This is a genomic window from Curtobacterium sp. 179-B 9B NHS, assembly GCF_045370965.1.
Classification (GTDB): domain Bacteria; phylum Actinomycetota; class Actinomycetes; order Actinomycetales; family Microbacteriaceae; genus Curtobacterium.
The window spans coordinates 111,243-328,904 of record NZ_JBIQDQ010000003.1; the positions used below are offsets into that span (position 1 = coordinate 111,243).

Here is a 217,662-nt window from a genome sequence, read left to right on the forward strand (position 1 = left end):
CGATCGTCCGGACGACCTTCGGGTTCCGCCTGCCCTTCTTCGGCCCGTTCGCGATCGCGGACATGGCGGGACTCGACGTCTACGCGTTCTGCTTCGAGTCGCTGCAGACCCGCTGGCCCGAGCGCTTCGCCACCCCGCCGACGCTGCAGCAGCACGTCGACGCCGGCGAGCTCGGCACGAAGACCGGATCGGGCTACCTCGACGTGCCCGCCGACCGCACGCCCGAGCTCGTCGCCTACCGGAACAGGGCCTACGTCGCCATGCAGGAGCTCCTCGACGAGCTCGGCCCGGCCCCGATCCACTGAAGGAGCACGCGATGCGCAACGAGCAGCAGACCGTCGTCCTCACCGGCGCGGCGTCGCCGCGCGGCATCGGCCGTGCGACCGCCCACCACCTGGCCGAGCAGGGCTGGAACGTGGGGATCGTCGACCTCGACCAGGCGGCGAGCGAGGCCGTCGCCGCCGAGCTCCGCGAGCAGCACGGCGTGCAGGCCGTCGGCGCGGGCGCGGACGTCGCCGACGAGGCCGCCGTCCGGGCCGCGTTCGACACCATCGAGGCCGGGCTCCCGCCGATCGCGGCACTCGTGAACCTCGCGGGTGTCTCGTCGGCGCACGCCTACCTCGACCTGCCCGAGGGGGAGTGGCACCGGGTGCTGAGCATCAACCTCGACGGGGTGCACTTCGCCGGTCTCCGGGCAGCCGAGTCGATGGTGCGGAACGGGTACGGCCGCATCGTCAACCTGTCGTCGGTCTCCGCGCAGCGCGGCGGCGGGACGTTCAGCAAGACGCCGTACTCGGTCGCGAAGGCCGGCGTGATCGGCCTCACCCGCGGGATGGCCCGCGAGCTCGGGCAGCACGGCGTGACGGTGAACGCCATCGCGCCCGGCCCGATCGACACCGACATCATGGGCGGCACCCTCTCCGAGGAGCGCAAGGCCGAGATGGCTGCCGACGGTGTCCTGCCGCGCATCGGCACGCCGCGGGACGTCGCCGCCGCGGTCGCCTACCTCGTCAGCGCCGACGCCGGGTTCGTGACGGGTCAGACCCTGAACGTCGACGGCGGCCTCTACATGCACTGAACCCGACGGCACGCACCGGAGCCGACGGCTCCGACCACCAGAACGACCACTCATGATCGCGAAGGAGCGATTCGTGTCCGCAAGCAGCCCCGCCCTGGGGTCCACCCACGACCCGGCACTGAGGTCCGCGATCGCCAAGGCGACCAAGCACCTCATGCCGATGCTGGTCATCCTGTACTTCGTCGCCTTCCTCGACCGCACCAACGTCGGCTTCGCCGAGGAGGCCCTGAGCGTCGACCGGAACATCTCCGACGCGGCCTTCGCCCTCGGCGCCGGCATCTTCTTCATCGGCTACGCGATCTTCGAGATCCCGTCCAACCTGCTGCTCAAGCGCTTCGGGGCGCGCTTCTGGCTCGCCCGGATCGCCGTCACGTGGGGCATCGTCGCCGCACTGTTCTCGTTCACGACGAACGACACGATGTTCATCGTCCTGCGCTTCCTGCTCGGTGTGACCGAGGCGGGACTGTTCCCGGGCGTGATCATGTACCTGTCCGAGTGGTTCCCGAACAAGGTCCGCGTGCGGATGTTCGCGATCTTCTACCTCGCGCAGCCGTTCTCGCAGATGATCGGCGCACCGCTGTCCGGCGGGCTCATCAGCGTCGGTGACCAGGTCACCCCGTTCCACGGCTGGCAGGTCATGTTCTTCGGCGAGGGCATCCTCGCGGTGCTGGCCGGTGTCGCGGCGCTGTTCTTCCTGACGAACAGCCCGCAGCAGGCGAAGTGGCTGGAACCGGGGGAGAAGCAGTCGCTCACCGCGGCGATGGCCCGTGAGGACACCGCCCGCAACGAGGACGGCCCGAAGGGCATCTGGAAGGCGATGGCGAGCGGCCGCGTCTGGTACTTCACGATCATCTACTTCTGCCTGCAGGTCGCCGTGTACGGCACGACGTTCTACCTGCCGCAGCAGGTGTCGTCACTGCTCGGGCAGGACGTCGGCTGGCAGGTCGGCCTCGTCGCGGCGATCCCGTGGCTCGTCGGACTGGTCGCCTGCTACCTCGTCGGGTCGAAGGCCGACACCGTGGGTCGTCGCCGCCGCTGGGGGACGATGTTCTACATCACGACCGGGCTGTCCATCCTCGGGTCGGCGTGGGCGGGTGCGAACGGCCAGCCGGTCCTCGGCATCCTGTTCATCACCCTCGCCGTCGCGAGCTTCCTGGCGGTCGGCCCGATCACCTGGGCCTACCCGACGGCGTTCCTCACCGGTGCGGCGGCGGCCGCGGGCATCGGCCTGATCAACTCGCTCGGCAACCTCGGTGGCTTCGTCGCCCCGATCATGCGCACCGCGATCAACGAGGCGGTGCCGACCGACAGCGGGGCCTTCGGCATCGTGTCGCTCGGTGTCCTGGCGTTCGTCGCCGCCGTGATGATCTCCTGCACCAGGTTCTTCCGGGGCGCGAAGGCCGACGAGCTGCTCGACACCTCGCACGTGGCCACCACCTCGACGAAGGGGACGACGCGATGACCCGGTTGTACAACGACCCGGCAGCCTTCGCCGACGAGGCCACCGACGGCTTCGTCGCGGCGAACGAGCGGTGGGTCCGCAGGGTGCACGGCGGTGTCGCCCGCGCGACCACCAGTCCGGACGGCACGGTCGCCGTCGTGATCGGCGGTGGTTCGGGGCACTACCCGGCGTTCGGCGGTCTCGTCGGGCACGGGCTCGCCGCCGGCGCGGCGATGGGGAACCTGTTCGCCAGCCCGTCCGCGCAGCAGGTCGCCGCGGTCTGCCGTGCCACCGAGCACGGTGGCGGCGTGCTGCTCAGCTACGGCAACTACGCCGGCGACGTGCTGAACTTCGACGCCGCGGCCCGCACGCTCGAGGACGAGGGCATCCCCGTCCGCACGGTCCGGGTGACCGACGACGTCGTGTCCGCACCGGCCGGTGCCGAGGCCGACCGGCGCGGGATCGCGGGCGACCTCTGCGTGTTCAAGGTCGCCGGGGCCGCGGCCGAGCAGGGGCGCCCGCTCGACGACGTCACCGCCGTGGCGGCCCGCGCGAACGACCGGACCCGGAGCTTCGGCGTCGCGTTCTCGGGCTGCTCGCTGCCCGGTGCCGAGGAGCCCCTGTTCGAGGTGCCCGAGGGACGGATGGCGATCGGCATGGGCATCCACGGTGAACGCGGCATCGACGAGACCGACGTGCCGAGCGCCGACGGTCTGGCGGCGCTGCTCGTCGAACGGCTGCTCGACGAGGTGCCCGCGGGCGTCACGGTCGAGGGCGCCCGGGTGGTCCCGGTGCTCAACGGGCTCGGCAGCGTGAAGTACGAGGAGCTCTTCGTCGTCTACGGCTCGGTGCAGCGACGGCTCCGGGACGCCGGTGTCGCGATCGTGGAGCCGGAGGTGGGCGAGCTGGTCACGAGCTTCGACATGGCCGGGGTCTCGCTGACGCTGTTCTGGCTCGACGACGAGCTCGAGGAGCTGTGGTCGGCACCCGCGGACACGCCCGCCTTCCGCAAGGGCGGGGCGGTCCCGCAGGAGCGGGTCGCCGAGGACGTGGTCGCCGCCGACGAGGAGGGCATCGTCATCGGTCCGGCGAGCGACGACTCGCGTGCCGCGGCCGGTCGGATCGCAGCGGGCATCAGCGCCGTGCGCGCGGTGCTCGACGACCACGCGGACGAACTGGGCCGCATCGACCAGGTCGCTGGGGACGGCGACCACGGCATCGGGATGCAGCGCGGCTCGCACGCGGCGGACACCGCCGCCGCGGACGCGCTCGCCCGGGGTGCGGGGGCGGGGACGCTCCTGCGGGTGGCGGGTGACGCCTGGTCCGACCGGGCAGGCGGGACGTCCGGTGCGATCTGGGGTGCCGCCCTGGAGGCGCTGGGTCGCGTCGTCGGGGACGACGCGCGTCCGACGTCGGCGACGGTCGCGGACGCGGTGCGGGCCGCCACCGAGGCGGTGCTGGCCTTCGGGGCCGTGCCCGGCGACAAGACGATGGTGGACGCCCTCGTCCCCTTCGACGAGGAACTGCGGCGCCGGCTCGAGGCCGGCGATGCCCTGGGCACCGCGTGGCGGACGGCGGTGGACGCCGCCCGCCGGGCAGCGGACGCGAGCGCGGACCTGCTGCCGCGGAAGGGCCGCGCGCGGACGCACGCGGAACAGGCCGTCGGGACCCCCGACCCGGGCGCGGTGTCCTTCGCGCTCGTCGTCGAGACCCTGGCGGCGACGATCGACGAGGAAGGAACGGGAGCATGACGCTACGACTGGTGGTGGGCTCGGACGACGCGGGCTTCGACTACAAGGAGGTCATCAAGCGGGACCTCGAGGCCGACGACCGCGTGGCCAGCGTGGTCGACGTGGGCGTCGACGCGGACGGCCACACGGCGTACCCGCACGTCGCCGTCGACGCCGCCCGGATGATCGCCGACGGCGAGGCCGACCGGGCGATCCTGGTCTGCGGCACCGGGCTCGGCGTCGCGATCAGCGCGAACAAGGTGCCCGGCATCCGGGCCGTCACGGCGCACGACTCGTTCAGCGTCGAGCGGTCGGTGCTGTCGAACGACGCCCAGGTGCTCTGCATGGGCCAGCGGGTCGTCGGCATCGAGGTCGCCCGGCGCATGGCGAAGGAGTGGCTCGGGTACACGTTCGACCCGTCGAGCGCGAGCGCGGAGAAGGTCGCCGCGATCTGCGAGTACGACGGCTCCGCGCCGGTCGGCACCGACGCCCCTGGGGACGGGACGGACCCGGGCGCATGACGATCGTCGGGGTGTCACTGAAGATGTACTTCTCGCACGCGCAGACGCTCTCGTGGGTGAGCGCGGTGGCGGACATCGCCCGGCGGCACCCCGCGGTCGCCGCCGGCGCGGTGGAGCTCTTCGTCGCGCCGACCTTCCCCGCGCTCGTCCCGGTGCGCGAGCTGCTCGCCGGGTCGGGCATCCGGCTCGCCGCGCAGGACCTGTCGGCGTCGGACGAGGGCGCGTCCACCGGCGAGGTGTCCGGCGCCGAGCTCCGCGAGATCGGCGTCGACCTCGTCGAGATCGGGCACGCCGAGCGGCGCTCCCGGTTCCACGAGACGGACGAGGTCGTCGCGCGCAAGGTGCACGCGGCCTTCCGGCACCACCTCGAACCGCTGGTGTGCGTCGGCGAAGCTGTCCGCGCCTCCCGTGCGGAGGCCGTGGCGGAGGTCACCGGGCAGCTCGACCGGGCGCTGGCGGTGGCCGCGGAGGCCGGGACGACCGGACGGGTCACCGTGGCGTACGAGCCCGTGTGGGCGATCGGCGCCGCCGAGCCGGCGCCGCACGAGCACGTCGTCGGGGTCCTCGAGGGGATCGAGCAGTCCCTGGCGGCCCGGCCGGCGTTCGCGGGGTCGCGGGTGGTCTACGGCGGCAGCGCCGGACCGGGGCTGCTCACCCGGGGACGCGGACGGATCGGCGGAGTGTTCCTCGGGCGCTTCGCGCACGAACCCGCGGCGGTCGGTGCGGTGCTCGACGAGGCGGCGGCCCTGGCCTCCTGACCGGGTCGCCGGTCACCCCTCCCGGGCGCCCGCCAGGCCGTGGTCGTGCGCGTAGACCACGAGCTGCACCCGGTCGCGGAGCTCGAGCTTGCCGAGGATGCTCGAGATCTGCGACTTGACGGTCGACTCGGTGACGAACTCCTTCGCCGCGATCTCGGCGTTCGAGAGCCCTCGGGACGCCCACCCGAAGACGATGCGCTCCCGGTCCGTCAGGGTCTGGAACGCCTCGGGCTGGGGAGCAGGGGCTCGGTCGACGTCGGCGCCGAACAGCTGCGACAGGTCGTTCGGGGCGATCACCGAGCTGCCCTCGTGCACGGCCCGCACCGCGGCGAACAGGAACGGCGGTGTCGTGTCCTTGAGCAGGAACCCGCTCGCACCGAGCCGGATCGCGGTGGCGGCAGCGGGGTCGAGGCCGAACGTCGTGAGCACCACCACGCGGGGGAGCGGCCCCGGGACGGCGCCGGAGAACAGCTGGCGCACCGTCTCGACGCCGTCCATCCCGGCCATGCGCATGTCGAGCAGGACGACGTCGGGCCGCAGCTCCCGGACGCGGTCGAGGGCCTCGGCGCCGTCCGAGGCCTCGCCCACCACCTGCATGTCGGGCTGCGCGTCGAGCACCACGCGCAGGCCCGCCCGGAAGAGCGCCTGGTCGTCGGTGAGCAGGATGCGGATCGGGTCGGTCATCGGGTCGTCCCCCCTCGGACGTCGAACGGGATGCGGGCGCGCGCGACGAACACGGCGTCCAGCACGGCGGCGTCGAACGACCCGCCGATCGTGGTCAGTCGGGTCTGCATGCCGGTCAGGCCCCGGCCGGAGCCACGGGTCGACGTGACCGTCGGCTGCTCGGCGGTCGCGGTCGGCTGTCCTGCGGTCGCGGTCGCGGTCGCGCGGACGGGGACGCCGCCGGTGGCCGCCGCGGCGAGTTCCTCGAGCCCGAGCCCGGGCCCGACCGGCAGCGCGTCCGACGGGACGGCGTTCTCCACCTCGAGCACGAGGTCGGCGGACCGCCAGGTCTCCCGGACCTCGACGGCACCGCCCGGTGCCCCGTGCCGGAGGGCGTTCGTGAGCATCTCCTGCAGGACCCGGCGGGCAGCCGTGCCGTGCACCGCGCCGAGCGGTCGGGCGACACCGCGCACGGCGTGCTCGACGTCCACCCCGGCGTCGCGGATGCCGCGGACGATCTCCTCGAAGGACGTCGGGTCGCTCGCGGTGTCCGACCCGTCGATGTGCCCGAGGACCTGTCGCACCTCGACCAGGGAGCTCCGGGCGGTGCTGGCGATGGTGGCGCTGACCTCGCGGATCCGCGCCTCGTCGTCGAGGAAGGGCACCGAGTCCGCCTGCGCGATGATGACCGCGAGCGAGTGGCCGACGACGTCGTGCACGTCGCGGGCGATGTCCGCACGGATGCGTTCCGCCTCGGCCTCGTCGACCGCGCGCGTGGCCACGGCCTCGGCACGGTTGGCCACGGCCTCCGCCCGGCTGGCGGCAGCCTCGGCGTCGGCGCGCCGGACGGCCTCGGCGTTCTGCGACCGGATCGCCCGACCGGCGAGACCAGCCGCCCAGAAGGAGAGCAGGACGAGTGCCGGGGCGGCCAGGACGAGGACGACCTGGTCACGCGGCCCGTTCAGCAGCAGTGCGTAGCGGTAACCGGTCGTGGAGAGGTACATCGACGCCGAAGCCCCGGCGACCACGGCGAGCAGACCGGCCAGCACGGCCTCGAACCGCGTCCCGACGACGGCGACGGTGCCGATGACGACGGCGATGGCGAGGTCGACCAACGACGGTCGCTCGCCGCCGGCCACCTGCACCGCGCCCAGGGCGACGGTCGCGGTCATCGCCGCGCTCGGCGAGAGGCGGCGGACGGCGATGGCGACGGTGGCGATCGCGACCGCGAGGGGGCTGGCGTGCTCGAGCTCGACGTCGATCGGGGCGGCGGACACCAGCGCGGCGAGGCCCGCCCAGAGGAGGTCGACGACGACCGACCGGGTCCGCATCGGCCGGAGGAACGTGCGCCGGTCCGTCACGGCTCGATCATCGCACGACGCGGGCTCACGGCACGGGGGACATCGCGACGAGGGCCACCGCGGTGACGACGATGATCGCCGCGCAGGTGGCGAGGGTGGCGATCACGTGCTTGGTCGAGCTCTCCATGCCACCGAGCCTGTCGGTCGACCAGGTCGTCGGGCATCGTGCGGAGGGACGAACGGGGTCGTCCTGCAGGACGAACCCGTCAGATCGTCAGTTGTCCCAGCACGCGGTGCCCGATCGACACCGACTCCCCGCTGACGACCGAGCGCGGGGACGACAGGAACGCGACGAGGTCGGCGATCTGCTGCGGGCTGGACTCGCCACCGGCCCCGGGCTGCACCGTCCTGGCGGGATCGTCCGTCACCGCACCGGGGTTCACCACGTTCACGGTGACCCCCGTGCCGACGGACTGGTCGGCCAGGTTCCCCGCGATGATGCTCGTCGCCGCGTTCCGGAGCGAGGTCGTGACGTTGCCGGACAGGTAGGCGTTCTGCCCGCTCACCACCACCACGCGGCCGAAGCCCGCATCGCGCTGCACGGGCAGCACGGCGTTCGCGACCCGGAGGAAGCCCAGTGCCTTGCCGTCGATCGCCGCGGCGACCTGATCGGGGTCCGACGCACGCTCCGGGTCGAGGGTCCCGGCCGCCGGCGCGGCGGTGACGACGAGGACGTCGATGCGTCCGTGCTGGTCGAGGACGCGGGCGACCCCGGCGTCCACCGACTCCTGCGACGCGGTGTCCATCGCCACGGCGTCGTCCCCGTCGGCGTTCCGCGACGCGACGACGACCCGGGCGCCCTCGCGACGCAGGGTCTCGGCGACGACGGAGCCGATGTACCCCCGTCCGCCGACGACGAGGGCGACACGGCCGGTGAGTTCGAGGTCCATGCGCCACACGCTAGGCCGATCACCCGCGCTCGGACCGGGGGCAGCGGGACGTCGTCCGCGCGATCCGGCCAACGGACCCGCGCGATCCGTCCACCCCGAACGCCCGCCCAGTCATCCGAGCGGAGCGTCGGCCACGACGACGGACCCCGCCACGCCGCCGTGCACCACGACGACGTGACGACCATCGAGACAGGAGAACGAGTTGTACTTCCACAAGCAGGAGCTCCAGTTCAAGGCCACCCCCGACAAGCCCGACGCGGTGTACGCGCGCAAGCTGCAGGAGGTGCTCGGGGGTCAGTACGGCGAGATCTCCGTCGCCCTGCAGTACCAGTTCCAGGCGTGGAACATGCACATCCCGGGCAAGTACCGCGACATGGTGTTCGGCATCGGGGCCGAGGAGATGGGCCACGTCGAGATGCTCGCGACGATGATCGCGCAGCTGCTCGAGAAGAGCCCGCTCGGGATCACCGAGGACGCGCTGCAGGACGACCCGACCGTGGCCGCGATCGTCGGCGGCACCGACGTGCAGCACGCCATCGTCGCGGGTGCAGGCGCCCGTCCGGTCGACAGCAACGGCAACCCCTGGCAGGGCTCCTACATCACCGCGTCGGGCAACCTGCTCGCGGACTTCACGGCCAACGAGAACGCCGAGATGCAGGGCCGTGTCCAGGCAGCCCGGCTCTACCACATGACCGACGACCACGGCGTGCGGGACCTGCTGTCGTTCCTCATCGCCCGCGACACCATGCACCAGAACATGTGGGCGACCGCCGCAGCCGAGCTCCGCGAGCAGGGCGTCGAGGGCTTCCCGGTGCCGAGCAACTTCCCGCAGTCGAAGGAGCACACCGAGTTCAGCTACCAGTACCTCAACTTCTCGGACGGCAAGGAGGCCGGCGACGGCCCCTGGGCGAGCGGCCCGTCGTTCGACGGCAAGGGCGAGTACTCGTACCACGACGGCCCCACGTCGTCGGTGCCGATGCCGCCGCCCACGCACCCGGACGTGCGGTTCTACGGCACGACGGAGCTGCCGAACGTCGTCGAGAAGACCGCCGGGCTCGTGCAGGACAAGCTCAACAAGGAGTGACGGTCCGCCGGTCGCGCGGCCTCAGCACCCGACGCGACCGGGAGACGGACGGGAGGCGCGGTGCCAGCCGGTACCGCGCCTCCCGTCCGTCACGTGGTCACGCCGTCACGACTCCACGCCCACCGTCGCCAGCGCGGCGGTGTCGTCGTCGCGCGGTGCGCGCGGTGGCTCGAAGATGCCGGACCAGAGGCGCGTCGCGCTCCAGAGTGCGATGAGCGCGACCGTGCCGGCAACCGCGGCGAGCCAGGGGACGAGCGGGACCTGTGCCCACGCGCCGGGCGCGACCAGCCAGGTGAGGAAGTTCCCCGCCGTGCTGCCGGCCGCGCCGAGGAGCACGGCCACCCGACGGTCCAGGCTCGTCGCGACCAGCGCTCCCGTCACGACCGCGACGGCGAGGAAGGCGTTGATGATCGTCGTCACCGCACGCCCCCGGACTACTCGGTGGAACCGCTGCCGACCGCGAGCTGCTGCGCCCCGCCACCGGTGGTGACGTCGATCTTCCGGGGCTTCGCGGACTCCTTGACCGGGATCGTGACGCTCAGCACGCCGTTGTCGTAGGCGGCACTGATGCGCGCGGTGTCCAAGTGGTCGCCGAGCGTCAGCTGCCGGACGAACGTGCCCGGCTGGCGCTCGCGGGTCAGCCACTGCGAACCCTCGGGGGCACCGAGCGTGCGCTCGGCGCGGATGGTGAGCACCGAGCCGTCGACGTCCACGTCCACCGATCCGGGGTCGATGCCCGGCAGGTCGACGTCGAGGACGTAGTGGTCGCCGGTCCGGTACAGGTCCATCGGCATCGAGCGGGGAGCACCGGCGCCGGCACCGAGCAGGGAGCCGGCGAGTCGGTCGAGCTCGCGGAACGGGTCGAACTGCATCGTCATCGAGATCAACTCCTTCGTCCTTGTTGAGTCCCTTCGACTCAACTGCGTCATGTTCTAGCACTCTCCCCTCAGGAGTGCCAAGAGAACGCTCGGAGGGCGCTGGGAGCACCGGGTCGCCGACGATCAGTGGTCGCCGCGGTGCGCGATCTCGCGGTGGAGGTGCTCGAGTGCGGGGAGCGCTGCGGCCAGCGCGGCTCGGTCCTCGGGGGGCAGCCGGTCGAGCGCCTCGACGAGCACGGTGGTCGAGGCGTCGTCGTAGGCGGCGAGTCGTTCCTCGGCGAGGGGTGTCAGGCGGAGTTCGGTCCGGCGTCCGTCACCCGCTGCCAGTCGTCGCTCGAGGAGCCCGGCGGTCTCCATCGCCGACACGAGGTTGCTCACCGTCGAGCGAGCCAGTCCGAGCCGGCCGGCGAGGGCAGAGGGCGTGGTCGTGGTCCCCGTCAGGGCCCGCATCACCTCGACCTGGGCGTCGGGCAGGTCCGGCAGGTCGGCGACCTCACGCGACGTGCGGAGGAGGGCGCGTCGGAACGGGCCGATGCGGTCGCTCAGTCTGCGCGCGACCTGCGTCGTGCCGCCCGGTCCGTCCGTACCCTGCACACACGGCAACCTAGCAGCGAGGTTTGTTTGCAACAAAACCAGTTCGGGAGCAAACTCGACGCATGACCACGCAGACCTCCGTCGAGCACCCCGAACCGCCCCAGGACCTCACCGGCATCGTCGGCCACCGGTTCGTCTACACGTACGCCAACGGCTGGCAGTACGAGATGTACGTCAAGAACGCGACGACCATCGACTACCGCATCCACACCGGCCACGTCGGCGGTCGCTGGGTGAAGGACCAGACCGTCGACCTCGTCGCCCTCGCCCCCGGCGTCTACAAGGTGTCCTGGAACGAGCCGACCGGCACCAGCGTCGTCGTCAACGTCGTCCCGGAGCAGCGCGTCCTGCACGGCACGATCTTCTTCCCGCGCTGGATCGAGCTCGACGGGCAGAAGACCGTGCTGTTCCAGAACGACCACCTGGACGACATGCAGCGCTTCCGCGACGAGGGTCCGACCTACCCGATCTACGTCGTGCCGGAGTTCGCGCACATCACGCTGTTCGAGCACGTCGGCGCGGACGACGAGACCGTGATCGACACCGCTCCCGGTGACCTGCCGGCCGGCTGGGCGGACCGGACGAACTGATGTTCGTCGTGCCGCTGCGGGGCGCCGATCCCCGCACCACCCCGACCACGCTCGACCACCACGGTCGGACGGTCCGCGGATGGCAGTGGGAGCCGCAGGACGGTGCGGCCGCGGATGCGCCCGTCGTGCTGCTCGTGCACGGCTTCAGCGACAGTGCGCTCGGCGGGCACCAGCTCTTCGTGCAGACCGCACGACACCTGGTCGCCCGAGGCGCGGTCGTCCGCAGTCACGACCGACTCGGACAGGGCGCCAGTGACGGGGAGTTCGCGGACATCACCATCCGTGACGAGGTGGAACAGGTCGTCACGATGATCCGCGCCGCCGACCGTGGGCAGGGCGTGCACGTCGTCGCGCACAGCCTGGGGGCGGTGGAGTCGGCGCTCGCCGCGGCGCAGGAGCCCTCGCTCGTCCGGACGCTCACGCTGTGGTCGCCCGCCGGCGTCGTCGTGGACGACATCACGGAGCACGACGTGATCCAGGGGCAGCCGCTCGCCCCGGTGCGCGAGCACGGATGGTTCGACTTCGGCGGGATGCCCCTCGGTGGCGCGTTCATCGCCGACGTGCAGGACGACCTCGACGTGTACGGGCCGGTGTCGGGCTACGGCGCACCGGCCGACGTGGTGCACGGCAGCGAGGACGCGATCGTGCCGGTGTCGTACGGTCGCCGGTACGCCGACCTCCTGCCGGGTGCGCGACTCACGGTCGTCGACGGTGCGGACCACGGCTGGTCCTCGGTGCCCTTCCGCGAGCGGCTCCTGGCGCTGCTGGACGAGCGGCTCGGCCTGCGCTGACGCCACCGTCCCGCACGACGCAACGTCGGCGGCAGCTCGCAGCGGTACAGCGCTGCGAGCGACCGCCGACGTTGCGTTCCGCGACCCAGGCCGGACGGAACCGGGTCGAACCTCGCGGGGGTCAGCTCACCTGACCGGAACGGGCTCCCGACCACAGGTCGACGTCGAGCACGCCGACCGAGTGCTCGTCGATGCGGCGCAGCTCGTCGTCCGTGAAGGACAGGTTGCCGAGCGCCGCGACGTTCTGCTCGAGCTGCTCGACGCGCGACGCCCCGATGACGAGCGAGGTCACCCGCTCGTCGCGCAGTGCCCACGCGAGTGCGAGCTGCGCGAGGCTCTGCCCGCGGTCGGATGCGATGTCGTTCAACGCCCGCAGGTGTCCGACGACCTCGTCCGTCAGGGACCCGGCGTCGAGGGACTTCCCGGCGGCGGCGCGCGAGTCCTCCGGCACGCCGTCGAGGTACCGCCCGGTGAGCAGGCCCTGCGCGAGCGCGGTGAAGCCGATGACGCCGAAGCCCAGGTCGCCCGCGGCGTCGAGCAGGCCCTCGTCCTCGATCCAGCGGTTGAGCATCGAGTACGAGGGCTGGTGGATGAGGAGCGGCGTGCCCAGGTCGCGGAGGATCTCGGCGGCCTGTCGGGAGCGCTCCGCGTCGTAGGACGAGATCCCGACGTAGAGCGCCTTGCCCTGCTGGACCGCGGTGTGGAGTGCGCCCATGGTCTCCTCGAGCGGGGTCGAGGCGTCGAGGCGGTGCGAGTAGAAGACGTCGACGTAGTCCAGGCCCATCCGCTCGAGCGACTGGTCGAGCGAGGCGAGCACGTACTTCCGCGAGCCGCCGCCCTGCCCGTACGGCCCGGGCCACATGTCCCAGCCCGCCTTCGTCGAGATCACCATCTCGTCGCGGTAGGGACGGAAGTCCTCGCGCATGAGCCGGCCGAAGTTCACCTCGGCGGCGCCGTAGGGCGGGCCGTAGTTGTTCGCGAGGTCGTGGTGCGTGATGCCGAGGTCGAACGCCCGACGGCTGATCGCCCGCTGCGTCTCGAAGGGCTTGTCGTCGCCGAAGTTGTGCCAGTAGCCCAGCGAGAGCAGTGGCAGGTCGAGGCCGGAGCGGCCGGTCCGGCGGTAGGGCATGGAGTCGTAGCGGTCGTCCGCGGCGATGTAGGACATGGGACCCATCCTGGCCCCGCCCCGTCGAGTGCCGCGCGAACCGTACAGAACGCGAAAGGTTCGTTGCACTGATCGTTCGCGTCGTGAAACAGTTCACTCGTCCGACCAGGACGGCAACGACGCAGGAAGGCGGGATCAGTCATGCACAGCACGTACTCCGGGATGCCGCGCACCACACGGATGTCCGCGACCCACACACGGGTCGGCCTGACCGACCCCGCCGTGATCGACGCCTGGGTGTCCCGGCGCATCCAGGACCCGTCGCTCCTGTCGACGCGCAGCGAACCGTCGTACGCTGACTTCTTCACGGCGCCCACCGCGTAGCCACCCGCTCCGACCGGATCCGCCCGACAGAGAGACCCCACCAGCCGATGCCCCTGACCGTCGTCCGCCGTGAGCACGTCCACCTCTACGCCAGGGAGCCGCGGTCGAAGGCCGCGAAGGTCGCCGTCGACGCGCTCCTGCGTCTGCAGCACGTCGAGGAGCAGCAGCTGGAGCAGGCCCGCACCGAGAGCGGCCTGACGAAGAACGAGTTCCTGACGGTGCGGTACATGCTGCAGGCGCACCGGGACGGTCGGGCGATGGGCCCGAAGGACCTCGCCGTCATGCTCAACGTCTCGAACGCGTCGGTCACGAAGATCGTCGACGGGCTCGCGGCGAAGGGCGACATCGTCCGCGTCCCGCACCCCACCGACCGACGGGCGCAGGTGCTCGAGCCGACGGTGCAGGCCGCCGAGAAGATCGACTCGTCGTACGCCCGGTTCCACGAGGCCGTGGTCGGCGTGATGGACCACCTGTCGAGCGAGGACAACGAGGTGCTCGCGCGCTGCCTGTCGCAGATCACCGACGCCCTCGCCGTCGGGACCCCGACACCCGTCGACGAGTACACGGTCGACCCCGACGGCGCTGCGGAGCCGAACGACTCCTAGCGGCGACCGCAGGGTGGCGCGAAAACCTTCCAGCGGTAAGTTGGGGGGATGACGCACGAGGTCGACGACGACGGCGCGACCCCGCCCCGACGCGGCGGGTACCGCAAGGGCGCCGAACGCCGTGCGCAGATCCTCGACGAGATGATCCGCATGGTCGCGGCGCAGGGCGTCGACGCGTCGTCGCTCCGCTCGGTCGCCGACGCGCTCGGGATCACCCACGCGGCGCTCCGGCACTACTTCCCGAGCCGCGACGAACTGCTGCTCGCCGTCTACCGCGAGCACGAGGTGCGTGAGCAGGACGCCCCGGACCGCCTGCGGTCCGCGATCGGCGACATGCGCGAGAGCGCGTCGCGGAACCGCGCGGTCCCCGGGCTCGTGCAGCTCTACACGACGCTCGCGGCCGACGCCGTGCAGGAGGGGCACCCCGCCACGCGCGACTTCATGCGCGAGCGCTTCACCCGGCTCCGCGCCGACCTCGCCGAGCTGATCGCCGCGGACCAGGCCGCCGGACGGATCCGGGCCGACCTGGACCCGGTCGACCTCGCCAGCCTCGGCATCGCCGCGTCCGACGGCCTGCAGGTGCAGTGGCTGCTCGACCCGGAGGCGGTCGACGGCGAGCGGGTGCTCCGCCTGCTCGAGTCGATCATCCCCGCCGCGGACGACTGAGGCGGCTCCGCGCGACCGGACCCGTCGCCGGTGCGCCACCAGTGACGGACGGGAGGCGCGTGGCGGTGCCGCCACGCGCCTCCCGTCCGTCGGTCGCCCCGTTCAGGACGCCGGCGCACCGTCCGCGATGTTCGCCGTGATCGCGTCGACGTACGCCGCGCGTTCCTCGCGGCTGTGGGGGCGACCCGGCACACCGGGCCGTTCCTCCCACGGGCGCGGGCCGGACTCGTGCCGGTACGCGACGCCGAGCGCGTCGAGCCTGGCGAGGTGGTGCGTCAACCGCTGCCGGAACTCCTCGACGTCGCGCGGGCGGGCGACGTCCGCCGACCAGAGCGCCTCGGACAGGGCGACCACGCGCGGGAACAGCTGGTAGTCGAGTCGGCCGACGGTGTCGACGTGCTCGGTCCACATGTTCGCCTGCCCGCCGATGACGTGTGCCCGCTCCGCCTCGGTGAGCTCCGCGGGCACCGGGTCGAAGGCGTACACGTCGTCGACGGTGAGCACGATCGACACCGGGATCGGCTCGTTCGGCAGGTCGCTCTGCCGGTAGTCGAGGTAGACCTGGTCGTCCGGTGTCGAGATGACGTCGTGCCCACGCCGTGCGGCGGTGATCGCACCCTGCAACCCGCGCCACGAGACGACGGTCGCCGACGGGGACAGCGTGCCGCCCTCGAGGATCTCGTCCCACCCGAACGCCCGGCGTCCGTGCGACTCGAGGTGCGCCGCGAGCTGCCCGACGATCCAGGCCTGCAGCTGCTCCTCGTCCGCGAGGCCGAGCTCCCGGATGCGCTCCTGGGTGCGGGGATCGTCCTCCCACTGGTCCTTCGGGCACTCGTCGCCGCCGAGGCCGATGTACTCGGAGGGGAAGAGCGCGACGACCTCGTCGAGCACGTCCGTGAAGAACCGCACCGTGCTGTCCTCGGCGTTCATCACGTCGTGCGCGATGCCCCACTCGGTCCACACGTCGAGCTGCCGCTCCGGGTGCACGCCGAGCTCCGGGTACGCGGCCAGCGCGGCGCGGACGTGTCCGGGGGTCTCGATCTCCGGCACGACCGTGACGAACCGGTCGGCCGCGTAGGCCACGATCTCGCGGATGTCGTCCTGGGTGTAGGAGCCGCCGTGCGGGCGTCCGTCCTTCCCCGCGACCCGGAGGGTGCCGTCCGCGTCCGGCACGTGTGCGCCGACCTGCGACTCGGTGCGCCACGACCCGACCTCGGTGAGCCGCGGGTACTTCGTGATCTCGATGCGCCAGCCCTGGTCCTCGGTCAGGTGGAAGTGCAGGCGGTTGAGCCGGTGCACGGCGAGCTGGTCGACGAGGCGCAGGACCTCCGCCTTCGTGCGGAAGTGCCGGGCGACGTCGAGCATCACGCCGCGCCAGGCGAAGGCCGGGGCGTCCTCGACGACCGTCACCGGGAGCGTCCACCCCTCGGTGCGCACCTGGCCGCGGCGGTACACGTCGGCGGGGAGCAGCTGGAGGAGTGCCTGGACGCCGTAGAAGACGCCGGCGGGGCCACCGCCGGTGACGACGACGCCCTCGGTGGTGACCTCCAGCCGGAAGGCCTCCGAGCGGTCACCGCCGGGGCCCTCCGGCAGGTCACTCGGATCGGCGGCGATCCGGAGGGCGACCAGGGGGACGTCGGTCGCGCCGGCGGCGCCGAACAGGGGGAGACGGGTGGAGGCGCGCAGGACCTGCTGCAGGTACTGCGCGACCGGCTCGGCCGCGGGGTCGGCGGTGACGCGGGTCCGCTCGTCGAGGGTGAACGAGCCGGCGCCGTCGACGCGGGAGCGGGGGCGGGGGATGAGCATGCGGTGCTGTCCTTCCGGGGTGGTCGGGGACGGATCGGGTTGGTCAGAGGCGGAACGGGTTCGTGCGGGTGACGGCGAGCAGGTACCAGGCCGTCGCACCGGTGTGCAGGCTCGAGTGGTAGAGGTCGCCGAACCCGGTGTCGAGTCCGTCGGACGACGCCGAGACGATGCCCTTCCCGTCGCCGTTCGCCTGCGTGCGCTGCGCGAGCTGGACGCTGTCGAGGACCGAGGCGGACCGGGTGCGGTCCGTTCGCGCGCCCCGCGCCTCCAGGGCGAGCGCCAGCTGACCGGACCCCTCGAACCAGACCTTGCTGACGTCCGTGTCCGAGAAGGACGGGCCGGTGTACGGACCGTCGTGGGCGATGAGGTGGTCGAGCACCCAGGTGACCGATGCGGAGTACCGGCGATCGAGCGTGGCGAGGTACGCCCAGACCTGCACGTCCTCGGGGATCGGCGTGCGGTTGATCGTCGTGCCGTCCGGGTCGGTGCCGGTCCAGAGGTGCCCGTCGGTCCGGTCCTGCATCGCGCGGACGAAGGTCTCCGCCAGGGTCGCTCGTCGGGACCAGGTGCGGTCGCCGGTGAGCCGGGCGAGCTGGGTGAAGAACGCCGTCACGTCGATGTTGTGCTCGGTCGACTTGTAGGTGATCGGCTGGTCGTCGGCGTTCCGTCCGCCCGTGTACCCGGCGGGCTGCCGTACGTCGTCGCGGGCGTTCGTCTCGATCCAGGCGCCGAGCCGGAGCGCGCCGTCGAGGAACCGACGTTCCCGGGTGACCACGAACAGGCGGCAGAACGCCATGCCGACCCACGACTGGTTCCCCGTGTAGGCGGCGGGGGAACCGATGTCGATCGGACGCGGGGGCGTCGCGACGGGGAAGGTGTCGGGTTGGTACGAGGCCCGGGTCCGACCGTCGCCGATCGGGTCCGCAGCCTGCAGCGCCAGCAGGGTGTCCCCGAGCACCGTGGCCCGCTGGACGTCGCGGTGCCGGCCCCGGCCGAGCCAGGCCAGCACCATGAGGGCATCGTCGTAGGCGAACGACGACACGAACTCGGTGGGCAGCGACGCGAAGTACCCGCCGAAGTAGCTGCGGGGGAGGCGGAGCTCCGTGCCGGAGCCGTACTCGTCCATGCGGAGGTCGAGGTACTCGTAGGCGAGGTCGCGGGAACGGCCGCGCGACACCGGACCGGCCGGGGGTCGAGCACCCCCGCGCGGTACGGCCGGCGGCGTCGCGGCGGCGATGCCCGGGGCGCCGAGCGTGACCGCGGCGGACGCGACGGTCGCCGCGGCGCCGAGCACGATCCCTCGGCGCGTCAGCGTGCCGCTCGCTCGGGGGCTGTCGTGGTCGGAGGGACGGGATGTTCCGGTCATGGTGTGCTCACTTCCGCTGCGTCGGGACGCGATCGGTGGGTTCGAGGCTTCGGTGGTGCGGGCGGCCGGTCGACCGCGGTCAGGCGGTCGAGACGGCTGGCTCGACCGCGGTCAGGCGGTCGAGACGGCCGGCGCGGGCGCGAGGAACGCGGCCCCGAGTGCGGCGAGCGGACGGTCGACGGGGGCGATGTGGACCCTGGACGACAGGTCGAGCGAGGCGGCGAAGGGGGACGTGCGCGCGGCGCCGTCGAAGCCGGCGCGCACGCGGGCGAGCAGGCGTTCGCCGAGGGTGGCGAGCCCACCGCCGACGACGACCGACTCGACGTCGGCCGTGACGACGAGGATGCGCACGGCCGATGCGAGGCCCGAGACGAAGCGGTCGCGGACGGCGACGGCAGCGGGATCACCCGCGTCGGCCGAGTCGAACAGGGCCGTCGCTGCGGAGCTGCCGTGGCCCGGCCACGCGACTGCCAGGGCGGACCCCGATGCGAGGGTCTCGAGGCAGCCGCGCTGACCGCACACGCAGGGCTGCCCGTCCGGCACGACCGGGATGTGCCCGACCTCGCCGGCGTTGCCCCGTGCTCCGCGCCACAGGCGCCGGTCGACGACGAGTCCGGCGGCGAGTCCCGTCCCGATGTTCAGGTACGCGTGCGGCCCGTCGAGCTGCATCGCCTGCGCGGCACCGAGCGCGGCGACGTTCACGTCGTTCTCGACCTGGACCGCCGCGCCCGTCGCAGCGGCCACCAGCGGACCGAGTGCGACCTCCGAGAGCCCGAGGTTGACAGCGTGTCGCACCCAGCCGGTCTCGTGGTCGACCAGACCGGGGACACCGATGCCGATCGTGTCCGCGGTCGAGCGCGTCCGGACCTCGAGCGATCGGACGACGGCGAGCGTCTCGGCCACCACCGCGTCGGGCCCGAAGCCGGTCGGGACCCGGACCCGATCGACCACGTCGCCCGCCGGTGAGACGGCGACGGCGTCGATCTTCGTCCCGCCGATGTCGAGGCCGATCCTCATGGTGCTCCCGTCCTGGGGGTGCGCGGCCTCGTCAGCGAGGACGCGGCGTCAAGGCTGCGCATGCGGGTTAGTAAACACGCCTAACTCGACGCTGGCAAGAGCGTGTCGAGCAGTGTTTCCGCGAGATCACGGGGCTGTTACGGCTTCAGATCGGTGCTTGACATCGGATTAGGAACGGTCCTTTACTAAGGCAACCACTCGGAGGGAGGAACCCCATTGGTGAACGACACGGATGCTCCGGCACCCTTCGCGGCGCAGGTACGGCGTCAACGGAGCAAGGCCCTGCCGCAGCACAGCCGGGCGCTCAACCGCTCCCTGATCCTGCAGACGCTCTTCACCGACGGCGCGATGAGCCGAGCGGACCTCTCCCGGCACTCGGGGCTCACCCGGCCGACCGTCTCCGGTCTGGTCGCCGAACTCGAGGCCGATGCCCTCGTCACCGAACTCGGGCCCCGCGAGGACCTGCGCGTCGGGAAGCCCGCGACCCTGATCAACCTGAACGTCGACGCCTTCCACATCGTCGTCGTGGACCTCTCCGTCCCCGACCACTTCGTCGGGGCGGTCACGAACCTGCGTGGCGACGTCGTCGACAGCGCGAAGATCGAGGTCGACGGTGCCGTCGGGGACCAGGCCCTCAACCGCATCATCCGACTCGTCGAGCGCCTGGCGGCGACGACGTCGCGTCGCCTGCTCGGGATCGCCGTCGGGTGCCCCGGCGTCATCGACGAGACGGGCACGGTCCTCGACTCGGTCGCACTCGGGGGCGGCTTGCCCCTGCAGCGGCAGCTCGCCGAGCACTTCCGGCTCCCGGTGCACGTCCTCAACGACGCGAACGTCGCGGCGCTCGGCGTCCACGCCTTCGAGGTCGACCCGACCCGGGACGTGCTCGTCGTCGCGCTCGAGCACGGCGTGGGGACGGGGATGGTGCTCGGCGGACGACTCGTGCTCGGTGAGCGCTACGCGGCAGGTGAGATCGGCCACCTGACGATCGACGAGGACGGCGAGCCGTGCCCCTGCGGGCGCCGTGGGTGCCTCGAGGTGATCATCGGGGCCGACCACCTGGCTCGGCGGCTCGACGCTGCCCCCGTCGCCGACCGTGCCGGCCTCCTCCGGTCTGCGGGGGACACCCTCGGCCGGGTGCTCGCTCCGATCGTCAGTGCTGTGAACATCACCGAGATCGTCGTCACCGGGCCCGCCGACCTCGTCGAGGGTCCCCTCGTGCAAGCCGTGCACGACACCGTCTCGGCCCGCACGCTCGCGAGCGTGGGTGACGACCTCGCCGTGACGGCCACGTCCACCAACAGCGACCTGATCCTCCGGGGCGGGGCAGCGTTCCTGCTCGCCGCGGAGCTCGGGGTCAGCTGATCCGACACAGCAGAACGACCACCAAGGAGAAGCAATGCGTACGAAGAAGTTCGCGGCAGCAGCTGCCGTGGCCCTGACCGTCGCCCTCGGGGTGACCGCGTGCTCCAGCGCCGGCAACACCGGTGCTGGTGGCAGCGGTGGCACCAAGGAGATCGGGGACGTCAAGGGGGACGGCAAGACGCTGACCGTGTGGGCGATGACCGGGGACTACTCCGACAAGACCATCGCCGCGATCAACGACCAGTTCGAGAAGGAGACCGGCGCGAAGGTCAAGGTGCAGATCCAGCAGTGGGACGGCATCACGACCAAGGTCTCGACCGCGCTGGCCACGAACACGCCGCCGGACGTCCTCGACCTCGGCAACACGCAGGTCGCGAGCTACGCAGCGAACGGCGCGTTGCTGGACCTCACCCCGTACGAGTCGGACCTGGCACAGGGGCAGACCTGGCTCGACGGCCTGTCCGACCCGGCCACGGTGGAGGGCTCGCTCTACGGCGTCCCCGGTTTCGCCGGCGCCCGATCGGTCATCTACAACAAGCAGATGTGGAAGGACGCCGGCATCACGGAGGTCCCGACCACCTACGAGGAACTGACGGCCGACCTCGACAAGGTCAAGGCAGCGAACACCGCGAAGGACTTCTCCGCCTTCTACATGCCCGGTCAGTACTGGTACGCCGGGATGCAGTTCGTCTGGGACGCGGGCGGTGACATCGCGACCGAGGACGGCGGGACGTGGAAGGCCGGGTTCGGCGACGCGAAGGCGCAGCAGGGCCTCGAGGACTTCCGGGCGTTCGCGAACGCGTACTCGACGAAGGCCTCGGCCACCCTCAACACCGACAGCCCGGACATGAACCAGGTCTTCGCGGACGGCAAGACATCGGCCATCCTCAGCACCAGCGGCACGCTCGGGCTCATCGAGCAGGCGAACCCGGAGATGACGGCGGACACGATGGGCACCTTCCCGTTCCCGGGGAAGTCCGGGAAGACACAGCCGGTCATGCTCGGTGGATCGGACTGGGGCATCGCAGCGAAGTCCGGCAACACCGACCTGGCGCTCAAGTGGGTCGAGATCGCGTCGAGCCCGGACGTCCAGAGCAAGTACGTCTACGGCGACAACGGCTGGATCCCGAACAGCACCGAGGGCATCAAGGCCGCCGACTCCAGCCTGAGCGAGATCAACAAGGCCTTCTTCACCGCCGCGTTGAACTCGAAGGCGACCCCGGCCAACGCCCGGTGGGCCGACCTCGAGGGTGACCAGAGCATCAACACCCTGTTCTCGAGCATCGTCTCCGGTTCGAAGACGCCGGAGGAAGCCGCGGCGACCTTCGACAAGGCCGCCGACGACGTCCTGAACAAGCAGTAGGACGACCCACCAGAACGGTGCGGGTGCCGTCGTCACGCGACGGCTCCCGCACCGCCCGCCCCGACCGGAAAGGCCAGACGTGACCGCCTCAGCCACCCGCCCGAGCACGGAGCGCCGCAGCCGCCCCGACCGCTCGCCCGGGGATCGTCCCGGCGGCGCTCCGCAGCGCCGGGCAACCCGCTCGTTCGCCCCCCTCTGGCTCCTGACCCCAGCAGGGCTCGTGCTCGTCTTCGTGACGGTCGCCCCCATCGTCTTCCTGGTCTTCACGTCGTTCACCGACTACGACCAGCGCTCGCTCTTCACCGGTGCGTACGACGCCGTCGGGCTGGCGCAGTACGGGCAGATCCTCTCCGACCCGGCCTTCTGGGCATCGCTCGTCCGCACCGTGCTGTTCACGGCGGCGATGGTCCTCGGGAGCATCCTGATCGGCGCGGGCGTCTCGCACCTGATGACCCGGCTGGGCGTGGTGCTCCGCTACGCCGTCACGATCGTCCTGATCTGTGCGTGGGGCATGCCGAACGTGGCGTCCTCGCTCGTGTGGAACTGGCTCTTCCAGCCGGGCTACGGGGTCGTGAACTGGGCGCTCACGCAGCTCCGGGTCTTCGGTGACATGACCGACACCGACTGGGGCAACAGCGCCGGCCTGGCGTACACGTCCATCTGGATGCTCGTCGTCTGGCAGGCGGTGCCCTTCATCGCGCTCACCCTGTACGCCGCCGAGACGCAGATCCCGATCGAGGTGAAGGAGGCCGTCCGGCTCGACGGCGGCTCCGAGTGGACGGTGTACCGCGTCGTCACGATCGAGTACCTCCGACCGACCCTGCTCCTCGTCACGATGCTCTCGATCATCTGGGACTTCAACGTCTTCAACCAGATCTGGCTCGTCTCGCAGGGCGGTCCGGACGGTGCGACGTCCACCCTCGGTGTCTTCACCTACGTCACCGCATTCGTCGGGCACGACATCGGGACCGGCTCGGCGGTCGCCGTGATCGCGGCGCTGATCCTCATGGCGCTCAGTGCCCTCTACATCCGGAACCTCGTCCGATCGGGAGAAGAGCTGTGACCACCGCGATGCCGACGGGCGTCCCCGTCCGAGCCGACGTCCCCGAAGCCGTCCCCACCCCCGAGGGCGTCGCGGCGACGAGACGCATCCGCCGTCGCCGGCGCCCCGTGCGCTGGATCAGCAGCTCCATCGCGATCGTGTTCTGCGTCGTCTGGATCTTCCCGGTCTACTGGATGATCAACACGGCCTTCAAGCCCCGCTCCGAGGCCCTGACCAGCACCCCGCTCTTCGCTCCGGCTCACCCCACGCTCGACAACTTCGTGACGGCCTTCACCCGAGCGGACTTCCTGGTCTACCTGGGCAACTCGACCATCGTCGTGGCAGGGGCCGTCGTGCTCTCGCTGGCCCTGGGCATCCTGGCGTCGGCGGCACTCTCGCGGTTCCGGTTCCGTGGCCGTCGCACGATCCTCGTCACGATCCTGCTCGTCCAGATGCTGCCGGGGACCGCACTGCTCATCCCGCAGTTCCTCATCTTCAACCAGGTCGGCCTCACCGGTACCTACGCGGGGCTGATCCTGGCCTACGTGGCTGCGGTGCTGCCGTTCTCGATCTGGGTCATGCGCGGCTTCTTCCTCGCGATCCCGATGGAGGTCGAGGAGGCAGCGCGCATCGACGGTGCCAGTACGTGGCAGGTCCTGACGAAGGTGCTCTTCCCCCTGGTGATGCCGGGCATGATCGCGACGAGCGTCTTCGCGTTCATCGCCGCGTGGAACGACTACATCGTCGCGTACACGTTCATGCAGGACCAGGCGCACTACACGCTGCCCGTGTGGCTCGCGTCGTTCACCACCCAGACGACCGGCACCGACTTCACCGGTCAGATGGCCGCGTCCGTGCTGTTCTCGCTGCCGGTCGTGGTGTTCTTCATGATCATCCAGCGCAACCTGGTCTCGGGGATGTCGGCGGGAGCGGTGAAGGGCTGACTCGACGGACGGGAGGCACGGTGCGGGTCCGCACCGTGCCTCCCGTCCGTGCGCGTCAGGTGCGCGGCGCCGGGTCGGGTTCCCCGAGCAGCCGGGTCGTCCAGTCGGCGAGGGCCGCGACCGCGGACCGCGAGACCGCCGCTCCCGGCACCATGCTCGTGAAGCCGTGGAACGCGCCCGGCCACACGTGCAGCTCGGCGTCGACCCCGGCGGCCCACAGCGCGCTCGCGAACGCCACGGTCTCGTCGCGGAAGACCTCGGCGCTGCCGCAGTCGACGTAGGTGCGGGGGAGTCCGGACAGGTCCTCGGCGCGCGCCGGTGCCGCGTACGGGGAGACGTCGTCGGTGCCCCGGCGCTCGCCGAGGTACGCGCCCCAGCTGAAGTGCATCGCCTGGCGGTCGGCCACGCCGACGCCGTCGATCTGCCGGGTCGACACGGAGGCGTCGCGGTCGTCGAGCATCGGGGAGACCAGGACCTGCGCGAGGACCTCGGGGCCGCTGCGGTCCCGGGCCAGCAGGACGGTCCCCGCGGCGAGGCCCCCGCCGGCGCTCTGGCCGGCGACGACGATGCGCGCCGGGTCGATGCCGAGCTCGTCGGCGTGCTCCGCGACCCAGACGAGTCCGGCGTAGCAGTCCTCGACCGGGGTCGGGTCGGGGTGCTCCGGAGCGAGACGGTAGTCCACGCTGACCAGCACGACGTCGTGGTCGAGCAGCCAGTCGTCGTACGAGTCGAGGTTGCCGAGGTGGTGGCCCATCACCATGCCCCCGCCGTGGATCGTGTAGACGCCCGTGGTCGGGCCGGTCCGGCCGGCACGCTGGATGACCGCGAGGTCGATCGGGTCACCGCCGTGTCCGGGGACGGTGATGCGCCGCCGCTCGAGCCCGCGGGCGCGCAGGCGGTCGTCGAGCTCCTGCTCGGTGATCTCGAGCGCACGCATCCGGGGCAGGGCCGCGGCGTCGATGGTGAACGGTCCACGGGCCTCGAGCGCGGTGAGGAAGACGGCGAGCTCGGGGTCGAAGTGCGGTCGGGGCGAGGTGGTGTCAGGCACGGGAGGGCTCCTGGTGGTGGTCGGCGGAAGTGGACGAGGAAGAGGAAGAGGACGGCATCGGCGGGGTCGGGGTCGGTTCCGGCGTGCCGACGGCGCGTCGCGCGCGGAGCACCCCGACGGCGACGAGCAGCGCCGCGATCACGGTGATCACGGCCCCGGCGACCTGCAGCGCACCGACGACGGCGGCAGCGTGCGCTGCCGTGGTCCGGGCGACGGTCACGCTGCCGGGGACGAGCGCGGCGAGCACCGTCCCGGTCGCAGCGATCCCCACCGCCGTGGCGAGTTCGCTCGCGGTGTCGACGAGTGCCGCCCCGATCGACGTGCGGTCCGTCGGGAGCCCGGACAGGACGCTGGCCCCGGCGACCGCTCCGACCACACGCATCCCGGCCGCGACGAGCACGAGGGCGACCGCGACCGCCGGGTACCCGGTGCGCCCGGACAGGGTGAACACGGCGAGCCCGACGACGACGGCCGTGGCGCTCGTCCACGCGGCCCGATCGAGCCCGACCCGCCGGACGACGGGCCCGACGAAGCGGCCGCTCGCGAGGAGCACCACGACCTGGGGCAGGGTGCCGAGCGCGGCGAGGGCCGGCGGCCACCCCCACGCAGCCTGCAGCTGCAGGGTCACCGCGTAGGACAGCCCGGCGGTGGCGAGCCCGGCGGCGGCCTTGTACGCCAGACCGCTCGCGACGAGGGGCCGTGCCACCAGGGTGAGGTCGAGCAGCGGGTGCGGGGCCGTCCGCTCCCGCACGACGAAGCCCGCGACGGCGGCGACGGTGGCGGTCGCCGCGGCCCAGGTCGGCCAGCCGGTGGTGGACACGGCGAGCGTCGGGGTCACCAGGACGCCGACGACGGCGGCCGTGCCGAGCACGGCGCCGACGAGGTCGAGCGGGTGCCGGTGCAGGTCCGCCGGCCGATCGGCCCCGATCCCGGAGCGGATGCCGACGAGCGCGACGAGGGCGATCGGCACGTTCGCCACCAGGAGCACCTGCCACGGCGCCACCGTGAGCACGAAGCCGCCGACCGTCGGGCCGACCGCCAGCCCGACGAGCCCGGCGGTCGACACCACGGTCAGCGCCCGGACGCGCAGGTCGTCGGCGGAGAAGAGCCGGAAGGTCAGGGCCATCGAGCCGGGCGTGGTCATCGCGGCGGCGAGGCCCGTGAGGACCCGGACGACGACGAGCTGCTCCACGCTGGTCACCAGGACGGTCGCGGCGCTCGCCGCGGCGAGCAGCACCAGCCCGACGAGCATCGTGCGGCGGCGGCCGAACCGGTCGGCGACCGCCCCGAACAGGAGCATGAGCCCGCCGAATGCGACCGAGTACGCGCTCGAGACCCACTGGAGCGAGGCGGTGGACGCGGCGAGGTCCCGACCGATCGTCGGCAGGGCGACGGTGAGGACCGAGTTGTCGAGCATCTCGAAGAGGAACACGGCGGACAGCCCGGACAGGGCGATCCACGTGTCACGGAGACGGGCGGGTGGGGTGTGTGCAGACACGGGTGCACTCCTTCGATGAAGAAGTGGCGACTCCCGTGAGACGCGTGCACGCTCCCGGCCGGTGAGCGGCGCGGGATTTTTTCCCTCTGCGAGGAACAGTAGCCGATCAGCGGCACGTGCAGAAGAGCGGCTGGGGACCTGCCGGGCGGCTCAGTGCAACGAGTCGCTCACCCGTAGCCCTCGTCGTACAGCCGCCACCCGTCCTCGGTGTGGCGGAAGCAGAACTGCCACCCCCGCAGGGTCCCGGGGTCGGCGCCGCTCATGTTCGTCTCGGTGACGTCGACGGGGATGCACTCCTCGGCGCCCCCGCCTCGCTCGTCGGCCGGGATCCACTCGACGGCGCCGACGTTCCGGTGGACGAGCAGGTCCGGGTGCTCGTCGAACCAGGACGTCGGCTGCCGCTGCCCGCACCACGCGTGATCGGGTGACGACGGCGCGTGCGCAGCCGTGAGGGCTTCGGTCACCGCGCAGTCGTGGCCCTCGGCGGCGCGGAGGTAGACGCGGAGGACCTGCTCCGACGAGGCGCTCGCCGGAGGGAGGCGTCGCGCGGTCTCGACCCGCTGGACCACCGCAGCCGTCCCGGTCACCGCGAGCACGGCACCGACCGCGACGGCAGTGGCCGCGATCCGACGTCGCCGTGTCCAGCCACTCGTCGTACGCGTGTTGTCTCCTCTGTCGGCGATCGGATCCCGTCTCACGTGCGACTGTCGCACGCACCGCGTCCAGCGGCATCATCCCTCGAGACGAAGCCGGGTGGCCGAGCGACCGGCAGGCGGGGCGGCCTCCTTGCATGCAGCAGATATACCACTGTTCCACATTCGAGAGGTCCGGCACTACGGTCGACCCACCGGGATGTCCAGATCCTGGTGCACACCTCGAGAGATAGAGACGATCATGCAGAATTTCCGTACCCGATCGGCCGGTGTCGCGTTGGCTGGGGCACTCATCGCAGCCGGCCTCGTGAACGCTCCCGCTGCGAACGCAATTGCCCGTTCATCAACGGACGTGTCCCAGAGCATCGACGGCACGGCGCCGGATGCCGTCACGATGGAAACCGTTCATCGAGCCATCGAGGAAGCCCGGTCCGCAGGAGCGATCACTGCGGAGCACACCGCAGCTGACGGTACGACGACCGTCGTCATCGAGGGGGAAGGTGGGACGACGCTCGAACTGAACACCGGCGGCTCGGACGCCCGCTTGGGTACGGGGTCGGACCGCTACGGCATGTACGTCGCGTTCAACGCGTTCGATCAGAACCTCATCATCAGTGGCGCGCTGTCCGCGATCGCGTCCGGCATGTGCGCGCTCGGCCCCGCGGTGTGTGCCGTTGCGCAGGTGGCAGCGCTCCTCGCGAGCAATGCCATCGGCAGCGGTGGTGGCATCCGCTGCGGTACGAAGTCGCTACGCGTCTACCCGGTTTCGCACCACGCACCCCGATGTGCCTGAGTGCAGAGCTGTGCTGAAGATCCTGACGAACGTCTGGTTCGCAGTCGCCGTCGCGGTCGGCCTGCTGGTGGCCGGCTCTGCGTACTTCGCCAGCACGGTGGACACACCGGGTCAGTGGACGGGCGCGCTGGTCAACGCGGTCGCCGTCGGGGCGAGCGGGATGTACGTCGGGACGATGATCCGTCGTCGTCGCCGCCGGAACGCCAGGCGCTGAACGCGACGGACGGGAGGCGCGGTGCCAGCTGGCACCGCGCCTCCCGTCCGTCACGTGGCTGGCTAGGCGTTCGCGCCCTCCGCCAGCACCGCAGCAGCCGGGTCGAAGTCCTCCGGCAGCGGCTCCGGCTTCGTGATGCGCGAGGTGATCTCGACGGCCTGGCCGGAATCGGCGGCGTCCCGGATGCCGAGCATGACGTCGAGCGCGTGGGACGCGACGGCACCGGAGGCGCGCTCCGGGCGGCCCTCGGCGATCGCGCGTGCCATTTCGACGACGCCCGTGCCGCGACCCCAGGTCGAGCCCTTGTGCTCGAGGGTCGTCGGTTCGTCCTTGCCGAGCGTCCACAGCGTGCTGTCACCGTCGAAGACGTTCGGGTCCGGCAGCACGATCGTGCCCTCGGAGCCGTTGATCTCGACGAAGCCGTTGCGGGGCAGGGCGTGCTGGAACGACAGGGTCGTCTGGGCGGACTGCCCGTCGGCGAACGAGATGAGCGCGGCGTGGTGCGTGGGCACCTCGACCGCGAACTCGGTGCCGGCGCGGGGGCCGGAGCCGATCACGCGGGTCTCGCGGGACTTCGACGACACGGCCTGCACGCGCGAGGCCGAGCCGAACGCGTGGAGCAGGGTCGTCACGTAGTACGGGCCGATGTCGAACAGCGGACCGGCGCCCTCGGCGTAGAGGAACTCGGGGTCCGGGTGCCACTGGTCCGGGCCGGGCACGTGGAACATCGTCGTCGCGGTGAGCGGCGTGCCGATGTCACCGCGGGCGATGGCGCGGATCGCGGTCTGGATGCCGGCACCGAGCACGGTGTCGGGGGCGGTCGCGTACCGGACGCCGGCGGCCGATGCGGCGGCCAGGAGCGCCTGGGCGTCCTCGGCGGTGGTGGCGACCGGCTTCTCGCTCCAGGTGTGCTTGCCGGCGGCGATGATCTGCTGGCCGACCTTCGCGTGCTCGGCCGGGATCGTGATGTTGACGACGATCGAGATGTCGTCGCGGGCGAGGAGCTCCTCGACCGTGCCCGACGACGGCACGCCGTACTTCTCGGCCTGCGATGCCGCGCGCTCGAGGATGAGGTCGGCGACCATCAGGACCTCGACGTCGGCGAACTGCGTCAGGTTGGTCAGGTACTGGTCCGAGATGTTGCCGGCACCGATGATGCCGACTCCGACGCGGCTCACTTGTCGTTGCCCTTCAGCCACTCGAGCGACTCGGCGATGCCCTGGAAGACGTCGCCCGAGTACGCGTCGAACTCGACGACGCGGATGGCCTGCGGCGCGGCGGCGAGGATGCCCCGCACGTCGACGTCGCCCTGGCCGGCCGGGGTCTGGTTCTCGAAGGCGCGCTGCAGTGCCTCGGGCACGACGAGGGCGCTCTCGGACGAGGGCAGCGCGGTGAGGATGTCACCGTCGACCTTGCCGTCCTTGACGTGGATGGCGACGACGCGGTCGCCGAGCGACTGCAGGACGGCCGGGGCGTCGGCGCCGCCGACGGTCGCCCAGAAGGTGTCGACCTCGAGGACGGTCTCCGGCGAGAGCTGCGACACGAAGAGCTCGTAGACGGTCTTGCCGTCGACCTTGTTCGTGAACTCCCACTGGTGGTTGTGGTACCCGAACTTCAGGCCGCGCGCGGTGGCCTCGGCGGTGAGCTCGTTGACGCGCTCGGCGATCTTCGCGACGTCGTCGGCGGTCTGCCAGCGGTCGGTCGGGATGAACGGGTCGATGACGGTCTGGATGCCGAGGCGCTCCGCGGCGTCCCAGATCGGCGCGGTGTCCTCGGCGTCGATCACGGCGACATGGCCGGACGGAGCCTTCAGGCCCGTGGCGGCGAAGGCCTTCTCGAGGTCGGCGGCGCGCTCGACGAACGCGTACGGCTCGACGTTCTCGTAGCCGATCTCGCGCACCCGGGCGATGGCCTTGTCGAGGTCTTCGGCGATGGCGTCGCGCAGCGAGTACAGCTGCACAGAGGTGGTGGGCATGGCAGAGGGCTCCTTCGGTCCTGTCAGGTTGTCGGGGCCCGTCGAGGATCGATGCTCCCCGGCGAGATCGAGACCGACGCTACCCCAAAAACCACCCGCTGTGTAGTTTTTGTCGCGCGTCGTCGGTTGCGCACTCGCGCGCCGTCTGGACGACACGTGTCGATCACGCCTCGGGCGATGTATGCTCGCCGACGGAAAACCTTGCAGTACAAGGTTTCCGATCGACTCAAGGAGGCGTCATGAGCACACCCGAACCCGGCAGCCCCGCACTGCTGGACCCGGAAGCGGGCATCACCCAGCCCGTCAGCACCGTCAAGGTGGGGATCGGCTACCAGGTCGCCCTGTTCCTCGGACAGTTCGGCCTGTTCGTGGCGCTCATGGCCCCGGTCTACGTCAGCATGCAGATCAAGGCACAGGCCCTGGTCGGCGACGACGCGGCGAACGTCATCGGCTCCGTGCTGCCGATCGGCGCGTTCGGTGCGCTCATCATGAACCCGCTGGCCGGCGCGCTGTCCGACCGGACCCGCACGCGCTGGGGCCGCCGACGCCCGTGGCTGCTCGGCGGTGTCGTCGTCTTCGCGATCGCGCTCGCCTGGATCGCCTACGCGCCCGACGTCCTCAACCTGACGCTCGGCTGGCTGCTCGCGCAGCTCGCCGCGAACGCCACGCTCGCCACCCTGCTCGCGAGCTTCGCCGACAACGTGCCGCAGCTCCAACGCGGCCGGGCGTCGAGCATCATCGCCCTGGCGCAGAACATCGCGGTGCTCGCCGGCACCTACCTGTCGGTGTTCTTCGTCGCGAACCTGCCGGTGCTGTTCATCGCTCCCGGCATCCTGGCGATCGTCCTGGTCGTCGTGTACGCCCTGGTCGCCCGTGACGACCTGCCCACCTACAAGCTCAAGCCGTTCACCTGGATCAACCTCATCTCGTCGTTCTGGACGAACCCGATCAAGAACCCCGACTTCGCGTTCGCGTGGTGGTCGCGCTTCCTGATCATCCTGGCGACGTTCATGTTCACGACGTACCGCCTGCTCTACATGCAGGAGCACCTCGGGATCGCGGACCTGAAGGAGGCCACCGAGGCGGTCGCGTTCGGCGTGCTCCTCTACACGCTCGCCCTGCTCGTCAGCGCAGCACTCTCCGGCTGGGCGTCGGACCGCATCGGCCGCCGCAAGGTCTTCGTCGGCGGATCGACGGCGCTGTTCGCGGTCGGCCTGGTGATCCTCGCCCACGCCGACACCGTGACGGGCTTCTACGTCGCCGAGGTCGTCATGGGCTTCGCCTACGGCATCTACTCGGCCATCGACACGGCCCTGGTCGTGGACGTCCTGCCGAACGCCGACCGCCCGGGCAAGGACCTCGGTGTGATCAACATCGCGAACGCGCTGCCGCAGTCGCTCGCACCCGCGATCTCGCTCTTCTTCCTGAAGATCGGCAGCAGCCACCCGGACAACTACGAGCTCATGTGCTGGGCCGCGGGGGTCGTCGCTCTGCTGGGCGCCCTGGTGGTCATCCCGATCAAGCGGGTCCGCTGACGCCCGTCGCACTGACGGACTGAAGGCGCGGTGCCAGCTGGCACCGCGCCTCCGGTCCGTTCGTCTGGCGTCCGCCGTCCGTCCGCAGGTCGCGTCGTTACCGTGGGTCGGTGCGCTCCACCGACACCCGTTCCTTCGACTCCCCGGCCGGCACGATCGAGGCGGTCGTCGACGGCGACGTGACCCGCGCCCTCGGGATCCCCTACGCGCAGGCCGAGCGCTTCGCGCCGCCGTCGCCGCAACCGCCGTTCAGCGGGCCGTTCCGCGCGGACACCCCGGCGCCCGTCCCACCGCAGCCGAGCGCGCAGTTCGTCGACCAGCTCCTGCCGTCGATGGACCACCTGCAGGTCGACGAGCACTGCCAGCGACTCAGCATCACGGTGCCCTCGGACGTCCGACCCGACGAGCTCCTGCCCGTGGTGGTCTGGGTGCACGGCGGGTCCTACGTGCTCGGCGGCGGTGACCTGCCGATCCACGACGCCCACGACCTGGTGACCGAGCAGCGCGTGGTCGTCGTCACGGTGACCTACCGGCTCGGGGTGCTCGGGTTCCTCGGTGACGGCGAGACGGTGCCGGCCAACCTCGGACTGCTCGACCTGGTCGAGGCGTTCCGGTGGGTGCAGCGGAACATCGCGGCGTTCGGCGGGGACCCCGACTCCGTCACCGCGTCCGGGCAGTCCGCCGGAGCCGACGCGATCGCGCACCTCATGATCAGCGAGGGCGCCCGCGGCCTGTTCCGCCGCGCGATCGTGCAGAGCGCGCCGCTCGGGCTCTCGCGCGGGCGGGCGCGGATGAACCGGGCGATGGTCCGGGCCGTCGGGTCGGTCGCGGCGGACACGTCGCTCGACGAGGTGCTCGAGCGGCAGGCCCTCGCGACGAAGGCCGGTGGCCGGTACGGCCTGGCCGGCGGCATGCCGTTCGGCACGCAGTACGGGTTCGCACCGTTGCCCGCCGAGCGCGACACCGACCGGGCCTGGCGGTCGGTCGCACCGGAGGTCGACGTGCTCATCGGGTCCGGCTCGGACGAGGCGGGCATGTACGTGCCGCTCGTCCCGGGGCTCCGGACGGCCGCGCGGTCCCGCCTGGTCCGACCCCTGCTGCGCTGGCTGCTCGTGCGGCCCCTGTCCGAGGTGATCTACGGCCGCGATGCGCGGCGCTTCGCCGATCGTCACCGGGCCGCCGGTGGACGGGCGACGGTCTACCGGTTGCTGCGGCACCCGTCCGTGGCGCCGGTCGGTGCGGTGCACATGAGCGACCTGCCGCTGCTGCTCGGCGGTCGCTCGGCGTGGGTGGGCAGTCGCTTCGTGCCGGAGCGGGACTGGCCGGAGGTCGAACGGCGCGGGCGGGCGTTCCGGGCGGTCTGGGCGGAGTTCGCGCGGACCGGACGGGTGACGGCGGCGGACGACGAGACGCTGGTGTTCGACCGGGGGTGACCTCCACCGGGCCCGTACCGGCTGCACCGCGAGGGGCCGGGGCACTCGGCCCCGACCCCTGCGACGGTGTGCTGCGGTGTCGCGGTGCTCAGCCGCGACGCGTCGCCCCGATCGCCCAGACCCGGGGCGGTTCGACCCCGTTGACGGCGTGGTCGCCGACGATCCGGGCCTTGAACACCCACGGGTTGTGGCTCCCCGCGGTGCGGGCGTTCCGCCAGTGCCGGTCGAGGTTCTTCGTCGTGCTCACACCCGAGGCCGCGAGGGCGTCGAACAGGTGTGACGTCGCCGTGGTCGCGAGGGACGTGAGCGAGACCTGCGCCTGTGCGGTCGCGAGCTCGGCGCGGTCGTTCCGGCGCTCGTCCTCTGCCTCGTCGAGGGCAGCACCCTCGTACGCGGCCTGCAGCGCCTCGGCTGCCCGGTCGACGATCGCGGTCGCCGCGAATCCGGCCGCGGACACCTCGCCGACGACCTGCAGGATCTGCGGGTCCGCGGCGAAGGTGTCGGCGTTGCCGTGCGAGAACACCCGGTTGCGGTTCCTGACCTGCAGCGCGATCTCCCGCTCGGCGGCCAGGACGGAGCCGGCGAGCACGGTGAGGAGCACCGCCTGGTAGAACGCGGTCTGGTACTTGAACCGGTGGTCGAACAGCACGACCGCGTCGGCCTGCACGACGGCGTCGGTGAACGTGCTCGTCCCCGAGCCCGTGGTCCGCTGGCCGAAGCCGTCCCAGTCGTCCGAGTGGGCGACCCCCGGCTGGTGTGCGTCGACGATCGCGATGACCCGCTCGCCGGTGTCGGTGCGCTCCGCGTACGTGTCGATCCAGTCCGCGAAGATGCTGCCCGTCGAGTAGTACTTCTGCCCGCTGACGCGGAAGGTGCCGTCGTCCTGCGGTGTGACCTTCGTGACGACGTCGCCGACCTGCACGGCCCCGACCTCGGTCCAGGAGTTGCCGGCGATCTCGCCCCGACCGAATCGTCCGAGCCAGGCATCGCGTTCGCCGGAGCGCCCGACGAGACGGTCCTCCACGAGGGCGAAGTGCCCGCGCAGGGCCTGCGGGATGTTGCTGTCCGCGGCGGCGAGCTCGGTGAGCAGGCGGAAGAGCTGCGGGAGGGTCGCGCCCGCGCCACCGAACGCGACGGGGACGCGGACCGCGCCGAACCCGGCGGCTGCGAGTTCGCGGATCTCGTCGAAGGGGAGCCGATGGTCCTGCTCCCGCTCGGAGGCGCCGGCGGCGATGCGGTCGAAGATCGGCCGGAAGCGACCGGCAAGGGTCTCGTAGTCGACCGGTGCGGTGGTCTGGGCGGTGCCGAGCTGGTCGGCCGTGGTGTCGGTCATGGTGTCGTGCCTTCCGGGTTGCGTGTGCGGGTGCTGTTCAGGCGGTGGCCGTCGGTGTGACGACCTGGGGCTGGGCGGGGGTCGACGGTGCTCTGCGAGCCCCGCGTCGGGAGAGCACGGCCGCGCCGACGAAGACGACGAGCGCGACCAGGGCGGCGCCGACGGTCCACGCGGCCCCGGCCGGCCACCGACCGGAGAGCCCGAGGAGCGCCGGCGCGGTCGTGGTGGTCTGGCTGGCGAGGACGAGGGCCCAGGCGGTGTACCGGCCGAGGTCACGACCCAGGGCGAGCAGGAGGAAGAAGAGCGTCCAGAGCCCGGCCCAGGTCGCCCACAGCACGGCGAGGACCGGGTCGACGGTGACGTTCGTGACCGCGAAGACGACGGCGATCGCGGCGACGAGGCCGCAGAACCAGCCGAGCCCCGTCGAGCCGAGCCCCGCGAGCGCGTCGATCCCCACGTACAGGTAGGTGAGGCCGAAGAGGAACGTCCCCGCGATCGAGAGCAGGACGGGCAGTGACCCGTCGGCCGTGACGGAGACGGCCGTGCACAGCACGAGCTGCAGCCCGCCGATCAGGACGTTGAACACACCGCTGTCACGGCCGGGGACCCGACCGAGCAGGGTGAGCCCGTTGATGAGCAGTGCCGCTCCGGAGAGCACCAAGCAGATGTACGCCATGGCGACGACCGTGGCAGCGAGGGGACCGCCGCGGAAGGGTTGTGTCGCACTGTGTCCGACGGTGACGATCCGTGACGTCGAGCGCTCACTGCTGCTCCCGACGTCGCTCGCCCCCGGACGGGAGGTCGCGCGCACACCGCTCCGTGGGCAGGATCGACCACATGCCCGACGCCGACCTCCGCGCCCGCATCGTCTCCGGTGCCGCCGATGCCTTCCGTGACGGCGACTTCCACACGGTCGGCCCGGACGACGTCGCCCGGGCCGCCGACGTCACGGTGGCCGAGGTGCACCGCGTGTTCCCGTCGTGGGAGCTGCTCGTCGTGGCCGTCGTCGACCGGTGGACCAAGGACGGCCGCGATGCGCTCCGCGGGGTCGCCGAGCAGGAGGGGGCCGTCGCGTACCTCCGAGCCCGGCTCGACCGCGGACACCGACACCCCGCGGTCGTGCGGGTCCGCGTCGCGCTGCTCAGTGCGACCTCGACCCCGGGCCACCCGGCGTCGGGGTGGTTCCGGCAGCAGTACACGATGCTCTTCGAGGACGTGACCCTCGCCCTCGTGCGGGACGTCGTCGCCGGTCGTGAGTCCCGCGGGGCCTCACCGCGGCACGCCGCCGAGCAGCTCGTCGCGCTCTTCGAGGGGCTGCAGCTGCAGGCGATGCTCCGCGACGACGCCGACCTGCTCGCCGGGTGGGACCGGGCGGTCGCACGCATGCGGGCCGGCTGGGCCGCCGCCGCCGTCGCGGCCTGAGGGGAGCCGGCAGCGCGGGCACCGGACGTTCGCGCAGCGCCCTGCCGGTACCCGCGGGCACCCGGACGTTCTCGCGACGCCCTGCCGGTGCCGGGTCCTAGGACCCGCGTGTCCCGTGCCCGCGGAGTCCACGGCCGACGAGCAGCACGACGGCACCCACGACCAGGGCGACCGCGACGAGTGCCGGCACCCGGAACGCCAGCGCGGTGACCACGCCACCGATCCCGCCGCCGGCGAGGAACGACCGCACCCCGACGGCCAGCGCCAGGACGACGACCACGGCCAGGGCTGCGACCGGGACGACCCGCTCGACGGGGCGCAGGGGCCCGACCGGCCGGACGTCGGCGCGTCGCCACCACACCGCGGCGACGACGAGCAGGGCGAGCAGCCCGAGCACGCTCGACAGGTCCTGCAGCAGGAAGGGCAGCGGGTACCCGCCGACGGCGCCGTCCCGCAGTGCGGGCCAGGCCCGGACCACGAAGCCGTGCTCGTGGGTGAAGCCGTCCCACACGACGTGCGTGACGCTGCCGAGCAGGCAGCCCACGACCACCGGCAGCACGTCGCGTGCACCGAGCGGCGGCCTGCGACCCCAGCCGGACGGCAGACGCCGACGCAGCCCCGGGACGACCGGTGACCATGCCGGCCGCACGAGGAACCACCACGTGGCGAGCACCACGAGGGAGACGGCGAGGTCGATGGTCGGGACGCCCCACCACGAGTGCGCGTCCTCGTAGGGCGGCAGGAACGGCGCGAACAGCACCGTGTCCGGTGCCATCGAACCGATCGCGACGGCGGCGACCGGCACGGGCAGGCGACGTGCTGCCAGGGCGACGACCGCGTGGCTGACGGTGAAGGGCACGGTCACGTCCTCGTCATCGGGCCAGGTGCGTGCGGTGCACGAACCACTCGACGCCCTCGGCCAGGGCGACACCGGCGGTGTGCCAGTCGTGGCCACCGTCCTCGATGATGCGCTCCGTCACCGTGACGCCGGCTGCACGTGCGGCCGCCACGACCCGCGGGACGACCGGTCCGTACCGGCTGTCGTCCGCACCGGCCGCGACGAACGCGGCGGAGTCGCGGTACGGCGCCCGCTCGGCGAGCACTCGGAGCGGCTGCGCGGCCTCGTACGCCGCCCGGTCACCGCGGAAACCCCTCGAGACGGTGTCGTCGCGACCCTGCAGGACCGGCCCGATCTGTCCCGAGACGTCGATCCACGAACCGAACCGGTCGGGCCGGCCGGCCCCGAGCTGCAGGGCGCAGGTGCCTCCCTGCGAGAAGCCCGCGATGGCCCAGTCCGCCCCGCCGGCGGCAGCGTGCAGGTGCTCGTGGACCCAGGTCGGGACGTCGCGCGTCAGGTAGGTGGCGCTGTTCCCGAGCGGACCGTCGACGCACATCGGGTTGTTCGATGCCCGGGCGAGCTGGTCCGGCATCACGACGATCGGTGCGAGTCCGCGGTGCCGGTGGGCGATCGCGTCGAGCCGGGTCGCCATGCGGCCGGCCTCGACGATGTTCGCCGGAGCGGCGCCGGGTCCCTGCCCGGAGAGCATCACGACGACGGGCAGCTCCGGGGCGTGCTCGACGAGGGCGGCCGGGGGGAGCCAGACGATCGCGGGTCGGGCGTGGAAGTGCGACACGGTGCCCGGGATCCGCACCGAACCGTAGCGGCCGTGGGCCGGCATGTCGCGCGGGGGTCGCCAGCTCGCGGCGTCGACCGGGGCCGATCCCGGGGCCGGGTCGTCCGGCAGGCGGAGGGGCGGCACGTGCGACTGCCCCAGGGCGTCGGCGATCGTGGGGAAGAGCCCGGCGTCCCGGTTCACCGCCAGTCCGCCGGACACCAGGGCGAGGGGGACCAGCAGCGCGGCGACCACCCGGGTCAGCACCCGGCCCCGCCGTGCCCGGCCACCGCGGACGAGTCCGACGACCGCGACCCCGAGCAGTGCGCACACCACACCCGTCCAGACCCGGTCGACCCAGGTGGGCGGGACGCCGAGCACGTCGAGGACGTCGCCGAGGAACCAGGAGAGCATGGTCCCGACCAGCGCTCCCGCGACGATCGCGACGGCTGCCCAGCGCCAGGAGCGGCGGACGGTGGTGAGGACGAGGACGGCGGCGACCAGGGTCAGGGCGTAGAGGGGCAGCAGCACGTGGGCGGACAGGAGCGGCAGGGTGGTCACGGGCGGGTCCGACGGTCGGGACGCTCTCGGACACCCGGCGGGTGACGGGACAGGAGCGGCGTGGTCCAGCGACGGTAGCGAGCCGAGGTGTCCGGACCGGCAGCGGGGAGCCCGTCCCCGGCGGTCTCCCGGCTGATCCTGAGCGATCCTGCACGGGGGGTGGCCGGCCGACGGTCCGGAGCTGTCCGAGCGGCCAGGCCCGGGTGGTCCGTCGACCGTGCGGAGGACCGCACCGTCCCCGCACCGGACGGTGGCGGGCGGCGCGTCTGGGTGTGCCCTCCAGGGGATCCTGGCAAGGTCGGCGGATGGAGTACACGGACTACGACACCCGGCTCGCCGCCTACGGCGTGATCACCGAGGGCGACCGTGTGCTCCTGGCCCGACTGCGGGTCCCCGAGGCCGGCACGTGGACGCTGCCGGGCGGCGGGGTCGAGTTCGACGAGACCGTCGAGCAGGCCGTCGTGCGCGAGGTCCTCGAGGAGACCGGGTACGAGGCGACGTGCGGTCCGCTCCTCGGCGTCCGGCACCACATCGTGCCGAAGGAGCGCCGGATGCACGACAACGGGCGGCCGATGAAGGCGGTGCAGGTCGTGTTCCGCGTGACCGTCACCGGCGGCGAGCTGCGCAGCGAGACGGACGGCTCGACCGACGAGGCCGCGTGGGTCCCGGTCGCCGAGCTGCCCCACCGACGGCACGGGCTGCTCGTGCCGATCGCCCTCGGCTGGGCTCGACGACCGTGAGCGGCGAGGCCACCGACCTGTCCGCCCGGCTCTGGGACGAGCGGGCGCTGCTCGGCGACCTGGTCACCGCTGCGGCCGACCCCGACCGCGTCCGCCGGCTCCTCGACCGGTTGCGCGAGCTGCGCCTGGAGCAGGACGTCCTCGTGCACGCCCTCGCCGAGCAGTGGGGCACCGGTCCCGACACCGCCACGCTCCGGTCGCTCGAGCGTGTCGCACCCCCGCCGTGGGACCTGCTCCTGCCCGAGCACCTGACAGCCCTGGCGAGCCTGACCGCCGAGGTCGCCGCGGTGCTGCCACCCGGCCCCGTGCGCGACGCGTGGGACCGGATCAGCCCTCGAGCACGCTGAGCACGTTGCCCGACGGGTCGGTGAACCACGCGATGAGCGGACCGCCGTGCCGGTTCACCCCGCGCTCGTCGGTCACGCCCTCGTAGCGCAGGAACGTGACGCCCTTCGACGACAGCTCGTCCACGGCGGCGTCGACGTCCGGCACCGGGAAGTTCAGCACCGTGAACGACGCCGGCTCGTGCGCGGGCCCCTTCGGGTAGACGAGCACCCCGGCGCCGGAGCCGACGTGCAGCACGAGCATGCCGTGGTCCTCGCTCACCGGCAGCCCGAGGACGCCCTCGTAGAACGCCCGCGCCCCGGGGACGTCATGCACCGAGAACCCGCTGAACGCCGTCGTCGCATCGACCATGCGGCCAGTGAACCACCGCTCCTGTCAGGATGGGACGGTGACCCCGACCGAGCTGTCCGTCGACGCCGCCGTCGAGCGGGCGGTGGCGCTCGCCGCGGTTCCCGGCCGCGCGGTGCTCGGCATCGCGGGGGCGCCCGGGGCGGGCAAGTCGACGCTGGCACGCCGGATCGTCGTCGCCGTCGACGCCGCGCACGGGCCCGGCACCGCGGTGCAGGTCCCGATGGACGGCTTCCACCTGGCGAACGCGGCACTCGACGCCCTCGGCCGGCACGACCGCAAGGGCGCGATCGACACCTTCGACGCGGCCGGCTACGTCGCCCTCGTCCGTCGTCTGGTCGTCGCGGACGACGACGTCGTCTGGGCGCCGGACTTCGACCGCCGCGTCGACGAGCCCGTCGCCGGCAGCATCGCCGTGCCGCGGAGCACCCGGCTCGTCGTCTCCGAGGGCAACTACCTGCTCGACACCGACGCGCCGTGGTCCGCGCTGCCCGGCCTCTTCACCGAGACGTGGGCGTGCGTCGTGGACGATCGTGTCCGCGTCGACCGTCTGGTGGGCCGGCACGTGCGGCACGGACGCGACCACGAGGCGGCCCGGACCTGGGCGCTCGAGGTCGACGGCGTGAACGCGGCGAGGGTCGCTGCCACGGTGACCCGTGCCTCCCGGACGGTCCGGACCTGACCGGAGCCGGACGACCAGGGCGGCCCGACCCGAGCCACCCGACCAGCAGCACCGAAGGACAGGAGCGACCATGACCATCGCCATCACCGGAGCCACCGGCAACATCGGCGGGTCCGTCGCCCGCGCGCTCGCCCGGGCCGGCACGCCGATCCGCATGCTCGTCCGCGACGCGGCCCGGGCACCCGAGCTGCCGGGAGCGGAGGTCGCGGTCGCCTCGTACGCCGACGCGACCGCGTCCCGCGCCGCGCTCGAGGGCGTCGACCTGCTGCTCATGGTCTCCGGCGCCGAGGCGCAGGACCGCCTCGACCAGCACCGCGCCTTCGTGGCCGCGGCCGCGGACGCGGGCGTCGCCCACGTCGTCTACACGTCGTTCGTGGGTGCGGCACCGGACGCCACCTTCACCCTCGGCCGCGACCACTGGGCGACCGAGCAGGCGATCGAGGAGACCTCGATGCGGCACACGTTCCTGCGGGACTCGTTCTACCTGGACTTCGTCGAGGACCTGGTCGGCGAGGACGGCGTGATCCGCGGACCGGCCGGTGTCGGCGCGATGGCCGCGGTCGCGCGGGCGGACGTCGCGCGGGTCGCGACCGAGGTGCTGCTGCACCCGTCGGACCATGTCGACCGGACGTACGAGCTCACCGGACCGGAGGCGATCACCCTCGCCCAGGCGGCCGCCACCGTGTCCGAGGTGCGTGGCCGCGCCGTGACGTACCAGCCGGAGACGGTGGCGGAGGCGTACGCCTCGCGTGCGCGTTGGAACCCGGAACCGTGGCAGGCCGACGCGTGGGTGAGCACCTACACGGCGATCGCCGAGGGTGCGCTGGCGCACGTCTCGACGGACGTCGAGCGGGTGACCGGCCGTCGGCCGCTGTCGCTGCGCGAGGTGCTGCAGGCGGACTGACCCGGCCGGGAGGCGCGGGGCGCGTCCGCCGTGTCGGCCGCGGGTACTGCTTGCAGGTGCTGCGGTGGGCGCTGCGGCGGGTGCCGGTGCCGCTGCTGCGGGTAGCGGCGCTGCGGGTGCTGCTGCACGACGTCGGTTGTTCGCGAGCGCGTCGAACCACGTCCTCGAGTACGGGCCGATCGCCGCGCTTCGCCGCCGCGGCGCGCCGCGCCGCTGCGCCGCGTCAGCGCACGCGGCGGGCCGCGAGCGTCCCCGCGACGCCGAGCGTCAGCACCGCCACGAGCACGACGAGCAGCGGGGCCGTCCAGCTCCCGGTCGCGCCGTGCAGGGCCCCGGCGACGAGGGGTCCCGCCGAGCCGATCAGGTACCCGCCGCCCTGCACGAACGCGGACATCCGCCGGGCGTCGTCGTCGCTCGTGACGATCCGCACGACGATGATGAAGACGACCGTGATCCCGCCGCCCTGCGCCGCTCCGCCGAGCACCGACCAGAGCAGCCAGAGCTGCGGCGCGAACAGCAGCCCGAGGGGCATCGCGAGCCAGAGGAAGGCGACGAGGGCGATGATCGCGCGGGGCGCCCAGCGGGTCGCGAGCACCGGGACGCCGAGCGCGCCGACCACCGCCAGGATCTGGAACACGGACGAACTCGCGCCCGAGGACTCCGCCGAGAAGCCGATCTCGTCGTGCAGCAGCGTCGGGATCCACGCGGTCAGGGCGTAGTACGAGAACGCCTGCCCGCCGAAGGCCAGCGTCAGCCCCCACGTGATGAGCCGGCGCGCGGGTCGGACGGGCTCCGACGCTGCCGACACCGTGCGGATCGACCCGGTCTCGGTCAGGAGCTCGACCGGACCCGTCGCGACCACGGGCTCGACCCGGGCCGGCCGGAGCCACGCCGCGCGCGCCCCGACCGCGTACGTCCACGCGGCCCCGGCGACGACGGCGAACACCGCCCACACGGCGATGGCGACCGGCCACCCCCACGCGGCAGCGATCGGGGCGGTGCCGAGCGAGGTGATCATCGACCCGACGTTGAGCGCCGACGTGTACACGCCGGTCACCAGCCCGACGCGCTCGGGCGATGTGTCCCGTCGGATGACCACCGGGATCACGACGTTGCCGATCGTGATGCCGATGCCGATGATCGCGGTGCCGACCAGGAGCGCCGCCGCTGACGGGGTCGACCGGACGACCGTGCCCGCGAGCACGATCACGAGCGCCAGCGACACCGCACGCTCCGGGTCGGCCTTCGCGATCACCCAGCTGGCGAACGGTGTCGCCAGCGAGAAGCACAGGACCGGGATCGTCGTCAGGAGCCCGGCGATCGTCGCGGTCAGCCCGAGGTCCACGCGCAGGTCGCCGATGACCGGCGCCGGGGCCACGATCGGCCCGCGCAGGTTGAGGGCGATGAGGACGATCGCCGCCGGCAGCAGCCAGGCCGCACCGCGGAGTCCGCGACGGGCGACGGTGTTCACCGGTCCCTGCTCACGCCGCCGCGTCCGGCAGCAGGATCGGCAGCAGGTCGAGCGGGGTGGCGGCACGGGCGACGGTGCCCTCGGCCTCGGCGGGGGAGCCGTAGCCCCACTCGGCGAAGACGACCGGCACGCCGTGCACGTGGGCGCCCTCGACGTCGTGCAGCCGGTCGCCGACGAGCACCGGGCGGCTGACGTCGTGGCCGGCCGCCTCGAGTCGTCGCAGGGCCTCGGCGACGACGTCGGCCTTGGCGCTCCGGACCTCGTCGTCGCTCGCGCCGGTGACGAAGTCGAAGTACCCGGTCAGGCCGTAGTGGTCGAGGATCACCGTGGCCGGTGTCTCGGGCTTGCTCGTCGCGGTGGACAGCGGCAGTCCGGCTTCGTGCAGGGTGCGGAGCACGACGTCCATGCCCGTGAACATCGCCGAGTCGAGAGCCCCGTGCGACAGGTAGTGCTCGCGGTACACGGCGAGTGTCCGCTCCGCACCGGCGTCGTCCATGCCCATCGCCGTCCGGAAGGTGTCCATGATCGGCGGGCCGACGAACGACATCAGCGTCGCGTGGTCCGGCACGGGCACGCCGACCGTGCGGAAGGTGTGCGTCATGCTCTCGAGGATCCCCGGGGCGGAGTCGCTGATGGTCCCGTCGAGGTCGAACAGGATGGCGGAGTAGGGGCGCGTCATGTCCTGACCAGCCTAGTCGCGGCGGTGGGGCCGACCACGGGGCGGGCCGGTGGGCGCGCAGGGCGGTGGGGCGAGCCTCCCGGCTCGGTGCCGGTCCTGCGACATCGCTCGCGTCGATCGACGGGTGCGGTGTCGCAGAACGCGTGCCGAACGCGCCACGCGACCGTCAGAACAGGCGGGTGTGCCCGCCCTCGATGCCGCGCATCGCGTCGTAGTCGAGCACGAGGACGCGGATGCCGCGGTCCTCGGCGAGCGTGCGGGCCTGCGGTGCGACCGTCTGCGCGGCCAGGACGCCCTGCACCGGCCGCAGGTGCGGGTCGCGGTTCATGAGCTCGAGGTACCGCGTGAGCTGCTCGACGGCGTCGATGTTGGCGTTGCGCTTCATCTCGACCGCGACGCTCGCCCCCGCGTCGTCGCGCGCCAGGATGTCGACCGGACCGATCGCCGTCATGTACTCACGTCGGACGAGCGTGTGCCCGTCGCCGAGGAGCTCGATCTGCTCGGCGAGCAGCTGCTGCAGGTGCGCCTCGACGCCGTCCTTCACCAGACCGGGGTCGACGCCGAGGTCGTGGCTCTCGTCCGCGACGACCTCGTACAGGCTGACGATGAGCTTGTCCTGCGTCTTCTTCTGCGTGACGGTCCAGACCTGGGTGATGCCGGCGCTCGCCTGCTCCTCGTCGGGCTCGGTCATCTCGATCGAGCACGGCGGGCTCATCCAGTTCAGCGGCTTGTAGCTGCCGCCGTCCGAGTGGACGAGCAGCGAGCCGTCCGCCTTGAGCATGAGCAGACGGGTCGCGAGCGGCAGGTGGGCCGACAGGCGTCCGGCGTAGTCGACGGAGCAGCGGGCGATGACGAGACGCACCCGGCGATCCTAACGGTCGGCGCGCGTCCCACCGGACGCGGCGGGGTCCGCCATCGTGTCGTCCGTCCCGTGGTGCGGGCGGTCGGTCTGGAGGCGCGGCTCGCCCCCGCCGGGCTGCGCCGCGTCCGGCTGCTGGTCGCGTGCCGCCCCGTGGTCACCGTCGTCGCGTCCGCGCCGCTTCCGCAGCGTCTCGGCCGCCGCGCCGGTCTCGCGCGCCGCACCCGATGCCAGGCCGGCGGCGATGATGAACACGAACACCACGAGCAGCGCGCCGAGCAGGCCGATGTGCTCGCCGAGGAAGCCGATCAGCGGCGGACCGGCGAGGAACGCCACGTAGCCGATCGTCGCCACGGCGCTGACCTTGAGCGCTGCCGAGCGGGGGTCGTCGGCGGCGGCGGACATGCCCATCGGGAAGCCGAGGCTCGCACCGAGGCCCCAGAGGACGACACCGACGATCGCGATCGGGATCACGTCCACGAAGATGAGCAGCCCGAGGCCGACCACAGCGACGGCGGCGCTCACGCGGAGCACGGGCACCCGGCCGAACCGGTCGATGAGCGGGCTGCCCGCGATGCGTCCGGCGGTCATCGCGGCGAGGAACACCGTGAGCACGGCGGAGCCGGCGGCGTTGTCGAGTCCGTGCCCGTCGATCATGGCGAGGGGCAGCCAGTCGTTGGCGGAGCCCTCGGCCAGCGCCATGCCGAGCACGATCACACCGATGAGCAGCGTCGACGGTTGTGCCCAGACCTGCCAGCGTGTGAGCTGCACCGGGGTCGGGCTGGTCGCGGTGGACTCGTGCTCCTCGTACCGGTGCTCGTCCCCGAAGCGCGACGCCGCCGCGAGCATGACCAGGCAGACCACGACGCCGAGCACCGCGAAGTGCAGCACGACGGGGACGTCGAGCGCCTCGGTCAGGGCGCCGAGCCCGGCACCGGCGAGCGTGCCGACGCTGAACGCAGCGTGGAAGAGCGGCATGATCGTGCGACCACCGGCCTTCTCGGCGGCGGCGCCGGAGACGTTCATCGACACGTCGACCAGGCCGTTGCCGAAGCCGAACGCGATGAGACCGATCCAGATCGCGGCGAAGCCCCAGCCGGCGGTGACGGCGACGCCCGCGAAGACGAGGCCGACCGCCAGGCAGACCGACGCCACCTGCACGCCCCGGCGGGCGCCGACCTTCGCGACGATGTGGCCGGCGAAGGTCAGGCCGCCGATCGAGCCGACCGCCATGCCGAGCACGAGCAGGCCCATCTCGAAGGTGGTGGCACCGAGGGAGTCGCGCACGCTGGGGATGCGTCCGAGCCAGGTGGCGATGGCCAGGCCGGACAGCGTGAAGGCCACGAAGACCGCGATGATCCAGGTGCGGGTCGTCGGGGCGGTTCGGGTGGACGTCGTCGTCATGCGGAGCTTCCGGTCTCGTGCTGGTCGTGTCGTGGGCCGCCAGCGAGGCCGTCCCTGGTCGGGTTCCTGCCTGCGGCTGTCCGGTCGAATCGATTCGACCGGTTCGTGTGACTACGCTAACGGGCGATGGACCACCCGGCAACAGCACCCGGCGCGTCCGGGGCGACGAACCCCCGCGACCACGCCGACGGTCCCGTGCGCCGTGGGCCCAGACCGACGCTCGCCGCGGTCGCCCGTGCAGCAGGGGTCGCACCGTCGACCGCCTCCCTCGCCTTCAGCGGTGCCGGCCCGGTGTCCGAGGACGCGAGGGCCCGGGTGCTCGCCGCCGCTGCCGAGCTCGGCTACGGGGGCCCGGACCCGCGGGCGCGCTCGCTCCGCCGGGGGCGGTCCGGGGTGATCGGCGTCGTGATGGACGAGCGGCTGAGCGATGCGTTCCGCGACCCGGTCAACGTCCTGACGCTCGACGGCATCGCCGAGGTCGCGGGCGAGGCGGGCGCCTCCCTGCTCCTCGTGCGCAGCCCCCTCGACGACGAGCACGGCGCCGGGCCGATCGTCGACGCCCCGATGGACGCCGTCGTCCTGGTCGGGTGCAACGTGCGGATCGACCCTGCGGTCGCCGTGCTCCGCCGACGACAGATCCCCGTCGTCGCGATCGAGGCCGACGACATCGAGGGCGCGGTCCCCGTCCAGCTCGACAACCGCGAGGCCTCCGGTCGTGCCGCCGACTACCTGCGCGAGCTCGGCCACACCGCGGTCACCGTCGTCACCCTCCCGCTCGACGCCGAGCGCCGCCGCGGCCCCGTCGACGCAGCGCGCGAGGCGGAGGGGGTCGCCCACACCACCCTGGAGCGTCTCCGTGGTGTGCGCGGCGTCTACCCCGACGCCGTCGCGGTCGAGGCCGCCGCCAGCTCCGTCGAGGAGGGCCGGATCGCCGGACAGTCACTGTTCACCGGCGACGGACCGGTCCCGAGCGCGGTGATCGCGCAGAGCGACCTGCTCGCCGTCGGGGTCGTCTCGGCAGCGCTCGACGCGGGACTCCGGGTGCCCGAGGACGTCAGCGTCGTCGGCTTCGACGGCATCACGGTCGACGACAGCCTGCTCCACCGCTCGCCGATCCGGCAGCTCACGACGCTGGTGCAGCCGTTCGAGCAGAAGGGTCGGGCCGCCGCACGCGCCGCGCTCGCGATGCTCGAGGGCGACGAGCCGCAGCCGGCGGCCTTCCGGTCGGAGCTGCGCGTGGGCGACACGACGGGGCCGGTGCGCCGGGCGGTCGGCGACTGAGCGCCCGGGTCCGCGACCCGCGCGCCTCCTGTCGGAGCGCTGGGGGCTAGGCGCCCGAGGTGCCGCTGGTGGCGATGCCCGCTGCGCCGATGCCGATCACGAAGATGACGAGCAGCGCCCACCCCACGACGAAGAGCCCGTTCAGGATCAGACCGGTGACCGCCATCCCGCGACCGGCGGGTTCCTTCCGGAGGCCGACGATGCCGAGGACGAACCCGACCAGCGGCACGAGGAAGGTGAACCCCAGGACGATCGACACCAGGCCGAGCACCATGCTCGCGATGCTCAGACCACGCGGCGGAGCGGGCTGGTAGCCGACCGTCACGTGCGTCGGCTGCCCGTACTGCGGCGCCGGCGCGTACTGCGGCTGGTGCTGGCCCTGGTTCCCCTGCCCCGGGTACTGGTCGTCACTCATCGGTTCCCCCTCGTCGAGTCCGCTGTCGCGTGCCCCAACGGTAGCGGATGGCAGGGCGCGGCCCCGGCTGGGTGTCGGTTGGGGGTTTCCTCAGCGCCGCAGGCCCCTGCCACCGACTGCTCACGAGGAGCGCTCCCTACGCTCCGTCACGTGCAGCCGATCGATCGTTCCCGGGACCTGGTGTGGCTCGTCGTGGTCCTGGTGGTCGCGTTCGTCTCGGTCGCGCTCACCGTCGTCGTCGTGCGATCGGTGGGGTCGTCCGACCAGGCGACTGCTGCTCCGGCACCGAGCGCGACGCTGATCGCGCCGCAGCGCACCCCTAGTGTGCCGACGAGTTCCCGCGGCATCCCCGCCACCGAGCGCCCGACGTCGCGCGAACCGTCGAGCGTCGACCTCGCGACGACGTGGACCCCGCCCGCCGACCTCCCGCAGCAGGGGCGCCTGCTGCACGTCGCCATCCCGGGCACCCGGTCGCACTTCGTCGCGCGGGACGCCCTGCTCTGGCTCCCACCGGCGGCACTGGTCGCCGATCCGCCACCACTCCCCGTCACCGTCCTCATGTCGGGGCAGTCACGGGGCGCGGGCCCCGACGACGTCGAGACCGGCGGGCACATCGCACACACCATGGATGCGATCGCCGGCCTGCACCGCGGCCTCGCGCCGATCGTCGTCGTGCCCGATCAGCTCGGCCCACGATCGGGCAACCCGATGTGCGTCGACGGGCCGCTCGGCAACAGCCGGACGTACCTCGAGCAGGACGTCCCCGCGTGGATCACGAGTCACCTGCGCGTGCAGACCGGTGCCACGGCGTGGACCGTCGGCGGGTTCTCGCAGGGCGGCACCTGCGCGATCCAGCTCGGGGCGGGCGATCCACAGCGCTTCGGCAACGTGATCGACGTCTCCGGTGAGCTCGGCCCGACCGAGCTGACCCGCGCCGAGACCCTGCACGGGTTCGGCGGCAGCGTCGCGGCCTGGCGTGCGGCGCAACCGATCGCGGTGATGGCCCAGCACGGCCCCTACACGGGTACGTCCGCGTTCTTCACCGCTGCGCAGCTGGACCGGCACTACGGTCCGGCGATGCCCGTGGTCGCCGCGCACGCTGCTGCGGCGGGCATGCACGTGACGCGGTGGGTCGTGCCGGGAGGCGGGCACGACTGGGCGATGGCACGCGCGGCCATCGCTGCCGGGATGGCGTGGCTGGAGCCGCACGTGGGACTCGCGGCGTCCTGACGGCTCGCTCGCCACTCGAGGGCTCCGGCCGCCGGTCCCTCAGGAGTACTCGGAACGGATGAAGGCGGCGAACCCGGGGATCGTGAACTGGAGCATCCCCCGGTCGGCTGGTTGCACGAGTCCCTTGTCGATGAGCCGCGCCCGCGGCGTGGAGAGCTGGTTCGTCCCGGTCCCCAGCGCCTCCGCGATCGACGCCCGCGAAGTCGGACCGTCGCCGAGCCGTGCCATCGCCGTCAGCAGACGCCGTTCCGAGGTCGAGCACGCCGACCACCTCGCCCGGAAGAGCGCCTCCAGGTCGGCCTGCATGGAACGGTGTCCGGTCTCGACCGAACCGACGTCGATCACCGCTCCCGGATCGGGCCGCCCTGCAGCCGCCCACGCGGAGTCGGCGATGAGCTGGACGGAGTACGGGTAGCCCTGCGCGATCGACAACGCGCGGTCGACGGCTTCCGGCGTCCACTGCACTCCGAGGAGGCGAGCCGGTCCGACCAGTGCGATCTCCTCGGCATCACGATGCAGGGGGCCGAGCGGTCGGTACGCGAGGCGTTCGCTGAAGGTGACGATCTCGGCGATGGTCTCCGGCGCGTTCGGCAGTCCAGCGGCGAAGACCGCGGCGGGGACGTCCGTACCCTCCGCCTGGAGGTGTTGCCAGGCGTAGACCAGCGTGCGGAGGCCTGCCGCGTCCGCTGACTGGATCTCGTCGACGAAGATGACGAGCGGCCGCTCCGTCGTGGCGGCGCGGATGACGTCCTCGAGGCCGCGGGCGCCCGCACGAGCGCGCTCGTCGTCCGGAGCCGTCGAGCGGAAGGTGCCCGTCGCGGTGGCGACGCCCGGCACCCCGAGCGAGAGCCGGAGTGACTCGACCTTCTCGCGGAGAGCCCTGCCGTGCGGGGCGCCGGCAGCTCCGACGGTCCGCCGCAACTCGTCGAGGATCTGCTCGACGAGCCCTTGCGGTTCACCTGCCGTCACCCACACGGTGGTCGCGCCGCGCGCAGAAGCCCGGCGTTGGTACTCGCGGAGCAGTGACGTCTTCCCGAAGCCTCGCGCGGCGTGGTCCACCCGGATCCGACCCACCAGACGGTGGAGGTCGACCAGGACTGACAGGCGCTCGTCCAGATCGGCGAGTTGGAGGGCGCGCCCGGGAACGGCGCGGGCGATCTCACCCGGTGTGTAGGGGCTCGGCTGCATGGGCCTCCGATGATCTGTTATGAAAGACGTCTTTCATAACAATCTATCGCACTCCTCCCGCCCGCGGCCCGCGCAGCCCGAGCACCACCACGGCGACGAGGTTCACCGCGCTCCCGACCAGGAACCCCGTGCTGCCCCCGGCCACGCCCCACGTCGGAGCGAGCACCGCCATGAGCACCACCCCGACGACGAACCCGGCGACCGACGCCAGCGCCACCTGCCGCGACCGCCCGGACGCGAGCAGCAGCGCCGCGGGCACGAGCCCGACCGTGAACACCCACACGCCGACCATCAGGTACCGCAGGTCCGACACGGCCTCGGCCCCCTCGGCGGGGTAGACGAGCGGCAGGAACCACCCGGCGAGCCACGCCACGAGCCCGAACACCACGGCGGTCCCGCCGGTGAAGCCGCCGACGAGCAGGAGCACCCCGCGTGCGCGCAGCGACCCGCCGTCCGAGCGGTGGGCGAACGCCGGCACGAGGACCTGGCCCAGCGCCTGGCCGACCATCGACGCCGGGGTCGCCAGCGTGAACGCCGCCGCGTAGACACCGGCCTCGTGCGCCGAGACGGAGACCTGCGCCGAGATCATCGTCAGCTGCAGCAGCCCGTTCGAGGTCACGACCGCGAGCACGTTCCAGGCCGCGAAGGCGAGCACCCCTGCGGTCGGTTCCGGTGCGCCGGGAGCACGGTTCCCTCGCGGCCAGCAGGCGACGGCGAACACGGTGTACCCGACCGCCAGCGGCAGCAGTACGAGGGGCTCGAGCCGGGCGACGCACGCTGCGACGAGCAATCCGAGGGCGAGCAGGCTCGTGACCGTGTCCCACAGTGCGACGCGTGGCGCCCGGTCGTACCCGAGTTGCGCTCCGCGGGCGTAGCAGTACAGGCCGTACCCGACCACGACCCCGACCCCGCCGACGACCATGCCCGGGCTCGCTCCCCAGGCGAGCGCGACCGGCACGGTCACGGCGGCGAGCACGGCGCTCGACACCGCCATCGAGGCCCCGAGCAGCCGGTTCACCGCGGCGTCCGAGCGACGGCCGCGCAGTGCGATCGCCAGCACCCTCGACGCGGTGTTCCCCGCGGCGTTCGGCCAGAGCAGCGCGGTGAAGACCGACAGGGAGAGCAGGGCGGTGGTCTGCCCGAGGGTCTCGGTGCCGAACACCCGGCCGACGACGACGGTGACGAGCAGCTTCGCGAGCCCCTGCACGCCGATGCCGACGGTGGCGAGCAGCGCCGACGACGCGACGCGCCCGTGCCCGTCCGCGCGCCCGCCCGTGTGCCCGCTCACCGCGCCAGCGCCTGTTCGACCCAGCCCCGACGGTGCGCCCGCACCCCGAGGGTCACCGCCCGGACGCCGATGTAACCGAGCGCGAAGGCCGCCCAGAGCCCGGCGAGCGTCCCGCCGACCCACCAGAGCAGCGGCAGGTACACGACCAGGTTCACGAGCCCGGCGACGGCGAGGTAGCGCGCGTCCCCGGCACCGATGAGCACGCCGTCGAGCACGAACACGTAGCCGGCGACGGGCATCCCGACGGCGATGAGGACGAGCACGAGCGGCAGGGCCGAGCGCACCGAGGCGGAGTCGGAGAAGACCGGTCCGAGCAGTCCGCTCACCGCGAGGGTCAGCACCCCGAGCAGTGCCCCGCCGACGATGCCGAGCAGCACGAGCCGGCTCGTGACCAGCCGCACCCGGTCGGGATCGCGCGCGCCGAGCCCGTGGCCGACGAGCGCCTGCCCGGCGATCGCCAGGGCATCGAGTGCGAAGGCCAGGGTCGAGAACACCGTGAGACCGACCTGGGTGGTCGCCAGGCCGGTCGTGCCCAGGCCCGAGGCGGTCGCCACGGTCGCGAGCATCGCCACGCGCAACGACGCGGTGCGCAGGAACAGCCACGCCCCGGACCGGAGCGCCCGCACGACGCCGGACGCGCCCGGTCGCAGCGGTGCACCCGATGCCCGGGCCGCACGCACGGCGATCACGACGTACACGGCGGCCATCGCCCACTGCACGATCACGGTGCCGGCGGCGGACCCCTCGACGCCCCAGCCGGCGCCGTAGATGAGCACGGCGTTGAGCAGCCCGTTCGCCACGAAGCCGATCGTCGCCACGACGAGGGGTGTCCGCGTGTCCTGCAGGCCCCGCAACAGTCCGGTCGAGGCCGTCACGACCAGGATCCCGGGGAGCCCGATCAGCGACACCGTCAGGTACGCGGTCGCCGCGGTCGAGACCTCCGCCGCGGCGCCGAACAGCTCGACGAGCGGTCCGGCGAGCGGCCAGCCGACGAGTGCGAGCACGACACCGAGCCCGAGCGCGAGCCACATCCCGTCGATGCCGGCGTGCACCGCTCCGCGACGGTCGCCGCCGCCCAGCGCCCGGGCCACCGCGGGGGTCGTCGAGTACGCCAGGAAGACGAGCAGTCCGGTCACCGTCTGCAGCACGACGCTCGCCAGGCCCACGGCAGCCAGCGCCGTCGCCCCGAGGTGTCCGACGAGCGCCGTGTCGGTCAGCAGGAAGAGCGGCTCGACGACGAGCGCGCCGAGGGCCGGCAGCGCGAGCCGGACGATGTCCCGGTCGACCGACCGACGCTCGGTCGTCGCGGCGGGCGAGGTCGGTCGTGGCACCGGACCATCCTGCCGGAGTCGGAGCAGCACCGGTCCGTCCCGCCGTCGGTACGCTGCGCGCGTGGACCTCCTCGCGCTCGCGCCCGGCGCCGTCGGCATCGCCCTGAGCCCGCTGCCCGTCGCGTCCGTGGTCGTCCTGCTCGGGCACCGTCGCGGCTCCGCCCCCGCCGTCGCCTGCACCGCCGGATGGACCGTGGCCGTCGCCGCGGCGCTCGTCCTGGCGGTCGCGGTGGGGGAGCGGCTCCCCGTGCAGACGGCCGGTGGCTCGTCCGTCCAGGCGATCGTCGCCGTGGTCGCCGGGGTGGTGCTCGCCGCGCTCGCGGTCTGGCAGTGGACGGTCCGCCGGCTGCCGGACGGCTCCCCGTCGAGCACCCGCTGGGCGGACGTGGTCGAGCGGGTCGGTCCGGTGCACGGCTTCGGGCTCGGGATGCTGCTGTTCTGCAACCCGAAGGCGGTCGTGCTCGCCCTGACCGCGGGGCTCGCGTTCGGGGACGCCGAGCCCGACCCCGGCGAGGCACTGCTCGCCGGCGCGGCCTTCGTCGTGGTCGCCGCGTCGACGACGGTGCTGCCCGTGGTCCTCGTGCTCGCGGCCGGTCGTCGCGCTCGCCGTCCCCTCGCCGCGGTGCGCGCGGGCATCGCCCGGTGGGGCTCCGTCGGACTGGTCGCGGTGCTCGCCGTCCTGGCGGTGGTCCAGCTCACCGTCGGCGTGGTCGGTCTCCGCTGACGCTGGCCGACAGGGCGGGTGCGCGCAGGACCGGACCGCGGACGGAACGGACGGGAGGCCCGTGGCGGGGTCGCCACGGGCCTCCCGTCCGGTGGTCCCGCCGTCAGTCCGCGCGCGGCTCTGCCGGGATCGCCCCGGTGGCGGCGCGCGCCTCGTCCGACGCGCGGGGCGTCGCCGGGTCCGTGCCGCGGGCCCGCCCGACCAGGTCCATCAGGTGGTGGACGACGATCGCGGCGACCGTGCCGACGATGATGCCGCCGAAGGTCGCGCCGCCGAACGAGAACGTGAAGTCGGCGATGCCCATGATCAGCGCGATGCCGGCGGTCAGCTGGTTCTTCGGCTTGGCGAAGTCGACGCGGTTCTCGACCCAGATGCGGATGCCGATGACGCCGATCAGTCCGTACAGGGCGGTGGTCGCACCGCCGAGCACCCCGGCCGGCACCGAGGAGATGACCATGCCGACCTTCGGCGACAGCCCCAGCAGGATCGCGACGATCGCGGCGACCCAGTACGCGGCCGTCGAGAAGACGCGGGTCGCAGCCATCACGCCGATGTTCTCGCCGTAGGTCGTGGTGGCGGAACCGCCGCCGGCACCGGCGAGCACGGTCGAGACGCCGTCGGCGAAGAGCGCGCGACCCGTCAGCGGGGTGAGGTCACGGCCGGTCAGCTGTCCGACGCCCTTGACGTGACCGACGTTCTCGGCGACCAGGGCGAGCACGACCGGCACGAAGCCGAGGTAGATCGCGAGCTGGCCCGGGTCGAAGGCCGGGGCGGTGAAGGTCGGCAGGCCGATCCACGGGGCGGCGCTGACCGTCGACAGGTCGACCTGGCCGGAGAGCAGGGCGGCGACGTAGCCGACGAGGACACCGATGACGATGGACAGGCGACCGAGCAGTCCCTTGAACAGCACCGTGACCAGGATGATCGCCGCGAGGGTGATCAGCGCGACGACCGGGGCCTTCGCGAAGTTGTCGCGGGCGGCCGGCGCGAGGTTGAAGCCGATCAGGGCGACGATCGCTCCCGACACCACCGGGGGCATGAGGCGGTCGATCCACCCGGCCCCGGCGAGGTGCACGATCGCGCCGACCAGGGCGAGCAGCACGCCGACCACGATGATCCCGGACAGCGCGAGCGGGATGCCGCCGATCTTCGTCGCGGCGCCGATCGGGGCGAGGAAGGCGAACGACGAGCCGAGGTAGCTCGGCAGCCGGTTGCCGGTGATCAGCAGGAAGAGGATCGTGCCGACGCCGCTGAAGAGCAGGGTCGTCGAGGGCGGGAAGCCCGTGATGAGCGGCACGAGGAAGGTGGCACCGAACATCGCGACGACGTGCTGGACGCCGAGCCCGATGGTGCGTCCCCAGGAGAGGCGCTCGTCCGGCGCCACGATGGTCGAGGAGGAGACGGTCGCGCCGTCACCGTGCAGCTTCCAGCCGAGTCCCATGGCAGCACCGTAGCGGCTGCGCGGCTCACGGTGCGGGCTCGCGGGTCCCGCTGGTGCTAGTGCCCGCCGGTGTCCACGCCCCGCGACTCCTCGCGACGCCGGACGACGAGGGTCCCGATGCCCTGCACCACGAAGAACACGGCGGAGGCGGCGAGGAGGACCGCCACGGCGACCGCGCCGGCGGACAGCCCCCTCGCGACGAGCTGCACGACCGCGACCGTGAGGAAGACGCCACCCATCACGATGACGACGACGGGGTTCTGCGCGACGAGGAAGCGTCGTCCGCCGTTCGCGTCGGCGACCGCCCGGGAGCGGGCCTGCGCCACCGCGTCGGGAGACCGGCCGTCGCGACGATCAGCGGCTCGGCGACGTGCACGCACACCGAACCAGACGACGGCACCGATCACGACCGCAGCTCCGTACGCGATCGGGCTCGGAGCCTGGAGCAACCCCGACACGAACAGCACCACGATGCCCGTGACGATGCCGGCGACCGACGCGGTCGTCCAGGTGTCGGTGCGGCCGTCGACCCCGGTGACGTAGCCCGGGCGCTTCGCGTACGGGTCGTGCGGCTGCTGCTCGTCGTCGCGCGACGGTGCGTTCGCTTTCGGTCGGGATCCCACCGAGCAGAACGTACGCGCGCGTCCTGGGGCTCGCAGGAGCCGGCACGCGCGTCCTGACGTGACACTGCTGGCTCCGTCCCGACGCGGACCCGGTGGCTATCGTGGAGCGCATGACCGACGTCGCACGCACCTCAGGGATCCACACCGACGAGCTCGACCCGGCCGTCCGCCCGCAGGACGACCTCTACCGGCACGTGAACGGGACGTGGATCGCGCAGACGCCGATCCCCGACGACAAGGCGCGGTACGGCTCGTTCACCGTGCTCGCCGAGGACGCCGAGGTCGCCGTGCGCGAGATCGTCGAGCGCTCCCAGCAGGCCGCACCCGGCACCGAGGAGCGCAAGGTCGGTGACCTGTACACGTCCTTCACCGACGAGGAGCGGCTCGAGGCCCTCGGCACCGGACCGATCGACCCGCTGCTCGGCGAGATCGACGCCGTCGAGACCACCGACGACGTCATCGCGATGGTCGGACGCTTCGAGCGCCTGGGCCTGCCCGGCTTCGTCCAGCTCTTCGTCGACAACGACCCGGGTGACCCGGAGTCGTACGTCGTCTTCCTCGAGCAGTCCGGCCTGGGCCTGCCCGACGAGTCGTACTACCGCGAGGAGCGCTTCGCCGACATCCGGTCGAAGTACCGCGAGTTCGTCGCGTCGATGTTCCCGCTCGCGGGCTTCGCCGACGCCGGGCAGAGCACCGAGGCCGTCATCGCGCTGGAGACGGCGCTCGCCGCGGCGCACTGGGACAACGTGACGACCCGCGACAGCCAGAAGACCTACAACAAGATGACCTGGGACGAGGTCGCCGCGCTCGCGAACGGCGCCGACCTGCACCTGTGGTGGCAGGCGATCGGTGCCCCGGCGGGCGCCTTCGAGACCGTGGTCGTGCGCGAGCCGTCGTTCATCACCGGCCTGGCCGAGCTCCTGCGCTCCCAGCCGCTCGACGCGTGGAAGGACTGGCTGCGCTGGCAGGTCATCCGCGGCTCCGCGGCGTACCTGACGAGCGCGATGTCCGCCACGAACTTCTCGTTCTACGGCACGGCGCTCACCGGTGCGCCGAAGCAGCGCGAGCGCTGGAAGCGCGGCGTCTCGCTGGTCGAGGGCGCGATGGGCGAGGCCGTCGGTCGCATCTACGTGCAGGAGCACTTCGACGAGACGTCCAAGGCCGAGATGGACGACCTCGTCGCCAACCTGGTCGAGGCGTACCGGCAGAGCATCACCGCGCTCGACTGGATGACCGACGAGACCCGCGCCCGTGCCCTCGACAAGCTCGACAAGTTCACGCCGAAGATCGGCTACCCGGTGACGTGGCGCGACTACTCGGCCCTGTCGGTCAGCCCCGACGACCTGATCGGCAACGTCCGGGCCGTCGCGAGCTTCGCGGTCGACCGCGAGCTGGGCAAGATCGGGAAGCCGATCGACCGCGACGAGTGGTTCATGACCCCGCAGACGATCAACGCGTACTACAACCCGGGGTTCAACGAGATCGTCTTCCCGGCGGCGATCCTGCAGTTCCCGTTCTTCGAGGCGTCGCGCGACGCCGCCGCGAACTACGGCGCGATCGGTGCCGTCATCGGGCACGAGATCGGACACGGCTTCGACGACCAGGGCTCGCAGTACGACGGGGACGGCCGACTGCAGAACTGGTGGACCGAGGCCGACCGCACGGCGTTCGAGGAGCGCACGAAGGCCCTCATCGCCCAGTACGACGCGCTCGTACCGACCGAGGTGCCGGACGGCCACGTCAACGGCGCGCTGACCATCGGCGAGAACATCGGTGACCTCGGCGGGCTGTCGATCGCGTGGAAGGCGTACCTGCTGTCCCTCGACGGCCAGGAGCCCCCGGTCGTGGACGGGCTGTCCGGCGCCGAGCGCTTCTTCCTCAGCTGGGCACAGGCCTGGCGGATGGCGATCCGTCCGGAGGAGGCAGCGCGTCTGCTGAGCATCGACCCGCACTCGCCGAACGAGTTCCGCTGCAACCAGATCGTGCGGAACATCGACGGCTTCTACGAGGCCTTCGGCGTCACCGAGTCGGACACGATGTACCTCGACCCGGCCGAGCGCGTCGCGATCTGGTGATGACCGAGCCGGACGCGGCTCCGTCGTCCGAGCCGAGCGCTGACCACAGCGGGACACCCAGCGCTGCGCCGGGCGAGACGCCGGGCGCCGACACCGGTGCCTCCCGCCGTCCCCGCCGCCGACACCAGGTCGGCGGCGGGAACGGCGCTCGTGCGCGCGGACGTCACCGTGGCGGGGCCGACGAGCGGTTCGGCGCGACGGTCGACGCCCTCGGTTCGATCGCCCGTGACGGTGCCGCCGTCAGCGCGTCGATCATCGACACGTCGACCGGCAAGGCCCTGCTCGCCGTCGACGACACCCTGGTGCAGCCGGTCGCGAGCCTCGGTCGCGTGCTCCTGCTCATCGAGGTCGCGGCGCAGCTCGAGGACGGCCGGCTGCACGGCGACCGGCTCCAGCGGATGGCACGGGACACCGCCACCGGCGCCGGGCTGTGGCAGTTCCTGCAGGAACCGACGATGCAGGTGCCGGACCTGGCGACCCTGGTCGGGGCGACGGCGGACGCGTGGGCGATGAACGCACTGCTGTCGACCGTCGGCATCGACGCGGTGCGGCAGCGGGCCGAGGCGCTCGGCATCGACCGCACGGCACTCATCGACCGCGTGCGGGACCGGCGCGGTCCCGACGACGCCCCCGACGCCTCCGTGGCGCCGGCAGGCGAGCTCGCCTGGCTGATGCGCGGCCTGGCCCTCGGCGAGGTCGTCGACGAGGCGGTGTCGAACCGGGTGCTCGGCTGGCTGAGCCTGGCGAGCGACACCACGCTCGTGGCGGGCTCGTTCGGCCTCGACCCCCTGGCGCACCGTGCGCTGGACCACGGGCTGCAGGCCGTCGTCGTGACCGGCTCGTCGACCGGCGTCCGCGCCGAGGCCGGCATCCTCCGGGGACCCGGCTCGTCGGTGAGCTACGCGGTCACGGTGACCTTCGACGACGCGACACTGCAGCGGCGGCTCGCGGTCGTCGAGGCCCTGCGCACGATGGGCACCGAGGTGCTCGAGGCCGTGCACACCCCCGCCCGCCGCTGACCAGCACGGACGAGCACGGACGGGCGGGCGCAGACGGGCGCCGGCGGGCGCGACGGGCGCCGGCGGGCGCGACGGCTCAGTCGGCCGCCTGCCCCTCCGGCACCAGGCCCTGCACGCTGAGCAGCCCCGCGTCGGTCGACCGGCACGCCGTGATGCCGGAGTCGCGCACGAACAGTGACTCGGTCGACCCGGGCGGGTACACGCGGAACCCGTCCGCGGACACCGGGTCGCACGTCGCCGTCGGGTAGTTCTCCGCCTGGGTGATCTTCAGCGGTGCGACGGCCACTGCGCCGGGCGCCAGCGTCACGGTCGGGTGCGCCGATGCCTCGTCACGGGTGGCCGGGGCGCCGATCTGCTCACCCGAGCCGCCGCCGACGAAGGAGACCCCGGGCCACCCCTGCAGCGTGCAGGTCGTGGAGCCGGTGTTGCGGAGCGCGAGGTGCACGTACGTGCTGCCGGCGGCCCCACCACTGCCGGACTCGACGCTGCCCGACAGCGATCCGGTGGTGCACCGGCCACCGTCGCCGCCGGACCCGCCACCCGCCGAGCCGCCCGACGACGACGACGCCGCCGACGACGAGGACGGAGCCGACGTCGCGGTGGAGGGTGACGAGCCCCCGGCCGACGCGGTCACGGTCTCGGTGGCCGTCGGCGCCGTGTCCGTACCGCCCGACGAACAGCCGGTGAGCGCGAGGGCGAGTACCACCCCGGTGCTCGCGAGGACGATGGGTGTGCGGGTGCTGCGGTGCATGCCTCGACGCAACACCGGCCCCCACCCACGGGACTCGGTGAGCGTCCAGTCGTCACGGGCACACTCGCGTCACAGCCAGGAACACGAGCGACGGAGGTCGGAACATGGCAGGCAAGCACGAGCAGGCACGCGGCGAGGACGGTCGGGCGGACGGCGTCGACACCCGCGCCGGCGCCTTCACCGACAGCGAGATCCCGGGCGAGCAGCACGTCGAGTCGCACGAGCCCGCGGGAGAGTTCGTCTCCAGCGACATCCCCGGCGAGACGCGGCCCCAGGGCGCGGGCGGCGCGGACGAGGGTGAGTACGTCGAGTCGGACATCCCCGGCGAGGCCGAGCCCACGCCGGACGGCGAGGCCGGGCACTACGTCGACAAGGACGAGTGAGGCGCCGAGGGGCACCGGTCGGAGCTGACCGGATCCTCAGGCGTCAGGACCTCAGTCGACCAGATCGGCGGCGACCAGCCGGCGGAGCGTCTCGACGCCCGCCGGCGGGCACCGGTCCGCGTCCGACGAGGTGACCCACTCCACCTCGTCCACCTCTGCGGAGGCGACGGGCGAGGCGGCGTCGGCGGTGCCTCCCGGCCGGACCCGGAACAGGGCCATGGCGACCATCGTCCCCTCGCCCTGGCCGTGCGCGGCCTCGGTCACCGTGCCGAACGGCTCGAGGTCCGCCTCGGTCAGGTGCAGCCCGGTCTCCTCGCGCGCCTCGCGGATCGCGGCTTCGACGTCGGTCTCGTGCGGCTCCGCCTTGCCGCCGGGCAGGTAGAGCACGTCGCGTCCGCGGGCGCGCACCATCAGGACCTGCCGGTCACGGACCAGCAGCAGCGCGCTGACGCGCAACGTGCGGGGGACTGCCGGGAGGCTCAGCTCGCGTCCGCCTCGCCGGTGCGGTCCGTCGAGACGGGGCACTCGGGCGCGGTGCGCTCCGCGAGCGGCACGATCGGCGACGGCAGCTCCGCCTCGGGCTCCGGGTGCACGCCGAACAGGGCGTCGAGCGCCCCGACGAACTCCTCGCCGCGACCGGCGCGACCGAGCTCACGCGCGCGCACCGAGGGGCGGTGCAGCAGGACCCCGACCAGGTGCCGGAGGGCCCGTTCGGTCTGCTCGACGGACTCCGGGTCGCCGTCGCGACGCTTCGCGCGGTCGATCTCGTCGTCGAGGATGTCGAAGACGTGCTTGCGGAAGGCCACGAGCGCCGGCGTGGTCGACTGCTCGAGCGCCTGCGCACGGAAGCGCGACACGGCGTCGTCGACCATCTGACGCGCCTCGGACTCGGCGTTCAGCTCGGCGATCGGCGCGTGGATGCTGATCGTCTCGAGGTCGAGCAGCTCGACGCCCTCGACGTGGGCCGCGTCGGGGTCGACGTTGCGGGGCAGCCCGAGGTCGATGACGATGCGGCGCTGGCCGTCGGCGAGGTCGGCCGGTTCGACGACCGGGACCTCGCTCGAGGTGCAGGTGATGACGACGTCGCTCGTGCCGATCGCCTGGCGCAGGTCGGTCGCGGCGACCAGGTCGTGCTTCGCGGCGAACCAGGGCGCGCGGCCGGACGGCGAGAAGACCTGGATGTTCGCGGCACCGCGGTCGCGCAGCGCGGCGATGGTGGTGGCCGCGTAGCTGCCGGTACCGACGAGCAGCACGCGGGTCCGGGCCCAGTCGGTGATGCGCGACGAGGCGAGCTCGAGCCCGAGACGGACCAGCGACCGGCCGGCGGCACCGATGCGGGTGCGGGTCTTGACGCCGCGGGAGGTGTGCGCTGCCTCCTGGAACAGGCGCTCGAGGTCGGACGTCGTGGTGCCGTTGGCGCGGGCGTCCTCGAGTGCCCGGCGGACCTGGCCGGAGATCTCGGTCTCGCCGACGACGACGGACTCGAGTCCGCTGGACACGGCGAACAGGTGCTGCACGACGTCCCCGCCGCCGAGCACGCTGACGGAGTCGAGGACCTCGGCGGGCACGAGGTCGCTGGCGGTGGCGACGGCGTCGACGGTGGCCGACACGGCGGAGTCACGATCGTCGCCCGCGATGTCGAGGTAGGCCTCGAAGCGGTTGCAGGTGGCGAGGACGACGGCTCCGTCGAGCACGTCGGAGTCCGTCACCAGACGGCTCGCGGCGGTCGGTGCGCCGATGCTCAGTCGCTCCAGGAGGTCGAAGCTGGCGTTGCGGTGCGACGCCGTGAGACAGATGAGCACGTCTTCCATCGTAACTCGCGCTCGGGCCACCGGCTGTTCGCCCTCCGCGTGCACAGCAGACTGTGCGGTGGCGCCCGTGTCCGGGGCGGGTCGTGCCCGGCCGCGGATGGAACAATCGGTGGGTGACCTCCGCCGCACCCGCCGCCCTGCCCGACAGCCACCCGCTCGTGACCGGCAGGACCTCGGGGTCGCCGCTCGTCCGGGCGCTCCGCGGGGACCGTCCGGAGACGCTGCCCGTGTGGTTCATGCGGCAGGCCGGCCGGTCGCTGCCGGAGTACCGGGAGCTGCGGGTCGGCACCGCGATGCTCGACGCCTGCCTCGACCCGGCGCTGGCGTCCGAGATCACCCTGCAGCCGGTCCGTCGGCACGGGGTCGATGCCGGCATCTTCTTCAGCGACATCGTCGTGCCGATCAAGCTCGCGGGCGTGGACGTCGAGATCGTCCCCGGTCGTGGCCCGGTGCTCGGGTCCCCGATCCGCACGGCGGCCGACGTGGACGCGCTCGCCCCGCTCGACCCGGGTGCCCTGGCGCCGATCACCGAGGCCGTGCAGCGCACCGTCGCCGAGCTCGGGGACACCCCGCTCATCGGCTTCGCGGGCGCACCGTTCACGCTCGCCGCCTACCTGGTCGAGGGCGGCCCCTCGAAGGACCACATCCGCGCGCGCACGCTCATGCACAGCGACCCGGAGACCTGGGCACGGCTGCTCGACTGGGCCGCCGGCGTCTCGGGCGCCTTCCTCCGTGCGCAGGTGACAGCCGGTGCCTCGGCCGCGCAGCTCTTCGACTCGTGGGTCGGCTCGCTCTCCCGCCGGGACTACGTCGCCTCGGTGGCCCCGCACTCGGCGACGGCGCTGTCGCACGTGGCGGACCTCGGTGTCCCGCGCATCCACTTCGGCGTCGGCAGCGGCGAGGTCCTGCACGAGATGACGACGCTCGGCGACCCGTCGGACGCCGTCGCGGTCGACGCCGTGGGTGTCGACTGGCGTGTCCCGCTCGACGATGCCGTCCGTCGCGTCGGCACCGGCGTCACCGTGCAGGGCAACATCGACCCCGCGATGCTCGCCGCCCCGTGGGAGGTGCTCGAGGCCCACGTGCGCGACGTCGTCCGCCGTGGCGGCACTGCCCGTGCGCACGTGGTCAACCTGGGCCACGGTGTCCCGCCGGAGACCGACCCGACCGTGCTCACCCGCGTGGTCGAACTGGTCCACGGGCTGGGCGACGGCCGGGGCGACGGGACCGGAGCCGCGGCGTGACCGACGTCGTCGTGGTCGGCGGTGGGGTCGCCGGCCTGGTCGCCGCCCGTGACCTGGCCGAGGGCGGCGCGCACGTCGTGCTCGTCGAGGCCGGGGAGCGCCTGGGCGGGATGATCCGCCGGCACACCGTCGCCGGGCTCGACCTCGACATGGGCGCGGAGTCCTTCGCGACCCGCACCGACGCCGTCGAGCGGCTCGCGATCGAGCTCGGCCTCGGGAACGACGTCGTGTCGCCCGACCCCCGCGGTGCGTGGCTGATGACGCGCGACGGCCGGACGGCCCCGATCCCGCAGACCGGCTTCCTCGGGATCCCGGGCAGCCCGATGGCCGCCGACGTCCTCGCGGTGGTCGGCCAGGGCGGTGGCCTCCGCGCACAGATGGACTCGCTGCTGCCGTCACCCGTCGGTGCCCGGGCACAGTCGCTCGGTGCCCTCGTGCGGAAGCGCATGGGGGAGCGCGTGCTCGACGACCTGGTCGTCCCGGTCGCGGGCGGCGTGTACTCCACGCACCCCGACCAGCTCGACCCCGACCGCGTGGCCCCGGGGCTCCGTGCGGCCCTGCAGCGTGAGGGCTCCCTCGCCCGCGCCGTGCTCGCCCTGCGCTCCCGGTCCGCCGCGGGCTCGGCGGTGCAGGGCATCCGCGGCGGCATCGCCCGGCTCGTGGACGAGCTCGTGGCCGACCTCGAGACCCACCGCGTCGACGTCCGGACGGGCACCCGCGCCACCGCGGTCGAGCGCTTCGCCGTCGAGACCGTGGCAGCGGACGGCACCCGCGAGCGCCTGCCCGCACAGCACGTCCTCGCGTCGACGGCCGACCCGGGCCGGACCGCGGCGGCCGACCGCACCGGCATCGAGCTCGTCACCCTGGTCGTCGACCAGCCCGAGCTCGACGCCGGGCCGCGCGGGACCGGGATGCTCGTGCACCCGGAGGCCGCCGGGGTCGGGGCGAAGGCCCTGACGCACGCGACGGTGAAGTGGCCCTGGCTGGCCGAGGCGGCCGCGGGCCGCCACGTCCTGCGGCTCAGCTACGCGACCGCACCCCACGATCCGGTGACCGGTGACGACGGGGTGGGGACGAGCCTCCCGGTCGACCCGGAGGACACCGTCGGCGCCCGCGCCGTCCGGGACGCGACCGCGCTCCTGGGCGTCCCCGTGACCGCGGACCGTGTGCAGGGCGCCGCCCGCGTCCGCTGGTACGGGCCGGACCTGACCGCAGCCGGCTTGGCCGAGGGGGTCGTCGGCATCGGCGAGACCTCCTCCGGCCGCGGTCTGGCGGGCATCGTCGCCGCGGCCCGGGCGTCCGCTGCACGCATCCTGGGATCCTGAGCGGACCGAGGAGCACCCGAGGGCTACTGTGGACCAACGCCGGACGTATTCCGTTCGGCGCATGACCACCGCACACCCTCAACAACGGAGGATCGCACATGCGAGGCAAGCTCCTGTTCGTCGCCGGCGCCGCACTCGGGTACGTCCTGGGATCGCGAGCCGGACGGGCGCGGTACGAGCAGATCAAGACCGTCAGCGGCAAGATCTGGAACAACGGCAACGTCCAGAAGGGCGTGCACCAGGCCGAGGAGTTCATCCAGGACAAGGGCCCGGACGTCGCCGAGTTCGTCGGTGAGCAGACCAAGAAGGTCGTCCGCAAGGTCAGCCAGAAGAAGGACTCGACCACCTCATGACCGACACCCGCGACCGCAAGTCGCGATCGTTGTTCGGTCTGGTCGGGGACATCCCGAAGCTGGTCAAGAACCTCGTCAAGGGCGAGATCGACCTGCTGAAGGCCGAGATGATCGCCAAGGCGAAGGTGTTCGGCCTCGCCGCCGGGCTCCTCATCGGCGCGCTCGTCATCGTGCTGTACGCGATCGGCGTGCTGCTGACCGCTGCCGTGATGGGCCTCGCGACCGTGATGCCGGCGTGGCTCGCAGCCCTGCTGCTCGCCGTCGTCATGCTCATCGTGGCCGGCATCCTCGGCTTCGTCGGCTGGAAGCGCTTCCAGAAGGGCCTGCCCCTCACCCCGAAGCGCACGATCGACAGCGTCAAGGACGACATCAACGCCGTGAAGGGCATGGGCAACAAGCCCGGCCAGCACGACCGGATCACCCGCTCCTGAGCGGGACGACCGACACCCCCACCGGAGGACCCCTGTGACCGATCAGCACGACGACCTGGCGAACCGCGTCGCGGCGACCCGCACGCAGCTGTTCGAGACCCTCGACGCCATCGAGGACAAGCTCAACGTCCCGAAGCAGCTCGGCATCGCGGCGTCCAGGGTCAAGCAGGGGATCGACGAGAAGCCGGTGCCGTACCTGGCCGGCCTCGCAGCCGGTGTGGCGGTGGTCGGGAGTATCGTCGTAGCGGTGCTCCGACGGCGGTAGACCGCCTCTGATCGGTGGTCTCCCGGACGCGGCGCGCAGCCACGACCCAGGCAACCGACAAGACGAGGAACCATGAGCTCCGACGTGCACGCAGCCACGCACGAGAACGTCCCCGACAACGCCGCCGCGCACGGCGGCATCCCGGCGCACGAGACCGACCCGGCGAGCGGGATCGACCCGAACCTCCTCACGGCGTACGCGCTGTGGGCCGTGTTCCGGCGTCCGCTCGGGCCGATCCACCGCGTCGGTGACGACGCCGTCGCCGAGCTCGACGCCGCGGTCGCCCGCGCCGCCGACCAGGGCGTGACGATCCGCGGTTTCTACGACGTCTCCGGCTTCCGGGCCGACGCCGACGTCATGATCTGGCTGCACGGCGACGACGCACAGGCGATCCAGGCCGCGCTCCGCGACCTCCGTCGCACGGCGTTGTTCCAGGACGCCGAGCCGGTCTGGCACGCGATGGCCATGCACCGCGAGGCCGAGTTCAACAAGCGCCACACCCCGGCGTTCCTGCGCGGCAAGGACCCCGAGGCCTGGATCACGGTGTACCCGTTCGTCCGGTCCTTCGAGTGGTACCTGCTGCCGGAGGAGGAGCGCTCGAAGATGCTCCGCGACCACGGCATCGCCGGCGCGAAGTACCGCCGCGTGCTCACCAACACGATCGCGACCTTCGCCCTCAGCGACTACGAGTGGATCCTGCCGCTCGAGAGCCCCGAGCTGGTCGACCTCGTCGACCTCATGCGCGACCTGCGCTACACCGAGGCGCGCCTGCACGTGCGCGAGGAGGTCCCCTTCTTCACCGGTCGTCGGGTGACGACCGCCGAACTGCCGGAGGTGCTGTCGTGACCGACACCAGCCAGATCACCAACGGGAAGGTCCTCGCCGCGACCCCCGCCGCGGCGGACGGCCCCGAGCACGTCGAGGTCCCGACCGCGTACGACGCGATCCTGCTCGCCGGCTTCGGCGGCCCCGAGGGCCAGGACGACGTCATCCCCTTCCTCCGCAACGTCACCCGCGGCCGCGGGATCCCGGACGAGCGTCTGGAGGAGGTGGCGCACCACTACCGCCACTTCGGCGGCGTGAGTCCGATCAACGCGCAGAACCGCGCGCTCAAGGCGGCGCTCGAGGGCGAACTCGCGAAGCGCGGCATCGACATGCCCGTGCTCTGGGGCAACCGGAACTGGGCGCCCTACCTCGAGGAGGCCTTCACCGAGGCCGCCGACAAGGGCTACACCAAGCTCATCGCCATCGCGACGAGCGCCTACTCGTCGTTCTCGAGCTGCCGCCAGTACCGCGAGGACTACGCCCGCGTGCTCACCGAGACCGGCCTGATCGACACGATCCAGGTCGACAAGGTCCGCCAGTTCTTCGACCACCCGGGCTTCGTGCGCCCGTTCGTCGACGGCGTGCGCGACGGCATGGCCCGCGCGATCCGCGAGAACGAGGGCCTCGACGTCGCGACCGAGCTGCACATCCTCTTCTCGACGCACTCGATCCCGTCCACCGACGCGGCGAAGTCGGGCCCCGACTACCGGGGCTTCGACGAGCACGGCGCGTACGAGGCCCAGCACCTCGCCGTCGGCGAGGTCGTCCTCGAGCAGGCCTGGAACGAGCTGCTCGAGCAGCCGGAGTTCGCGCACCTGCAGGGCACGTCGAAGCCCGCGTGGAAGCTCGTCTACCAGTCGCGGTCGGGCCCCCCGACGCAGCCGTGGCTCGAGCCCGACATCAACGACTACATGAACGAGGAGCTGAAGGGCGGCCCGACCCGCGCGGTGCTCATCGTCCCGCTCGGCTTCGTGAGCGACCACATGGAGGTCATGTGGGACCTCGACGAAGAGGCCACCGAGACCGCGGGTGAGCTCGGCTTCTGGTCGCTCCGCACGCAGACGCCCGGCGTGGACCCGGCGTACGTCGCCGGCCTCGTCGACCTGGTGCTCGAGCGCGTCAACGGCACGCCGACGACCGAGCGTCCGCACCTGACCGACATCGGCCCCTGGTACGACGTGTGCCGTCCGGGCTGCTGCGAGAACGTGCGCGCCGGGTTCAAGCCGGCCGCGGCCGGGGTCGCCCCGTGACGGACGCCGACAGCGCGACGCCTTCCGACGGCCCGGCCCCGATCCGGCTCGGCACCCGTGCCAGCCGACTCGCGGTCGCGCAGTCGCAGGACGTCGCCGACCGTCTCGCCAGGGCGGCGGGGCGTCCGGTCGAGCTCGTCACGGTGACGAGCGAGGGCGACACGAACCGCGCCTCGCTGGCGAGCCTCGGCGGCACGGGCGTCTTCGCCAGCGCCCTGCGCGAGGCCCTGGTCGCGGGCGAGGTCGACGTGCTCGTCCACTCGCTGAAGGACCTGCCGACCGCTCCGTACGAGGGGCTCACGATCGCGTCGGTCCCGAAGCGCGCGGACGCCCGTGACGTCCTGGTCGCCCGGAACGGCGCAACGGTGGAGACCCTGCCCGAGGGCGCGAAGGTCGGCACGGGCTCACCCCGCCGCGTCGCGCAGCTCAGGGCGAAGCGTCCCGACCTCGACGTCATCGACATCCGCGGGAACATCGACACCCGGCTCGGCCGCGTTGACGACGACCTCGACGCCGTGGTGCTGGCCGCCGCCGGCCTCGGCCGGATCGACCGGCTGGACGCGGCGACCGAGCTCCTCAACCTCGGCTTCTGGCCGAGCGCTCCCGGCCAGGGAGCACTCGCGGTCGAGATCCGGGCGGACGAGACCGACAAGGGCCTGCTCGCTGCGCTCCGCAAGCTCGACCACGCCCCGACGCGCCTCACGGTGACGGCCGAGCGCGAGGTCCTCGCGAAGCTCGAGGCCGGCTGCTCCGCCCCGATCGGTGCCACGGCGGTCGTCGATGCCGAGCTGCTGCTCGTGTCCGCGACGGTCTACCGCCCGGACGGTTCCGAGTACCGCACGGCGTCGCACGCGGCACACCTCGACGGGTCCGCGCAGGACCGTCTCGACGAGGCGCTCGAGGTCGCCGGTCGCGTGGCCGCCGAGCTCCTCGAGAACGGTGCCGCCGAGCTGGCGGACCTGGCGTCGACGGTGACCGGTGCCCCTGCCGAGGGCGACCACTCCGCCGGGCCCGGTCTCGCCACCCCCGCCGCCGAGCAGCCGGCGGACGACAGCTCCACGACGACGGCCTAGGCGGTCACCACGGACGACACCGCTCGCGTCGCGGACGAGGCACGGCCCCCGGTCGTCCTCGTCCCGCGCGGCGGTGCGTGGGGGGACGCGGTCGCCGCCGCGGCACGGGAGCGCGGGCTCGTGCCCGTCGTCGTCCCGCTCATCACGGACGCTCCGCCCGCCGACCCGGCGGACCTCGACGCGGCGCTCGTCCGGTTCGCAGATGCCGCGCTCGCCCCGTCCGTCGACCGCGCGTCGGGACCGTCCGTCGTCGACGCCCCGGCCGGGAGGCACGACACACCACCCGCGGTCGGCACGCGTCCCGGGGGAGTCGGCTCCGGAGCCCCCTGGCTCGTCGTGACCAGTGCGACGGCCGTGCGCGTGGTCGCCGGGCGCGTGCCGCGCCTCCCGGCCGGCGTCCGCGTGGCCTGCGTCGGCGACGCGACCGCGCGTGCTGCCCGGCAGGCCGGGTGGCCGGTCGACCTGGTGCCGGACGAGGAGTCCGCCGCCGGGCTCGCCGCGGCCCTGCCGACGGACGCCGGACCCGTGCTGTTCCCCCGATCCGAGATCGCCGCGACCACCCTGGTCGACGCACTGCGCGCCCGCGGCATCGCCGTGTCGGAGGTGGTGGCGTACCGTACCGTGGGGACGGGCCTCGATCCGATCGTCCTCGACCCCCCACCGGACGCCGTGCTCGTGACGAGCGGGAGCGTCGCCCGACAGGTCGCAGCGCGGATGACCCCGCTCGACCCGAGCACGCACGTCGCGTGCATCGGACCGTCCACCGCCGACGCCGCCCGTGCCGCGGGACTCCCCGTGCACGTGGTCGCCGCCGCTCGGTCCGCCGAAGCCCTGCTCGACGCCGTCGTCGAGACCCTCCACCCGAACCCCAGAACAGGAAGGTCATCGTGACCGGACGCTTCCCCCAGGTCCGCCCCCGTCGACTGCGGGCCACCCCCGCCATGCGACGACTCGTCGCCGAGACGCGGATCCACCCCGCCGAGCTCGTGCTGCCGATGTTCATCCGCGAGGGCGCCACCGATGCGATCGACATCTCGAGCATGCCGGGCGTGCAGCAGCACTCGCTCGATTCGTTCCGCCGGGCGCTGAACGAGGCCGCGGCGCAGGGCGTCGGCGGTGTGAACCTGTTCGGCGTGCCGACGTCGAAGGACGCCGAGGGCTCCGGTGCGACCGACCCCGACGGCATCCTGAACGTCGCGATCCGCGTGGCGAAGGAGGAGGTCGGTGACGCACTCGTCGTGCAGTCCGACCTGTGCCTCGACGAGTTCACCGACCACGGCCACTGCGGCGTGCTGGCCGCGGACGGCTCGGTCGACAACGACGCGACGCTCCTGCGGTACCGCGACATGGCGGTGGCCCAGGCCGAGGCGGGCGCGGAGCTCGTCTGCATGAGCGGCATGATGGACGGCCAGATCGCCGCCGCGCGCGACGCGCTCGACACCGCCGGCCACAGCGGCACGGCGCTGCTCGCGTACTCGGCGAAGTACGCGTCCGCGTTCTACGGTCCCTTCCGCGAGGCCGTCGCCTCGACCCTGCAGGGCGACCGACGGACGTACCAGATCGACGCCGCCGACGGCCGGCAGGGCCTGCGCGAGGTCCTGCTCGACATCGAGGAGGGCGCCGACATCGTCATGGTGAAGCCTGCGATGAGCTACCTCGACGTCCTCGCCCGCACCGCCGACGTCTCCGAGGTCCCCGTCTGGGCGTACCAGATCTCCGGCGAGTACGCGATGATCACGGCCGCCGCCCAGAACGGGTGGATCGACCGTGACGCCGCCGCGATGGAGGCCCTCGTCGGCATCAAGCGCGCCGGTGCGGACGCGATCCTGACGTACTTCGCCGTGGACATCGCACGGAAGCTCAACCAGGAGGCCGGCCTGCGCACGTCCGGCAGCACCGCGGCGGTGTCCGGCGTCGCCTCGACCGGGAAGGCCCCCGAATGACCACCACCGCTTCCACCGGCACCGCTCCGGTGTCGAACGACGAGCTGTTCGGCCGCGCGAAGGACAGCATCCCCGGCGGGGTGAACTCGCCCGTCCGCGCGTACGGCTCGGTCGGCGGCACGCCCCGGTTCCTGACCGCGGCGAACGGCCCCTACGTCACCGACGCCGAGGGGCGGCAGTACGTCGACCTCGTCGCGTCCTGGGGCCCCGCGATCCTCGGGCACGCGCACGCCGGCACGGTCGAGGCCGTGCAGCAGGCGGCATCCCGCGGCCTGTCCTTCGGGGCGTCGACCCCGGGGGAGACCGAGCTCGCCGAGCTCGTGAAGCAGCGCGTGCAGGTCGACGGCGACGGGCCGATCGAGAAGCTCCGCATGGTGTCGACCGGCACCGAGGCGACGATGACCGCCATCCGCCTGGCCCGCGGGTACACCGGCCGCGACCTCCTCGTGAAGTTCGCCGGGCACTACCACGGCCACTCGGACTCGCTGCTGGCCGAGGCCGGATCGGGTGTCGCGACGCTCGCGCTCCCGGGCAGTGCGGGCATCACCGCCGAGACCGCCGCGCAGACCCTGGTGCTGCCGTACAACGACCTCGACGCCGTCCGCGCCGCGTTCGACGAGCACTCCGAGCGCATCGCCGCCGTGATCGTCGAGTCCGCCGCCGCGAACATGGGCGTCCTCGCGCCGGAGCCCGGGTTCAACCGGGCGCTCGCGGAGATCACGCGGGCGCAGGGTGCGCTGCTCATCGTCGACGAGGTCCTGACCGGCTTCCGCGTCGGCCCGGCCGGCTGGTGGGGCCTCGAGGCCGACGGCACCGTCCCGGAGGGCACCGGGTGGAAGCCCGACCTCGTCACGTTCGGCAAGGTCATCGGCGGCGGCATGCCCCTCGCCGCGCTCGGTGGTCGTCGGGAGGTCATGGACTTCCTCGCACCGCTCGGGCCGGTCTACCAGGCGGGCACGCTGTCCGGGAACCCGCTCGCGGTCGCGGCCGGCACCGCCACGCTCCGGGCCGCGACGCCCGACGTGTACGCGCACCTGGACCGCACCGCGGCGAGGATCGCCGACGCCACGAGCGCCGCGCTCTCGGCCGAGGGGGTCGCGCACACCGTGCAGCACGCCGGCAACCTGTTCTCGTTCGCGTTCGTGGAGCAGGCACCGCGGAACTACGACGACGTCCGCGCGCAGGAGGCCTTCCGCTACGCACCGTTCTTCCACAGCATGCTCGACCAGGGCGTGACCCTGCCGCCGAGCGTGTTCGAGGCGTGGTTCGTCACGGCGGCGCACGACGACGAGGCCGTCGGCCGCGTGCTCGACGCGCTCCCCGCGGCCGCTCGCGCGGCTGCTGCCGCGACCGCGTAGGAGTCCCCTCGCAAGACGCAACGTCGGCGGTTCCGCGCAGCGACATCCCGCTGCGCGGAACCGCCGACGTTGCGTTGTGAAGGTCGGGGTGCGGTCGAGCTCGCGCTGGTGCGGAAACCGAGTGACATGTAGTGTTCCAGTGTGCTGAACACGACGCTGTCTTCGTACTTCCGCTCCGCGCGCGCTCGCCGACTCCTCGTCGACCTGGCCGTGACCGTCGCCTTCGCGTGCGTCATCTGGACGTACTCGCTCACGTACGACGGGTCGGTCGACAAGGGGGACCGGGTCGTCCAGACCTGGACCGGTTGGCACCTGGCGATCCCCGCCGTGACCGTCGCCCTGGTCGGGATCCGTCGGTTCGTGCCGTGGGTCGTGCTCCCCGCGCTGCTCGCAGTGGACTGGTACGACCGCTGGAAGTCCATCGGGAGCGAGCCCTTCGGTGTCGCGATGGGGCTGTTCGCCATCGCCAGCGAGCGTCCCTGGCGCCACACCCTCGTCGCGGGCGGTGTGGCGCTCACCGTGCTCGTGGCGTCGACACAGCTCATCGGCCGGACGACACGAGGGTTCTGGACGTGCCTGATCGTCTACACGTTCGGCATCGTCGCGGGATTGGCGGTGCGCCGTGCACAGGCCGCCCGATGGCGGGTGCTCCGGCTCCTCGCACAGTCGCGCATCGAGCGCAGGACGACCCAGCGCGCCGAGGAGCGAGCGGCGCTGGCCCTCGAGGTCCACGACGTCTGCTCCAACTCGCTCGCCGTCGTCAGTCGACTCAGCGAGGTCGCGCGCAGCCGTGTCACGACCGAGCCCGCCGAGGCGATGCGCCTCCTGGACGACGTCGCGCGCGTCGCACGGGACGGCATGACCGAGGTCCGACGGTTCGTCCGACTCGCCGAGAGCGACCCGGTCGACGGCGATGTCCACGCCATGATCGCGCGCGTCCGGGCGGTCGGCGTCCCGTTGAGGGCGACGATCTCGGGGGAGCCGCGGGACGAGCGGGTCGCAGCGACGGTGTACCGGGTGGTGCAGGAGGCCCTGACGAACGTGCTGCGCCACGCACGTCCGGCACGGGTCGACCTCGAGGTCCACCACGACCAGGACGGCGGGGTCTCCCTGCGGGTCCTGAACGACGGTGTGGTCGCCACCGTGCGCGGGTCCGGCCGCGGGACGCGTGGGATGGCCGAGCGCGTGGCGACGCTCGGGGGGAGCCTCCGAGTCGGGCCCGGGTATGAGGACGGCACCTGGTGCGTGGAGGCGGTCGTCCCTCCGGCCGGCGGCGACCTCGCGACCGCCCAGCGTCGTTCGACGGCGGTGGCACGGTGATCCGCGTCCTCGTCGTCGACGACCAGCACCTGCTCCGCACCGGGACCGCGATGGTGATCGGGACGGCGGACGACCTCGTCGTCGTGGGGGAGGCGCAGGACGGTCTCCAGGCCCTGGAACGGGTCGGTGTCCTCCGGCCGGACGTCGTCGTGACGGACGTCCGGATGCCGGGGATCGACGGCATCGAGACCACCAGGCGGATCACGGAGCGCTTCCCGGCCGTCAAGGTCCTCGTGCTCACGCAGTTCGACCTCGACGAGCACGTGTTCGGCGCCCTCGCCGCCGGCGCGAGCGGCTACCTGCTCAAGGAGAGCTCCGCCGCGGAGCTCTGCACTGCGGTCCGGACGGTGGCCGCGGGCGATGCGATCGTGGCGCCTCGAGCGTGCCGACGCCTGGTCGAGACGGTGAAGCCGGCGTTGCTCACGGCCCGCCCGCAGCAGGCTCCGGCCTCGCCCTTCGACGCCCTCAGTGCTCGGGAGCTCGACGTCGTCCGGGCCCTGGCGGACGGGTCGTCGAACGCCGAGGTGGCCCGGTCCCTCTTCATCTCCGAGGCGACCGTGAAGAGCCACGTCGCGAGCATCCTGCGGAAGCTCGGGGTCCGTGACCGCGTGCACATCGTCATCGAGGCGTTCCGCTGCGGGGTGGTCCAGGACTGATCGTCAGGGCAGGACGACGATCGGCGTCCCCAGCGGCAGTGCGTCGAGCTGCGCGACGGCATCCGGTCGGACCCGGATGCACCCGTGCGACACGCGGCCGCGGGGGTCCGGGTTGGCGTGGATCGCGATGAGCCCGCCGTCGGTGCCGGTGTACGGCTCGTCGGCTGCGGTCGCGTGCAGCGAGGTGAGCTGGATCGCCCCGGGCGCCAGCGCCTGCGCGGGGTCCACGTAGCGGGCCTGGAGGTAGCCGCTCACACCCGTCGGCGTCGGGGTGGAGTCCTGTCCGACTCCGACCTCGTGCCGGTGCGATCCCTGCGCTGTCGTGATCGTCATCGACTGCTCCGCCACGCGGACCGTGACCGAGGCGGTGGCTGGCTGCATCGCGGGCAGCTCGTCGGTCCGCGCCCACGCCGCCGTCTGCGCGGGTGCCCCCGACGCACCCGCCGCCGAGGGCAGCATCTGCCGGGCGGGCGTCAGGACGAGCGTCCAGTCGCCGGTCGTGGTCACCGCGGCGACGACGGTCGGTCCCCGCAGGAAGTTGCGCCCGGGGAGCACGGCGACCGGTTCTCCGTCGCGGGCCGCGTACAGCACGAGGTCGTGCTCGAGGAGCCCGGCGTGTGATGCCACAGCGTCGGGTCCGGGCAGGAGTGCGCCGATGACGGCGTCGTGCACGGCGACCGGCAGGTCCTCGGTGGGCGGACCGGCCGGTGCGGTGCTCGCCTCCGGGGAAGGGCTCGGTGTGGGGCTCGGCGGGGACTGGCCCTGCGCGGGTGACGTCGGGTGTGACGGACGCGGGTCCGTGGAGGTGGTGCTGCACGCCGACGCACCTGCCACGAGGGCAGCACCCACCGTGAGTCCGAGGCAACGGAGCGCCGCACGGCGGTCGAGGGTCATGGATCGGTCCTTTCGACGGTCCGGGGATCAGCGGTGGGGGGACGGCGGGGCCGCGGCGACGTGGCGCCGCGGCCCCGAGCCGGATCACCCCGCGACGCGCGGGAGCTTGGTCGGGGGCTGGGTGACGCCCTGCTTCCCGACCGGGGCCTTCGGCTTCGAGCTGCCAGATCCGGGGGTGCTCTTCCCCGAGTGGCGGTCGGGGTTCGCCGCCTCCTCCAGCTCCGATCCGTCGTTCGCGCTGCACCCGGCCGCGAGGAGCTGCCGAGCGCTCTCCGGCGTGATGTGTCCGTCCTTGCCGTACACCGGTGTCGGCTTCGTGCCCTTCGTGCAGGTGAAGCGGTCACCCGCCGGCTGCTGCTGGCGCTGCTGCTCGGACTGCGGCTGCTTCTTCTTCTCCGCGGGCGTGGTCGATCCGTCGTTCCCGCCCGACCCCCGCGCGCCGGACCCGGTCGAGCCCGACTTCCCGCCGGAACCCTTCGTGTCCGGCGTCCGAGGGTCCTTCCGGTCCTGTCCCTGGTTGCCGGTCTGCTGCTGCGAGGTGGTCGGCCGACCGGTCTCCGACCGGTCCGGTTCCCCGTGCGCCGTGAGCGGCGCGAGGACGACCCCACCCACGAGGGCGAGCCCGGCCGACGTGGCGAGGATGGTCTTCTTGATGGTGTTCACGATGTGCTCCGTTCGGTCGTGTCGGCGGTCTCTCCGTCGACATGAACAGTGAAGCGCTGGAACACCACATGTCACACCGTCCGGACGGACGGTTGCGCACCCCGCCGTCCGGACGACGCGGCGCACGGTTCCCCGACCAGAGGTGGATCCGGACGGGAGGCGCGGTGCGGCTACTCCGCGCGGCGCGCGTGCCAGCGGCCAGCGGTCCGCTCGATGGCCAGCGGGAATGCGAAGGCGTGCGACACCGCCTCGGACGTGACGACCTCGTCTGCCGGGCCCTGGGCCACCACGGCGCCGTCGCGCAGCAGCATCGCGTGCGAGGTCGACGCGGGCAGGTCCTCGAGGTGGTGGGTCACCATCACGCTGCCGAGGTCCGGCTGGCGCTGGCGCAGGGTGTCGACCGTCTCGAGCAGGTGCTCGCGCGCGGCGACGTCGAGTCCGGTGGCCGGCTCGTCGAGCAGCAGCAGGCGCGGTTCGCTCATCAACGCCCGGGCGATGAGGGTCCGCCCGCGTTCGCCCTGCGACAGCACCGGCCATCGGGCGTCGGCCCGTGCCGCGAGGCCGACGTCCGCGACGTGCCGTCGGGCGGTCTCGAGCTGGTCCGGCGTCGGCTCCCACCGCATCATGAGGTCCGTCGTGCCGGTCAGCCCGGTCAGGACGGTCTCGGTGACCGTCAGCGGCGACAGCATGCGGTGCCGCGGGTCGACGTGCCCGATGTGCTCGCGGAGCTCCCGCACGTCGACGCGGCCGAGCCGACGCCCGAGCAGCTCGACGGTGCCCGCGGTCGGGTGCCCGTTCGCACCGAGGACGGCGAGCAGGGTCGACTTGCCCGCGCCGTTCGGACCGAGCAGCGCCCAGTGCTCGCCGCTGCGGACGGTCAGGGCCACGTCGTGCAGCAGATCCCGCCCGGAGCGGGTGACACGGAGGGCTTCGGTTCTGAGCAGGACGTCGGTCACCCGGCCAGTCTGCCCGGTCGGGTGCCCCGGCCAGCCCGTCTCAGACGGTCGCGTCGACGTCGGCGTGCGCGTTCGCGGCGCGGATCTCCGCCATGTGCTCGGCCATCGCGCGGGACATGCCGCGGATGACGGCACCGGCGGCCTCGCCGTCGCGGGCCTTCGCCGCTGCACGGAACGAGTCGAGCCCGTGCTTGACGTCCCAGAACACGAACTCCGGCTGCCCGATGCGCACGAACTTCGCGCGGTTGACGATGCCCTCGGCGGTCTTGACGAGCAGCTCGTTGCCCGAGTGCGCGACGAGGAACGCGATGAGCGCGTCGACGTCGTCGTTCAGGGCGCGGTCCTCGGCGTCGGCGTGCTTGCGGGCCTGGTCGAGGAGCTTGCCGAGCTGCTTCACGGCGGCGTCGTCGAGGTTCGGCACGGCCCAGCGGGCGGCGAGCTCGGCGAAGCCGAAGAGCAGCTGGAACGCGTCGTCGTACTGCTCGCGGGTCGGGGACGCGACGCGGGTGTACCGGTTCGCCTCCATCTCGACGAGCCCGAAGTCGACGAGCTTCGCGATGGCCTCGCGGATCGGGGTCCGACTGACGCCGAGCCACGCGACGAGCTCGTCGTCGTTGAGGCGTTCACCGGCCTGCAGCGTGCCGTCCTGGATCGCGGCGAGCATCTTCTCGAGCACGACGTCCCGCAGGAGCTTCCGGGGGGACGACTCCACCGACGACTTGGGTACCGGCATGGCTGCTCCTCACAGGTTCGGGTGTTCCGTGTGCCAAACCTAGCGTGTCAGTTGGCAAGCGTTCGGGAAATCACCTGAGAGGGAAAAGCGTCAGCGTCGCAGGTCGACCACCGTCCGGCCGTGCACCCGTCCGGCGACCACCTCGGCGCCGATCGCCACGGCGTGCTCGAGGTCGACCGTGCGGGTGACGTCGGCGAGCAGTGCCGGGTCGAGGTCGGTCGCGAGCCGCTCCCACGCCCGCTGTCGCAGCGGCAGGGGCGCCTCGACCGAGTTGATGCCGAGCAACGACACCGCGCGCAGGATGAACGGCATCACCGACGTCGGCAGCGCGGCGTCCTGCGCCAGGCCGCACGCCGTCACCGCGCCACCCCACCTCGTCGCTGCGAGGACGTTCGCGAGCGTGGCGCCGCCGACGCTGTCCACGGCGCCGGCCCAGGTCGCGCGCTGCAGCGGCTTGCCGAGCTCGGCGATCGCTGCACGGTCGACCACGTCCGACGCGCCGAGCGCACGGAGCGAGGCCTCGTTCGCCCGCCGCCCGGTCGAGGCGGTCACGCGGTACCCGCGCGCGGCGAGCAGGGCGATCGCCACCGTGCCGACGCCGCCGGACGCCCCCGTCACGAGGACCGGCCCGTCCTCGGGGGAGACCGTCCGCTCGAGGGCGAGCACGGAGAGCATCGCGGTGAAGCCGGCGGTGCCGATCGCCGCCGCGAACGAGTCCTCGACCGTGTCCGGCAGCACGACGAGCGACCCGCTGGGCACGATGGCGTGCTCCGCCCACCCGCCGTGCCGCGTCTCGCCCAGGCCGGCGCCGTTGCACACCACGCGCTCACCGATCGCGACGTCGTGGACCCCGGGGCCGAGCGCCGACACGGTGCCGACGACGTCGATGCCCGGGACCAGCGGGTCGATCCGGGCGACGCCGGGGTTGCCCGCCAGGGCGAGCCCGTCCTTGTAGTTCACGCTCGAGTACGTGACGTCGACGCACGCCTCGCCCTCGGTGGGGTCGGGGAGGTCGACCTGCGTGATCGCGGGTGGGGTGGAACGGGAGACGAGGACTGCGCGCGTCATGGACCGGACGCTACCCCGTGCCTCCCGGCCGTCGTTCCGACCCATCGCACGGAGGATGGAAGGACGATCCGCGCATGGTGAGCAGGAAGGAACGGCCTCCTCCGCGCGGAACGGCCTCCTCCGCGCGGAACTGCGCCGCGCCGCTCAGCCGAACATGATGGCGGCCTCGTCGTACCGCGCCTGCGGGACCGTCTTGAGCTCACCCAGGGCGTCCTCGAACGACACGTGCACGATCTCCGTGCCCTGGAGCGCGACCATCCGGCCCCACCGCCCCTCGACCACGGAGTCGATCGCCGCGAGCCCGAGCCGCGTCGACAGCACCCGGTCGTACGCGGTCGGGGTCCCACCGCGCTGGATGTGCCCGAGCGTCGTGGCACGGGTCTCGATGCCCGTCATCTCCTCGATCATCGGCGCGAGACGCTCGCCGATCCCGCCCAGCCGCGGCCGCCCGAACGCGTCGAGGCCGCGCTCCGTGTGCGCGTTGTCCTCGTGGTCCGGCACGAAGCCCTCGGCGACGACCACGAGCGGCGCCCGTCCCCGGTCGTAGGCGGCACGCACCCACGCCGCGATCTGCTCCATGCTCGTCTTCTGCTCGGGGATGAGGATCGCGTGCGCGCCCGCTGCCATGCCGGAGTGCAGCGCGATCCAGCCCACGTGCCGGCCCATGACCTCGGCGACCATGCAGCGCGAGTGGGACTCGCCCGTGGTGCGGAGGCGGTCCATGGCCTCGGTCGCGATGGCGACGGCGGTGTCGAAGCCGAACGTGTAGTCGGTGGCACCGAGGTCGTTGTCGACGGTCTTCGGGACGCCGACGATCCGCAGGCCGGCGTCGGTGAGGCGCTTCGCCGCGGCCAGGGTGCCCTCGCCGCCGATCGCCACGATGGCGTCGATGCCGTGCCGTTCGAGGGTCTTCGTGATGTTCTCGACGCCGCCGTTCGGCCCCTCGAAGGGGTTCGTGCGGCTGGTTCCGAGGATCGTGCCGCCCTGCTTGGCGATGCCCTGGATGTCCTTGCGACCGAGGGGCACGATGTCCCCGTCGACGACGCCCCGCCAGCCGTCGCGGAACCCGACGAACTCGTGGCCGTGGATCGCGATGCCCTTGAGCACGATGGCGCGGATGACCGCGTTGAGGCCGGGGCAGTCGCCTCCGGAGGTGAGGATGCCGATGCGCACGGAGACTCCAACGTCGTCGGGTTGCGGGGACCTCCCCATCATGTCTGACGGTGGTGTGGCATTACCATCCCCGTGTGTCCCTGCCGTCCTCCGTCGCCTCCGGTCCGTCCGGAGCGCCCGGTCGGCGGCCGGGTGGGTCCGGCCGGGGCGTCGGGTCCGGCCAGACCTCCACTGCGGCCGTCCGGGTCGACACCGTGTACCGGCCTGGAGGCGCGGTGGACGTCCGCGCGACCCTCCGGCCCCTGCAGCGCGGTTCCGGTGACCCCGCCTTCCAGGTGGTCGGGTCCGACACGTGGCTCGCGCTGCGCACGCCGGCGGGGGCTGCCTCGGTGCTCGTGCGCCGTGCGGGCAGCGATGCCGTCGCGGTCTCCGCGTGGGGTGCCGGTGCCGCCTGGGCGGTCGAGCACGCACCCGACCTGCTCGGACGTGGGGACGACTGGTCCGACCTCGACGTCAGCGCGCACGCCTTCCTGGCCGAGGCGCGACACCGGCAGCCGGGGTTACGGCTGCTCCGGACGAACACCGTCGTGGCGATGCTGGTGCCGGCGATCATGGAGCAGAAGGTGACCTCGCGACAGGCCTGGCGCGCGTGGCGGTACCTGCTCCGGCGCTTCGGCGAGCCGGCACCCGGTCCGGCGCCCGCGGAGATGTTCGTCCCGCCGGCCCCCGAGCAGTGGGCGCGGATCCCGAGCTGGGAGTGGCACAGGGCGGGCATCGAGCCCGGTCGCTCGGCGACGGTGATGCGGGCGGTCAAGGTCGCGCCCGCGCTCGAGCGGACGCTGGGGCTCGGACGCGGTGGCGCGGTCGTGTCGCAGCGGCTGCAGTCGGTCCCGGGCATCGGACAGTGGACCGCTGCCGAGACGGCGCAGCGGGCGCACGGGGACCCGGACTCACCGAGCGTGGGCGACTACCACGTGCCGGCCCTCGTCGGCTGGGCGCTGACGGGTGGCCCCGTCGACGACGACGGGATGCTCGAGCTCCTCGAGCCCTGGCGCGGGCACCGCGAGCGCATCGTGCGACTGATCGGCGGCTCCGGCTTCCGGAAGCCGACGTTCGGCCCGCGGATGACGATCCAGGACCACCGCTGGCACTGAGCCCGGACAGGACCGGAGCAGCGACGTAGGCTCCATGTGAGAACCGATCTCACGAAGGAGGAACCATGTCGGACCCGAACGCCACCCCCGCCGCCGAGGCCGAGGAGCACCGCGTCGCCGAGCACGACGTCGCCGACCACGACCACGAGCAGGACGGCGGCGAGCACGAGACCGTCGAGCACGGCGACCACGTCGACTTCGTGCACGACGGCCACCGGCACGCCCGTCACGAGGACCACTACGACGAGCACTGAGCGGCACTGACGTGACCGGCGGCGGCCGGGAGGGGCATGGCGGAGCCGCCACGTGCCTCCCGGCCGTCGTCGGTGCGGCCTCGGGCCTCCTACGCTGGCCCGATGACGACCTCCATCCGCTCCGCTCGGCCGAGTGACGCGGACGCCGTCGAGCGGATCGAGAACGACGCCGACCTGCTGTTGGTCGACCGCCTCCGCGCCGACGTCTGGGCTCCGGCTCCACACGGCGAAGCGCGGCTCGCAGAGCCCGGCTTCCTGCTCGTCGCCGAGGTCGACGGCGAGGTCGCCGGGTTCGCGCACGTCCTCGAGGTGGACGGTGTCTGCCATCTCGAACAGCTGTCGGTCCACCCGCTGCTGTCGCGGCGGGGCCTCGGCCGAGCGCTCGTGGAGGCCGCGAAGGACGGAGCCCGCGAGCGTGGGTACGCACGCATCTCCCTCCGCACCTACGCGGACGTGCCGTGGAACGCTCCCTTCTACGCGACGGTCGGCTTCCTCGAGGAGGAGCCCACCACGTCCTTCCACGGGTCGCTGCTCGAGGTCGAGGCGCAGCACGGTCTCGATCGGTACGGGCGACGGGTGCAGATGAGCGCGCCCCTCGGAGACCCACGTCCGTAGGAGCGGTGTCGGCGTCGGCGGGCCTACGGGTGCCGGGTGCCCTCGCCGGCGAGCACGGCCCGGTAGCCCTCGCGGAACGTCGGGTACCGCGGCTCCCAGCCGGTCGAGCGCAGCAGGGCGTTCGCGAGCCGCTTGTCGCCGCCTGCCTGCCGCCCCTCGGGCTCGGCGCTCGGCAGCTGCTCGACGCCGAGCTCGTGCGCCAGGAACGTCAGGACGTCGTCGAGTCGGGCCGGTTCGTCGTCGGTACCGAGGTAGGTCGGTGCGGGGTCGTCCACCCCCGCCAGGTGGACGAGTGCCGCGGCGGCGTCGTCCCGGTGGATGCGGTTCGTGTGGGGCGACGTGCCGAGCGACAGCCGGGCCTGCCCGGACCGCACCTGGTCGATCAGTCGCTCGCGGCCGGGCCCGTAGATGCCCGACAGCCGGACGAGCACGGCTTCGGGTGCCCGCTCCCGCAGCAGCGCCTCGGCCTCGAGCAGGACGCCGGCGGTCGGGGTGCTCGCCCGCGCCGGGGTCTCCTCGGTCACCTCGCTGCCGTCGTCGACGTCGTACACCGCGGTCGAGGACACGACGAGCAGCCGGGGTGAGGCGCCGGACGCGTCGATGCCGTCGAGCACGTTGCGCAGGCCGTCGACGTAGGTCGCGCGGTACTCGTCCACGGCACGGGAGCCGGCGGCGAAGGCGACGACGACCACGCCCGTCTCCGGGGCGATCGTCGGGACCTCGTGTCGGAGGTCGACGCTGCGGCCGGTGATCGGGGCGGGGATGCGCTCGGCGCGACGGCGGAGCCCGGTGACCGGGTGGCCGAGCGCCGCGAAGCGCAGGGCGACCTCGGTACCGAGGTCGCCGCAGCCGGCGATGACGACGGGGGAGCGGTGCTGCATGCCCTGAGCTTGTCAGGTGCGCGTCGGAGCGGCCCGAGCGCGAGGGCCCGGGCCGTCGGTCATCAGACCTGCTCGTTGTCCGGCGACTCGGGCTCGCCGCCCGAGTCGACGTCGCTGTCCTGCTGCGGGTCCTCGGTCGCGTTGCCGGTGGATGAACCGTCGGGCAGGTCCTCGGTGCGCTGGAACTCGCTCTCGGGGGCGTCCGTGGAGCCGTCGGTCGGGGTGTTCTCGTGCTGCTGGTCGCTCATGCGGCGCACGCTACGCGGGAGCGCCTCCACCGCTGTCCGGGCAGGAGTGTCCCCCGGGAGGCGACTCGGGCGCGGTGCTCGTGCGACCCGTACGGGCGCTGCGTCCCCCGGGTTTGTAACGGAGAGATAACGACTCAGAACTCGTCCAAACCCTTCGGCGGAGGGTCCCGAATCACCTACATCAACCGGGAAACACCCGGAGCGCTCACCAGCCGCAGGTAGCTGGTTCTCCACCCCTTTCCGGGGTGTGTTCGGCGCACACACAGTGTCCGCGCCGAGCGCGACGACGAAAGGAACGCATCTCATGCGCAAGTCCCTCAAGACCTCGATCACCCTCGCCACCACCGGCGCCCTCGTCCTCGGTGGTGCCGCGTTCGGCATCAGCTCGGCGAACGCCGCGACCCCGAACGTGCAGACGGTCTCCTCCTCGTCCGAGGCGTCGAAGATCCCCGCCCCGGTCGCATCCGTGCCGGACGTCCTCGGCGGCGACACCTCCGTCGCGCTCGACAGCAGCTTCACCGACGCGCTGACCTCGCTGGGTCTGACCCCGGGCGTCTCGGGCGACGCGAAGCTCGAGAACGGCGCCGTGTCGTTCCCGATCACCGCCGGCTCGGTCACCTACTGGAGCCCGGACGGCGACTACCGCCCCTACGTGCAGGGCCTGCTGAACCACAACGGTTCCGGTCTGACCCTCAAGGCCGGCGACACCACGGTCACGCTCGAGAACTTCGTCGTGAACCCGGGCTCGTCCAAGCTCTACGGTGACGTCCTCGTCAACGGCGAGGTCGCCGCGTCGAACGCCTACCTGTTCGAGCTCTGGGGCGGTTCGCTCAAGCCGCTGCAGCTCGAGGGTGACAACGCGGTCCTGACCGGCACCACCGTCCACATCTCCGAGGACGCTGCTGGCCTGCTGAACAAGACCTTCAGCACCGACGCCGTCAAGCGCGGCATGCTCGTCGGCACCGCCACGATCACCGCGCAGATCAAGTAACACCCCGCGGCACACCCGCCACACCGGCACCACCACGAGAAGGCGCCGCTCCCGACCACGGGAGCGGCGCCTTCGGCACGTCCGGGTGAACGATCCGGCCGGCTGTCTCGTCGTCAGGGCATGGGACTCCGCACACGTACGAAGGTCGTCATCGGCATCGCCACCGGTGTCGTCGTCATCGGCGCCGCAGCCGTCATCGCCGGCCCGGTCATCTACGCGAACACCGTCAACGGCCAGGCCGCCGCCGCCCCCTCGCTGAGCGCCGCTCCGTCCGGCTCCGGTGCGACGCTCGATGCCCAGCAGGCCGACGGCACCTGGACGAGCACGAGCAGTTCGTACGCCGGGTACCGCGTGCACGAGGTCCTGCAGGGGAATGATGTGGACGTGGTCGGTCGGACGAAGGACGTGCAGGGCACGGCGACGGTCGACGGCGGCTCGCTCACGAAGGCGACCGTCACGGTGCAGGTCGCGACGATCTCCACACCCGAGGCCGCGCGTGACGAGTACTTCCGGAGCAAGGCCCTGCAGACCGACCGGTACCCGACGGCGACGTTCGCGCTCACCGAGCCCGTCGACGTCTCGAAGGCGCTCGACGGCAGCACCCAGGACGTCACGCTCGCCGGCACGATGGACCTGCACGGCGTCGAGAAGCCGGTCACGGCCGATGCGCAGGTCGCCGTGACGAAGAACGGGGCCGTCCAGGTCGTCGGCTCGGTCCCGATCACCTTCGCCGACTACGGGGTCGAGGCCCCGTCGCTCGGCTTCGTCACCGTGGACGGGAAGGGCTCGGTCGAGTTCTCCCTCGACCTGGCGAAGTGACCGTGACGAGCCGTTCCGCCGACGAGCTGCTGGCGACGCTGTACCGCGAGCACGGCGACGCGCTCACCCGGTACGTCCGGCACCTGACGCGGGACGGCTCGACCGTCGAGGACGTCGTGCAGGAGACCATGGTCCGCGCCTGGCAGCGTCCGGCGGTGCTCGAGCGGGCGCCCGACAGCGCACGGGCCTGGCTGTTCACGGTCGCCCGGAACCTGGTCGTCGACGACGCCCGCTCCGCACGCAACCGGCGTGAGCAGGGCTCCGAGCACCCGGTCGACCGTGCCGAGGCCGACCGGACGGACGCGGTGCTCGACCGCATCGTCGTGGCGGACGCACTCGCGTCGCTCAGCCCGGACCACCGCCGCGTGGTGGTCGACGCCTACTGGCTCGGCCACACCGTGCCGGAGATCGCACGACGACACGACATCCCCGAGGGCACCGCGAAGTCGCGGTTGCACTACGGGCTCCGGGCCCTCCGGCTCGCACTGCAGGAACGAGGAGTGACCCGATGAGCGAGGACCGGTACGCGGAGTGGGACGCGGCGTACGTCCTCGGCTCGCTCACGCCCGACGAGCGGCTCGAGTACGAGCGGCACCTCGAGACGTGCGACCGCTGCACGGCGGCCGTCGCCGAGCTCGTCGGCCTGCCCGGTCTGCTCGCGAAGCTCCCGGCCGACCAGGCGGTCGAGATCGCGGCACCGGACGGGAGGCCCGACACGCGTCCCGAGAGCACCCTCGCCGCCGTCGCGCACCGCGTCCGACACCGTCGTCGCCGCCGTCGGGCATGGGTGGCCGTGACCGCGGGGCTGGCGGTCGTCGCCGCCGTGCTCGGCGGGCTCGCCGTCGGCACGGCCGGTGGACGAGGTGCGACGGTGCAGGCCGGTGGCGCGCCCACGACGTCCGCACCGACGACCGCGGGCGACCGCTACACGATGACCGGGTCGCAGGGTCTCGACGTCGACCTGGCCGTGAGCGGCGAGCAGTGGGGCACGCGCTTCGACTGGGGGTGCTCGTACGGCGGCAGGGAGTGGTCGGCGGACGGCTCGGTGATGTACGACCTCGTGGTGGTCCGGAAGGACGGCTCCGTGCAGACCGTGGCCTCGTGGTCGGCAGCCGGGGCCGAGGCCCGCGGGCTGTCGGCGTCGACGGACGTCCCGCGCGACGACATCGCCGAGGTGCAGGTCCGACTGCGCGGCGAACGCGGGTCCCTGGTGAGCACCGACCTCGCTCGACACACGGGATGATGGCGGGGTGGACCGCGCCGCACCAGTGCTCGACGACGTCGTCCGCGCGGTCGCGCGGACGGGCTTCCACGCCCACGGCCTGCACGTGCTGGTCGGCGACGACACCGCCGAGCACCACTGGTCCGCCGACGTCCGCCGTGACGTGCACTCCGTCGCGAAGGGCGTGGTCGTCCTGGCCGTCGGGGCCGCCGCGGACGACGGGCTGCTCGCGCTCGACGAGTCCGTCGGCACGCTGCTGCCCGACGTCGTGCTCGGACCGGGTGTGCAGGACGTCACGCTCCGACACCTGCTGACCATGACGAGCGGCATCGACATGCCGTGGTCGCCGACGCAGACCACCGACTGGCCGGACCTGGCACGGGAGTTCCTGGGACGCCCGACCGTCGGACGGTCGTTCCGGTACGCGAACGCCAGCACCTACACGGCCGCGAGGGCCCTGGCCGCACGGGTCGGCGACGTCGGCGCGTACGCGCAGGACCGCATCTTCACCCCGCTCGGCATCGACGACGTCCGCTGGGACCGCTGCCCGCTCGGTCACGTCGTCGCGGGCGGCGGCCTGTGGCTCCGCACCGCCGAGGTCGCGCGCATCGGCCGGTTGCTGCGGGACCGCGGCGCGGCGGACGGGCGTCAGCTCGTGCCCGCGGCGGTCGTCGACGCGATGCACACCGACTGGGTCGCGGCGGGGTCGTCACCGTCGTACGACCGCTACGCCCTCGCGGGCTGGGGCGGCCCGGGACGGACCTGGCGACTGCACGGGGCGTACGGGCAGCTCGTGCTCCTGGACCCGGTCGCCGACGCCGTCGTCACCCTCACCGCGGACGACCACGAGCGTGCCGACGTGACGGCCGCGGCCGTCGCGGAGGTGCTCGCAGGCTCCAGCTGAGCCGGTCCCGCCGAGCGGGCTCTCCTCAGGCCTCCGGCTCGACCGGACCGAGTGCGTCGAGGACGCGGTGGGAGACGGACCGCAGGGTGTCCGCATCCGCAGCCACGGGCCTCCAGAACAGCTCCTCGAGTGCCGCGGTGTGCGCGCGGATGCCGGCGAGCACCGCGCGCCGACCCTCGGTCGTCATCGTCACCCAGCTGCCACGCCCGTCCGCCGGGCAGTCCGCGCGGGCGACGAGCCCGCGCCCGACCATCCGCGTGACCTGGTGGCTCACGCGCGACTTCTCCCACCCGATGCCCGCGGCGACGTCACGGACCCGCAACCGGTGGTCGGGAGCGCGGTGCAGGCCGATCAGGATCTCGAACTCGGGGATCGAGATGCCGGCACCCTGCTGGACGGCCTGGTCGAGCGCCCGGTCGAGCCGGCGCCAGACGTCGTGGAACGCGTCCCAGGTCGCCCAGTCGTGCCCCTCGCCGCCCTGCTCCGCCATGACCGCCAGCGTAACCAGCGGGCGTGCCGCGGGACCGAGGATCATCCGTTCGGCTGACTCCGGGGCAGCACTCGGCGCGCTCAGAGGTCACGTCGGACGCCCGGAATACGATCACTCCATGCCGACCCCGCACCTCCGAGACTGCACCGACGACGCGGTCACGCGGGCACAGGGGTGGATCGAGGCCGCCCGCGGGGTGAAGCCGGAGCCCGCGGCCGCACGTCTGGCCGAGCTGCTCGCCGACCCCCGTGGCGCCGAGTTCGCCCGCGCGTTCGTCGACGTCGTGGTCCGGCCGGAGGACCCGAAGGTCGTCGCCCGGAACCTCGAGCGTGCGAGCCGGGCGGTACCGGACGACCTCGCCTGGTACCTCCGCGGCGCGGTGACGGTGGGCGGTGGCTTCGCGACCATGGCGCCGTGGGCGGTCGTCCCCTCCGCGCGGAAGGTGCTCCGACGACTCGCCGGACACCTCGTCGTCGACGCCACGCCCGCCCGGACCCCCGCGGCACTCGCGAAGGTCGGCGGCCCGGACACCCGACTCGACGTCGACCTGCTCGGCCCCGCCGTGCTCGGACCGGCAGGCCGCGACCGACGGCTCGCGGCACTCGACGACCTGCTGCACCAGGACGTCGCCGCCGTCACCGTCGACCTCGACGCCGTGCTGCCGCCGGTGTCCCCGTGGGACCTCGACGCCGCCGTCGCCGACGCGGTCCGGCACCTCACACCGCTCCTGCACACCGCGGCGAGCCGGCCGACACCGCCCGTGGTCACCCTGCAGTCCGGCCGCGCCCGAGGTGTCGAACGGGCCGTCGCGGTCCTGAGCGCGCTGCTCGAGCAGGACGGCACGCGGGAGCTCACCCTCGGGGTGACCCTGCCCGCCGAACTCCCCGAGTCGCTCGACCTGCTCGACCGCGTGACGACCGCAGCACGGGAGCGTCGGGCATCCGGCGGGGCACCCGTGCGCGTCCGCTTCACCAAGGGCACGCTCCTCGCCACCGAAGGGGTCGACGCCGTGCTCGAGAGCCGGCCGCTCGCCGTGACCGCGGACACCCGCACGACGGACACCGCGTTCCTGCGCCTGCTCGACACGGCGATCGACCCCGAGCGGACCGACGCCGTGCACGTCGGTGTCGCCACCGACGACCCGTTCGCCCTCGCGACCGCGCACGTGCTCGCCGAGCGCCGCGACGTGCTCGACGTCGTCGGACCCGAGCTGCTCCTCGGCACGACGCGGTACGCCGAGGTGCTGCGCACGGCGTTCGGTCACGTGGTCCTCGGTGTGCCACTGGTGCGGCCCGACGAGTTCGACGCTGCCGTCCCGTACCTCGCTCGTCGACTGCGCGAGGTCGCCGGCCACCGCCCGGTGGGCGGCTCGACCACGGCCGGGTCGACGGCGGCGGACACGACCGGCTCGACCGACGACACCGCTGCCGTCGAGCGTGCCACCGCCGAGCACGTCGACGCCGTGGCCGCGCTCCTCCGTCCCGCGCCGCCCACGCGCCGCACCCAGGACCGCCGACGGCCGCCGGGTGACCCGGTGCTGCGCTCGGCTGCCGAGAACACGCAGGACACCGACCCCTCCACGCCGGGCAACCGCGCGTGGGCCGCCGAGGTGCTCGCCCGGGTACCGGAGTCGCAGCGCGGCACCAGGACGATCCGTGCCGCCCGCATCACCGACCGCGGACGCCTCGAGCGTCTCGTCGCCCGCACCGCCCAGGCCGGTGTGAACTGGGGCCGCCAGGACCCGGAGGACCGTGCCGAGCTGTTCGACCTGATCGGCCACGCGCTCGAGACCCACCGCGGGGCCCTCGTCGAGACGATGATCGCCGAGCTCGGGCTCACCCTGACCGACGCCGACGGCGAGGTCAGCCGGGCCGTCGACGCCGCCACGCACGCCGCGGACCGCACGCGACACCTCGAGGACATCAACGGGGCGGTCCCGGTCCCGCCGCGCCTGACGGTCGTCGTGCCCTCGTGGAACGCCCCGCTCCTCGATGCCGCCGACGGTGTGCTCACCGCGCTCGCCGCGGGCAGCGGGGTCGTGCTCCAGCCCGCCACCGCCGCCCGACGCACCGGTGCCGTCTTCGCCGACGTGCTCTGGGACGCCGGGGTCCCGCACTCCCTGCTCCAGCTCGTCGACCTCGACGGCAGCGACCTCGCACGCGACCTCGTGGCGCACCCCGCCGTCGACCGCGTCGTCCTGACCGGCACCCCGGAGACCGCTCGGTCCTACCGCTGGTGGCGCGCGGACCTGCCCCTCGTGGCGGAGCTCACCGGGGTCGTCACCGCGGTCGTCACCCCCTCGGCCGATCTCGACCAGGCGGTGCGCGACGTCGTCGCCTCCGCCTTCGCCCGCTCCGGACAGGCGTCGTCGGCGGTGTCGCTGCTCGTGCTCGTCGGGTCCGTGGGGGAGAGCCCGCGCCTCCGCGAGCAGCTCGCCGATGCCGTCCGTGGCCTGCGCACCGCCTGGCCGACGGACGCGACCGCCCAGGTCGGGCCGCTCGTCGCCGAGCCGACCGGCGCCGTCCGGACCGCGCTCACCGAGCTGCGCCCGGGAGAGTCCTGGCTCGTCGAACCGGTCGCGCTGGACGACACCGGCCGACTCTGGTCGCCGGGTGTGCGGGAGGGCGTCCGCGCCACGGGCGACCTCGCGCGGACGGCCGTGCCGGCACCCGTCCTCGACGTCGTCCGCGTGGAGACCCTCGACGAGGCGATCGCCCTGCAGCACTCCGTCGACGGCGGCTCCGTCGCGGCGCTCCACACCCTCGACCCCGACGAGGTCGCGACCTGGTCCGACCGGACCCGGGCCGGCGTGCTCGTGGTCGACCGCCCGACCACCGGGGCCCGGCCGGGACGTCAGCCCGTCGGCGGGTGGCGCGGGACCGCGGTCGGTCCGACCGTGCACCGCGGCGGGCCGCTGGCCGTGATCGGGGCGGACCGGTGGGACCCGACCCGACGTCAGCCGCACCGGAACATCCAGCTGCAGGGACTCGGCAACCGCGTCACCGCCGTCATCGAGGCGGCGCGGGCCGGACTGTCCTTCGAGGAGTTCGACCGCGTCCGTGCCGGGGCCGAGAGCGATGCTGCTGCCCGGGCATCGTTGTACGGACGATCGCGGGACACGGCGGACCTGGTCGTCGAGCGGAACGTCATCCGGTTCCGCCCGCAGTCGGTCGTGGTCCGGCAGTCCTCGGGGGTCGGCGCCGGCGACCTCGTCCGCGTGCTCGTCGCCGCGACCGCAGCGCGCGCGCACGTGCTCCTCAGCACCGCCCGTCCGCTGCCCGCCGAGCTCCTGCCGCTGTTCTCGACGGCGCGCTCGCCCCTCGACGTGGTCGACCAGGTCGTCGAGGACGACGCCACGTTCCTGGGACGGGCTGCGGCGGGCACCCTGCTGCAGGACGGGTGGTCGGACGGCGCTGAGCCGGAGGTCGACCCGATCGACCTGGTGCTCGCGCAGGGAGCGGAGCCCCGACGGCACGCGGCCTTCGGCGGCCCCGGGTCACGCGTCCGGCTGCTCGGCGGTGACGCCCGTGCCCTCGAGGAGGCCCTGGGCGCCGGCACCGAGACGACCATCCACGACGACCCCGTGGTGGAGTCCGGCATCGTCGAGATGCTGCACTTCCTGCGGGAGCAGACGGTGTCCGTCACCGCGCACCGTCACGGTGACGTCTCCCGGGTCTTCAGCCGCCTCCGCCTCTGAGGTACCGGACCGGATGCGGGCGTAGCGTCCGGACCATGAACGCACGAGCGAACGACGACGAGGTCCAGACCGCCCCCGTGATGGACGGTGCCACCGAGGCCACCAACGAGGAGAAGCTCGCCGGCCTGGTCGAGCAGGTCGATCACGACCACGGACACGAGGGTGCCGGGGCCATGGCCGACCACCTGCGCGACCGGATGGACGAGACGGGTGTCGAGGAGGAGCAGCCGAACGACGAGGTCGAGTAGGCAGCGGCGGTCAGCGTCGGCCGGGGCGACCGTGTCCCGTGCCGACGAGGCCGACCTCGAGCACGGTGAGGACCACGGCGACGACGAGCTGTCGTGCCGCGAACCCCCGTGTCTGCCGGTCGAGGGCGATGAGCGGCACCATCGAGACGCCGTGCGTGGCGTCGACCGCGGCGCCGAGGACGTGCGCTTCCGGTGACGCTGCGCGGGTGAGCAGTGCGGCCTGCACGAGTTGCCGGGCGCCGAGCACCCGACCGAACACGGCCACCCGGCCCGTCGACCCACGCGAGGCGAGCAGGTGTGCGACGCCGATGCCGGCGCGGAGCCCCTCGACCCACCGAGCACGCTGCCGGCGGTCCCTGCGGGAGCGGCGGCTCATCGGCGCTTCCCCGCGGCCAGGGCGATCGCGCCCGCGACGCCGACGGCGGCTCCGATGATCCCGTTGCCGAGCCTGCGGTGCTCGACCCACCACGTCTGCGGTGACCAGGCGTGCGCGGAGTCGTCGAAGACCCCGTGTGCACCGTGGTCGCCCGGGACGGGCTCGTGCAGGTTCGTCGGCAGCGACTGTCCGTCCTTCTGCTCGGCCTGCTGTCCGCTGACCAGGGTCTTCGCGGCGTACCAGTCGGCGAAGCGTCCACTGATCCGGTTGCCCAGGATCGTGTAGACCGTCGATTCGCCCACCCACGTACGGCGGCGCGGCCGCTCCGCGGTGACGGCGATCGCGCGGGCGCCGACCTCGGGCTGGTAGATCGGTGCGACGGGCTGCGGGTGGTGCGGCAGGAGCGACTTCACCCAGTTGAACTGCACCGTGTTGAGCGCGGGCATGTCGACGCGGCTCACGGCCACCCTGCTGCCCTGTTCCGTGAGCTCGGACACCACCGACTCGGTGAACCCGACGATGGCGTGCTTCGCGCTGCAGTAGGCGGCCTGCAGGGGGATGCCCCGGAAGCCCAGTGCGGAACCGACCTGGATGACGTGGCCACGGTCACGGGGGACCATCCGCGCCAGCGCCGCGCGGGTGCCGTTGACGAACCCGAGGAAGTTGACGTCGACGGCGCGCTCGAAGTCGTCGGGGCCGGTGTCCGTGAAGCGCCCGAAGACCCCGACCATCACGCAGTTCACCCAGAGGTCGATCGGTCCGAGCTCCTGCTCGGTGCGCTCGGCGGCGGCCTCGACGGCCTGTCGGTCGGCCACGTCGGCGATCAGCGCGAGGCCTCGGCGTCCCGTGGCCTCGACCTCGGCGACGGCGGCGTCGACACCGTCGCGTCCACGGGCCAGGACGGCGACGTCCCACCCCCGGGCCGCGAGTTCGCGGACGGTCGCCCGTCCGAGCCCTGCCGAACCACCGGTCACCACTGCCACGCGCGTCATGCTGTCCGTTGTACGCGGGCTCGTGTCCGCACCGGTCCAGCCGCTGTCCCCCGGCCGCCGGACGGCGTGGGGCAGGATGGCGCGGTGGAGACGGACGACGAGGAGCAGGCCGAGGAGGCACCTCCCGGCTGGGTGTTGCGGACCCCGACCCGGTACCGGGAGGTCCTCGGGTCACCGGTCCTCGCACTCGTGCTGGCGGTCGTCGCCGTCCTGGTCGGGAGGACGTTCGGCGATGCGCTCGCCCTCGTCACCGGTACCGTCGCCGGTGTGCTCGGGATCCCGATCGCGGCCACGATCGGGGTCGTCGGTGGCTTCTCGCAGCTCAGTCGGTACGCCCGATCCGTGCCACGCTTCGACCTCTCGGCCGTGGCCTGGGCGTTCCTCGGCGTGGTCCTGAGCTGCGCGGTCCTCGTCGTCCTGGGACTCGTGCTCCCCGAGGGCCCGGTGCTCCCCGCCTGGCGCGCGGCGGTCTGGGTCGGTGGCGGCATCGCGGCAGCCGTGTTCGCCGCGGTGCTCGCCCTCGTGCACGCACAGCGGGCAGGCCGAGCCCCGTCGCGGTGACGGGAGGCGGTAGCCGACCGTTCGCGGAGCCGACGTCGACCGCTTCCGTCAGTCGGACGACCGCCGCAGCGCCGTCGCCAGGTGCGACCGCACCGGCAGGACCGCCGATTCCTCCTCCGGCGCCTGCGGCAGCGCTCCCAGCGAGAACGACTCGACGACGTCCGGCCCGAACAGCACGCACACCGACGACCCGCCGAACTGGAAGTACCCGAGCTCGTCGCCCTTGCCGACGTGCGCACCGTCCGAGATCCCCTCGCCGATCACGCACGAGGATACGTCGGACATCCCGATGAACACGACCGCGATCGTCCCGATCGCGGGGTCGTCGGCGTCGATGAGCACGATCGCGCGGGTGGCGACGTGTGCCAGGTAGCCCTGTGACAGCTGCGGCTCGGCGGCGTCGGTGCCCTGCGACGAGGCCTCGGAGTAGTAGGTTCCCGGTTCGACCCAGGCGCGCAGGACCGTCCCGGCGACCGGGCTGTGCCAGCGGTGGTACTCGAGCGCGCTGAGGAACGCCTGCCACACGGTGCCGTCGACGAACAGGTCGGCGGTCTCGTCGCCGGCGAGCAGCTCCTCGACCGAGTACGGCTCCGCCTTCGCCCAGAACGCGTCGAGCCGGTGGACGCGGCTGGCGATCCGGTACGGGGTGGCTTCGCAGGGGCTCACCACGACCGCGTCGTCGTCGGGCGCGGCGACCGGGCGCTCGCCGTCCCGGAAGCGCCGCGTGAAGAAGTCGTTCCACGACCCGAAGCCCCAGTGCTCGGCGTCGGCATCGTGCTCGAACCGGTCCATGCCGACCGCCCGACGAGCGGCATCGCTGCACCACCCCGAGGGTGCGTCCACGAGCACCTCGAGGGACTTGTCGCTCGACAGGAAGTCGCACCACCCCTGCAGGATCGTCCGGAGCGCGTCGTTCACGCGCGGGTCCCGGTAGAAGGCGAAGCCCGCCGGGGTCGCCTTCGTCCAGTCGAGCACCCCGTCGAGCGGCGTCATCACCATCTGCTCGTCGCTGTACTCGGGCGCGGTCGTGATGACCTCGTCGACGAGCTCGAGCAGCTCCCCGAACGACTCGAGGTGCCGGTCCTGGTACTCGCGACCAGCGGGGACCTGCTCGATCATCTGGTGCGCGTGCATCCGCAGCACGGGGTCGCCCTCGATGAGGTCGCGGAGGGCCGAGACCGCCGGGTGCAGGGCCCGGTCGGGGTCGCGCTCCTGGTGGCGTTCGCGACGCCCGCGGAGCCAGGCCTCGAGCCCGCTCTGGTCCTGCGGGAGCCATCCCGCGCGGCGTCGGACGTCCTGCTGCTGCGCTCCACCGGTCACGACCCCGACGGTACTCACGCGCGGAGGGAGCGGTCGCAGTTCCGAGGACGACGGACCCCGCCGATCCGTGGATCGGCGGGGTCCGTCAGGCCGCGACCGGGTCAGCGTTCGACGGTGACCTCGGTGGTCGTGAGCCGGTCCCACATGCTGGCTTCCGGGTTCGTCTTGGCGAGGAAGGTCAGCTTGTACCGGCCGGGCGCCTGGTAGACCTTCGCCGCGAAGCGGCCGTCGCGGACGGTGTACTCACCGACCGGCTTCCCGTTGGCGAGGACCAGGACCGTCTTGCCCGGGGCTGTGCCCGTGTAGGTGACGAAGCCCTCCGAGTCGAGCTGCACCGCCCCCGACTGGTCGACCGCGAGCTCGGCGGGCGACTGCTCGCCGCCGCCGTTGCCGTCACCGGGCGTCTCGCCGCCGCCGTTGCCGTCGCCGGGCTGTTCGCCGGTCTCGCGGACGAGGTAGCTCAGTCGTTCGTTGGTGACGGGTGCGCCGTGTTCGGTGGCGGAGAGCGCGACGATCGCGATCTGGGGGCCGGTGGTCGCGGGGATGTCGGCGGACCAGCGGCCGTCCTTGACCTGGGTGGTGGCGAGGACCTGTTCGCCGCTGCCGTAGACGGTGATCCAGCCGGCGGAGGCGCGGCCGGAGAGGGTGATCTTGCCGTCCTTCGGGGTGAGCTCGGCGCCCTGCTGCTGGTCGAGACGCAGCGACCGGGGGTCGACCTGCTCGCCGCCGTTGCCGTCGCCGGGCTGCTCACCACCGCCGGAGCCGCCGCCGTTGCCGTCACCGGGCGTCTCGCCGCCGCCGCTCGACCCGACGCCGAACGTGTAGTGGTCGTCGGACTCGAGCGACTCCTTCTCCCCGAGCACCTGCTTCGCCCGCACCTGGTTGTCACCCGCGCGGAACTCGACGGGGACCGTCGCGACACCGTCACCCGAGGCCGTGACGACCTCCGAGCGGCCGTTGGCCACGACCGTCACCTCGGCGCCCGGGAGCGCGTCGTACCGCATCTCGTGGACGAACTGGCCGTGTGCGACCGCACGGGCGATCTCCTCCAGGCGGCGCTCCGAGCTGAGGTCGAGCGGCGCGGACAGGGGGAGGCCGCGGAAGTCGAGGTCGACGACGCGGACGGCCGAGGACTGCCCGGTGTCCACCGCGTAGCGCGCGGTGTCCTGACCGGTGGGCTTCACCTGGAACACGACCTGCTTCCGAGGATCGCCGCTCTTCGCGGCGACGGGCTCACCCGACGGATCGAGGAGGCGCACGACCGTCGGTGCGTCGACGGTGACGCGCACCTCGACCCACTGCTGGTCGCCGACCCGCTGCGGGGTCTGCTGGACGTCGGTGATGGCGGATCGGGCCGTCGTCGCGGACGATGCCGCCGACCGAGCGTGCTGCTCGGGCGCGGCGAACGCGCCGGAGCTCGCAGCGCCGACGGCGATGCAGCTCGCGAGGACCACGGCGGATCCGACGGTGAGTGGGCGGAGGTTCATGCTGTTCCCTTTCGGAGACTCAACGGACTCCGAAAGGCTACGTATGTGGAATACGGGATGCTGTCATCCTGCCGAGTGTGATGCTCAGCGTCCCCGCCCGAACCGCGTGGTCACCCCCGGCGAGTACAGCACCGAGTCCGGTTCCAGTCCGGACAGTCCGAAGGGCAGCCCCGCGGCCGCCACCAGGTCGTCCCGCAGCGACACGAGTGACGCCCGGTGCAGCGGCCACGACTCGTGCTCGTTCGGCCAGTAGCGCGTCGCGCCGACCCGCCGCACGTGCATGCCCCACCGTGCCGTCAGGAACGTCTCGAGGGGCGTCGGCTCGTCGACCGCGTCGCCCACCCGGACGTCGAAGGTCGACCGCAGGTGCGTCCCGTGCCGACGCATCGCGTAGCCCACCCGGCCGTCGGTCTTCCGGATCGCCGCGTGCGCCCACCAGTACGGCAGGCCCGTCGCGACCCGTGCGCCGATCGTCGGCAGGAGCTTCCCGGCGTCCAGTGACAGGAACGCGACGCCCCGACGGCCCTGGTCGTCGCGCGTGTAGACGCGCACGTTGACCTCGACGAAGTCGCCGACGCTGCCGGCCCGTCCGAGCCCGCCGAGCGGCGGGAAGCGCGTGTCCGTGAAGCGGAACCCGATGAGGCCCACCCAGGTGGTCGCGCCGTCGTCCGTCCCGTCCGGCGCCATCGTGTCCGGGTGCGCTCCGGGGGGCAGCAGCGGTGCCACCGCCGACACGTCGACGCGCCAGTGCACGAAGACCACGTCGAGCCAGTCCTGCGAGATCCACGGCGTCCCGCGCAGGGGCGGTGCCTCCGGCGAGACGGCCGGGAGGCCCGGCTCGCCCCCGCCCCGCTGTCCGGCGGTCACGAGACGGTCCCGTCGGTCCCGCGGGCAGCGTCCGGCGCGTCGTCCCACCCCTGCTGCGGGGTGGCGCAGGTCCCGCGGAACACGTACTGCGACGGGCGCTTCCGCTCGTTCGACACCCAGTCGATGGCGGGACGTCGACGCTCCGGCGGCAGGTAGCCGATCCGGTAGACGGCCATCAGCTCGAGCTCCGGCGGCACCGCGAGGAGCCGCTCGACCTCGGCCCAGGCCTCCTCGACCTCCATCGGGAAGGACACGAACTGGATCCCGAGGCCGAGCTCGGTCGTCGCGAGCCAGACGTTCTCCATCGCCGCGCCCATGCTGAACACGGAGTAGAAGGCGTTGCGCGCCTCCTTCCGGTACTCGTCGCGGTCGAGCATCACCCCGAGCAGGAGCGGCGACCCGGCGACGAGCTTCCGGTTCTCCTCGCCGAGGGTCTGCGGTACCCGGAGCGTGTTCATGAGGAGCTGCCCGCGCTTGGTGAACACCTGCTTCGTGAAGGGCTTGAGCGGTCCCGGCAGCTTGTCGAACAGCATCCCGTCCCGACGTTCGTCCATCTCGGCCTGCGAGAACCGGAAGTACGGGCGGTAGCGCGTGAAGAAGGACCCCTCGGCCATCGTCTGCGTCATCGACCGACCGCTGATGTCGGCGATTCGGTCGATGGTGTCGCGCTCCTCGACGATGACGAAGCGCCACGGTTGGCTGTTCAACTGCGAGGGTGCACGTCCTGCGAGCTCCATCAGCAGCCGCTGGTGCTCCTCGGACACCGGGTCGGGCAGGAACGCCCCGTTGGTCGTGCGCCGGCGTCGGATGGCCTCGAAGAGCTCCACTGCATCCCTCGTGTCTCGTCGTCGCGGTCAGCGCCGTGCGAGCAACGCCCCCAGGTAGGACGGTGCGGCGGCGACCGCGACTCTCCAGTGTGCTCCGGAGCGGGGGTTCGTGCGTGGAGCGAGGGCGAGGGGGACGAGCGCCGGCAGCAGGAACAGTGCGGAGCGGTCCCGTGTCCAGGCCGGGGTGGTCGCGGCGACCCCGGTCAGCGTCGCGGTCACGACGAAGAGGCCGTGGTGCACGACGCGGAGCTTCTCCGTGCGGATGACCCGGACCGCGACCGCGGTGCCCCAGAGGCAGTTCGCGACGTACGCGGCGGCGGCTGCGGCGACCAGGCGGCGGGCCGTCGGCGGACGCGTGGGAGTGGCGCCGCGCCTCCCGGCCGTCCTCCCGATTCCCACGACCGCGACCCTACGCGCGGGACGCTCGCAAGACGCAACGAGGGCGCTCCCTCGGACCGCTGTGCCGCTGCGCACCGTCGCCGACGTTGCGTTCCGCGGAGGAGACGGGGGCTACGCGGACTCGCGGGAGACGAGCTTCGACAGGACGATGGCGCTGCGGGTGTGGTCGACCTGCGGGGCCAGGCGCACCCGGTCGAGTGCGAGCTCGAGCGCCGGCAGGTCACGGGAGCGCATGTGGACGACGGCGTCGGCGCTGCCGGTGACGGTCCCGGCGTCCACGACCTCGGGCACGGTGTCGAGCAGCGTGCGGAGCTCGTCGGGGGAGACGGTGCCGCGGCAGTACAGCTCGACCCAGGCCTCGGTCCCGCGGTCCTCGACCGCGGGGTCGACCTTGATCGTGAAGCCCTGGATGACCCCGTCGGCGACCAGGCGATCGACCCGACGCTTGACCGCGGACGCGGAGAGGCCGACCACCGACCCGATGTCGCCGTAGCCGGCTCGGGCGTTCTCCCGGAGCTGGTCCAGGATGCGGTGGTCGAGCGTGTCCATGTTCGTCGATCGTACGCGGGGTTCTTGCGAGCCAGGTGCGTCCGACGCAGGAATCGTGCGTCACCCGAACGGGTGCCATGCGCTCGTGGACGGGGTACTGCACCGACCGGACCGTTCGTGTCAGACTGCTGCTGGCGTCGACCTGGTCCGCTGCGGTGAGTGAGCCTGCATCTCATCGGAGTGCTTCACCCGTGGTGGTTCCTGGCAGGCTCGGGCCCCGGTCCCAGGAGGACTGATGTCGAACACCGCAACCGAACCGCAGGCCGCACCGGCCCGTGTCGCCACGAAGCGCACGATCCTGATGTGCAAGCCGACGCACTACACGGTGAGCTACCGGATCAACCCGTGGATGCACCCCGAGGAGCCGACCGACACGTCGAAGGCCGTCGAGCAGTGGCAGTCGCTCGTCGACGTCTACGAGCAGCTCGGCTTCGACATCTCGTACATCGAGCCGATCGAGGGCCTGCCCGACATGGTCTACGCGGCCAACGGCGGCTTCGTGCTCGACGGCGTCGCGTACGGCGCGAAGTTCCAGTACCCCGAGCGCCAGCCCGAGGGACCCGCGTACATGGACTGGTTCCGCAGCGCCGGCCTCACCGTCGCCGAGCCCGAGGAGACCAACGAGGGCGAGGGTGACTTCCTGCTCATCGGCGACACGATCTTCGCCGGCACGGGCTTCCGCTCCGACAGCACCTCGCACGAGGAGCTCGCCCGCATCTACGGCCGCGAGGTCGTCACCCTCAAGCTCATCAACCCGAGCTTCTACCACCTCGACACCGCCATCGCCGTGCTCGACCCGGAGCCCGACGCGACCGGCCGTTCGAACATCGCCTACCTGGAGAGCGCCTTCGACGAGCCCTCGCTGGCGATCCTGCGCGAGCGCTTCCCCGACGCGGTCATCGCGACCGAGGAGGACGCCGCGATCCTCGGCCTCAACTCGTACTCCGACGGCTACAACGTCGTGATCGCATCGCGTGCGACGACCTTCGCCGAGCAGCTGCGTGAGAAGGGCTACAACCCGATCGGTGTCGACCTGTCCGAGCTGCTGCTCGGCGGCGGCGGCGTGAAGTGCTGCACGCTCGACCTGCACCCCGTCGGCACCGGCACCTCGGTCGCGCGGTAACCGTGAGCACCGCGACCGGAGCCGGCACCCACGCGGGTGCCGGCGCGTCCGGCGACGCCACCGCAGCCGGTGGTGCCACCGCCGCCGCGCTCGCCGTCGAGGACCGCTCCCTCGCCCACAACTACAGCCCGCTGCCGGTCGTCATCGCGTCCGGCCAGGGTGCGTGGGTGACCGACGTCGACGGCAAGCGCTACCTGGACGGACTCGCCGCGTACTCCGCGGTGAACTTCGGCCACGGCAACCCCCGGCTGCTCGACGCCGCCCGGGCCCAGCTCGACCGGGTGACCCTGACGAGCCGCGCGTTCGTGAACGACCGGCTCGGACCCTTCGCCGCCGCTCTGGCATCGCTGACCGACACCGAACTCGTGCTCCCGATGAACACCGGGGCCGAGGCCGTCGAGTCCGCGATCAAGGTGTCGCGCGCCTGGGGCTACCGCGTCAAGGGCGTGCCGGCCGGGCAGGCCACGATCATCGTCGCGTCCGGGAACTTCCACGGGCGCACCACCACGATCGTGTCGTTCTCGGACGACCCCTCGGCCCGCGAGGACTTCGGCCCGTACACGCCGGGCTTCCGCACGGTGCCGTACGGCGATGCAGCGGCCCTGCGGGAGGCGATGGACGAGACCGTCGTCGCCGTCCTGCTCGAGCCGATCCAGGGCGAGGGCGGCGTGGTCATCCCGCCCGAGTCCTACCTGCCCGAGGTCCGCGCGGTCTGCGACGAGTTCGGTGCGCTGTTCGTCGCCGACGAGATCCAGTCCGGGCTCGGGCGCACCGGGCACACCCTGGCCGTCTCGCGTGTCGGTGTCCGACCCGACCTGATCACGCTCGGCAAGGCCCTGGGCGGCGGCATCGTCCCGGTGTCGGCCGTCGTCGGCTCCCGCGAGGTGCTCGGCGTCCTGCGTCCCGGCGAACACGGATCGACGTTCGGCGGCAACCCGCTCGCGGCCGCCGTCGGGTCCGAGGTCGTCGCGATGCTCGGCGAGGGCACGTTCCAGCAGCGCGCGCTCGACGGCGAACCGCTGCTCCGTGGGCTGCTCGACGAGCTCGTCGGGCACGGGGTCGTCTCGCACCGGGTCGCCGGACTCTGGGCGGGGATCGACATCGACCCCGCGCTCGGCACCGGCAAGGAGATCGCGCACGACCTGGCCGACCGCGGCGTGCTCGTGAAGGACACGCACGGGTCGACGATCCGCTTCGCGCCGCCGCTCGTCGTCACCGACGACGAGGTGCGTCTGGCGATCGGGACCCTCGGCGAGGTGCTGGCCGCGCGATAGACGCGACCACCCGACGGACGGGAGGCGCGGTGCCAGCGGGTGCCGCGCCTCCCGTCCGTTGCGCTCGGCCGCGCCCGCGTCGCCCACCGCGCCCGCGCCCCCGTCGCTCACCGCGCGCGTCAGCACCCGTCCGCACAACCGGAGGCACGTCGCGCCACGCGATTCCGTGGCGCGACGTGCCGCCGGTTGTGCACCGGCGCCTCGCGCCGTGCGCCGCGCGGTCCGCGCGCGCCGCACCCGCCCCGCGTCAGCGCACCTGCCACCGCTCGACGAGCTGGTCCATCAGCCCGTCGAGCCGCTCGTCCGTCACCCGGCGTGACGGGTCGGCGTCGAACCACGCGACGATCTCCCGCGCCCCCTGCCGGATCGACGTCGTCTGCGCGAACTCGGGCACGAGCGTCTGCACCTTCGTGTTGTCGAACACCGAGGTGTTCGCCTTGTCCCCGAGCAGGCTCGCGCCCCAGTCGGCGTCGAGCGCGTCGATCGCGTCGGCCGGGACGTGCACGAGCTGGAGGTCCTCGACCCCCGCGGCCGCCGCCAGCTCGTGGGCGATGCGGTCCCAGGTCGGGGCCTCGTCGCCGGTGATGTGGAACGCCTCGCCGATCGCCTCGGCACGGTCGAGCAGCCCGACGAACCCGACCGCGAAGTCCCGCGCGTGCGTGATCGTCCACAGCGAGCTGCCGTCGCCGGTCACGACGATCGGCTTCCCGGCGCGCATCCGTCCGAGCACCGTCCACCCGCCCGAGAACGGCACGAGGGTCTCGTCGTACGTGTGCGACGGCCGGATGATCGTCATCGGGAAGTCGTCCTCGCGGTACGCCTTCGTGAGCAGGTCCTCGCACGCGATCTTGTCGCGGGAGTACTGCCAGAACGGGTTCTTCAGCGGCGTCGACTCGGTGATCGGCAGGTGCGTCGCGGGCGTCTGGTACGCCGAGGCCGACGAGATGAAGACGTACTGGTTCGTGCGACCCGTGAACACCTCGATGTCCCGCTGCACCTGGTCGGGCGTGAACGCCACGAAGTCGATGACGACGTCCCAGTGCTGGTCGCCGATCGCGGCTTCCAGCGCGGTGCGGTCGGACACGTCGGCCTGGAGGCGCGTCACGGCGTCCGGGATCGGCCGCTTGTCGGTCGTGCCCCGGTTGAGCACGGTGACGTCGTACCCCTGCTCGACGGCTTCGCGGACGCACGCGGCGCTGATGATGCCGCTGCCGCCGATGAACAGCACGCTCGGTCCCGACATGGATGCTCCCTTGCTCCCGGCGGTGCCGCTGTGCACCGCGCCCCTGCGATCCTGCCCCTCATCCGCTGGGTCGGGCGTCGAGGACCGCGCTGAGCGACGTCACGTCCGCCGCCCACTCGGCGGCGGCGGGGTGGATCCAGCCGAGCAGCTCGAGCGCATCGTCGAGGTCGCGGTGGAGGTCCCGCTGGTGGATCGGTTCGTGGTGCGCGGCGCGGTTCCGGACGAAGTGCAGCTGTTGCATGCGAGCCCGGACCTGTCGCTGCCGTGTCAGGACGTCGGCCGGACCACAGGGGAAGGCGCGGTGCAGAGCCGGCGTCCAGAGCGACGTGAGGTAGCGGGATTCGACCAGGTACCGCCAGAAGCCGAACGAGAGCTCCGCCAGGACCCGGCCGTGCACTTCCGGGCGCCGCCCACCGCGCGTCGCTCTGGCCCGTGCCTTCGCCAGGTCGCGGCGTCCCGGTCCGTCCAACGGCGCGACGTCGAACCACGTCGCCTCTCGACGCCGAGATCTTGCCCAGCGCCGCAGTTCGGTGTCCATGGCGTTCCTTGCCACGACCTCGACGACACCGGTCAACTCCGTCACGGCGGCAGCAGCCCGCATGTTCCACTCGTAGAGCCGGAGCGCTCCCGCCACCCGCCCCGCAGATCGCTCGTAGGACGCCAGCCGCTCCCTGGTGAGCACCTCGACGAGCGCGTCGTCGCGTGTGACCTGCCGTCCTTCCACCGACGATCCCCCTCCGTGTAGCATCGTTCCCGAAGACCCCGGAACGATCACTGGCCTCGGCCACATCGCCGGGGTTTCGTCTTGCCCCGAGCAACTGATACTTCACGGTAGCTGCTCCGGAGTGAACGGTGGAAGCGGCACGGTCGACGCGGACTACCGTCACGGGTCGGGGCGCACCGACGCGCTCCACGACAGGAGTGACACGCACATGGAGTACCGCTACCTCGGCAACTCGGGCCTCAAGGTCTCCGAGATCACCTACGGCAACTGGCTCACCCACGCATCCCAGGTCGAGAACGACGCGGCGATCGCCTGCGTCCGGGCCGCGCTCGACGTCGGCATCTCGACGTTCGACACCGCCGACGTCTACGCGAACACCGGGGCCGAGACCGTCCTCGGGGAGGCGCTCAAGGGGGAGCGGCGCCAGTCCCTCGAGATCGCCACGAAGGTCTTCGGTCCGACCGGCCCGAAGGGGCACAACGACACCGGGCTGAGCCGGAAGCACATCCTCGAGTCGATCGACGGCTCGCTCGAGCGGCTGCAGACCGACTACGTCGACCTCTACCAGGCGCACCGCTACGACCACGAGACGCCGCTCGAGGAGACCATGCAGGCCTTCGCCGACGTCGTGCGGCAGGGCAAGGTCCTGTACGTCGGCGTCTCGGAGTGGACCGCGGACCAGCTCCGGGCCGGGGCCGAGCTCGCGAAGGACCTCGGGTTCCAGCTCATCTCGAACCAGCCGCAGTACTCGGCGCTCTGGCGGGTCATCGAGGGCGAGGTCGTCCCCGCGTCGAAGGAGCTCGGGATCTCGCAGATCGTCTGGTCGCCGATCGCCCAGGGGGTCCTGACGGGCAAGTACCAGCCCGGTCAGCCCCTGCCGGAGGGCTCGCGCGCCACCGACGACAAGGGCGGCGCGAAGATGATCGAGCGCTTCATGAACGACGAGACGCTCTCGGCGGTGCAGGAGCTGAAGCCGATCGCGGACGAGCTCAGCCTGTCGATGGCGCAGCTCGCGGTGGCCTGGGTGCTGCAGAACGAGAACGTGGCGTCGGCGATCATCGGTGCCTCGCGTCCGGAGCAGGTGCACGACAACGCCGGCGCTGCCGGGGTGCAGATCCCTGCCGAGCTGATGTCCCGCATCGACGACGCCCTCGGGTCGGTCGTCGAGCGCGACCCGGCGAAGACGAACGACAGCAGCCCGAAGACCCGCGAGGCCTGAGGCTGCGAAGCGCCGGCGGCTCGCTCCAGGCGTTGACCGAGCTCGCATCGAACCACGAACCCGACATCGAACCAGGTCGCGCGCTTGGTTCGATGTCGGGAACCTGGTTCGACTCGTCCGTCAACGGAGCACCGCACCACCCCGCAGCCCGCGCCGGGAACGCAAAAGAGCCCCTCACTCTCGTGAGGGGCTCTTCACCGTGGCTGGACACGGCATCGATCCGTGGACCTTTCGATTTTCAGTCGAACGCTCTACCAACTGAGCTATCCAGCCGTGGCGACCCTGACGGGACTTGAACCCGCGACCTCCGCCGTGACAGGGCGGCACGCTAACCAACTGCGCTACAGGGCCATATTGTGTTGTGTTCGGTGTCGTACTGCTGCTTGCTCACTCACGTGGAGTGACCCCAACGGGATTCGAACCCGTGCTGCCGCCGTGAAAGGGCGGTGTCCTAGGCCACTAAACGATAGGGCCGCAAGCTGCGCCGTGCGCTACCGGGAGTCAAGCATACGGACGCTCTGCGTGATGCACAAATCGAGTGCCCCCGAGCGTGCATCCCCGGCGTGTCGCGCCGTCCCCGTGGGCATCGGTCGGGCGCTCGGTGCGACCATCATGGGCGGCCGAGGCCCTCGCTCGGGGGTGTCCCTGCCGTGACCCGTGTTGTTACTGTTGCGTCTGTTGACAGTGTGGCGTGCCCGAGCCTCGCCGCACCGTTACGAAACCGAGACCATGTCGCCTGCACCCCACCGCATCCCCCGCCCCCGCTCCCGCCGCCGCGTCATCGCCGCCGCGGTCGCCGTCGTGCTCTCCGCCGGGGCACTCGCCGCGGTCGGCCCGGTCTCCGCGGCATCGGCTGCCGGGTACCCCAGCTGGTCGGACGTCGAGCAGGCCAAGGCGTCGAAGGACGCCCAGCAGGCCAAGGTCACCGAGATCAAGGCGCTCCTGCAGGACCTGACCGCGAAGGCATCGGCCGCGCAGCAGGAGTCCGAGGCAGCCGGCACGGCCTACCAGACGGCGCAGACGAAGTACGACGCGGCGACGCTCGAGCAGCAGACGCTGCAGCACCAGGCGGACGACGCCGACCGCACCGCGAAGCGTTCCGAGGAGCAGGCCGGCCAGCTCGCCGCGCAGCTCGGTCGCGCGAGTGCGAACGACGTGACGACCGACATCCTCACGCACCCGTCCGACTCGGGTGACCTGCTCTACGAGCTCGGCGCGATGTCGAAGCTCACGGAGCAGGCCGACGGCATCTACTCGCAGGCCTCGCAGGACCGCGGTGTCGCCCAGGGCCTCGCCGACCGCGCCGAGCAGGCGAAGGAGGCCCTCGGCACCCTCGCCGACGCGGCCCAGGCAAAGATGCAGGCGGCCCAGGACGCCGCTGACCGGGCACAGACCGCGGTCGACGCGCAGGCGGACAACAAGGCCCGCCTCGAGGCGCAGCTCACCCTGCTGACCACGAACGCGAAGGACGTCGAGGCCGAGTACGACAAGGGCGTCGCTGCCGAGAAGGCCCGTGAGGCGGCCCGGGCTGCGGCGGCCGCGAAGGCTGCCGAGCAGGCGGCCGCGACGGGCCAGGGCGGCTCCGGCGGCGGGGCCCCGAACTCCTCCGGGTGGGTCCGTCCCGCCGGCGGGTACCAGACGAGCCCCTACGGCTACCGCGTCGACCCGTACACGCACTACCGGGCACTGCACGCCGGCGTCGACCTCGCGCCCGCCTGCTACGCCCCGATCTACGCCGCCCACGCCGGCACGGTGACGTTCGCGGCCAACGGCGGCGGCTACGGCAACGAGGTCGTCCTCGACAACGGCGGCGGCATCTCCACCGCCTACGGGCACATCGTCGACGGCGGCATCCTCGTCTCCGTCGGGCAGCACGTCGAGGCCGGACAGCAGATCGCGAAGATCGGCTCGACCGGTTGGTCGACCGGGTGCCACCTCCACTTCGAGACCCGGGTGAACGGCTCCGCCGTCGACCCGGTCCCCTTCATGGCAGCGCGGGGGATCTCGGTATGAGCAACAGCGCCGTCGAGAGGCCCTGAGCGAGACATGAAGCCCTCCACCCTGTCCGGCTGCACCGCGGTCGTCGCCGTCCTCGGCATCGGTCTGTCGGTCGTCCTCGCCGGTCCCGCCCAGGCAGCTCCCTCGGCCCCGAGCTGGGACGACGTGCGCCAGGCGAAGGCCGACACGGCGCAGGCCCAGACGACGGCGGACGAGCTGAGTGCCCGGCTGCAGACGCTGCAGGACGCCGCGGACAGCGCCGAGGTCTCCGAGCTCCAGGCGGCGCAGGACTACGCGATGGCGGTGTCGCAGCAGCAGGAGGCGCAGGCGTCCCTCGACGACCTGACGGCGCAGGCGAAGCGTGCCGAGCGGCGGGCGGACGAGTCGGCGGCCCAGGTCGCCGGGCTCGTGGTCGAGCTCTCCCGCACGGGCGGCGGTGACCTGTCGACCTCGATGCTCGTCGACGCCTCGGACGCGAAGGACCTGCTCTACCGCGTGGGAACGGTCTCGCACCTGTCCGAGCGTTCGGCCCGTGTGCTCGCGCAGGCACAGACCGACCAGAACACCGTCGAGTCGATCGCCGCGCAGCAGTCGGCGGCGACGAAGGCCCTCGCCGCAGCGACCACGAAGTCCGAGCGTGCCCTCGACGACGCCAACGACGCGTCCGCCTCGGCTCGTGCCCGGGTGCAGCAGCAGCAGGACGAGCAGTCCGAGGTGCTCGACCAGCTGGCGTTCCTCAAGGGGACGAGCAAGGCGACCGAGACGGCGTACTGGAACGAGCAGCAGGCGAAGCGGGCCGAGCAGCAGCTCGCTGCCAGGACCGCCGCCGCCTCCCGTGACACGGCACCCAGCGCCGGCGACTCCGGTGGCAGCAGCGACCCCGCGTCGCCGTCCGTGCCGTCGCGCCCGAGCTCGAACCAGCCGAGCACGACGCAGCCGAACACGAGCCCCTCGCGCCCGAGCACGAGCCCGTCGCGCCCGAGCACGACGCAGCCGAACACGACCCCGTCACGTCCGACTCCGGCGCCCGCGCCGGCGCCGGCCCCCGCTCCGGCCCCCGCACCGGCACCGGTCTCGAGCCCGTCGAAGGCCGCCGGTGCCATCGCGTACGCCCGCGCCCAGCTCGGCAAGCCGTACCTGATGGGCGGGGCGGGCCCGAACACCTGGGACTGCTCCGGCCTGGTGATGATGGCGTACAACTCGCAGGGCATCGCGACCGGCGGGCACAACGTCGTCTGGCAGTACAACCACTTCGCGTCGATCGGCCGGCTCGTCCCGCTGTCGCAGCGCCAGCCGGGCGACATCCTCTTCTACTCGTCGAACGGCAGCGTCTCCGGCGCCTACCACGACAGCATCGTCACGAGCTACGGCACGATGGTCGAGGCCGCCCGCCCCGGTGTCGGCGTGGTCGAGCGCGGCATCTGGCTGCCGAACCAGCTCCTGCCGTACGTCGCCCGCCCGAGCGGCTCGCTCTAGCCCGAGCGACCGGCCGGCGACCGGCGACCGGCGACCGGCACCGGCGGCCGGCGACCGGCGTCCGAGCGACCGGCGACCAGCACGAACGACAGCGCCCGCGCTCCCCGAGGGGAGCGCGGGCGCCGTCGTTCGTGCGAGCGTCAGTGACCGGCGGGCACGTACGCGGCCTGGCCGGCCTGCACGATCGCCTCGGCCTCGGCGGCGTCGCCCCAGCCGTCGGCCTTGACCCACTTGTTCGGCTCGAGGTCCTTGTAGCGCTCGAAGAAGTGCGCGATCTCGGCCTTCGTCTGGTCGTCGACGTCCGAGATGTCCTGGATGTGCTGCCAGCGCGGGTCCTTCGCGGGGACCACGAGGACCTTCGCGTCGTTGCCGGCCTCGTCGCTCATCTTGAAGACACCGACGGGGCGGACCTTCACGCCGACGCCCGGGAACACCGGGTACTCGAGCAGCAGGAGCGCGTCCACGGGGTCGCCGTCGTCGGCCAGCGTGTTCTCGAAGAACCCGTAGTCGGTCGGGTAGACGAAGGACGTGAACAGCACGCGGTCGAGGTACACACGACCGGTCTCGTGGTCGACCTCGTACTTGTTGCGGCTGCCCTTGGGGATCTCGACGACGACGTCGTACGCGGTCATGGTGCGCTCCTGGTCTCATGTGCGGGAAGAAAGCGCGGCTAACGTTACCGGGTGAACACTCCGCGTCCCCGGTTGGACCCGGCCGTCGCCGCGACCCGGCTGGCGGTCCGGACGCTCCTCGCCCAGGCTCGTGACGAGGGGCTGCTGCACCGCGGCGACCTGGTCACGGTCGCGCTGAGCGGGGGAGCGGACTCGCTCGCGCTCGCCGCGGCCACCGCGTTCGAGGCACCGAAGCAGGACCTGCGGGCCGGCGCGGTCGTGGTCGACCACGCGCTCCAGGCGGGCAGCGAGGCGGTGGCGAGCCGTGCCTCCCGGACGGCCGCGTCGGTGGGTCTCGACCCGGTGACGGTCCGCAGGGTCGCGGTCGGCACGGACGGTGGTCCGGAGGGCGCCGCCCGGGAGGCACGGCACACCGCCGTCGCGGAGGTCGCCGCCGACACCGGGTCACCCCTGGTGCTGTTCGGCCACACGCTCGACGACCAGGCCGAGACCGTGCTGCTCGGCCTGCTGCGGGGCAGCGGCCCGGACGCGCTGTCCGGCATGCCGCCGCTCGCGCGACGCGCGACCGGGCCGGCGTACGGCCGGCCGCTCCTGGGGGTCCGCCGGCACACGACCCGGCAGGCGGCGGTCGCCGCGGGCCTGGTGCCGTGGGACGACCCGCAGAACGACGACCCCGCGTACGCACGGGTGCGCGTCCGGAACACGCTGATGCCGGCGCTCGAGCGGGAGCTCGGTGCGGGGGTGCCCGAGGCGCTCGCCCGCACCGCCGAGCAGCTCCGCGAGGACGCCGCGGCACTCGACCACTTCGCCAAGGAGATGGCGGAGGACCTCGCCGAGCACTCCGAGGCAGGCATCTCGCTCTCCGTGCCGGAGCTGCTGGCGAACCCGCCGGCGCTCCGGCAGCGACTCGTCCGCCTGGCGGTCGAGGGGGAGTTCGGCGTGACGCTGTCCCGCACGCAGACGCTCGAGGTCTGCCGGCTCGTGACCGACTGGCGCGGGCAGGGCCCGGTCGACCTGCCGGGGGTCCGGGCGTCGCGCGAGGGCGAGCGCATCGCGTTCGCCGCCCGTTAGAGTGCTCTGGTGGAACTCTCCGACGTCCAGGCAGACCTGTCCGAAGTGCTCTTCACCCCCGAGCAGATCGACGAGAAGCTCGCCGAACTCGCCGCGGTGGTCGACCGTGACTACGCGGGGAAGGACCCGTTGCTCGTCGGCGTGCTGAAGGGCGCCGTCATGGTCATGGCGGACTTCTCGCGGCACCTCAAGATGCAGGCGCGCATGGACTGGATGGCGGTCTCGTCGTACGGCTCCGGCACGAAGTCGTCCGGCGTCGTGCGGATCCTCAAGGACCTCGACACCGACCTGCACGGCCGCGACGTCATCATCGTCGAGGACATCATCGACTCCGGCCTGACGCTGTCCTGGCTGAAGCAGAACCTCGAGTCCCGCGGTGCCGCGAGCGTCGAGATCGTCGCGCTGCTCCGCAAGCCCGAGGCCGCCAAGGTCGAGGTCGACGTGAAGTACGCCGGCTTCGAGATCCCCGACGCGTTCGTGGTCGGCTACGGCCTGGACTTCGACGAGCGCTACCGCAACCTGCGCGGCATCGGCGTCCTCGCGCCGCACGTCTACTCCTGAGGCCCGCCGGGCCGTCCGGACCACGGGCGGCCCGTACGGCTCCCTCCGGGCACGGGTGGAGTTCGCCCGCAGAGGACACCCATTCTCGCCACAGAGTCACCGCCGTATGCTGACCTCCACGCAACTCCGGCAGAGAAAGGTGTCGGGCCATCGCGCCCGGATCACATGAACTTCAAGCGCATCTTCCGCGGCCCGTACCTCTACGTGCTCATCGCGCTGGTCGGCATCTTCATCGGCTGGAGCGTGATCGCACAGTCCGGCACGCAGCAGATCGACACCCAGAAGGGTCTCGAGCAGCTCGCCGACGGCAAGGTCTCGTCCGTGGTCGTCAACTCGACCGAGCAGCGCGTCGACCTGACCCTCAAGGACGGCAACGCGAAGGAGCAGTTCTACTACTCCACGCCGCGTGGCGAAGAGGTCGTCTCGGCCGTCAACGACGCGAACCTGCCCGACGGGTACAACGACGTGGTGAACCAGGGCAACTGGTTCCTGTCGCTCCTCGGGATCATCCTGCCGTTCCTCATCATCGGCGCCCTGTTCTGGTTCCTGCTCTCGAGTGCCCAGGGCGGCGGCTCGAAGGTCATGCAGTTCGGCAAGTCGCGCGCGAAGATGAACAACAAGGAGAACCCGCAGGTCACCTTCGCCGACGTCGCCGGTTCGGACGAGGCGATCGAGGAGCTCCACGAGATCAAGGAGTTCCTGCAGGAGCCCGCGAAGTTCCAGGCGGTCGGCGCGAAGATCCCGAAGGGCGTGCTGCTGTACGGCCCTCCCGGCACCGGCAAGACCCTGCTCGCACGCGCCGTCGCGGGCGAGGCCGGCGTGCCGTTCTACTCGATCTCCGGTTCGGACTTCGTCGAGATGTTCGTCGGTGTCGGTGCGAGCCGCGTCCGTGACCTGTTCGAGCAGGCCAAGCAGAACGCCCCCGCGATCGTCTTCATCGACGAGATCGACGCCGTGGGCCGCCACCGTGGCGCCGGCATCGGCGGTGGCAACGACGAGCGCGAGCAGACGCTGAACCAGCTCCTCGTCGAGATGGACGGCTTCGACGGCAAGACGAACGTCATCCTCATCGCGGCGACGAACCGCCCCGACGTCCTCGACCCCGCGCTCCTGCGTCCGGGCCGCTTCGACCGCCAGATCGGCGTCGACGCCCCGAGCCTGCAGGGCCGCAAGCAGATCCTCGAGGTGCACGCGAAGGGCAAGCCGCTCGCTGCGAGCGTCGACCTCGAGCTCCTCGCCCGCAAGACGCCGGGCTTCACCGGTGCCGACCTGGCGAACGTCCTCAACGAGGCCGCCCTGCTCACCGCCCGGTCGAACGCGCAGCTCATCGACAACCGCGCCCTGGACGAGGCCGTCGACCGCGTCATGGCGGGTCCGCAGCGCCGCACGCGCATCATGTCCGACCAGGAGAAGCTGATCACGGCGTACCACGAGGGTGGTCACGCCCTGGCCGCCGCCGCGATGCGCCACACCGACCCGGTGACGAAGATCACGATCCTGCCGCGTGGTCGCGCCCTCGGCTACACGATGGTGCTCCCGCTCGAGGACAAGTACTCCGTGACCCGCAACGAGCTCCTCGACCAGCTCACCTACGCCATGGGTGGCCGCGTCGCCGAGGAGATCGTGTTCCACGACCCGACCACGGGTGCGTCGAACGACATCGAGAAGGCCACGTCGACCGCACGCAAGATGGTCACCGAGTACGGCATGAGTCGTGCCGTCGGTTCCGTCAAGCTCGGGTCGGGCTCGAGCGAGCCGTTCGTCGGCCGCGAGATGGGCGGCAGCAGCGGACGCGACTACTCGGAGAACATCGCCGAGACGGTCGACGCCGAGACCCGTGCCCTGCTCGAGGCGGCGCACGACGAGGCCTACCAGGTGCTCAACGACAACCGCGACATCCTCGACCGCCTGGCCGGCGAGCTCCTCGACAAGGAGACGCTGGACGCGCCGGAGCTCGTCGAGATCTTCAAGGACGTCCGCAAGCTCCCGGAGCGCCCGCAGTGGCTCTCGAGCGACCGTCGTCCGGTCTCGAACCTGCCCGCGATCGAGTTCCCGGGCAAGGCTGCGTCGACCGCGGCGGAGCAGGGCGACACCGAGTCGTCGTCGAAGCCTCGTCGTCGCCCGTTCGGCAACCCCGGTATCGCCCCCGCGTAGGCCGGCATGACCGACCTGCCGACGAGACGCTCCCTTCGCCTCGCCGAGGCGGACCGCGCCCGTGCCGCCGAGCACGAGGCGCGGACCGCCGCGGCGGAACTGCCGACGGTCGCGATCGACCTCCGTGCGCCGGCACCGGTGCCCGAGATCGTGACCGGCCGGCGGCGTGACCGCGCGTCGAGCGGCAGCGCCGGCGGACCGGACGACCGCACGCGGGTGATGGGCATCCTCAACGTCACGCCGGACTCGTTCAGCGACGGCGGCCTGCACCTGGCGGTCGACGCCGCGATCGCGCACGCCCGCGACCTCGTCCGTGCAGGAGCGGACCTGGTCGACGTCGGCGGCGAGTCGACCCGACCCGGTGCCGAGCGGGTGCCCGTGGCGGTCGAGCAGCAGCGCGTCCTGCCGGTCGTCCGGCAGCTCGTGTCCGAGGGCATCGCGGTGAGCGTCGACACCATGAACGCGTCGACCGCCGAGCGCGCGGTCGAGGCCGGCGCCGCGATCGTCAACGACGTCTCGGGCGGCCTCGCCGATGACGACATGGCGAGGGTCGTGCGCGACACCGGTGCCGGCTTCGTCGTGATGCACTGGCGTGGGCACAGCGACCGGATGCACCGGAACGCCGAGTACGCGCACGCGGTCGAGGAGGTCCGGCGCGAGGTCGAGCTCCGCGTCGCCGAACTGATCGTCCTCGGAATCCGCGAGGAGCAGGTGGTCATCGACCCCGGCCTCGGCTTCGCCAAGCACGGCGCCCAGAACTGGGAGATCCTGGCCGGGTACGAGCGCTTCGCCTCGATCGGCCTGCCGGTGCTCGTCGCCGCCTCTCGCAAGCGGTTCCTCGACGGTGTCGGCAGCGCTGCCGGCGCACCGCCGCGCGACCGCGACCTCGCCACCGCCGCCATCAGCCTGCTCGCCGCCGAACGCGGCGCGTGGGGTGTGCGCGTGCACGACCCCGCACCGACCCGTGCGGTGCTCGACGTCTGGGATGCCTGGAGGGCAGCACGATCGTGAGGGACACCATCCGACTGACCGGGGTCCGTGCCCGGGGGAACCACGGCGTGTTCGACCACGAGCGCGCCGACGGCCAGGACTTCGTCGTCGACGTCGCGGTCGAGGTCGACGCCCGGGTGTCGTCGGGGTCCGACGACCTGGCCGACACCGTGCACTACGGGGTCGTCGCCGAGCAGGTCGTGGCCGAGATCGAGGGCGGGCCCGTCGACCTCATCGAGACCCTCGCCGAGCGCATCGCGTCCGCGGTCCTCACCCACCGGGCGGCGCTCGCGGTCGAGGTCACCGTGCACAAGCCCCAGGCGCCGATCACGGTGCCGTTCTCCGACGTCTCGATCACGATCCGCCGCACCCGCGGTGGATCGGTGTCCCACGAGGAAGAAGAGTGAGCCGGGCGGTCATCGCCCTCGGTGCGAACCTCGGGGACCGCGGGAGCACCCTGCGGGCCGCGGCGCAGGCGATCGCGGCCGTGCCGGGCATCCGGCCGGTGGCGTCGAGCCACGAGGTCGAGTCCGTCGCCCTGACGCTCGACGGGCTCGACGACAGCAAGCCCCGGTACCGCAACGGCGTCGTCGTGGTCGACACCGACCTGGCGCCGCACGACCTGCTCGACGCCCTGCACCGCATCGAGGACGACCACGGACGCACCCGCGAGGTCCGCTGGGGCGACCGCACCCTCGACCTCGACGTGATCGCCGTCGACGACCTGCTGATCGACACCGGGACGCTGACCGTCCCGCACCCGCGAGCGGGGGAGCGGGCGTTCGTGCTCGCACCGTGGCTCGACGCCGACCCGGACGCGGTCCTGCCCGGCGCCGGACGCGTCGCGGACCTGCTCGACGGACTCGGCGACGACACCGAGCGCGTCGACGAGCCCCGGCTCTTCGACGCCGTTCCCGGGTCGGGGTCCGCCGCGTGAACCCCACCCGCGCCTCCACCCTGATCAGCGTCGCGGTCGTCGCCGTCGTCGCCGGGTTCGCGCTCGACGCCGTCCTGGCCTCGCGCCAGGCGCCCACCCTGCTGCTCTCGACGCCCCTCGGGGTGACGCTCGCGCTGATCGGCGTCGCGGTCGTCGCGATGGCTCGACCCGTGCGCCGCCACGCCCGCGACGGCGCGACCCGGCAGCACCCCGTCGACCCGCTCTACGCCACGCGCGTGGTCGTCCTGGCGAAGGCCTCGAGCCTGGCCGGTGCGCTCTTCGGGGCGTTCGCGGCCGGGCTGTTGCTGTACCTCCTGACCAGGTCGGCCCTGCCGCCGCTAGGCTCGGTCCTGCCGAACGCCGTCGCGGTCGGGGGCGGTCTCGTGCTCGTGGTGTGTGCGCTCGTCGCCGAGCGGATGTGCATGGCGCCGCCACCGGGCGACGACGACGACGACCTGCCGCGGGGTGGGACGACGGCGAACTGACCGACGACCGCAGGAGGCCGTGATGCCGCTGGAACGACTCGACGAGCCGGGCCTCGGCCTGACCGGGACCACGTGGACGCGGGTGTCGCCGAAGCTCGTCTGGACGGAGCTCGTCAGCACGATCGTGGTCGGGGTCGTCGTGACCGCCGGGTGCGTGCTCTTCGCGGTGCTCTTCGGCGGGTTCGGGGGCGCCGCCGGCACGGTGTGGAGCTGCGTCGCGATCGTGGTCGCCCTCGTCGCGCTGGTCACCGCCGTCCTGACGCCCCGTCGGGTCCGAGCGATCGGCTACGCCCTGCGCGACGACGACCTCGTGCTGCGCCGCGGGCTCATGTGGCAGCGCTTCACCGCGGTGCCGTACGGCCGCATGCAGCTCGTCGACGTGAACCGCGGACCGCTCGACCGGATCCTCGGGCTCAGCGAGCTGAAGTTCGTCACCGCGGCCGCCGCGACCAACGTGCGGATCCCGGGCATCCCCGCCGCCGACGCCGACGAGCTGCGCGACCGGCTCGTCGAGCTCGCCGAGTCCCGCCGCGCCGGGCTCTAGGGAGTCGTCGTGACGTTCCGACCCGGACCGCCGCCGCCCGCGCCCCCGCGGCGTGGCGATGCTGCCGCTGCCGCTCCGCTGACCGACGGCGAGTGGCACCGCCTGCACCCGCTGACGCCGCTGCTCAAGGGCGGCATCTTCCTCATCGTGATCCTCGGGTACGTGCTCAACAACCTGCGGGACCAGCTCCTCGAGTTCTTCGTCCCGGGCGGCGCACCGCAGGACGACGGCGACCCGGTCCGCTACGTCTGGGAGCACGGCGCCGTCGGCTGGGTGCTGCTCGGGGTGGTCGTGCTCCTGCTGGTGCTCTTGGGGCTCTTCACCGTGTCCTGGCGGATGCACGAGTTCCGCGTGACCGGCGACGTGGTCGAGGTCCGCTCGGGCGTGCTGTTCCGCAGCCACCGCAAGGCGCGGCTCGACCGGATCCAGGGCATCAACATCTCGCGGCCGGTGGTCCCGCGGATCTTCGGGACGGCGAAGCTCGAGATCGCCCAGGCCGGCAACGACGCCAACGTGCAGCTCGCGTACCTGGGTGCGCGGGCAGCCGACGACCTCCGGCAGCGCATCCTCGTGCTCGCCTCCGGCGCGCAGGACGACGAGGAGACGGCCCGTCGCGACTCGAACGGCGTGCTGCAGGACCGTGTCGGCGAGCTCTTCTCGCCGGAGCTCGACCCCGCCGCCGTGCACGCGACGCGCATCGTCAAGGTGCATCCCGGACGCCTGATCGCGTCGATGCTGCTCTCCGGGACGACGGTGTTCTTCGTCGTGGTGATCGTCGCGATGATCGTCAGCATCGCGATCACGGGCGAGTACGGCATCCTGATCGGTCTGTTCCCGGTGGTGATCGGTGCCGGCGGCTACACCGTCCGGAAGTTCTCGCGCTCGCTGCAGTACACGATCGCCGAGACCCGCGACGGCATCCGGATCGGCTTCGGTCTCGTCTCGACGTCGAACGAGACGCTGCCGCCCGGGCGCATCCACGCGGTGAGCGTCGCGCAGCCGCTGCTCTGGCGTCCGTTCGGCTGGTGGGACGTCCGCATCAACCGTGCGACGAACGCCGGCAACGGGGCGTCGAACAACCAGCAGGTGTCCTCGATCGTGCTGCCGGTCGGTCGCGCCGAGGACGTCCGCCAGGTCCTCGACATCATCCTGCCGGGGCTCGTCGGCACCGCGGTCGTCGGTCCGACGGCGTCGCGCGAGGAGCTCCGCGAGGGCTCGTCCGAGGCCGTCAACGTCGTCGACGACAGCCTCACGACGACGGGGGACCGCGGCGGGTTCGTGCACTCCCCGCGGCGCGGCGCGTGGCTCCGCCCGTTCTCGTTCCGCCGCAACGGCTACCGCTTCGTGCAGGGTGCGGTGCTGCTCCGTCTCGGAGCCGTCTGGCGCTCGCTCGTGATCGTGCCGCTGCCGCGCGTGCAGAGCGTCAAGGTCGAGCAGGGGCCGCTCGAGCGGGTGCTCCGGCTCGCGACCGCACACGTCCACACCGTGTCCGGTCCGGTCTCGGCGCGGATCGGCGCGCTGGACGCGCTCGACGCCCAGCGCCTCTGGTCGGAGAGCGCGCACCGCGCCGTCGAGGCCGCGGCGGTCGACACCACGCACCGCTGGCGCGCCCGGGAGGCCCGCCGCACCCCTGCCACGCACTCCCCGGACGGACAGGTGGTGGCGACCGCCGCCGACGCAGCTCCCACGGGAACGTGGCGGGCCGACGAGGGGACGCAGGCCGTGCCTCCCGGCCGCTGGTCCGACGTGCCGCCGCCCGGAGCGCTCCGGTGAGGGCCGGACGACTCGGCGTCGGCATCGTCGGCGCGGGCCGGGTCGGACCGGTGCTCGGGGCGGCCCTGGCGAACGCCGAGCACGCCGTCGTCGGTGTGACGGCCGTCTCCGACGCGGGCCGCGACCGCGCCGAGGCGATGCTCCCCGGTGCCCCCGTCCTCGCGACCCCCGACCTGGTCGAGCGCAGCGAGCTCGTGCTGCTCGCCGTCCCGGACGACCAGCTCGCCGGACTCGTGCAGGGCCTGGCGGACGCCGGGATCTGGCAGCCGGGCCAGCTCGTCGTGCACACCAGTCCGGACCACGGTGTCGACGTCCTGCGGCCCGCCCTGTCGGCCGGCGCGATCCCGCTCGCGATCCACCCAGCGATGGCGTTCACCGGCACGAGTGTCGACCTCGCCCGGCTCCGGGACGCCCACTGCGCGGTGACCGCCCCGGCGCCCGTGCTGCCGATCGCCCAGGCGCTCGTGGTCGAGATGGGTGCGGAGCCGTTCGTCGTGTCCGAGCAGGACCGGCCGGCGTACGCGGATGCCGTGCGCGCCGCGGTGTCGTTCTCGACCGCGATCGTGGACCAGTCCGCCGGGACGCTGTCCGGCATCGGCGTCGAGCGCCCCGGACTCGTGCTCGGCGCCCTCGTGCGCTCGGCCGTCGACAACGCGCTCGCCGCGGCCGACGGTCGGGCGGACCACTAGCGCCCGCTCCCGGCCGACACCGGGCGGGCCCTGCACGCCGCTGGTCGGAACGGGGACGGGCGGGAGCGGAGCGGCCGGTACCATCGGTGCATCCCCACGACCCCATCGGAGCCGCACAGCATGACCGACGAGACCGCATCCGCCACCGAGCCCTCGGGCGACGGCCCCTCCGCCGAGGAGCTCGCCGCCGCCGAGACCAGCGAACAGCGACAGGTGCGGCTCGACAAGCGGGCGAAGCTGCTGGACGCCGGCATCGAGGCGTACCCGGCCGAGCTGCCGATCACCACGACGATCCCCGCCGTCCGCGAGCAGTACGCGCACCTCGAGACGGGCGAGGAGACGCAGGACGTCGTCGGGCTCGCCGGGCGCATCGTGTTCTCCCGCAACACCGGCAAGCTCTGCTTCGCGACGCTGCAGTCCGGTGACGGCGCCCGCGTGCAGGCGATGGTCTCGCTGGCCGAGGTCGGCGACGAGTCCCTGGCCCGCTGGAAGGAGTTCGTCGACCTCGGCGACCACGTCTTCGTGCACGGCCGTGTGATCTCCTCGCGTCGTGGCGAGCTGAGCATCATGGTCGACGAGTGGGCGATCGCGGCGAAGGCGATCCTGCCGCTGCCGAACCTGCACAACGAACTGAACGAGGAGACCCGGGTCCGCCAGCGGTACCTCGACCTGATCGTCCGCGACCAGGCCCGCGAGACCGTCCGCGCCCGTGCTGCCGTGATGTCCTCGCTGCGACGGACCTTCACCGGGCACGACTACCTCGAGGTCGAGACCCCGATGCTGCAGACGCAGCACGGTGGCGCCTCGGCCCGACCCTTCGTCACGCACTCGAACGCCTTCGACACCGAGCTGTTCCTGCGCATCGCACCGGAGCTCTTCCTGAAGCGCGCCGTCGTCGGCGGGATCGACCGGGTCTTCGAGATCAACCGGAACTTCCGGAACGAGGGCGCCGACTCGTCGCACTCGCCCGAGTTCGCGATGGTCGAGGCGTACCAGGCGTACGGCAACTACGAGCAGATGGCCGACCTGACCCAGGAGCTCGTGCAGAACGCGGCGAAGGCCGTCACCGGCGGCTCCCTCGTCGTCACGCTCGCCGACGGCTCCGAGTACGACCTCGGCGGCGAGTGGGCCCGCATGGACATGTACGGCTCGCTGTCCGAGGCCGCCGGGCGGGAGATCACCCCGGAGACCCCGCTGTCCGAGCTGGTCGCGCTCGCCGAGGCCGAGGGTGTCGAGGTCGCGCACGCCACCCACGGCAAGTACGTCGAGGAGCTGTGGGAGCACTTCCACGGGGACGACCTGCACGCGCCGACCTTCGTGATGAACTTCCCGGTCGACACCTCGCCGCTCACCCGCGAGCACCGCACCCGCCCCGGCGTGGTCGAGAAGTGGGACCTGTACGTCCGCGGCTTCGAGCTCGCGACGGCGTACTCCGAGCTCGTCGACCCCGTCGTGCAGCGCGAGCGCTTCGTCGAGCAGGCGAAGCTCGCGGCCGGTGGTGACCCCGAGGCGATGCGCGTCGACGAGGACTTCCTGCGCGCACTCGAGCACGCCATGCCGCCGTCGGGTGGCATGGGCATGGGGATCGATCGCCTGCTCATGGCGATCACCGGCCTCGGCATCCGCGAGACGATCCTGTTCCCGCTGGTGAAGTAGGGACGCGACCGGAGACGGACGGGAGGCGCGGTGCCGGCTGGCACCGCGCCTCCCGTCCGTGCGGGCCCCGTCGCGGGCAGGTGGCGGTCACCGGGGCGAGGTACGATGCTCCGGTGCCAGATGGAGTCGTGACCGGGATCATCTTCGCCGTGACGCCGACCGTCGTCGTCGGCCTGATCTTCTGGTTCGTGATGCGCGCGATCATGCGGGCCGACCGCACCGAGCGGTCTGCGTACGCCAAGGTCGAGGCCGAGGAGCGAGCGCGCTTCGAGCGCGAGCACGGCCGCCCGGCCCCCGCGCCGAGCTCGGCGGAGTAGCCCTCCCCGGCAGTCCGTCACCACCCGTTCACCGACGGGTGCTGCAGTGACGTGGTGACCGCACGTCCCTCGCCGTCGTCGACCCCCTCGGACCCGGCTGACCTCGACCCCGAGGACGCCTTCGGGCACTCCGTCCTGCCCGACGCCGCACGTGACGCGGTCTGGCAGGACGATGACGACGACGACATCGACGTCTGAGCGCCCGGCGTCCGTCACCGACCGTTCACCCGGTCGTCGCCGGGCGGTCGTGCGCGCGGGTGAGCATCGTCCGCATGTCCATCACGCACGTCTTCACCGGCCGCAGCCTCGTCGGCGACATCGAGAGCGAGTACGACGAGTTCGACCTCGACGCCGACCTCGAGGTCGCCGAGCGACGGGACGGGTGGCTCGAACCCTCCTGGTGACACCGGGCCCCTGCGCTCTTCGGGGTACGGCACCCGGATCACGATGATCCGGAACGCCGTACCCCTTTTCCGTGTCCGCTCGGCGCAGCGGTCCGGGGTACACGCTTTCGATCGTCGATGAAACATCCCTGCAACACCGGAAACTCGGCTCCATCCCCTTGTGCGCGGGCATCCGACGGGGCCATGCTGACACCAGGCCTGTACCCCGCGGGGGACAGTTCTGCGGGTGAAGCACGACGTTCCCTGGGAATCGATCCGATCGGTTTGTGGGGTACACCTCGGGACCGCTTTACTCGTCAACACCCCCACCGAGGCCATCACCGTCGAACCGCAGGGAGAGTCACCATGACGATCGCGACCGCAGCACCGAAGACGACGACCACTGGCACCACCGCGCGCCGCAGCAAGAAGGCAGCAGCCGCGAAGACCGCCGTCACCGCGGTGGAGACCACCACGCTCGACGCCGTCGAGGTCGAGGCCGACGAGCAGCTCGCGGGTGTCCGCGGCGCCTCGGTCGACCAGGTCGGCGACTACCTGCGCCACATCGGGCGCCTCTCGCTCCTGACCGCCGAGGAAGAGGCGGACATCGCCCGCCGCATCGAGGTCGGTCTGTTCGCCGAGGAGAAGCTCGCCACCGAGGCCGGCATCGACAAGACGCTGCAGCGCGAGCTGCGCTGGCTCGTCCGCGACGGTGAGCGCGCCAAGGAGCGCATGATCACCTCGAACCTCCGACTCGTCGTGAGCATCGCGAAGCGGTACTCGCAGCGCGGTCTGCCGTTCATGGACGTCATCCAGGAGGGCAACCTCGGCCTGGTCCGCGCGGTCGAGAAGTTCGACTTCACGCAGGGCTACAAGTTCTCGACCTACGCCACCTGGTGGATCCGCCAGGCGATCTCGCGTGGTCTCGCCGACAAGGCGCGCACCATCCGCATCCCGGTGCACACCGTCGAGCTCATCAACAAGATCTCGCGCACCGAGCGTGACCTGACCGTCGACCTCGGCCGTGCGCCGATGCCCGACGAGGTCGCCGCCGAGCTCAGCATGAGCACCGAGGAACTCCTCGACCTCAAGGGCCGCTCGCACGAGCCGGTGTCGATCCACACCGTCGTCGGTGACTCCGACGACAGCGAGCTCGGCGACTTCATCGAGGACGAGGACGCCGCGAGCCCGAACGAGCTGACCGAGACGACGCTCCTGCACCGCGACATCCGGTCGATCGTCTCCGAGCTGCCGACCGACGAGGCCAACGTCATCCGCATGCGCTACGGCCTGGACGACGACAAGCCGATGACGCTCGACGAGATCTCGAAGATCGTGCACACCACGCGCCAGGCGGTCAGCCGCGTCGAGTCGCGTGCCAAGCTGCGCCTGTTCGCGAAGGCCGTGAGCCAGGACATGCAGCTGTACCTGACCGACTGAGGTCAGCAGGCTTCGGCCGGCGCGTGAGCGTCGGCACGGGGAACCGGGTCGTCCTGTGGGAAGGCGGGCCGGTGGGGTGATGGGACGGCCCGTCCAGGCACTGCCTGGGCGGGCCACTTCGCTGTCCGGGGTACCGCTGTCCAGGGCCTCGCGGTCCCGCTGTTCGGGGCCCCACTGTCCGGGGCGCTGCGGTCCCGCCCTGTCGTTGTCTGGGCCGCTAGTCCTCGATCTCGCGGCCGAGCTTCTGGCGCAGGTCCTGCGGGATGAGCTCGATGAGCTGGTCCGGGCGGACCGGCAGGTCGAGCAGGCTGAGCTTCACCCGGCCGGTGCGTCCGTGCCGCTCGGCGTCCAGGCGCACCACGCTGCCGGCGTCCTTCCGCAGCCGGATGTCGATCTGCGCGCCGGTGGCGACCTCGCCCACGACGAGGCCGTCGACCTCGAGGGCCGCGCTCCGGGTCCCCTCGGCGATGTCGAAGCGGTAGCGCTCCCGTGCCGCCAGGACGACGGCGCGGTCGATGCCCGCCATCGGGGCGACCGGCGTCACCACGGAGCCGGAGAGCGCCGGGGAGAGCACGGGGCCGCCGGCCGCGTAGTTGTACGCGGTGGACCCCGCGGGGGTCGCGGCGACGATGGCGTCCGCACGGTAGTACCCGTAGCCGAGCCCGTTCACGCTGAGGTCGGCGGACACCTGCCCGGCTCCCGGCCGTCGCACGATCGTCAGGTCGTTGAACGCCAGGTAGTCCGTCCGCGCGCCACCCCACGACAGCCGGGCCTCGAGTGCGTGGTGCGGTTCGAGCTGGTACTCGCCGGCGGACAACCGGTCGAGGGCGGCCTCGAGCTCGGGCGGCTCGATCTCGACCAGGAAGCCGACGTTGCCGTAGTTCACGCCGAGCACGGGCACCGGACGCTTCGCCACGAGCCGCATCGCACCGAGCATCGTGCCGTCCCCACCGAGCGCGACGACGAGGTCGACCTGGTCGGTGAAGTCGTCGTCGCCGATCACCTCGACGTCGCCGCCGATGCGCTGGGCGTCCGCCCGCCGGGCGACGAGCCGGCCCAGTCCGGAGGCGTTCCACCCCTGCAGGGTCGCGATCGACTCCTGCACGTTCTTGGTGGGGTGGACGACGAGTCCGACGACGGGCTGCTCCATGCCCAGATCGTAACCGTCCGGGCCTGGTCGACGGCAGGTGCGGAGGTCGCGGGCCACCGGGCGAAGAGAGGTCACGCCCACGGCGAACAGGGGCAGCCCTGCGGGGGTCCGCTGGTTAGTCTCGATGTACGTCACCGAGCTCCCACGAGCCCGGCAAGGGAGAGCACATGTTCGAGAGATTCACCGACCGAGCCCGTCGTGTTGTCGTCCTCGCTCAAGAAGAAGCGAAGATGCTCAACCACAACTACATCGGCACCGAGCACATCCTCCTCGGCCTCATCCACGAGGGCGAGGGCGTCGCCGCCAAGGCGCTGGAGTCGCTCGGCATCTCGCTCGATGCCGTCCGCGAGCAGGTCCAGGACATCATCGGGCAGGGCCAGCAGCAGCCGACCGGGCACATCCCGTTCACGCCGCGCGCCAAGAAGGTGCTCGAGCTGTCCCTGCGCGAGGCGCTGCAGCTCGGCCACAACTACATCGGGACCGAGCACATCCTGCTCGGCCTCATCCGCGAGGGCGAGGGCGTCGCCGCCCAGGTCCTCGTCAAGCTCGGTGCGGACCTCAACCGCGTCCGTCAGCAGGTCATCCAGCTCCTGTCCGGCTACCAGGGCAAGGAAGCGGTCGCCGTCGGCGGCGAGCAGCAGCAGAACGCCCAGCAGGGTTCGCAGGTCCTCGACCAGTTCGGTCGGAACCTCACCCAGGCGGCGCGCGACGGCAAGCTCGACCCGGTCATCGGGCGCGAGAAGGAGATGGAGCGGGTCATGCAGATCCTCTCCCGCCGCTCCAAGAACAACCCCGTCCTGATCGGTGAGCCGGGCGTCGGCAAGACCGCGGTCGTCGAGGGCCTCGCCCAGGCGATCGTCAAGGGTGACGTCCCGGAGACGCTGAAGGACAAGCAGCTCTACTCGCTCGACCTCGGGTCGCTCATCGCCGGGTCCCGCTACCGCGGTGACTTCGAGGAGCGCCTCAAGAAGGTCACGAAGGAGATCCGCACCCGCGGCGACATCATCGTCTTCATCGACGAGATCCACACGCTCGTCGGTGCCGGTGCTGCCGAGGGCGCGATCGACGCCGCGTCGATCCTCAAGCCGCTCCTCGCCCGCGGTGAGCTGCAGACGGTCGGTGCGACCACGCTCGACGAGTACCGCAAGCACTTCGAGAAGGACGCCGCACTCGAGCGTCGCTTCCAGCCGGTGCAGGTCAACGAGCCGTCGCTGCCGCACGCGATCAACATCCTCAAGGGCCTCCGCGACAAGTACGAGGCGTTCCACAAGGTGTCCATCACCGACGGCGCGATCGTCGCCGCGGCGAACCTGGCGGACCGCTACGTGCAGGACCGCTTCCTGCCGGACAAGGCCATCGACCTGATCGACGAGGCCGGCGCACGCCTCCGCCTGTCGATCCTGTCGGCGCCGCCGGAGCTCCGCGAGTTCGACGAGAAGATCTCGACGGTCCGCGGGCAGAAGGAAGCCGCGATCGAGGAGCAGGACTTCGAGAAGGCCGCGAGCCTGCGCGACGAGGAGAAGAAGCTCCTCGGCGAGCGTCTGCGCCTCGAGAAGCAGTGGCGTGCGGGTGACGTCGCCGCGTCCGGCACCGTCGACGAGGGCATCATCGCCGAGGTCCTGGCGCAGGCCACGGGCATCCCGGTGTTCAAGCTCACGGAGGAGGAGACCTCGCGTCTCGTCTTCATGGAGAAGGCCCTGCACGAGCGCGTCATCGGTCAAGAGGAAGCCATCTCGGCCCTCTCGAAGACGATCCGTCGTACCCGTGCCGGTCTGAAGGACCCGAACCGCCCCTCGGGCTCGTTCATCTTCGCCGGCCCCACGGGCGTCGGGAAGACCGAGCTCGCCAAGGCGCTCGCCGAGTTCCTGTTCGACGACGAGGGCGCGCTGATCTCCCTCGACATGTCGGAGTTCGGTGAGAAGCACACGGTCTCGCGACTGTTCGGTGCCCCTCCCGGGTTCGTCGGCTTCGAGGAGGGCGGCCAGCTCACCGAGAAGGTGCGCCGCAAGCCGTTCTCCGTGGTCCTGTTCGACGAGATCGAGAAGGCCCACCCGGACATCTTCAACTCGCTGCTGCAGGTCCTCGAAGAGGGTCGTCTGACCGATGGTCAGGGCCGCGTGGTCGACTTCAAGAACACCGTCATCATCATGACCACGAACCTCGGTTCGCAGGGCATCGCGGGTGGCCCGGTGGGCTTCCAGGTCGAGGGTGACTCGGCCGTCGGCTACGACCGCATGCGCTCGAAGGTGAACGAGGAGCTCAAGAAGCACTTCAAGCCCGAGTTCCTGAACCGTGTCGACGACACGATCGTGTTCCCGCAGCTCTCGCAGTCCGAGCTGCTGCAGATCGTGGACCTCTTCGTGAAGCGCCTGGCGGACCGCCTGCTGGACCGCGACATGACGGTGGAGCTGACGCTCGCCGCCAAGGAGCAGCTCATCAAGGTCGGCTTCGACCCGGCACTCGGTGCTCGTCCGCTGCGTCGCGCGATGCAGCACGAGGTCGAGGACCAGCTGTCCGAGCACATCCTGCAGGGTGAGCTGAACGCGGGCGACCACGTGAAGGTCGACTTCGTGGACGGGAAGTTCGACTTCGAGACCGGGCGTCAGCCGGGTCGCGAGGAGGTCCTCGCCGGGGCTCCCGCGGTCGAGTCCGCGGAGACCCCGCAGGGCGAGATCGAGTCCTAGGACCGGTTCCACTCGGACGGGAGGCGCGGTGCCGGCTGGCACCGCGCCTCCCGTCCGTTCGTGGTCGCGGATCCGTGTGCGGGTTCCGGCGTGCGCTGCGGACGCGACCCCCGGGCGGGAGGTACCGTTGTCCGTGCGAGGGTTCCCCCCAACACCTCGCGACCAACGTCCGGCTGGTTCCCCCAACAGGTCGGACGTCAGTGGCCCCGGTCTCCCCCCGACCGGGGCCACTTCTCGTTCCGGTGAGTGTCCGTCAGCCGAGCGTCGCGGCGAACTCCCTGACGGCGCGCTCCCACCGCTCCGGGTCCTCGTTCCACTCGAGCGTGTGCCGGGCGTGCGCGAAGGTCTCGACCCGGGCGCCGCGGGCGCGGTGCGTCTCGACGTCGGCCGCTGCCACGAGGGCATCGGCCGTCGAGTGCAGCAGGAGGGTCGGCGTGCGGTCGTCCTGCCAGCGGGTGACCGTGAGGGGGTAGGGCACCCCGGCGAGGCGGCTGAGACCCGGTGTGGTCGCGATCCGTCCCGCGACCACACCGACGGCCGCCGGGAAGCGCGCGGTCGTCACGGCGCCGCGCAGGGCCGACCGGACGTCGAGGAGCGGTGCGACCCCGACGATGCCGTCGACCGGCGTGCGTGCCGCCGCGGCGGAGGCAGCGAGGGCGCCGGCGGACCAACCCTGCAGCACCACCCGTTCGGCGCCGCGGGCACGCGCGGCGTGCGCGGCTGCGGCGACGCGATCGACCGCGGCGGGATCGAGGGAGCGCAGCGGCAGGTCGGACGTGTCGACCACCTGGTTGGAGGCGCCGAGCTCCCGCCAGACGCGCAGGCCACGCAGGACCTGCTGCGGGCCGAGCGACTGCCCGTGCACGTGGACGACGTGGGTGCGCCCGACGACGCCGTCCGGTTCGGTGCCCGGGACGGACCGCTCGTCCGCGTACACCAGCTCGGACTCCGGGGGCACGAACGGTGCGGGGCGGAGGAGTCGGCGTGCGGCGGCGGCCCCGAGGGCGACGCTGCCGGCGGTGGCGATCACGGTGCCGGTGACGGCGGTGCGGACGAGCTGCATGGTGTCCACCCTGCCAGGGCGACGTGTGCGTGCGGTCCCCTCCACAGCGGAACGGGAGGCGCGGTGCCAGCCGGCACCGCGCCTCCCGTCCGTCGTGCTGCGGGTCCTAGGCCTGCACGTCGCCGCGCCAGCCCGGCTCGGTCGGGGCGTTCTCGACGCGCTCCTTGTAGTTCTGCAGGTCCTTCTTGACCGCGTGGCCGCCGACACCGACGGCGGAGCCGAGCTTCTCGAGGAAGCCCGACGGCTCCCAGTCGATCTGCGCGGTGACGCGGGTCTCGTTGTCGGACAGCTTGTGGAACGTGACGACGCCCGCGTGGTCGGTGTCGCCGTCCTTGACGGTCCACGCGACGCGCTCGTCCGGGTGCTGCTCGGTGATGACGGCGCGGAACTCGCGCTCCTGACCGGCGACCTTGACGGTCCAGTCGGTGGTCTTGTCGTCGACCTGGACGATCTTCTCGACCTCGTCGAGGAAGTGGGGGAACTCCTCGAACCGGGTCCACTGGTCGTAGGCCTGGCGGACGGGGACGTTGACGTCGACGGTCTCGATGATCTGGGGCATGGTCGCTCCTTCGTTTCGTCGTGCTCTTCGGGTTCGTGACCGACGCTATGCCGCTCCGGCTGGAGGCTCCCCAGGGCAGTGTCCCCCTGCTGCGCCGTATGCTCGACGGGATGAGTGGCAACGGCAAGCACGCGTTCGACGAGCGGGACGAGCACGGCATCCGGGTGCGCCCGGCCCTGGCCTCGGACGTGCCGCACATCCAGCGGCTCATCGCTCCGTACGTCGACCGGCGCATCCTGCTCGGCAAGGAGAACGTCGCGCTCTACGGCTCGATCCAGCAGTTCCGGATCGCCGAGGGGCCGGACGGCACGCCGATCGGCTGCGGCGCCCTCGCCGTGTTCTGGGACGACATCGCCGAGGTCCGCACGCTCGCGCTCGACGCCGACTGGATCCACAAGCGGGTCGGCCACCGGATGCTCGAGGCGCTCGAGCACGACGCCCGGGAGCTCGGCGTCGCCCGCATCTTCTGCCTGACCTTCGAGGTCGAGTTCTTCGCGAAGCACGGGTACCTGGAGATCGGCGAGCAGGTCGTGTCGCCGGACGTGTACGCCGAGCTCGTGCGCTCGTCGGACGAGGGGGTCGCGGAGTTCCTCGACCTCGCCCGGGTGAAGCCGAACACGCTCGGCAACACCCGCATGTTGAAGATCCTCTGACCGGGATCCGCTGACCGGGATCCTTCGGTTGGTCGGGGGCCACTGATCGGCGATCCGCTGCCTGTGGATTGCTGACGCGTTCGGTGACGCATCGGCGTCGCGTCGCTGCGGAGAGACCCGTTCGCCCTACCCTGTGCGCATGTCGTCGTTCCGTCACCCTGTCGGACCCGAGTCGTCCGGTGTCTACTGGCGTCGTCGCGCGCTCGTCGCCGGCGTGCTGCTGCTCGTCGTCGTGGTGGTCGTGCTGATCGTGGTCGGGCGGGGGAGTGGGGCCTCGTCCGCGTCGGCGCCGGGGGCCTCGCCGTCGGCTGGCGGTGGAGCCGCGTCCGACGGCTCCGTGGCCGCGTCCGGGGCGGCGTCCGCTCCCGCTGGTGACGGCTCCTCGTCAGCCCCGTCGGCGTCCGCCACGGCACCCGCTTCGGCCTCCGGTGACGCCACGACGTGCTCCGAGGACCAGATCGAGCTCACGCCGGTCGTCGACAAGGGCACCTACGGGCCGACCGAGGACCCGCAGATCGCGATGTCGATCACGAACACCGGCTCGGACTCGTGCCACATGGACCTCGGCTCGGCGCAGCAGGTCCTGACGATCAGCTCCGGGCAGGAGCAGTACTGGTCGTCGAAGGACTGCCAGACGGGCGGGACGAACCAGGACGTCACGATCAAGGCGGGGCAGGAACTCACCACGCCGGCGATCGCCTGGGACCGCACGCGCTCGTCGACGACCACGTGCGACGGTGCTCGGCCGTCGGTGCCCGGTGGCGGGGCGAGCTACCACCTGCAGGTGTCGGTGGGGGACCTGGAGTCGAAGGAGTCGGCGCAGTTCGTGCTGAACTGAGCTGATACGCCGCGCGTGCTAGCCTGAACGCAAGTGGATTGGGAATGCCCGATCGGCGTCCGACCCCCGGCTCTGCCGGGGGTTTTCGCTTGTCCGGAGCGGGGTCCCGCTGCTCAGGGGTAGACCTTCAGTCCCCACCCAGCGACGGAGCCGCCCGGAGACTTCGGCATCCGTTGCAGGATTCGTTCCCAAGCCCGGTTCGTCCTGTCCGGGTGCAGAAGGTGGGTGCCGATCGGCCTGGCTACGAGATCAGCCAGCTGCAGACCGGTGCTGTTCGCTTGTTTGTGGGCGATGCAGAAGCGGAAGGTCTCGGGCATGCCGCGCATCTTGGTTCGTCGCATGATGCGGTCGAACTCGTCCTCGAGCTCTCGATCCTCCAACCGTCCGCGGCTCTCGAACACGACCGTTGTCTCGCGGCGGGAGACGCCCCGAGCCTGCAGCTGGAGGAAGACCCGCTCAAGACCGTACTCGAGTGCGACGTGGTACGGGCTCGTGTCCAGCCCGACGCGATCCCGGAACTCGGTCTTCCTGATCGCCGTGGCCACGACGCCGAACCGTTCTTCGAAGAGTTGATCGATGCGGCTCATGAAGGCCGCCCTCGTCTCGGCGTTGAGCAGGATGTCGAAAGGCGGCTTCGACTGGCGAATCTCGCGTTCGTGCAACACGACCATGTCGTGGTTGAAGAAGTCGAACTTCAGGCGTTGCACCAGCGGTACGATCCGGTCGACGTAGAGGTCAATGGGGAAGATCGAGAAGGCGAGCACGAACATCGGGTAGTCCGGGTTGATGCTGGTGAGACTGTGATCCCCGCTCTCGTCGACGTAGACCACGAAGCCGCTCCCCATGAAACGGCAGCATATCAGCAGGCGTCCCCTGCGCTCGTGCGCCGATGGTCTGCGTCTCAAGGGGCTGCGGCGCGCCCGGCACGTCATCCAAGTGACGCACTCCGCGCCGGGAGCTGTCCACGCTGCGTCATGCTGACAGAGTGTCGGATCAAGGAATCGTGCGGGAGTCAGCCTCGGCCTACGAGCGTGATCACGGCGTCGAGCCGGTGAAGATCGCGACGCTCAAGGGGCTCCGGAAGCGCGCGAAGCGCGGTCTGTTCGAGCCCGCGGACGACACGATCTGGTCGGACGGCGTCCGGAGCGAGTAGCGGCGCTGCTGCCGAGGGGCTGCTCCCGCACCTCCTCCTAGAGCTGCTCCTCGACTGAACCCGGTTCGAGTCCGGTCATGAAGTCGTCGAGGAACGTCTGCATGTCGAACGGCTGCGCGCTGTCTTCCGGTCCGTGGTGCGTGGAAGTCATGCCACCACGCTACGTCACATTGCTAGGTCGTCTAGCAATTTGTCCGGAAGCGGCGTTGCCCGGAGGCGATGCTTCCTGGCGGCGAGGCTGCTCGGAGGCGTCCCTGCCCGGAGGCGACGCTGCCTGGACATGCGAACGGGCCCGCCGTCCGAAGACGACGAGCCCGTTCCGAGCAGCTGAGGTCAGCCGATGACCGAGATGTTCTCGGCCTGCGGGCCCTTGCGGCCCTCGGTGATCTCGAATTCGACCTTCTGGTTCTCCTCGAGCGACTTGTAGCCGTTGCCAGCGATCGCGGAGAAGTGCGCGAAGACGTCGGCGCTGCCGTCGTCCGGAGCGATGAAGCCGAAGCCCTTTTCGTTGTTGAACCACTTGACGGTGCCAGTTGCCATGATGGCGTTTCCTTAACTTTCTTGCCAGGCCACGTTCGTTGCCTGTCTTGCGAGACGGCTCTTGCTGCCGCCGATCCACCGACGGTTGTCGTCAGATCAGTGCGTCCCGCGGGCATGGGCCGGTGGGACGGGTTCGGGGCCAGGCGACCTGGGAAGATCAGTGACCGATGGCGCTCGAAGGTGCAGAGCACCGGAAGAACGATGGACTCCCGCCGAAGCGGTTGAGACCAACCTACCGTGCTGTGGCCGCAATGGAAGAGGCAGCGCCCACTTCTGTGCAGGATCTCCGCCTCGCAGCCGTTCCTGTTCGCCGTCGGCGTGCAGATCTGGTGGACTAGGGGTGATGGCAGACAAGGAACAGCGCTTCCGGAGCGAGCAGCTCGAGGAGGCCCTCGCGAAGCAGGACGTCGCCGCGGTCGCGTTCGCCCTGCGGAACGACATCGTGATCGTCCCCCGGCTCGTCACCGGCAAGAAGGACATGCAGGTCCGCGTCTTCGGCCGCGAGGGCTCGGACAAGCGCATCCTGCTGCTCTTCTCGTCCGCCGATGCGTACACCGCGATGGTGCCGGACGAGAAGGTCCGCCAGGTCATGGTCTACGACGGGCCGCGGCTCGACGAGTTCCTGGCGGCGCACCTCGACTCGCTCGAGGGCGTGTTCTTCGACATCGCCGGGCCACACACGATGCAGGCGGCACCGGCGGACCTGCTGGCGGCGCTCCGCGCGTAGGCGCGGGCCTGGGCGGCGTCGGTTCGCTCTGGAGGCGCGACGCGCGCCCGTCCTGCGGCTCGCCACGGGCGATCGGTCCGGTCCGGCCTGGTCCGGTTCGGTCAGAGCTGGTCCGGTCCGGTCCGGTCAGGGCCGTCGGTGCCGGTTCCGGTCAGAATGCGCGGTCGAGCTCGCGTTCACGGACCGACTGCGTCAGCGAGAACGCGACGCGCAGCGCCTCGCGCAGGTGCTCGGCGTCCGCGCCGAGCACGGTCGTGAACCCGAGCCGCGAGGCCTCGTTCGCCCGCTGCTTCGCGCCCGTCGCCGGACGGATCTCGCCGGCCAGACTGATCTCGCCCACCGCCGCCAGTGTGTGCGGGTACGGACGGTCCCGCGCAGCGCTCGCCAGGGCCAGCGCGATCGCCAGGTCGGCGCCCGGCTCGGTGAGCTTCATCCCGCCGACCGTCGAGACGTAGACGTCTGCATCGGACAGCTTGAGGCCGGCGCGTCGTTCGAGCACGGCGAGCAGCATCGCCACGCGTGACGCGTCGACACCGTTCACGACCCGGCGCGGCTGCGGTGCGGAGCTCGGCACGACGAGCGCCTGCACCTCGACCGGGAGCGCACGGCGTCCTTCGAGTGCCACGGTCACGCACGTGCCCGACACCGGGGTGCCGTTCCGCGACATGAAGAGGCCGCTCGGGTCCGGGACCTCGTGGATGCCGTCGCCGGCCATGTCGAAGCAGCCGACCTCGTCCGTCGGGCCGAAGCGGTTCTTGAGTGCCCGGACGAACCGGAGTGCGGTCTGCCGGTCGCCCTCGAAGTGGCAGACGACGTCGACCAGGTGTTCGAGCAGTCGCGGACCCGCGATCGTGCCGTCCTTCGTGACGTGGCCGACGATGAGGACGGGCAGCGACCGCTCCTTCGCCACCCGGATGAGCGTGGAGGCGACCTCGCGCACCTGGGAGGTGCCGCCGGCGATGCCGTCCACGGTGCTCGACGAGATCGTCTGCACGGAGTCGGCGATGACCAGGTCCGGTTGCACCTGGTCGATCTGGCCGAGGATGACGCCGAGGTCGACCTCGCTCGCCAGGTAGAGCTGGTCGTGCATGGCGTTCGTGCGCTCGGCGCGGAGTCGGACCTGGTCCACTGACTCCTCGGCGCTGACGTAGAGGACCCGCTTGCCGGTCGCTGCCGCACGGGAGGCGACCTCGAGCAGCAGTGTCGACTTGCCCACGCCCGGCTCGCCGGACAGCAGTACGGCGGCCCCGGGCACGATGCCGCCGCCGAGCACGCGGTCGAACTCGCCGATCCCGGACGTCCACCGCTGGACCCCCGTTCCGCGGGCCTCGGTGATCGGTCGGGCCACGCGCGCTCCAGCGACGGAGACGGCAGCGGGCCCGCGCGAGCTCGCCGCGGCCGCCGTCGTGTCCTCGACCGTGCCCCACGCCTGGCACTCACCGCAGCGGCCGACCCACTTGATGCTGGTCCACCCGCACTCGGTGCAGCGGTAGAGGGACTGGGTGCGCGCCATGGCTCGAGGCTAGAGCGCCCCGCCGACACCGCGGTGCCGCGGAGCATGCCGGCCGTGACCGGTGTCCTCGCCGTGCTCGTCGTCGGCGCCGCGCTCGTCGTCCTCGTCGTGCGCGGGTGTCCGGTCGTGGCCGCCTGGCTGCTCGGGCAGGGGGATGCCGCCCGTCATCCGCTGCCGCAGCCGCTCCACGCGACCGGGTCGGCCGCCGTGGTCGAGCTCCGTTGCGTGCTCGACGTCCTGCTCGGCCCGGGCGCTCGCGACGGCGCCGGCCTCGCGTCCGAGGTCCTCGGCCTCGCGAGCGGACAGGTAGTGCCGGATCGCGGCGACGGTGTCCACGCGGGCATCGACCGCGGGCTCGAAGGCGCTCGCCCAGATCTCGTACCCGCGGTCGTTCGGGTGGAACAGGTCGCCGTAGCTGTTGAAGAAGGTCCGACGGAGCCCGACGCGCTTCGTGATGACGTGGAGCGGCGCCACGGTCAACCCGAGTTCGGTGGCCACACGGTGCACGATCTCGTTCGCCACGGCGACCTTGCGCTCGCGGTCGGGCACGAACATGCACGGGAGCTCGGCGACGATCGCGTGCGAGGGCACGGCGCTGTAGATCGCACGGATGTTCCGCTCGAACTTGTCCGGGTGGAAGTCCGCGATGTCGTTCGCCCCGATCGACACCGTGCAGATGTCCGGCGAGTACTGACGCAGTTTCGGGAGCTGGTCGTGCTTCGCACCCCACGTCGTCGCGCCCGAGACGCTGAGGTTCACCACCCGCACCGACATGCGCGATCGGTGCCGGATGCGGCGTGCCAGGAGGCCGACGTACCCGCGCCCCGGAGCGGTCGCGCCGACACCCTGTGCGGCGGAGTCGCCGATCGCGAGGTACGTCAGCTGGCCCTCGTGCTGCAGGCGCTCCCGCCACCAGTCGGCGTGCACGGGCAGCATGTCGACCACGCGCTGGGATGCGGCTCGCTGCCCGCGGATCCCCGCTCGGGCGCCGAACGCGCCACCACCCACGACGGCGAGCCCGCCGATGACGGAGGTGAGCAGGGCGACGAGGGTGCGGGTCTTCATGCCGGAGACCGTACGCGGGCTCGCTCACCCTGGGCTCTGCCGAGGCTGGCCCGTGGATGGACGGCGGGACAGCGCCGGCTGTGAAGGGGAGCGGCCGGTGGTGGTCGTGAGCACCGCCGGAGTCGTGTAAACTCTTTCCCGGTACCGTGTCCGAGCGGCCGAAGGATCATGTCTCGAAAACATGTGTGGGGGCAACTCCACCGTGGGTTCAAATCCCACCGGTACCGCCACAGAAGACCCCCGTTCACGCGGGGGTCTTCTTGTTTCTCACGTGGAATCGGTCGAGCCGCCGAGGTCCTCGATCGCGACGACCTGCTGATCATCGACCGCCTCGAGGTGGAGGTCGGCTTCGAGGACCTGCCGCACCCTGTGCCGGCGATCGTCTCCGCGGTGCAGAACGGGCCCGCGGCGCGGACGGCCGCGTTCGTGCTCGTGACCCGGCGCAGTGGGACGTCGAGCGAGATCCCCGACCGCGCAGCTGAGGAGCCCGCCCGTGCGGTGCCGTTCCCGTTGCCACCGGCGCTGCCGGCGCACATCTGGGTGGGCGCCCCGGCGGGCTCCTGCACGCAGACGCTGATCCGGCCACCGGCACGCTCACGATCCAGACCGGTGAGGGCGAGTTCGAGCTCGTCGGGCTTCCCGGCAACGCGCCAGCTCGTTGGCGCCGCGGTCGGGCGTGCTCCAGGACGAGCTCGACGCTGGCGTGACCGGCGCGATCCAGACCGGCGACGTCGACGGGTACCGAGGGGGTCGCGATCAGGCCGGCCTGAGCTGATGGTCCCGGTCGTGGCCCCTGGGACACATCCACGAGGACCCTCGTGGTCGGCGGTGACCCTGCCGCTTAGGGTGGCCGCGTGGAAGACGTACGCGGTCCGAGCCTGACGCGACTGCTCGTCACGCTCGCGGGCCTGCTGGTCCTGGCCGGAGCGCTCGTCATCGGCGTGCTCGCCGCCGTCGGCACCGCAGCTCAGCGCACGCTCGGGCCCTCGCACACCGCGGACGGCAGCACCTGCAGCCCGCTTGGCGGTGAGTGCAGCCAGCTCTCGCGTTCTGCCGTCGAGCAGATGGTCGGGATCAGCCTCCCGGCAGGAACACGACTCGTCTCCTCCGGAAGCCGGGACATGTTCAAGGCGGACGAATCGTGGGCGGTGGCGTGCGTACCGGAGGCGCAGCGGGTGTTCGACGCGGCCGAGGCCGACGGCTTCGTCCCGCGCACACCCTCCGACCACCCCGAACGCCGCGACTGGTCCGACAAGCAGCCCACGGACCTCGAGGTGCATCGAGCGGCGGCACTCGGAGCCGACCAGTGGCTCCAGCTCGGAGGGGCCTGCTCGGGCGGCTCGTACGTCTACCTCGGCCACTTCCTCGACAAGTGAGCGCCTCGCGGAGCCCGAGCGTGCGCGGTGCCTCGAGGCTGACATGGATCCTGCCGAGTGCAGCCCTCGTCGTCCTCATCGCGCAGATCATGGCCTGCGTCCTCGCCTACCGGTACGTGGCTCCGATCGACGCGGCATGGGAGGCCGACCCTGAGCGTCTCCGCGGCGTCCTGCACGCTCATCCGGCGGGTGTCTGGGCGGCGCGGCGGGCTCTCGCCCTGATCTGGATGGCGACTGTCCCCGTGGCGATGGCCGCGACGATGCTGGCCGTATCGGCCATCGACCGCTTCTGCGCCCAGGGTGCGGTCCACACCTTCGCGCAGACGGTCACAGTAGCTGGGGTCACCACTTCCGTCGCGGGTGTCGTTCTCGCAGTGCTCGCCGTCCTGGAGATCCTGAGCTCATGACGGACCGCTTCGGGGTGCAGGCCCGACCGCCGCGCGTGCTAGGTCAAGAACACCAGTGTGCCGATGCCGATCCAGACGAAGGCGACGCCGGTCAGCGCTGCAAGGCTCACGAGACTGGTCGCGATGATCGCGGACGCCTGTTCCTTCCAGAGCCGGAGTGAACTCGTCGCGATGACCAGGGCGACCACGGCCGCGGGCGGGGTCCCGATCAGCGCGACAGCCTGCACAGTAGCGATGGCGCGATCCTCCGAGGTGGGCGGCGTGTCCTCTGCGTCGTGGTCGAACTGGGAGGGCGGTGTGCGGGCGGCAAGATCGAACGCCGCGGGGGCCAGACCACGCCTCCCGTCACGACGATCAGCGCGATGGCGACGAGCGCTCGGACGTTCAGTGGAGCGCGCTGCGTCTGCCCCAGAAGCCCATGCGCCGACACTGGTGTGGCGCGATGATCGTGCACGAGGAGGGGCGACGACGCAGACACCAGGACCGCCGGCGGATGGCGGGGCTCGACGCGAGCGTCGACGCGGGCCGCGGGACGCCGCAGGCGTCGAACCTCGGTTCAGGACGCCGCCCACAGGTTGAGTGGCCAGGACAGCACCAGCGCCGCAATGACGCAGACGATCGAGATGAGCGGGAGCCACCAGAAGCTCACGCCCTTCCTGCGACGAGAAAGACCTCCCCAGAGCGGGAGCACGATGCTCAGGAGCTCTGCGATGAGGAAGCCGATGTAGATTCCTTGCTGCGCGCCCTCTGAGCACGTTTCCGTTCCCCCGCAGGGCGTGTAGACCATGAGGGCGAACTGGTAGATGAACCAGACGAACGTCGCCGTGACCACCGCTACGACGTTCAGGAGAATGAAGGTCACGTCCCGCCCGAGTGAGGTGGTCATTTCATCCCTTCGCTTGCTCGATCCTGACCGAGCTCCGACTCGTCAGCGAATCGCCGCTGGGGATCCGTGATGACGTTCCGGAGGAAGCTCGACGCATCCGAGCGGATCTTGGTGTCCTCGTTGTAGGAGTCGGAGGGTCCGAAGCTCGCCGTACTCCCGACCTGGCAGACGAAGTCGTTCGAGGAGCAACAGGAGCGAACGAGCGGGATGGCACCGAATGCGATGCTGTTCCCCGTCCAGCTGTCCATGCTGCCAGCTGGTCGGTCACAAGAGATTGCACCGTATGCCGCGATGCGCGCCTTCTCCCCAGCTTCCTCACGAGCAGGTCGCACTCGATCGAGGCGACGATGCCCCACGCCAGGCAGTCGGAGTCGCCCATGGCCGCTTCGCAGATCGCCGCCCACGCGTCCTCCTCGTCGAACTGCGCGATGCGCACGGCCCCGCCCTCGACGGTGAACGGTGCGACGGGGAGACCGCGCGCGCCGCGGGGTGCGCCACCGGTCGGTGTCGACGTCGTGGTCGGTGTGGGCGTCGGCAGGGGTTCGGCGGCCGCGTCCAGGAGGACCGCCTGAGGCCGGTCCGGCTCGGGCGTCGGGGTCACCCAGCTGCCGACCCCGGCCACGAGCGCCAGGATCGAGAGGCTCGCACCGAGCCACAGCGCCCCGTCTGGCGCTGCGCACGTCGGCGACGGAGACGGTCGGGCGCCACCCCGGTGTCCGAGGAGCGGTCGTCCTGCGCACCGATCGCCAGTGCCGTGTCGACGGCGAGGTCCCACCAGCGGACGCGCCGCCTCGAGCGACCCGCCTGTCCGCATCTGCGCCCGCACGACGTGCACGGACGTCCTCATCGGCAGGTGCTCCACGCGGCGAGGCTGCTGAGGCGGCCCGGACCACCGCGGGCCCCTGTTCGGGCCGGACCGGACGCCTGTCGGCTCGCCACTGGCGGACGGGAGGCGCGGGGGCAGCCCGCCCCGCGCCTCCCGTCCGGCCGTCGTCACGTCGAGTCGCCCGCCGTCTTCCGCCGCACCCGCCCCGCCGACCGCGGCGGGTGCTGCCGCAGGTGCCCGCTGATCCGCCCGAGGACGTCCCCCAGCTGCGCGGCGTCGTCGTCGCTGATGTGCGCGAACAGCAGTCCGTGCACCGTCGCGATGTGCCCGGGCAGCACGGTGGCGAGCGCGTCGCGCCCGGCGTCGGTGAGGGAGACCACGGTGCTCCGGTCGTCGTCGGGTGACGGTCCCCGCGTGACGAGCCCGCGCTGCTCGAGCACCTGTGCCTGGTAGGTGAGCCCGCTGCGGCTGTAGACGACCCCGTCCGCCAGGTCCGTCATCCGCAGCCGCCCGTCCGGCGCATCGCCCAGCCGGGCGAGCAGCTGGAACTGCACGTAACTCAGTTCGCCGGCGTCGCGGAGCTGCTGCTCGACCGCCGGGCGCAGCAGGGCCGCGACCTCGGTGAACGACAGGTACGCGCCGAGCTGGGTCGGGGTGAGCGCCGACGGGGGAGAGTCCATGCCCCGATCCTACCTGTTGCTTCGAACTCGAAGCAGGTGTACGGTCGACCCATCGCTTCGAATTCGAAGCACACAATGAAGGGGAACATCATGAACGAGGACACCATGCGGGCAGTGCGGTTCCACGAGGTCGGCGGTCCGGAGGTCCTGCGGATCGAGGACGTCGAGCGCCCGGTTCCGGGCACGGGCGAGGTGCTGGTGCAGGTCACCGCCTCCGCCTACAACGCCGCCGACAACGGCATGCGCGGCGGGTTCCTGCCGATCCCGGTCCAGCTGCCGCACGTGCCCGGCTACGACGTCTCCGGCACGGTCGCCGCGCTGGGCGAAGGCGTCGACGGCCTCGCCGTGGGCGAGGCGGTCGTCGGGTTCCTGCCGATGGAACGCGACGGCGGTGCCGCCGAGTACGTCGTCACACCCGCGGAGGCACTGGTCGCCGCCCCGACGAGCGTCCCGCTCGTGGACGCCGCGGCACTCCCGTCGGTGGCGCTGACGGCATGGCAGGCACTGTTCGACGAGGGTCGCCTCGAGGCGGGCCAGCGCGTGCTGATCAACGGCGCCGGTGGCGTGGTCGGGAAGTACGCGATCCAGCTCGCCGTCCGTGCCGGCGTGCACGTGGTCGCCACCGCGAGCCCGCGGAGCGCCGACGCGGTCCGCGCCGCGGGGGCCCAGCAGGTGATCGACCACACCACGACCGACGTCCTGGCGGCGGTGGACGAGCCGGTCGACGTGCTGCTGAACCTCGCGCCGATCGAGCCGGAGCAGTTCCGGGCGCTCGTCGCCGCCGTGCGTGACGGCGGGGTCGTGGTGAGCACCACGGCGTTCATGGCGACGCCGGACGACGAGTCCCGGGGCGTCCGCGCCGCGACGGTGTTCGTCCTGCCGGACCGCGGGCGCCTGGCCGAGCTCGTCGCGCTCGTCGACGCCGGGCAGCTGACGGTCGAGGTCACCCGGCGCATCCGGCTCGAGGACCTCCCGGCGCTGCACGCCGAGGGCGCGGCCGGGCGGATCGCCGGCAAGGTCGTCGTCACCGTCTGAGGGAGGACGACCGCCGGCCGGTCAGCCGATGAAGGACGCCGCGTCGACCGCGTGCTCGCCCGTGACGTACGGGGTGAGGTCGACCACCCGGTCGTCGAGGCGGAAGACGTACCGGCCGACCTGCTCGACCACGGCGCTCCGGCCGAGCCAGTCCGCGGCCTCGGAGCGCTCCTCCAGTCGGAGCCAGTCGACGGGGTCGGACGTCGACCGGAACCCGAGGACCGCCGCGGTGTCCTGCAGCGCCCGACGCTCGTCCGGACCGAGCAGGTTCCGCGCACTGCGGAAGTAGACCGAGTCGGGGTCCACTTCGTACAGCCGCCGCATCCACACCCGGTTGACCGAGGACACCAGCGCGTTGCGGGCGCCCTCGCCGGAGGGGTCGCCTACCCGCTCGGCGTTGTCCCAGAACGGCGCGACGTCCGGTCCGACACGGGCTCCGTCGAACACCCCGACCGAGGGGATCATCGGGACCCCGCACCCGAGCAGGTAGACGTCGTCGCCGACGGTGGCTCGGATGTGCTCGATCGCCTGCCGGTAGGCCTGTTCGCGGGGCAGGTCGACGTGTCGGTGCCCGGCGATCGCCCCGGCGTACATGAAGTCGAGCTTCAGGTAGCTGTAGCCGTCCGCGGTGATCCGGTCGAACACCCCGCGGAGGTGGTCGGTCACCTCCGGGTTCGTCGTGTCGAGCGAGTGGTAGTGCGACCCCCAGTTGTGCCCGGTGACGAGCGGACGGCCGTCGTCACCCGCGACGAGCAGGTCGGGGCGCTCGGTGGCGATCGTCGAGCCGGGCAGGGCTATCAGCGGCGCGAGCCAGATGCCCGGACGGAAGCCGTGGCGCGCGATGGTCCGTGCGGTCGCCGCCATCCCGCTCGGGAAGTCGGGCCCCGCCGTCCAGTCGCCGACGATGGGCTCCCACCCGTCGTCCAGCTGGAAGACGTCGACCGGGTAGCCCTCGAGGTCGGCGGCCGCCCGCGCGATCCGGTCCTCGGTGATGTCCTCGTGGTACGAGTACCAGCTGCTCCACACGGTGCCGGCGCGGGCCGTCCGGCGACCGAGCCGCTCGGTGACCCGGTCGGCGTACGCGGCGAAGACGTCCTGCTCGGCGCCGTACGCGACGAACCACTCCGCGTCGTCCTGCTCGCTCGACGCCCACAGGACGTTGCCGTCGGCGCCGACCCGCGGGGTGCCGAGCCCGAGCGCCCCGACGAGGAGGGTGCCGCCGTCCGGACCGGTCACCGCACCCACCGCGCTGCCGGAGTGCGCGTGCGGTGTCTCGTTCGCGGCGTCGTCGGCGGTCAGCAGGCGTTCGGGGCTGTCCTTGATCCCGATGGTGTCGCCGTCGACCCGCGTCCACCCGCTCGGGCTCCACGAGTTCCAGCCGTGCCGGTAGAACTCGGCGCGGTGCCCGAAGGGGTGAAGCAGCGCGACGGGGCCCGCCGGGACGAGCCACCCGTCCGCCGTCCGGCGGGGTGGTCCGGAGACGTTCGCGGGCACCCGGAGGCCGTCGAACTCGAACGTGTACTGCACGGGTGGTCTCCTCGTGGTGTCGGTGCGTGGTGTCGATGCCTGGTGTCGGTGCGTGGTGTCAGCGGGCGGCGCTGGAGGTGGCCGGGACCGTCTCCGCGGTGAACCGCTCGGGGATCGGTGCCCCGGCCCGGCGCATCGCGACCAGGACGCTGCCGACGGTCGGATCGTGTCGGGGTTCGACGAGCTCGAGGGTCGTGTCCTCGGCGAGCAGTGCGGTGGCGAACGCCTCGCGGAACCGCGGCGCCCGGAAGAGCCCGCCGGAGTACGACACGGGGACCGGCTCGTCGGCGGGGAAGCCGAGCGCGCGGACCGTCGTGCCGACCAGGGTCGTGAGCTCCGCGGCGGCGCGGCGCAGGACGTCGGCAGCAGCGTCGTCGCCGGCGTCGGCGGCTGCGACGACCACCTTCGCCAGGTCGGCGACGGTGCCGCGGTCCGCGCCCCACTCGTCCATGACGACGCCGATCAGGTCGAGGTCCTCGGTCACCCCGACCCGCTCGCGCACGAGTGCGTGCAGCGGACCCCGGGGGAGTCGGCCGTCCGCCATCCGCGAGAAGGCGTTGAGCCCCTGGACGGCGACCCAGTACGCGGACCCCTCGTCGCCGAACACCTCGCTCCAGCCGCCGACGCGGTGCGCGGTGCCGCCGCGCTCGCCGTAGGCCATCGACCCGGTGCCGGCGATCACGTTGACGCCGTCGCGGCCGGCCAGCGATCCGGCCCAGCCGCCGACCATGTCGTTGCCGCAGGAGTACCGGTCGTGTCCGAGCACGTCGGCGGGGAGGGCGTCGAGCACGGGGGTGTCACGACTCGACTCCCCGTGACCGGGGATGCCGAAGTGCGCGAACGTGATGTCCGCCGGGGCGATGCCGGCCGCCGACGTCACCGCGTCGACGCCCGCACGGACGACGTCGCCGACGAGACCGGTCCCCGCGTCGAACCAGGAGGAGGCCGGCTGCCGCGACTCGGCGAGCGTGGTGCCCTCGCCGTCGGTGAGCAGGAACGCGGTCTTGGTGCCGCCGCCGTCCATGCCGAGGAAGACGGTCATGCCCGTGCAGCTCCTGCGCGGTGGTCGTGGATGGTCACGCCCTGGACGACGCGGTTGACCGTGCCGCCCGGGAACGGGTTGTCCGGGGTGCACCCGTGCGCGACGGACGTGGCGAGCGCGAGGAGCTGGGCGAAGCCGACCAGGGCGACGCTGCGGAACGCGTCGTCGAGGCCCGCCAGGTCGTCGAGCGGGAAGGAACGCTCGTCGTCCGCGTCCCCGCCGACCGAGACGACCCGGACGGCTCCGTCCGCGCGGAGCTCCCGGAGGATGTCCGCGTCGTACCGCGCCGTGTACGGGTCCGACGAGCCGTAGACGACCACCAGGGTGTGCGCACCCGCGACGGCCTTCGGGCCGTGCCGGAAGCCGAGCGGGGTGTCGAAGAACGACACGACCCCGCCGGCGGTGAGCTCGAGCAGCTTCAGCGCCGACTCGCGTGCCAGGCCCTGCAGCGCTCCGCTGCCCAGGTACACGACGCGTTCGGTGCCCTCCGCGAGCGAGGCGATCCGTGCCTCCAGGCCGGCGATCGTCCGTGCCGCCGCGACCAGCGCGCCGGTGCCGGCCACGAGCTCCGGCCGGAAGGCCAGGAGGACGGCGAGGAGCATCGTGGAGAAGCTGGACGTCATCGCGAAGCCGGTGTCGTTCGTCTCGGCCGGCATGTCGAGGACGAAGGACCGGTCCTGCCCGCGGTGCTCGCGGGCGAGGGCGCCCGTGGGGTCGCAGGTGACGACCAGGTGGTGCGCACCGGGCGCGACGTCGTCGACGACGCGGGTCGCTGCGACGCTCTCCGGACTGTTGCCCGAGCGGGCGAACGAGACCAGGAGCACCCGGCCGGGGTCGCCGAGCGAGCCGTGCGGGTCGGCGACGATGTCGGTCGTGGCGATCGACTCGACGCGACGGCCGAGGTGGCGGCGCAGGTCGACGCTCGCGATGTCCCCGACGAAGGCCGAGGTGCCGGCCCCGGTGAGCACGATGCGCAGGTCCTCGTCGGCGAGCAGCGGCTGCAGGAAGGCGTCGAGCGCGGCACGGCGGTCGTCGAGCGACGCGACGAGGCGCTGCCAGCTGTCGGGCTGCTGCAGGATCTCGCGGTGGGTCGCGGTCTCGTCGGCGCGGACGGGGGCGGTGGTGGTCACAGGGACTCCTTGCTGGTGGTGGTGGTGACCGTACCGGTGGCCTGCGCGCGCGGGGCGACGGCGGCGGCGTACGGACGCAGGACGTCGCGGACGCGGTCGAGCACGATGTCCTCGGCACGGTTCGGCAGCAGGCCCTCGCGGACCCGCTCGTACTGCACGGGCAGGTACTGGCTCAGCAGCGGGAGCGGGATGCCGACCGCGTCGAGGCTGCGGACGAGCGCCTCGGTCGCGGCGGTGATCTCCGGGTCCGGCCAGTAGTAGCGCATGCGGTCGCTGTAGCTGTAGGTGCGGGCGATGCGCTGCTCGTGCGCGTCGCCCTCGTAGTAGCGCTCCCAGCGGTCCGGCTCCACGAGCATCCGACGCTCGACGACGCCGCGCAGGTCGACCGCGCTGCCGTCCGGGACGAGTTCGGACTCGACGGCGTCGAGGGCGAACAGCGCCTCGCGGAGCCCGAAGGTCAGGCCGGGGCCGACCTTGAGCACCGCCCAGTGGTCGTCGACCAGGGCACGGAGCGCCTCGGGCGTCTGGTAGTCGGTCGAGTGGGCCTCGTACACGAGTCCGGGCGTCGCCTCGATGACCTCCTGCAGCGCGGTCGTGGCCTCGGGCACGTAGTCGATGACCTGCAGGTGGTCGAACTCCACCGCGGGCTGCACGACGAGCGCGACGACGCGTGGCCACACGTCGGCGAGGCCGGCGCGCTCGAACGCCGCACGGTGCACGTCGAGCGTCCCGACCGCGGCCGTCGCCGGGGTCGGCTCGAGGTCGTGCAGCGTCTCCTTCGCCCCGCCGGGGGTCGGGACCTCGGTGCCGATGACGTAGACGATGCCGTCGCGGTCGATCCCGGCGTCGGTGGCGGCGGACTCCGCGGCGGCGAGCAGCACGGCGGCCCGCTCGGCGACGACCGCGTCGGTCAGCGGGGCGACCTCGCCCTGCAGCGGCATGCTGCAGTCGAGGTGGATCTTCGTGTAGCCGGCGGTGACGTAGGCGCGGACGAGGTCGACGGCGAGCGGCATCGCCTCGGCGGCCGGGCGGTCCTGCCACGTGTTCGGGCCGAGGTGGTCGCCGCCGAGGACGAGCCGGTCGGCCGGGAAGCCCTCGGCCTCGGCGAGGTCGAGCACCGCGGCCCGGAAGTCCGCGGGGGTCATGCCGGTGTACCCGCCGAACTGGTCGACCTGGTTCGAGGTCGCCTCGATGAGCAGGGGGGCGTCGTCCTCGAGTGCCTGGCGCATCGAGGCCCGCAGGACGTACGGGTTCGCCGAGCAGACCGAGTACATGCCCTCACCGGATCCGGCACGGTGGCGAGCGACGAGCGCAGTGATGGGGTTCACGTGGTTCTCCTGGTGCGTGCGCCGCGGTCGGCGGCGCTGCCGACGCGGCACCGTCCGGCGCCGCGTCCGGACCCAGTGTCGGCAACGACCGATCACTTCCGCTGCCACAACGATCACTCCGGTCATTCGCAGTGATCGTTCTGGCGCATGATGGGTCCATGGACAACGACTCGCCGGACGTCGGCCGCAAGCGGCGGGACCGGATGCGGGACATCCTCGAGCGGGTGCGGGAGCAGGGCTCGACGAGCACCGACGAGCTGATCCGGGCCTGCGGCGTCTCGGCGGCCACGGTCCGACGCGACCTCGGCGAGCTCGAGGCGCGCGGTCTCGTCGTGCGCAGCTACGGCCGGGTCGAGTCCGTCGGTGCGCTCCCGGAGCTGCCCGTCGTGATGCGTGCCTCGGAGGCCGACGCCGCCAAGCGCGCGGTCGGTCGGCTCGCCGCACGGCTCCTGCCCCCGGGGCGACAGGCCGTCGCGGTCAGCGGGGGGACCACCACGAAGGAGGTCGTGCGGGCGCTCGGCGACCGGAACGGTCTGACGGTGATCACGAACGCCGTGACCATCGCGCTCGAGGTCTCGCGCAGCCCGCGGGTGAAGACGATCCTGACCGGCGGCACGCTCCGCGCCACCTCGCTCGAGGCGGTCGGTCCCCTGGCCGAGGCCGCGTTCGCGGCGTTCAAGGTCACGACGGCGTTCCTCGGCACGGACGGCATCAGCGCGGCCGGCGGCGTCACCACGCACGACGACACCGAGGCGCGGACGAACGGCGTGATGGTGACGCACGCCGACCGCGTGGTCGTGGTGTGCGACGGCTCGAAGGTCGGGCGGCAGACGATGGCGCGGATGGCCGACATCGGCGACGTGTCGGTCCTGGTGACCGACGAGCACGCCCCGGCGGAGGCGCTCGAGCAGATCGCCGCGGCCGGGGTCGAGGTCCTCATCGCCTGAGCGCTCCACGCCCGAACGCGCACTCGTCCTGCGCGTTTCGCGAGGCTGCGTGGTGGTCGTGCCCACCGCGCCCTACCGTGGGGCCCGGCCGGCGAACCCCGTCGAGGCCGCGCACCCGGACGCCGCAGGAGCCCGCGTCGGGACGCGTGACCTCCCACCCCTCCGTGCCCTCTGCCACCCGCCGGGTGGCCCCGACCGTCGTCCCTCGGCGGTACCCCGAACGAAGGGCTTCCCATGACCCGCATCGTGTTCGTCGGCGCCGGGAGCGTCGTCTTCACGCGACAGCTGCTCGCCGACCTCCTCCGGTACGACGACCTCCCCGAGCTGGACCTCCGGCTGTTCGACGTCGACGAGCGTCGCCTCGCCGTCGCCGAGGCCACCGCCCGCCAGGTGAGCGAGCGCCTCGGCCGGCCGGTCACCCTCACGGCGACGACCGACCGACGTCGCGCCCTCGCCGACGCGGACTTCGTCGTCGACATGGTGCAGATCGGCGGGATCGCCGCGACCCGGACCGACCTCGAGATCCCGGAGCGGTACGGGCTGCACCAGACCATCGGTGACACGACGGGGGTCGGCGGCGTCTTCCGTGCCCTCCGCACCTTCCCGTTCCTCACCGAGCTGACCGCGGACATGCGCGAGGTCGCCCCGGACGCGGTCCTGCTCAACTACACGAACCCGATGGCGATGAACATCTGGTGGGCGGACACCGTCGCGCCGGACATCACGGCGCTCGGGCTCTGCCACAGCGTCTACTGGACCGCGCACGACCTCGCCGGACTCCTCGGCCTCGACGTCGAGCAGACCCGGTTCCGCGCAGCAGGCGTCAACCACCAGTCGTGGCTGCTCGAGTGGACGCACCAGGGCGAGGACCTGTACCCGCGGCTCCGCGAGCGCATCCGGCAGGACCCGGAGCTCGAGCGCCGGGTGCGGGTCGAGGTGTTCAAGCGGATCGGCTCCTACCCGACCGAGACGAGCGAGCACTCCTCCGAGTACCTGTCGTGGTTCCTCCGCTCGCCGGAGCAGGTCGACCGGTTCCGCCTGCGTCCGCTCGAGTACGTCGGCATCTCCGAGGACAACGTCGCCGAGTTCGAGGCCGCCGAGCGCGACCTGGCGGCCGGCCGACCCGTGCAGCTCGAGGAGGGCGCCTCGGAGTACGCCCCGCAGGTCATCCACTCGCTGGTCACCGGCACCGAGCGCGAGATCCACGCGAACGTGCCGAACAGGGGCCTGATCGACAACCTGCCGGACGGGTGCGTCGTCGAGGTCCCGACCACGGTCGGCGCCGGCGGCATCGCACCGGTCCCGATGGGAGCGCTCCCCGTGCAGGCCGCGGCGCTGAACCGGCCGTACGTCTCCGTGAACGAGCTCACCGTGCACGCCGCGCGGACGGGTGACCCCGTCGCGATCCGCCAGGCGGTGCTCATGGACCCGAACGCGTCCTCGACGCTCACGCCCGAGCAGATCTGGGAGCTGTGCAACGACCTCGTCGTCGCCCACGGGGACCTGCTGCCGGAACCGCTGCGCGCGACGATCCCCGCACGCGGGATCTGAGCTCGCCGGCCGACGCACCACTGACGACGAAGGAGTCCGCAGTGACCAGGAACCCGAACCCCTCCGCCCGCCGCCGCACCGGACGCGGCGCGCTCGCCGTCGCGATCGCGGTCGCCGCGACGGTCCTCACCGGCTGCGCACCGCAGGGTGCCACCGAGCTCGACACCACGGCACCGGTCCACCTGACCATGTGGTCGGGCCAGAGCGACGAGGCGGCGAAGCTCCTGCAGGTGCTCGTCGACGAGTACGAGGACGAGCACCCGAACGTGACGATCGACATGTCCTCCGGGGCCTCGTCGACCGACGAACTGCTCCAGAAGCTCGCGGCGTCGTTCGCCGGGAACGACTCACCCGACATCTCGTACACCTTCGGGTCGTGGGCGAGCCAGCTCGAGCGATCCGGGCGGACGCTCGACCTGCGCGCCGAGGCGGAGGACCCGGACACGCACTGGGACGAGTTCTCCCCGGCGGCTCGCGGCACCGCGCAGCCGACCGGGCGGAAGGTGATCGGCTTCCCCGCGGTCGTCGACAACATCTCGCTCTTCTACAACAAGACCGTCTTCGACGCCGCCGGTGAGCCGTACCCGACGGCGGACTGGGACTGGTCGGACTTCCGTCGCGCCGCGAAGGCGTTGACGGACCGGGACAGCCAGACCTTCGGCTACGGCTACTCGGTCTCGGGCAGCGAGGAGACCACCTGGCAGATGTGGCCGCACCTCTGGCAGAACGGCGGTTCGATCCTGTCCGAGGACGGCGAGCACGCCGCGTTCGACTCGAAGGCCGGCGTCGACGCCCTGGAGTTCATGCGGTCCATGGCCGTGACCGACCGCAGCGTGTACCTCGACCAGACGGACACGAAGTTCGCCCAGCTGTTCGAGAGCGACCGCGTCGGCATGATCACCTCCGGTCCGTGGGAGCTCTCCGCCCTGCAGACGGCCGGGACCTCCTACGGCGTGGTGCGGCTCCCCGGCACCGACGGTGACCACCAGACGGTGTCCGGGCCGGACCTCTGGACCCTCTTCGACAACCACGACGTGAACCGCGCGTACTGGGCGAAGGACTTCACGAAGTGGCTGACCTCGCCCGAGCAGGACGAGCGGTTCAACGTCGCGGTCGGCAACCTGCCGCTGCGGTCGAGCGAGGCCGACAGCGAAGCGTTCCGCAAGCAGGTCGACGCCCTGCCCGGACTCGACGTGATCCAGGCGAACTCCGCCGACGCGAAGCAGGTCCGCCCGACCCTGCCCGGCTACAACGGCCTGTCCGAGGCGTTCGGCAACGCGGTGTCCCGCGTGCTGCAGGGCGAGGGCGAACCGGCCGAGGCACTCCGGCAGGCGACCGTCGCCGCCGACAAGGCACTCCGTCAGGGCTAGGAGGCCCCCGTGACCACTCCCGCACTCCGCACCCGTCCGACCACCGACACCGCGCCGCCGCGGCCACCGCGCCGACGTCGATCGGCCGCCGCCCGCGAGGGCCTCGCCGGCTGGGGCTTCGTCGCCCCGGCCCTGGCGGTCGTCCTCGGCCTCACGATCTTCCCAGGGGTCTGGGCGCTCGTCCTCTCCTTCCAGCGCTGGGACGGCTTCAGCCCGCCGTCCTTCGCCGGCATCGAGAACTACCAGGACCTGGCCACCGACGCGAGCGCGCTCGCGGCCGCCGTGCACACCCTGCTGTACACGGTCCTGTTCGTCCCCGCGTCCCTGCTGCTCGGACTCGCCCTGGCCGTCGCGCTGAACCGGCGCATCCGGTTCATCGGGCTGTACCGCACGGCGATCTTCGTGCCGTTCGTGGCCTCGGCCGCGGCGACGGGCATCCTGACCACCTACCTGTTCAGCCCGCAGTTCGGCATCGTCAACAACGTGCTCCGCGTGCTGCACGTCCCGCCCCAGGGCTGGCTCGAGGACCGCGCCGAGGCGATGGTCGTGATCGTCGTCATGTCCCTGTGGGGGCAGGCGGCCTTCACGACCGTCATCTACCTCGCCGCCCTGCAGGACGTCCCCGGCGACGTGCTCGAGGCGGCCCGGATCGACGGCGCGAACAACTGGCAGACCTTCTGGCGCGTGGTGTGGCCGCAGCTGGCGCCCGTCACCGCGTTCGTCGGGATCTACCAGACCCTGCAGGCCGTGCAGCTCTTCGACCTCGTCTACGCAACCACCCGAGGCGGACCGCTCGACGCGACCCAGACGATCGTCTACTACCTGTGGAAGACGGCCTTCCAGAACCTGCAGTTCGGCTACGGGTCCGCCATCGCCTACGGCATGTTCTTCGTCACCCTCACCGCGACCGTGATCGTCACGCTCGTGCAGCGCCGAGCCGGAAGGAACGCGTCACGATGACCGTCGAGACCCGAGTACTCGAGACCCCGAACCGGCCGGACGCCGTCGCGACACCGGCGGAGCGCACCACACCCCGTCGTCGACGTCGCCTGCCGTTCAGCCCGTGGCACCTCCTGCTCGCACCGGTGGCGCTCCTCTTCCTGCTGCCGTTCGTCGAGATGTTCATGACGTCGCTCGAACCGGCCTCGGAGATCAACAAGTTCCCGCCGTCGTTCCTCCCGACGCAGTTCACGCTGTCGGGCTACACGCGCCTGTTCGCCGAGTCGGACATCCTGCACTGGCTCCTCAACACGGTCATCGTGTCGGCGTCGGCGATCGTCTCGCACCTCGTCCTGTGCTCGCTGGCCGGGTACGGGTTCGCGCGCCTGCGGTTCCCGGGGCGGACGTTCGGGTTCCTGGCGATCCTCGCGACGATCATGATCCCGTCGCAGCTGCTCATGATCCCGACGTACGTCATGTTCGCCCGGTTGCACCTCGTGGACAGCCTCGGTGCCGCGATCGTGCCCTGGCTCGCCTCGGCGTTCGGCATCTTCCTGATGCGGCAGTTCTTCCTGTCCCTGCCCGCCGAGCTCGAGGAGGCCGGCCAGATCGACGGGTGCACCCGCCTGCAGGTGTTCTTCCGGATCGTGCTGCCGCTCGCCCGTCCCGCGTTGGCGACGCTCGCGATCTTCACGCTGCTCGGGTCGTGGAACGACCTGGTCTGGCCGCTCGTGGCGATCAACGACGCCGACTCGTTCACGCTGCAGCTCGGTCTGACGAACTTCCAGGGGGCGCGGCGGACCGACTGGTCGCTGCTGATGGCGGGGAACGTGGTCGCCACGCTGCCGCTGATCCTGCTCTTCCTGGTGGCGCAGAAGCAGTTCGTCGCGACGATGGCCTCGGCCGGTCTGAAGGGCTGAGCAGCACGGACGACGGGAGGCACGGTGCTCACGGGCACCGTGCCTCCCGTCGTCCGTGCGGGCGGTCCGCAGGCACGGCTGCCGGCCGGGAGGCGCGGGTCCGCCCGGAACCGAGCCGCTGGCTGGGCGCGGACTGCCGGCCGGGAGGCGCGGGTCGGCTCGGTACCACGCCTCCCGTCCTGCGCACGGACGGACCGGAGCCGCGGGGCGGGCCGGTACCGTGCCTCCCGTCCGGGCGCATCGGCCGTCCACGCGGCCGCAGCGACCACGACGGAGCGCCCCTCGGATCCCGAGGGGCGCTCCGTCCGGTGGCCGTGTCGGCCACCGCTCACTTCAGGCCGGAGGACGCGAGACCGTCGATCACCCGCCGCTGCAGCACGATGAACAGGATCAGCACCGGGGCCATCGCCATCAGGCTCGCCGCCATGAGCAGGGGGTAGTCGATGGTCCGGTCGCTGGACAGGGTCGCGAGCCCGGCGGCGAGCGGCATGTCCTCGGCGCGGGTGGAGACCACCAGCGGCCAGAGCAGCTCGTTCCACGACCAGAGCACGGTCGTGATCGCGAGCACGCTGATCGACGGGCGCGCGAGCGGCAGCATGATCCGCCAGAAGGTCTGGAACGGGTTGGCTCCGTCCATGCGTGCCGCCTCCTCGAGCTCCGCGGGCATGTTGAGGAACGCGGTCCGCATCAGGAAGGTGCCGAAGGCGCTGAACAGGCCCGGTGCGACGATGCCGGCCAGGCTGTCCAGCCACCCGAGGCCCTGGACGATCTGGTACTGCGAGATCAGGTAGACCTGCGACGGCACCAGCAGGATCGACAGCACGATCCCGAGGATGACCGCGCGGCCGCGGAACCGCATGCGGGCGAACGCGTACCCGGCCAGGGTGCACAGCACGATCTGCGCCAGGGTGCGGATCAGGGTCACCCAGATCGAGGTCGCGAGCTGGTCGAGGAAGGGGAGCCGTTCGAACACCCGGGCGAAGTTGCTCCACTGCAGCTCACCGGGCCAGAAGGTCGGCGTCGGCGAGGTCACCTGCGCGTTCGTGGACAGCGCCATGACGATCTGCCACAGGAACGGGAACGCCATGACGAACCCACCGATGCCGAGCACCACGTGGATCCACCAGTGGCTGCCCCCGCGGCGCCCCGGACGCGTCGTCGTCTGCGCCCGGCTGCGGCTCGCCGCCCTCGTGGCCGCCGCGACCTTGCTGCCGCGCGCTTCGATGATGCCGGTCATGACTGGACCCACTTCCGCTGGACCCGGAACTGCACGACGGTGATGATGCCGATGAGCACGAAGATCACCATCGCGATGGCAGCCGCGAAGCCCTTGTCGTTGTCGATGAACCCGGCGTTGTAGAAGTAGAAGACGAGGGACATCGTCTTCGGGATGACCGGGTTGGTCGAGCCGAGGATCGCGTAGAGCAGATCGAACAGCTGGAAGCTCGAGATCGTGGTGACGACGAGCACGAAGAAGATGCTCGGGGTCAGCAGCGGCACGGTGAGCGCGTGGAACTGGCGCCAGCGACTCGCGCCGTCCAGCTCTGCGGCCTCGTACAGCTCGGGTGGGATGTCCTTGAGCCCGGCACCGAGGATGATCATCGAGAAGCCGAGCGACGACCACAGGCCGACGAGGGACACCGCGACGAGCGCGAAGCCCGGGGTGGAGATCCAGTACGGGCCGTCGATGCCGACCAGTCCGAGGAACCAGTTCACGATGCCGAAGTCGCCGTTGTACATGATGCGCCACACCAGGGCGATCGCGGCGGGCATCGCGACGTAGGGCAGGAAGAACAGCACGCGGTAGAACTGTGCGAAGCGCAGGCCCGGCGTGTTCAGCAGGCTCGCGAGCCAGACCGCGATCGGGATGCCGAGCAGGACGATCACCGTGTAGACGATCGTGTTGACCAGCGACTGGTACAGCTGCGGGTCGGTCAGCAGGCGCCCGTAGTTCGCGAGGCCCGTGAAGGTGGCGCCGCCGAACACGCCCCAGCTCGTGAACGAGTACCAGAACGTCTGCAGGATCGGCCAGATGAAGAACGTCCCGACGCCGATGAGCAGCGGGAGCACGAACAACCACGGCCAGATGCCGTCGGTGCGTGGTGCCCGCGACGGTCGCGAGGGGCCGTCGGGACTGGTGTCGGGCGGTGCGGACACCTGTGTGGCGTCCGGTTGCTGGGTGTTGATCGTCATCAGGTCGCTCCTCGGCCAGGGCGGTCGGATCGGGTGGTCCGTGCGGTGCGGATGGGCGGACGGGACGGAGCCGGCCGGCCGGGCGCGGGCCCGACCGACCGGCTCGTCGTCACTCCTTCGCGAGTGCTGCGTCCATCTCCTGGGCGAGCTTCTCCGTCACCTGGTCGACCGGCTCGGAGCCGTCGAAGGCGCTCGGCAGCAGGTTCGTCTCGAGGGTGTTCCACGCGGCGGTGTTCTTCGACACCGGCAGCGGCTTCGCGTAGTCGACCGCGTCGAGGAAGACCTGCAGGTCCGCGTCGGGCATGGTCTTCGTGAAGGCGTCCTGCGTGCCCTCGTACGCCGGGATGACCGCGCCCATGTCGCCCTGCTGCTGCTGTGCCGGCTTGCTCGCCAGGTACGCCTGCAGTGCCTGGGCGGCGGCCTTGTCCTTCGACCCCTCGGCGACGACGTTCGAGACGCCGTGGATGACGGTCGCCTGCTCCTTGCCCTTCGGCAGCGGGTAGACGACGACGTCCTGCTCCATGTCGGTGCCGATCAGCGCCGACCGGAACCAGCTGCCGCCCTGGTACATCGCGAGCTTGCCCGAGGTGAACCACTGGTCCGCCGTGGTGTCGGTCAGTTGCTTGATCGTCGGCGAGGCGCCCGAGTCGATCAGGTCGGTCCAGAAGCGGATGCCCTCCTGCGCGGCCTTCGTGTCGTACTCCGACTTCCCGTCGTCGACGACGGATCCGCCGGCCTGGAAGATCGTGTCGTAGTAGGTGGTCTGTCCGTCCATGCCGCCGGCGGCGCCGTACGCGCCGTCGCCCTGCAGCTTCTGCGACAGTTCGGCGGCGGTGTCCTGGAAGTCCTGCCACGTCCAGTCCTTCGACGGCATCGCGACGCCGGCCTGCTCGAACAGGGCCTTGTTCACCCAGACGCCGATCGTGTCGAAGTCCTTCGGCACGCCGTACTGCTCCCCGTCGTAGGTGTACAGGTCGTCGAGCGCCTTCGAGTACTTCGACGGGTCGATCGCGCCCGACTCCACCGCGCCGGTGATCGGCGCGAGCTTGCCGTTGCCCGCGTAGAGCTGGAAGTTCGGGCCGTTCATCCAGAACAGGTCGGGCAGCGTGTTGCTGGAGCCCTGCGTCTGCAGCTTCGTGAAGTAGTTGGCGTACGGCGTGACGTCGACGTTGACGGTGATGTCCGGGTACTCCTCGTTGAAGCCCTTGATGTTCGCCTTGATCGCGTCGACCTGGTTCTGGTCCCACACGGCGTACGTCAGGTCGGCCTTCGTGTCCTTCGCGACGGTGCCCTTCCCGGAGTCGGAGCCGGCGGACGAGGCGCTGCTGCACCCGGCGAGGAGCGCGACGGCGCTGACCGCGGCAGCGAGACCGAGCAGGGCGCGGCGGCGACCGCGGCCGTGACGGGGGGAGGGGAGGGTCATCGGGTGTTCCTTCCGGAGAGGTCGTCGCGGCCGGCGGCCGAGAAGTGACGGATCGTGGCATCGGGGAGGGGCGGCACGTCGAGCGGGACGGAGCCGTTGCGGAGCGAGCGGGTGGCGAGTGCGCCGGCGGCGACCGCCATGCGCGCCGCGATCGGGGACAGCGTCGTCGGCTCGCCGAGGGCCACCGAGCGGAGGAACTCGGTCATCGTGAGGAGGTCGGCGTCGGCGTGACCGTCCTCGACGCCGTCGACCGGGTACTCGACGTCACCGGTGACGTCCCAGTTGCGGCGGTGGGTCCACACCTTGACGACACCACCGCCGGTGTCGCCGACGTTCTCGAGCCGTCCGTGGGTGCCGATCACCGTGTAGTTGCGCCAGTAGTCGGGCGTGAAGTGGCACTGCTCGTAGCTCGCCTGCACGCCGTTGTCGAGCGTCATCATCACCATCGAGACGTCCTCCACGTCGACGACGGGGTTCAGGCCGGTCTGCTCGGCGGGCGGCCAGTTGTCGAACGAGAACCAGTCGGTCATGAGCTCGTCGCTGCGATCCCGCCGGTCGGTGACGTCGCCGTACACGGAGAGCGACCCCATCCCGACGACCCGGCTCGTGTACGCACCGGCGAGGGCGTGCACGACGTCGAGGTCGTGGCTCGCCTTCTGCAGCAGGAGGGAGTTCACGCGGCTGCGGTCGGCGTGCCAGTCCTTGAAGTAGTAGTCGCCGCCGTTGCCGACGAAGTGGCGGACCCACACCGCCTTGACCTCGCCGATCTCACCGCGGGCGATCACCTCGCGCATGAGTCGGACGACGGCGGCGTGCCGGAAGTTGTGGCCGACGTACAGGGGCGTCCCGGTCTCGGCGGCGGTGTTCAGGACGGCGTCGGCGTCCTCGACCGTGATCGCCAGGGGCTTCTCGAGGTAGACGGCGATGCCGGCACGGAGCAGGTCGATCGCGATCTCGGCGTGGGTCCAGTCCGGGGTGGTGACGATCGCCGCGTCCACGAGGTTCGGCACGCCGTCCGAGCCGATCAGTGCCCGGTGGTCGGCGACCACCTCGGCCTCCGGCCAGTGTGCGGCGGCACGTGTCCGGCCGTTCTCCGTGGTGTCGGCGGCGGCCGTGATCCGGGCGTCCACGCCGTCGGCGTCCAGCCCAGCAGCGGCCACGTGGTCGGCGATGGCCGACCGCTGTCCGATGCCGACGACGCCGACCCGGAGCAGGCGTGTGCTCGTGATGGTCATCTCGCTCCCTTGCGTGATTGTGACGGCAATGATGCCAAATCGATCATGAGTGCACAATAAGCACGCATGGCTCGATCACGGAAGCGTGCATCCGAGGTTGTTACATGTCGGCAACGTCACGACGACGGCACACGACGGCACACGACGGCACGGGACGGCGCCGGCCGACTTCGGCTGCGCAGCCGGTGACGGGCGGATCCGGGGTGATTTGGGCCGCGGGGCGTCAGCTCGCGACGACGAGTTCCACGCCGGCGGACGCCAGCTCTGCGGCGAACGACGCCGGCACCGCCTGGTCCGTGACGAGCACGTCGATGCGGTCGAGCGGGCAGATGCGCGCGAAGGTGGAGCGCTCGATCTTCGTCGAGTCGGCGACCACGATGATCCGCCGTCCGACCGACGCGAAGTGCCGGCTCACCTCGGCCTCGCCCTCGTGCATGGTCGTGGCGCCGTACTGGCCGGACAGCCCGTCGACCCCCAGCACGACGACGTCGAGCGCGAACCCGTCGAGGGTGTCGCGGACCGTCGGGCCGATGAGCTCGTACGACTGCCGCCGTGCCACACCGCCCGTCACGACGATCTTGACGTTGGCGCGGATCGACAGCTCGTAGCCGATGTTCAGGGCGTTGGTGACGATGGTGATGCCGCACTCGCCGTCGGCGCGGATGAAGCGCTCGGACTTGCCGAGCTCCCGCGCGACCTCGGTCGTCGTCGTCCCGCCGTTCAGGCCGACGGTGTCCCCCGGGGAGACGAGCGCGGCGGTCGCCCGGGCGATGGCGGTCTTCGCCTCGGCCTGCCGGGCGATCTTGTACTGCAGCGGCAGCTCGTACCCCGCGCCCAGCGCTGCGGCCCCACCGTGGGTGCGCGTGACGAGCCGCTGGTCCGCCAGGGTCGTGAGGTCACGCCGGGCGGTCGCCGCGGAGATGCCGAGCGCCTCGCCGATCTCGGCGATGGAGACGTTCCCGCGGTCGCTCACGAGCTCGAGGAGCGCGTTGAGCCTCTGCTGCGGGGTCATGGCGTCATCCTACGGGCGTGTTCGCTGCGCGATGTGAGCGGAAATGATGCGCGTTGTTTGCACCGATCACGATCGGTCGGCAGGCTGTCGGCGTCCGATCAGTCCCGATCGGCACGACCGGAGGGCTCGCGATGACCGCGAACGGTGCAGCGCTCGGCATCGACGTCGGGGGCACGAGCATCAAGGTGCGCCTGGTCGCCGACGACGGGCGGGTGCTCGAGGAGCAGCGTGTCCCGACGCCCCGGGAGGACCCGCAGGCCACCGCGCTGGCCGAGCTCGTCGCGACGCTGGGACAGCGGGCCCGGACGGTCGCCCGGCGACGGGGGACGGAACTCGGGGCGATCGGTCTGGTCGTCCCCGGGGTCGTCGACGAGGACGCCGGCCGGTCGGTGCTCTCCGTGAACCTCGGCTGGCGGGACGTGCCGGTCCGGGCACGGGTCGCCGACGCCCTGCGCGCGGCAGGCGTGGACGCCGTCCCGCTCGCCTTCGGCCACGACGTCCGGGCCGGAGCGCTCGCCGAGGTCCGGGCCGCCGGTCCGGGAGCGGCCCCGGGCGGTCCGCTCGACACCGACACCGACACCGACACCGACACCGCCACCGACACGATCGCCGCGCTCGGCCGTGGCACCGTCGCCTTCGTCCCCGTGGGGACCGGCCTGGCGAGTGCCCTGGTCGTCGACGGCCGGGTCGTGCCGGGCGGCGGGTGGGCCGGGGAGGTCGGCCAGGTCCGGATCCGGGACGGCGCGCACGCGGGCCTCCGGGTCGAGGAGGTCGCCTCGGCCGGCGCCGTCGCACGCCGCAGTGGTGCTCCGAGCGCCCACGACGCGATGCTCCGGGTGCTCGACGGGGACCCGGTCGCCCGACGGGCGTGGGACGACTGCGTCGACGTGCTCGCCGACACCCTGGCCTGGCTGACGGCCGTCGCGGGGTGCCACACCCTGATCGTCGGCGGCGGGCTGGCGCAGTCCGGGCCGCTGCTGTTCGACCCGCTGCGCGCCGCCGTCGCGGACCGCCTCGCCGGGGTCCGACTGCCCGAACTCGTGGGGGCGCGCCACGGCGATGCGGCCGGCGCCATCGGTGCGGTGCTGCTCGCCCGCCAGGCCCGAGCCGGCTCGGCGCAGGCCGGCTCCGCGCGTGCCGCGTCGGTGCGTGCCGGGTCGGTGCCGGACGTGGCGGTGACCGCGTGACCGTCCTCGTCCGCGCCCCACGGATCGTCACCGCCGCGGTCGACCTGTCGGAGGCGTGGCTCGCCGTCGAGGACGGCCGGGTCGCCGCGGTCGGCACCGGTGCGGCACCGGTGCACGACCGTGTGGTCGAGGCTCCGGGCACCGTCCTGCCGGCCTTCGTCGACCTGCACGCGCACGGAGCCCTCGGGCACGACTTCGCCTCGTGCTCGGTCGCCGAGGCCCGGGCGGCCGCCGAACACCACGCCGCGCGGGGGACCACCCGCCTGGGGGCGTCGATCGCGACGGGCACGGTCCCGGACACGGTCGCTGCCCTGCACCGCCTGCGACCGCTCGTCGACGACGGCACGCTCGCCGGACTGCACCTCGAGGGGCCCTGGCTCGCACCCGCCCGCCGGGGTGCGCACGCCGCGCAGCTGCTGCACCCGCCGACCCCCGACGAGGTCGACCTGTTCGTGGACGCCGGCGGTGCGGCGCTCCGGATCGTCACCCTCGCGCCCGAGCTCCCGGGTGCGCTCGACGCGGTGCGGCGGCTGGTCGCGTCGGGCATCGTCGTCGCGATCGGGCACACCGACGCCGACGGCGGCCAGGTCCGGGCGGCGGTGGACGCCGGTGCGACCCTCGTCACGCACCTGTTCAACGGGATGCCGCCGCTGCACCACCGTGCGCCCGGCCCGGTCGGCGTCGCGCTGTCGGACGGGCGTCTCACCGTGGAGTGCATCGTGGACGGCCACCACCTCGACCCGGTCACCGTCGACCTCGTGCGCGGAGCCGCGGGTGACCGCCTCGTGCTCGTCTCGGACGCCATGGCCGCGACCGGCTGCGCCGACGGCAGCTACCGGATCGCCGGCTCGGAGGTCGTCGTCTCCGACGGAGTCGCCCGGCTCGCGGACGGCTCGTCACTGGCGGGGAGCACGATCACGGTGGCGGACGCCGTCACTCGCTTCGTCGACGGTCACCCGGACCGGCTGCCGGCGGCGGTGCACGCGTCCTCCGCACGGGCCGCGTCGGTGCTCGGTCTGCGTCCGCCGCTCAGCGTCGGATCCGCCGCCGACCTCGTGGTGATCGGACCCGACGGGCGGATCCGCCCGCTGCCGCTCGGACCGGCCGCCTGACCGAGCGCGGCCGCCCGCCCGGGCGGCCCGTGTCACGGAGCCGGCGCCGTCGGACGGGAGGCGCGGTGCCGACCCGGCACGTGCCTCCCGTCCGGATCAGCGACGCGCCGGCGGGCCGCACGCCGCGCCGACGACCGGACACCGGTTGCCGTCGAGCTCGTCGGTGTACTCGTCGCCGTCACCGAGCAGCACGTGCCGGTACGCCTCGTCGTCGATCGGTTCCGCGGAGCGCACGGCAGCCTCGAGCAGGCTGTCGTCGACCTCCGGCAGGGCGCTGACGGCCACGAGCGTGTCGCCCACGACCGCGGCGACCTCGTGGCCGTGTTCGCTCGTCCGCCGCACGACCCCGCCGTCCTCGTCGCACGACGTCTCCGCCTCGGAACCGCCGCCGGGGGCGACGCCCTCGATCGGTCGGCCGCACGGCGGGGTCGTCGCGGCGAGCGTGACGACCGTCAGGTCGGATCCCGACGCGTCGCCGGGTGCGTGCGCCTCCTCGGCAGGCGAGGAGAACACCTGCAGGAACCCCGGCAGCCGCTGCTCGATGTTCGCCTCGTACACGGAGCCGTACCCGTCAAGGGGAAATCGTGACGGGCCGGAAGTCCGCGCCGATGGCGACCTGCGCCCGCGCGATGGCCTGCTCGTCCCGTTGCGCGTCGCTCCCGTGGACGCGGACGCCGACCGCGACGACCACCGCGACGACCGCGACCGCGGCGCCCGTCCCCAGGACGACGCCGAGCTTCCGCAGGACCCCGCGGTGCACGAGCATCGCCGGGACCGCGGCGACGACTGCGCCCACCAGGTACGGCGTGGGCGTGGACGCGAGGAGCGGGAACGTCGGCTCCGGCCCGGCGAGGGCAGCGGGCAGCAGCGCCGCGACGAGGACCGCGGGGACGAGGACGAGGCCCGCAGCACCGAGCCACGCCGTCCGGCGACGCCGGGTGGCGAGGACCGCCAGACCACCGAGTGCTCCGCACGCCACGACCGTGTGGACCAGCAGCGCCACGAGGCCGGGTACGCCGACGAAGAACGTGAGGAGGGCGGCCGCGCGCGCGAGGTGTGCGGCGCCGACGCCGATCGCCGCCGCGCCGAGCACGTGCACCCAGGGGTGCGTCCTGGTCTGCTCGCTGGTCGCGTCGCCCACGCTGTGCCCCCGTCCGTCGGACCCCCTGTCCGACCGAGCCGATCCTCGCACGCCGCGCGTCGGTCACGGTGGGGACGGGTCGTCAGCGGGGCGAGGGTCGGAACCAGCGGATGAGCTCGCGGAGCGCCGGCAGCGAGCTGATCTGCGTGCCGTCCGCGGCGTCGAGGTCGTCGAAGGTCGTCCGGTAGCCCGGGGCCTGCTCGACGTCGGTGTCCTCGGCCGGGTAGCCCATCGTCCACTCCGGGAACTGCCGCTCCTCGATGAGCTCCTCGGTGAGCACCGTGACCTTGGTGTGCCGGTCGTCGTGCTTGATCGTCGCCATCTTCGCGCGGACCGCCTGGTCCGGACCCTCGAGCAGCTGCAGGAAGTAGCCGTTCCGGAAGAGCAGGACGCCGGTGATGTCGTTCTCCGCGTTCGCCCGCCGACTCTGCGCGAGCAGGCCGGCGAGGTCGTCGTCGTCGAGGGATCGGGTGGCGACACTCGAGTAGATGAGGGACAGCATCGGGGCTCCTTGGTGGCGGTCGTGCCGGGTCCGTCAGTCAACTCCGCGGCACCCGTGCGTCCACGGACCACCGGGGGACGAGCGGACAGGCCGACGTCGCACGGCCGTCGGCTCTGGGAGGCTGGTGCCATGGACCCCGTCATCGTCATCGGAGAAGCCCTGGTCGACGTGGTCGACCGCCCCGATGGGCGCGTCGAGCACCCGGGCGGGAGCCCGATGAACGTCGCCGTCGGCCTCGCTCGCCTCGGCCGGGCCGCACGGCTCGTGTGCGCGCTCGGCGACGACGACCACGGCGGTTCGATCCGGGCGCACGTCGGCGCGAGCGACGTCGAGGTCGACGCGACCGCGATCGAACGCACCTCCACCGCCGTCGCGACGATCGGCGACGACGGCGGTGCGTCCTACGAGTTCGACCTCGACTGGCGCCTCGACCCGGTGCAGGTGCCGGTCGGCACGCCGCTCGTGCACGTCGGCTCCATCGGTGCCGTGCTGGAGCCGGGCGCACGGACCGTGCTCGAGGCGCTCCGTACCCGCCCGACGGACGCCCTCGTCTCCCTCGACCCGAACGTCCGTCCGTCGATCACGCCCGACCGGGATGCCGTGCTCGCCACCCTCGAACCGCTGTTCGCCGAGGCCGACGTGATCAAGCTCAGCGACGAGGACGCCGCGTGGCTCTGGCCGGACCGCAGCGTCGACCAGGTCCTCGACGGGCTGCTGGCGCACGGGGCGGCGCTCGCCGCGGTGACGCTCGGCGGCTCGGGCTGCGCGATGGCGTCCGCCCGCGCGCGGACCACCGTGCCGGCGCCGCGCGTCGAGGTCGCGGACACGATCGGCGCGGGTGACTCGTTCATGGCGGGGCTGCTCGCCGGCGTGCTCGCACGGGGATCCGCGCCCACCGGCCTCGACACCGACGAGCTCGGACGCCTGGCGTCGCTCGCGCTGGCCTGTGCCGCCGTCACGGTGTCCCGCCCGGGCGCGGACCCGCCCGTCCGGGCCGAGCTCGACACGGACGCCGCCGGGGTCCTGGGCGCCTGACCGCTCGTCGCCCGGCCGCACGCCCGGACCGGACGTACGGGGCAGCGACGGGTGCTCGCCACGGATGAGCCTCGCGTCGCCCGCACAACGGGGAGCACGTGGCGCCGCGGATCGACGTGGCGCGAGGTGCTCCCGGTTGTGCGCGAGCACATCGCACCGGCGGCCGACCGCGTGGCCGCTGACCGCTCGACCACCGACCGCGCGACCGCTGACCGCCCGACCACCGACCGCGCGACCGCTGACCGCCCGACCGCTGCGGCCCGCGCGGGCGCACGGTCGCGCACCGGCCGGGCCCCCCGCCGTCAGGCGTGCGCGGCGAGGAACGCGTCCGTCTCCGCGGCCGTCGGAGCCGTCGCCGGCCCCCGCCGTGTCACCGCGAGTGCCGCCGCGGCATTGGCACGCCGGACTGCGTCGACCAGCGAGTGACCGCGCGCCAGGGCAGCGACGAGCACGCCGCCGTGGGCGTCACCCGCGCCGTTCGAGTCCACCGCGTCGACGGGGAACCCGGGCACCAGGACCGGGGCGCGCGCCGGCTCGGCGACCCAGCAGCCCGCTGCGCCGTCACGGGCCAGCGCGGTGCCGCGGGCGGACGCGGCGATCGCCGCGACCGCCTCGGGGAGCCCCGCGGCGGTCGGTGCCATGAGCCGTGCCTCCCGGCCGTTGGCGCTGACCACGTCCGCTCGCGCCGTGACGGGGCCGAGCACCGCCGGGGGCAGCGTGTCGACCAGCGGTGACGGGTCGAGCACGACACGGACGGAGTCGGGCACCGTCGTCAGCCAGTCGACGATGGCCGGACCGTTGACGGCGTGCGCGAGGCCGTAGCCGGAGACGACGACCGTGTCGTCCGGCCGGAGCGCGACGCGGTCGAGGTCCGCGCGGCCGAGCCGGCCCTCGGCGCCGACGCTCGTCACGAAGGTGCGCTCGGTGGAGGCGTCGACGAGTGCGACGCAGTACCCACTGTCGACGTCGTCGAGCCCGGGCTGCAGGACCTCGACGCCCGAGTCGACGAGCGCCGCACGGACGACGTCGCCGAACGGCCCGGTGCCGTACTGCCCGGCGAACACCACGGGCAGGCCGTCGCGGACGGCGGCGACCATCGTGTTGAGCCCGCCGCCCGCGGTGATCTCCGACGCCGAGGCGATGACGTCACCGCCGGGCTCGGGGATCGCGCCCACGCGCATGACGATGTCGACGACGACGTTGCCGACCGAGACGAGGCGGCTCACGCGCGCTCCTCGGGAGCGTGCAGCTGGCCGCGGGCACCGCCGGTGAGCAGGTACACGAGGGCGGCGACGACGAACGTCACGATCCACCCGAGGCCGTTCGCGCCGATCCAGCTGTCCGAGAGTGCTCCGACGAACACGGGGTCCGCGTCGCCGACCTGCACCGAGGTGAAGAGGAAGCCGACGACGATCGCGACGACCCAGGCGGCGAGGGCGCCCCAGGCGACGCCGCCGCGGTACCAGTAGCGGCCTCCGGCGCGGAGGTCGAGCAGCGCGGCCGGGTCGTACCAGCGTCGCTTCGCCATGTCGGCGATGAACACCCCGAGCCAGGCGGTGATCGGCACCGCGAGCACCGAGATGAACGTGATGAAGGGCGCGTAGAAGCCGTCGGCGACGAGCATGAAGTACATCGCGCCGAGGGTCGTGACGACCACGTCGACGCCGACCGCCCACACGCGGGGCACCTTGATGCCGAGGGTCAGCGTGGTGAGGCTCGCCGAGTACACCGACAGGTGGTTCGACAGCAGCAGTCCGCCGAAGGCCGCGACCAGGTACGGGATCGCCATCCAGCTCGGCAGCAGGTCGCGGATCGCCGCGACCGGGTCACCGGCCTGCGCGAGGGTGGGGTCGCCGGCGGAGACGAGGGCGCCGAGACCGACCAGGACCACGAGGGGGATGCCCGCGCCGGCGGCGCTGGCGCTGATCAGGGCGCCCGCCTTCACCGAGGTGCGCGTGTACCGGGCGATGTCCGCACCGGCGGTCGCCCACCCGATGCCGGTGCCCGCGGCGATGGTGCCGATGCCGATGACCATCGCGGCGACCGGACCCGCGGGCTGCGACCCGACGACGTCCCAGTCGACACGGAGCACCAGGAACACGGCGACGAAGACGTTGAGGGCGCCGAACACCCACGTCGCCCACTTCTGCACGGCGACGATGAACGCGTGGCCGAGCCCGGAGACGAGCACGGTCGCGACGACGAACACGAGGATGGCGACGATCGTCAGCACCGGGTTCGCCTTCGCGTCGCCGTCGGTACCGAACAGGATCGTGAAGAGCGACAGCAGCACGAAGGCCGCGGTCGTCGTGTTCACGGTCTCCCACCCGAGGCGGGAGAGCAGTGACACCGCGGTCGGACCGATGTTCCCGCGCACGCCGAACACCGCGCGGCTCAGGGTCAGACCGGGAGCCCCGCCGCGGCGTCCGGCGATGGAGATCACCCCGACGACCGCGAAGGACCCGGCGGCGCCGATCACCGCGACGACGAGCGCCTGCCAGATCGTCAGCCCCTGGAACGCCACGAGGGTCGCACCGAGGGGGAGTCCGAGGATCGAGATGTTCGCGGCGAACCAGACCCAGAAGAGGGCCCCGGGGGCGCCGTTCCGCTCGTCGTGGGGCACGGGCTCGATGCCGCGCTGTTCGACGCTCGTCAGCGTGCCGCTGGAGAGCGTGCCGCCGGAGCGCGTGGTGGTGTCCTGGGCCATGGGGTCCTCTTACGTCATCGGAAGGGTGCTGCGGGGGAGGTGGGGTGCTGCGAGGGAGGTGAGGGTGCCGCGGGAGAGCGGGGTGCTCCTGGGGAGGGGTGGAGACCGGGCGGCGGCGGAGGGGGGACCGCCGCCGTCCGGCGTCGGGTCAGGCCCGGTGACGGAGTGCGAGCAGTCCGTCGACCAGCGGGCCGAGCTCGAGGTGGTTCACGGCCGTCACGGTGGTGACCGCGTCGACGGGCCAGGCGTCCGGACCGTGCACGGCACCGAGCACGGCACCGGCCATCGCGGCGATGGTGTCCGTGTCGCCGCCGATCGACGCGGCCGTGCAGAGCGTCTCCCAGGGGTCGAGGTCGAGCGCCACGAGGGCGAGCGCTGCGACGACCGACTCCTGGCTGGCGACGCTCGTGCCGACGAGCTGCGACACGGTGTCGATCCGCTCGTCGGCGGGGACGGTCGGCAGGAAGTCGCGCGCCCAGGTCGTCCTCGCAGCGATGTCCGCGCCCGCGACCCAGTGGCCGCGGGCCGCGCCGATCGTGGCGGCCGCGACCGCGGCGTCGAGCGCCTCGGGCCGGGAGGCGCCGCCGACACCCGCGCTCACGGCGGCGGCGACGGCGCTCGCCCCGGCGATGCCGATCCCCGTGTCGTGGGTGACGCGCGACGCGTCCTGCACGGCGTCGACCAGACGGACGAGGTCACCGGAGGGCACGGCGATCCCGACCGGCGCGATCCGCATCGCGGCGCCGTTCGTCGTCCCCGTCGACCCGGCCTCGGACGCCGGGACGCCGTCGAGGATGCGCTGCACGGCCGTCTTCGTGCTGGGGCCGAGCAGGTCGAGCGAGCCCTTGGCCTCCATCGCGCGTTCCCAGGCGATGAGCGCCTCGGCGAAGCGGCTGGGGTCGATGTGCCCGTCACCCTCGACGAGCAGCTCGGCGACCATGACCGCCTGCTCGGTGTCGTCGGTGATGGTGCCCGCGGGCATGCCGGCGGCGATCCGCTGGTGCGGTCCGGCGTCGACGAACCCGGAGATCGTGCCGTGGTCGGCTCGGATCTGCGCGAGCGACATCGACTGCGTGGGCATGCCGAGGGCGTCGCCGATCGCGAGGCCGGTCAGGGCGGCGAGGGCGTGGGTCTGGTCGTTCACGGTGTCCTGTCGGGTCGTCATCGTGCGGTCTCGAAGCGCATGTGCAGGCGGAAGCGGTCCGGGTCGAGGAGGCTGTCGACGCGCTCGACGAACGCGCCCTGGGCGGTGCGCGAGTCACGTCGGCTCCGGAGGAACGGGGTCCCCTCGGCGCGGTCGAGCAGGCGGGCGTCCTCGGCGTCGAGGGGCACGACGTCGACCCACTGCTCGGCGCTCGCCGGCACGAGGCCGGCCTCGGCGATGGTCGCCGTGAGCGAGTCCTCGACCAGTCCGTCGGTCGGTGCAGCGGCCAGGCGGCCGACGGCGGGCAGGATGCTCCGCTCGAGCGACACCGGCCGCCCGCCCACGACGGTGCGCAGCCGGTCGACCGCGACGAACGCCGCGTCCGCAGCGTCGACCTCGACCTGGAGGCCCGGGTCGTCCACGCGGGCGAGTCGCAGGATGCGGGTGGTCACCTCGGTGCCCGAGGCGGCGATCGACCGCGCCCAGCCACCCCGCGGGTCGAGGGCGGCGCCGTCGAACGTGACGACCGAGCCGACGCCCCCGTGGGTCGAGATGTACTCGTCGTCGGCCAGGTCGGCGAGGGCGGCGCGGACGGTGCCGCGGCTCACCGCGAAGCGGGCGGCGAGGTCGTGCTCGCCGGGCAGGCGCTCACCGGCGCGGTACCGGCCCGTCGCGATCGCGTCGCGGAGGGCGTCGGCGACGAGGCGTCGCTTCGATGAGACGGGCATGGACAGGAGCGTACATGTACAACGCCTGTCCAGTCGCCGAGGCGATCACACAATGGACGGGAGGCGCGGGGCCAGCTGGCACCGCGCCTCCCGTCTTCGTGTCCGTGCGTCCGGGGACTAGACCAGCGCCGTGAACGACGCGTCGCGCACGAGCAGCGTCGTCGCGTCGCCCTCGACGGCCTGGTCGTGGTCGCTCGACAGGCCGAGCGACCACGTGCCGCCGCCCGGCTTCTCGGGCAGCGTGAACTCGACGGTCGTCCCCGAGGCGTTCAGCAGCACCGCGACGGTGTCGTCGCCCTGCTGCAGCACCAGGATCACCGCGCGGTTGCCCGCGTCGGCCCAGTCGCCGTCCTCGAAGCCCTGCGCGTCCGCGCGGAGCACCTGCACCGTCGACTCCGAGTCGCCGGGGGCCGTGCGGTACCAGAGCGGGCGGAGCGCCTCGTGCTGCTTGCGGAACGCGATCGCCGCGGTCGTGAAGGCGAGCAGGTCCTGGTCGGCGGCCTCCCAGTCGAACCACGAGATCTCGTCGTCCTGGCAGTACGCGTTGTTGTTGCCGCCCTGCGAGCGGGCGATCTCGTCGCCACCGAGCATCATCGGGATGCCCGCGGAGAGCATGAGCGTGCCGAGGAAGTTCCGACGCTGGCGGTCGCGGTAGTCGTTCACCGCGCCGTCGTCGGTCGGGCCCTCGATGCCGCCGTTGAAGGACGTGTTGTTGCTCTCGCCGTCGTTGTTGTCCTCGCCGTTGGCCTCGTTGTGCTTCTCGGCGTACATCGTCAGGTCGGCCAGCGTGAAGCCGTCGTGCGCGGTGACGAAGTTCACCGAGCAGAGCGGGGAGCGACGGGAGCCCTCGTACACGTCGGGGGAGCCGAGCGTGCGCTGCACGGCGTCGCCGAGCGTGCCCTCGTCGCCGCGCCAGAACGCGCGGAGGTCGTCGCGGTACTTGCCGTTCCACTCCGACCAGTCGGCCGGGAACCCGCCCACCTGGTAGCCGGCGGTGTCCCACGGCTCGGCGATCATCTTCACCTCGCGGAGCACCGGGTCCTGGTGGATGATGTCGAGGAACGCGGAGTGCTTCTCGGCCTCGCCGTCCTGGCGGGTGAGCGTCGTCGCGAGGTCGAAGCGGAAGCCGTCGACGTGCATCTCCTCGACCCAGTAGCGGAGCGAGTCCGTGATGAGCCCGAGTGCGGACGGGTGCGACACGTTGAGCGAGTTCCCCGTGCCGGTCGTGTCGAAGTAGTTCGCCTCGTCACCCTCGACCAGGCGGTAGTACGACTGGTTGTCGATGCCCTTGAAGGACAGCGTCGGGCCCATGTGGTTGCCCTCGGCGGTGTGGTTGTAGACGACGTCCATGATGACCTCGAGCCCCGCGGCGTGCAGGGCCTTGACCATCTCCTTGAACTCGGTGACCTGCTGGCCCGCCGTGCCCGAGGACGAGTACTCGTCGTGCGGTGCGAAGAAGCCGATGCTGTTGTAGCCCCAGTAGTTGCGGAGGCCCTTGTCGGCCAGGGTCGAGTCCTGCACGAACTGGTGCGTCGGCAGCAGTTCGACGGCCGTGACGCCCAGGTCGGTCAGGTGCTTGATCGCGGCCGGGTGCGCCAGGCCCGCGTACGTGCCGCGGATCTCCTCGGGCACGTCCGGGTGCTGCTTCGTGAAGCCCTTGACGTGCACCTCGTAGACGACGGTGTCGCGGTACGGGGTGTGGAGCAGCGTGTCGCCGTCCCAGTCGAACTCGCGGTCCGCGACGACGGACTTCGGCATGGCGCTCGCCGAGTCGGTCTCGTCGATCTGCTCGGGGTCCTCCATGTCGTGGCCGAAGAAGGCCTGGCCCCACTCGTACGAGCCGTCGACGGCGGTCGCGTAGGGGTCGAGCAGGAGCTTCGCGGCGTTGTGGCGCAGGCCGTTCGCCGGGTCCCAGGCGCCGTGCACGCGGAAGCCGTAGCGGGTGCCGACGGTCACGTCCGGCACGACGTCGTGGAACGTGTAGCCGGTGCGGTTGCGGAGCTCGGTGCGGTGCTCGGTGCCGTCCTCGTCGAAGCGGCAGAACTCGACCCGCTCGGCGGTGCTGGAGAAGAGCGCGACGTTGGCGCCCCCGTCGACGAGCGTGACGCCGAGCGGGGTGCGGGAGGAAGTGGTCATGCTCCCACTTGTAGTGGTCGGCGACTGTGTCCTCGGGTCGGTGACGTACCCCGGACATGCCGGACCGACGACGGACGGGAGGCGCGGTGCCAGCTGGCACCGCGCCTCCAGACCGTCACGTCGTCACGTCGTCACGTCGCCACGTCAGACCGTGGCGGTCGCCTCGTCGCGGTGCGGGAGCTTCCAGCCCGGGCGCACGAAGTGGCAGGTGTACCCGGCGGGGTACTTCTCGAGGTAGTCCTGGTGCTCCTCCTCGGCCTCCCAGAAGTCGCCAGCGGGCTCGACCTCGGTGACGACCTTGCCCGGCCAGATGCCGGAGGCGTCGACGTCCGCGATGGTGTCGAGTGCGACCTGGCGCTGCTCGTCGTTCGTGGAGTAGATCGCCGAACGGTAGCTGCGACCCACGTCGTTGCCCTGCCGGTCCTTCGTGGACGGGTCGTGGATCTGGAAGAAGAACTCGAGCAGGTCGCGGTACGAGATCTGCGACGGGTCGAAGATGATCTCGACGGCCTCGGCGTGGTCGCCGTGGTTCCGGTACGTGGCGTTCGGGGTGTCGCCGCCGGAGTAGCCGACGCGCGTGCTGATGACGCCGGGTCGGCGGCGGAGGAGCTGCTGCGCTCCCCAGAAACACCCGCCGGCGAGGATGGCGGTCTCGGTCGTGGTCATGCTGGCCTCCTGGGCGTCGTCGTTGCCGCTGGCTGCGGCATCACCGGGTGCAACCGGCGACCCCGGGCGCGTGTTCCCGGGTCGTGGTCCATCGTGCGCCCCGGTCGTCGGTGCACGGACGGCCCACGTCCAGCCGGGCGCCACCGCGGGTGCGTCAGGCCCCGGCGCCGCCGTCCACCGGGATGCTCGCTCCGGTCACCATCGAGGCCCGGTCGCTGAGCAGCCAGGCCGCCACCTCGGCGACCTCCTCGGGGCGGGCCATCCTGCCGAGCGGTACCGAGGCGTCGATCTGCTCCGTGATCCCCGGGGTCGCCGCCTCCCACGCGGCGATCATGTCCGTCGCGGTGCCACCCGGGGTGATGCCGTTGACCCGGATGCCCTCGGGCGCCCACGTCACGGCTGCCGTCTCGGTGATGCTGTTCAGGGCGCGCTTCATCGCCCCGTAGGCCGGCAGTGCGGGGTTGGCCCGGCGGCTGCCGATGCTCGACGTGTTCACGATCGCCCCGCCGCCGGAGCGGCGCATCAGGGCGGCCTCGGCGGTCATCGCGACCCAGTGGCCCCGGAAGTTGACCGCGAACTGGGTGTCGATGTCCTCGTCGCTCGTGGCGTCCAGCGGGCCGGGCTGCTGGATCGCGGCTCCGTTGTTGAAGGCGCCGTCGAGTCGCCCGTGCAGCTCGTCGACCCGGTCGACGGCGGCCCGGATGCTCGCCGGGTCGGCGAGGTCGAGCGCGACGGCGTCCGCGGTGCCGCCGGCGTCGCGGATCCCGGAGACGACGGTCTCGAGGGACCCGGTGCTCCGCGCGGCGAGGACGACTGCGGCGCCCTCGTCGGCGAAGAGCCGGGCGGCGGCGGCACCGATGCCGCGGCTGGCGCCGGAGACGAACACGACCTTGCCGGTGAGCAGGCCGTTCGGACGGGTGGTGGTGTGATCGTTCATGCCGTCAGCGTCCGTCCCGCGGTGGCCGCGCAGCCAGGTACACCCGGTACCAGGACGGCGACGTGCCCGCGGGGGGAGGATCGGGACATGGACAAGCAGGAGCTGGCCGCGTTCCTCCGCGCACGGCGCGAGCGGTTGCGGCCGGAGGACGTCGGGCTCCCGTCGGGGACCCGCCGGCGCACACCCGGGCTGCGCCGCGAGGAGGTCGCGGTCCTCGCCCACATCTCCACCGAGTACTACGTCCGGCTCGAGCAGGCACGAGCCCCTCGGCCCTCCGCCGAGGTGCTGGCCGGCATCGCGGGGACGCTGCGCCTCACCGACGCCGAGTCCGACCACCTCCACCTGCTCGCCGGGACCGCGCGGACCCGGACCGCGAGCATCCGGCGTCAGGTGCGGCCGAGCATCCTGGCGGTCGTCGACCGTCTGCCGCTGACCGCAGCGATCGTGCTCGCCGCCGACTTCGAGGTCCTCGCGTGGAACCCCCTGGCCGCCGCGCTCCTGGAGGACTTCGCCCTGCGGGACCGTCGGGGCCGCAACCTCGCCCGGCAGGCCTTCCCCGTCGGCGGGACGGGCGGGGCGTCCGAGCCGCCGTACGGCATCTCCGACGGCGCCGAGTTCCGGCACCAGGTGGTGATGCAGCTGCGGACGACGCTCGCGCAGCACCCGACGGACGTGGAGGTGGTCGCGCTCGTCGACGAGCTCCGGACGGGGAACGCGGAGTTCGCGCGGCTCTGGTCACGACACGACGTGCAGCCGGCTCCGGTGCTCACGAAGACCTTCCACCACCCGTCGGTCGGGCCGGTCACGGTCGACTGCGACAGCCTCGCGCTCGTCGACGGCGACCAGTTCCTCGTGCTCTACACCGCGGCGCCGGGATCCGCCGACGCCGATGCCCTCGCGCTCCTCGGGATGCTCGCCACGCAGACTGCCGAGCGCGGCTGAGCCACGACGGGCCGGCGGTGACGACGTCGGTGGACGCGGTGCGCACCCGTCGACCCCGCACGTGCGTGTCGTCCTGCGATCGCCTACCATTCGAACACACGTTCGAATCGGGAGGTCGGGATGATGTTGACGCACGAGGTCGCCACGGTGTGGTGGGAGCGCGGGGTGCCGGACCGGATGGTGTGGCGGGACCGACGCTGGCGGGTGAGCGACAGTCCGACGCGACTGACCGCGACGGCGGAGTTCTTGCCGTCGGCGATGACCCACGCGCCGGAGCGCACGGTGGGGTGGCGCTTCCAGGTCAGCGCCGAGGGGGACGCCGTCGTCGTCGACATCGTCCCCGAGGGCGACGGCTGGGTGGTCGCGCGGACCTGGCGCTGATCGCGAGCGAGTTCGTCCACCCGGCCCGCCGGTGCTCAGCGGGTGAGCGCGTGCGCCAGGCCGCGGACGAGCACCGCGCGTGCGCGATCGGTCGACGTGCCGTCCGGGTCGCCCCACGCCGCGCGCCCGAGGCCGTCGACCAGGGCGAGCACCGCCTCCGCCGCCACCGCGGTCGGTTCGGCGAGCTCGACTCCGTGCCGCGCGGTCCAGCGGGTGATGCCGGCCGCCACCCCGTCGCGCCAGAGGGCTCGCTCGGCGGCGACGAGTGCGTCGTCACCGTCGAGGGCGGTGCCGCTGACGGCCTCGAGGAGGCGGAAGCGTTCGGGCTCCCGGCGCACCAGGTCCAGGTACGCGGCCACTCCGGCATCGATCGCGTCGGCGAGGTCGTGCCGCGCATCGGCAGCGGCGAGCACGCGGGGGAGGACGTCCCGTGCCTGGCGTTCGAGGAGCGCGACCACCAGGTTCCACCGTGCGCCGAAGACGTAGTGCACCACTCCGTGCGCCACGCCGGCACGCTCGGCGACCGCCCGCGTGGTGAGGCCGGTCACCCCGTGGTCGCGCACGACGAGGGCAGCCGCGTCGAGGAGCTCGTCACGCCGTTCCCCTCGGGGGCGGTACGACCGCGTCTGCTGGTCCTGTGTCATCACAGGAAGCGTACGGGGCGTCCGCAGGAGTGGTCGGCAAGCTGATCTGGCCAGCTGGCCGAAAGTGGAGGAGTCCCCGTGTCGATCACCGTCCGTCCCGCATCCCCGTCCGAGGTGCCCGCCGCCGCGACCGTGCTCGCCGAGGCCTTCGCCGCCGACCCCGTCCTCGGTGAGGTCCGACCGCCGCGTCCGGGCGAGGACCGGGTCGTCGTGCTCGGCGCCCTCTTCGCCGCGCTCGTCCGGGCCGTCCCCGAACGCGCCCGGGCGCTCGACGTCGCGGTCGACGAGGGCCGGCTGCTCGGCGCCGCGTTCTGGCAGGCGCCTCGGCCGCACGTCGGCGGCACGCTGGCGTTCGTCCGGCAGGTCCCGGCACTCCTCCGGGTCCTCGGGACCGGCGGTGCCCTCCGCGCGCTGCGGCACCTCCGACGGATGGACCGCGCCCGCCCCGATGCGCCGCACTGGTACCTCGCCGAGATCGGTGTCGCTGCCGCGGCCCGAGGTCAGGGGGTCGGCGGGCTCCTGCTCGACCACGCGCTGCGCCGGGTCGACGCCCTCGCGCAGCACGCGTACCTCGAGTCCTCGACGCCGCAGAACCGCCGGCTCTACCGTCGCCACGGCTTCGGGGACGGTGCGCCGATCACCGGCTTCCGGGCGGCCGCTCCGGTCTCGATGTGGCGACCGGCGGTCGGTTGAGCCGCGACCGACGGACGGACGGGAGGCGCGGTGCCAGCCGGTACCGCGCCTCCCGTCCGTCGGGTGGTGACGTCGGCCGTCAGGCGACCGCGATCTCGTTGGGGACGCCCGGCAGCTCGTCGCTCGACGCGACGACCTCCCCGGTGGTGAGGTCCACCGCGTGGATCTTCCGCTCGGTCGGGTCGGTCACGTACGCGACGTCACCCGCGACCTTCAGTGCGGGGTGGGCGTCCTGCCACTCGGTCGGACCCTCCCAGGCGTCGAGGACGTCGAACGTGTCGATCGGCTCGCCCGTCTGCTCGTCGAAGGTGTGCAGGGCGCCGTCGGAGCCGAGGATCACGGCTTCGTCACCGGGACCACGCGCGATGTCGCGGAAGGTGAAGCCCACACCCTCGGGCATGTCGGCCACGCGGTACTCGCCCGACGCGGCGTCGATGAGTGCGACCTGGTCGAGCAGGTAGCCCTCGCTGTCCGGGTCGTCGTTGTAGTCACCGACGGCCACGGACGAGTCCTCGGTGGTGAACAGGTTGCCGGTGCGGCCGTACTCGGTCGGGGCGTCGATCTTCGCGAAGGCGCCGTCCTGGTAGACGAGGGCGCCGTCGGTGCAGCCGAAGACCGCGACCTCGCCCTGCACCGCTCCCTCGCCGTGCACGTTCGGGCACTCCTCCGAGCGGGCGAGCTCGGTGCCGTCCTCGTCGAGGGCGCGGACGCCGGTGCGCTCCTCCTCGGTGCCGATCGTGCTGAGGAGCGTGCCGTCCTCGAGCACGATCGCGACGCCGTGGTGTGCCGCCTCGGACTCCGTGGTCTCCACCTCGGGCAGCGTGGCGCCGTCGAGGTCGTCGTGCTCGAACACCGTGACGTCACCGCTGCCGTCCGCGAAGAGCGCGGTCTTCTCGCCGTGCACGACCGCGTGGCCGCCGGTGTCGGCCGGGAAGACGGCGTCGGTCAGGGCCGGGTCTGCGGCGGTGTCGAGGACCCGGAAGCCCTCGGGCACCGTGACGAGCACGTGGCGGCCGTCCCCGGCGGGGTTCACGCGGGTGAAGCCGTCGATGCTGTCGTCGGCGACGACCCGCAGGTCCTGGTCGAGGGTGAGCAGGCCGCCGTCGTACGTGAGGACGATGCGGTCGCCCTCGGCGGATGCGGCCTCCGTGGTGCGGGTGCCCTCGGCCTCCGCGTCGGCGGGGCCCGTCGAGCAGCCGGTGAGGACGAGGGCCGCGGCGCCGAGCAGGGCTGCGGGCGCGAGCGTGGTGCGCAGAGTTGTCATGCCGCTCACTGTACTGATTCTCATTCTCAATTAGAAATCGACAGGCCGTCGACGATCGCCGCCGTGTTCGACCGCATCATCCCGAGGTAGGTCGAGGCGACACCGTCCTCGGTCAGCGCCTCGGTGGCGAGCGGACGGATCGCCACGTGCACGTCCACCTCGTCCGCCAGCACCTCGGCCAGCCGTGCGGGCTGCGAGAGGTCGGCGAAGATCGTCGGGACGCCCGCCTCGTCGATCGCCGACGCGAGGTCGCGCAGGTCCGCCGCGCTCGGCGATGCCAGGGTGGTCCCGCTCGGGATGACGGCGCCGACGACCCGGAAGTCGTACCGGTCCGCCAGGTACCCGAACACGTGGTGGTTCGTCACGAGTGCCCGTCGGTCCTCCGGGATGCCCGCGAACGCGTCGGACATGTCCGTGTCGAGCGTGGCCAGCTCGTCGAGGTACGCGTCGGTCCCGCTCGGCTCGACGCCCGCGTCCCGCAGGGCGTCGTCGAGGGCCTCGACGACGTCGACCATGCGTGCGGGGTCGGTCCAGAGGTGCGGATCGGGGCCGCTGTCGTCCTCCGTCGTCCACTCGAGCGCGTCGACGTGCTCGCCGGCCGTGAACACCGGGACACCGTCGGAGGCGGCGGCCTCCACGTGCCGGGCGACGCCCTCCTCGAGCCCGAGCCCGTTCTCGACGACGAGGTCGGCGCTCCGGAGCCGGGCGGCCTCCTGCGCGGAGACCTCGAACGAGTGCGGGTCGGCACCCGCCGGCATGAGGACCATCACGTCGGCCGCGTCCCCGACCACCTCGGTGACGACGTCGCCGAGGATGTTCGTCGTCACCGCGACGACCGGGCGGTCCGACCCGGCGGACGAGCACCCCGCCGTCACCGCGACCAGTCCGGCGGCCACGGCCAGCGCGGCGCTGGCGCGGAACCGGCGGGTCACAGTCCGACCTCGGCGAACGTGACGGGCGCCGCGGCCAGGTCGATCGACCGCGCGAGGCGTGCACCGTCCGCGAAGTCGATCTCGTGCACCTGCTGCCCGGAGGCGTCGGCGACGTAGGCGCGCTGGGCGTCGAGCTGCAGGAGCGGCTGCTCGCCCGGGTCGAGCAGCGGTTCGGTGGTGGCGACCGCGCCCGTCGTCGCCGCGATCACCACGACTCGACCCTGGTCGTCCACGCCGACGACGTGCTCGTCCTCGTCGTCGACGGCCGTCACGGCGCGCAGGGGCCGTTCGGTCTCGACGAGTCGCCAGGTGCCCTCGCGGCTGTCGAGCAGCCACGCGCCCCGGTCGCCGGCGAGCCCGGCGACCGTCGGTCGACCCGCGCGGGCGGAGAACGCCGTCGGGCGTGCGGCCCCGTCGGGCAGCGCGACGGTGGTGGTCTCGCCGTCCTCGCCGAGGACGACCGCCCCGTCCGAGCAGCCGACCACGGCGCCGGCCCGGGTGACGATGCCGCCCGCGGGGTCGGTGCACGCGGCCTCGGCGCCGCTCGGCTCGCCGTCGGCGTCGAGCACCCGGACGCCGTCGTCGGTGCCCGCGACCAGCTGCTCGCCGAACGGCAGCAGGACGGTCGCGTCGATCCGCACCGTCTCCTCGACGTCACCCTGTCCGAGTGCGGCCCGGTCGAGGACGACACCCTCGCCACGCTCCGGCCAGGTGATGGTCGTCATCGTCTCCGACGAGTGCACCTCGACGGGCCCGCCGCCGTCGATCGAGCCCACCACGCGCGGTTCGGCCGCGTAGTAGTGCGTGTGGTCGCCGTGGTCGACGGTCCACGAACCGCCGTCGACGATCGTGGTGCGGTCCTCGGTGCTGCTGACGAGGAACCGCCCGTCGGTCGCGGAGTGCTCCGGCGCCTCGACGTCGTCGAGCGCCGTGGTCTCGCCGCTCAGCAGGTCGTGCACCGCCGTCTCGCCGGCGGCGGACACGGCCAGGAGGCGCACCTGCGGCTCCTGCGCCTCGCTCGCGCCTTCGACGTAGCCGTGGGGCTTCGCCGTGCCGGTCGCGTCGTCGGCAGCCGGTCCGGTGGTGCCCGTGGTCGAGCAGGCGGTCAGGCCGAGCGCGAGTCCGGCGGCCACCGCTGCGGTGGTCAGGCGTCGCGCCGCGACGCGACGGGTCGTGGTGGTGATGGTGGGGTTCGTCATGCTCCCTCTCGTGGTGCTGGTGCTGGTGCTGGTGTGGTCGTGTTAGTCCGCCGCCCCCGGTGCGGCAGCAGGGCGACGAGGCCGCGGGAGACGGCGACGCCCGCGACGGCGACCGCCGCGATGCTCGCGCCGGCGGCGGTCCCCGCGTGCCAGGAGACGAGCAGGCCGGTGGTGACGGCGGCGCTGCCGATCACCGCGGCGAGGAGCATGGTCGACCCGACCTGCCGGGTCCAGGCCCGGGCCGCGGCGGCGGGCGCGAGCAGGAGCCCGACGACCAGGAGCGTCCCGACCGCGCGGTAGGACGCGACGACCGCGAGCGTGACGAGCCCGACGAGCACGACCTCGGCCAGTCGGGGACGGAGGCCGAGCGTCGCCGCCTTCCGGACGTCGAAGGCGGCCGCGGTGAAGGGCCGGTGGAACGCCGCGGCGAGGACGAGTGCGACGGCGACCGCGACGGCGAGCCCGCCGAGGTCGGTCCGGGTCACGGCGAGGACGTCCCCGAACAGGATCGCGGTGACGTCGGTGGCGAAGGACCGGGACGAGGACACGATGATGACCCCGAGGGCGAGCATGCCGACGAACAGCAGCCCGATCGAGGTGTCGTACGACAGCCGGGCGCGACGACGGAGTGCGCCGACGCCGACCACCATCACGCCCGCGCTCACGGCCGCTCCGAGCACGGCGGGGATCCCGGTGAGGGTGGCGACCGCGACGCCCGGGAGCATGCCGTGTGCGAGTGCCTCGCCGAGGAACGCCATGCCCCGCACGAGCACCCACGTGCCGACGACCGCGCAGAGGACCGCCGCCAGGGTGCCGCCGACGAGGGCGCGCAGCATGAAGTCGACGGAGAACGGGTCGGTCAGCCAGGTCACGCTGGGAAACGCTACATGAAAACGACTATCGATACTGATAGCGTGCTCAGGTGCTCACCACCGCGCTTCCCCCTGCCCTCGAGGTCACGCACCTCGTCGTCCGACGCGGTGACCGGACGGTGCTCGACGGTCTCGACGCGACGTTCCCCGCCGGAGCCGTCACGGCGCTCACCGGACCCAACGGATCCGGCAAGTCGACGCTGCTCGACGCGCTCGCCGGAATGGTGACGCCCGTCGGCGGAGGCGTGTCGGGCCTCCCGTCCGGCGGTGTCGCGTACGTGACCCAGGTGGTCCCGCCGTCCGCGCTCCCGCTGACCGTGCGGTCGACCGTCGCGATGGGGCGGTGGCGGGCACGGCCCTGGTGGCGACCGCCCGGACGGGCGGACCACGCGGTGGTCGACGCGCAGCTGGACCGGATGGGCATCGCCGACCTCGCCGACCGGCCGCTCGACGAGCTGTCCGGCGGGCAGCGGCAGCGCACGCTCGTCGCCCTCGGTCTCGCGCAGCGCGCGCCGGTCCTGCTCGTCGACGAGCCGACGGCGGGCGTCGACGCGGCGTCCGCGGCCCTCGTGACGGCGGCGCTCGCCGCGGAGGCCGCCGCGGGTGTCGTCGTCGTCCACGCGGCGCACGACCCGGTCGCGATCGCCGCTGCGGGCCGGGTCGTGGCCCTGGCGTGATCTCAGAAGATCCCCGCCGGATCTTCTGAGATGATGGGCGATCTCAGAAGAATTGCCCGTGGTGTTCTGACGTCCGTACGGAGGGCTGCGCATGACGACCTGGCCTGCACTCGGTCACGAGGAGCTGGAGTGGACGAGCCGGTACGCCGAGGTCGGCGTCCGCGCGGCGCGCCGTGCTGCGCTCTCTGAACGGTACCGAGCGGCCGTCCCGCCGATGATCGCGGCACTCCCGCTCGTCCTGGACGATGCACTTGCAGTCCTGGTCGATGAAGCAGCCACAGCGCTCGCCCGGTTCGACGGTGAGCTGGGTGCTCGCGTGGCGCCGTTCTCCTCGCTGCTCCTGCGCTCCGAGGCTGCAGCGTCGTCGCAGATCGAGCACCTGACGGCCAGTGCGCGCCAGGTGTTCACTGCAGAGCTCGGCGCACCGGGGAAACGCAACGCTCAGGAGATCGTCTCGAACACCCGTGCGATGCGCACCGCGGTCGAGTTGTCGGACGCGCTGACCACGGACACCGTCCTCGCGATGCACCGTGTCCTCATGGCAGACGATCCGCACCACGAGGCGGGCCGCTTCCGGCAGGAGGCTGTCTGGGTCGGAACGAGCGGCAGGAGCCCGGTGGGCGCGGACTTCGTGGCTCCGGCGTGGCAGCGTGTGCCGGCGCTGGTCGACGACGTGATGGGGTTCGCGCGACGAGTCGATGTCCCGAGACTGGCGCAGGTCGCCGTTGCCCACGCGCAGTTCGAGACGATCCACCCCTTCACGGACGGGAACGGCCGGACCGGGCGGGCGCTGCTGCAGGCGATGCTCCGTTCCAACGAGCTCACGCAGAACGTGACCGTCCCGGTGTCCGCGGGCTTGCTCACCGACACGGACGGCTACGTCGCAGCGCTCACGGCGTACCGGAGCGGAGACATCGCGCCGATCGTGCGTGCGGTCTGCGACGCGGTCTTCGTCGCTGTGGCCAACGCGCGCCGACTGGTCGGCGACATCGAGAGGATCAGGCGCGGTTGGACCGAGCGGGTCACGGCGCGTCGTGACTCGGGCGTCTGGACCGCGATGGACATCGTCGTGCGACAGCCGGTGCTCAACGCCACGGTGCTGGCCGCGGAGATGGGTGTCGAGCCGCGGAACGCCTACCCGCACATCCAGAAGCTGGTGGAGGCCGGCGTCCTGGTGTCGAAGAACGAGTACCGCCACGGCGTGCTCTACCGGAACGACGAGGTCCTGCAGGCACTGGACGCCTTCGCAGCGCGAGCGGGGAAGCGAGGCTGACGCCGCACGGCGGGTCCGATCGGGTCAGGCCGACTGATCGAGGGCACTTCGCGCTGCTGCCACCACCGCCGCGTCCGTGACGGTGTGGCCGGAGCCGTCGTCGCCGCTGCCCATCGGGACGCCGTCGTGACCGCCCGCGACCGACCGCTTGGCGGAGAGGTGCACCGCGGCGACCCCGGTCGCGACCAGTGCTCCGATGTCCCGCGCGTGGACCCCGGCCCCCGCCATCACCTGCACGGGCCCGGCGGCGTCGACCATGCGCGCGATCGTCGCCGCTCCCGCCGGGGCGCTCGCGGCGCCGCCGGAGGTCAGCACCCGCGTGACGCCGAGGTCGGCGAGCCGCGCGACCGTCGCGACCGGGTCGGCGGCGTGGTCGACCGCGCGGTGCAGGGTGACCTCGGCGTGTGCGGAGACCGAGCGGGTGGCGGCCACGAAGCGGCGGAGGGCGTCCTCGTCGAGGGTCCGGTCCGGGCGCAGGGCACCGACCACCACCCCGGCCGCTCCCGAGCGCAGGACCGTGCGGACCTCCCGCTCCATGAGCGCGAGCTCGTCGTCGTCGTACGTGAAGCCCCCGGGGCGGCAGCGCACCAGGGCGTGCGCCGGGATCCCGGTCTCGTGCGTGGCCTCGACCAGGGCCTGCGAGGGCGTCAGGCCGCCCAGCTCCAGGCCGATGCAGAGCTCGACCCGGTCGGCGCCCCCGTCACGGGCGACCAGGGCCCCGGCGGGCGACGTCACGGCGATCTCGAGGGCGACGGTCATCAGGCGGCTCCGAGGGGTTCGTTCGACGGCGGCACGATGCGCGCGGACAGGTCCGGCGGCGTCGCGAACTCCCGATCGTAGGGGAACAGCGGCCGCTCGATCCGGTGGTGCCCGAGGCGGAGCAGGTCCTGGTCGACCCCTCCCGGAGTGAGCGCCAGCATCCAGTCGGCCGCCATGTCGAAGAGTTCCGGCTCGAGGTAGCCGATCTTCACGACGACGACGTCGGCCCGACGCGGGTCGAGGTCGAGATCGGTGAAGTCGTGCTCGTGGTGGTACGGCTTGCGGAGCGTCGTCAGGATCGCGAAGACGCTGCCGACCTGCAGCACGACCTCGGTCTCGGCGTCCCGGTCGCCGTGCTTGACCGCGTGCACCCGGCCGGTCATCGTGATCGGCCCCGCGTGCACGTCGTCGACCTCGGCGCCCGCCGTCACCGTCACGGTCGCACCGACCCCGGCCGCGACCGCCTCGGCGACGGCGGCCGGGCCGGGGACGCTCGCGTAGATGACGGTGGGGCCGTCAGGGGTGGCGAAGGCCGGGTGTGCGAGCACCTGCGTGAGACCCCAGGTCATGTCACCGGAACCGCCGGCGGTCGGGTTGTCACCGGAGTCCGACACGAAGAACGGACGCGCGGTCCCGGGTGCGAGGGCGGCGGCGAGGCACTCGTCGAAGGAGCCCGTCGGTGCCACGAACACGAAGTCCTCGCGGGCGTCCCAGAACGCTCGGGCCAGGCGCTCGGCGCCCGCGGCCACGACGTCGCGGTCCCACCCGGTGACGACGGTGACGGCACGGTCGCGGGGCTGGTCGGCCCAGGCGTACCCGACCCAGATCGCCGCGTCGAGGACGCCGTCCTCCTGCTCGACCTCCGGTACCTGCCCGTAGATCGATGCCGCGGGCTCGATGCGCGTGGAGGTCTGCTCGCCCGGGAGCAGCACCGGGATCGGGACCCACGCCTTCACGGGTCGTCGCGCTCCGACGGGCCTCGTGGTGAGCACGTCGACCAGGTTCCGGACCGCGCGCTCCTTCGTCTCGAGGGCGTCCTCGTGCGGGGCCATGCGGTAGCAGGTGACGAGGTCCACCTGGTGCGCGAGTTCCCGCGTGACGTTGCCGTGCAGGTCCATCGATGCCGACACGATGACGTCCGGCCCGACGACCGCGCGGATGCGGCCGAGCAGGTCGGTCTCGGCGTCGTCGAGCCCCACGACCACCATCGCGCCGTGGATGTCGTACCAGAGGCCGTCGACCGGTCCGATCGCCGTCAGGCGCGCGACGATCTCGTCGGCGAGTTCCTCGTAGGCCTGCCGGGCGACGACCCCGCCGGGCAGTGCGTGGCCGATGAGCGCCCCGCGGAAGTCGGCTGAGTCCGCGTACGACGCCAGGAACGGGTACCGCGCCACGACCTCGTCACCGCGGTCCGGGTGGAAGGCGGGCGCGAGGGTCCGGGTGGGCGTGAAGGTCGAGGTCTCGATCGCGAGTCCGGCGATCGCGATCACCGGGCGACGTGCGTCCGGAGCGGCGGCGGTGACGGCGGGGTCGGGCACGGGATCAGCATAGGCAGCGGTCACGGAGCACCGGTGTCGGTGGAAGTGCGGACTGGCGCGGCCCCCGGACGAGGGTCAGGATGACCGCAGTTGCATCCTGCAACGGTGCAGGAGCCAGGAACAGAGGAGTCCCCGTGAAGCACACCCTCGCAGCGGCGTTCGCCGCCGTGGCCGTCGTCGCCGGCGGCGTGTTCGCCGCCACCCCCGCATCCGCGCTGCCCGCGGGCACCGAGGTCGTCGGCGGTGAGAAGGCACCCACCACCACCTGGGCCGTCCAGCTCGAGGCGTCCGGCGGCACCATCCCGTCCGGGTACGTCAGCAACTGCACCGGCGAGCAGATCAACGCCTCGTGGATCGTCACCGCCCGCCACTGCATCGACGGCATCGGCGCGATGAACGTCTACCACTCGAACTCCACCACGAACCGCGGCACCGCCGTCGCGATCGACCGCGTCAGCGCCGCGCCGGCCGGGGACATCGCGCTCGTGCACCTGCGCAGCACCTACGCGCTGTCGACCTACGCCCCCCTCGACCTGACCGCCGCGGCGAAGTCGAGCGGGACCGGCGTCATCCAGGGCTACGGCCTCCGCGCGAACGCGCAGCAGTCGGACGGGCTGTACCAGGCGACCGTGTCGCTCACGGGTGCGACGCGCGACGCCTACAGCGGCAAGGCGCAGCACGTCACCGGCGTCACCGGCGCGTCGAACCACGGCGACTCCGGCGGCCCGCTCCTGGTCAACGGCAAGGTCGTCGCGGTGTGCTCCACCGGCGACAGCGCCGACCCCGGTGCGGACACGACGGCCGGGTCGAACTACGCACTGCTGTCGCAGTCGTCCTCGTGGATCCGGTCGACGGCGGGCGTCTGACCGACGCGACCCACCGACGGACGGGAGGCTCCCCACCAGCTGGTGGGGAGCCTCCCGTCCGTCACGTGGTGACGTCGGCGCTCAGGCGCCGTGCGCCTCCTCGGCGACCGGCTGCCACTCGCGCCACGTCGCGAGCCGCGACTCGTAGTCCTGCTCGGCGATGCCGAGCGGCGCCTTGCCGAAGAAGACCCGCAGCGGCGGCTGCTCGGCGTCGACGACCTTGAGGATCGCCGAGCGGGTCGCCTCGGGCTTGCCCGGGTCCGATGCGGACGGACGCTTCGAGGCGGCCTCGCGGACGTCCGCGTAGGCGTCGAGCTCCTCGCTGTGCTTCGAGGACGGACCGGACCAGTCGGTCGAGAAGCCGCCCGGCTCGACGAGGGTGACGGAGACACCGAACCCCGAGACCTCCTGCGACAGGGACTGGGACAGGCCCTCGAGCGCCCACTTCGACGCGTGGTACGCGCCGACCGTCGGGAACGCGCTGATGCCGCCGATGCTCGAGACCTGCACGATGTGGCCCGAGCCCTGCTCGCGCATGATCGGCAGCGCCGCCTGCGTGACCCAGAGCGCGCCGAAGAAGTTCGTCTCGAGCTGCGCGCGGACCTCGTCCTCGGTGAGCTCCTCGACCATGCCGAAGTGGCCGAAGCCCGCGTTGTTCACGACGACGTCGAGCCGTCCGAAGTGCTCCGCGGCCTGCTGCACCGCAGCGGTGTCGGCGGCCTTGTCGGTGACGTCGAGCCGGATCGCCAGGAAGGTGTCCGGGTACTGCTCGACGAGTACCTGCACGTCGTCGGTGTCCCGGGCAGTGCCCGCGACGGAGTCCCCGCGCTCCAGGGCGGCCTCCGCCCACTCGCGGCCGAAGCCCTTCGATGCTCCGGTGATGAACCAGGTCTTGGCCATTCGCTGCCTCCAGTTGCTGATCGGGTGACCGCGAGCAGGCAACGCCCGTCGCCCGGGCGCGACCTGGGTGCCCGGGTGACAGCGGGGCACAGGAGGGGCGCAGCGGTGTGGACGACCGCCCTCGGTCGTGCAGCTGTGGATGACCATCGGGCACGTCCGCCTTCGCACTACCGTCACCCGACATGCGCGTGGGTGTGTACGTCGACGGCTTCAACCTCTACTACGGAGCTCGGGCGCTGAGCGGCGCTGCCCCGGGTTGGCGGTGGCTGGACCCTCGAGCGCTGGCGCAGCGTCTGGTCGACGGACCCGGGGCGGCATGGTCCGGTGAGGTCGAGCGTGTCGTCTACTGCACCGCCCGCATCAGCGGAGCGGGGAACGAGGGCGACCAGCGGGACCAGGACACGTACCTGCGCGCGCTCCGCCTGGCCGGGGCCCTGGACGAGCTCACCCTCGGACAGTACGTCACCCGCGTGGCAACGGCGCCGCTCGCCGTGGCGGACCGCCGCGGGCGACCTCGGCTGGTCCGCGCAGACTGGCCGCTGCAGGTGCGGGACACGTCGGACCGGGACGTGCCGTCCGCGTCGTTCATGGTGTCCGTGGCGAGGCGCGAGGAGAAGGGTTCCGACGTCAACGTGGCGTCGCACCTGCTGATCGACGTCCTCACCGATCGGGTCGATGCCGTGGTCGTCGTCACGAACGACAGCGATCTCGCCTTCCCGCTCGCGCACGCGAGGACGCTGGTGCCGGTGGGCACCGTCAACCCGACGCCGGGCTTCACCGCTGGCAAGCTCCGTGGTGAACCGGCCGAAGGCGCGGGTGGCCACTGGTGGTGTCGCTTGACAGCCGCGGACGTCGGAGCGGTGGCCCTGCCGGAACGGATCGCTCACCTCCGACGCCCGGACGGATGGTGACGGGAGTCCGTATCTGGTACATTAGCGGGACACCACCCGGCCCCTCAGGGGCCGGGTCTTCTCCTCCTCGTCCAGGGCGCATTCCTCGAGGGACCCGAGCAGACGGAACTGACCCGGTGCCGACTGGACCGGCACGGAGCAGCTCGCGAGCACCATGGCCCCATGAGCCAGTACGAGAAGCGCGACCCGAACTCCCTCTACCCGAAGCCGCCGTTCCCGAAGCAGGAGCAGTCCCTGCCGGGTGCCGCGTGGAAGATGGACCCGGAGCCCGACCACGGCGAGCAGAGCTACGTCGGCAAGGAACGGCTGACCGGCTTCCGCGGCATCGTGACCGGTGCCGACTCCGGCATCGGCCGCGCCGCCGCCATCGCGATGTCCCGTGAGGGTGCCGACCTCGTCCTCTCCTACCTGCCCGACGAGCAGGAGGACGCCGAGCAGGTCCGCGACCTCCTGGAGTCCGAGGGCCGCAAGGCCGTCCTCGTCCCCGGGGACATCTCCGACGAGCAGTACTGCAAGGACCTCGTGCAGAAGGCGGTCGACGAGCTCGGCGGGCTCGACACCCTCGTCATGGTCGCCGGTCGCATGGACAGCAACGACGACATCCTGTCGCTGACCACCGAGCACTTCGACTCGACGTTCAAGACGAACATCTACTCGCTGTTCTGGCTGACGCAGGCCGCAGTGCCGCACCTCGAGCCCGGCTCGACGATCGTCACCACCGGATCGATCCAGGCAGCGACCCCGTCGCCCGACAAGATCGACTACGCGATCTCGAAGAGCGCCGTCAAGACCTTCACCGAGGCCGTCGCGCAGCAGCTCGCCCCGAAGGGCATCCGTGTCAACTCGGTCGCGCCGGGTCCGGTGTGGACGCCGCTGCAGCCCGGGTCCGACGACGCCGAGACGGTGTCGCACTTCGGCGAGCAGTCGCCGTTCGGCCGCCCCGGCCAGCCGGCCGAGCTCGGAGCCGCGTACGTGCACCTGGTCAGCCCGGAGTCGAGCTACCAGTCCGGCTCGACCATCACGATCGCCGGCGGGACGCCCGCGTTCTAGACGGTGCTGCAGGAGGACGGGAGGCGCGGTGCCAGCTGGCACCGCGCCTCCCGTCATCCGGAGGATCGCCTCAGCGACCCGCTCGCCTCAGCCCTGCGGCGGCGAGTACAGCTGCAGGTCGTTGCCCTCGCTGTCCTTGAAGGGCACGATCTTGCCCCAGGGGTGCTCGCTGACGTCACCCGCGAACTCGACGCCCTTCGACCGCAGGTCGGCGACCTCGTCCTCGATGCTGCCGTCCGGCTGGAACGACACGACCGCGCCGCCCCCGCTCGACGGGCTCGCCGACTCCCGGCCGTTCAGGCCGATGCGCAGGCCGTTCGCGTCGATCTCGCTCCAGTCGTCGTCCTCGCTCGCGACCGTCAGGCCGAGCGCGTCACGGTAGAACGCGACCGCGCGCTGCATGTCACTGACCGGTACCCAGACCGCTGCCACTCCGCTTGCCATGGTGTTCCTCTCGTCATGCCGTCTCGTACTCGGCCGACGGTAGGTCGCGTGGTTGCGTGCGGACACAGGCGGGGTGGTGTCCCAGTGCTCGGGTGGCAGTGTGGGCTGTGACGACGGGAGCAGGGCATGGCTGGTGTGACGCACGTGGTGCTGGTGCAGTGGGACGCAGCGCGGGACGGGGTCGGCGAGCACGCCGTGCAGGCGGATGCGCTCTGCCGTGACCACCTGCCCCGCATCGACGGGGTGGAGTCGGTGCGCTCCGGGCCGAGCATCAGCACCGAGGGCCTCGAGGGTGGGTTCGACTGGATGCTCACCGTGCGCTTCCGTGACCGCGAGGCGCTCGCCGGGTACCTGCCGCACCCGGAGCACCGTCCGGTCGCCGACCACATCGGCGCCGGCAGCAGCCGCGTCGTCGTGTTCGACGTCGAGGACTGAGCCGGGGACGTCCTCCGCCGGGCCACGAGCGTCAGGCTGAGCGGTCTCTGATCTGCGCGGGCCGCGCGTGCCGGGCACGGGCGGCTCTCCCTGGGACGATGGGCGGATGAGCACCGAGCCCGAGCGCCGCCGCAGGAGGGCCGACGTCGTCGGCATCCTCGAGCCGAACCCCCACCCGCTGGCGACCGTCACGATCGGCATCGGGGCCGTGGTCGTGCTGACGGTGATCGGGTTCTTCCTCGGTTCGGTGGACGCGGGGCTCGCGAAGGCGTTCAACACGCTGCACACCGGTGCGCTCGGTGCGTTCACGACGGCGGTCTACCACGTCATCAGCCCGGTGCCGGCGATCGCGATCACGTTCGTCGTCGCTGGTGTCATCTGGTGGCGGGCACGGGACCTCCGACCGGCCCTCGGCTTCGGCATGACGATCGCGATCACGTGGCTGCCGTCCGCCGTCGTCAAGGAGATCGTCCACCGCGCCCGGCCCGACGTGGCGCTGCTGCCGCACCCGTTCCCCGTCCAGCCCGACCCCGGGTACCCGAGCGGGCACACGGTCTACATCACGGCGTTCGTGATCGCGCTCGTGTGGGTCGTCCGCGAGACGCGGTGGCACCAGGTCGCCCGGGTCGCCGGTGTCGTGGCGATCGTGGTCGTGTTCCTGTCGGTCTCGATCGACGCCGTGCACTACCCGACGGACGCGGCGGCCTCGATCCTCTGGGCGCTGGCGGTCGCGCCGGCGGCCCGGGTGGTGTGGGTCGACTGGGCGATGCCCCGCATCCCGTTCCTCCGCCCGCGTGAGGGTGCCGCGGTACCGCTCGGGCGCCGCCACTGAGCGGCGCACGGCCCCGCGGCCCCACGCCGCTACGCCCGGCTGCGCTGCGCTGCGCTGCGCTGCTACGCCCGGCTGCGCCGCGCCGCGACGAGCGCGACGACGGCGACCACGGCGGCCGCGAGCATGACGACCGCGAGCGGCGCCGCCGTGTCCTCGCCCCCGATGCTCACGAGCGGCGACACGAGCGCCGCGAGCCCGAACTGCAGGGCGCCGAGCACGGCCGAGGCGCTGCCCGCGACCCCGGGGACCGCGCCGAGCGCCAGCGCCGTCGCGTTCCCGAGCACGAGGCCGAGCGACCCGACCGCCGTGAAGAGCGGCACCGCGAGCCAGAGGACGGGCGCCCCGGTCACGACGAGCAGCGCGAACGCCACGGTGGACGCCACCACGAGGGCGATGCCGAGCGTCAGGACGCCCTCGACCGAGCGGGTCGCGGTGAGCTTCGCCGACAGGATGCTCACGCCCATCAGCGCGAGTGCGTTCAGACCGAAGGCGAGCCCGTAGCCGACGGTGTCGAGCCCGAGCATGCCCTGGTACAGGAACGGTGACGCCGAGATGTACGCCATCATCACCGCGAACGCGAAGCCGAAGACCGCGGTGTAGCCGACGAAGGTCCGCGACCTCAGGGCCCGCAGCGGGGAACCGGACGCCACGCGCTCGGCCCGGAGCGCGTCACGCCGCGAGCGCAGGTGCGTCTCCCGAACGACGGCGAGCACGGCGACGAGCATCAGCACCGACAGGCCGAGCACGATCGTCAGCAGTCCGCGCCACCCGATCGGTCCGGTGAGCAGACCGCCGAGGAGCGGTGCCACCACGGGCGCGACCCCGCCGACGATCATCATGAGCGAGAAGGCGCGGGCGGCGGGCTTGCCGGTCGCCAGGTCGGAGATCACGGCGCGGCCGATCACCATGCCGGCCGCCCCGCCGAGGCCCTGCAGCAGCCGTGCGACGACGAGCACCGCCACGTTCGGCGCGAGCACCGCTGCGGCGCTCGCGAGGACGCAGAGCGCGGCGCCGGCGAGGAGCGGGGGCACGCGGCCGAAACGGTCCGACAGCGGCCCGAACACGAGCTGCCCCGCGGTCACACCGACCAGGAACGCCGTCAGGGTGAGCTGCACGGTCGTCGCCGAGGCGGATAGCTCCGTGGTCATCCGCGGGAACGCCGGCAGGTAGAGGTCGGTCGCGAAGGGCGCGACCGCGCTGAGCAGGCCGAGCACGAGCAGCAGGGGAGTCGTGATGCCCGTGGGGCGGGTGGAGGGCGTCGCCGTGGTGGCGCGGATGGATCCGGTGTCCGTCGTCATGGTTATGAAACCATAACTCATCGTCGCTGGACGGTACAGTGACGCCATGGCACCAGCGGTCTCCGACGACGCCCTTGCCGAGTTCGCCGACGTCGTCCTGCGCATCGGTCGCGAGGTCGACCCGCACGGCCCGCACGCGCTCGACATCGTCCCGCTGACCGGCACCGAGGCGCTCGTGATGCGCTGGGTGCACCGGAACCCGGGTGCGTCCCCGAGTGCCGTGGCCGACGCCACGGCGCTGCAGCGCAGCAACTGCAGCGTCGCGCTCCGCTCGCTCGTCGCGAAGGGCATGGTCGAGCGCCGCACCGACCCGGGCGACGCCCGGACCGTGCAGCTGCACCCCACCGCCCTCGCCCACGACAGCATCGCGCGGTTGCACGCGCACTGGGCGGGCCGGCTCCGCGCCGCCCTCGGTGGCGACGAGAGTGGCCTCGGCGCCGCGGCTGACCTGCTGGCACGCATCGACGACGGCCTGCGACGCGGCTGACGACGGCCGGGAGGCGCGTGGCGGCCCCGCCACGCGCCTCCCGGCCGACCCGTGGCAGGTCCCGACCCCGCGTGCCGTCCGGACGGGCTTGGTACCCTGGAGGGACACAACAGCAAGCAGTGTGTATCTACCGGCCGTCGGCCCCACCGACGGACAGCGGCGGCACCCGATGGGCCCGCCGCCGGATCAGGCCGGGCCCCAGAAGGCACACCCCCTCATGCTCCAACCTCGACGCTCCGACGCGTCCCTCGTCTCCCTCGCCGGTCGGTGGTACTTCCCGATCGCGTTCATCGCCCGTCTGCCCTTCGCGATGATGGTCGTCGGTGTCCTCACCCTCGTCGTCGCGTCCCGTGACTCCGTCGCCCTCGGCGGCATCAACTCCGCCTTCGTCGGCATCGGCTCGGCGATCTTCGGGCCGCTCGTCGGTGCGGCCGCCGACCGCTTCGGCCAGCGGGCCGTCCTCGTCCCCGTCGGACTCGCGAACGCCGTCCTGCTCGGCGTCCTGCCGATCGTGGTCGCGAGCACCGCGCCCGACCTCGCGGTCCTGGCGATGTCGTTCCTGATCGGCGCGACCGCACCGCAGGTCGCCCCGATGTCCCGCACGCGACTCGTGGCGATCATCCGCCAGCGCATGTCCCCGGCACGCCGCGACAAGGTCTTCAGCGGCACGATGGCGTACGAGTCGGCCGCGGACGAGACCGTCTTCATCGTCGGTCCGTTCCTGGTCGGCCTGCTCGCGAGCACGATCGCGCCGTGGGTGGCCGTCGCCGGTGCGTCGGCACTGACCTTCGTCTTCGTCACCGCCTTCGCGCTGCACCCGACCGGCGCCCTCGTCGTCGGTGGGCCGGCACAGGAGACGCGCGCCCCGGCCCGGCAGCTGCTCCGTCCGCGACTGCTCGTGGTCGTCGTCGGGATCCTCGGCATCGGACTCTTCTTCGGGTCGACGCTGACCTCGCTGACGGCCTTCACGGAACAACAGGGCGAGGCGTCCCAGGCCGGCCTGCTGTACGGCGTGATGGGGATCGGATCCGCAGCACTCGCACTCGGATCGGCGGCGTTCCCACAGCGGTTCGGTGTGACCTGGCGCTGGCTCGTGTTCGGGGTCGTGCTGCTGGGCGGCGCGGTCGCCTTCAGCCGGGCGGACTCCGTCGTGGCGGTCGTCCTCGTGCTCGGGATCATGGGCATCGGCATCGGCCCGACGCTCGTCGCGCAGTACAGCCTGGGATCGGACCGGTCGCCCGTCGGCCGTTCGGCGACCACGATGACGATCCTCGGCTCGGCGGTCATCGTCGGACAGTCGGTCGCGTCGGCCGTGGTCGGCGAGGTCGCCGAGCGTGCGGGCACCGGTGCCGCGATGGCGTTCCCCGCGTACGCCGCCGCGCTGGTCGTCGTCGCCGCCGTGGCGGACCTCCTGCTCGCCCGCCGCGAGGGCGCTCCGGCGGCCGCGACCGCCTGAGCCGGGATCAGCTCGGCTTCTTCGGGGTCCGGCGTCTGACCTCGGGCACGATCAGCTTCGGTACGGCTCGCAGCATGAACTTGTCGAAGTCCGGCACGGTGAAGGCAGCGTAGCCGTGCTCTGGCGTGTAGAGCAGCCCCATGTCGATGAGTTCTGCTCTGGTCGGTCCGAGTTGCGTGGACTCCCGGTGCAGGACACGGGCGACGTCCGCAGCCTTCTGCGGAAGCGGACCGAGTTCAGCCATTGCTCGGAGGTAGGCCGTCTGGAGGGTCGTGGTGCGATCGAGCCGGACACGGAAGAACGACTGGTCCAGTTTCGCGAGGTATCCCTCTCTCGCCGCGTCGACGTCGTCTGCAACGATCACCGGACCGGGAGCGATCTCCCAGACCTGGTACCCGAGTTCCTGGATGAAGTAGGGGTACCCCTTCGTGATCTCGAGCGCGAGCTCTACGGCATCCTCGCTGAAGGATGCGTCCTCGATCTCTGCCGGTCGGATCAGGGCTTCACGCGCGTCCTCCGGGTCGAGCGACCCGATCTCGGGAAAACGGAACAGGCGTTCGGCGTACGACTTCGCGTCGCCGGCGAGCTCCGCGATCTGCGGAAGGCCCGCGCCGACGAAGGTGATGGGGAGCCGTCGCTGAACGGTCTTGTGGAGTGCTTGGATCAAGGCCTCGAGTTGTGCGGCGCGCAGGAACTGGACCTCGTCGATGAGGATGGCGAGCCCCCTGCCGTGCTCCTGTACGGCCTCCCCGAGCGCAAGGAGGACATCGGTGAGGTCGAGCGTCAGGTCTCCGTGATCAGCGAGGCCCTCCGCGGGTTCAACGTCCCACGTCATCGACCAAGTCCCCTCCGCGCTCATGTTCATGCTGAACGAGGTCAGGACCTCAGCGGCACGCCGAGCCCGGTCGCTCCATCGTTTCCGGGGTGACACCTGCAGCAGTGCTGATCGGAGCAGGGAAGCCATCGTCTGTCGGAACTGGCCGTCGTCGTGCTTGCTGGCCTCGAACTCCACGACTTCCCACCGCGCCTCGCGCGCCAGGTCCGCGAAAGCGTTGAGGAGCACGGTCTTCCCCACCCCGCGCAGACCCGTCATGATCATGGACTGGTCAGTGCGGCCGCGAGCGAGGCGACGGAGGAGTACCTCGAACGAGCGCGTGTGCTCGATGCGTCCTGCGACGATCTCCGGAGTAGCACCGGCGTTGGGCGTGTACGGGTTCCTGACGCTGTCCACGCGCCGACCTTACTGGCCTTACCAGGCTTTATCTCGATTCGCTAAAGCGAAGTAAGAAATCAAAACTCTCGAGAGTGCCTCGAGCTCGGTGCAGGCTGGACTGCATGCGCATCCTCGTCCTCGGCGGTACCGCCTGGCTCGGCCGGACCGTCGTACAGCACGCCCTCGACACCGGCCACGACGTCACGTGCGTCGCACGCGGCTCGGACGTCCCCACCGGCGCCCGGCTCGTCGTGGCCGACCGTGACCACGACGACGCCCTGACCATGGTGACCGGCGAGCACTGGGATGCGGTCGTGGACGTCTCCCGGACGCCCGCGCACGTGCGCCGCGCGGCCCGTGACCTCGAGCCCGTCGCCGATCGGTACGTCTTCGTGTCGACCGTGAGCGTCTACGCGTCCCAGGCCGAGCGCGGTGCCGACGAGCACGCTGCCGTGCTCGAGCCGTCGGACGACCCCGCTGAGTACGGCGCTGCGAAGGTGGCGTGCGAACGTGCGGTCCTCGACGCCTTCGGCCCCGAGCGCGCCTCGATCGCGCGGGCCGGGCTCGTCGGTGGACCAGGTGACCACACCGGACGTTCCGGCTACTGGCCGTGGAGGTTCGCCCGTGCAGCCGAGAGCGGCCGCGCGGTGGTGGTCCCGGCGCGCACGGATCGACCCACCTCGGTGATCGACGTCCGCGACCTGGCGGGATGGCTCGTCGGAGCGGCCGAGGGCCGACGAGCGGGTGTCCACGACGTCCCCGGCGAGGTCGTCACGCTGGGGCAGTACCTCGAGGAAGCACGGGCCGCAGCGGCCGTGGACGTCCCGGTCGTAGCGCTCGCGGACGAGGTGCTCCTCGCGCGCGGGGTGGCGCCCTGGGCGGGGGAGCGGTCCCTGCCGCTGTGGATCCCCGACGACGACCACCAGGGCATGAACGACCGACCGGCAGACCGCGCGCGTGCGGCAGGCCTGACACGGAGGCGACTCGCCGAGACGCTGGCAGACGTGCTCGCATGGGAGCAGCTGCAACCGGTCCACCCGCACGGCGCGGGCCTCTCGGACGACGACGAGGCTGCCGTCCGCGCCGCCGGGTGAATCGACGACCTCCCGTCCCTCGTGCCGGTGGACGGACAAGTGCCCCGGACCTCGGTCCGGGGCACTTGTTCCTCGTCGACTCGATCTGGAGCTCCTGGCGGCGACTCCCGATCAGCAGTGCGAGAGGGCGATCACTGGCGTGAGCGGTTCAGAAGGCGATGTACTTCCCGTTGTCGTAGAGCAGGAAGGACTGTGCGCTGTCCGGAACGAGGTAGGCCGTGTACCCGGTGAACTTCGATCCGGGGTAGAGGGTCGGCCCGTCGCTCATCGACGGCATCCCGTCACCGAACATGATGTACTCGCCGTCGTACCGATTGCCCTCAGGGGTCGCGAGGGAGAGATCGATCGACGCGAGCGACGGCTCGACCCCGTCCGGATCGATCCCCGTCATGGTCAGTTCCGCGATGACGTACTTGAACCCAGCAGGCGCTTCGTCGTTGAACATGTTGTACTGCGCGACGGCTGCATTCGCATTCGCATCCACGATGCGCGCCGTCAGGCTGTACTTCTCGCCGCCGAGCAGGCCCTTGGCGGTGTAAGGCTGCGGCGAGGGGTTCTCGACGGTGCCGTCCGCAGTCGGAGCTGCCTCGGAAGCCTTCTCGGGCTCGTCCGCCGCGGCCGGCGCATTCGTCTGACTCTCCTGCTCGGCGGGTTCGGACGGCTTGGCGGTCTCCGCAGACTCGACCACGCTGGAAGCCTTCGACGCGGAATCGGTGCTGTCGCCCCCGCCACCTGCCACTGCGACTCCGGTCAGGAGTGCGACGCCGCCGAGCACGAGGCCCGTGATGGCCATCTTCTTCGCGTGTCGCTTGACCAGCGCCATGATCGCCAGGACGACAGCCGTGATTGCGAGCACGAGGCCGAGCACAGGCACGAGGCCCGTGAGGAAGGCCACGATGCCGACGACGAGTGCTGCCACGGACAGTCCGTACGGCTGGTTCGCGGAACCGGGTGCTCGAACCGCCGGAGGAGCCATCTGCGCCACCGATCCGTACATCGGAGCGGCGGGTTGTTCCGGCTGGAAGGGCGGCGGAGTCTCGGACCAGTCTCGTCCGTCCCAGTAGCGTGGTTCGTTGTTGGCGTGCGGTGCTGGGTACCAGCCGGCGGGCATGTCCTGAGGCAAGGCTCGTTCTCTCGGGTCGTGGCGCAGACTGCTCGGGATGCGTTGCGCGGTGGGGGAGCTCGCTGCCGTACAGACCTGGTGGGCGTCTGGGCGGGACGTCGCTGATCGGAGCTCGAACCGGAACCGGATGTCCTGGATCCCCGACGAGTGCTCCTCGGAGAAGCTCGACGAATTCGAAGGATCTTCGCTACTTGGAAGCGTGCCCTAGAACGGGGGGGGGGAGGTGGAACTCGTGGACCCGTTACGGCGCCCGGCTCGTCGATCACGAGGCCGACAGGGTCAGGAGGAGCCGCGTCAGTCCTCGGTGTCGTCGACCAGCAGGTCCTCGTGCCGGTAGTCGTTCGACCGCAGCCCGGCACGCGCGATCATGTGGGTCGACACCGGCACCAGGAAGAGCTGGAACACGAGCACCGGCAGCACGACCCAGAACGCCGTCCAGGTCCACACCGCCACGACGATCGCGGCCAGGGCGAGCGCCAACCCGAGCACCTGCGGCTTCGCCATCGCGTGCAGCCGGACGAGGGGGTCCCGGAACCGGACGATGCCCACGGCGGCGCCGAACGACAGCCCCGCGGCGAGGAGCATCAGCACGAGGGCGATCCACGCACGGACGCCGGCCCCGTCGACGAAGGACTGCAGGATCTCGATCACTTCGACTCCTCCTCGGCGGCGTGCTCCGGCGTGGTCACGTCGATCCCCTCGTCGGACGGGTCCGACGAGGGCGTGACGATCCGTGCGACGGCGATGGTCGCGAAGACGCTCGTCGCCGCGATGACGACCAGCACCGGGACGGCGGTCAGGTCGCGCCGGACCACCATCGCCGCGGCGATCACCACGAGCGCGGTGGTGAGCACCATGTCGGAGCCGATCATCCGGTCGAGGATCGTCGGTCCGCGGACGATCCGCCCGACGGCCAGCGCGAGCGTGGCGCCGAGCAGGACGAGCACGAGCGCGATCCCGACGGCCATGACGACGACCGCGGCGCTCACCGGGTCACCTCCGGCAGCGGCTCGGCGAGTTCGGAGACGTCCTGCTTCGACCCGATGGCGCGGATGACGAGCTCCTCGATGCGTGCGACGGTCCGCCGCTCCTGGTCGACCTGCTCACGGCGCTCGGTGTCGAGCACGTGGATGAGCAGGCGACGGCGGGGAAGGTCGACGTCGGCGACGTACGACCCGGGCACGAGGGAGATCGCCAGGGTGGCGAGCGTGAAGGTCATCTCCGACGTGGTGTGCAGCTGCACGAGCACGATCGAGCTCTGCCGGACGCCGCGCGGTCGGACGGCCGCCCAGGCCACCCGGAACGAGGCGACGACGACGTGCCCGGCCCACACCACCAGGAACCACAGTGCGCGCGGCAGCGAGAACCGCTTCGACAGGGGGACGGGCGGCAGCGGGAGCAGCTGCGTGACGAGGAGCGCGACGACCACGCCGCACAGCAGCGTCAGGACGCTCCAGGATCCCCACAGCAGCGCCCAGAGCACGGTCAGTCCGGCGACGAGCGGCACGTCGTAGCGCCAGGCGAGGGCGATCCGTCGGGCGTTCGAGATGCGGCGGGTGTCACTCATCAGCGCCTCCGTCCGTGCTGCCCAGGACGGCCTGCACGTAGCGGTCCGGCGACTCGAGTGACTCCGCTGCGCGGGTCGCGTAACCGTAGAGCGGACCGGCGACGACGGTGAGCGCGACCGACCCGAGGACCGCCACCGTCGTGACGGCGACGAGCATCCGGGGCAGCGGCGTGTGCACCGACGGCTCGACCGCGGGGGTCTGGCCGGTGGCCGGACCGGAGGCACTGCTCGCGTGCGCCGCGTCGGTGACGGTGGTCGAGCCTCCCGGGTGGTACGCCTCGCCCGTCTCCTCGGAGACGGTCAGCGGCGCCGGTTCCGGCGACCGCAGGTGCGCGTGCGGCTCGGCCGTGCTGGCGTGCGGTGCCGCCGCCTCGGCGGCCGGCTTGGGCCGCCAGAAGGCGGCGTCCCAGACGCGCATCAGCGCGTACAGGGTGAGGAGGCTCGTCACCACGCCGGCGCCGACCGTCACCCAGGCCATCGGGGAGCCGTCCTCGGCCGCGGCGCGGAACAGGCCGAGCTTGCCGATGAACCCGGAGAACGGCGGGATGCCCCCGAGGTTGAACGCCGGGACCAGGTAGAGCGCGGCGAGGAGCGGTGCGGCCTTGAGCAGCCCGCCGAGCGACCGGGTCGAGGTCGTGCCGCCCACGCGTTCCATCACCCCCGACACCAGGAACAGCGTGGTCTGCACGACGATGTGGTGCACCGTGTAGAACACGGCCGCGGCGGTGCCGACGACGGAACCGAGCCCGACGCCCATCACCATGAAGCCGATGTGGCTGATGAGCGTGAAGGACAGCAGTCGTTTCACGTCGGTCTGCGACACGGCCCCCAGCACGCCGACGATCATCGTGAGCACCGCGACCACGAGCAGCACCGTGTTGAGCTGTGGTCTCGGGAAGATGATCGTCTCGAGCCGGATGATCGCGTAGATGCCGACCTTCGTGAGGAGTCCGGCGAACACCGCGGTGACCGGGGCCGGTGCGGTCGGGTACGAGTCCGGCAGCCAGAAGGCGAGCGGGAACACCGCGGCCTTGATGCCGAAGGCGATGAGCAGCATCGTGTGGAGCAGGAGCTGCACGTGCTCGGGGAGCCCGGCGACGCGCTCCGAGATCTGCGCGATGTTCACGGTGCCGGTCGCGCCGTAGACCAGGCCGATGGACGCGAGGAACAGCGCCGAGGCGATGAGGCTCGTGATGATGTACGTCGTGCCGGCGCGGACGCGCTGCTCGCTGCCGCCCAGGGTGATGAGCACGTAGCTCGCCACCAGGAGCATCTCGAACGCGACGTAGAGGTTGAACAGGTCGCCCGCCAGGAACGCGTCGAGCACTCCGGCGGCCAGCACCAGGTAGGTCGGGTAGTAGATCGTGACGGGGGCGTCCTCGTCGTCGGCCGCGAGTCCCTGGCCGATCGAGAAGAGCAGCACGAGCAGGAGCACGCTCGCGCTCACGGTGAGGAGCAGGGCGCTCAGCCGGTCGACGACGAGCGAGATGCCGTACGGTGCCTGCCACCCGCCGACCTGCACGACGATGGTGCCGTGCTGGTCGACGAGCACCATGAGCGTGGCGGCAACGACCACGGCCACCGCGAGCACCGCGACCGTGATGGCCCGCTGGAGCTTCTGGTGCCGCAGGAGGCCGAGCGCGATGGCGGCGCCGAGCAGCGGGACGAGGACGAGCAGGGGGACGAGCCAGGTCATCGCGAGGCCTCCTCGTTCTGGACCGCTTCGGGGTCGGTGTCGATCTCGGGGTCGTCGTCCGCGGGGTCGTCGTCCGCGGGATCGTCGTCGCGGTCCTTGCCGATCGCGACGTCGGCCTCGTCGACCTCGACCTCGTCGGCGCGGGACAGCTTCCACGAGCGGTGGATGAGGGCGAGCAGGAACGCGCTCACCGCGAAGGTGATGACGATCGCGGTCAGGGCGAACGCCTGGGGGAGCGGGTCGGTGATGCCCTCGGACGAGCCGCCGATCGGGGGCTTGCCCGCCGCGCCGGACATGATGAGCAACAGCAGGTTCAGGGAGTTGCCGAGCAGCAGGAACCCGAGCAGCATCCGGGTCAGCGACCGCTCCAGCAGCAGGTACACGCCGCACGAGAACAGCACCGCCATCGCGATGACGAGGACCAGGGTGATGGTCATACGGCACTCCCCTCCGGGGTCGCTGCGGCGGCGTTGTCGTCGACGTCGCCCTCCGTGGTGTCGGTGATGCGCGCCCGGGAGTCCTCGAGCCGTTGCCGGTCGACCTCGGCACCGAGGCTCCGGAGCACGTCGAGGACGAGCCCGACGACCACCAGGTAGACCCCGATGTCGAAGAACGTCGCGGTGACGAACTCGACGTGCCCGAGCACGGGGACGGTCGCCTCGAAGAACGCGGAGTACAGGGCCTCCTTCCCGAAGAACAGCGGGACGATCGCGGTCGTGGCCGCGGTGGCGACGCCGAGGCCGAGCAGGCGACCGGCGCGGACGGGCGCGGCGGCGCCGAGCTCCGCGGGACCGCCCGCCAGGTACCGACCGGCCAGCGCGATGCCGGCGACGAGTCCGCCGGCGAAGCCGCCGCCGGCCGTGTTGTGCCCGGCGAAGAGCAGGTAGAGCGAGAGCACGACGAGGCCGTGGAAGAGCAGGCGGACGACCACGTCGAGCAGGGCCGAGCGACCGGTCGGGATCGCCGCGCTCGTCGGCAGCCAGGCGCGGGGCTCGCCGTCCGGGCGGTGCTTGTCGCTCGTCACGGTCGCCGGCAGGTCGCGCAGCCGCGGCAGGGTGTCCTCGCGCGAATCGAGGAAGATCAGGCTCGCGACACCCGTGGCCGCGGCGACGACGACGGTCAGCTCACCGAGCGTGTCCCAGCCGCGCAGGTCGACGAGGGCGACGTTCACGACGTTCAGGCCGTGACCGAAGGACTTCGTGAGCGCCGGGATGTCCGGCCAGATCGGGGTGCTGTTCCGTGCCGAGGCCGCGACGACCACGACGACGGCCAGGGTGGCCCCCGCGAGGCCGGCGAACAGGGCCCGCACGATCCGGAAGCGCGACGGGTTGGCCGTGGCGATCCGCGGGGGGAGCCGGCGGAGCACCAGCACGAACGCGATCAGCGTGACGGTTTCGACCACGAGCTGGGTGAGCGCGAGGTCGACCGCACCGTGCAGGACGAAGAGCACGGACATCCCGTAGCCGGTGACGCCGACGAGCACGGCGGCGGCGAACCGGGTCTTCGCGGTCAGCACCGCGATCGCGGCGACGGCCATCACGGCGACGACCGGCACCTGGCCCCACGAATCGGCGAAGCGCACGCGGAACGCCCACGGGCCGCCGAGCACCAGGTTCGCCAGGGCGCCGGCGACGAACACCGACAGGATCACGGTCAGGTAGTAGGGGAGCGACCCGCGCTGGACGCCGGCCGTGAGCCCGGTCGCCAGGCGGTCGAGCCCACGCATGGTCTTCCGGTAGGTGTCGGCCGCGCTCGGTGACCCGGAGAGTCGGTGCTGCAGGGCCTCGACCCGGCGTCGTGCCAGGAACAGGAGGACGCCACCGACGAGCGTGATCGCGGAGAGGCCGAGCGCGGGCTCCAGGCCGTGCCAGAGCGCCAGGTGCGGGACCTCGCCCTCGGGCAGCGCCGCGGCGGTGGCAGCGGGTTCGAGGCCGTGCGCGACGACGGGCGTGAGCAGGCCGAACGCGAGTCCGGCGACGGCGAGGACGGACGGCACGACACCGAGTCCGTGCAGGCCGTGCGGCTCGGTGTCGGCCACGCCGGACTTCCGGGCGAACGTGCCCCAGAGGAAGCGGAGCGAGTACGCGACGGTGAGGAGCGAGCCGAGGGTCACCCCGACGAGTGCGATCCACGCCCAGGCCGCCTGCGGTCCGTGGAGCTCCTCGACGAAGCCGGTCAGGACGGCCTCCTTCGCGACGAAGCCGATCGTCGGCGGGATGCCCGCCATCGACGCGAGCGCGAGGACGCTGACCACGACGAGCCACGGCAGCTTCCGCCCGAGACCGCTGAGCTTCCGGAGGTCGCGGGTGCCGGTCGCGTGGTCGACGGCTCCGACGACCAGGAACAGCGTCGACTTGAACGTGGCGTGCGCGACGAGCAGGGCGACCCCGCCCAGGGCGACGGCCGGAGCGCCCCACCCGGCGGCGAGCACGAGGAAGCCGAGCTGCGCGACCGTCCCGTAGGCGAGCAGCAGCTTGACGTCGGTCTGACGCAGCGCGCGGTAGCCGCCGATGAGCATGCCGAGCACACCGAGCACGGTGATCGTCTCGCGCCAGCCGGTCAGCAGCGCGAACGCCGGGGCCAGGCGGGCGACCAGGTAGATGCCGGCCTTCACCATCGCCGCGGCGTGCAGGTACGCGCTGACCGGGGTCGGCGCCGCCATCGCTGCCGGGAGCCAGAAGTGGAAGGGGACGATCGCCGACTTCGTCAGGGCGCCCAGGAGCACGAGGACCACCGCGACCGGCACGAGCGGCCCCGGACGCTCGACGAGCTCCGGTGCCTGCGCGATGATGCCCGACAGGCTCGTGGTCCCCGCGGTCACGGACAGGGCGACGAGTCCGGCGAGCATCGCCAGCCCGCCGGCGGTCGTGACGACGAGGGCCTGCATGGCGGCGGCCCGGCTCGCGCGCTTGTCGGCGTCCTGCCCGATGAGCAGGTACGAGAAGACCGTCGTGGCCTCCCAGAGCACGAAGAGCACGATCACGTCGTCGGCGACGACGAGGCCGTACATCGACCCGGCGAAGGCGGTCAGGACGGACGCGAACCGGCCCAGTCCGGGCTCGTCCCGCTCGAAGTACGACGCGCAGTAGACGAGCACGAGCGCACCGACGACGGAGACCACCAGGGCGAGGACCCACGACAGGGCGTCCATCCGCAACGACAGCGCCAGGTCGAGCTCCGGGATCCACTGCCACCGGCTCGTGACCCCGCCGTGAAGTGCGGCGTCGCTCTGGGCGATCGTCAGCACCGCGGCGGCGGCGGGGGCGAGGGCGGCGACGTAGAACACGCGGCGCCCCATCAGCGGGGTCAGGGCGGGGACGATCAGGGCGACGATCGCGAACGCGACGAGGACGGAGACCATCGGGCACCTCCTCGGGGTCGGGCTGCAGTCCGGCTCACTGGGCCCTCACAGCCTACGGAGAGGCGGATGGCAACTTCCTGAGCAACCGGACAGCCGGAGCGAGCGTTCCCTCCACTCTGCTCCGCGTCCGGCCTCAGCGACCGTGCGCCCGTGCCGGGATCTGCGTCGCGAGCTTGCCGCCGGAGACGTCCAGCAGTGTGCCCGTGACGTAGGCGGACGCGTCGCTCGCCAGGAAGACCAGGAGGTCGGCGACGTCGTCGGGCGTCTCCCACCGCCGGAGCGACAGGGTGTCGAGCAGCCGGTCCTGCTCGGCCTGCGGCATCTCGGCGAACCCGTTCATCGCGGTCGGCACCATGCCGGGCGCGTAGGCGTTCACGGTGATGCCCCACGGGCCGAGCTCCGACGCCAGCACGCGGGTGAACGAGACCACCGCGGCCTTCGACGCCGCGTAGGCCGCGCTGCCGACGCTCGGCACGATCGCCGCGAACGACGCGGCGTTGACGATCCGCCCGCGCCCGGCCGCCTGCATCACCGGCGCGACCGCCTGGCTGACCAGGAAGGTGCCCCCGAGGTTCACGTCCATGCACCGTCGCCACTCGTCCCAGCCGAGCTCGGCGACGGTCCCGGTGACGTTGATGCCCGCGTTGTTGACGAGCACGTCGACGGTGCCGTGCCGGCGGACGACCTCGTCGACGGCCGCACGCACGGAGGCCGGGTCGGCGACGTCGCAGACGACACGGTCGACGCCGTCGTCACCGGCGTCGTCGAAGGCGAGGTCGAACGCGACGACGCGGCACCCCTCGGTGAGGAACCGCGCCGCGAGTGTCCGGCCGATCCCCCGGCCGGCTCCGGTGACGACCACCACGCGGTCGGTCAGGTCGAGGTGCATCGTCGCTCCCGTCGTCGGTCTGTCCCGGCAACGGTGGGCGCCCGTGCCTCGAATCGTCATACTATTCGAGCATGACGGCGAAGGTGCTCTGGATCACGGGTGGCGGCAGCGGGATGGGGGCGGCGAGCGCGGTGGCCGCAGCCCGTGACGGGTGGACGGTGGTGCTCAGTGGGCGTCGCCGGGACCGACTCGAGCAGGTCGCGGACGAGGTCCGCGCGGTCGGCGGGACGGCGGACGTCGTGCCGCTCGACGTGACGGACGGCGACGCGGTGCCCGCAGCACGCGACGCCGTGCTCGGACGGCACGGCCGGATCGACGGCCTGGTGCTGGCAGCCGGGCTGAACTCGCCGGCGCGACGGTGGGACGACCAGTCGCTCGCCGACGTCCGCGCCGTCATCGACACGAACACGACCGCCGTGGTGGCGGTGGTCGACGCTGCACTGCCGGCGCTCCGGGACGCGGGCGGTGTCGTCGTGGTGGTGTCGTCCTACGCGGGCTGGTCCTTCCAACCCGGTGCCGGTGTCGCGTACTCGGCGAGCAAGACCGCCCTCGGCTCGATCGTCCGGACGCTCAACCAGCAGGAGGCCGAGCACGGCGTGCGAGCCACCCACCTGTGCCCGGGCGACGTCGCGACGGACTTCCTGGACCAGCGTCCCGAGGTCCCCGACGCGGCGGCGCGCGCTCGGATGCTGCAGCCCGACGACGTCGGCCGCACGGTGGCCTTCGTGCTCGCGGCGCCGGCCCACGTCCGCATCGACGAGCTCGTCCTGTCACCCGTCGCGCAGCGGTGACGAGCGCCTTCGACCGGGTGCTCGACGGGATCGGGACCGCCGTCGTCACCGGCACCTTCGCGCCGGGGAGCCGCCGGAGCACCGACGACCTGGTGGCCTGGTCGGGCGCGAGCCGCAGCATCGTCCGTGAGGCGGTCCGCGTCCTCGTCGCGCTCGGCATGCTCAGTGCGCGCCCCCGCGTCGGCGTGGTCGTCGCCCACCCCACGGACTGGGACGTCCTCGATCCGCTGGTCGTCCGCTGGCGGCTCCGGGGACCCGACGCGGCGCAGGTCTCGGTCGAGCTCCGCGAGCTGCGGGTCGCCGTGGAACCGGCAGCGGCCGCCGCGGCGGCCCGACGAGCACCGCTCGAGGACTGCGCGGCCGGACGGGAGGCGCTCCTCGCCACCGCGGACGAGCTCGCGTCCGCCGCGGCCGAGGACCGCCGGGTCGACTTCACGATCGCGGACGTCCGGCTGCACTCCCTCGTGCTGGAGCTGTCCGGCAACGCGCTGTACCGACGGCTGCACCGCGTCGTGGGGGAGGCGCTCCGTGAGCGCGGGAGCATCCGGCCGGACCGCCACGACGTCGGCCTGCACGTCGCGCTCGTGCAGGCGGTCGTCGGGGGTCGGTCGGACGAGGCCGCCGACGTGATGCGCGAGATCGTGCGGCGCACCGAGCACCGGCCGGGCCCGGACCTGGGATGATCGTGGTCGGCGCACCCCGCGTCGACGGAGGTGACCGGTGGACGCAGCGCAGGAGATGGTGCTCCAGCTCGTCGGGACGCCCTGGGCCTTCCTCGTGGTCGGGCTCGTGCTGGCCGCCGGCAGCGTTGCGGTGTTCCTGCCGAGCCAGGCGCTCGTCGTCGCGATCGGCACGCTGCTCGTCGGTGGTGACGGTGGGTTCCTGCCCGTGCTCGTCCTGGTGGTCGCGGCGACGATCGGGATGGTGCTCGGCGACGTCGCGCTCTGGCACCTGGCGCGGACGGTCGACCTCGGCTCGCGGTCGTGGTTCAGCCGGCCGAAGGTCAGGAAGGCGCGGGAGTCGATCGACGCCAGGTACCGGAAGGCCCCCGGACGCATCGCCGTCCTCGGCCGCTTCATCCCGATGGGGCGCCTCACGACGAACCTGGTCGGTGCGGACAGCGGGCTCGACCTCCGGCGCTTCCTGGTCAGCTGCCTCGTCGCCGACGTGGTGTGGGCGGCCTACTGCGTGGGGATCGCGGCGGCCACCGGGCACTGGAGCCGGGAGCAGCCGTTCCTCGTGACGACCCTCGCGGTGGTCGCGTCGATCCTGCTCGGCCTCGCGATCTCCGCGGTCGAGAAGGCCGTGCGGCGCCGCGCCGAGGCCGCTGCGACCGCCTGACGCCGTAGCGTGGAGGGCACCGTCCGAAGGAGGACCCGTGTCGAGCCTCACCGAACTCGTCCCCGACCCCGACGCCGTCGAGCGCCTCGCGACCGGCAGCACCTGGGCCGAGGGACCGTGCTGGATCCCGTCCGACCGGACGGTCCGCTGGTCGGACATCCCGGGCGACCGGATCCTCGAGTGGCACCAGGAGACCGGCGGTACGACCGTGTACGCGTCGGACGTCGAGTTCACGAACGGCCGCACGCTGGACCGCGACGGCTCCGTCGTGCAGTGCTCGCACGGGCGGCGACGCGTCGAGCGCGACCGGGGCGGCGTCGTCACCGCGGTCGTCGACGGCTGGGCGGACGGTCGGTTGAACTCGCCGAACGACGTCGTCGTCACGCGGGACGGCACGATCTGGTTCACCGACCCGGCCTACGGCATCACCCAGCCGCGTGAGGGACACCCGGGCGAGCGGGAGTACGGCGACCACTGGGTGTTCCGGTGCGGACCGGACGGCGAGGACCTGCGCCCCGTGGTGCTCGACGTCGACGAACCGAACGGTCTCGCGTTCTCGCCCGACGAGCGCGTGCTCCACGTCGCCAGCTCGTCCGCCCACGAGCCGGTCATCCGCGCCTACGACGTCGACGGCCACCGCGTGAAGAACGGCCGGGTGTTCGCCCGGCTCGGCGAGGGCGAGGGCGTGCCGGACGGCATCCGGGTCGACGTCCACGGCAACGTGTGGTCCTCGACCCACCGGGGCGTGACGGTCTTCGCACCCGACGGCGCCCGCATCGGCGACGTCGCCGTGCCCGAGGTCGTGTCGAACCTGTGCTTCGGCGGCGACGACGGCACGACGCTCTTCGTGACCGCGACGACCTCGCTGTACCGCATCGCGACGACGACGCGGGACGCCGCTGCCGTATCCTGACCCGGCCATGCAGTGCGACTACTTCGACCGGGGGGTGTGCCGCTCGTGCACACTCATGGGACAGCCCTACGGCGACCAGGTGCTCGACAAGGAGATCCGCACGCGGGAACTCCTGCGGGACGCCGTCGAGGCCGCAGGGGGCCCGGGGGCGGTCGAGTGGTTGCCCGCGATCACGAGCCCGGAGTCCGGGTACCGCAACAAGGCGAAGATGGTCGTCGGCGGCACGGTCCAGCGCCCCACGGTGGGGATCCTCGACCACCGGCAGCGCGGCGTGGACCTGCGGCACTGCGGCATCTGCACGCCGGGCATCCGACGGGCGCTCCCGGTCCTGGCGGACTTCGTCGCCGACACGGGGCTGATCCCGTACGACGTGGCCGCACGTCGGGGCGAGCTCAAGTTCGTGCTCGTGACCGAGTCCCCGGACGGCGAGCTCATGGTGCGCTTCGTGCTGCGCTCCGAAGGGCAGCTGCCACGACTGCGTGAGCGCCTCGACGACCTGCGGCGGGTCCTGCCCGAGGCGGTCGTGGTCACCGCGAACCTGCTCCCGGAGCACAAGGCCGTCACCGAGGGGGAACGCGAGGTCGTGCTGACCGAGCAGGAGACGCTGCCGATGCGGTTCGGCTCGATCGCGATGCACCTCCGACCGCAGAGCTTCTTCCAGACGAACACGAGCGTCGCGAGCCAGCTGTACGACCAGGCGTCGGCCTGGATCGACGAGGTCGGGCCGGCCTCGATGTGGGACCTGTACTGCGGTGTCGGCGGGTTCGCCCTGCACGCAGCGCGCGCGGGTCGTGCCGTCACGGGGATCGAGACGAGCCGGGAGGCGATCCGCTCCGCGAAGCAGTCCGCGCGCGAGGCGGGGCTGACCGACGTCCGCTTCGCCGCCGACGACGCGACGGAGCACGCCCTCCGGGCCCGACCGGACGCGCTGCCCGAGCTGGTGGTGGTGAACCCGCCGCGCCGGGGCATCGGCGAGACGCTCGCGACCTGGCTCGAGGAGTCCGAGGTCGAGCACATCGTCTACTCGAGCTGCAACCCGGTCACCCTCGCGAAGGACCTCGCGCGCATGCCGTCGCTCCGCCTGCGGCGGGCGCGCGTGCTCGACATGTTCCCGCAGACCGGCCACCTCGAGGCCGTGACGCTGCTGTCCAGGCGCTGACCAGGACGCGACCAGCCAGCGGTCGGGAGGCTCGCTGCCAGGCCGCCACGGGCCTCCCGTCCGCAGCATTGCCAGGAAACTGCCAAGGTCACGTACCCGGGTACAGACCGATCTGCATGCCCACGGTGATCGGGGCACTCAGGAAGACCGGTGGGGGACATAGCACTCACGGGTAGAACTCATTGTCTCGGTTTGATAACAGTCACGAATTTCCTATGGTTGCCGACCAGCGCCACCGGCACGAGACCACTGCCCCCGGCGGCGCACCCCACAACATGACCGCGATCGGTCGGGACGGGCAGTGGCGACCGGGTCCGCTCAGGCGGGCACCAGGTCCGTGGTCCCGGTGGAGCGATCAACCATGAAGAAGCTTTCCCGTACCCGCACCATCGTCGGTGGCCTGGCCTTCGCCGGCATCGCCGCGACCGGTGTCGGCCTGGCGGCAGCGCCCGCGAACGCCGCATCCGGTTCGACCTGGGACGCCCTCGCACAGTGCGAGTCCGGTGGCAACTGGGCCATCAACACCGGCAACGGCTACTACGGCGGCCTGCAGTTCAACCTCGGCACCTGGCAGGCGAACGGCGGCGCCGGCAACCCGGCCTCCGCGAGCCGCGAGGCCCAGATCGCCGTCGCCGAGCGCGTCCTCGCGTCTCAGGGCTGGGGTGCATGGCCGGCCTGCTCCGCGAAGCTCGGCCTGAGCGGGACCACGGGTGCCGCTCCGCAGGCCGCCGCTCCGGCCCCCGCCGCGCCGCAGCAGGCTGCACCGCAGCAGGCCGCGCCGCAGCAGGCTGCACCGAAGGCGACCACGCCGGCCGCACCGAAGGCGACCACGCAGGCCGCTCCGAAGGCGGCCGTGTCGAGCAAGCCGGCCGCGGTCGCGACGAGCGGCAAGACGTACACGATCGAGTCGGGCGACACGCTCGACAAGATCGCGACGAAGCTGAACATCGACGGTGGCTACATGAAGCTGTGGGCCGCGAACACGTCGACGATCGACGACGCGAACCTGATCTACGCCGGCCAGGAGCTCCAGCTCCCCGCCTGATCGACCTCCCGATCCGACACGAGACCCCCGTGGCACCTGCCGCGGGGGTCTCGTGCTGTCCGGGATTCGCCGGCGCGACCGTCAGCTCGGGCGATCCTCGAGCCACCGCTGCAGGTCGTCGGACCGCAGGGCGCTCGAGATCGCGGCGCGGTCGTGGTCGTCCAACCGGACGAACGACTGGCCGTCGGGGGTCGTCCCGCTGCCCGCGGTCGGCATCGTGAACGTGACCAGGTCGTCCGGTCGGACCCCGCGCAGGGACCACCCGAGACGGACGATCGTCGCCGCGTCGAGCCCGGGGTCCACCGCCAGGTGCTCGCTCGTCGCGGTGACGAACTCCTGCAGTCGCCCCGGGTGCGTCAGGGTGCCGCGCGACAGGGCCTGGTCGAACACCCCGCGCAGGAACGCCTGCTGGTTCCGGACGCGTGTGTGGTCGGCGTCGGCGAACGCGTACCGCTCCCGCACGAAGGCCAGGGCCTGTTCGCCGTCGAGCCGGTTCGCACCGCTGACGAAGTGGTGGCCCCGCGCCGTGAAGTCGCGCGGCGACCGCACCGTCACGCCGCCCAGTGCGTCCGTCATGTCGGCGAACCCGGCGAGGTCGACCTCGGCGACGTGGTCGATCCGGACGTCGAGCAGCTGCTCGACCGTCTGCACCGTGAGCGGGATGCCGCCCCAGGAGTACGCGGCGTTGATCTTGGCCCGGCCGTGGCCGGGGACCTCGACCCACGAGTCGCGCATGATCGACATGAGGTACACGTGGCGGCGGTCGGCGGGTACGTGGGCGAGCATCAGCGTGTCCGACCGCCCGCCGGCGGTCTGGTCGCCGTCGGCCAGTCCGGCCCGCGAGTCGGAGCCGATGAGCAGGATGTCCTCGGCGCCGCCGGAAGGTGCGGGCCGGTCGCCGGCGGGGAAGGGGTCCGCGATCGCCTCGGTGTGGTCGTCGAAGCTCCGGGTCAGACTGCCGACGAAGACCGCTGCGACGACCGCGAGCACGGTGGCGATGCCGACCAGGGTGCCGGTGGTGGCGACCAGCGCGACGAGCGCGGGGTGCCTGCGCCGCCTCCGGGCCGTTCTTGCTGTTGCTGCTGCCGCGGCTCGGGCGGCGCGACGCTCGGACATCGGGACTCCTCGGGTCGGGTCGGCCCTGCGCCGACCCGGAGAGTCTACAGCATGTGGTATTTCAGTGTCACGAGCGGTGCAGCACGCCGGTCAGCCGCCGGCGGAGCTCCGCGTCCTCGGGGAGGACCTCCCGCTCGATGTGCTGTGCGGTCTCCCATGCGCGGCGACCCTCGTCGGTGACGGACACCACGCGACGCCGGCGGTCCTCCGGGTGGGCGGTCCGCTCGACCAGGCCGTCCCGTTCGGCCCGCTCGAGGGTCCGCGACATGGTCTGGGGCTGCACGCGAGCGGTCCTGGCGATGGTGTCCGCGCCCGTCGGGCCGGTCCGCAGCAGGATGTCGATCGCGACGAGGGCGGCGTGGGTCAGCCCGATCGCCCGGAGTCGCTCGTCCCACTCCCGCTCGACGGCACGTGCCGCGGCGGAGAGCAGGCGTCCGAGCGGCCACTGCTCCGCGGGTTCGTGCATGATCGGAGTCTACGGGCGGGTCCTCCCGGCGGCGTCGGCGCGGAGATAGTCAGCATGCTGACGATCGGTGTACGCTCACCGACGTGTCCCGGTTCCTCCGCATCGTCCTGCCCGCGCTCGTCATCCTCGTCTGGCTCGTCGTGGCCGGCGTCGGCGGTCCCGTCTTCGGGAAGATCTCCGAGGTCGCCACGAACGACCAGACGTCGTTCCTGCCGGCCTCGGCCGACGCGACGAAGGTGCAGGAGCGTGCCGCCGACTTCCGACAGGCCTCGGGGGCACCCGCCATCGTCGTCCTCGACCGCGACGGCGGCCTGACGCCCGACGACCTCGCTGCGGCCCGTCGGATCGCCGACACCATCGGCGAGCGCGACGACGTGCAGGGCACGAGCCCCGTGATCACGAGCGAGGACGGCGACGCCGCCGAGATCGTCGCGACACTGACCGAGGACGCGGAGACCGGAGACGCCGTCTCGGCCATCCGGGCCACGGTGGACGAGGCGCTGCCCGCCGGCGTCTCCGGGTACGTCACCGGTCCGGCGGGCTTCACGGCCGACCTGACCGAGGCGTTCGCGGGCATCGACGGCCTGCTGCTCGGGGTGGCACTCGCCGCCGTGTTCGTCATCCTGATCGTGGTCTACCGGTCGCCGCTGCTGCCGTTCCTGGTGCTCGGGACGGCGACCTTCGCCCTGTGCGCCTCGATCCTCGTGGTGTACGCCCTGGCGAAGGCGGGGGTCGTGACGGTCAACGGGCAGGTGCAGGGCATCCTGTCGATCCTCGTGATCGGCGCGGCGACGGACTACGCGCTCCTCTACACGGCGCGCTACCGCGAGGCACTGCGCGAGCACCGCACCGGCTGGGAGGCGACCCGGGCCGCCCTCCGCGGCGCGTTCGAGCCGATCGTCGCCTCGGGCGGGACCGTCATCGTCGGGGTGCTCTGCCTGCTCCTGTCGGACCTCAACTCGAACAAGGCGCTCGGGCCGGTCGCCGCGATCGGGATCGCCTTCAGCCTGCTCGCCGCCCTCACCCTGCTGCCTGCCCTGCTGCTGGCGTTCCGTCGGGCGGCGTTCTGGCCCCTGCGCCCGGCCTTCGGCTCCGGTGGACGCCCGACCACCGGTCCGGACGCGACCGGACTGTGGGCGCGGGTGGGGCGCCTCGTCGCGCGTCGGTCCCGCACGGTCTGGATCGTCTGCACCGTGGCGCTCCTGGCGATGGGCAGCGGCCTCGTCGGGCTCCGTGCCGACGGCGTCCCGCAGAGCGACCTGGTGATCGGGTCGTCCCAGGCGCGGGACGGCCAGCGGGTCCTCGCCGACCACTTCCCCGGGGGTTCCGGCAGCCCGGCCCAGGTCATCGGCGCCGAGCGTGACCTGGACGCCCTCGTCGACGCCGTCCGCTCGGTCCGCGGGGTCGACGGGGTGGTGGCCGCCTCCACCGACTCGCCCTCGGGGACCGTCCCCGTGGGGTCGGACGCCGCCGCCCGGACCGCCCCGGGCACGGCGGAGCCGACGGTGTCGCGCGGGGACGTCCTGCTCGAGGCCACGCTCGCCGACCCCGCCGACTCGAGCGCCGCCGAACGGACCGTCCGCGACCTCCGCGTCGCCGTCGAGCGGGTGGACCCCGACGCGGTCGTGGGTGGCGTCACGGCGACCGCCGTCGACACGAACGACACCGGCATCCGCGACCGCTCGGTCATCATCCCCGTGGTGCTCGCGGTCATCCTGCTGATCCTCGTGCTGCTGCTCCGCAGCGTGGTCGCCCCGCTGGTCCTCGTCGGCAGTGTCGTGGTGTCCTTCGCGGCCGCACTCGGCGTCGGCGCACTGGTGTTCGACCACGTGTTCCACTTCCCCGGGGCCGACCCGTCCGTCCCGCTGTACGCGTTCGTGTTCCTCGTGGCGCTCGGCGTCGACTACAACATCTTCCTCATGACCCGGGTGCGCGAGGAGTCCCTGCGGCACGGCCCGCGTGAGGGTGTCCTGCGCGGGCTCGCGGCCACCGGGGGAGTGATCACCTCGGCGGGCATCGTGCTGGCCGCGACCTTCGCGGCGCTCGGCGTCATCCCGATCCTGTTCCTGGCGCAGATCGCCTTCGTGGTGGCGTTCGGCGTCCTGCTCGACACCGTCGTGGTCCGGTCGCTGCTCGTCCCCGCGCTCGTGATCGACCTGGGGCGCCGGGCGTGGTGGCCGTCGCGCCTCTCGCGCGCAGCGCGTCACATGTGACACGCTGGTGGCATGCCAGTTCCCTCCACGCAGCCGGCCGCAGAGCGCAAGCTGCTCCGTGACACCGTGCAGGACAAGATCCGCGACGCGATCATGGACGGCACGCTCGAACCGGGCGAACGACTGAACGACGACGACCTCATCGCGTGGCTCGGCGTCTCCAGGACCCCGATCCGTGAAGCACTGGCGGAACTCGCACGGGCCGGACTCATCGAGATGGCGCCGAACCGTTACACCCGCGTCGCCGCACCGACCGAGGCCGAGCTGCTCGACGCCTACCGCACGCTCGGCGTCATCTACGGCGGGGTCGTCCGCCTGGCCGTCCCGCGGTTCTCGGACGCCGAGCGGGAGCGGGTCACCGCCGTGCTCGACGACGTCCTGGCGCGGCTCGACGCCGACCAGCAGGCCGAGGTCGCGCGCGAGGGGGCGGACATCTACTCGATGTGGGCGGAGGCCTGCGGCAACGCCTCGCTCGCGCAGCTGTGCCGCTCGACCACCGACGGTCTGGCCTTCCGGCTCCGCGTGCCCGAGCTCACCGAGCTCGTCCCGACCGACGTCATCCGACCCGAGATCGTGAAGCTCCGTGACGCCGTCGCCGTGGGCGAGCCGATCGACGCGGAACTCGCGATGGAGGCGATCCACCTCCTGCCCACGCGCGACTGACCGAGCGCCGGGCGTACAGCGTCGGGCACGGACCCTCAGGGATCTCCCTGTCCGTTCCACGCTGTGCCGTTATGGTTTCCGGGTGAGCATCGAACCCGAGCAGACGACGCGCCGTGCCCGCCGCGGCCACGTGCCGCCGCGCCACGGGCGCCAGAAGCGTGGGAGCGGCGTGGTCCTCCCCGCGGTCGCCGGCGTCCTGGCGATGGGCCTCGTGCTGACCGGCGGCTACGCCGTGTTCGCCTTCACGAGCCTCAACAGCGGCGTCACGAAGATCGACGCGATCAGTCCGCGGTCGGACGACGACGACGACGTGGACGGTCAGGCGCAGAACATCCTGCTCGTCGGTGACGACCACCGTCCGGACAACGCGACGCCCGAGCAGATGGCCGAGCTGAGCACCGAGGACGACGGCGGTGCGACGAACACCGACACGATGATCGTGCTGCACATCAACGCCGACGGGTCCCAGGCGACGATGATCTCGTTCCCGCGCGACTCGTACGTCCCGATCCCCGGCGTCGGCAAGGGCAAGCTCAACAGCGCGTTCTACTACGGCACGCTCAACGGCGGCGGCGACACCGGTGGTGCGAAGCTGCTCATCCAGACGATCCAGGACCTCAGCGGCCTGACGATCGACCACTACGTCCGGGTGTCGTTGCTCGGCTTCTACCAGGTGGTCAAGGAGCTCGGGCCGGTCGAGGTGTGCCTGAACAACGCGGTGAACGACCCGTACTCGGGTGTCGACCTGCCGGCCGGCACCTCGGAGCTCGACGCCAAGCAGGCGCTGTCGTTCGTCCGTCAGCGGCACGGGCTGCCGAACGGTGACCTCGACCGGAACGTGCGCCAGCAGTACTTCCTGTCGCAGGAGGCCCGCAAGGTGCTCTCCGCGGGCACCCTGCTCAACCCCATCAAGATGAACAACATCCTCAGCGCCGTCGGGAGCTCCATCCAGACGGACACCGACCTGGTGTCGCTGGCGAGCCAGATGCGGAACCTGCGCCCGGGCAACATCCAGTCCGCCACGATCCCGACGCTCGGCACCCCGACCATCACGGTGGGTGGCCGGCCGCTGTCCATCGTCGAGGTCGACACCGTCGGGTTGCCCGCGTTCGTGCAGGGACTCGTCGGCGAGCCGGAGGAGTACACGAAGGCCACGGCCGCCGAGCCCGCCGCGACGACGGTCACCGTGCTGAACGGCAGCGGGACGACCGGCGCCGCCGCGACGGCGACCGCGAACCTGACGGCCCGCGGCTTCCAGGTCGGGACGCCGGGGTCCTCGGACACGACGCAGAAGACCCAGGTGCAGTACCCCGCCGGGCAGGAGGCGCAGGCCAAGGCCGTCGCCGCGGTGGTGCCCGGTGCGGTCGCCGTGCGGTCGACGACGGTGTCGGGCGTCACGCTCGTCCTCGGGTCCGACGGCATCACCGTCACCGCCCCGGCCGCCCCCGGCGACGCCTCCTCCACCCCGGCGGACGAGGCGCCCGAGGCCGAGGCGTCGAAGCCGGCGGAGTCCGAGCCGACGCCGAGCTCCACCGACGTGAAGACCTACGGCGAGGAAGGCGTCTGCATCAACTGACGCACCCGGCACCACCCTGGGGTCGCCCGTGGGAGCGTGTCGGTAGGGTCGACCGGTGAGCCACGTCGCGCGTCCGATCACCCTGATGACCTACAACGTGAAGAACCCGGATCCGCGGCACGACTGGCCAGCGCGCCTGCCGCTGGTGCTCGAGGTCATCCGACGGCACGACCCCGACGTCCTCTGCGTGCAGGAGGCGTTCGACCACCAGATGGACGCCCTCCGACAGGGGCTGCCCGACCACGACGCCGTCGGGCAGGGCCGCGAGGGGGGCTCCGCGGGGGAGCACGCCGCGGTGTTCTTCCGCCGCGACCGCCTGCGCCCCGTCGACGTCGGGACCTTCTGGTTCTCCGACACCCCGGACGAGCCGGTGTCGAACACCTGGGGGAGCCTGTACCCACGGGTCGCCAACCACGCGCGCTTCCTCGACGCCGAGGGGGCCGCCTTCACGCTCCTCACCGCGCACTTCGACCACGAGGAGAACGACCACGGGGACGAGGTCCGTCGGCGCAGCGCCGCCCTCGTCGTCGAGCGGCTCGCCCCGGTCGACGGCCCCGTCGTCTTCGCCGGTGACTGCAACGAACCGTGGGGCGCGGGTCCGGCGTCCCGGGTCTTCACCGATGCCGGGTACCGGGACGCCTGGTCCGACGCCGGTGACCCCGGTGACCGCACCGCGTCCTTCAACGGGTGGCAGGAACCGGTCGACTCCGGCGAGCGGATCGACTGGGTGCTGACCCGCGGCGACGTCACCGCCGAGCGCGTCGTGATGGACCACGACGGCCCGGAGACGTGGGCCGCGAGTGATCACTTCCCGGTGGTGGCGTCCCTGCGCGTGGCCTGAGCCGCGTAACCTGAGCCGCGCGGGTCGTGACCGTGCGGCCGTCGTGCAGTGCGGGACGCGTCAGCAGGACCGGCGTGCGTGCACCGGCATCGGGGACCCGATGACCGTCACCTCGGTGTCGTTCGTCAGCGCCGAGACGCCGTTCGTGCCCTGCGCGTCCTCGCCCGTGTCGTGGGTCGGACCGTCGGTCGCGTCGTCGTGTTCCGCGCGGGGGTCGTCCCCGGTCGGGTCAGCGCCGGTCGCGTCGTCACCGGTCGAACGCTCGTCGGGAGCCCAACCGGCCTCGAGCAGCAGCTGCCACGCTCGGGAGTCGCCGGACCCGAACGACACCTTGTCGGAGCGTGGAGCCGTCGCGATCTCGTCCGCGACGTCGTCGCCGACCTGGACCCCGTCAGGACCGGTCAGCTCGATCCGGTCGCCGGTCCGGCCCCGTACCGAGTCCTTGAGGACACGGATCTCGACCGCGTTGCCGACGGCGGACGGTGTGCGGAGCGCCGCGACGCGGACCGCGCCGCCCCAGGTGTAGGTCGTCCCCGCCGGGAAGCACGCGCCGCCGTCGCCGACCGCGGTCTGCGTGCGCGACGGGGTCCCGAGCAGCCGGTTGAGCAGCGAGACGGTCGACCTCGCGTCGCGCATGGGGACGTCCGCGACGGTGTCGTCGGCGTGCCGGAGGACCAGGGACTCGGCGTCGAGCTCGACCGTGTCCACCCGGCGCAGTTCGCGGTCGGTGACCCGGATCAGTGGCTGGACCGGGTCTGCGACGTCGCTGCGGTCCTCCGCTGCCGCGGCCGGTGCCACGCCCCCCGTCGCGAGGGCATCGGACCCGACCGTGCCGGCCGCGAAGGCGAGCACGGCAGCGCCGAGCGCGAGCAGAGTGCGGGAAGTCACCAGTCGACCGTACGGCCCGGAGCCGGACAGGACGACAGGTGTTACCGAATCGCAGCCCGGTCGTCACGTGTTCGTGATCTTGGGGATGTGTCACGGACGCGTCGCGGGGGACACCCGGCTGGACGGACAGCGGTACCCCGGTGCGTACCGTCCAGGCCATGACGGAGCAGCAGAACGACCAGGCGGGTCTCGACCAGTACGCGATGCAGGACCCCACGAAGATGTACGCCGACAAGAAGCCGGACGAGCAGTACCTGCAGGGTGCCGGCACCGACGAGGAGATGGCGCAGAACGTGCCCGCCGACCACGGTGAGGACACCTACCGCGGCTCCGGCCGCCTGCAGGGCCGCAAGGCGCTCGTCACGGGTGGCGACTCGGGCATCGGTGCCGCCGTCGCGATCGCCTACGCCCGCGAGGGTGCCGACGTCGCGATCGTGTACCTGCCCGAGGAGCAGGAGGACGCCGACCGCATCGTCGGCCTCATCGAGGACGCGGGCCGCAAGGCCGTCGCGATCCCCGGTGACATCAAGGACCTGGCGTTCTGCGAGGAGCTCGTCCAGAAGACCGTCGACGGCCTCGGTGGGCTCGACATCCTCGTGAACAACGCCGGCAAGCAGCAGAACGTCGACGACATCACGAAGATCTCGGACGAGGAGTTCGACGAGACCTTCAAGACGAACGCCTACGCGACCTTCCGCATCACGAAGGCGGCCGTGCCGCACATGCAGCCCGGTTCGACGATCATCAACACGACGTCGATCCAGGCGTACGCGCCGTCACCGCACCTCGTGCACTACGCAGCCACGAAGGCGACCGTGAACAACATGGCCAAGGGGCTCGCGGCACAGCTCGCGCCGAAGGGCATCCGGGTCAACGCCGTCGCTCCCGGCCCGATCTGGACCCCGCTGCAGCCGGCCGGTGGCCAGCCGCCCGAGGCGCTCCCGTCCGCCGGTGAGCAGACCTACCTGGGCCGCTGGGGCCAGCCCGCCGAGCTCGCGCCGGCGTTCGTGTTCCTGGCGAGCGGCGAGTCGTCCTACGTGGTCGGCGAGACGCTCCACGTCGACGGCGGCATGCCGACCCCGTGAGACGGGTCGCCTGACGCGCGCACACCGCAGACGGACGGGAGGCGCGGTGCCGGCTGGCACCGCGCCTCCCTCACAGGCTCGGTGCCGGCTGGCACCGCGCCTCCCTCACAGGCTCGGTCGAGGCGCCCCGCAACGGCTTCGCGTTGCCGTTCAGCGGGGCACGCCCGTCCGTCGTCTCAGCAGGCGACGGAGCGCGCCATCCGCTCCAGCAGCTCCCGTGCGGACATCGCCGCGGTCAGTTCGACCTCGACCGGGTTGATCCCGATCGCGCGCTCGAACGCGCGGCGGCGGGCCTGGTCGGCGATCGGGACCTCGGGGCGTTGCGGCAGCCGGGCGATCGCGCGTGCTGCGGCGCCGAACGCGCCCTCCGGGGAGCCGAGCTGCTCCCACATGGTCCGCACGTCGTGCGCGACCTGCTCGTCGTCGCCGCCGAACTCGTAGCCTGCGGAGGCCATGGTGGCCAGGCCCTGTGCGACGGGGTCTTCGGGAGTCATCCCGGCATGGTCGCACGGCAGCCCGCGTGCGTGCTCCGGGGTCGTCGCCTGTCCCCCGACATGCTGACACCCGTACCGGGGATGCTGTGTCCCCCGCCACTGCGCTTGGATGGAGGTGCGGACAGGACGTCCGCCGCACGACGGAGGGCACGATGCTCGAACACACCAGCGCCGACACGCAGGCGGCAGCCGCCGCGGCCGCCACCCTGCACCTGCGCATCACGATCGTCGGCGCCACGGTCGACGTCCTCCGCGACGTGCCCTTCCACGAGGCCCACGTCGGCATGGTCGCCGAGCGGATGGGCATCACGACGGAGGAGCTCCGCCAGCACTTCCCGTCCTGGGACGGCCTCGTGCTCGCCGCCGTCGACCGCTGGAACGGCGCACGACTGGAGGCGGTGGCGCACGAGGTCGGGGACGGCCCCACGGTCGACCTGCTGCGTGCGATCGTCGCCTCGAACGCCGAGGACCCCGCGCTCATGCGGCTGCTCGTCGCACTGCTCTCCGTCGCCGGCAACCCTGCGCACCCCATGGCCACGTACCTGCGGTCGCGCTACCAGCTCTTCTTCTCGCAGGTCCGGCGCGGACTGGAGCACGACATCGCCGTCGGCCGCGCGCCCCACACGATGGACCCCCGTCGCGGTGCCGAGCAGCTCATCGCGCTGTACGAGGGGCTCCAGCTGCAGGCGATGCTCCGCGCGGAGCTCGACCTGGTGCCGGCGTTCGACCGCGCGGTCGCCCGACTCGAGCGCGGATGGATGGAGCGGTACGAGCCGCAGGCCGCGCAGCGCTTCTCGACGTGGAGCGACAGCGGGAGCTGGGAGATCTGACCCCTGGCCGCGAGGCGCGTCACCCGGGTCGACCCGGAGCCGCACGGGCGTAGTCGTGGAGGCTCCGACGGAAGGAACCGACATGGCAGCACCGAACCCGATCCAGGTCCAGAAGTACCTCAGCGGCATCGACTACCCCGCCTCGAAGGAGGACATCGTCGCGACCGCCGAGAAGGAGGACGCCCCCGGTGACGTCCTGGACGCCCTGAAGGGGATCCCGGACGGCGACTACGACGCCCCCACCGCGGTGACGAAGGCCGTCTCCGACAAGGGCTGAGGCGCTCGCACCACCCGAGACCCGGGCTGGGCGACGTTCCTCGTGCTCCCGGGCACGAGAGCGGTCGCCCAGCCCGGGTCTCGCGTCCGGGTGGTCCCTCAGCGCGGGCGGTGGCCCCGCGGCACGGAGCCGTTGCCCGGGTCGTACCCGGTGTCCCGCAGCACGGGGATCGCCGTCGTGTCGTTGTGGACCGAGTGCACCGTCACCCGACGTGCTCGCCGCAGGGCCCGTCGCGCGCCCGGGGTCGCCACGAGACCACCGAGCACGAGCCCCGCGCCGATGCCGAGTGCCACCGAGACGGCCGCCACGAAGTCGAGCGCGGCGCCGGACGCCCCGGACATGAAGTGCAGCAGGGCATCGGACACCGCGACACCGGGCAGCAGTGCACCGCAGAACGCCGGCACCGCGATCGCCGCCACGGCCGTGCGCATCCGGGCTGCTGCGATGGTCGACAGCACGCCGAGCAGCACCGACGCGATGAACGTCGCTCCCAGCAGCGGCATGCCGAGGTGCCGGAGCTCCCAGAGGAACGCGCCGGCGGTGACCGAGAACACCACCGCGACGGGGATGACCCGGGCACTGGCCTGCTGCACGAAGCAGTTCGCCGCCGCGGACACGACCGTCAGCGACAACGAGGCCCACAGCGGCAGCGGTTGCAGCACGATGCCGGACGGGTCGACCTCGATGCTGAGCCACTGCAGGACCGCGATGCCGGCCGGGACCCCCACGACGATCGCGGCGATCACGAGCACGATGTAGAACGCCCGAGCGACGGCCATGGCCCGGAAGCCGGAGATCGCGTCCTGGGCCCAGGTGACGAGCGACACGTGGGGCAGCAGCAGGACGACGAGTGCGGCGACCATCGTGGCCGCACCCGTCGCGGTCAGGACCTCGGCCCAGATCGCCAGGGTGCCGATGGCCGAGGCGACGGCTGCCTGCGCACCGGAGACGAAGAACTGCGGGAAGCCCCGGCCGGTCAGCCAGCGGCCGGACAGGATGATCCCGAACATGAGCACGAACGCGCCGACACCGGCACGCCAGCCACCACCGGCCTGCATCGCGATCGAGGTACCGAGCACCGAGAGGCCCACGTCGGCGAGCCAGGTCGGCCACCGGGTCGGCAGCCGCAGGACGGCGACCAGGGCGCTCACCGCGCTCGTCATGTCGCGCTCGCCGTGCACCAGGTCGTCGACGATCTGGTTCGCGCGCGCGAGCCGGTCGAGGTCGGAGCCGTCGGACTGCACCGTGCGGACCTTGACGAGCGGCGGGTGGTCGGCCGGGGCGTACTGGAGCGTGACCGAGCTGCCGGAGAAGTCGAGGTCGAGGGGCGCGAGGTTCCACTTCGTTGACACCGCGACGACGGCGGTCTCGACACTGCGGGTGTCCGCACCGGAGGCGAGCATGACCTCGGCCAGGTCGAGGCAGAAGTCGACGATCTGCACCGGCGAGTACTGCTCGCGCGGGCGGGTGTCCGGGGTGACGTCCTCGTAGATCGTGCCGCGCAGGCGGGCACGGGCGTCGCGGATGTCGTGCTGTGCGAGGTTGCGGACGCGCGGCCGGGGTGGGCGCCCGGGCCGCGGGACGCCGGGGAGGAACTGCTCGGCCATCAGACCATGGTGCCAGCCGCTCGCGCCCGAGTCCGGACGTCCGCTGGACGTTGCCGATGACGGGTCAGTGACGGGCCTGCGTGCTGAGTCGTCCGGCTGCGAAGGCGGTGAGGACCGCACCGACCAGCACGACGACCTGCCCGGTCAGCTGCAGTCGGGTGGTCCGGATCGGCAGCATCGTCTCGCCGGCGAGGGGCGCGTAGGCGAACCACCCGAACGACGGGTTCGGTGCTGCGAGGAGGAGGACCACGCCGGCGACGAGCAGGATGATCCCGACCAGCAGCCCCCGGAGCGTCCAGGTGCGGGCGAGGCGAGCGGCGCACACGGCCGCGACGATCCCACCGAGCAGGGCGAGGACCGCCCCCACGACGAGCTGTCCGGGTCGGTCCCCGCTGACGAACGCGAAGTCACCGCCCGATGCACCCGCGATCCAGCCGGACGAGTCGAGTCGCCGCACCGCCAGGAACACCACGCCGACGAGGGCGACGAGTGCGCCCACCCACGTGACGACGTGCGTGCGGGTGCGGAAGAGGCGGCGCATGCGCCCCACCGTACCGATGGACGGACGGGAGGCGCGGTGCCAGCTGGCACCGCGCCTCCCGTCCGTCCGTCGGTGACGACTACTGCTCGAAGGTCGCCTTGAGCTCGATCTCGACGCCCGTGAGCGCCTTGGAGACCGGGCAGGTCGCCTTGGCCTCGTCGGCCGCCTTCAGGAAGGCGGCCTCGTCGATGCCGGAGACCTCACCGTTGACGGTGAGGGTGATGCCGGTGAGCTTGAAGCCGCCGGCGCTGTCCGGGCCGAGCGAGACGTCGGCCTTGACGTCGAGGGCCTCGACGGTGCCGCCGGCCTCGCCGAGGATCGCGGAGAACTGCATCGCGTAGCAGGCCGAGTGGGCCGCGGCGATGAGCTCCTCGGGGCTGGTGGTGCCACCGGCCTCGTCCGCGGCGCGCTTCGGGAAGGAGACGTCGTAGGTGCCGACCTTCGAGCTCGACAGCTCGACCTGGCCGGAACCGTCGTTGAGGCCGCCCTGCCAGGCGGTGCGTGCGGTGCGCGTGGGCATAGCCGCTCCTTTCGTTGGGGGAGGCCCCGTTCAGGGCCGACGCCAGTCAACCGGAGAACGACCGTTCTCGCAACCGGCTCTCGGGGAAGACGCAGGATGTCCGGCGACCGAGATGCGCGACAGGTGTAGTTTTGACGGAGATCGAAGGAGAACCCATGCACGCCGTCGTGTTCGAACAGTTCCGGACGTTCCCCGTCCTGACCGAGGTCGAGAAGCCCGTCCCGGGACCCGGGGAGGTGCTCCTCAAGGTCGCCGGTGCCGGGGCGTGCCACTCCGACGTCGCCGTCTACCGCGAGTTCCAGGAGGGGCAGCCGGGCGCGCAGGCCCCCGGGTTCGTCCTCGGGCACGAGACCTCCGGGTGGGTCGAGGCCGTCGGTGACGGGGTGAGCGGCTTCACCGAGGGCGACGCCTACCTCGTCTACGGGCCGGTCGGCTGCGGGCACTGCGCGTCCTGTTCGAAGGGCCAGGACACCTACTGCGAGAACGCCGCCACGAACCCGTACGCGGCCATCGGTCTCGGTCGGGACGGCGGCATGGCGGAGTACGTGACCGTCCCGGCGCGCAACCTCGTCTCGCTCGGTGACGCCGATCCGATCGCGGCGGCACCGCTCAGCGACGCCGCACTCACGCCGTACCACGCGATCAAGGCAGCGATGCCGAACCTGGCGGGCGGCGGCAGGTACGCGCTCGTGGTGGGGCTCGGCGGTCTCGGGCAGATCGCCGTGCAGATCCTCACGGCGCTCACCGGCGCCACGGTCATCGCGACCGACACGAAGCAGGACGCGATGGACCGTGCCGCGGCCCGCGGTGCGGTCACCGTTCCCGCCGGGCCGGACCAGGCCACCGCGATCCGCGAGCTCACCGGCGGCAAGGGCGTCGATGCGGCGTTCGACTTCGTCGGTGCGACGCCGACGATCGCGACCGCGAAGGCCTCGATGGCGATCGGCGGACGGCTGACCGTCGTCGGGATCGCCGGCGGAACCGTCGAGTGGAACTTCTTCACGACGCCGTACGAGTCGACGATCACGAACACCTACTGGGGCACGATCGAGGACCTGCACGAGGTCGTCGCGATGTACCGAGCGGGGCAGATCGAGCCCGACGTCGAGCGGTTCGCGTTGTCCGACGCGCTCGAGGCCTACCGCAAGCTCGAGGCCGGCGAGCTGTCCGGCCGCGCGGTGGTCGTCCCGACGCTGTAGCGGCGGCCGCGGCCGCCGCCCGGGCGCGTATAAACAACAGACGCAGCCGACCACACCACAAA

At 72.3% G+C, this 217,662-nt stretch carries 226 protein-coding genes, 4 tRNA genes and 1 pseudogene (1 of these 231 cut by a window edge); 119 read left to right on the forward strand and 112 right to left on the reverse strand.

Annotated elements, in window-relative coordinates; all coding sequences use genetic code 11:
* The 6 genes from ACH0A8_RS04140 to ACH0A8_RS04165 form a co-directional block, all read left to right on the forward strand.
* Positions 1 to 305: the final stretch of a 3-hydroxyacyl-CoA dehydrogenase family protein gene (locus ACH0A8_RS04140; RefSeq protein ID WP_406906605.1), read on the forward strand. 649 nt of this gene lie to the left of the window's left edge; only the last 305 of its 954 coding nucleotides appear in the window; its start codon lies off the left edge, out of view; it ends in the stop codon at positions 303 to 305.
* 11 nt (positions 306 to 316) lie between these two features.
* Positions 317 to 1,078 carry an SDR family NAD(P)-dependent oxidoreductase gene (locus tag ACH0A8_RS04145; protein ID WP_209684746.1) on the forward strand — a complete coding sequence of 254 codons (762 nt, stop codon included), beginning with the start codon at positions 317 to 319 and terminating at the stop codon, positions 1,076 to 1,078.
* 73 nt (positions 1,079 to 1,151) lie between these two features.
* Positions 1,152 to 2,540, forward strand: a complete 1,389-nt coding sequence (locus tag ACH0A8_RS04150) for an MFS transporter (protein WP_271825906.1) — start codon at positions 1,152 to 1,154, stop codon at positions 2,538 to 2,540.
* Entirely contained in the window at positions 2,537 to 4,270 is a 1,734-nt protein-coding gene (locus tag ACH0A8_RS04155) for a dihydroxyacetone kinase family protein (protein WP_251160825.1), read from the forward strand. Before ACH0A8_RS04150 ends, ACH0A8_RS04155 begins: the two co-directional genes overlap by 4 nt.
* The gene (locus tag ACH0A8_RS04160; RefSeq protein WP_271825908.1) at positions 4,267 to 4,770 is read left to right on the forward strand and encodes a ribose-5-phosphate isomerase; all 504 of its coding nucleotides are present in this window, start codon (positions 4,267 to 4,269) and stop codon (positions 4,768 to 4,770) included. The genes ACH0A8_RS04155 and ACH0A8_RS04160 overlap by 4 nt, the downstream gene beginning before the upstream one ends.
* Positions 4,767 to 5,528, forward strand: coding sequence for a triose-phosphate isomerase family protein (locus ACH0A8_RS04165; RefSeq protein WP_406906608.1), 762 nt, complete (start codon positions 4,767 to 4,769; stop codon positions 5,526 to 5,528). The genes ACH0A8_RS04160 and ACH0A8_RS04165 overlap by 4 nt, the downstream gene beginning before the upstream one ends.
* A gap of 12 nt (positions 5,529 to 5,540) precedes the next feature.
* On the opposite strand, the gene ACH0A8_RS04170 is transcribed toward ACH0A8_RS04165, so the two are convergent.
* The 3 genes from ACH0A8_RS04170 to ACH0A8_RS04180 all read right to left on the reverse strand — a co-directional run bounded on the left by ACH0A8_RS04170 (position 5,541) and on the right by ACH0A8_RS04180 (position 8,442).
* A complete protein-coding gene (locus ACH0A8_RS04170) occupies positions 5,541 to 6,212 on the reverse strand; it encodes a response regulator transcription factor (RefSeq protein ID WP_066651190.1) in 672 nt (223 codons plus the stop codon).
* Positions 6,209 to 7,552 carry a sensor histidine kinase gene (locus ACH0A8_RS04175; protein ID WP_251161086.1) on the reverse strand — a complete coding sequence of 448 codons (1,344 nt, stop codon included), beginning with the start codon at positions 7,550 to 7,552 and terminating at the stop codon, positions 6,209 to 6,211. Before ACH0A8_RS04175 ends, ACH0A8_RS04170 begins: the two co-directional genes overlap by 4 nt.
* 206 nt (positions 7,553 to 7,758) lie before the next feature.
* Positions 7,759 to 8,442 (reverse strand): SDR family oxidoreductase, encoded by a 684-nt coding sequence (locus tag ACH0A8_RS04180; protein ID WP_406906611.1) that lies wholly within the window; start codon positions 8,440 to 8,442, stop codon positions 7,759 to 7,761.
* 202 nt (positions 8,443 to 8,644) lie between these two features.
* Here ACH0A8_RS04180 and ACH0A8_RS04185 point away from each other — a divergent pair, with 202 nt between their 5' ends.
* Positions 8,645 to 9,526, forward strand: coding sequence for a manganese catalase family protein (locus ACH0A8_RS04185; RefSeq protein WP_209684732.1), 882 nt, complete (start codon positions 8,645 to 8,647; stop codon positions 9,524 to 9,526).
* A gap of 105 nt (positions 9,527 to 9,631) precedes the next feature.
* On the opposite strand, the gene ACH0A8_RS04190 is transcribed toward ACH0A8_RS04185, so the two are convergent.
* The 3 genes from ACH0A8_RS04190 to ACH0A8_RS04200 all read right to left on the reverse strand — a co-directional run bounded on the left by ACH0A8_RS04190 (position 9,632) and on the right by ACH0A8_RS04200 (position 10,998).
* Positions 9,632 to 9,946, reverse strand: coding sequence for a hypothetical protein (locus tag ACH0A8_RS04190; protein WP_066651202.1), 315 nt, complete (start codon positions 9,944 to 9,946; stop codon positions 9,632 to 9,634).
* 14 nt (positions 9,947 to 9,960) lie between these two features.
* On the reverse strand, positions 9,961 to 10,404 hold the full coding sequence (locus tag ACH0A8_RS04195; RefSeq protein WP_066651206.1) for an Hsp20/alpha crystallin family protein: 444 nt from the start codon (positions 10,402 to 10,404) through the stop codon (positions 9,961 to 9,963).
* A 123-nt stretch (positions 10,405 to 10,527) separates the two neighbouring features.
* Positions 10,528 to 10,998, reverse strand: a complete 471-nt coding sequence (locus tag ACH0A8_RS04200; RefSeq protein WP_081984511.1) for a MarR family winged helix-turn-helix transcriptional regulator — start codon at positions 10,996 to 10,998, stop codon at positions 10,528 to 10,530.
* Positions 10,999 to 11,060: 62 nt separating this feature from the next.
* On the opposite strand from ACH0A8_RS04200, the gene ACH0A8_RS04205 reads away from it, so the two are divergent.
* The gene (locus tag ACH0A8_RS04205) at positions 11,061 to 11,588 is read left to right on the forward strand and encodes a phenolic acid decarboxylase (RefSeq protein WP_209684726.1); all 528 of its coding nucleotides are present in this window, start codon (positions 11,061 to 11,063) and stop codon (positions 11,586 to 11,588) included.
* On the forward strand, positions 11,588 to 12,379 hold the full coding sequence (locus ACH0A8_RS04210) for an alpha/beta hydrolase (RefSeq protein WP_406906613.1): 792 nt from the start codon (positions 11,588 to 11,590) through the stop codon (positions 12,377 to 12,379). The genes ACH0A8_RS04205 and ACH0A8_RS04210 overlap by 1 nt, the downstream gene beginning before the upstream one ends.
* A 121-nt stretch (positions 12,380 to 12,500) precedes the next feature.
* Here ACH0A8_RS04210 and mgrA read toward each other — a convergent pair whose 3' ends face one another.
* Positions 12,501 to 13,544, reverse strand: a complete 1,044-nt coding sequence (mgrA, locus tag ACH0A8_RS04215; RefSeq protein ID WP_066651210.1) for an L-glyceraldehyde 3-phosphate reductase — start codon at positions 13,542 to 13,544, stop codon at positions 12,501 to 12,503.
* A 141-nt stretch (positions 13,545 to 13,685) separates the two neighbouring features.
* On the opposite strand from mgrA, the gene ACH0A8_RS04220 reads away from it, so the two are divergent.
* Genes ACH0A8_RS04220 through ACH0A8_RS04230 form a run of 3 tightly spaced genes read left to right on the forward strand, consistent with a single transcriptional unit; the run spans position 13,686 to position 15,139 of the window.
* The gene (locus ACH0A8_RS04220; RefSeq protein ID WP_066651213.1) at positions 13,686 to 13,868 is read left to right on the forward strand and encodes a hypothetical protein; all 183 of its coding nucleotides are present in this window, start codon (positions 13,686 to 13,688) and stop codon (positions 13,866 to 13,868) included.
* 47 nt (positions 13,869 to 13,915) lie between these two features.
* The gene (locus ACH0A8_RS04225; RefSeq protein WP_066651217.1) at positions 13,916 to 14,473 is read left to right on the forward strand and encodes a MarR family winged helix-turn-helix transcriptional regulator; all 558 of its coding nucleotides are present in this window, start codon (positions 13,916 to 13,918) and stop codon (positions 14,471 to 14,473) included.
* 48 nt (positions 14,474 to 14,521) lie between these two features.
* Positions 14,522 to 15,139 carry a TetR/AcrR family transcriptional regulator gene (locus ACH0A8_RS04230; RefSeq protein ID WP_066651220.1) on the forward strand — a complete coding sequence of 206 codons (618 nt, stop codon included), beginning with the start codon at positions 14,522 to 14,524 and terminating at the stop codon, positions 15,137 to 15,139.
* A 102-nt stretch (positions 15,140 to 15,241) separates the two neighbouring features.
* Here ACH0A8_RS04230 and ACH0A8_RS04235 read toward each other — a convergent pair whose 3' ends face one another.
* From ACH0A8_RS04235 to ACH0A8_RS04245, 3 genes are all read right to left on the reverse strand, one after another.
* Positions 15,242 to 16,945, reverse strand: a complete 1,704-nt coding sequence (locus tag ACH0A8_RS04235; protein WP_066651222.1) for a beta-N-acetylhexosaminidase — start codon at positions 16,943 to 16,945, stop codon at positions 15,242 to 15,244.
* A 43-nt stretch (positions 16,946 to 16,988) separates the two neighbouring features.
* Positions 16,989 to 18,311 carry a hypothetical protein gene (locus ACH0A8_RS04240; protein WP_406906617.1) on the reverse strand — a complete coding sequence of 441 codons (1,323 nt, stop codon included), beginning with the start codon at positions 18,309 to 18,311 and terminating at the stop codon, positions 16,989 to 16,991.
* A 111-nt stretch (positions 18,312 to 18,422) separates the two neighbouring features.
* A complete protein-coding gene (locus ACH0A8_RS04245) occupies positions 18,423 to 19,328 on the reverse strand; it encodes an ROK family protein (protein WP_251161094.1) in 906 nt (301 codons plus the stop codon).
* Positions 19,329 to 19,547: 219 nt separating this feature from the next.
* Between ACH0A8_RS04245 and ACH0A8_RS04250 the strand changes: the two genes are divergently transcribed.
* The 4 genes from ACH0A8_RS04250 (at position 19,548) to ACH0A8_RS04265 (ending at position 24,042) form a co-directional block, all read left to right on the forward strand.
* Positions 19,548 to 20,693, forward strand: coding sequence for an ROK family protein (locus ACH0A8_RS04250; protein WP_406906619.1), 1,146 nt, complete (start codon positions 19,548 to 19,550; stop codon positions 20,691 to 20,693).
* Between the two features lie 34 nt (positions 20,694 to 20,727).
* Positions 20,728 to 22,056: a sugar ABC transporter substrate-binding protein gene (locus tag ACH0A8_RS04255; protein ID WP_066651228.1), complete on the forward strand. Its 1,329-nt coding sequence runs from the start codon at positions 20,728 to 20,730 to the stop codon at positions 22,054 to 22,056.
* 79 nt (positions 22,057 to 22,135) lie between these two features.
* Complete coding sequence (locus ACH0A8_RS04260) at positions 22,136 to 23,119, forward strand: carbohydrate ABC transporter permease (protein WP_406906622.1); 984 nt, start codon at positions 22,136 to 22,138, stop codon at positions 23,117 to 23,119.
* Positions 23,116 to 24,042, forward strand: coding sequence for a carbohydrate ABC transporter permease (locus ACH0A8_RS04265; RefSeq protein ID WP_311205689.1), 927 nt, complete (start codon positions 23,116 to 23,118; stop codon positions 24,040 to 24,042). The genes ACH0A8_RS04260 and ACH0A8_RS04265 overlap by 4 nt, the downstream gene beginning before the upstream one ends.
* A gap of 55 nt (positions 24,043 to 24,097) precedes the next feature.
* Here ACH0A8_RS04265 and ACH0A8_RS04270 read toward each other — a convergent pair whose 3' ends face one another.
* The 3 genes from ACH0A8_RS04270 to ACH0A8_RS04280 form a co-directional block, all read right to left on the reverse strand.
* Positions 24,098 to 25,090 (reverse strand): alpha/beta hydrolase, encoded by a 993-nt coding sequence (locus ACH0A8_RS04270; RefSeq protein WP_251154375.1) that lies wholly within the window; start codon positions 25,088 to 25,090, stop codon positions 24,098 to 24,100.
* Positions 25,083 to 26,588 (reverse strand): MFS transporter, encoded by a 1,506-nt coding sequence (locus ACH0A8_RS04275; RefSeq protein WP_308301812.1) that lies wholly within the window; start codon positions 26,586 to 26,588, stop codon positions 25,083 to 25,085. The genes ACH0A8_RS04270 and ACH0A8_RS04275 overlap by 8 nt, the downstream gene beginning before the upstream one ends.
* A 167-nt stretch (positions 26,589 to 26,755) precedes the next feature.
* The gene (locus ACH0A8_RS04280; protein ID WP_251154374.1) at positions 26,756 to 27,175 is read right to left on the reverse strand and encodes a hypothetical protein; all 420 of its coding nucleotides are present in this window, start codon (positions 27,173 to 27,175) and stop codon (positions 26,756 to 26,758) included.
* A 307-nt stretch (positions 27,176 to 27,482) separates the two neighbouring features.
* Here ACH0A8_RS04280 and ACH0A8_RS04285 point away from each other — a divergent pair, with 307 nt between their 5' ends.
* On the forward strand, positions 27,483 to 28,034 hold the full coding sequence (locus ACH0A8_RS04285; protein ID WP_251154373.1) for a hypothetical protein: 552 nt from the start codon (positions 27,483 to 27,485) through the stop codon (positions 28,032 to 28,034).
* Between the two features lie 10 nt (positions 28,035 to 28,044).
* Positions 28,045 to 28,248, forward strand: a complete 204-nt coding sequence (locus ACH0A8_RS04290; protein ID WP_251154372.1) for a hypothetical protein — start codon at positions 28,045 to 28,047, stop codon at positions 28,246 to 28,248.
* 62 nt (positions 28,249 to 28,310) lie between these two features.
* Here ACH0A8_RS04290 and ACH0A8_RS04295 read toward each other — a convergent pair whose 3' ends face one another.
* Both ACH0A8_RS04295 and ACH0A8_RS04300 read right to left on the reverse strand, forming a co-directional pair.
* Entirely contained in the window at positions 28,311 to 29,426 is a 1,116-nt protein-coding gene (locus tag ACH0A8_RS04295) for a Gfo/Idh/MocA family protein (RefSeq protein ID WP_251154371.1), read from the reverse strand.
* The gene (locus ACH0A8_RS04300) at positions 29,423 to 30,223 is read right to left on the reverse strand and encodes a sugar phosphate isomerase/epimerase (protein WP_209684703.1); all 801 of its coding nucleotides are present in this window, start codon (positions 30,221 to 30,223) and stop codon (positions 29,423 to 29,425) included. Before ACH0A8_RS04300 ends, ACH0A8_RS04295 begins: the two co-directional genes overlap by 4 nt.
* A gap of 239 nt (positions 30,224 to 30,462) precedes the next feature.
* Between ACH0A8_RS04300 and ACH0A8_RS04305 the strand changes: the two genes are divergently transcribed.
* Together ACH0A8_RS04305 and ACH0A8_RS04310 are read left to right on the forward strand one after the other, a co-directional pair.
* Positions 30,463 to 31,758, forward strand: a complete 1,296-nt coding sequence (locus ACH0A8_RS04305; RefSeq protein ID WP_251154370.1) for an MFS transporter — start codon at positions 30,463 to 30,465, stop codon at positions 31,756 to 31,758.
* Between the two features lie 110 nt (positions 31,759 to 31,868).
* The gene (locus ACH0A8_RS04310) at positions 31,869 to 33,191 is read left to right on the forward strand and encodes a carboxylesterase family protein (RefSeq protein ID WP_406906626.1); all 1,323 of its coding nucleotides are present in this window, start codon (positions 31,869 to 31,871) and stop codon (positions 33,189 to 33,191) included.
* 88 nt (positions 33,192 to 33,279) lie between these two features.
* Here the strand turns inward: ACH0A8_RS04310 and ACH0A8_RS04315 are convergent, their stop codons facing one another.
* Together ACH0A8_RS04315 and ACH0A8_RS04320 are read right to left on the reverse strand one after the other, a co-directional pair.
* The gene (locus ACH0A8_RS04315) at positions 33,280 to 34,524 is read right to left on the reverse strand and encodes an acyl-CoA dehydrogenase family protein (RefSeq protein WP_251154368.1); all 1,245 of its coding nucleotides are present in this window, start codon (positions 34,522 to 34,524) and stop codon (positions 33,280 to 33,282) included.
* A 37-nt stretch (positions 34,525 to 34,561) separates the two neighbouring features.
* Complete coding sequence (locus ACH0A8_RS04320) at positions 34,562 to 35,200, reverse strand: AmiS/UreI family transporter (protein ID WP_311205696.1); 639 nt, start codon at positions 35,198 to 35,200, stop codon at positions 34,562 to 34,564.
* A 161-nt stretch (positions 35,201 to 35,361) separates the two neighbouring features.
* Here ACH0A8_RS04320 and ACH0A8_RS04325 point away from each other — a divergent pair, with 161 nt between their 5' ends.
* Positions 35,362 to 35,946, forward strand: coding sequence for a TetR/AcrR family transcriptional regulator (locus ACH0A8_RS04325; RefSeq protein WP_209684700.1), 585 nt, complete (start codon positions 35,362 to 35,364; stop codon positions 35,944 to 35,946).
* Positions 35,947 to 36,043: 97 nt separating this feature from the next.
* Here the strand turns inward: ACH0A8_RS04325 and ACH0A8_RS04330 are convergent, their stop codons facing one another.
* Both ACH0A8_RS04330 and ACH0A8_RS04335 read right to left on the reverse strand, forming a co-directional pair.
* The gene (locus tag ACH0A8_RS04330; RefSeq protein ID WP_406906629.1) at positions 36,044 to 36,805 is read right to left on the reverse strand and encodes a DUF4184 family protein; all 762 of its coding nucleotides are present in this window, start codon (positions 36,803 to 36,805) and stop codon (positions 36,044 to 36,046) included.
* A 13-nt stretch (positions 36,806 to 36,818) separates the two neighbouring features.
* A complete protein-coding gene (locus ACH0A8_RS04335; RefSeq protein ID WP_251154364.1) occupies positions 36,819 to 38,120 on the reverse strand; it encodes an esterase family protein in 1,302 nt (433 codons plus the stop codon).
* 305 nt (positions 38,121 to 38,425) lie between these two features.
* Here ACH0A8_RS04335 and ACH0A8_RS04340 point away from each other — a divergent pair, with 305 nt between their 5' ends.
* The gene (locus tag ACH0A8_RS04340) at positions 38,426 to 38,860 is read left to right on the forward strand and encodes an NUDIX hydrolase (protein ID WP_066651264.1); all 435 of its coding nucleotides are present in this window, start codon (positions 38,426 to 38,428) and stop codon (positions 38,858 to 38,860) included.
* On the forward strand, positions 38,857 to 39,207 hold the full coding sequence (locus tag ACH0A8_RS04345; RefSeq protein ID WP_066651271.1) for a hypothetical protein: 351 nt from the start codon (positions 38,857 to 38,859) through the stop codon (positions 39,205 to 39,207). The genes ACH0A8_RS04340 and ACH0A8_RS04345 overlap by 4 nt, the downstream gene beginning before the upstream one ends.
* Here the strand turns inward: ACH0A8_RS04345 and ACH0A8_RS04350 are convergent.
* Positions 39,188 to 39,556 (reverse strand): VOC family protein, encoded by a 369-nt coding sequence (locus ACH0A8_RS04350; protein ID WP_251154363.1) that lies wholly within the window; start codon positions 39,554 to 39,556, stop codon positions 39,188 to 39,190. The two genes, ACH0A8_RS04345 and ACH0A8_RS04350, sit on opposite strands and share 20 nt — an antisense overlap.
* Before the next feature lie 37 nt (positions 39,557 to 39,593).
* Here ACH0A8_RS04350 and ACH0A8_RS04355 point away from each other — a divergent pair, with 37 nt between their 5' ends.
* Complete coding sequence (locus ACH0A8_RS04355) at positions 39,594 to 40,235, forward strand: nucleoside/nucleotide kinase family protein (RefSeq protein ID WP_251154362.1); 642 nt, start codon at positions 39,594 to 39,596, stop codon at positions 40,233 to 40,235.
* A gap of 70 nt (positions 40,236 to 40,305) precedes the next feature.
* On the forward strand, positions 40,306 to 41,139 hold the full coding sequence (locus ACH0A8_RS04360; RefSeq protein WP_406906633.1) for an NmrA family NAD(P)-binding protein: 834 nt from the start codon (positions 40,306 to 40,308) through the stop codon (positions 41,137 to 41,139).
* A gap of 223 nt (positions 41,140 to 41,362) precedes the next feature.
* Here the strand turns inward: ACH0A8_RS04360 and ACH0A8_RS04365 are convergent, their stop codons facing one another.
* From ACH0A8_RS04365 to ACH0A8_RS04380, 4 genes are all read right to left on the reverse strand, one after another.
* Positions 41,363 to 42,610 (reverse strand): CynX/NimT family MFS transporter, encoded by a 1,248-nt coding sequence (locus tag ACH0A8_RS04365; protein WP_251154360.1) that lies wholly within the window; start codon positions 42,608 to 42,610, stop codon positions 41,363 to 41,365.
* A gap of 10 nt (positions 42,611 to 42,620) precedes the next feature.
* Positions 42,621 to 43,289 (reverse strand): HAD hydrolase-like protein, encoded by a 669-nt coding sequence (locus tag ACH0A8_RS04370; protein ID WP_311205702.1) that lies wholly within the window; start codon positions 43,287 to 43,289, stop codon positions 42,621 to 42,623.
* 166 nt (positions 43,290 to 43,455) lie between these two features.
* Entirely contained in the window at positions 43,456 to 44,151 is a 696-nt protein-coding gene (gene nucS / locus ACH0A8_RS04375) for an endonuclease NucS (protein ID WP_066651293.1), read from the reverse strand.
* Positions 44,152 to 44,160: 9 nt separating this feature from the next.
* Positions 44,161 to 45,552 carry an MFS transporter gene (locus ACH0A8_RS04380; RefSeq protein WP_406906636.1) on the reverse strand — a complete coding sequence of 464 codons (1,392 nt, stop codon included), beginning with the start codon at positions 45,550 to 45,552 and terminating at the stop codon, positions 44,161 to 44,163.
* Between the two features lie 126 nt (positions 45,553 to 45,678).
* Between ACH0A8_RS04380 and ACH0A8_RS04385 the strand changes: the two genes are divergently transcribed.
* On the forward strand, positions 45,679 to 46,833 hold the full coding sequence (locus ACH0A8_RS04385; RefSeq protein ID WP_081984520.1) for a substrate-binding domain-containing protein: 1,155 nt from the start codon (positions 45,679 to 45,681) through the stop codon (positions 46,831 to 46,833).
* A 46-nt stretch (positions 46,834 to 46,879) separates the two neighbouring features.
* On the opposite strand, the gene ACH0A8_RS04390 is transcribed toward ACH0A8_RS04385, so the two are convergent.
* On the reverse strand, positions 46,880 to 47,248 hold the full coding sequence (locus ACH0A8_RS04390; protein WP_251154357.1) for a DUF4190 domain-containing protein: 369 nt from the start codon (positions 47,246 to 47,248) through the stop codon (positions 46,880 to 46,882).
* Between the two features lie 150 nt (positions 47,249 to 47,398).
* On the opposite strand from ACH0A8_RS04390, the gene ACH0A8_RS04395 reads away from it, so the two are divergent.
* Positions 47,399 to 48,478 (forward strand): alpha/beta hydrolase, encoded by a 1,080-nt coding sequence (locus tag ACH0A8_RS04395; protein ID WP_406906639.1) that lies wholly within the window; start codon positions 47,399 to 47,401, stop codon positions 48,476 to 48,478.
* A 39-nt stretch (positions 48,479 to 48,517) separates the two neighbouring features.
* On the opposite strand, the gene ACH0A8_RS04400 is transcribed toward ACH0A8_RS04395, so the two are convergent.
* From ACH0A8_RS04400 to ACH0A8_RS04410, 3 genes are read right to left on the reverse strand one after another with little or no spacing between them, the layout of a single operon-like run.
* On the reverse strand, positions 48,518 to 49,666 hold the full coding sequence (locus tag ACH0A8_RS04400; protein ID WP_271825929.1) for an ATP-binding protein: 1,149 nt from the start codon (positions 49,664 to 49,666) through the stop codon (positions 48,518 to 48,520).
* A gap of 43 nt (positions 49,667 to 49,709) precedes the next feature.
* Positions 49,710 to 50,954 (reverse strand): lipopolysaccharide biosynthesis protein, encoded by a 1,245-nt coding sequence (locus ACH0A8_RS04405; protein WP_406906641.1) that lies wholly within the window; start codon positions 50,952 to 50,954, stop codon positions 49,710 to 49,712.
* Complete coding sequence (locus tag ACH0A8_RS04410; protein WP_406906642.1) at positions 50,951 to 52,285, reverse strand: MATE family efflux transporter; 1,335 nt, start codon at positions 52,283 to 52,285, stop codon at positions 50,951 to 50,953. The genes ACH0A8_RS04405 and ACH0A8_RS04410 overlap by 4 nt, the downstream gene beginning before the upstream one ends.
* Before the next feature lie 61 nt (positions 52,286 to 52,346).
* On the opposite strand from ACH0A8_RS04410, the gene ACH0A8_RS04415 reads away from it, so the two are divergent.
* Complete coding sequence (locus ACH0A8_RS04415; protein ID WP_406906644.1) at positions 52,347 to 53,009, forward strand: GAP family protein; 663 nt, start codon at positions 52,347 to 52,349, stop codon at positions 53,007 to 53,009.
* Between the two features lie 103 nt (positions 53,010 to 53,112).
* On the opposite strand, the gene ACH0A8_RS04420 is transcribed toward ACH0A8_RS04415, so the two are convergent.
* Complete coding sequence (locus tag ACH0A8_RS04420) at positions 53,113 to 54,450, reverse strand: uracil-xanthine permease family protein (RefSeq protein WP_406906646.1); 1,338 nt, start codon at positions 54,448 to 54,450, stop codon at positions 53,113 to 53,115.
* A gap of 56 nt (positions 54,451 to 54,506) precedes the next feature.
* Positions 54,507 to 55,073 (reverse strand): hypothetical protein, encoded by a 567-nt coding sequence (locus ACH0A8_RS04425; protein ID WP_406906648.1) that lies wholly within the window; start codon positions 55,071 to 55,073, stop codon positions 54,507 to 54,509.
* Positions 55,074 to 55,183: 110 nt separating this feature from the next.
* Here ACH0A8_RS04425 and ACH0A8_RS04430 point away from each other — a divergent pair, with 110 nt between their 5' ends.
* A complete protein-coding gene (locus ACH0A8_RS04430; RefSeq protein WP_406906649.1) occupies positions 55,184 to 57,148 on the forward strand; it encodes a M13 family metallopeptidase in 1,965 nt (654 codons plus the stop codon).
* Positions 57,148 to 58,167 carry a serine hydrolase gene (locus ACH0A8_RS04435; protein WP_081984526.1) on the forward strand — a complete coding sequence of 340 codons (1,020 nt, stop codon included), beginning with the start codon at positions 57,148 to 57,150 and terminating at the stop codon, positions 58,165 to 58,167. Before ACH0A8_RS04430 ends, ACH0A8_RS04435 begins: the two co-directional genes overlap by 1 nt.
* Before the next feature lie 76 nt (positions 58,168 to 58,243).
* Here ACH0A8_RS04435 and ACH0A8_RS04440 read toward each other — a convergent pair whose 3' ends face one another.
* Positions 58,244 to 58,918 carry a DUF4232 domain-containing protein gene (locus ACH0A8_RS04440; RefSeq protein WP_209684670.1) on the reverse strand — a complete coding sequence of 225 codons (675 nt, stop codon included), beginning with the start codon at positions 58,916 to 58,918 and terminating at the stop codon, positions 58,244 to 58,246.
* Positions 58,919 to 59,022: 104 nt separating this feature from the next.
* Here ACH0A8_RS04440 and ACH0A8_RS04445 point away from each other — a divergent pair, with 104 nt between their 5' ends.
* Entirely contained in the window at positions 59,023 to 59,301 is a 279-nt protein-coding gene (locus ACH0A8_RS04445) for a hypothetical protein (RefSeq protein ID WP_209684668.1), read from the forward strand.
* Positions 59,302 to 59,352: 51 nt separating this feature from the next.
* Here the strand turns inward: ACH0A8_RS04445 and ACH0A8_RS04450 are convergent, their stop codons facing one another.
* Positions 59,353 to 59,757, reverse strand: coding sequence for an NUDIX domain-containing protein (locus ACH0A8_RS04450; protein ID WP_406906652.1), 405 nt, complete (start codon positions 59,755 to 59,757; stop codon positions 59,353 to 59,355).
* A gap of 23 nt (positions 59,758 to 59,780) precedes the next feature.
* Positions 59,781 to 61,103, reverse strand: coding sequence for a glutamyl-tRNA reductase (locus tag ACH0A8_RS04455; RefSeq protein WP_066657578.1), 1,323 nt, complete (start codon positions 61,101 to 61,103; stop codon positions 59,781 to 59,783).
* Between the two features lie 122 nt (positions 61,104 to 61,225).
* Between ACH0A8_RS04455 and hemE the strand changes: the two genes are divergently transcribed.
* From hemE to ACH0A8_RS04520, 13 genes are all read left to right on the forward strand, one after another.
* Complete coding sequence (gene hemE / locus ACH0A8_RS04460) at positions 61,226 to 62,356, forward strand: uroporphyrinogen decarboxylase (protein ID WP_406906654.1); 1,131 nt, start codon at positions 61,226 to 61,228, stop codon at positions 62,354 to 62,356.
* Positions 62,353 to 63,681, forward strand: a complete 1,329-nt coding sequence (locus ACH0A8_RS04465) for an FAD-dependent oxidoreductase (RefSeq protein ID WP_209684664.1) — start codon at positions 62,353 to 62,355, stop codon at positions 63,679 to 63,681. The genes hemE and ACH0A8_RS04465 overlap by 4 nt, the downstream gene beginning before the upstream one ends.
* Before the next feature lie 98 nt (positions 63,682 to 63,779).
* Complete coding sequence (locus ACH0A8_RS04470; RefSeq protein ID WP_066651317.1) at positions 63,780 to 64,034, forward strand: hypothetical protein; 255 nt, start codon at positions 63,780 to 63,782, stop codon at positions 64,032 to 64,034.
* Positions 64,031 to 64,465 carry a phage holin family protein gene (locus tag ACH0A8_RS04475; RefSeq protein ID WP_406906656.1) on the forward strand — a complete coding sequence of 145 codons (435 nt, stop codon included), beginning with the start codon at positions 64,031 to 64,033 and terminating at the stop codon, positions 64,463 to 64,465. Before ACH0A8_RS04470 ends, ACH0A8_RS04475 begins: the two co-directional genes overlap by 4 nt.
* Positions 64,466 to 64,499: 34 nt before the next feature.
* On the forward strand, positions 64,500 to 64,730 hold the full coding sequence (locus tag ACH0A8_RS04480) for a DUF3618 domain-containing protein (protein ID WP_066651325.1): 231 nt from the start codon (positions 64,500 to 64,502) through the stop codon (positions 64,728 to 64,730).
* A 72-nt stretch (positions 64,731 to 64,802) separates the two neighbouring features.
* On the forward strand, positions 64,803 to 65,576 hold the full coding sequence (gene hemQ / locus ACH0A8_RS04485) for a hydrogen peroxide-dependent heme synthase (RefSeq protein ID WP_245172028.1): 774 nt from the start codon (positions 64,803 to 64,805) through the stop codon (positions 65,574 to 65,576).
* On the forward strand, positions 65,573 to 66,805 hold the full coding sequence (locus tag ACH0A8_RS04490; protein WP_209684662.1) for a ferrochelatase: 1,233 nt from the start codon (positions 65,573 to 65,575) through the stop codon (positions 66,803 to 66,805). Before hemQ ends, ACH0A8_RS04490 begins: the two co-directional genes overlap by 4 nt.
* Positions 66,802 to 67,878, forward strand: a complete 1,077-nt coding sequence (hemC, locus tag ACH0A8_RS04495; protein WP_406906658.1) for a hydroxymethylbilane synthase — start codon at positions 66,802 to 66,804, stop codon at positions 67,876 to 67,878. The genes ACH0A8_RS04490 and hemC overlap by 4 nt, the downstream gene beginning before the upstream one ends.
* Before the next feature lie 120 nt (positions 67,879 to 67,998).
* Entirely contained in the window at positions 67,999 to 68,769 is a 771-nt protein-coding gene (locus ACH0A8_RS04500; protein ID WP_209684658.1) for a uroporphyrinogen-III synthase, read from the forward strand.
* Positions 68,766 to 69,821 carry a porphobilinogen synthase gene (hemB, locus tag ACH0A8_RS04505; RefSeq protein ID WP_271825934.1) on the forward strand — a complete coding sequence of 352 codons (1,056 nt, stop codon included), beginning with the start codon at positions 68,766 to 68,768 and terminating at the stop codon, positions 69,819 to 69,821. The genes ACH0A8_RS04500 and hemB overlap by 4 nt, the downstream gene beginning before the upstream one ends.
* A complete protein-coding gene (gene hemL / locus ACH0A8_RS04510) occupies positions 69,818 to 71,179 on the forward strand; it encodes a glutamate-1-semialdehyde 2,1-aminomutase (RefSeq protein ID WP_066651335.1) in 1,362 nt (453 codons plus the stop codon). The genes hemB and hemL overlap by 4 nt, the downstream gene beginning before the upstream one ends.
* Before the next feature lie 141 nt (positions 71,180 to 71,320).
* Complete coding sequence (locus tag ACH0A8_RS04515; protein ID WP_271825935.1) at positions 71,321 to 72,499, forward strand: sensor histidine kinase; 1,179 nt, start codon at positions 71,321 to 71,323, stop codon at positions 72,497 to 72,499.
* Positions 72,496 to 73,155: a response regulator transcription factor gene (locus ACH0A8_RS04520; protein WP_209684654.1), complete on the forward strand. Its 660-nt coding sequence runs from the start codon at positions 72,496 to 72,498 to the stop codon at positions 73,153 to 73,155. The genes ACH0A8_RS04515 and ACH0A8_RS04520 overlap by 4 nt, the downstream gene beginning before the upstream one ends.
* Positions 73,156 to 73,158: 3 nt before the next feature.
* On the opposite strand, the gene ACH0A8_RS04525 is transcribed toward ACH0A8_RS04520, so the two are convergent.
* The 6 genes from ACH0A8_RS04525 to ACH0A8_RS04550 all read right to left on the reverse strand — a co-directional run bounded on the left by ACH0A8_RS04525 (position 73,159) and on the right by ACH0A8_RS04550 (position 78,642).
* Complete coding sequence (locus tag ACH0A8_RS04525) at positions 73,159 to 74,049, reverse strand: L,D-transpeptidase (protein ID WP_271825936.1); 891 nt, start codon at positions 74,047 to 74,049, stop codon at positions 73,159 to 73,161.
* A gap of 84 nt (positions 74,050 to 74,133) precedes the next feature.
* Entirely contained in the window at positions 74,134 to 74,712 is a 579-nt protein-coding gene (locus tag ACH0A8_RS04530; RefSeq protein WP_066651342.1) for a hypothetical protein, read from the reverse strand.
* Between the two features lie 170 nt (positions 74,713 to 74,882).
* On the reverse strand, positions 74,883 to 75,668 hold the full coding sequence (locus ACH0A8_RS04535) for an ABC transporter ATP-binding protein (protein WP_271827112.1): 786 nt from the start codon (positions 75,666 to 75,668) through the stop codon (positions 74,883 to 74,885).
* Positions 75,669 to 75,708: 40 nt separating this feature from the next.
* Positions 75,709 to 76,401, reverse strand: a complete 693-nt coding sequence (locus ACH0A8_RS04540) for a GntR family transcriptional regulator (RefSeq protein ID WP_271827113.1) — start codon at positions 76,399 to 76,401, stop codon at positions 75,709 to 75,711.
* Between the two features lie 90 nt (positions 76,402 to 76,491).
* Entirely contained in the window at positions 76,492 to 77,469 is a 978-nt protein-coding gene (locus ACH0A8_RS04545; protein ID WP_271827114.1) for an MDR family oxidoreductase, read from the reverse strand.
* Between the two features lie 144 nt (positions 77,470 to 77,613).
* Positions 77,614 to 78,642, reverse strand: a complete 1,029-nt coding sequence (locus tag ACH0A8_RS04550) for a 6-phosphofructokinase (RefSeq protein ID WP_251154335.1) — start codon at positions 78,640 to 78,642, stop codon at positions 77,614 to 77,616.
* Between the two features lie 194 nt (positions 78,643 to 78,836).
* Here ACH0A8_RS04550 and ACH0A8_RS04555 point away from each other — a divergent pair, with 194 nt between their 5' ends.
* The 3 genes from ACH0A8_RS04555 to ACH0A8_RS04565 all read left to right on the forward strand — a co-directional run bounded on the left by ACH0A8_RS04555 (position 78,837) and on the right by ACH0A8_RS04565 (position 80,605).
* The gene (locus ACH0A8_RS04555; protein WP_209684925.1) at positions 78,837 to 79,736 is read left to right on the forward strand and encodes a DNA-3-methyladenine glycosylase 2 family protein; all 900 of its coding nucleotides are present in this window, start codon (positions 78,837 to 78,839) and stop codon (positions 79,734 to 79,736) included.
* Positions 79,737 to 79,801: 65 nt separating this feature from the next.
* On the forward strand, positions 79,802 to 79,990 hold the full coding sequence (locus ACH0A8_RS04560; protein WP_406906664.1) for a zinc transporter permease: 189 nt from the start codon (positions 79,802 to 79,804) through the stop codon (positions 79,988 to 79,990).
* A gap of 102 nt (positions 79,991 to 80,092) precedes the next feature.
* Positions 80,093 to 80,605 carry a GNAT family N-acetyltransferase gene (locus tag ACH0A8_RS04565; RefSeq protein WP_311205716.1) on the forward strand — a complete coding sequence of 171 codons (513 nt, stop codon included), beginning with the start codon at positions 80,093 to 80,095 and terminating at the stop codon, positions 80,603 to 80,605.
* Positions 80,606 to 80,628: 23 nt separating this feature from the next.
* On the opposite strand, the gene ACH0A8_RS04570 is transcribed toward ACH0A8_RS04565, so the two are convergent.
* Together ACH0A8_RS04570 and ACH0A8_RS04575 are read right to left on the reverse strand one after the other, a co-directional pair.
* On the reverse strand, positions 80,629 to 81,486 hold the full coding sequence (locus ACH0A8_RS04570) for an NAD-dependent epimerase/dehydratase family protein (RefSeq protein WP_400428524.1): 858 nt from the start codon (positions 81,484 to 81,486) through the stop codon (positions 80,629 to 80,631).
* Positions 81,487 to 81,548: 62 nt separating this feature from the next.
* Positions 81,549 to 81,734 (reverse strand): hypothetical protein, encoded by a 186-nt coding sequence (locus ACH0A8_RS04575; RefSeq protein WP_058729353.1) that lies wholly within the window; start codon positions 81,732 to 81,734, stop codon positions 81,549 to 81,551.
* A 304-nt stretch (positions 81,735 to 82,038) separates the two neighbouring features.
* Here ACH0A8_RS04575 and ACH0A8_RS04580 point away from each other — a divergent pair, with 304 nt between their 5' ends.
* From ACH0A8_RS04580 to ACH0A8_RS04600, 5 genes are all read left to right on the forward strand, one after another.
* Complete coding sequence (locus ACH0A8_RS04580) at positions 82,039 to 82,725, forward strand: hypothetical protein (RefSeq protein ID WP_058729927.1); 687 nt, start codon at positions 82,039 to 82,041, stop codon at positions 82,723 to 82,725.
* A gap of 120 nt (positions 82,726 to 82,845) precedes the next feature.
* Positions 82,846 to 83,544 carry a YceI family protein gene (locus tag ACH0A8_RS04585; protein ID WP_406906665.1) on the forward strand — a complete coding sequence of 233 codons (699 nt, stop codon included), beginning with the start codon at positions 82,846 to 82,848 and terminating at the stop codon, positions 83,542 to 83,544.
* Complete coding sequence (locus ACH0A8_RS04590; protein ID WP_066651360.1) at positions 83,541 to 84,056, forward strand: sigma-70 family RNA polymerase sigma factor; 516 nt, start codon at positions 83,541 to 83,543, stop codon at positions 84,054 to 84,056. Before ACH0A8_RS04585 ends, ACH0A8_RS04590 begins: the two co-directional genes overlap by 4 nt.
* The gene (locus ACH0A8_RS04595; protein ID WP_066651362.1) at positions 84,053 to 84,787 is read left to right on the forward strand and encodes an anti-sigma factor; all 735 of its coding nucleotides are present in this window, start codon (positions 84,053 to 84,055) and stop codon (positions 84,785 to 84,787) included. Before ACH0A8_RS04590 ends, ACH0A8_RS04595 begins: the two co-directional genes overlap by 4 nt.
* Before the next feature lie 7 nt (positions 84,788 to 84,794).
* Positions 84,795 to 85,670, forward strand: coding sequence for a serine hydrolase domain-containing protein (locus tag ACH0A8_RS04600; RefSeq protein WP_406906666.1), 876 nt, complete (start codon positions 84,795 to 84,797; stop codon positions 85,668 to 85,670).
* A 25-nt stretch (positions 85,671 to 85,695) separates the two neighbouring features.
* Here ACH0A8_RS04600 and ACH0A8_RS04605 read toward each other — a convergent pair whose 3' ends face one another.
* Positions 85,696 to 86,160 (reverse strand): MarR family winged helix-turn-helix transcriptional regulator, encoded by a 465-nt coding sequence (locus tag ACH0A8_RS04605; protein ID WP_158407717.1) that lies wholly within the window; start codon positions 86,158 to 86,160, stop codon positions 85,696 to 85,698.
* 118 nt (positions 86,161 to 86,278) lie between these two features.
* On the opposite strand from ACH0A8_RS04605, the gene ACH0A8_RS04610 reads away from it, so the two are divergent.
* On the forward strand, positions 86,279 to 89,857 hold the full coding sequence (locus ACH0A8_RS04610; protein ID WP_406906667.1) for a proline dehydrogenase family protein: 3,579 nt from the start codon (positions 86,279 to 86,281) through the stop codon (positions 89,855 to 89,857).
* A 35-nt stretch (positions 89,858 to 89,892) separates the two neighbouring features.
* Positions 89,893 to 90,105, forward strand: coding sequence for a hypothetical protein (locus tag ACH0A8_RS04615; RefSeq protein ID WP_066651373.1), 213 nt, complete (start codon positions 89,893 to 89,895; stop codon positions 90,103 to 90,105).
* Between the two features lie 10 nt (positions 90,106 to 90,115).
* Here the strand turns inward: ACH0A8_RS04615 and ACH0A8_RS04620 are convergent, their stop codons facing one another.
* Together ACH0A8_RS04620 and ACH0A8_RS04625 are read right to left on the reverse strand one after the other, a co-directional pair.
* Entirely contained in the window at positions 90,116 to 90,481 is a 366-nt protein-coding gene (locus tag ACH0A8_RS04620) for a hypothetical protein (protein ID WP_066651376.1), read from the reverse strand.
* The gene (locus tag ACH0A8_RS04625) at positions 90,478 to 91,473 is read right to left on the reverse strand and encodes an SDR family oxidoreductase (protein WP_066651378.1); all 996 of its coding nucleotides are present in this window, start codon (positions 91,471 to 91,473) and stop codon (positions 90,478 to 90,480) included. Before ACH0A8_RS04625 ends, ACH0A8_RS04620 begins: the two co-directional genes overlap by 4 nt.
* Positions 91,474 to 91,557: 84 nt before the next feature.
* On the opposite strand from ACH0A8_RS04625, the gene ACH0A8_RS04630 reads away from it, so the two are divergent.
* A complete protein-coding gene (locus ACH0A8_RS04630; RefSeq protein WP_406906668.1) occupies positions 91,558 to 92,034 on the forward strand; it encodes a hypothetical protein in 477 nt (158 codons plus the stop codon).
* Between the two features lie 48 nt (positions 92,035 to 92,082).
* On the opposite strand, the gene ACH0A8_RS04635 is transcribed toward ACH0A8_RS04630, so the two are convergent.
* From ACH0A8_RS04635 to ACH0A8_RS04660, 6 genes are all read right to left on the reverse strand, one after another.
* Positions 92,083 to 93,354: a phosphatidylserine decarboxylase family protein gene (locus tag ACH0A8_RS04635; protein WP_406906669.1), complete on the reverse strand. Its 1,272-nt coding sequence runs from the start codon at positions 93,352 to 93,354 to the stop codon at positions 92,083 to 92,085.
* A 101-nt stretch (positions 93,355 to 93,455) separates the two neighbouring features.
* Positions 93,456 to 94,841, reverse strand: a complete 1,386-nt coding sequence (locus tag ACH0A8_RS04640) for a hypothetical protein (protein ID WP_406906671.1) — start codon at positions 94,839 to 94,841, stop codon at positions 93,456 to 93,458.
* 84 nt (positions 94,842 to 94,925) lie between these two features.
* Positions 94,926 to 95,708, reverse strand: a complete 783-nt coding sequence (locus ACH0A8_RS04645; RefSeq protein WP_406906673.1) for a YqjF family protein — start codon at positions 95,706 to 95,708, stop codon at positions 94,926 to 94,928.
* On the reverse strand, positions 95,705 to 96,535 hold the full coding sequence (locus tag ACH0A8_RS04650; RefSeq protein WP_406906675.1) for a nitroreductase family protein: 831 nt from the start codon (positions 96,533 to 96,535) through the stop codon (positions 95,705 to 95,707). The genes ACH0A8_RS04645 and ACH0A8_RS04650 overlap by 4 nt, the downstream gene beginning before the upstream one ends.
* A gap of 27 nt (positions 96,536 to 96,562) precedes the next feature.
* Positions 96,563 to 96,934, reverse strand: a complete 372-nt coding sequence (locus ACH0A8_RS04655) for a hypothetical protein (protein WP_406906676.1) — start codon at positions 96,932 to 96,934, stop codon at positions 96,563 to 96,565.
* A 111-nt stretch (positions 96,935 to 97,045) separates the two neighbouring features.
* Positions 97,046 to 97,483 carry an Lrp/AsnC family transcriptional regulator gene (locus ACH0A8_RS04660; protein WP_058729711.1) on the reverse strand — a complete coding sequence of 146 codons (438 nt, stop codon included), beginning with the start codon at positions 97,481 to 97,483 and terminating at the stop codon, positions 97,046 to 97,048.
* Positions 97,484 to 97,718: 235 nt separating this feature from the next.
* Between ACH0A8_RS04660 and ddaH the strand changes: the two genes are divergently transcribed.
* Together ddaH and rocD are read left to right on the forward strand one after the other, a co-directional pair.
* The gene (gene ddaH / locus ACH0A8_RS04665) at positions 97,719 to 98,606 is read left to right on the forward strand and encodes a dimethylargininase (RefSeq protein WP_209684620.1); all 888 of its coding nucleotides are present in this window, start codon (positions 97,719 to 97,721) and stop codon (positions 98,604 to 98,606) included.
* 2 nt (positions 98,607 to 98,608) lie between these two features.
* The gene (gene rocD, locus ACH0A8_RS04670) at positions 98,609 to 99,880 is read left to right on the forward strand and encodes an ornithine--oxo-acid transaminase (protein WP_406906677.1); all 1,272 of its coding nucleotides are present in this window, start codon (positions 98,609 to 98,611) and stop codon (positions 99,878 to 99,880) included.
* Positions 99,881 to 100,127: 247 nt separating this feature from the next.
* Here the strand turns inward: rocD and ACH0A8_RS04675 are convergent, their stop codons facing one another.
* Positions 100,128 to 101,123 (reverse strand): SDR family oxidoreductase, encoded by a 996-nt coding sequence (locus tag ACH0A8_RS04675; protein WP_209684618.1) that lies wholly within the window; start codon positions 101,121 to 101,123, stop codon positions 100,128 to 100,130.
* Positions 101,124 to 101,181: 58 nt separating this feature from the next.
* Positions 101,182 to 101,847: a hypothetical protein gene (locus ACH0A8_RS04680; protein ID WP_144411187.1), complete on the reverse strand. Its 666-nt coding sequence runs from the start codon at positions 101,845 to 101,847 to the stop codon at positions 101,182 to 101,184.
* Between the two features lie 208 nt (positions 101,848 to 102,055).
* Here ACH0A8_RS04680 and ACH0A8_RS04685 point away from each other — a divergent pair, with 208 nt between their 5' ends.
* A complete protein-coding gene (locus tag ACH0A8_RS04685; protein ID WP_406906678.1) occupies positions 102,056 to 103,066 on the forward strand; it encodes an aldo/keto reductase family protein in 1,011 nt (336 codons plus the stop codon).
* 200 nt (positions 103,067 to 103,266) lie between these two features.
* On the opposite strand, the gene ACH0A8_RS04690 is transcribed toward ACH0A8_RS04685, so the two are convergent.
* From ACH0A8_RS04690 to ACH0A8_RS04700, 3 genes are all read right to left on the reverse strand, one after another.
* A tRNA-Phe gene (locus ACH0A8_RS04690) sits at positions 103,267 to 103,339 on the reverse strand.
* Position 103,340: 1 nt separating this feature from the next.
* Positions 103,341 to 103,417 (reverse strand) — tRNA-Asp (locus ACH0A8_RS04695).
* Between the two features lie 50 nt (positions 103,418 to 103,467).
* A tRNA-Glu gene (locus ACH0A8_RS04700) sits at positions 103,468 to 103,540 on the reverse strand.
* A gap of 255 nt (positions 103,541 to 103,795) precedes the next feature.
* Between ACH0A8_RS04700 and ACH0A8_RS04705 the strand changes: the two genes are divergently transcribed.
* A complete protein-coding gene (locus ACH0A8_RS04705; RefSeq protein ID WP_066651398.1) occupies positions 103,796 to 105,079 on the forward strand; it encodes a M23 family metallopeptidase in 1,284 nt (427 codons plus the stop codon).
* A 33-nt stretch (positions 105,080 to 105,112) separates the two neighbouring features.
* The gene (locus ACH0A8_RS04710) at positions 105,113 to 106,540 is read left to right on the forward strand and encodes an NlpC/P60 family protein (RefSeq protein WP_406906680.1); all 1,428 of its coding nucleotides are present in this window, start codon (positions 105,113 to 105,115) and stop codon (positions 106,538 to 106,540) included.
* A gap of 140 nt (positions 106,541 to 106,680) precedes the next feature.
* On the opposite strand, the gene ACH0A8_RS04715 is transcribed toward ACH0A8_RS04710, so the two are convergent.
* Entirely contained in the window at positions 106,681 to 107,172 is a 492-nt protein-coding gene (locus ACH0A8_RS04715; protein ID WP_251154319.1) for an inorganic diphosphatase, read from the reverse strand.
* Between the two features lie 51 nt (positions 107,173 to 107,223).
* On the opposite strand from ACH0A8_RS04715, the gene tilS reads away from it, so the two are divergent.
* The 15 genes from tilS (at position 107,224) to ACH0A8_RS04790 (ending at position 120,172) form a co-directional block, all read left to right on the forward strand.
* Positions 107,224 to 108,243, forward strand: a complete 1,020-nt coding sequence (gene tilS, locus ACH0A8_RS04720; protein ID WP_406906682.1) for a tRNA lysidine(34) synthetase TilS — start codon at positions 107,224 to 107,226, stop codon at positions 108,241 to 108,243.
* Positions 108,244 to 108,252: 9 nt separating this feature from the next.
* On the forward strand, positions 108,253 to 108,804 hold the full coding sequence (gene hpt, locus ACH0A8_RS04725) for a hypoxanthine phosphoribosyltransferase (RefSeq protein WP_031272831.1): 552 nt from the start codon (positions 108,253 to 108,255) through the stop codon (positions 108,802 to 108,804).
* 165 nt (positions 108,805 to 108,969) lie between these two features.
* On the forward strand, positions 108,970 to 110,958 hold the full coding sequence (ftsH, locus tag ACH0A8_RS04730; protein ID WP_066651404.1) for an ATP-dependent zinc metalloprotease FtsH: 1,989 nt from the start codon (positions 108,970 to 108,972) through the stop codon (positions 110,956 to 110,958).
* 6 nt (positions 110,959 to 110,964) lie between these two features.
* Positions 110,965 to 111,969 carry a dihydropteroate synthase gene (folP, locus tag ACH0A8_RS04735; RefSeq protein ID WP_406906684.1) on the forward strand — a complete coding sequence of 335 codons (1,005 nt, stop codon included), beginning with the start codon at positions 110,965 to 110,967 and terminating at the stop codon, positions 111,967 to 111,969.
* Positions 111,966 to 112,355: a dihydroneopterin aldolase gene (gene folB, locus ACH0A8_RS04740; protein ID WP_066651406.1), complete on the forward strand. Its 390-nt coding sequence runs from the start codon at positions 111,966 to 111,968 to the stop codon at positions 112,353 to 112,355. Before folP ends, folB begins: the two co-directional genes overlap by 4 nt.
* Positions 112,352 to 112,885, forward strand: coding sequence for a 2-amino-4-hydroxy-6-hydroxymethyldihydropteridine diphosphokinase (gene folK, locus ACH0A8_RS04745; RefSeq protein ID WP_271826627.1), 534 nt, complete (start codon positions 112,352 to 112,354; stop codon positions 112,883 to 112,885). Before folB ends, folK begins: the two co-directional genes overlap by 4 nt.
* Entirely contained in the window at positions 112,882 to 113,370 is a 489-nt protein-coding gene (locus ACH0A8_RS04750; RefSeq protein ID WP_066651410.1) for a DUF3180 domain-containing protein, read from the forward strand. The genes folK and ACH0A8_RS04750 overlap by 4 nt, the downstream gene beginning before the upstream one ends.
* A 22-nt stretch (positions 113,371 to 113,392) precedes the next feature.
* On the forward strand, positions 113,393 to 113,914 hold the full coding sequence (locus tag ACH0A8_RS04755; protein WP_066651411.1) for a PH domain-containing protein: 522 nt from the start codon (positions 113,393 to 113,395) through the stop codon (positions 113,912 to 113,914).
* Positions 113,915 to 113,923: 9 nt separating this feature from the next.
* The gene (locus tag ACH0A8_RS04760; RefSeq protein ID WP_406906686.1) at positions 113,924 to 115,687 is read left to right on the forward strand and encodes a PH domain-containing protein; all 1,764 of its coding nucleotides are present in this window, start codon (positions 113,924 to 113,926) and stop codon (positions 115,685 to 115,687) included.
* On the forward strand, positions 115,684 to 116,376 hold the full coding sequence (locus ACH0A8_RS04765; protein WP_235426412.1) for a Rossmann-like and DUF2520 domain-containing protein: 693 nt from the start codon (positions 115,684 to 115,686) through the stop codon (positions 116,374 to 116,376). Before ACH0A8_RS04760 ends, ACH0A8_RS04765 begins: the two co-directional genes overlap by 4 nt.
* 120 nt (positions 116,377 to 116,496) lie before the next feature.
* Positions 116,497 to 118,032 (forward strand): lysine--tRNA ligase, encoded by a 1,536-nt coding sequence (gene lysS / locus ACH0A8_RS04770; RefSeq protein ID WP_209684604.1) that lies wholly within the window; start codon positions 116,497 to 116,499, stop codon positions 118,030 to 118,032.
* A 113-nt stretch (positions 118,033 to 118,145) separates the two neighbouring features.
* Entirely contained in the window at positions 118,146 to 118,349 is a 204-nt protein-coding gene (locus ACH0A8_RS04775; protein WP_066651415.1) for a hypothetical protein, read from the forward strand.
* Positions 118,350 to 118,403: 54 nt separating this feature from the next.
* A complete protein-coding gene (locus ACH0A8_RS04780) occupies positions 118,404 to 118,547 on the forward strand; it encodes a hypothetical protein (protein ID WP_209684602.1) in 144 nt (47 codons plus the stop codon).
* 74 nt (positions 118,548 to 118,621) lie between these two features.
* Positions 118,622 to 118,753, forward strand: coding sequence for a hypothetical protein (locus ACH0A8_RS04785; RefSeq protein ID WP_268746767.1), 132 nt, complete (start codon positions 118,622 to 118,624; stop codon positions 118,751 to 118,753).
* Between the two features lie 345 nt (positions 118,754 to 119,098).
* The gene (locus tag ACH0A8_RS04790) at positions 119,099 to 120,172 is read left to right on the forward strand and encodes a sigma-70 family RNA polymerase sigma factor (RefSeq protein WP_066651417.1); all 1,074 of its coding nucleotides are present in this window, start codon (positions 119,099 to 119,101) and stop codon (positions 120,170 to 120,172) included.
* Between the two features lie 217 nt (positions 120,173 to 120,389).
* Here ACH0A8_RS04790 and ACH0A8_RS04795 read toward each other — a convergent pair whose 3' ends face one another.
* Positions 120,390 to 121,322: an NAD(+)/NADH kinase gene (locus tag ACH0A8_RS04795; RefSeq protein ID WP_066651419.1), complete on the reverse strand. Its 933-nt coding sequence runs from the start codon at positions 121,320 to 121,322 to the stop codon at positions 120,390 to 120,392.
* 167 nt (positions 121,323 to 121,489) lie between these two features.
* On the opposite strand from ACH0A8_RS04795, the gene ACH0A8_RS04800 reads away from it, so the two are divergent.
* Positions 121,490 to 124,006, forward strand: coding sequence for an ATP-dependent Clp protease ATP-binding subunit (locus ACH0A8_RS04800; RefSeq protein ID WP_066651428.1), 2,517 nt, complete (start codon positions 121,490 to 121,492; stop codon positions 124,004 to 124,006).
* 253 nt (positions 124,007 to 124,259) lie between these two features.
* Here the strand turns inward: ACH0A8_RS04800 and ACH0A8_RS04805 are convergent, their stop codons facing one another.
* Together ACH0A8_RS04805 and ACH0A8_RS04810 are read right to left on the reverse strand one after the other, a co-directional pair.
* Entirely contained in the window at positions 124,260 to 125,069 is an 810-nt protein-coding gene (locus tag ACH0A8_RS04805) for a hypothetical protein (protein WP_406906690.1), read from the reverse strand.
* 106 nt (positions 125,070 to 125,175) lie between these two features.
* A complete protein-coding gene (locus tag ACH0A8_RS04810; protein WP_066651432.1) occupies positions 125,176 to 125,628 on the reverse strand; it encodes an SRPBCC family protein in 453 nt (150 codons plus the stop codon).
* A 110-nt stretch (positions 125,629 to 125,738) separates the two neighbouring features.
* Between ACH0A8_RS04810 and ACH0A8_RS04815 the strand changes: the two genes are divergently transcribed.
* Entirely contained in the window at positions 125,739 to 126,281 is a 543-nt protein-coding gene (locus ACH0A8_RS04815; RefSeq protein ID WP_209684599.1) for an amino-acid N-acetyltransferase, read from the forward strand.
* Between the two features lie 139 nt (positions 126,282 to 126,420).
* Positions 126,421 to 127,119, forward strand: coding sequence for a hypothetical protein (locus tag ACH0A8_RS04820; RefSeq protein ID WP_144411190.1), 699 nt, complete (start codon positions 126,421 to 126,423; stop codon positions 127,117 to 127,119).
* A gap of 113 nt (positions 127,120 to 127,232) precedes the next feature.
* Here the strand turns inward: ACH0A8_RS04820 and ACH0A8_RS04825 are convergent, their stop codons facing one another.
* On the reverse strand, positions 127,233 to 127,964 hold the full coding sequence (locus tag ACH0A8_RS04825) for a DUF3800 domain-containing protein (protein ID WP_066651435.1): 732 nt from the start codon (positions 127,962 to 127,964) through the stop codon (positions 127,233 to 127,235).
* 158 nt (positions 127,965 to 128,122) lie between these two features.
* On the opposite strand from ACH0A8_RS04825, the gene ACH0A8_RS04830 reads away from it, so the two are divergent.
* Positions 128,123 to 128,272, forward strand: coding sequence for a hypothetical protein (locus tag ACH0A8_RS04830; protein WP_158407719.1), 150 nt, complete (start codon positions 128,123 to 128,125; stop codon positions 128,270 to 128,272).
* Positions 128,273 to 128,605: 333 nt separating this feature from the next.
* Here ACH0A8_RS04830 and ACH0A8_RS04835 read toward each other — a convergent pair whose 3' ends face one another.
* Positions 128,606 to 128,812 carry a cold-shock protein gene (locus tag ACH0A8_RS04835; protein ID WP_022904520.1) on the reverse strand — a complete coding sequence of 69 codons (207 nt, stop codon included), beginning with the start codon at positions 128,810 to 128,812 and terminating at the stop codon, positions 128,606 to 128,608.
* A 343-nt stretch (positions 128,813 to 129,155) separates the two neighbouring features.
* On the opposite strand from ACH0A8_RS04835, the gene ACH0A8_RS04840 reads away from it, so the two are divergent.
* Positions 129,156 to 129,539, forward strand: coding sequence for an SseB family protein (locus ACH0A8_RS04840; protein ID WP_066651438.1), 384 nt, complete (start codon positions 129,156 to 129,158; stop codon positions 129,537 to 129,539).
* 151 nt (positions 129,540 to 129,690) lie between these two features.
* Here the strand turns inward: ACH0A8_RS04840 and radA are convergent, their stop codons facing one another.
* On the reverse strand, positions 129,691 to 131,052 hold the full coding sequence (gene radA / locus ACH0A8_RS04845) for a DNA repair protein RadA (protein WP_066651439.1): 1,362 nt from the start codon (positions 131,050 to 131,052) through the stop codon (positions 129,691 to 129,693).
* A gap of 9 nt (positions 131,053 to 131,061) precedes the next feature.
* On the reverse strand, positions 131,062 to 132,117 hold the full coding sequence (locus ACH0A8_RS04850; protein WP_144411191.1) for an SGNH/GDSL hydrolase family protein: 1,056 nt from the start codon (positions 132,115 to 132,117) through the stop codon (positions 131,062 to 131,064).
* Positions 132,118 to 132,257: 140 nt separating this feature from the next.
* Between ACH0A8_RS04850 and ACH0A8_RS04855 the strand changes: the two genes are divergently transcribed.
* The 3 genes from ACH0A8_RS04855 to ACH0A8_RS04865 all read left to right on the forward strand — a co-directional run bounded on the left by ACH0A8_RS04855 (position 132,258) and on the right by ACH0A8_RS04865 (position 133,900).
* Positions 132,258 to 132,347, forward strand: a tRNA-Ser gene (locus tag ACH0A8_RS04855).
* Positions 132,348 to 132,971: 624 nt separating this feature from the next.
* On the forward strand, positions 132,972 to 133,493 hold the full coding sequence (locus tag ACH0A8_RS04860; protein WP_066651486.1) for a hypothetical protein: 522 nt from the start codon (positions 132,972 to 132,974) through the stop codon (positions 133,491 to 133,493).
* 20 nt (positions 133,494 to 133,513) lie between these two features.
* Positions 133,514 to 133,900: a hypothetical protein gene (locus ACH0A8_RS04865; RefSeq protein ID WP_144411198.1), complete on the forward strand. Its 387-nt coding sequence runs from the start codon at positions 133,514 to 133,516 to the stop codon at positions 133,898 to 133,900.
* A gap of 38 nt (positions 133,901 to 133,938) precedes the next feature.
* Here ACH0A8_RS04865 and ACH0A8_RS04870 read toward each other — a convergent pair whose 3' ends face one another.
* From ACH0A8_RS04870 to ACH0A8_RS04880, 3 genes are all read right to left on the reverse strand, one after another.
* On the reverse strand, positions 133,939 to 134,127 hold the full coding sequence (locus tag ACH0A8_RS04870; protein WP_066651491.1) for a hypothetical protein: 189 nt from the start codon (positions 134,125 to 134,127) through the stop codon (positions 133,939 to 133,941).
* 329 nt (positions 134,128 to 134,456) lie between these two features.
* Positions 134,457 to 134,786 (reverse strand): hypothetical protein, encoded by a 330-nt coding sequence (locus tag ACH0A8_RS04875; protein WP_066651492.1) that lies wholly within the window; start codon positions 134,784 to 134,786, stop codon positions 134,457 to 134,459.
* 993 nt (positions 134,787 to 135,779) lie between these two features.
* Entirely contained in the window at positions 135,780 to 136,292 is a 513-nt protein-coding gene (locus ACH0A8_RS04880) for a MarR family winged helix-turn-helix transcriptional regulator (protein ID WP_406906692.1), read from the reverse strand.
* Positions 136,293 to 136,397: 105 nt separating this feature from the next.
* On the opposite strand from ACH0A8_RS04880, the gene ACH0A8_RS04885 reads away from it, so the two are divergent.
* Complete coding sequence (locus ACH0A8_RS04885; RefSeq protein WP_251154414.1) at positions 136,398 to 137,327, forward strand: NADP-dependent oxidoreductase; 930 nt, start codon at positions 136,398 to 136,400, stop codon at positions 137,325 to 137,327.
* 21 nt (positions 137,328 to 137,348) lie between these two features.
* On the opposite strand, the gene ACH0A8_RS04890 is transcribed toward ACH0A8_RS04885, so the two are convergent.
* Genes ACH0A8_RS04890 through ACH0A8_RS04905 form a run of 4 tightly spaced genes read right to left on the reverse strand, consistent with a single transcriptional unit; the run spans position 137,349 to position 142,354 of the window.
* Positions 137,349 to 138,854: a glycoside hydrolase family 36 protein gene (locus tag ACH0A8_RS04890; RefSeq protein ID WP_406906694.1), complete on the reverse strand. Its 1,506-nt coding sequence runs from the start codon at positions 138,852 to 138,854 to the stop codon at positions 137,349 to 137,351.
* Positions 138,855 to 138,912: 58 nt separating this feature from the next.
* The gene (locus ACH0A8_RS04895; RefSeq protein ID WP_311205740.1) at positions 138,913 to 139,896 is read right to left on the reverse strand and encodes a BadF/BadG/BcrA/BcrD ATPase family protein; all 984 of its coding nucleotides are present in this window, start codon (positions 139,894 to 139,896) and stop codon (positions 138,913 to 138,915) included.
* A complete protein-coding gene (locus ACH0A8_RS04900; protein ID WP_209684547.1) occupies positions 139,893 to 141,026 on the reverse strand; it encodes an SIS domain-containing protein in 1,134 nt (377 codons plus the stop codon). Before ACH0A8_RS04900 ends, ACH0A8_RS04895 begins: the two co-directional genes overlap by 4 nt.
* A complete protein-coding gene (locus ACH0A8_RS04905) occupies positions 141,023 to 142,354 on the reverse strand; it encodes a D-tagatose-bisphosphate aldolase, class II, non-catalytic subunit (RefSeq protein WP_406906697.1) in 1,332 nt (443 codons plus the stop codon). Before ACH0A8_RS04905 ends, ACH0A8_RS04900 begins: the two co-directional genes overlap by 4 nt.
* Before the next feature lie 158 nt (positions 142,355 to 142,512).
* On the opposite strand from ACH0A8_RS04905, the gene ACH0A8_RS04910 reads away from it, so the two are divergent.
* From ACH0A8_RS04910 to ACH0A8_RS04930, 5 genes are all read left to right on the forward strand, one after another.
* Entirely contained in the window at positions 142,513 to 143,301 is a 789-nt protein-coding gene (locus tag ACH0A8_RS04910) for a DeoR/GlpR family DNA-binding transcription regulator (RefSeq protein WP_066651508.1), read from the forward strand.
* 234 nt (positions 143,302 to 143,535) lie between these two features.
* Positions 143,536 to 144,852: an alpha-galactosidase gene (gene melA / locus ACH0A8_RS04915; protein WP_406906699.1), complete on the forward strand. Its 1,317-nt coding sequence runs from the start codon at positions 143,536 to 143,538 to the stop codon at positions 144,850 to 144,852.
* A gap of 41 nt (positions 144,853 to 144,893) precedes the next feature.
* Positions 144,894 to 146,222, forward strand: a complete 1,329-nt coding sequence (locus ACH0A8_RS04920) for an ABC transporter substrate-binding protein (protein ID WP_406906701.1) — start codon at positions 144,894 to 144,896, stop codon at positions 146,220 to 146,222.
* 9 nt (positions 146,223 to 146,231) lie between these two features.
* Entirely contained in the window at positions 146,232 to 147,182 is a 951-nt protein-coding gene (locus ACH0A8_RS04925; RefSeq protein WP_251154272.1) for a carbohydrate ABC transporter permease, read from the forward strand.
* Positions 147,179 to 148,081 carry a carbohydrate ABC transporter permease gene (locus tag ACH0A8_RS04930; protein WP_081984540.1) on the forward strand — a complete coding sequence of 301 codons (903 nt, stop codon included), beginning with the start codon at positions 147,179 to 147,181 and terminating at the stop codon, positions 148,079 to 148,081. The genes ACH0A8_RS04925 and ACH0A8_RS04930 overlap by 4 nt, the downstream gene beginning before the upstream one ends.
* Positions 148,082 to 148,409: 328 nt before the next feature.
* Here ACH0A8_RS04930 and ACH0A8_RS04935 read toward each other — a convergent pair whose 3' ends face one another.
* The 5 genes from ACH0A8_RS04935 to ACH0A8_RS04955 form a co-directional block, all read right to left on the reverse strand.
* Positions 148,410 to 149,318, reverse strand: a complete 909-nt coding sequence (locus ACH0A8_RS04935; protein WP_245172021.1) for a carbohydrate ABC transporter permease — start codon at positions 149,316 to 149,318, stop codon at positions 148,410 to 148,412.
* Positions 149,315 to 150,274, reverse strand: a complete 960-nt coding sequence (locus ACH0A8_RS04940; RefSeq protein WP_245172020.1) for a carbohydrate ABC transporter permease — start codon at positions 150,272 to 150,274, stop codon at positions 149,315 to 149,317. Before ACH0A8_RS04940 ends, ACH0A8_RS04935 begins: the two co-directional genes overlap by 4 nt.
* Positions 150,275 to 150,383: 109 nt before the next feature.
* A complete protein-coding gene (locus ACH0A8_RS04945) occupies positions 150,384 to 151,697 on the reverse strand; it encodes a sugar ABC transporter substrate-binding protein (protein WP_209684545.1) in 1,314 nt (437 codons plus the stop codon).
* On the reverse strand, positions 151,694 to 152,932 hold the full coding sequence (locus ACH0A8_RS04950) for a Gfo/Idh/MocA family protein (RefSeq protein WP_271826654.1): 1,239 nt from the start codon (positions 152,930 to 152,932) through the stop codon (positions 151,694 to 151,696). The genes ACH0A8_RS04945 and ACH0A8_RS04950 overlap by 4 nt, the downstream gene beginning before the upstream one ends.
* Positions 152,933 to 153,155: 223 nt before the next feature.
* Positions 153,156 to 153,944: a DeoR/GlpR family DNA-binding transcription regulator gene (locus ACH0A8_RS04955; protein WP_400428482.1), complete on the reverse strand. Its 789-nt coding sequence runs from the start codon at positions 153,942 to 153,944 to the stop codon at positions 153,156 to 153,158.
* A gap of 131 nt (positions 153,945 to 154,075) precedes the next feature.
* Here ACH0A8_RS04955 and ACH0A8_RS04960 point away from each other — a divergent pair, with 131 nt between their 5' ends.
* On the forward strand, positions 154,076 to 155,131 hold the full coding sequence (locus ACH0A8_RS04960; protein ID WP_406906706.1) for an ROK family protein: 1,056 nt from the start codon (positions 154,076 to 154,078) through the stop codon (positions 155,129 to 155,131).
* Positions 155,128 to 156,243 carry an N-acetylglucosamine-6-phosphate deacetylase gene (locus ACH0A8_RS04965; RefSeq protein WP_406906708.1) on the forward strand — a complete coding sequence of 372 codons (1,116 nt, stop codon included), beginning with the start codon at positions 155,128 to 155,130 and terminating at the stop codon, positions 156,241 to 156,243. Before ACH0A8_RS04960 ends, ACH0A8_RS04965 begins: the two co-directional genes overlap by 4 nt.
* Before the next feature lie 96 nt (positions 156,244 to 156,339).
* Here the strand turns inward: ACH0A8_RS04965 and ACH0A8_RS04970 are convergent, their stop codons facing one another.
* The 3 genes from ACH0A8_RS04970 to ACH0A8_RS04980 form a co-directional block, all read right to left on the reverse strand.
* A complete protein-coding gene (locus ACH0A8_RS04970; protein WP_406906710.1) occupies positions 156,340 to 156,801 on the reverse strand; it encodes a hypothetical protein in 462 nt (153 codons plus the stop codon).
* Positions 156,802 to 156,814: 13 nt separating this feature from the next.
* Positions 156,815 to 157,384, reverse strand: a complete 570-nt coding sequence (locus ACH0A8_RS04975; protein WP_406906711.1) for a hypothetical protein — start codon at positions 157,382 to 157,384, stop codon at positions 156,815 to 156,817.
* 82 nt (positions 157,385 to 157,466) lie between these two features.
* Complete coding sequence (locus ACH0A8_RS04980; protein WP_066651524.1) at positions 157,467 to 157,886, reverse strand: BLUF domain-containing protein; 420 nt, start codon at positions 157,884 to 157,886, stop codon at positions 157,467 to 157,469.
* Positions 157,887 to 158,015: 129 nt separating this feature from the next.
* Between ACH0A8_RS04980 and ACH0A8_RS04985 the strand changes: the two genes are divergently transcribed.
* Entirely contained in the window at positions 158,016 to 158,921 is a 906-nt protein-coding gene (locus ACH0A8_RS04985) for a carbohydrate kinase (RefSeq protein WP_066651525.1), read from the forward strand.
* Positions 158,922 to 159,223: 302 nt separating this feature from the next.
* Here the strand turns inward: ACH0A8_RS04985 and ACH0A8_RS04990 are convergent, their stop codons facing one another.
* The 7 genes from ACH0A8_RS04990 to ACH0A8_RS05020 form a co-directional block, all read right to left on the reverse strand.
* A complete protein-coding gene (locus ACH0A8_RS04990; protein ID WP_406906714.1) occupies positions 159,224 to 160,147 on the reverse strand; it encodes a PfkB family carbohydrate kinase in 924 nt (307 codons plus the stop codon).
* Positions 160,144 to 161,628, reverse strand: a complete 1,485-nt coding sequence (locus ACH0A8_RS04995) for a cytosine permease (RefSeq protein ID WP_251160009.1) — start codon at positions 161,626 to 161,628, stop codon at positions 160,144 to 160,146. Before ACH0A8_RS04995 ends, ACH0A8_RS04990 begins: the two co-directional genes overlap by 4 nt.
* A gap of 148 nt (positions 161,629 to 161,776) precedes the next feature.
* Positions 161,777 to 162,793 carry an ADP-ribosylglycohydrolase family protein gene (locus ACH0A8_RS05000; RefSeq protein WP_406906715.1) on the reverse strand — a complete coding sequence of 339 codons (1,017 nt, stop codon included), beginning with the start codon at positions 162,791 to 162,793 and terminating at the stop codon, positions 161,777 to 161,779.
* On the reverse strand, positions 162,790 to 163,500 hold the full coding sequence (locus ACH0A8_RS05005; protein WP_406906717.1) for a GntR family transcriptional regulator: 711 nt from the start codon (positions 163,498 to 163,500) through the stop codon (positions 162,790 to 162,792). The genes ACH0A8_RS05000 and ACH0A8_RS05005 overlap by 4 nt, the downstream gene beginning before the upstream one ends.
* 117 nt (positions 163,501 to 163,617) lie before the next feature.
* The gene (glgX, locus tag ACH0A8_RS05010) at positions 163,618 to 165,636 is read right to left on the reverse strand and encodes a glycogen debranching protein GlgX (RefSeq protein ID WP_406906719.1); all 2,019 of its coding nucleotides are present in this window, start codon (positions 165,634 to 165,636) and stop codon (positions 163,618 to 163,620) included.
* A 144-nt stretch (positions 165,637 to 165,780) separates the two neighbouring features.
* Complete coding sequence (gene msrA, locus ACH0A8_RS05015; RefSeq protein WP_406906721.1) at positions 165,781 to 166,302, reverse strand: peptide-methionine (S)-S-oxide reductase MsrA; 522 nt, start codon at positions 166,300 to 166,302, stop codon at positions 165,781 to 165,783.
* Between the two features lie 154 nt (positions 166,303 to 166,456).
* Positions 166,457 to 167,239, reverse strand: a complete 783-nt coding sequence (locus tag ACH0A8_RS05020; RefSeq protein ID WP_209684528.1) for an SDR family NAD(P)-dependent oxidoreductase — start codon at positions 167,237 to 167,239, stop codon at positions 166,457 to 166,459.
* Positions 167,240 to 167,326: 87 nt separating this feature from the next.
* Here ACH0A8_RS05020 and ACH0A8_RS05025 point away from each other — a divergent pair, with 87 nt between their 5' ends.
* Positions 167,327 to 168,181: a helix-turn-helix transcriptional regulator gene (locus ACH0A8_RS05025; RefSeq protein WP_251154261.1), complete on the forward strand. Its 855-nt coding sequence runs from the start codon at positions 167,327 to 167,329 to the stop codon at positions 168,179 to 168,181.
* Positions 168,182 to 168,301: 120 nt separating this feature from the next.
* Positions 168,302 to 168,562: a hypothetical protein gene (locus tag ACH0A8_RS05030; RefSeq protein ID WP_066651540.1), complete on the forward strand. Its 261-nt coding sequence runs from the start codon at positions 168,302 to 168,304 to the stop codon at positions 168,560 to 168,562.
* Positions 168,563 to 168,597: 35 nt separating this feature from the next.
* Here the strand turns inward: ACH0A8_RS05030 and ACH0A8_RS05035 are convergent, their stop codons facing one another.
* Entirely contained in the window at positions 168,598 to 169,206 is a 609-nt protein-coding gene (locus ACH0A8_RS05035; protein WP_066651542.1) for a TetR/AcrR family transcriptional regulator, read from the reverse strand.
* A 78-nt stretch (positions 169,207 to 169,284) separates the two neighbouring features.
* Here ACH0A8_RS05035 and ACH0A8_RS05040 point away from each other — a divergent pair, with 78 nt between their 5' ends.
* The gene (locus ACH0A8_RS05040) at positions 169,285 to 169,899 is read left to right on the forward strand and encodes a GNAT family N-acetyltransferase (protein ID WP_066651543.1); all 615 of its coding nucleotides are present in this window, start codon (positions 169,285 to 169,287) and stop codon (positions 169,897 to 169,899) included.
* A 79-nt stretch (positions 169,900 to 169,978) separates the two neighbouring features.
* On the opposite strand, the gene ACH0A8_RS05045 is transcribed toward ACH0A8_RS05040, so the two are convergent.
* From ACH0A8_RS05045 to aztB, 4 genes are read right to left on the reverse strand one after another with little or no spacing between them, the layout of a single operon-like run.
* Positions 169,979 to 171,163, reverse strand: coding sequence for a hypothetical protein (locus ACH0A8_RS05045; RefSeq protein ID WP_245172018.1), 1,185 nt, complete (start codon positions 171,161 to 171,163; stop codon positions 169,979 to 169,981).
* 26 nt (positions 171,164 to 171,189) lie between these two features.
* A complete protein-coding gene (locus tag ACH0A8_RS05050) occupies positions 171,190 to 172,095 on the reverse strand; it encodes a metal ABC transporter solute-binding protein, Zn/Mn family (protein ID WP_406906725.1) in 906 nt (301 codons plus the stop codon).
* Positions 172,092 to 173,294 carry an ABC transporter gene (locus ACH0A8_RS05055; protein WP_406906726.1) on the reverse strand — a complete coding sequence of 401 codons (1,203 nt, stop codon included), beginning with the start codon at positions 173,292 to 173,294 and terminating at the stop codon, positions 172,092 to 172,094. The genes ACH0A8_RS05050 and ACH0A8_RS05055 overlap by 4 nt, the downstream gene beginning before the upstream one ends.
* The gene (gene aztB, locus ACH0A8_RS05060) at positions 173,291 to 174,166 is read right to left on the reverse strand and encodes a zinc ABC transporter permease AztB (protein WP_400340899.1); all 876 of its coding nucleotides are present in this window, start codon (positions 174,164 to 174,166) and stop codon (positions 173,291 to 173,293) included. Before aztB ends, ACH0A8_RS05055 begins: the two co-directional genes overlap by 4 nt.
* A gap of 50 nt (positions 174,167 to 174,216) precedes the next feature.
* Between aztB and ACH0A8_RS05065 the strand changes: the two genes are divergently transcribed.
* Positions 174,217 to 174,843, forward strand: coding sequence for a metal ABC transporter ATP-binding protein (locus tag ACH0A8_RS05065; RefSeq protein ID WP_406906728.1), 627 nt, complete (start codon positions 174,217 to 174,219; stop codon positions 174,841 to 174,843).
* A 91-nt stretch (positions 174,844 to 174,934) separates the two neighbouring features.
* Complete coding sequence (locus ACH0A8_RS05070) at positions 174,935 to 176,116, forward strand: Fic family protein (RefSeq protein ID WP_311205755.1); 1,182 nt, start codon at positions 174,935 to 174,937, stop codon at positions 176,114 to 176,116.
* A gap of 24 nt (positions 176,117 to 176,140) precedes the next feature.
* Here ACH0A8_RS05070 and ACH0A8_RS05075 read toward each other — a convergent pair whose 3' ends face one another.
* Both ACH0A8_RS05075 and ACH0A8_RS05080 read right to left on the reverse strand, forming a co-directional pair.
* Positions 176,141 to 176,875 (reverse strand): copper homeostasis protein CutC, encoded by a 735-nt coding sequence (locus tag ACH0A8_RS05075; protein ID WP_406906730.1) that lies wholly within the window; start codon positions 176,873 to 176,875, stop codon positions 176,141 to 176,143.
* Entirely contained in the window at positions 176,875 to 178,413 is a 1,539-nt protein-coding gene (locus tag ACH0A8_RS05080; RefSeq protein WP_406906732.1) for a M81 family metallopeptidase, read from the reverse strand. The genes ACH0A8_RS05075 and ACH0A8_RS05080 overlap by 1 nt, the downstream gene beginning before the upstream one ends.
* Positions 178,414 to 178,547: 134 nt before the next feature.
* Here ACH0A8_RS05080 and ACH0A8_RS05085 point away from each other — a divergent pair, with 134 nt between their 5' ends.
* Complete coding sequence (locus ACH0A8_RS05085; protein WP_066651557.1) at positions 178,548 to 179,279, forward strand: trypsin-like serine protease; 732 nt, start codon at positions 178,548 to 178,550, stop codon at positions 179,277 to 179,279.
* A gap of 81 nt (positions 179,280 to 179,360) precedes the next feature.
* On the opposite strand, the gene ACH0A8_RS05090 is transcribed toward ACH0A8_RS05085, so the two are convergent.
* Positions 179,361 to 180,179 carry an SDR family oxidoreductase gene (locus tag ACH0A8_RS05090; protein WP_406906734.1) on the reverse strand — a complete coding sequence of 273 codons (819 nt, stop codon included), beginning with the start codon at positions 180,177 to 180,179 and terminating at the stop codon, positions 179,361 to 179,363.
* Positions 180,180 to 180,361: 182 nt separating this feature from the next.
* Between ACH0A8_RS05090 and ACH0A8_RS05095 the strand changes: the two genes are divergently transcribed.
* Positions 180,362 to 181,090 carry an NYN domain-containing protein gene (locus ACH0A8_RS05095; RefSeq protein WP_406906736.1) on the forward strand — a complete coding sequence of 243 codons (729 nt, stop codon included), beginning with the start codon at positions 180,362 to 180,364 and terminating at the stop codon, positions 181,088 to 181,090.
* Between the two features lie 162 nt (positions 181,091 to 181,252).
* On the forward strand, positions 181,253 to 182,140 hold the full coding sequence (locus ACH0A8_RS05100; RefSeq protein WP_066651561.1) for an SDR family oxidoreductase: 888 nt from the start codon (positions 181,253 to 181,255) through the stop codon (positions 182,138 to 182,140).
* 87 nt (positions 182,141 to 182,227) lie between these two features.
* Here ACH0A8_RS05100 and ACH0A8_RS05105 read toward each other — a convergent pair whose 3' ends face one another.
* Positions 182,228 to 182,584 (reverse strand): VOC family protein, encoded by a 357-nt coding sequence (locus ACH0A8_RS05105; protein ID WP_250367744.1) that lies wholly within the window; start codon positions 182,582 to 182,584, stop codon positions 182,228 to 182,230.
* A gap of 126 nt (positions 182,585 to 182,710) precedes the next feature.
* Between ACH0A8_RS05105 and ACH0A8_RS05110 the strand changes: the two genes are divergently transcribed.
* Positions 182,711 to 183,019, forward strand: a complete 309-nt coding sequence (locus tag ACH0A8_RS05110; RefSeq protein ID WP_311205759.1) for a Dabb family protein — start codon at positions 182,711 to 182,713, stop codon at positions 183,017 to 183,019.
* Between the two features lie 106 nt (positions 183,020 to 183,125).
* Positions 183,126 to 183,851 carry a phosphatase PAP2 family protein gene (locus ACH0A8_RS05115; RefSeq protein WP_251159999.1) on the forward strand — a complete coding sequence of 242 codons (726 nt, stop codon included), beginning with the start codon at positions 183,126 to 183,128 and terminating at the stop codon, positions 183,849 to 183,851.
* A gap of 62 nt (positions 183,852 to 183,913) precedes the next feature.
* Here ACH0A8_RS05115 and ACH0A8_RS05120 read toward each other — a convergent pair whose 3' ends face one another.
* Complete coding sequence (locus ACH0A8_RS05120; RefSeq protein ID WP_066651569.1) at positions 183,914 to 185,149, reverse strand: multidrug effflux MFS transporter; 1,236 nt, start codon at positions 185,147 to 185,149, stop codon at positions 183,914 to 183,916.
* Positions 185,150 to 185,195: 46 nt separating this feature from the next.
* Here ACH0A8_RS05120 and ACH0A8_RS05125 point away from each other — a divergent pair, with 46 nt between their 5' ends.
* Positions 185,196 to 185,636 (forward strand): MarR family winged helix-turn-helix transcriptional regulator, encoded by a 441-nt coding sequence (locus tag ACH0A8_RS05125; protein WP_271826897.1) that lies wholly within the window; start codon positions 185,196 to 185,198, stop codon positions 185,634 to 185,636.
* A gap of 217 nt (positions 185,637 to 185,853) precedes the next feature.
* Positions 185,854 to 187,092: an MFS transporter gene (locus tag ACH0A8_RS05130; protein ID WP_406906739.1), complete on the forward strand. Its 1,239-nt coding sequence runs from the start codon at positions 185,854 to 185,856 to the stop codon at positions 187,090 to 187,092.
* Between the two features lie 7 nt (positions 187,093 to 187,099).
* Here the strand turns inward: ACH0A8_RS05130 and ACH0A8_RS05135 are convergent, their stop codons facing one another.
* On the reverse strand, positions 187,100 to 188,323 hold the full coding sequence (locus ACH0A8_RS05135; protein ID WP_209684383.1) for an ATP-binding protein: 1,224 nt from the start codon (positions 188,321 to 188,323) through the stop codon (positions 187,100 to 187,102).
* A 104-nt stretch (positions 188,324 to 188,427) separates the two neighbouring features.
* Here ACH0A8_RS05135 and ACH0A8_RS05140 point away from each other — a divergent pair, with 104 nt between their 5' ends.
* Entirely contained in the window at positions 188,428 to 189,399 is a 972-nt protein-coding gene (locus ACH0A8_RS05140; RefSeq protein WP_406906741.1) for an NAD-dependent epimerase/dehydratase family protein, read from the forward strand.
* Between the two features lie 148 nt (positions 189,400 to 189,547).
* Here ACH0A8_RS05140 and ACH0A8_RS05145 read toward each other — a convergent pair whose 3' ends face one another.
* The 9 genes and pseudogenes from ACH0A8_RS05145 to ACH0A8_RS05185 form a co-directional block, all read right to left on the reverse strand.
* A complete protein-coding gene (locus ACH0A8_RS05145; protein ID WP_406906761.1) occupies positions 189,548 to 190,318 on the reverse strand; it encodes a hypothetical protein in 771 nt (256 codons plus the stop codon).
* Between the two features lie 96 nt (positions 190,319 to 190,414).
* Positions 190,415 to 190,510, reverse strand: a pseudogene (locus ACH0A8_RS05150) (DUF2510 domain-containing protein); the annotation flags it as partial.
* Between the two features lie 306 nt (positions 190,511 to 190,816).
* Positions 190,817 to 191,173 (reverse strand): monovalent cation/H(+) antiporter subunit G, encoded by a 357-nt coding sequence (locus tag ACH0A8_RS05155; RefSeq protein WP_081984549.1) that lies wholly within the window; start codon positions 191,171 to 191,173, stop codon positions 190,817 to 190,819.
* Positions 191,170 to 191,511 (reverse strand): hypothetical protein, encoded by a 342-nt coding sequence (locus tag ACH0A8_RS05160; protein ID WP_066651577.1) that lies wholly within the window; start codon positions 191,509 to 191,511, stop codon positions 191,170 to 191,172. Before ACH0A8_RS05160 ends, ACH0A8_RS05155 begins: the two co-directional genes overlap by 4 nt.
* Positions 191,508 to 192,089, reverse strand: coding sequence for a Na+/H+ antiporter subunit E (locus ACH0A8_RS05165; protein WP_066651579.1), 582 nt, complete (start codon positions 192,087 to 192,089; stop codon positions 191,508 to 191,510). The genes ACH0A8_RS05160 and ACH0A8_RS05165 overlap by 4 nt, the downstream gene beginning before the upstream one ends.
* Positions 192,082 to 193,785, reverse strand: a complete 1,704-nt coding sequence (locus ACH0A8_RS05170) for a Na+/H+ antiporter subunit D (RefSeq protein WP_066651581.1) — start codon at positions 193,783 to 193,785, stop codon at positions 192,082 to 192,084. The genes ACH0A8_RS05165 and ACH0A8_RS05170 overlap by 8 nt, the downstream gene beginning before the upstream one ends.
* Positions 193,782 to 194,222: a Na(+)/H(+) antiporter subunit C gene (locus tag ACH0A8_RS05175; protein ID WP_066651583.1), complete on the reverse strand. Its 441-nt coding sequence runs from the start codon at positions 194,220 to 194,222 to the stop codon at positions 193,782 to 193,784. The genes ACH0A8_RS05170 and ACH0A8_RS05175 overlap by 4 nt, the downstream gene beginning before the upstream one ends.
* Complete coding sequence (locus ACH0A8_RS05180) at positions 194,219 to 197,146, reverse strand: Na+/H+ antiporter subunit A (protein ID WP_066651585.1); 2,928 nt, start codon at positions 197,144 to 197,146, stop codon at positions 194,219 to 194,221. The genes ACH0A8_RS05175 and ACH0A8_RS05180 overlap by 4 nt, the downstream gene beginning before the upstream one ends.
* Before the next feature lie 133 nt (positions 197,147 to 197,279).
* Complete coding sequence (locus ACH0A8_RS05185; protein WP_066651587.1) at positions 197,280 to 198,035, reverse strand: SDR family NAD(P)-dependent oxidoreductase; 756 nt, start codon at positions 198,033 to 198,035, stop codon at positions 197,280 to 197,282.
* 71 nt (positions 198,036 to 198,106) lie between these two features.
* Between ACH0A8_RS05185 and ACH0A8_RS05190 the strand changes: the two genes are divergently transcribed.
* The 6 genes from ACH0A8_RS05190 to ACH0A8_RS05215 all read left to right on the forward strand — a co-directional run bounded on the left by ACH0A8_RS05190 (position 198,107) and on the right by ACH0A8_RS05215 (position 203,284).
* Positions 198,107 to 198,826 (forward strand): SDR family oxidoreductase, encoded by a 720-nt coding sequence (locus ACH0A8_RS05190; RefSeq protein WP_066651588.1) that lies wholly within the window; start codon positions 198,107 to 198,109, stop codon positions 198,824 to 198,826.
* A complete protein-coding gene (locus ACH0A8_RS05195) occupies positions 198,823 to 199,509 on the forward strand; it encodes a FadR/GntR family transcriptional regulator (protein ID WP_066651590.1) in 687 nt (228 codons plus the stop codon). The genes ACH0A8_RS05190 and ACH0A8_RS05195 overlap by 4 nt, the downstream gene beginning before the upstream one ends.
* A 37-nt stretch (positions 199,510 to 199,546) precedes the next feature.
* Positions 199,547 to 200,167, forward strand: coding sequence for a DedA family protein (locus ACH0A8_RS05200; RefSeq protein ID WP_209684368.1), 621 nt, complete (start codon positions 199,547 to 199,549; stop codon positions 200,165 to 200,167).
* A gap of 37 nt (positions 200,168 to 200,204) precedes the next feature.
* Positions 200,205 to 201,080, forward strand: a complete 876-nt coding sequence (locus ACH0A8_RS05205; RefSeq protein WP_066651595.1) for an SMP-30/gluconolactonase/LRE family protein — start codon at positions 200,205 to 200,207, stop codon at positions 201,078 to 201,080.
* A 7-nt stretch (positions 201,081 to 201,087) separates the two neighbouring features.
* A complete protein-coding gene (gene rlmC / locus ACH0A8_RS05210) occupies positions 201,088 to 202,239 on the forward strand; it encodes a 23S rRNA (uracil(747)-C(5))-methyltransferase RlmC (RefSeq protein ID WP_406906746.1) in 1,152 nt (383 codons plus the stop codon).
* A 361-nt stretch (positions 202,240 to 202,600) separates the two neighbouring features.
* Positions 202,601 to 203,284 carry a transglycosylase family protein gene (locus ACH0A8_RS05215; RefSeq protein ID WP_066651599.1) on the forward strand — a complete coding sequence of 228 codons (684 nt, stop codon included), beginning with the start codon at positions 202,601 to 202,603 and terminating at the stop codon, positions 203,282 to 203,284.
* Between the two features lie 81 nt (positions 203,285 to 203,365).
* On the opposite strand, the gene ACH0A8_RS05220 is transcribed toward ACH0A8_RS05215, so the two are convergent.
* Both ACH0A8_RS05220 and ACH0A8_RS05225 read right to left on the reverse strand, forming a co-directional pair.
* On the reverse strand, positions 203,366 to 204,400 hold the full coding sequence (locus ACH0A8_RS05220; protein WP_406906749.1) for an LCP family protein: 1,035 nt from the start codon (positions 204,398 to 204,400) through the stop codon (positions 203,366 to 203,368).
* Between the two features lie 67 nt (positions 204,401 to 204,467).
* Complete coding sequence (locus ACH0A8_RS05225; protein ID WP_271826904.1) at positions 204,468 to 204,866, reverse strand: MarR family winged helix-turn-helix transcriptional regulator; 399 nt, start codon at positions 204,864 to 204,866, stop codon at positions 204,468 to 204,470.
* 83 nt (positions 204,867 to 204,949) lie between these two features.
* Between ACH0A8_RS05225 and ACH0A8_RS05230 the strand changes: the two genes are divergently transcribed.
* From ACH0A8_RS05230 to ACH0A8_RS05245, 4 genes are all read left to right on the forward strand, one after another.
* A complete protein-coding gene (locus ACH0A8_RS05230; RefSeq protein WP_406906751.1) occupies positions 204,950 to 207,079 on the forward strand; it encodes an MMPL family transporter in 2,130 nt (709 codons plus the stop codon).
* Between the two features lie 12 nt (positions 207,080 to 207,091).
* On the forward strand, positions 207,092 to 207,742 hold the full coding sequence (locus tag ACH0A8_RS05235) for a GntR family transcriptional regulator (protein ID WP_406906753.1): 651 nt from the start codon (positions 207,092 to 207,094) through the stop codon (positions 207,740 to 207,742).
* Between the two features lie 82 nt (positions 207,743 to 207,824).
* Positions 207,825 to 209,318, forward strand: a complete 1,494-nt coding sequence (locus tag ACH0A8_RS05240; RefSeq protein ID WP_406906755.1) for an LCP family protein — start codon at positions 207,825 to 207,827, stop codon at positions 209,316 to 209,318.
* Between the two features lie 55 nt (positions 209,319 to 209,373).
* Complete coding sequence (locus tag ACH0A8_RS05245) at positions 209,374 to 210,159, forward strand: endonuclease/exonuclease/phosphatase family protein (protein WP_251159988.1); 786 nt, start codon at positions 209,374 to 209,376, stop codon at positions 210,157 to 210,159.
* 60 nt (positions 210,160 to 210,219) lie between these two features.
* Here the strand turns inward: ACH0A8_RS05245 and ACH0A8_RS05250 are convergent, their stop codons facing one another.
* Positions 210,220 to 211,047, reverse strand: coding sequence for a hypothetical protein (locus ACH0A8_RS05250; RefSeq protein WP_271826908.1), 828 nt, complete (start codon positions 211,045 to 211,047; stop codon positions 210,220 to 210,222).
* A gap of 158 nt (positions 211,048 to 211,205) precedes the next feature.
* Here ACH0A8_RS05250 and ACH0A8_RS05255 point away from each other — a divergent pair, with 158 nt between their 5' ends.
* Positions 211,206 to 212,132 carry an SDR family oxidoreductase gene (locus tag ACH0A8_RS05255; RefSeq protein WP_251159986.1) on the forward strand — a complete coding sequence of 309 codons (927 nt, stop codon included), beginning with the start codon at positions 211,206 to 211,208 and terminating at the stop codon, positions 212,130 to 212,132.
* A 176-nt stretch (positions 212,133 to 212,308) separates the two neighbouring features.
* Here ACH0A8_RS05255 and ACH0A8_RS05260 read toward each other — a convergent pair whose 3' ends face one another.
* Entirely contained in the window at positions 212,309 to 212,626 is a 318-nt protein-coding gene (locus ACH0A8_RS05260) for a hypothetical protein (RefSeq protein WP_251159985.1), read from the reverse strand.
* 152 nt (positions 212,627 to 212,778) lie between these two features.
* Here ACH0A8_RS05260 and ACH0A8_RS05265 point away from each other — a divergent pair, with 152 nt between their 5' ends.
* Positions 212,779 to 213,456, forward strand: a complete 678-nt coding sequence (locus tag ACH0A8_RS05265; RefSeq protein WP_066651619.1) for a TetR/AcrR family transcriptional regulator — start codon at positions 212,779 to 212,781, stop codon at positions 213,454 to 213,456.
* Positions 213,457 to 213,538: 82 nt separating this feature from the next.
* Complete coding sequence (locus tag ACH0A8_RS05270) at positions 213,539 to 213,733, forward strand: DUF2795 domain-containing protein (protein WP_066651621.1); 195 nt, start codon at positions 213,539 to 213,541, stop codon at positions 213,731 to 213,733.
* 98 nt (positions 213,734 to 213,831) lie between these two features.
* On the opposite strand, the gene ACH0A8_RS05275 is transcribed toward ACH0A8_RS05270, so the two are convergent.
* The 3 genes from ACH0A8_RS05275 to ACH0A8_RS05285 all read right to left on the reverse strand — a co-directional run bounded on the left by ACH0A8_RS05275 (position 213,832) and on the right by ACH0A8_RS05285 (position 216,401).
* The gene (locus tag ACH0A8_RS05275; RefSeq protein ID WP_209684345.1) at positions 213,832 to 215,340 is read right to left on the reverse strand and encodes a threonine/serine exporter ThrE family protein; all 1,509 of its coding nucleotides are present in this window, start codon (positions 215,338 to 215,340) and stop codon (positions 213,832 to 213,834) included.
* A 64-nt stretch (positions 215,341 to 215,404) separates the two neighbouring features.
* Entirely contained in the window at positions 215,405 to 215,881 is a 477-nt protein-coding gene (locus tag ACH0A8_RS05280; protein ID WP_271826909.1) for a hypothetical protein, read from the reverse strand.
* A 79-nt stretch (positions 215,882 to 215,960) separates the two neighbouring features.
* Positions 215,961 to 216,401, reverse strand: a complete 441-nt coding sequence (locus ACH0A8_RS05285) for an OsmC family peroxiredoxin (protein ID WP_209684341.1) — start codon at positions 216,399 to 216,401, stop codon at positions 215,961 to 215,963.
* A 155-nt stretch (positions 216,402 to 216,556) separates the two neighbouring features.
* Here ACH0A8_RS05285 and ACH0A8_RS05290 point away from each other — a divergent pair, with 155 nt between their 5' ends.
* A complete protein-coding gene (locus ACH0A8_RS05290; protein WP_251154237.1) occupies positions 216,557 to 217,600 on the forward strand; it encodes an NAD(P)-dependent alcohol dehydrogenase in 1,044 nt (347 codons plus the stop codon).
* The last annotated feature ends 62 nt before the right edge of the window (positions 217,601 to 217,662 follow it).

Bases quoted from the DNA above. Each gene is read 5' to 3' on its own strand.
- ACH0A8_RS04145 (WP_209684746.1), top strand. From the start codon at position 317: ATGCGCAACGAGCAGCAGACCGTCGTCCTCACCGGCGCGGCGTCGCCG.
- ACH0A8_RS04155 (WP_251160825.1), top strand. From the start codon at position 2,537: ATGACCCGGTTGTACAACGACCCGGCAGCCTTCGCCGACGAGGCCACC.
- ACH0A8_RS04160 (WP_271825908.1), top strand. From the start codon at position 4,267: ATGACGCTACGACTGGTGGTGGGCTCGGACGACGCGGGCTTCGACTAC.
- ACH0A8_RS04165 (WP_406906608.1), top strand. From the start codon at position 4,767: ATGACGATCGTCGGGGTGTCACTGAAGATGTACTTCTCGCACGCGCAG.
- ACH0A8_RS04170 (WP_066651190.1), bottom strand. From the start codon at position 6,212: ATGACCGACCCGATCCGCATCCTGCTCACCGACGACCAGGCGCTCTTC.
- ACH0A8_RS04180 (WP_406906611.1), bottom strand. From the start codon at position 8,442: ATGGACCTCGAACTCACCGGCCGTGTCGCCCTCGTCGTCGGCGGACGG.
- ACH0A8_RS04195 (WP_066651206.1), bottom strand. From the start codon at position 10,404: ATGACGATGCAGTTCGACCCGTTCCGCGAGCTCGACCGACTCGCCGGC.
- ACH0A8_RS04205 (WP_209684726.1), top strand. From the start codon at position 11,061: ATGACCACGCAGACCTCCGTCGAGCACCCCGAACCGCCCCAGGACCTC.
- ACH0A8_RS04210 (WP_406906613.1), top strand. From the start codon at position 11,588: ATGTTCGTCGTGCCGCTGCGGGGCGCCGATCCCCGCACCACCCCGACC.
- mgrA (WP_066651210.1), bottom strand. From the start codon at position 13,544: ATGTCCTACATCGCCGCGGACGACCGCTACGACTCCATGCCCTACCGC.
- ACH0A8_RS04220 (WP_066651213.1), top strand. From the start codon at position 13,686: ATGCACAGCACGTACTCCGGGATGCCGCGCACCACACGGATGTCCGCG.
- ACH0A8_RS04225 (WP_066651217.1), top strand. From the start codon at position 13,916: ATGCCCCTGACCGTCGTCCGCCGTGAGCACGTCCACCTCTACGCCAGG.
- ACH0A8_RS04230 (WP_066651220.1), top strand. From the start codon at position 14,522: ATGACGCACGAGGTCGACGACGACGGCGCGACCCCGCCCCGACGCGGC.
- ACH0A8_RS04235 (WP_066651222.1), bottom strand. From the start codon at position 16,945: ATGCTCATCCCCCGCCCCCGCTCCCGCGTCGACGGCGCCGGCTCGTTC.
- ACH0A8_RS04240 (WP_406906617.1), bottom strand. From the start codon at position 18,311: ATGACCGGAACATCCCGTCCCTCCGACCACGACAGCCCCCGAGCGAGC.
- ACH0A8_RS04245 (WP_251161094.1), bottom strand. From the start codon at position 19,328: ATGAGGATCGGCCTCGACATCGGCGGGACGAAGATCGACGCCGTCGCC.
- ACH0A8_RS04255 (WP_066651228.1), top strand. From the start codon at position 20,728: ATGCGTACGAAGAAGTTCGCGGCAGCAGCTGCCGTGGCCCTGACCGTC.
- ACH0A8_RS04285 (WP_251154373.1), top strand. From the start codon at position 27,483: ATGCAGAATTTCCGTACCCGATCGGCCGGTGTCGCGTTGGCTGGGGCA.
- ACH0A8_RS04300 (WP_209684703.1), bottom strand. From the start codon at position 30,223: ATGCCCACCACCTCTGTGCAGCTGTACTCGCTGCGCGACGCCATCGCC.
- ACH0A8_RS04305 (WP_251154370.1), top strand. From the start codon at position 30,463: ATGAGCACACCCGAACCCGGCAGCCCCGCACTGCTGGACCCGGAAGCG.
- ACH0A8_RS04315 (WP_251154368.1), bottom strand. From the start codon at position 34,524: ATGACCGACACCACGGCCGACCAGCTCGGCACCGCCCAGACCACCGCA.
- ACH0A8_RS04320 (WP_311205696.1), bottom strand. From the start codon at position 35,200: ATGGCGTACATCTGCTTGGTGCTCTCCGGAGCGGCACTGCTCATCAAC.
- ACH0A8_RS04325 (WP_209684700.1), top strand. From the start codon at position 35,362: ATGCCCGACGCCGACCTCCGCGCCCGCATCGTCTCCGGTGCCGCCGAT.
- ACH0A8_RS04340 (WP_066651264.1), top strand. From the start codon at position 38,426: ATGGAGTACACGGACTACGACACCCGGCTCGCCGCCTACGGCGTGATC.
- ACH0A8_RS04350 (WP_251154363.1), bottom strand. From the start codon at position 39,556: ATGGTCGATGCGACGACGGCGTTCAGCGGGTTCTCGGTGCATGACGTC.
- ACH0A8_RS04360 (WP_406906633.1), top strand. From the start codon at position 40,306: ATGACCATCGCCATCACCGGAGCCACCGGCAACATCGGCGGGTCCGTC.
- ACH0A8_RS04370 (WP_311205702.1), bottom strand. From the start codon at position 43,289: ATGACGCGCCCCTACTCCGCCATCCTGTTCGACCTCGACGGGACCATC.
- ACH0A8_RS04380 (WP_406906636.1), bottom strand. From the start codon at position 45,552: ATGACGACGACGTCCACCCGAACCGCCCCGACGACCCGCACCTGGATC.
- ACH0A8_RS04385 (WP_081984520.1), top strand. From the start codon at position 45,679: ATGGACCACCCGGCAACAGCACCCGGCGCGTCCGGGGCGACGAACCCC.
- ACH0A8_RS04390 (WP_251154357.1), bottom strand. From the start codon at position 47,248: ATGAGTGACGACCAGTACCCGGGGCAGGGGAACCAGGGCCAGCACCAG.
- ACH0A8_RS04400 (WP_271825929.1), bottom strand. From the start codon at position 49,666: ATGCAGCCGAGCCCCTACACACCGGGTGAGATCGCCCGCGCCGTTCCC.
- ACH0A8_RS04420 (WP_406906646.1), bottom strand. From the start codon at position 54,450: ATGGGACTCGGCTGGAAGCTGCACGGTGACGGCGCGACCGTCTCCTCC.
- ACH0A8_RS04430 (WP_406906649.1), top strand. From the start codon at position 55,184: ATGACCGACGTCGCACGCACCTCAGGGATCCACACCGACGAGCTCGAC.
- ACH0A8_RS04435 (WP_081984526.1), top strand. From the start codon at position 57,148: ATGACCGAGCCGGACGCGGCTCCGTCGTCCGAGCCGAGCGCTGACCAC.
- ACH0A8_RS04440 (WP_209684670.1), bottom strand. From the start codon at position 58,918: ATGCACCGCAGCACCCGCACACCCATCGTCCTCGCGAGCACCGGGGTG.
- ACH0A8_RS04445 (WP_209684668.1), top strand. From the start codon at position 59,023: ATGGCAGGCAAGCACGAGCAGGCACGCGGCGAGGACGGTCGGGCGGAC.
- ACH0A8_RS04470 (WP_066651317.1), top strand. From the start codon at position 63,780: ATGCGAGGCAAGCTCCTGTTCGTCGCCGGCGCCGCACTCGGGTACGTC.
- ACH0A8_RS04475 (WP_406906656.1), top strand. From the start codon at position 64,031: ATGACCGACACCCGCGACCGCAAGTCGCGATCGTTGTTCGGTCTGGTC.
- hemQ (WP_245172028.1), top strand. From the start codon at position 64,803: ATGAGCTCCGACGTGCACGCAGCCACGCACGAGAACGTCCCCGACAAC.
- hemL (WP_066651335.1), top strand. From the start codon at position 69,818: ATGACCACCACCGCTTCCACCGGCACCGCTCCGGTGTCGAACGACGAG.
- ACH0A8_RS04525 (WP_271825936.1), bottom strand. From the start codon at position 74,049: ATGACCCTCGACCGCCGTGCGGCGCTCCGTTGCCTCGGACTCACGGTG.
- ACH0A8_RS04540 (WP_271827113.1), bottom strand. From the start codon at position 76,401: ATGCCGGTACCCAAGTCGTCGGTGGAGTCGTCCCCCCGGAAGCTCCTG.
- ACH0A8_RS04545 (WP_271827114.1), bottom strand. From the start codon at position 77,469: ATGACGCGCGCAGTCCTCGTCTCCCGTTCCACCCCACCCGCGATCACG.
- ACH0A8_RS04560 (WP_406906664.1), top strand. From the start codon at position 79,802: ATGTCGGACCCGAACGCCACCCCCGCCGCCGAGGCCGAGGAGCACCGC.
- ACH0A8_RS04565 (WP_311205716.1), top strand. From the start codon at position 80,093: ATGACGACCTCCATCCGCTCCGCTCGGCCGAGTGACGCGGACGCCGTC.
- ACH0A8_RS04570 (WP_400428524.1), bottom strand. From the start codon at position 81,486: ATGCAGCACCGCTCCCCCGTCGTCATCGCCGGCTGCGGCGACCTCGGT.
- ACH0A8_RS04575 (WP_058729353.1), bottom strand. From the start codon at position 81,734: ATGAGCGACCAGCAGCACGAGAACACCCCGACCGACGGCTCCACGGAC.
- ACH0A8_RS04580 (WP_058729927.1), top strand. From the start codon at position 82,039: ATGCGCAAGTCCCTCAAGACCTCGATCACCCTCGCCACCACCGGCGCC.
- ACH0A8_RS04585 (WP_406906665.1), top strand. From the start codon at position 82,846: ATGGGACTCCGCACACGTACGAAGGTCGTCATCGGCATCGCCACCGGT.
- ACH0A8_RS04595 (WP_066651362.1), top strand. From the start codon at position 84,053: ATGAGCGAGGACCGGTACGCGGAGTGGGACGCGGCGTACGTCCTCGGC.
- ACH0A8_RS04605 (WP_158407717.1), bottom strand. From the start codon at position 86,160: ATGGCGGAGCAGGGCGGCGAGGGGCACGACTGGGCGACCTGGGACGCG.
- ACH0A8_RS04610 (WP_406906667.1), top strand. From the start codon at position 86,279: ATGCCGACCCCGCACCTCCGAGACTGCACCGACGACGCGGTCACGCGG.
- ACH0A8_RS04615 (WP_066651373.1), top strand. From the start codon at position 89,893: ATGAACGCACGAGCGAACGACGACGAGGTCCAGACCGCCCCCGTGATG.
- ACH0A8_RS04620 (WP_066651376.1), bottom strand. From the start codon at position 90,481: ATGAGCCGCCGCTCCCGCAGGGACCGCCGGCAGCGTGCTCGGTGGGTC.
- ACH0A8_RS04625 (WP_066651378.1), bottom strand. From the start codon at position 91,473: ATGACGCGCGTGGCAGTGGTGACCGGTGGTTCGGCAGGGCTCGGACGG.
- ACH0A8_RS04640 (WP_406906671.1), bottom strand. From the start codon at position 94,841: ATGAACCTCCGCCCACTCACCGTCGGATCCGCCGTGGTCCTCGCGAGC.
- ACH0A8_RS04660 (WP_058729711.1), bottom strand. From the start codon at position 97,483: ATGGACACGCTCGACCACCGCATCCTGGACCAGCTCCGGGAGAACGCC.
- ddaH (WP_209684620.1), top strand. From the start codon at position 97,719: ATGTCGAACACCGCAACCGAACCGCAGGCCGCACCGGCCCGTGTCGCC.
- ACH0A8_RS04675 (WP_209684618.1), bottom strand. From the start codon at position 101,123: ATGTCGGGACCGAGCGTGCTGTTCATCGGCGGCAGCGGCATCATCAGC.
- ACH0A8_RS04685 (WP_406906678.1), top strand. From the start codon at position 102,056: ATGGAGTACCGCTACCTCGGCAACTCGGGCCTCAAGGTCTCCGAGATC.
- ACH0A8_RS04705 (WP_066651398.1), top strand. From the start codon at position 103,796: ATGTCGCCTGCACCCCACCGCATCCCCCGCCCCCGCTCCCGCCGCCGC.
- ACH0A8_RS04710 (WP_406906680.1), top strand. From the start codon at position 105,113: ATGAAGCCCTCCACCCTGTCCGGCTGCACCGCGGTCGTCGCCGTCCTC.
- ACH0A8_RS04715 (WP_251154319.1), bottom strand. From the start codon at position 107,172: ATGACCGCGTACGACGTCGTCGTCGAGATCCCCAAGGGCAGCCGCAAC.
- ftsH (WP_066651404.1), top strand. From the start codon at position 108,970: ATGAACTTCAAGCGCATCTTCCGCGGCCCGTACCTCTACGTGCTCATC.
- folP (WP_406906684.1), top strand. From the start codon at position 110,965: ATGACCGACCTGCCGACGAGACGCTCCCTTCGCCTCGCCGAGGCGGAC.
- ACH0A8_RS04755 (WP_066651411.1), top strand. From the start codon at position 113,393: ATGCCGCTGGAACGACTCGACGAGCCGGGCCTCGGCCTGACCGGGACC.
- lysS (WP_209684604.1), top strand. From the start codon at position 116,497: ATGACCGACGAGACCGCATCCGCCACCGAGCCCTCGGGCGACGGCCCC.
- ACH0A8_RS04785 (WP_268746767.1), top strand. From the start codon at position 118,622: ATGTCCATCACGCACGTCTTCACCGGCCGCAGCCTCGTCGGCGACATC.
- ACH0A8_RS04790 (WP_066651417.1), top strand. From the start codon at position 119,099: ATGACGATCGCGACCGCAGCACCGAAGACGACGACCACTGGCACCACC.
- ACH0A8_RS04795 (WP_066651419.1), bottom strand. From the start codon at position 121,322: ATGGAGCAGCCCGTCGTCGGACTCGTCGTCCACCCCACCAAGAACGTG.
- ACH0A8_RS04800 (WP_066651428.1), top strand. From the start codon at position 121,490: ATGTTCGAGAGATTCACCGACCGAGCCCGTCGTGTTGTCGTCCTCGCT.
- ACH0A8_RS04805 (WP_406906690.1), bottom strand. From the start codon at position 125,069: ATGCAGCTCGTCCGCACCGCCGTCACCGGCACCGTGATCGCCACCGCC.
- ACH0A8_RS04810 (WP_066651432.1), bottom strand. From the start codon at position 125,628: ATGCCCCAGATCATCGAGACCGTCGACGTCAACGTCCCCGTCCGCCAG.
- ACH0A8_RS04815 (WP_209684599.1), top strand. From the start codon at position 125,739: ATGAGTGGCAACGGCAAGCACGCGTTCGACGAGCGGGACGAGCACGGC.
- ACH0A8_RS04820 (WP_144411190.1), top strand. From the start codon at position 126,421: ATGTCGTCGTTCCGTCACCCTGTCGGACCCGAGTCGTCCGGTGTCTAC.
- ACH0A8_RS04825 (WP_066651435.1), bottom strand. From the start codon at position 127,964: ATGGGGAGCGGCTTCGTGGTCTACGTCGACGAGAGCGGGGATCACAGT.
- ACH0A8_RS04835 (WP_022904520.1), bottom strand. From the start codon at position 128,812: ATGGCAACTGGCACCGTCAAGTGGTTCAACAACGAAAAGGGCTTCGGC.
- ACH0A8_RS04840 (WP_066651438.1), top strand. From the start codon at position 129,156: ATGGCAGACAAGGAACAGCGCTTCCGGAGCGAGCAGCTCGAGGAGGCC.
- radA (WP_066651439.1), bottom strand. From the start codon at position 131,052: ATGGCGCGCACCCAGTCCCTCTACCGCTGCACCGAGTGCGGGTGGACC.
- ACH0A8_RS04850 (WP_144411191.1), bottom strand. From the start codon at position 132,117: ATGAAGACCCGCACCCTCGTCGCCCTGCTCACCTCCGTCATCGGCGGG.
- ACH0A8_RS04875 (WP_066651492.1), bottom strand. From the start codon at position 134,786: ATGACCACCTCACTCGGGCGGGACGTGACCTTCATTCTCCTGAACGTC.
- ACH0A8_RS04880 (WP_406906692.1), bottom strand. From the start codon at position 136,292: ATGGACTCTCCCCCGTCGGCGCTCACCCCGACCCAGCTCGGCGCGTAC.
- ACH0A8_RS04885 (WP_251154414.1), top strand. From the start codon at position 136,398: ATGCGGGCAGTGCGGTTCCACGAGGTCGGCGGTCCGGAGGTCCTGCGG.
- ACH0A8_RS04895 (WP_311205740.1), bottom strand. From the start codon at position 139,896: ATGACCGTCTTCCTCGGCATGGACGGCGGCGGCACCAAGACCGCGTTC.
- ACH0A8_RS04910 (WP_066651508.1), top strand. From the start codon at position 142,513: ATGGACAACGACTCGCCGGACGTCGGCCGCAAGCGGCGGGACCGGATG.
- melA (WP_406906699.1), top strand. From the start codon at position 143,536: ATGACCCGCATCGTGTTCGTCGGCGCCGGGAGCGTCGTCTTCACGCGA.
- ACH0A8_RS04930 (WP_081984540.1), top strand. From the start codon at position 147,179: ATGACCGTCGAGACCCGAGTACTCGAGACCCCGAACCGGCCGGACGCC.
- ACH0A8_RS04935 (WP_245172021.1), bottom strand. From the start codon at position 149,318: ATGACCGGCATCATCGAAGCGCGCGGCAGCAAGGTCGCGGCGGCCACG.
- ACH0A8_RS04940 (WP_245172020.1), bottom strand. From the start codon at position 150,274: ATGACGATCAACACCCAGCAACCGGACGCCACACAGGTGTCCGCACCG.
- ACH0A8_RS04945 (WP_209684545.1), bottom strand. From the start codon at position 151,697: ATGACCCTCCCCTCCCCCCGTCACGGCCGCGGTCGCCGCCGCGCCCTG.
- ACH0A8_RS04950 (WP_271826654.1), bottom strand. From the start codon at position 152,932: ATGACCATCACGAGCACACGCCTGCTCCGGGTCGGCGTCGTCGGCATC.
- ACH0A8_RS04955 (WP_400428482.1), bottom strand. From the start codon at position 153,944: ATGACCCCGCAGCAGAGGCTCAACGCGCTCCTCGAGCTCGTGAGCGAC.
- ACH0A8_RS04960 (WP_406906706.1), top strand. From the start codon at position 154,076: ATGACCGCGAACGGTGCAGCGCTCGGCATCGACGTCGGGGGCACGAGC.
- ACH0A8_RS04980 (WP_066651524.1), bottom strand. From the start codon at position 157,886: ATGCTGTCCCTCATCTACTCGAGTGTCGCCACCCGATCCCTCGACGAC.
- ACH0A8_RS04985 (WP_066651525.1), top strand. From the start codon at position 158,016: ATGGACCCCGTCATCGTCATCGGAGAAGCCCTGGTCGACGTGGTCGAC.
- ACH0A8_RS04995 (WP_251160009.1), bottom strand. From the start codon at position 161,628: ATGGCCCAGGACACCACCACGCGCTCCGGCGGCACGCTCTCCAGCGGC.
- ACH0A8_RS05000 (WP_406906715.1), bottom strand. From the start codon at position 162,793: ATGACGACCCGACAGGACACCGTGAACGACCAGACCCACGCCCTCGCC.
- ACH0A8_RS05005 (WP_406906717.1), bottom strand. From the start codon at position 163,500: ATGCCCGTCTCATCGAAGCGACGCCTCGTCGCCGACGCCCTCCGCGAC.
- glgX (WP_406906719.1), bottom strand. From the start codon at position 165,636: ATGACCACTTCCTCCCGCACCCCGCTCGGCGTCACGCTCGTCGACGGG.
- msrA (WP_406906721.1), bottom strand. From the start codon at position 166,302: ATGACCACGACCGAGACCGCCATCCTCGCCGGCGGGTGTTTCTGGGGA.
- ACH0A8_RS05020 (WP_209684528.1), bottom strand. From the start codon at position 167,239: ATGAACGATCACACCACCACCCGTCCGAACGGCCTGCTCACCGGCAAG.
- ACH0A8_RS05025 (WP_251154261.1), top strand. From the start codon at position 167,327: ATGGACAAGCAGGAGCTGGCCGCGTTCCTCCGCGCACGGCGCGAGCGG.
- ACH0A8_RS05030 (WP_066651540.1), top strand. From the start codon at position 168,302: ATGATGTTGACGCACGAGGTCGCCACGGTGTGGTGGGAGCGCGGGGTG.
- ACH0A8_RS05035 (WP_066651542.1), bottom strand. From the start codon at position 169,206: ATGACACAGGACCAGCAGACGCGGTCGTACCGCCCCCGAGGGGAACGG.
- ACH0A8_RS05045 (WP_245172018.1), bottom strand. From the start codon at position 171,163: ATGACAACTCTGCGCACCACGCTCGCGCCCGCAGCCCTGCTCGGCGCC.
- ACH0A8_RS05055 (WP_406906726.1), bottom strand. From the start codon at position 173,294: ATGACGAACCCCACCATCACCACCACGACCCGTCGCGTCGCGGCGCGA.
- ACH0A8_RS05070 (WP_311205755.1), top strand. From the start codon at position 174,935: ATGACGACCTGGCCTGCACTCGGTCACGAGGAGCTGGAGTGGACGAGC.
- ACH0A8_RS05075 (WP_406906730.1), bottom strand. From the start codon at position 176,875: ATGACCGTCGCCCTCGAGATCGCCGTGACGTCGCCCGCCGGGGCCCTG.
- ACH0A8_RS05090 (WP_406906734.1), bottom strand. From the start codon at position 180,179: ATGGCCAAGACCTGGTTCATCACCGGAGCATCGAAGGGCTTCGGCCGC.
- ACH0A8_RS05095 (WP_406906736.1), top strand. From the start codon at position 180,362: ATGCGCGTGGGTGTGTACGTCGACGGCTTCAACCTCTACTACGGAGCT.
- ACH0A8_RS05100 (WP_066651561.1), top strand. From the start codon at position 181,253: ATGAGCCAGTACGAGAAGCGCGACCCGAACTCCCTCTACCCGAAGCCG.
- ACH0A8_RS05105 (WP_250367744.1), bottom strand. From the start codon at position 182,584: ATGGCAAGCGGAGTGGCAGCGGTCTGGGTACCGGTCAGTGACATGCAG.
- ACH0A8_RS05110 (WP_311205759.1), top strand. From the start codon at position 182,711: ATGGCTGGTGTGACGCACGTGGTGCTGGTGCAGTGGGACGCAGCGCGG.
- ACH0A8_RS05115 (WP_251159999.1), top strand. From the start codon at position 183,126: ATGAGCACCGAGCCCGAGCGCCGCCGCAGGAGGGCCGACGTCGTCGGC.
- ACH0A8_RS05120 (WP_066651569.1), bottom strand. From the start codon at position 185,149: ATGACGACGGACACCGGATCCATCCGCGCCACCACGGCGACGCCCTCC.
- ACH0A8_RS05125 (WP_271826897.1), top strand. From the start codon at position 185,196: ATGGCACCAGCGGTCTCCGACGACGCCCTTGCCGAGTTCGCCGACGTC.
- ACH0A8_RS05130 (WP_406906739.1), top strand. From the start codon at position 185,854: ATGCTCCAACCTCGACGCTCCGACGCGTCCCTCGTCTCCCTCGCCGGT.
- ACH0A8_RS05140 (WP_406906741.1), top strand. From the start codon at position 188,428: ATGCGCATCCTCGTCCTCGGCGGTACCGCCTGGCTCGGCCGGACCGTC.
- ACH0A8_RS05165 (WP_066651579.1), bottom strand. From the start codon at position 192,089: ATGAGTGACACCCGCCGCATCTCGAACGCCCGACGGATCGCCCTCGCC.
- ACH0A8_RS05170 (WP_066651581.1), bottom strand. From the start codon at position 193,785: ATGACCTGGCTCGTCCCCCTGCTCGTCCTCGTCCCGCTGCTCGGCGCC.
- ACH0A8_RS05175 (WP_066651583.1), bottom strand. From the start codon at position 194,222: ATGACCATCACCCTGGTCCTCGTCATCGCGATGGCGGTGCTGTTCTCG.
- ACH0A8_RS05180 (WP_066651585.1), bottom strand. From the start codon at position 197,146: ATGGTCTCCGTCCTCGTCGCGTTCGCGATCGTCGCCCTGATCGTCCCC.
- ACH0A8_RS05185 (WP_066651587.1), bottom strand. From the start codon at position 198,035: ATGCACCTCGACCTGACCGACCGCGTGGTGGTCGTCACCGGAGCCGGC.
- ACH0A8_RS05190 (WP_066651588.1), top strand. From the start codon at position 198,107: ATGACGGCGAAGGTGCTCTGGATCACGGGTGGCGGCAGCGGGATGGGG.
- rlmC (WP_406906746.1), top strand. From the start codon at position 201,088: ATGCAGTGCGACTACTTCGACCGGGGGGTGTGCCGCTCGTGCACACTC.
- ACH0A8_RS05215 (WP_066651599.1), top strand. From the start codon at position 202,601: ATGAAGAAGCTTTCCCGTACCCGCACCATCGTCGGTGGCCTGGCCTTC.
- ACH0A8_RS05220 (WP_406906749.1), bottom strand. From the start codon at position 204,400: ATGTCCGAGCGTCGCGCCGCCCGAGCCGCGGCAGCAGCAACAGCAAGA.
- ACH0A8_RS05225 (WP_271826904.1), bottom strand. From the start codon at position 204,866: ATGCACGAACCCGCGGAGCAGTGGCCGCTCGGACGCCTGCTCTCCGCC.
- ACH0A8_RS05235 (WP_406906753.1), top strand. From the start codon at position 207,092: ATGCCAGTTCCCTCCACGCAGCCGGCCGCAGAGCGCAAGCTGCTCCGT.
- ACH0A8_RS05255 (WP_251159986.1), top strand. From the start codon at position 211,206: ATGACGGAGCAGCAGAACGACCAGGCGGGTCTCGACCAGTACGCGATG.
- ACH0A8_RS05260 (WP_251159985.1), bottom strand. From the start codon at position 212,626: ATGACTCCCGAAGACCCCGTCGCACAGGGCCTGGCCACCATGGCCTCC.
- ACH0A8_RS05265 (WP_066651619.1), top strand. From the start codon at position 212,779: ATGCTCGAACACACCAGCGCCGACACGCAGGCGGCAGCCGCCGCGGCC.
- ACH0A8_RS05270 (WP_066651621.1), top strand. From the start codon at position 213,539: ATGGCAGCACCGAACCCGATCCAGGTCCAGAAGTACCTCAGCGGCATC.
- ACH0A8_RS05275 (WP_209684345.1), bottom strand. From the start codon at position 215,340: ATGGCCGAGCAGTTCCTCCCCGGCGTCCCGCGGCCCGGGCGCCCACCC.
- ACH0A8_RS05280 (WP_271826909.1), bottom strand. From the start codon at position 215,881: ATGCGCCGCCTCTTCCGCACCCGCACGCACGTCGTCACGTGGGTGGGC.
- ACH0A8_RS05285 (WP_209684341.1), bottom strand. From the start codon at position 216,401: ATGCCCACGCGCACCGCACGCACCGCCTGGCAGGGCGGCCTCAACGAC.
- ACH0A8_RS05290 (WP_251154237.1), top strand. From the start codon at position 216,557: ATGCACGCCGTCGTGTTCGAACAGTTCCGGACGTTCCCCGTCCTGACC.